The organism is Roseomonas sp. TF40, assembly GCF_057219975.1.
In genome coordinates this window covers 164,836-387,253 of the sequence record NZ_JBXVVR010000002.1, presented here as the reverse complement: position 1 = coordinate 387,253, position 222,418 = coordinate 164,836, and the positions used below count along the sequence as shown (strand labels likewise).

At 71.7% G+C, this 222,418-nt stretch carries 200 protein-coding genes, 2 tRNA genes and 1 pseudogene (2 of these 203 running past the window's edge); 114 read left to right on the top strand and 89 right to left on the bottom strand.

Going from position 1 to position 222,418, the window contains the following annotated elements; genetic code table 11:
- Positions 1–4,890: the 5' portion of a beta strand repeat-containing protein gene (locus tag AC2D9U_RS07870; RefSeq protein ID WP_484747920.1), read on the bottom strand. Its footprint begins 630 nt before the window's first position; the window shows 4,890 of its 5,520 coding nt (coding positions 1–4,890); its start codon is at positions 4,888–4,890; the stop codon falls past the left edge of the window.
- 162 nt (positions 4,891–5,052) lie between these two features.
- On the opposite strand from AC2D9U_RS07870, the gene AC2D9U_RS07865 reads away from it, so the two are divergent.
- From AC2D9U_RS07865 to AC2D9U_RS07795, 15 genes are all read left to right on the top strand, one after another.
- The gene (locus tag AC2D9U_RS07865) at positions 5,053–6,009 is read left to right on the top strand and encodes an acetyl-CoA carboxylase carboxyltransferase subunit alpha (RefSeq protein ID WP_484747918.1); all 957 of its coding nucleotides are present in this window, start codon (positions 5,053–5,055) and stop codon (positions 6,007–6,009) included.
- A gap of 2 nt (positions 6,010–6,011) precedes the next feature.
- Complete coding sequence (locus tag AC2D9U_RS07860; RefSeq protein ID WP_484747916.1) at positions 6,012–7,505, top strand: MFS transporter; 1,494 nt, start codon at positions 6,012–6,014, stop codon at positions 7,503–7,505.
- Between the two features lie 220 nt (positions 7,506–7,725).
- Positions 7,726–8,406, top strand: coding sequence for a calcium-binding protein (locus AC2D9U_RS07855; RefSeq protein WP_484747914.1), 681 nt, complete (start codon positions 7,726–7,728; stop codon positions 8,404–8,406).
- Between the two features lie 66 nt (positions 8,407–8,472).
- Positions 8,473–9,189 (top strand): calcium-binding protein, encoded by a 717-nt coding sequence (locus AC2D9U_RS07850; protein WP_484747912.1) that lies wholly within the window; start codon positions 8,473–8,475, stop codon positions 9,187–9,189.
- A 90-nt stretch (positions 9,190–9,279) separates the two neighbouring features.
- On the top strand, positions 9,280–9,720 hold the full coding sequence (locus AC2D9U_RS07845; protein WP_484747910.1) for a cytidine deaminase: 441 nt from the start codon (positions 9,280–9,282) through the stop codon (positions 9,718–9,720).
- Positions 9,721–9,834: 114 nt separating this feature from the next.
- Positions 9,835–10,524, top strand: a complete 690-nt coding sequence (locus AC2D9U_RS07840; protein ID WP_484747908.1) for a calcium-binding protein — start codon at positions 9,835–9,837, stop codon at positions 10,522–10,524.
- Between the two features lie 120 nt (positions 10,525–10,644).
- Positions 10,645–11,331, top strand: a complete 687-nt coding sequence (locus AC2D9U_RS07835) for a calcium-binding protein (protein WP_484747906.1) — start codon at positions 10,645–10,647, stop codon at positions 11,329–11,331.
- 163 nt (positions 11,332–11,494) lie between these two features.
- Positions 11,495–11,989 (top strand): hypothetical protein, encoded by a 495-nt coding sequence (locus tag AC2D9U_RS07830; RefSeq protein WP_484747904.1) that lies wholly within the window; start codon positions 11,495–11,497, stop codon positions 11,987–11,989.
- 80 nt (positions 11,990–12,069) lie between these two features.
- Entirely contained in the window at positions 12,070–12,891 is an 822-nt protein-coding gene (locus AC2D9U_RS07825) for a calcium-binding protein (RefSeq protein ID WP_484747901.1), read from the top strand.
- 120 nt (positions 12,892–13,011) lie between these two features.
- A complete protein-coding gene (locus tag AC2D9U_RS07820) occupies positions 13,012–13,761 on the top strand; it encodes a calcium-binding protein (protein WP_484747899.1) in 750 nt (249 codons plus the stop codon).
- Positions 13,762–13,837: 76 nt separating this feature from the next.
- Positions 13,838–14,521: a calcium-binding protein gene (locus AC2D9U_RS07815; protein WP_484747898.1), complete on the top strand. Its 684-nt coding sequence runs from the start codon at positions 13,838–13,840 to the stop codon at positions 14,519–14,521.
- 317 nt (positions 14,522–14,838) lie between these two features.
- On the top strand, positions 14,839–15,180 hold the full coding sequence (locus tag AC2D9U_RS07810) for a hypothetical protein (RefSeq protein WP_484747897.1): 342 nt from the start codon (positions 14,839–14,841) through the stop codon (positions 15,178–15,180).
- Between the two features lie 11 nt (positions 15,181–15,191).
- Complete coding sequence (locus tag AC2D9U_RS07805) at positions 15,192–15,524, top strand: hypothetical protein (protein ID WP_484747894.1); 333 nt, start codon at positions 15,192–15,194, stop codon at positions 15,522–15,524.
- 72 nt (positions 15,525–15,596) lie between these two features.
- On the top strand, positions 15,597–15,944 hold the full coding sequence (locus AC2D9U_RS07800; protein ID WP_484747891.1) for an AbrB/MazE/SpoVT family DNA-binding domain-containing protein: 348 nt from the start codon (positions 15,597–15,599) through the stop codon (positions 15,942–15,944).
- A gap of 9 nt (positions 15,945–15,953) precedes the next feature.
- Positions 15,954–17,225, top strand: a complete 1,272-nt coding sequence (locus AC2D9U_RS07795; protein WP_484747889.1) for an AmpG family muropeptide MFS transporter — start codon at positions 15,954–15,956, stop codon at positions 17,223–17,225.
- Here the strand turns inward: AC2D9U_RS07795 and AC2D9U_RS07790 are convergent.
- The gene (locus AC2D9U_RS07790; RefSeq protein ID WP_484747886.1) at positions 17,146–17,751 is read right to left on the bottom strand and encodes a histidine phosphatase family protein; all 606 of its coding nucleotides are present in this window, start codon (positions 17,749–17,751) and stop codon (positions 17,146–17,148) included. The genes AC2D9U_RS07795 and AC2D9U_RS07790 overlap by 80 nt on opposite strands.
- 10 nt (positions 17,752–17,761) lie before the next feature.
- Positions 17,762–18,400 (bottom strand): lytic transglycosylase domain-containing protein, encoded by a 639-nt coding sequence (locus AC2D9U_RS07785; protein ID WP_484747884.1) that lies wholly within the window; start codon positions 18,398–18,400, stop codon positions 17,762–17,764.
- A gap of 296 nt (positions 18,401–18,696) precedes the next feature.
- Between AC2D9U_RS07785 and hrcA the strand changes: the two genes are divergently transcribed.
- The 8 genes and pseudogenes from hrcA to AC2D9U_RS07745 all read left to right on the top strand — a co-directional run.
- Positions 18,697–19,788, top strand: a complete 1,092-nt coding sequence (gene hrcA, locus AC2D9U_RS07780; RefSeq protein WP_484748365.1) for a heat-inducible transcriptional repressor HrcA — start codon at positions 18,697–18,699, stop codon at positions 19,786–19,788.
- A 509-nt stretch (positions 19,789–20,297) separates the two neighbouring features.
- On the top strand, positions 20,298–20,414 hold the full coding sequence (gene hemP / locus AC2D9U_RS07775; protein ID WP_484747882.1) for a hemin uptake protein HemP: 117 nt from the start codon (positions 20,298–20,300) through the stop codon (positions 20,412–20,414).
- Positions 20,415–20,521: 107 nt separating this feature from the next.
- Positions 20,522–22,543, top strand: coding sequence for a TonB-dependent hemoglobin/transferrin/lactoferrin family receptor (locus tag AC2D9U_RS07770; RefSeq protein WP_484747879.1), 2,022 nt, complete (start codon positions 20,522–20,524; stop codon positions 22,541–22,543).
- The gene (locus AC2D9U_RS07765; RefSeq protein ID WP_484747877.1) at positions 22,543–23,349 is read left to right on the top strand and encodes an energy transducer TonB; all 807 of its coding nucleotides are present in this window, start codon (positions 22,543–22,545) and stop codon (positions 23,347–23,349) included. The genes AC2D9U_RS07770 and AC2D9U_RS07765 overlap by 1 nt, the downstream gene beginning before the upstream one ends.
- Before the next feature lie 13 nt (positions 23,350–23,362).
- On the top strand, positions 23,363–24,388 hold the full coding sequence (locus AC2D9U_RS07760; protein WP_484747875.1) for a hemin-degrading factor: 1,026 nt from the start codon (positions 23,363–23,365) through the stop codon (positions 24,386–24,388).
- On the top strand, positions 24,385–25,266 hold the full coding sequence (locus AC2D9U_RS07755; protein ID WP_484747873.1) for a heme/hemin ABC transporter substrate-binding protein: 882 nt from the start codon (positions 24,385–24,387) through the stop codon (positions 25,264–25,266). Before AC2D9U_RS07760 ends, AC2D9U_RS07755 begins: the two co-directional genes overlap by 4 nt.
- Complete coding sequence (locus tag AC2D9U_RS07750) at positions 25,263–26,336, top strand: FecCD family ABC transporter permease (RefSeq protein WP_484747869.1); 1,074 nt, start codon at positions 25,263–25,265, stop codon at positions 26,334–26,336. Before AC2D9U_RS07755 ends, AC2D9U_RS07750 begins: the two co-directional genes overlap by 4 nt.
- 56 nt (positions 26,337–26,392) lie before the next feature.
- Positions 26,393–27,109, top strand: a pseudogene (locus AC2D9U_RS07745) (heme ABC transporter ATP-binding protein); the annotation flags it as partial.
- Positions 27,110–27,490: 381 nt separating this feature from the next.
- Here AC2D9U_RS07745 and trpS read toward each other — a convergent pair.
- Both trpS and AC2D9U_RS07735 read right to left on the bottom strand, forming a co-directional pair.
- On the bottom strand, positions 27,491–28,492 hold the full coding sequence (gene trpS, locus AC2D9U_RS07740; protein ID WP_484747867.1) for a tryptophan--tRNA ligase: 1,002 nt from the start codon (positions 28,490–28,492) through the stop codon (positions 27,491–27,493).
- A gap of 88 nt (positions 28,493–28,580) precedes the next feature.
- On the bottom strand, positions 28,581–29,297 hold the full coding sequence (locus tag AC2D9U_RS07735; protein WP_484747866.1) for a YggS family pyridoxal phosphate-dependent enzyme: 717 nt from the start codon (positions 29,295–29,297) through the stop codon (positions 28,581–28,583).
- On the opposite strand from AC2D9U_RS07735, the gene AC2D9U_RS07730 reads away from it, so the two are divergent.
- From AC2D9U_RS07730 to holA, 6 genes are all read left to right on the top strand, one after another.
- Positions 29,296–29,907, top strand: a complete 612-nt coding sequence (locus AC2D9U_RS07730) for a thiamine phosphate synthase (protein ID WP_484747863.1) — start codon at positions 29,296–29,298, stop codon at positions 29,905–29,907. The genes AC2D9U_RS07735 and AC2D9U_RS07730 overlap by 2 nt on opposite strands.
- 215 nt (positions 29,908–30,122) lie before the next feature.
- Positions 30,123–31,376 carry a porin gene (locus AC2D9U_RS07725; RefSeq protein ID WP_484747861.1) on the top strand — a complete coding sequence of 418 codons (1,254 nt, stop codon included), beginning with the start codon at positions 30,123–30,125 and terminating at the stop codon, positions 31,374–31,376.
- A gap of 164 nt (positions 31,377–31,540) precedes the next feature.
- Positions 31,541–32,110: a DUF3576 domain-containing protein gene (locus AC2D9U_RS07720; protein ID WP_484747859.1), complete on the top strand. Its 570-nt coding sequence runs from the start codon at positions 31,541–31,543 to the stop codon at positions 32,108–32,110.
- Between the two features lie 72 nt (positions 32,111–32,182).
- Positions 32,183–34,804, top strand: a complete 2,622-nt coding sequence (gene leuS / locus AC2D9U_RS07715) for a leucine--tRNA ligase (RefSeq protein WP_484747857.1) — start codon at positions 32,183–32,185, stop codon at positions 34,802–34,804.
- A 10-nt stretch (positions 34,805–34,814) separates the two neighbouring features.
- Complete coding sequence (gene lptE / locus AC2D9U_RS07710) at positions 34,815–35,324, top strand: LPS assembly lipoprotein LptE (RefSeq protein ID WP_484747855.1); 510 nt, start codon at positions 34,815–34,817, stop codon at positions 35,322–35,324.
- Positions 35,321–36,325: a DNA polymerase III subunit delta gene (gene holA, locus AC2D9U_RS07705; protein WP_484747853.1), complete on the top strand. Its 1,005-nt coding sequence runs from the start codon at positions 35,321–35,323 to the stop codon at positions 36,323–36,325. The genes lptE and holA overlap by 4 nt, the downstream gene beginning before the upstream one ends.
- A 123-nt stretch (positions 36,326–36,448) precedes the next feature.
- Here holA and AC2D9U_RS07700 read toward each other — a convergent pair whose 3' ends face one another.
- Together AC2D9U_RS07700 and AC2D9U_RS07695 are read right to left on the bottom strand one after the other, a co-directional pair.
- Positions 36,449–37,066: a Maf family protein gene (locus AC2D9U_RS07700; protein WP_484747852.1), complete on the bottom strand. Its 618-nt coding sequence runs from the start codon at positions 37,064–37,066 to the stop codon at positions 36,449–36,451.
- Positions 37,063–37,932, bottom strand: a complete 870-nt coding sequence (locus tag AC2D9U_RS07695) for a pyruvate, water dikinase regulatory protein (RefSeq protein ID WP_484747851.1) — start codon at positions 37,930–37,932, stop codon at positions 37,063–37,065. Before AC2D9U_RS07695 ends, AC2D9U_RS07700 begins: the two co-directional genes overlap by 4 nt.
- 357 nt (positions 37,933–38,289) lie before the next feature.
- On the opposite strand from AC2D9U_RS07695, the gene hemE reads away from it, so the two are divergent.
- On the top strand, positions 38,290–39,333 hold the full coding sequence (gene hemE / locus AC2D9U_RS07690) for a uroporphyrinogen decarboxylase (protein WP_484747849.1): 1,044 nt from the start codon (positions 38,290–38,292) through the stop codon (positions 39,331–39,333).
- Positions 39,334–39,336: 3 nt separating this feature from the next.
- On the opposite strand, the gene AC2D9U_RS07685 is transcribed toward hemE, so the two are convergent.
- Positions 39,337–39,588, bottom strand: coding sequence for a GlsB/YeaQ/YmgE family stress response membrane protein (locus AC2D9U_RS07685; RefSeq protein ID WP_484747846.1), 252 nt, complete (start codon positions 39,586–39,588; stop codon positions 39,337–39,339).
- 160 nt (positions 39,589–39,748) lie between these two features.
- Between AC2D9U_RS07685 and AC2D9U_RS07680 the strand changes: the two genes are divergently transcribed.
- The gene (locus tag AC2D9U_RS07680) at positions 39,749–40,498 is read left to right on the top strand and encodes a cyclase family protein (RefSeq protein WP_484747845.1); all 750 of its coding nucleotides are present in this window, start codon (positions 39,749–39,751) and stop codon (positions 40,496–40,498) included.
- On the opposite strand, the gene AC2D9U_RS07675 is transcribed toward AC2D9U_RS07680, so the two are convergent.
- Positions 40,495–40,827, bottom strand: a complete 333-nt coding sequence (locus tag AC2D9U_RS07675) for a hypothetical protein (protein WP_484747843.1) — start codon at positions 40,825–40,827, stop codon at positions 40,495–40,497. The genes AC2D9U_RS07680 and AC2D9U_RS07675 overlap by 4 nt on opposite strands.
- 61 nt (positions 40,828–40,888) lie before the next feature.
- A complete protein-coding gene (locus AC2D9U_RS07670) occupies positions 40,889–41,233 on the bottom strand; it encodes a DMT family protein (protein WP_484747841.1) in 345 nt (114 codons plus the stop codon).
- A gap of 69 nt (positions 41,234–41,302) precedes the next feature.
- Here AC2D9U_RS07670 and rph point away from each other — a divergent pair, with 69 nt between their 5' ends.
- From rph to AC2D9U_RS07655, 3 genes are all read left to right on the top strand, one after another.
- Positions 41,303–42,055 carry a ribonuclease PH gene (gene rph / locus AC2D9U_RS07665; protein WP_484747840.1) on the top strand — a complete coding sequence of 251 codons (753 nt, stop codon included), beginning with the start codon at positions 41,303–41,305 and terminating at the stop codon, positions 42,053–42,055.
- Positions 42,052–42,666, top strand: coding sequence for a non-canonical purine NTP pyrophosphatase (locus AC2D9U_RS07660; RefSeq protein ID WP_484747838.1), 615 nt, complete (start codon positions 42,052–42,054; stop codon positions 42,664–42,666). Before rph ends, AC2D9U_RS07660 begins: the two co-directional genes overlap by 4 nt.
- Positions 42,667–42,745: 79 nt before the next feature.
- The gene (locus tag AC2D9U_RS07655; protein ID WP_484747836.1) at positions 42,746–43,906 is read left to right on the top strand and encodes a PQQ-dependent sugar dehydrogenase; all 1,161 of its coding nucleotides are present in this window, start codon (positions 42,746–42,748) and stop codon (positions 43,904–43,906) included.
- A 3-nt stretch (positions 43,907–43,909) separates the two neighbouring features.
- Here AC2D9U_RS07655 and AC2D9U_RS07650 read toward each other — a convergent pair whose 3' ends face one another.
- On the bottom strand, positions 43,910–44,305 hold the full coding sequence (locus tag AC2D9U_RS07650; RefSeq protein WP_484747834.1) for an MAPEG family protein: 396 nt from the start codon (positions 44,303–44,305) through the stop codon (positions 43,910–43,912).
- Positions 44,305–44,778, bottom strand: coding sequence for a YbaK/EbsC family protein (locus AC2D9U_RS07645; protein WP_484747833.1), 474 nt, complete (start codon positions 44,776–44,778; stop codon positions 44,305–44,307). Before AC2D9U_RS07645 ends, AC2D9U_RS07650 begins: the two co-directional genes overlap by 1 nt.
- A gap of 17 nt (positions 44,779–44,795) precedes the next feature.
- Between AC2D9U_RS07645 and hemW the strand changes: the two genes are divergently transcribed.
- Genes hemW through AC2D9U_RS07630 form a run of 3 tightly spaced genes read left to right on the top strand, consistent with a single transcriptional unit; the run spans position 44,796 to position 47,873 of the window.
- Entirely contained in the window at positions 44,796–45,950 is a 1,155-nt protein-coding gene (gene hemW, locus AC2D9U_RS07640; protein ID WP_484747830.1) for a radical SAM family heme chaperone HemW, read from the top strand.
- Between the two features lie 4 nt (positions 45,951–45,954).
- On the top strand, positions 45,955–46,941 hold the full coding sequence (locus AC2D9U_RS07635) for a polysaccharide pyruvyl transferase family protein (RefSeq protein ID WP_484747827.1): 987 nt from the start codon (positions 45,955–45,957) through the stop codon (positions 46,939–46,941).
- A complete protein-coding gene (locus AC2D9U_RS07630) occupies positions 46,938–47,873 on the top strand; it encodes a hypothetical protein (RefSeq protein WP_484747825.1) in 936 nt (311 codons plus the stop codon). Before AC2D9U_RS07635 ends, AC2D9U_RS07630 begins: the two co-directional genes overlap by 4 nt.
- Here the strand turns inward: AC2D9U_RS07630 and rsmI are convergent, their stop codons facing one another.
- Positions 47,874–48,776 (bottom strand): 16S rRNA (cytidine(1402)-2'-O)-methyltransferase, encoded by a 903-nt coding sequence (gene rsmI / locus AC2D9U_RS07625; RefSeq protein WP_484747823.1) that lies wholly within the window; start codon positions 48,774–48,776, stop codon positions 47,874–47,876. It abuts the gene before it with no gap.
- 5 nt (positions 48,777–48,781) lie between these two features.
- Here rsmI and AC2D9U_RS07620 point away from each other — a divergent pair, with 5 nt between their 5' ends.
- Both AC2D9U_RS07620 and AC2D9U_RS07615 read left to right on the top strand, forming a co-directional pair.
- The gene (locus AC2D9U_RS07620; RefSeq protein ID WP_484747822.1) at positions 48,782–49,945 is read left to right on the top strand and encodes a penicillin-binding protein activator; all 1,164 of its coding nucleotides are present in this window, start codon (positions 48,782–48,784) and stop codon (positions 49,943–49,945) included.
- 8 nt (positions 49,946–49,953) lie between these two features.
- Complete coding sequence (locus AC2D9U_RS07615; RefSeq protein WP_484747820.1) at positions 49,954–51,357, top strand: ATP-binding protein; 1,404 nt, start codon at positions 49,954–49,956, stop codon at positions 51,355–51,357.
- Positions 51,358–51,448: 91 nt separating this feature from the next.
- On the opposite strand, the gene AC2D9U_RS07610 is transcribed toward AC2D9U_RS07615, so the two are convergent.
- Together AC2D9U_RS07610 and mutS are read right to left on the bottom strand one after the other, a co-directional pair.
- On the bottom strand, positions 51,449–54,193 hold the full coding sequence (locus tag AC2D9U_RS07610; protein WP_484747818.1) for a [protein-PII] uridylyltransferase: 2,745 nt from the start codon (positions 54,191–54,193) through the stop codon (positions 51,449–51,451).
- Between the two features lie 56 nt (positions 54,194–54,249).
- Entirely contained in the window at positions 54,250–56,976 is a 2,727-nt protein-coding gene (gene mutS / locus AC2D9U_RS07605) for a DNA mismatch repair protein MutS (RefSeq protein ID WP_484747817.1), read from the bottom strand.
- A 98-nt stretch (positions 56,977–57,074) separates the two neighbouring features.
- Here mutS and AC2D9U_RS07600 point away from each other — a divergent pair, with 98 nt between their 5' ends.
- Positions 57,075–59,396 carry an NADP-dependent malic enzyme gene (locus tag AC2D9U_RS07600; RefSeq protein ID WP_484747815.1) on the top strand — a complete coding sequence of 774 codons (2,322 nt, stop codon included), beginning with the start codon at positions 57,075–57,077 and terminating at the stop codon, positions 59,394–59,396.
- Between the two features lie 60 nt (positions 59,397–59,456).
- On the opposite strand, the gene AC2D9U_RS07595 is transcribed toward AC2D9U_RS07600, so the two are convergent.
- Positions 59,457–59,582, bottom strand: a complete 126-nt coding sequence (locus AC2D9U_RS07595; protein WP_484747814.1) for a hypothetical protein — start codon at positions 59,580–59,582, stop codon at positions 59,457–59,459.
- Positions 59,583–59,764: 182 nt separating this feature from the next.
- On the opposite strand from AC2D9U_RS07595, the gene hslO reads away from it, so the two are divergent.
- Together hslO and AC2D9U_RS07585 are read left to right on the top strand one after the other, a co-directional pair.
- Positions 59,765–60,751, top strand: coding sequence for an Hsp33 family molecular chaperone HslO (gene hslO, locus AC2D9U_RS07590; protein WP_484747813.1), 987 nt, complete (start codon positions 59,765–59,767; stop codon positions 60,749–60,751).
- 37 nt (positions 60,752–60,788) lie between these two features.
- Positions 60,789–61,433, top strand: a complete 645-nt coding sequence (locus AC2D9U_RS07585; RefSeq protein ID WP_484747811.1) for a hypothetical protein — start codon at positions 60,789–60,791, stop codon at positions 61,431–61,433.
- A 29-nt stretch (positions 61,434–61,462) separates the two neighbouring features.
- Here the strand turns inward: AC2D9U_RS07585 and AC2D9U_RS07580 are convergent, their stop codons facing one another.
- The 6 genes from AC2D9U_RS07580 to AC2D9U_RS07555 are packed head-to-tail and all read right to left on the bottom strand — an operon-like array spanning position 61,463 to position 67,529.
- A complete protein-coding gene (locus tag AC2D9U_RS07580; RefSeq protein WP_484747810.1) occupies positions 61,463–62,320 on the bottom strand; it encodes a ParB/RepB/Spo0J family partition protein in 858 nt (285 codons plus the stop codon).
- A 28-nt stretch (positions 62,321–62,348) separates the two neighbouring features.
- On the bottom strand, positions 62,349–63,164 hold the full coding sequence (locus tag AC2D9U_RS07575) for a ParA family protein (protein WP_484747808.1): 816 nt from the start codon (positions 63,162–63,164) through the stop codon (positions 62,349–62,351).
- Positions 63,145–63,753 (bottom strand): 16S rRNA (guanine(527)-N(7))-methyltransferase RsmG, encoded by a 609-nt coding sequence (rsmG, locus tag AC2D9U_RS07570; protein ID WP_484747807.1) that lies wholly within the window; start codon positions 63,751–63,753, stop codon positions 63,145–63,147. Before rsmG ends, AC2D9U_RS07575 begins: the two co-directional genes overlap by 20 nt.
- On the bottom strand, positions 63,741–65,741 hold the full coding sequence (gene mnmG / locus AC2D9U_RS07565; RefSeq protein ID WP_484747806.1) for a tRNA uridine-5-carboxymethylaminomethyl(34) synthesis enzyme MnmG: 2,001 nt from the start codon (positions 65,739–65,741) through the stop codon (positions 63,741–63,743). Before mnmG ends, rsmG begins: the two co-directional genes overlap by 13 nt.
- 21 nt (positions 65,742–65,762) lie before the next feature.
- On the bottom strand, positions 65,763–67,091 hold the full coding sequence (mnmE, locus tag AC2D9U_RS07560; protein ID WP_484747804.1) for a tRNA uridine-5-carboxymethylaminomethyl(34) synthesis GTPase MnmE: 1,329 nt from the start codon (positions 67,089–67,091) through the stop codon (positions 65,763–65,765).
- 54 nt (positions 67,092–67,145) lie between these two features.
- A complete protein-coding gene (locus AC2D9U_RS07555; protein ID WP_484747803.1) occupies positions 67,146–67,529 on the bottom strand; it encodes a (2Fe-2S) ferredoxin domain-containing protein in 384 nt (127 codons plus the stop codon).
- A 162-nt stretch (positions 67,530–67,691) separates the two neighbouring features.
- Between AC2D9U_RS07555 and AC2D9U_RS07550 the strand changes: the two genes are divergently transcribed.
- From AC2D9U_RS07550 to AC2D9U_RS07510, 9 genes are all read left to right on the top strand, one after another.
- Complete coding sequence (locus tag AC2D9U_RS07550) at positions 67,692–68,192, top strand: methylated-DNA--[protein]-cysteine S-methyltransferase (RefSeq protein ID WP_484747801.1); 501 nt, start codon at positions 67,692–67,694, stop codon at positions 68,190–68,192.
- 5 nt (positions 68,193–68,197) lie between these two features.
- Positions 68,198–69,172, top strand: a complete 975-nt coding sequence (locus tag AC2D9U_RS07545) for a quinone oxidoreductase family protein (RefSeq protein ID WP_484747799.1) — start codon at positions 68,198–68,200, stop codon at positions 69,170–69,172.
- A gap of 84 nt (positions 69,173–69,256) precedes the next feature.
- Complete coding sequence (locus tag AC2D9U_RS07540; protein ID WP_484747798.1) at positions 69,257–70,276, top strand: C-terminal binding protein; 1,020 nt, start codon at positions 69,257–69,259, stop codon at positions 70,274–70,276.
- Between the two features lie 287 nt (positions 70,277–70,563).
- The gene (locus AC2D9U_RS07535) at positions 70,564–71,844 is read left to right on the top strand and encodes a glycosyltransferase family 4 protein (RefSeq protein ID WP_484747796.1); all 1,281 of its coding nucleotides are present in this window, start codon (positions 70,564–70,566) and stop codon (positions 71,842–71,844) included.
- Positions 71,845–71,973: 129 nt separating this feature from the next.
- Positions 71,974–79,389 (top strand): SDR family NAD(P)-dependent oxidoreductase, encoded by a 7,416-nt coding sequence (locus AC2D9U_RS07530; RefSeq protein WP_484747795.1) that lies wholly within the window; start codon positions 71,974–71,976, stop codon positions 79,387–79,389.
- 136 nt (positions 79,390–79,525) lie between these two features.
- Complete coding sequence (locus tag AC2D9U_RS07525; protein ID WP_484747793.1) at positions 79,526–80,839, top strand: aminotransferase class I/II-fold pyridoxal phosphate-dependent enzyme; 1,314 nt, start codon at positions 79,526–79,528, stop codon at positions 80,837–80,839.
- Complete coding sequence (locus AC2D9U_RS07520; RefSeq protein ID WP_484747791.1) at positions 80,839–81,999, top strand: hypothetical protein; 1,161 nt, start codon at positions 80,839–80,841, stop codon at positions 81,997–81,999. Before AC2D9U_RS07525 ends, AC2D9U_RS07520 begins: the two co-directional genes overlap by 1 nt.
- Before the next feature lie 65 nt (positions 82,000–82,064).
- Positions 82,065–83,378 carry a capsule biosynthesis protein gene (locus tag AC2D9U_RS07515; protein ID WP_484747790.1) on the top strand — a complete coding sequence of 438 codons (1,314 nt, stop codon included), beginning with the start codon at positions 82,065–82,067 and terminating at the stop codon, positions 83,376–83,378.
- Positions 83,375–83,926, top strand: coding sequence for an HD domain-containing protein (locus AC2D9U_RS07510; protein WP_484747789.1), 552 nt, complete (start codon positions 83,375–83,377; stop codon positions 83,924–83,926). Before AC2D9U_RS07515 ends, AC2D9U_RS07510 begins: the two co-directional genes overlap by 4 nt.
- A 146-nt stretch (positions 83,927–84,072) precedes the next feature.
- Here the strand turns inward: AC2D9U_RS07510 and moaB are convergent, their stop codons facing one another.
- The 3 genes from moaB to AC2D9U_RS07495 form a co-directional block, all read right to left on the bottom strand.
- A complete protein-coding gene (gene moaB, locus AC2D9U_RS07505; protein ID WP_484747787.1) occupies positions 84,073–84,603 on the bottom strand; it encodes a molybdenum cofactor biosynthesis protein B in 531 nt (176 codons plus the stop codon).
- Between the two features lie 46 nt (positions 84,604–84,649).
- Positions 84,650–86,245 (bottom strand): lytic transglycosylase domain-containing protein, encoded by a 1,596-nt coding sequence (locus tag AC2D9U_RS07500; protein ID WP_484747786.1) that lies wholly within the window; start codon positions 86,243–86,245, stop codon positions 84,650–84,652.
- A 363-nt stretch (positions 86,246–86,608) separates the two neighbouring features.
- A complete protein-coding gene (locus tag AC2D9U_RS07495; RefSeq protein WP_484747785.1) occupies positions 86,609–87,424 on the bottom strand; it encodes a uracil-DNA glycosylase in 816 nt (271 codons plus the stop codon).
- 52 nt (positions 87,425–87,476) lie between these two features.
- Here AC2D9U_RS07495 and AC2D9U_RS07490 point away from each other — a divergent pair, with 52 nt between their 5' ends.
- The 5 genes from AC2D9U_RS07490 (at position 87,477) to AC2D9U_RS07470 (ending at position 93,033) form a co-directional block, all read left to right on the top strand.
- Entirely contained in the window at positions 87,477–89,123 is a 1,647-nt protein-coding gene (locus AC2D9U_RS07490) for an electron transfer flavoprotein-ubiquinone oxidoreductase (protein WP_484747784.1), read from the top strand.
- A gap of 121 nt (positions 89,124–89,244) precedes the next feature.
- On the top strand, positions 89,245–90,795 hold the full coding sequence (locus AC2D9U_RS07485; RefSeq protein WP_484747782.1) for a serine/threonine-protein kinase: 1,551 nt from the start codon (positions 89,245–89,247) through the stop codon (positions 90,793–90,795).
- A 26-nt stretch (positions 90,796–90,821) separates the two neighbouring features.
- On the top strand, positions 90,822–91,424 hold the full coding sequence (locus AC2D9U_RS07480) for a glutathione S-transferase family protein (RefSeq protein ID WP_484747781.1): 603 nt from the start codon (positions 90,822–90,824) through the stop codon (positions 91,422–91,424).
- A gap of 4 nt (positions 91,425–91,428) precedes the next feature.
- The gene (locus AC2D9U_RS07475; protein ID WP_484747779.1) at positions 91,429–92,304 is read left to right on the top strand and encodes an S-methyl-5'-thioadenosine phosphorylase; all 876 of its coding nucleotides are present in this window, start codon (positions 91,429–91,431) and stop codon (positions 92,302–92,304) included.
- A gap of 105 nt (positions 92,305–92,409) precedes the next feature.
- Positions 92,410–93,033, top strand: a complete 624-nt coding sequence (locus AC2D9U_RS07470) for a calcium-binding protein (RefSeq protein WP_484747777.1) — start codon at positions 92,410–92,412, stop codon at positions 93,031–93,033.
- 40 nt (positions 93,034–93,073) lie between these two features.
- On the opposite strand, the gene AC2D9U_RS07465 is transcribed toward AC2D9U_RS07470, so the two are convergent.
- Positions 93,074–93,259: a hypothetical protein gene (locus AC2D9U_RS07465; RefSeq protein WP_484747775.1), complete on the bottom strand. Its 186-nt coding sequence runs from the start codon at positions 93,257–93,259 to the stop codon at positions 93,074–93,076.
- Positions 93,260–93,282: 23 nt separating this feature from the next.
- Positions 93,283–94,599 (bottom strand): isocitrate lyase, encoded by a 1,317-nt coding sequence (aceA, locus tag AC2D9U_RS07460; RefSeq protein WP_484747774.1) that lies wholly within the window; start codon positions 94,597–94,599, stop codon positions 93,283–93,285.
- A gap of 152 nt (positions 94,600–94,751) precedes the next feature.
- Here aceA and AC2D9U_RS07455 point away from each other — a divergent pair, with 152 nt between their 5' ends.
- From AC2D9U_RS07455 to motA, 3 genes are all read left to right on the top strand, one after another.
- Positions 94,752–96,158, top strand: a complete 1,407-nt coding sequence (locus AC2D9U_RS07455; RefSeq protein ID WP_484747772.1) for a helix-turn-helix domain-containing protein — start codon at positions 94,752–94,754, stop codon at positions 96,156–96,158.
- 65 nt (positions 96,159–96,223) lie between these two features.
- On the top strand, positions 96,224–97,267 hold the full coding sequence (locus AC2D9U_RS07450) for a flagellar motor protein MotB (protein WP_484747771.1): 1,044 nt from the start codon (positions 96,224–96,226) through the stop codon (positions 97,265–97,267).
- Positions 97,264–98,127 carry a flagellar motor stator protein MotA gene (gene motA / locus AC2D9U_RS07445; protein WP_484747769.1) on the top strand — a complete coding sequence of 288 codons (864 nt, stop codon included), beginning with the start codon at positions 97,264–97,266 and terminating at the stop codon, positions 98,125–98,127. The genes AC2D9U_RS07450 and motA overlap by 4 nt, the downstream gene beginning before the upstream one ends.
- Here the strand turns inward: motA and AC2D9U_RS07440 are convergent.
- Complete coding sequence (locus tag AC2D9U_RS07440) at positions 98,124–98,378, bottom strand: DUF6522 family protein (RefSeq protein WP_484747767.1); 255 nt, start codon at positions 98,376–98,378, stop codon at positions 98,124–98,126. The two genes, motA and AC2D9U_RS07440, sit on opposite strands and share 4 nt — an antisense overlap.
- A gap of 196 nt (positions 98,379–98,574) precedes the next feature.
- On the opposite strand from AC2D9U_RS07440, the gene AC2D9U_RS07435 reads away from it, so the two are divergent.
- A complete protein-coding gene (locus AC2D9U_RS07435) occupies positions 98,575–99,012 on the top strand; it encodes a PaaI family thioesterase (RefSeq protein ID WP_484747766.1) in 438 nt (145 codons plus the stop codon).
- Here AC2D9U_RS07435 and AC2D9U_RS07430 read toward each other — a convergent pair.
- The 7 genes from AC2D9U_RS07430 to AC2D9U_RS07400 all read right to left on the bottom strand — a co-directional run bounded on the left by AC2D9U_RS07430 (position 98,996) and on the right by AC2D9U_RS07400 (position 103,293).
- Positions 98,996–99,541, bottom strand: coding sequence for an NUDIX domain-containing protein (locus tag AC2D9U_RS07430; RefSeq protein ID WP_484747764.1), 546 nt, complete (start codon positions 99,539–99,541; stop codon positions 98,996–98,998). The genes AC2D9U_RS07435 and AC2D9U_RS07430 overlap by 17 nt on opposite strands.
- 2 nt (positions 99,542–99,543) lie before the next feature.
- Positions 99,544–100,008, bottom strand: coding sequence for a cupin domain-containing protein (locus AC2D9U_RS07425; RefSeq protein WP_484747762.1), 465 nt, complete (start codon positions 100,006–100,008; stop codon positions 99,544–99,546).
- Positions 100,009–100,075: 67 nt separating this feature from the next.
- Entirely contained in the window at positions 100,076–100,696 is a 621-nt protein-coding gene (locus tag AC2D9U_RS07420; RefSeq protein WP_484747761.1) for an FMN-binding negative transcriptional regulator, read from the bottom strand.
- Between the two features lie 283 nt (positions 100,697–100,979).
- Entirely contained in the window at positions 100,980–101,855 is an 876-nt protein-coding gene (locus AC2D9U_RS07415; RefSeq protein WP_484747760.1) for a DMT family transporter, read from the bottom strand.
- A gap of 1 nt (position 101,856) precedes the next feature.
- Positions 101,857–102,699, bottom strand: a complete 843-nt coding sequence (folD, locus tag AC2D9U_RS07410; RefSeq protein WP_484747758.1) for a bifunctional methylenetetrahydrofolate dehydrogenase/methenyltetrahydrofolate cyclohydrolase FolD — start codon at positions 102,697–102,699, stop codon at positions 101,857–101,859.
- Positions 102,696–102,977: a DUF167 domain-containing protein gene (locus tag AC2D9U_RS07405; RefSeq protein WP_484747757.1), complete on the bottom strand. Its 282-nt coding sequence runs from the start codon at positions 102,975–102,977 to the stop codon at positions 102,696–102,698. Before AC2D9U_RS07405 ends, folD begins: the two co-directional genes overlap by 4 nt.
- 4 nt (positions 102,978–102,981) lie before the next feature.
- The gene (locus AC2D9U_RS07400) at positions 102,982–103,293 is read right to left on the bottom strand and encodes a YggT family protein (RefSeq protein ID WP_484747756.1); all 312 of its coding nucleotides are present in this window, start codon (positions 103,291–103,293) and stop codon (positions 102,982–102,984) included.
- Between the two features lie 163 nt (positions 103,294–103,456).
- Between AC2D9U_RS07400 and AC2D9U_RS07395 the strand changes: the two genes are divergently transcribed.
- From AC2D9U_RS07395 to AC2D9U_RS07380, 4 genes are all read left to right on the top strand, one after another.
- Positions 103,457–103,532: transfer RNA gene (locus tag AC2D9U_RS07395), tRNA-Ala, on the top strand.
- A gap of 129 nt (positions 103,533–103,661) precedes the next feature.
- Positions 103,662–104,639, top strand: a complete 978-nt coding sequence (locus AC2D9U_RS07390; protein ID WP_484747754.1) for a Bug family tripartite tricarboxylate transporter substrate binding protein — start codon at positions 103,662–103,664, stop codon at positions 104,637–104,639.
- A gap of 9 nt (positions 104,640–104,648) precedes the next feature.
- Positions 104,649–105,434: an enoyl-CoA hydratase/isomerase family protein gene (locus AC2D9U_RS07385; protein ID WP_484747753.1), complete on the top strand. Its 786-nt coding sequence runs from the start codon at positions 104,649–104,651 to the stop codon at positions 105,432–105,434.
- Positions 105,431–107,482: an acetate--CoA ligase family protein gene (locus AC2D9U_RS07380; RefSeq protein WP_484747751.1), complete on the top strand. Its 2,052-nt coding sequence runs from the start codon at positions 105,431–105,433 to the stop codon at positions 107,480–107,482. Before AC2D9U_RS07385 ends, AC2D9U_RS07380 begins: the two co-directional genes overlap by 4 nt.
- Before the next feature lie 187 nt (positions 107,483–107,669).
- On the opposite strand, the gene AC2D9U_RS07375 is transcribed toward AC2D9U_RS07380, so the two are convergent.
- The 4 genes from AC2D9U_RS07375 to AC2D9U_RS07360 are packed head-to-tail and all read right to left on the bottom strand — an operon-like array spanning position 107,670 to position 111,637.
- Entirely contained in the window at positions 107,670–108,425 is a 756-nt protein-coding gene (locus AC2D9U_RS07375) for a competence/damage-inducible protein A (RefSeq protein WP_484747750.1), read from the bottom strand.
- 48 nt (positions 108,426–108,473) lie between these two features.
- The gene (locus tag AC2D9U_RS07370) at positions 108,474–109,478 is read right to left on the bottom strand and encodes a GNAT family N-acetyltransferase (protein ID WP_484747749.1); all 1,005 of its coding nucleotides are present in this window, start codon (positions 109,476–109,478) and stop codon (positions 108,474–108,476) included.
- A gap of 10 nt (positions 109,479–109,488) precedes the next feature.
- Positions 109,489–110,727, bottom strand: coding sequence for a bifunctional glutamate N-acetyltransferase/amino-acid acetyltransferase ArgJ (gene argJ / locus AC2D9U_RS07365; RefSeq protein ID WP_484747747.1), 1,239 nt, complete (start codon positions 110,725–110,727; stop codon positions 109,489–109,491).
- Positions 110,728–110,743: 16 nt separating this feature from the next.
- On the bottom strand, positions 110,744–111,637 hold the full coding sequence (locus tag AC2D9U_RS07360; RefSeq protein ID WP_484747745.1) for a peptidylprolyl isomerase: 894 nt from the start codon (positions 111,635–111,637) through the stop codon (positions 110,744–110,746).
- A gap of 175 nt (positions 111,638–111,812) precedes the next feature.
- Here AC2D9U_RS07360 and secA point away from each other — a divergent pair, with 175 nt between their 5' ends.
- Positions 111,813–114,572 (top strand): preprotein translocase subunit SecA, encoded by a 2,760-nt coding sequence (secA, locus tag AC2D9U_RS07355; RefSeq protein ID WP_484747744.1) that lies wholly within the window; start codon positions 111,813–111,815, stop codon positions 114,570–114,572.
- 331 nt (positions 114,573–114,903) lie between these two features.
- On the opposite strand, the gene AC2D9U_RS07350 is transcribed toward secA, so the two are convergent.
- Complete coding sequence (locus AC2D9U_RS07350) at positions 114,904–115,503, bottom strand: DUF4412 domain-containing protein (RefSeq protein WP_484747743.1); 600 nt, start codon at positions 115,501–115,503, stop codon at positions 114,904–114,906.
- Positions 115,504–115,668: 165 nt separating this feature from the next.
- On the opposite strand from AC2D9U_RS07350, the gene AC2D9U_RS07345 reads away from it, so the two are divergent.
- Complete coding sequence (locus tag AC2D9U_RS07345) at positions 115,669–117,033, top strand: calcium-binding protein (RefSeq protein WP_484747741.1); 1,365 nt, start codon at positions 115,669–115,671, stop codon at positions 117,031–117,033.
- Positions 117,034–117,057: 24 nt separating this feature from the next.
- On the opposite strand, the gene AC2D9U_RS07340 is transcribed toward AC2D9U_RS07345, so the two are convergent.
- Positions 117,058–119,601 carry a DNA translocase FtsK gene (locus AC2D9U_RS07340; protein WP_484747740.1) on the bottom strand — a complete coding sequence of 848 codons (2,544 nt, stop codon included), beginning with the start codon at positions 119,599–119,601 and terminating at the stop codon, positions 117,058–117,060.
- 217 nt (positions 119,602–119,818) lie between these two features.
- Between AC2D9U_RS07340 and AC2D9U_RS07335 the strand changes: the two genes are divergently transcribed.
- From AC2D9U_RS07335 to lpxK, 3 genes are all read left to right on the top strand, one after another.
- Positions 119,819–120,505 (top strand): lysophospholipid acyltransferase family protein, encoded by a 687-nt coding sequence (locus AC2D9U_RS07335; RefSeq protein WP_484747738.1) that lies wholly within the window; start codon positions 119,819–119,821, stop codon positions 120,503–120,505.
- Positions 120,502–121,782, top strand: coding sequence for a 3-deoxy-D-manno-octulosonic acid transferase (locus AC2D9U_RS07330; RefSeq protein ID WP_484747737.1), 1,281 nt, complete (start codon positions 120,502–120,504; stop codon positions 121,780–121,782). The genes AC2D9U_RS07335 and AC2D9U_RS07330 overlap by 4 nt, the downstream gene beginning before the upstream one ends.
- Positions 121,783–121,963: 181 nt before the next feature.
- Positions 121,964–122,950, top strand: coding sequence for a tetraacyldisaccharide 4'-kinase (lpxK, locus tag AC2D9U_RS07325; RefSeq protein ID WP_484748364.1), 987 nt, complete (start codon positions 121,964–121,966; stop codon positions 122,948–122,950).
- 17 nt (positions 122,951–122,967) lie between these two features.
- Here lpxK and AC2D9U_RS07320 read toward each other — a convergent pair whose 3' ends face one another.
- Entirely contained in the window at positions 122,968–123,957 is a 990-nt protein-coding gene (locus AC2D9U_RS07320; RefSeq protein WP_484747736.1) for a Bug family tripartite tricarboxylate transporter substrate binding protein, read from the bottom strand.
- Positions 123,958–124,031: 74 nt separating this feature from the next.
- Here AC2D9U_RS07320 and AC2D9U_RS07315 point away from each other — a divergent pair, with 74 nt between their 5' ends.
- The 5 genes from AC2D9U_RS07315 to AC2D9U_RS07295 all read left to right on the top strand — a co-directional run bounded on the left by AC2D9U_RS07315 (position 124,032) and on the right by AC2D9U_RS07295 (position 129,701).
- Positions 124,032–125,084 (top strand): NAD/NADP octopine/nopaline dehydrogenase family protein, encoded by a 1,053-nt coding sequence (locus tag AC2D9U_RS07315; protein ID WP_484747734.1) that lies wholly within the window; start codon positions 124,032–124,034, stop codon positions 125,082–125,084.
- A gap of 53 nt (positions 125,085–125,137) precedes the next feature.
- Entirely contained in the window at positions 125,138–126,109 is a 972-nt protein-coding gene (locus AC2D9U_RS07310) for a Bug family tripartite tricarboxylate transporter substrate binding protein (RefSeq protein ID WP_484747733.1), read from the top strand.
- Between the two features lie 178 nt (positions 126,110–126,287).
- Entirely contained in the window at positions 126,288–127,148 is an 861-nt protein-coding gene (locus AC2D9U_RS07305; RefSeq protein WP_484747731.1) for a metalloregulator ArsR/SmtB family transcription factor, read from the top strand.
- Positions 127,145–128,188: an ArsJ-associated glyceraldehyde-3-phosphate dehydrogenase gene (locus AC2D9U_RS07300; RefSeq protein WP_484747729.1), complete on the top strand. Its 1,044-nt coding sequence runs from the start codon at positions 127,145–127,147 to the stop codon at positions 128,186–128,188. The genes AC2D9U_RS07305 and AC2D9U_RS07300 overlap by 4 nt, the downstream gene beginning before the upstream one ends.
- A gap of 145 nt (positions 128,189–128,333) precedes the next feature.
- Positions 128,334–129,701, top strand: coding sequence for an MFS transporter (locus AC2D9U_RS07295; RefSeq protein WP_484747727.1), 1,368 nt, complete (start codon positions 128,334–128,336; stop codon positions 129,699–129,701).
- On the opposite strand, the gene AC2D9U_RS07290 is transcribed toward AC2D9U_RS07295, so the two are convergent.
- The 3 genes from AC2D9U_RS07290 to AC2D9U_RS07280 are packed head-to-tail and all read right to left on the bottom strand — an operon-like array spanning position 129,671 to position 132,017.
- Positions 129,671–130,573: a hypothetical protein gene (locus tag AC2D9U_RS07290; protein ID WP_484747725.1), complete on the bottom strand. Its 903-nt coding sequence runs from the start codon at positions 130,571–130,573 to the stop codon at positions 129,671–129,673. The two genes, AC2D9U_RS07295 and AC2D9U_RS07290, sit on opposite strands and share 31 nt — an antisense overlap.
- Positions 130,566–130,904 carry a heme-degrading protein HmuQ gene (gene hmuQ / locus AC2D9U_RS07285; RefSeq protein ID WP_484747724.1) on the bottom strand — a complete coding sequence of 113 codons (339 nt, stop codon included), beginning with the start codon at positions 130,902–130,904 and terminating at the stop codon, positions 130,566–130,568. The genes AC2D9U_RS07290 and hmuQ overlap by 8 nt, the downstream gene beginning before the upstream one ends.
- A 12-nt stretch (positions 130,905–130,916) precedes the next feature.
- Positions 130,917–132,017, bottom strand: coding sequence for an ABC transporter ATP-binding protein (locus AC2D9U_RS07280; protein WP_484747722.1), 1,101 nt, complete (start codon positions 132,015–132,017; stop codon positions 130,917–130,919).
- A gap of 133 nt (positions 132,018–132,150) precedes the next feature.
- Here AC2D9U_RS07280 and AC2D9U_RS07275 point away from each other — a divergent pair, with 133 nt between their 5' ends.
- Together AC2D9U_RS07275 and AC2D9U_RS07270 are read left to right on the top strand one after the other, a co-directional pair.
- The gene (locus AC2D9U_RS07275) at positions 132,151–133,284 is read left to right on the top strand and encodes an NAD(P)/FAD-dependent oxidoreductase (RefSeq protein ID WP_484747720.1); all 1,134 of its coding nucleotides are present in this window, start codon (positions 132,151–132,153) and stop codon (positions 133,282–133,284) included.
- Between the two features lie 2 nt (positions 133,285–133,286).
- Positions 133,287–134,291, top strand: a complete 1,005-nt coding sequence (locus AC2D9U_RS07270) for a threonine ammonia-lyase (protein WP_484747719.1) — start codon at positions 133,287–133,289, stop codon at positions 134,289–134,291.
- Between the two features lie 42 nt (positions 134,292–134,333).
- On the opposite strand, the gene AC2D9U_RS07265 is transcribed toward AC2D9U_RS07270, so the two are convergent.
- The 3 genes from AC2D9U_RS07265 to AC2D9U_RS07255 are packed head-to-tail and all read right to left on the bottom strand — an operon-like array spanning position 134,334 to position 136,280.
- Positions 134,334–135,323, bottom strand: coding sequence for a Bug family tripartite tricarboxylate transporter substrate binding protein (locus AC2D9U_RS07265; protein WP_484747717.1), 990 nt, complete (start codon positions 135,321–135,323; stop codon positions 134,334–134,336).
- Positions 135,324–135,377: 54 nt separating this feature from the next.
- A complete protein-coding gene (locus tag AC2D9U_RS07260) occupies positions 135,378–135,608 on the bottom strand; it encodes a hypothetical protein (protein WP_484747715.1) in 231 nt (76 codons plus the stop codon).
- A 12-nt stretch (positions 135,609–135,620) separates the two neighbouring features.
- Positions 135,621–136,280, bottom strand: coding sequence for a dienelactone hydrolase family protein (locus AC2D9U_RS07255; protein WP_484747713.1), 660 nt, complete (start codon positions 136,278–136,280; stop codon positions 135,621–135,623).
- Between the two features lie 42 nt (positions 136,281–136,322).
- Between AC2D9U_RS07255 and AC2D9U_RS07250 the strand changes: the two genes are divergently transcribed.
- The 3 genes from AC2D9U_RS07250 to AC2D9U_RS07240 all read left to right on the top strand — a co-directional run bounded on the left by AC2D9U_RS07250 (position 136,323) and on the right by AC2D9U_RS07240 (position 138,157).
- The gene (locus AC2D9U_RS07250; RefSeq protein ID WP_484747712.1) at positions 136,323–136,499 is read left to right on the top strand and encodes a DUF4169 family protein; all 177 of its coding nucleotides are present in this window, start codon (positions 136,323–136,325) and stop codon (positions 136,497–136,499) included.
- A 93-nt stretch (positions 136,500–136,592) separates the two neighbouring features.
- Entirely contained in the window at positions 136,593–136,949 is a 357-nt protein-coding gene (locus AC2D9U_RS07245) for a YciI family protein (protein ID WP_484747711.1), read from the top strand.
- Positions 136,946–138,157, top strand: a complete 1,212-nt coding sequence (locus AC2D9U_RS07240) for a DUF6596 domain-containing protein (RefSeq protein WP_484747709.1) — start codon at positions 136,946–136,948, stop codon at positions 138,155–138,157. Before AC2D9U_RS07245 ends, AC2D9U_RS07240 begins: the two co-directional genes overlap by 4 nt.
- A gap of 83 nt (positions 138,158–138,240) precedes the next feature.
- Here AC2D9U_RS07240 and AC2D9U_RS07235 read toward each other — a convergent pair whose 3' ends face one another.
- The 4 genes from AC2D9U_RS07235 to AC2D9U_RS07220 are packed head-to-tail and all read right to left on the bottom strand — an operon-like array spanning position 138,241 to position 141,298.
- A complete protein-coding gene (locus tag AC2D9U_RS07235; protein ID WP_484747708.1) occupies positions 138,241–138,972 on the bottom strand; it encodes a pyridoxine 5'-phosphate synthase in 732 nt (243 codons plus the stop codon).
- Complete coding sequence (locus tag AC2D9U_RS07230; protein ID WP_484747707.1) at positions 138,969–139,148, bottom strand: hypothetical protein; 180 nt, start codon at positions 139,146–139,148, stop codon at positions 138,969–138,971. Before AC2D9U_RS07230 ends, AC2D9U_RS07235 begins: the two co-directional genes overlap by 4 nt.
- Positions 139,145–140,128, bottom strand: a complete 984-nt coding sequence (gene pdxA, locus AC2D9U_RS07225) for a 4-hydroxythreonine-4-phosphate dehydrogenase PdxA (protein ID WP_484747705.1) — start codon at positions 140,126–140,128, stop codon at positions 139,145–139,147. The genes AC2D9U_RS07230 and pdxA overlap by 4 nt, the downstream gene beginning before the upstream one ends.
- A gap of 9 nt (positions 140,129–140,137) precedes the next feature.
- The gene (locus AC2D9U_RS07220; RefSeq protein ID WP_484747704.1) at positions 140,138–141,298 is read right to left on the bottom strand and encodes an aminotransferase class V-fold PLP-dependent enzyme; all 1,161 of its coding nucleotides are present in this window, start codon (positions 141,296–141,298) and stop codon (positions 140,138–140,140) included.
- Between the two features lie 73 nt (positions 141,299–141,371).
- Here AC2D9U_RS07220 and AC2D9U_RS07215 point away from each other — a divergent pair, with 73 nt between their 5' ends.
- Both AC2D9U_RS07215 and kynA read left to right on the top strand, forming a co-directional pair.
- The gene (locus AC2D9U_RS07215) at positions 141,372–142,208 is read left to right on the top strand and encodes a sterol desaturase family protein (protein WP_484747703.1); all 837 of its coding nucleotides are present in this window, start codon (positions 141,372–141,374) and stop codon (positions 142,206–142,208) included.
- Positions 142,208–143,023 carry a tryptophan 2,3-dioxygenase gene (gene kynA / locus AC2D9U_RS07210; protein WP_484747701.1) on the top strand — a complete coding sequence of 272 codons (816 nt, stop codon included), beginning with the start codon at positions 142,208–142,210 and terminating at the stop codon, positions 143,021–143,023. The genes AC2D9U_RS07215 and kynA overlap by 1 nt, the downstream gene beginning before the upstream one ends.
- A 6-nt stretch (positions 143,024–143,029) precedes the next feature.
- On the opposite strand, the gene ychF is transcribed toward kynA, so the two are convergent.
- The 5 genes from ychF to AC2D9U_RS07185 all read right to left on the bottom strand — a co-directional run bounded on the left by ychF (position 143,030) and on the right by AC2D9U_RS07185 (position 146,858).
- Positions 143,030–144,124, bottom strand: a complete 1,095-nt coding sequence (ychF, locus tag AC2D9U_RS07205; RefSeq protein ID WP_484747700.1) for a redox-regulated ATPase YchF — start codon at positions 144,122–144,124, stop codon at positions 143,030–143,032.
- Positions 144,125–144,128: 4 nt separating this feature from the next.
- Positions 144,129–144,605 (bottom strand): hypothetical protein, encoded by a 477-nt coding sequence (locus tag AC2D9U_RS07200; protein ID WP_484747698.1) that lies wholly within the window; start codon positions 144,603–144,605, stop codon positions 144,129–144,131.
- Positions 144,606–144,610: 5 nt separating this feature from the next.
- Positions 144,611–145,183 (bottom strand): aminoacyl-tRNA hydrolase, encoded by a 573-nt coding sequence (pth, locus tag AC2D9U_RS07195; protein ID WP_484747695.1) that lies wholly within the window; start codon positions 145,181–145,183, stop codon positions 144,611–144,613.
- A 24-nt stretch (positions 145,184–145,207) separates the two neighbouring features.
- On the bottom strand, positions 145,208–145,906 hold the full coding sequence (locus AC2D9U_RS07190; protein WP_484747693.1) for a 50S ribosomal protein L25/general stress protein Ctc: 699 nt from the start codon (positions 145,904–145,906) through the stop codon (positions 145,208–145,210).
- 145 nt (positions 145,907–146,051) lie between these two features.
- Entirely contained in the window at positions 146,052–146,858 is an 807-nt protein-coding gene (locus AC2D9U_RS07185) for a DUF2189 domain-containing protein (protein ID WP_484747691.1), read from the bottom strand.
- Positions 146,859–147,023: 165 nt separating this feature from the next.
- Here AC2D9U_RS07185 and ccoN point away from each other — a divergent pair, with 165 nt between their 5' ends.
- The 10 genes from ccoN to AC2D9U_RS07135 all read left to right on the top strand — a co-directional run bounded on the left by ccoN (position 147,024) and on the right by AC2D9U_RS07135 (position 158,566).
- Positions 147,024–148,538, top strand: coding sequence for a cytochrome-c oxidase, cbb3-type subunit I (ccoN, locus tag AC2D9U_RS07180; protein WP_484747690.1), 1,515 nt, complete (start codon positions 147,024–147,026; stop codon positions 148,536–148,538).
- A 13-nt stretch (positions 148,539–148,551) separates the two neighbouring features.
- On the top strand, positions 148,552–149,283 hold the full coding sequence (ccoO, locus tag AC2D9U_RS07175; RefSeq protein WP_484747689.1) for a cytochrome-c oxidase, cbb3-type subunit II: 732 nt from the start codon (positions 148,552–148,554) through the stop codon (positions 149,281–149,283).
- 13 nt (positions 149,284–149,296) lie between these two features.
- The gene (locus tag AC2D9U_RS07170) at positions 149,297–149,476 is read left to right on the top strand and encodes a cbb3-type cytochrome oxidase subunit 3 (RefSeq protein ID WP_484747687.1); all 180 of its coding nucleotides are present in this window, start codon (positions 149,297–149,299) and stop codon (positions 149,474–149,476) included.
- Positions 149,477–149,489: 13 nt separating this feature from the next.
- Positions 149,490–150,362, top strand: coding sequence for a cytochrome-c oxidase, cbb3-type subunit III (gene ccoP / locus AC2D9U_RS07165; protein WP_484747685.1), 873 nt, complete (start codon positions 149,490–149,492; stop codon positions 150,360–150,362).
- A gap of 4 nt (positions 150,363–150,366) precedes the next feature.
- Positions 150,367–151,890 carry a cytochrome c oxidase accessory protein CcoG gene (gene ccoG / locus AC2D9U_RS07160; protein WP_484747684.1) on the top strand — a complete coding sequence of 508 codons (1,524 nt, stop codon included), beginning with the start codon at positions 150,367–150,369 and terminating at the stop codon, positions 151,888–151,890.
- On the top strand, positions 151,877–152,344 hold the full coding sequence (locus tag AC2D9U_RS07155; RefSeq protein ID WP_484747683.1) for a FixH family protein: 468 nt from the start codon (positions 151,877–151,879) through the stop codon (positions 152,342–152,344). Before ccoG ends, AC2D9U_RS07155 begins: the two co-directional genes overlap by 14 nt.
- Complete coding sequence (locus AC2D9U_RS07150) at positions 152,341–154,701, top strand: heavy metal translocating P-type ATPase (protein WP_484747682.1); 2,361 nt, start codon at positions 152,341–152,343, stop codon at positions 154,699–154,701. The genes AC2D9U_RS07155 and AC2D9U_RS07150 overlap by 4 nt, the downstream gene beginning before the upstream one ends.
- A complete protein-coding gene (gene ccoS / locus AC2D9U_RS07145; protein WP_484747680.1) occupies positions 154,698–154,910 on the top strand; it encodes a cbb3-type cytochrome oxidase assembly protein CcoS in 213 nt (70 codons plus the stop codon). Before AC2D9U_RS07150 ends, ccoS begins: the two co-directional genes overlap by 4 nt.
- Positions 154,907–155,083 (top strand): hypothetical protein, encoded by a 177-nt coding sequence (locus AC2D9U_RS07140; RefSeq protein WP_484747679.1) that lies wholly within the window; start codon positions 154,907–154,909, stop codon positions 155,081–155,083. The genes ccoS and AC2D9U_RS07140 overlap by 4 nt, the downstream gene beginning before the upstream one ends.
- A gap of 66 nt (positions 155,084–155,149) precedes the next feature.
- Positions 155,150–158,566, top strand: coding sequence for an indolepyruvate ferredoxin oxidoreductase family protein (locus AC2D9U_RS07135; RefSeq protein ID WP_484747677.1), 3,417 nt, complete (start codon positions 155,150–155,152; stop codon positions 158,564–158,566).
- A gap of 298 nt (positions 158,567–158,864) precedes the next feature.
- On the opposite strand, the gene AC2D9U_RS07130 is transcribed toward AC2D9U_RS07135, so the two are convergent.
- The 9 genes from AC2D9U_RS07130 to tsaE all read right to left on the bottom strand — a co-directional run bounded on the left by AC2D9U_RS07130 (position 158,865) and on the right by tsaE (position 172,008).
- The gene (locus AC2D9U_RS07130; protein WP_484747676.1) at positions 158,865–160,025 is read right to left on the bottom strand and encodes an alginate O-acetyltransferase AlgX-related protein; all 1,161 of its coding nucleotides are present in this window, start codon (positions 160,023–160,025) and stop codon (positions 158,865–158,867) included.
- A 13-nt stretch (positions 160,026–160,038) separates the two neighbouring features.
- Positions 160,039–161,598 carry an MBOAT family O-acyltransferase gene (locus tag AC2D9U_RS07125; protein WP_484747674.1) on the bottom strand — a complete coding sequence of 520 codons (1,560 nt, stop codon included), beginning with the start codon at positions 161,596–161,598 and terminating at the stop codon, positions 160,039–160,041.
- A 56-nt stretch (positions 161,599–161,654) separates the two neighbouring features.
- Positions 161,655–162,782, bottom strand: coding sequence for a PQQ-dependent sugar dehydrogenase (locus tag AC2D9U_RS07120; RefSeq protein ID WP_484747672.1), 1,128 nt, complete (start codon positions 162,780–162,782; stop codon positions 161,655–161,657).
- Positions 162,779–163,108 carry a thioredoxin TrxA gene (gene trxA, locus AC2D9U_RS07115; RefSeq protein WP_484747671.1) on the bottom strand — a complete coding sequence of 110 codons (330 nt, stop codon included), beginning with the start codon at positions 163,106–163,108 and terminating at the stop codon, positions 162,779–162,781. Before trxA ends, AC2D9U_RS07120 begins: the two co-directional genes overlap by 4 nt.
- 103 nt (positions 163,109–163,211) lie before the next feature.
- Positions 163,212–166,649 (bottom strand): double-strand break repair helicase AddA, encoded by a 3,438-nt coding sequence (gene addA / locus AC2D9U_RS07110; protein ID WP_484747669.1) that lies wholly within the window; start codon positions 166,647–166,649, stop codon positions 163,212–163,214.
- A gap of 65 nt (positions 166,650–166,714) precedes the next feature.
- On the bottom strand, positions 166,715–169,771 hold the full coding sequence (addB, locus tag AC2D9U_RS07105) for a double-strand break repair protein AddB (RefSeq protein ID WP_484747667.1): 3,057 nt from the start codon (positions 169,769–169,771) through the stop codon (positions 166,715–166,717).
- Between the two features lie 70 nt (positions 169,772–169,841).
- A complete protein-coding gene (locus AC2D9U_RS07100) occupies positions 169,842–170,570 on the bottom strand; it encodes a nucleotidyltransferase family protein (protein WP_484747665.1) in 729 nt (242 codons plus the stop codon).
- Positions 170,567–171,553 carry an aminoglycoside phosphotransferase family protein gene (locus AC2D9U_RS07095; RefSeq protein ID WP_484747664.1) on the bottom strand — a complete coding sequence of 329 codons (987 nt, stop codon included), beginning with the start codon at positions 171,551–171,553 and terminating at the stop codon, positions 170,567–170,569. Before AC2D9U_RS07095 ends, AC2D9U_RS07100 begins: the two co-directional genes overlap by 4 nt.
- Positions 171,550–172,008, bottom strand: a complete 459-nt coding sequence (gene tsaE, locus AC2D9U_RS07090; protein WP_484747662.1) for a tRNA (adenosine(37)-N6)-threonylcarbamoyltransferase complex ATPase subunit type 1 TsaE — start codon at positions 172,006–172,008, stop codon at positions 171,550–171,552. The genes AC2D9U_RS07095 and tsaE overlap by 4 nt, the downstream gene beginning before the upstream one ends.
- 124 nt (positions 172,009–172,132) lie before the next feature.
- Between tsaE and AC2D9U_RS07085 the strand changes: the two genes are divergently transcribed.
- From AC2D9U_RS07085 to AC2D9U_RS07075, 3 genes are all read left to right on the top strand, one after another.
- On the top strand, positions 172,133–173,146 hold the full coding sequence (locus tag AC2D9U_RS07085; protein ID WP_484747660.1) for an NAD(P)/FAD-dependent oxidoreductase: 1,014 nt from the start codon (positions 172,133–172,135) through the stop codon (positions 173,144–173,146).
- Between the two features lie 330 nt (positions 173,147–173,476).
- Positions 173,477–174,163, top strand: coding sequence for a fumarylacetoacetate hydrolase family protein (locus tag AC2D9U_RS07080; RefSeq protein WP_484747659.1), 687 nt, complete (start codon positions 173,477–173,479; stop codon positions 174,161–174,163).
- The gene (locus tag AC2D9U_RS07075; RefSeq protein WP_484747658.1) at positions 174,163–174,990 is read left to right on the top strand and encodes an exodeoxyribonuclease III; all 828 of its coding nucleotides are present in this window, start codon (positions 174,163–174,165) and stop codon (positions 174,988–174,990) included. Before AC2D9U_RS07080 ends, AC2D9U_RS07075 begins: the two co-directional genes overlap by 1 nt.
- Before the next feature lie 30 nt (positions 174,991–175,020).
- On the opposite strand, the gene AC2D9U_RS07070 is transcribed toward AC2D9U_RS07075, so the two are convergent.
- Together AC2D9U_RS07070 and AC2D9U_RS07065 are read right to left on the bottom strand one after the other, a co-directional pair.
- Positions 175,021–176,547, bottom strand: coding sequence for a hypothetical protein (locus AC2D9U_RS07070; RefSeq protein WP_484747656.1), 1,527 nt, complete (start codon positions 176,545–176,547; stop codon positions 175,021–175,023).
- A gap of 130 nt (positions 176,548–176,677) precedes the next feature.
- Positions 176,678–177,658: a Bug family tripartite tricarboxylate transporter substrate binding protein gene (locus tag AC2D9U_RS07065; RefSeq protein WP_484747655.1), complete on the bottom strand. Its 981-nt coding sequence runs from the start codon at positions 177,656–177,658 to the stop codon at positions 176,678–176,680.
- Positions 177,659–177,787: 129 nt separating this feature from the next.
- Here AC2D9U_RS07065 and AC2D9U_RS07060 point away from each other — a divergent pair, with 129 nt between their 5' ends.
- The 4 genes from AC2D9U_RS07060 to AC2D9U_RS07045 all read left to right on the top strand — a co-directional run bounded on the left by AC2D9U_RS07060 (position 177,788) and on the right by AC2D9U_RS07045 (position 181,986).
- A complete protein-coding gene (locus tag AC2D9U_RS07060; RefSeq protein ID WP_484747653.1) occupies positions 177,788–178,600 on the top strand; it encodes a creatininase family protein in 813 nt (270 codons plus the stop codon).
- On the top strand, positions 178,593–180,002 hold the full coding sequence (locus AC2D9U_RS07055; protein ID WP_484747651.1) for an FAD-binding oxidoreductase: 1,410 nt from the start codon (positions 178,593–178,595) through the stop codon (positions 180,000–180,002). Before AC2D9U_RS07060 ends, AC2D9U_RS07055 begins: the two co-directional genes overlap by 8 nt.
- A 228-nt stretch (positions 180,003–180,230) precedes the next feature.
- Entirely contained in the window at positions 180,231–181,211 is a 981-nt protein-coding gene (locus AC2D9U_RS07050) for an NAD-dependent epimerase/dehydratase family protein (RefSeq protein ID WP_484747650.1), read from the top strand.
- A gap of 40 nt (positions 181,212–181,251) precedes the next feature.
- Positions 181,252–181,986 (top strand): superoxide dismutase, encoded by a 735-nt coding sequence (locus AC2D9U_RS07045; protein WP_484747648.1) that lies wholly within the window; start codon positions 181,252–181,254, stop codon positions 181,984–181,986.
- Positions 181,987–182,013: 27 nt separating this feature from the next.
- Here the strand turns inward: AC2D9U_RS07045 and AC2D9U_RS07040 are convergent, their stop codons facing one another.
- The 5 genes from AC2D9U_RS07040 to AC2D9U_RS07020 form a co-directional block, all read right to left on the bottom strand.
- Positions 182,014–182,991, bottom strand: coding sequence for an ABC transporter permease (locus tag AC2D9U_RS07040; protein ID WP_484747646.1), 978 nt, complete (start codon positions 182,989–182,991; stop codon positions 182,014–182,016).
- A gap of 4 nt (positions 182,992–182,995) precedes the next feature.
- Entirely contained in the window at positions 182,996–184,060 is a 1,065-nt protein-coding gene (locus AC2D9U_RS07035; protein ID WP_484747644.1) for an ABC transporter permease, read from the bottom strand.
- A 46-nt stretch (positions 184,061–184,106) separates the two neighbouring features.
- Positions 184,107–185,552 carry an ABC transporter ATP-binding protein gene (locus AC2D9U_RS07030; RefSeq protein WP_484747642.1) on the bottom strand — a complete coding sequence of 482 codons (1,446 nt, stop codon included), beginning with the start codon at positions 185,550–185,552 and terminating at the stop codon, positions 184,107–184,109.
- Between the two features lie 68 nt (positions 185,553–185,620).
- On the bottom strand, positions 185,621–186,622 hold the full coding sequence (locus tag AC2D9U_RS07025) for a BMP family lipoprotein (protein WP_484747641.1): 1,002 nt from the start codon (positions 186,620–186,622) through the stop codon (positions 185,621–185,623).
- Positions 186,623–186,742: 120 nt separating this feature from the next.
- Positions 186,743–186,817, bottom strand: a tRNA-Gly gene (locus AC2D9U_RS07020).
- Positions 186,818–187,087: 270 nt separating this feature from the next.
- Here AC2D9U_RS07020 and metZ point away from each other — a divergent pair.
- From metZ to apaG, 3 genes are read left to right on the top strand one after another with little or no spacing between them, the layout of a single operon-like run.
- Entirely contained in the window at positions 187,088–188,461 is a 1,374-nt protein-coding gene (gene metZ / locus AC2D9U_RS07015; protein ID WP_484747639.1) for an O-succinylhomoserine sulfhydrylase, read from the top strand.
- 4 nt (positions 188,462–188,465) lie between these two features.
- A complete protein-coding gene (locus AC2D9U_RS07010; RefSeq protein ID WP_484747637.1) occupies positions 188,466–189,074 on the top strand; it encodes a LysE family translocator in 609 nt (202 codons plus the stop codon).
- Positions 189,075–189,133: 59 nt separating this feature from the next.
- Positions 189,134–189,541, top strand: a complete 408-nt coding sequence (gene apaG / locus AC2D9U_RS07005; protein ID WP_484747635.1) for a Co2+/Mg2+ efflux protein ApaG — start codon at positions 189,134–189,136, stop codon at positions 189,539–189,541.
- A 134-nt stretch (positions 189,542–189,675) separates the two neighbouring features.
- Here the strand turns inward: apaG and AC2D9U_RS07000 are convergent, their stop codons facing one another.
- From AC2D9U_RS07000 to fsa, 5 genes are all read right to left on the bottom strand, one after another.
- The gene (locus tag AC2D9U_RS07000; protein ID WP_484747634.1) at positions 189,676–190,452 is read right to left on the bottom strand and encodes an SDR family oxidoreductase; all 777 of its coding nucleotides are present in this window, start codon (positions 190,450–190,452) and stop codon (positions 189,676–189,678) included.
- Between the two features lie 38 nt (positions 190,453–190,490).
- Positions 190,491–192,929, bottom strand: a complete 2,439-nt coding sequence (locus AC2D9U_RS06995; protein ID WP_484747632.1) for a methyl-accepting chemotaxis protein — start codon at positions 192,927–192,929, stop codon at positions 190,491–190,493.
- A gap of 115 nt (positions 192,930–193,044) precedes the next feature.
- The gene (locus AC2D9U_RS06990; RefSeq protein ID WP_484747631.1) at positions 193,045–193,977 is read right to left on the bottom strand and encodes a tyrosine recombinase XerC; all 933 of its coding nucleotides are present in this window, start codon (positions 193,975–193,977) and stop codon (positions 193,045–193,047) included.
- Positions 193,977–194,555 carry a hypothetical protein gene (locus AC2D9U_RS06985; protein WP_484747630.1) on the bottom strand — a complete coding sequence of 193 codons (579 nt, stop codon included), beginning with the start codon at positions 194,553–194,555 and terminating at the stop codon, positions 193,977–193,979. Before AC2D9U_RS06985 ends, AC2D9U_RS06990 begins: the two co-directional genes overlap by 1 nt.
- Positions 194,552–195,208, bottom strand: coding sequence for a fructose-6-phosphate aldolase (gene fsa, locus AC2D9U_RS06980; RefSeq protein ID WP_484747628.1), 657 nt, complete (start codon positions 195,206–195,208; stop codon positions 194,552–194,554). Before fsa ends, AC2D9U_RS06985 begins: the two co-directional genes overlap by 4 nt.
- Before the next feature lie 99 nt (positions 195,209–195,307).
- Between fsa and AC2D9U_RS06975 the strand changes: the two genes are divergently transcribed.
- Positions 195,308–197,476 (top strand): primosomal protein N', encoded by a 2,169-nt coding sequence (locus AC2D9U_RS06975; RefSeq protein ID WP_484747626.1) that lies wholly within the window; start codon positions 195,308–195,310, stop codon positions 197,474–197,476.
- A gap of 123 nt (positions 197,477–197,599) precedes the next feature.
- On the opposite strand, the gene AC2D9U_RS06970 is transcribed toward AC2D9U_RS06975, so the two are convergent.
- Positions 197,600–198,586: a Bug family tripartite tricarboxylate transporter substrate binding protein gene (locus AC2D9U_RS06970; protein WP_484747625.1), complete on the bottom strand. Its 987-nt coding sequence runs from the start codon at positions 198,584–198,586 to the stop codon at positions 197,600–197,602.
- Positions 198,587–198,655: 69 nt separating this feature from the next.
- Positions 198,656–199,168: a hypothetical protein gene (locus tag AC2D9U_RS06965; protein ID WP_484747623.1), complete on the bottom strand. Its 513-nt coding sequence runs from the start codon at positions 199,166–199,168 to the stop codon at positions 198,656–198,658.
- 141 nt (positions 199,169–199,309) lie between these two features.
- Between AC2D9U_RS06965 and wecB the strand changes: the two genes are divergently transcribed.
- Positions 199,310–200,554 carry a non-hydrolyzing UDP-N-acetylglucosamine 2-epimerase gene (gene wecB / locus AC2D9U_RS06960; protein ID WP_484747622.1) on the top strand — a complete coding sequence of 415 codons (1,245 nt, stop codon included), beginning with the start codon at positions 199,310–199,312 and terminating at the stop codon, positions 200,552–200,554.
- 12 nt (positions 200,555–200,566) lie between these two features.
- Here the strand turns inward: wecB and hemF are convergent, their stop codons facing one another.
- Positions 200,567–201,454: an oxygen-dependent coproporphyrinogen oxidase gene (hemF, locus tag AC2D9U_RS06955; protein ID WP_484747621.1), complete on the bottom strand. Its 888-nt coding sequence runs from the start codon at positions 201,452–201,454 to the stop codon at positions 200,567–200,569.
- A gap of 323 nt (positions 201,455–201,777) precedes the next feature.
- Between hemF and petA the strand changes: the two genes are divergently transcribed.
- The 7 genes from petA to AC2D9U_RS06920 all read left to right on the top strand — a co-directional run bounded on the left by petA (position 201,778) and on the right by AC2D9U_RS06920 (position 209,724).
- Entirely contained in the window at positions 201,778–202,350 is a 573-nt protein-coding gene (gene petA, locus AC2D9U_RS06950) for a ubiquinol-cytochrome c reductase iron-sulfur subunit (protein ID WP_484747619.1), read from the top strand.
- A gap of 66 nt (positions 202,351–202,416) precedes the next feature.
- Positions 202,417–203,688: a cytochrome b gene (locus AC2D9U_RS06945; RefSeq protein ID WP_484747618.1), complete on the top strand. Its 1,272-nt coding sequence runs from the start codon at positions 202,417–202,419 to the stop codon at positions 203,686–203,688.
- Positions 203,688–204,461 carry a cytochrome c1 gene (locus AC2D9U_RS06940; RefSeq protein WP_484747617.1) on the top strand — a complete coding sequence of 258 codons (774 nt, stop codon included), beginning with the start codon at positions 203,688–203,690 and terminating at the stop codon, positions 204,459–204,461. Before AC2D9U_RS06945 ends, AC2D9U_RS06940 begins: the two co-directional genes overlap by 1 nt.
- Positions 204,462–204,607: 146 nt before the next feature.
- Positions 204,608–206,014: a threonine synthase gene (gene thrC / locus AC2D9U_RS06935; protein ID WP_484747615.1), complete on the top strand. Its 1,407-nt coding sequence runs from the start codon at positions 204,608–204,610 to the stop codon at positions 206,012–206,014.
- A gap of 26 nt (positions 206,015–206,040) precedes the next feature.
- Entirely contained in the window at positions 206,041–207,306 is a 1,266-nt protein-coding gene (locus AC2D9U_RS06930; RefSeq protein ID WP_484747614.1) for a M16 family metallopeptidase, read from the top strand.
- A 73-nt stretch (positions 207,307–207,379) separates the two neighbouring features.
- Positions 207,380–208,711: a TldD/PmbA family protein gene (locus tag AC2D9U_RS06925; protein WP_484747612.1), complete on the top strand. Its 1,332-nt coding sequence runs from the start codon at positions 207,380–207,382 to the stop codon at positions 208,709–208,711.
- The gene (locus AC2D9U_RS06920; protein WP_484747610.1) at positions 208,708–209,724 is read left to right on the top strand and encodes a hypothetical protein; all 1,017 of its coding nucleotides are present in this window, start codon (positions 208,708–208,710) and stop codon (positions 209,722–209,724) included. The genes AC2D9U_RS06925 and AC2D9U_RS06920 overlap by 4 nt, the downstream gene beginning before the upstream one ends.
- 123 nt (positions 209,725–209,847) lie before the next feature.
- Here the strand turns inward: AC2D9U_RS06920 and AC2D9U_RS06915 are convergent, their stop codons facing one another.
- Genes AC2D9U_RS06915 through AC2D9U_RS06890 form a run of 6 tightly spaced genes read right to left on the bottom strand, consistent with a single transcriptional unit; the run spans position 209,848 to position 216,539 of the window.
- The gene (locus tag AC2D9U_RS06915) at positions 209,848–210,765 is read right to left on the bottom strand and encodes a dihydrodipicolinate synthase family protein (RefSeq protein ID WP_484747609.1); all 918 of its coding nucleotides are present in this window, start codon (positions 210,763–210,765) and stop codon (positions 209,848–209,850) included.
- Positions 210,766–210,775: 10 nt separating this feature from the next.
- Complete coding sequence (locus AC2D9U_RS06910; protein WP_484747607.1) at positions 210,776–212,503, bottom strand: IlvD/Edd family dehydratase; 1,728 nt, start codon at positions 212,501–212,503, stop codon at positions 210,776–210,778.
- Between the two features lie 4 nt (positions 212,504–212,507).
- The gene (locus AC2D9U_RS06905) at positions 212,508–213,515 is read right to left on the bottom strand and encodes a 4-hydroxythreonine-4-phosphate dehydrogenase PdxA (protein WP_484747605.1); all 1,008 of its coding nucleotides are present in this window, start codon (positions 213,513–213,515) and stop codon (positions 212,508–212,510) included.
- A complete protein-coding gene (locus AC2D9U_RS06900) occupies positions 213,512–215,023 on the bottom strand; it encodes a tripartite tricarboxylate transporter permease (RefSeq protein WP_484747604.1) in 1,512 nt (503 codons plus the stop codon). Before AC2D9U_RS06900 ends, AC2D9U_RS06905 begins: the two co-directional genes overlap by 4 nt.
- Positions 215,023–215,496, bottom strand: a complete 474-nt coding sequence (locus AC2D9U_RS06895) for a tripartite tricarboxylate transporter TctB family protein (RefSeq protein WP_484747603.1) — start codon at positions 215,494–215,496, stop codon at positions 215,023–215,025. Before AC2D9U_RS06895 ends, AC2D9U_RS06900 begins: the two co-directional genes overlap by 1 nt.
- A gap of 5 nt (positions 215,497–215,501) precedes the next feature.
- Complete coding sequence (locus AC2D9U_RS06890; RefSeq protein ID WP_484747602.1) at positions 215,502–216,539, bottom strand: tripartite tricarboxylate transporter substrate binding protein; 1,038 nt, start codon at positions 216,537–216,539, stop codon at positions 215,502–215,504.
- 143 nt (positions 216,540–216,682) lie between these two features.
- On the opposite strand from AC2D9U_RS06890, the gene AC2D9U_RS06885 reads away from it, so the two are divergent.
- The 4 genes from AC2D9U_RS06885 to AC2D9U_RS06870 all read left to right on the top strand — a co-directional run bounded on the left by AC2D9U_RS06885 (position 216,683) and on the right by AC2D9U_RS06870 (position 221,207).
- Positions 216,683–217,396 (top strand): FadR/GntR family transcriptional regulator, encoded by a 714-nt coding sequence (locus tag AC2D9U_RS06885; protein ID WP_484747600.1) that lies wholly within the window; start codon positions 216,683–216,685, stop codon positions 217,394–217,396.
- 74 nt (positions 217,397–217,470) lie between these two features.
- Positions 217,471–218,556, top strand: a complete 1,086-nt coding sequence (locus AC2D9U_RS06880) for a malate/lactate/ureidoglycolate dehydrogenase (protein WP_484747599.1) — start codon at positions 217,471–217,473, stop codon at positions 218,554–218,556.
- Positions 218,557–218,579: 23 nt separating this feature from the next.
- Positions 218,580–219,566, top strand: a complete 987-nt coding sequence (locus tag AC2D9U_RS06875; protein WP_484747597.1) for a Bug family tripartite tricarboxylate transporter substrate binding protein — start codon at positions 218,580–218,582, stop codon at positions 219,564–219,566.
- A 36-nt stretch (positions 219,567–219,602) separates the two neighbouring features.
- A complete protein-coding gene (locus AC2D9U_RS06870; protein ID WP_484747596.1) occupies positions 219,603–221,207 on the top strand; it encodes a GMC family oxidoreductase in 1,605 nt (534 codons plus the stop codon).
- Positions 221,208–221,257: 50 nt separating this feature from the next.
- Here the strand turns inward: AC2D9U_RS06870 and AC2D9U_RS06865 are convergent, their stop codons facing one another.
- Both AC2D9U_RS06865 and AC2D9U_RS06860 read right to left on the bottom strand, forming a co-directional pair.
- Complete coding sequence (locus tag AC2D9U_RS06865) at positions 221,258–222,013, bottom strand: SDR family NAD(P)-dependent oxidoreductase (RefSeq protein WP_484747595.1); 756 nt, start codon at positions 222,011–222,013, stop codon at positions 221,258–221,260.
- A 5-nt stretch (positions 222,014–222,018) separates the two neighbouring features.
- Positions 222,019–222,418 carry the final stretch of an aminopeptidase gene (locus tag AC2D9U_RS06860; protein ID WP_484747593.1) on the bottom strand. Its footprint extends 842 nt past the window's final position, so 400 of the gene's 1,242 nt are visible here — the last part of the coding sequence; its start codon lies off the right edge, out of view; the stop codon is at positions 222,019–222,021.

Sequence of the window (222,418 nt, the reverse complement as noted above, 5' to 3'; positions counted from 1 at the left end):
CGCCAGCGTCGCGGTGACCGTGGCGCGCACCTCATCACGCGTGCCGCCGCCCGCGATCTCCACCACCAGGTCGAGCGCGTCGCGAATCAGGTAGATGTCGTCATTCGCGCCACCCACCAGGCTGTCCGCCGCGCCGGCGCCGCCATCGAGCGTATCGGCGCCGATGCCGCCCAGCAGCGTGTCCGCGCCGTCATTGCCGTTCAACAGATCGGCCCCGCCGAGACCCGAAAGCAGGTTGGCGGCGCCATTGCCATCGAGCGTGTTGCCGCCCTCGCTGCCCGTGCCGTTCACGGCCCCGGCCAGCATCACCAGCACCTCGAAGCCATTGGCCAGGGTGAAGGTGACGCTGGTGCGCACCGTGTCGCGGCCATCGCCACCGGTCTCGTTCAGCACGTCGCCGGCCGCATCGACGATGTAGACATCGTCGCCGAGCCCGCCGAACAGGCGGTCGGCGCCGGTGCCGCCATCGAGCGTATCGGCGCCGTCACCGCCCGTCAGCCGGTCATTCTGCGCGCCACCCTGCAGGCTGTCGCCGCCCGCGCCACCTTCCAGCGTATCGGCGCCATCGAGGCCCTGCAGCGTGTCGTTGAGGTCGCTGCCGAAGATGCTGTTGCCGAGCGCATTGCCGGTGCCGCGGCCGGGCACGATCAGGCGCAGCACCTCGATGCCCTCGCCGATCGTATGGCTGGCCGCGGCGATGACGGTATCGGCCCCGCCATCGAGCTCATCGGCGGTAACATCGCCGATGTCATCGACACGGTAGAGATCATTGCCCGCCCCGCCGAACAGAGTGTCCGCCCCCGCGCCGCCATCCAGCGTATCCGCCCCGCCGAGGCCGATCAGCCGGTTGCCTCCGCCATTGCCGAGCAGGATGTTGTCGCCGTCATTGCCCGTGCCGGAGATGCCGAGCGAACCGGTGAGGGTCAGGTGTTCGAGCGGCGTGGCGAGCGTGAAGGTCACGCTGCTCTGCACCAGGTCGATGCCGCCATTGTCGGCGCCGCCCAGCGTCTCGTTCACCACGTCGCTGGCACTGTCGACGGCATAGGTATCGTTGCCCGCACCGCCGGCCATGCTGTCGACATTGGCGCCGCCCGAGAGGCTGTCCGCGCCGTCACCGCCGATCAGCGTGTCATTGCCGCTGCCGCCCGCGAGCGTATCCGCGCCCGCCTCGCCGAACAGGCTGTCGGCCCCGCTCAGGCCGGAGAGCAGGTTGTCGAAGCCATTGCCGCGCAGCGTGTTGTTCGCGCCGTTGCCCGTGCCCGTCAGCGCCGCGCCGATGAGCTCCAGGTTCTCGATGTCGGCGCCCAGCGTCCAATCCGCGAGCGAGACGACCGTATCGATGCCGCCGCCGCCCGTCTCGGAGGCGATGTCGTTGAGCCCGACAAGGTAGCGGTCATCGCCCAGCCCGCCCTGCAGCGTGTCGGCGATGGTGTCCATCCCGCCATCGAGCGTGTCCGCACCATCCAGGCCGCGCAGCAGGTTCCGCCCGTTCTCGCCCCGGATGAAGTTGTCGAGCGCATTGCCCGTGCCATCCAGGTCGCCAACGCCGAGCAGCAGCGTCTCGACCTCCGCGGCCAGCGCCGCGATGGAGATGGTGGAGCCCACCGTATCCCGGCCTTCGCCGGCGAACTCGAGAACCGAATCGCCGGCGTGATCGACGAGGTAGAAATCATTGCCCTCGCCGCCCAGCATGCTGTCGGCGGCACTGAAGCCTTCATTGTCGCCGTAGAGCGCGTCATCGCCCGCGCCACCCACCAGCGTATCGGCACCCGCATCGCCGAAGAGCTGGTCGTTGCCCTCACCACCGGAGATGACATCATCGCCATCGACCACGCCGGGCTGGGTGAAGCTGCCCAGGCCGAAGATCACATCGTCGCCATCGATGCCGTTGATGGAATCATTGCCGCTGCCGCCCTGGAGCGTGTCGGCGCCCGCGCCGCCATCGATCTGGTCGACATCCTGCCCGCCGAAGATGAGGTCGTCGCCCTCCTGGCCGAAGAGGATGTCGAAGTTGAATTCGCCGGCATTCTCGCCATCGTCGAACTCGTCGCCATAGATCGTGTCGGCGCCGTCGCCGCCATGGATGCTGTCGAAGTCACCACCGCCGCGCAGCAGATCATTGCCCAGCCCGCCATAGAGATAGTCGGTGCCGCCAGCACCCTGGATGGTATCGCCGCCGTTGCCACCCTCGATGGTGTTGCTGGCGGCGTTGCCGATCAGCGTGTCATTGCCGGCACCGGCGACGATGGCCTCGAAATTGGTGAACAGCTCGTCGATGAAATTGGTCAGCCCGCTCACCAGGTTGACGGCGTAGTCGCCCGCGTAGCTCGATGTGTCGATCGTGTCGGCACCAGTGCCACCATCGGCATTGTCGGAACCCAGGACGGCGAAGATGTAGTCGTCACCCTCCTCGCCCAGGGCCGTGTAGCCACCCAGTTCCGGCCGGAGCGTATCCGCCCCCGCCCCGCCCACGAGGCGATCCAGATAGCCGGAGCCGAGGATGGAATCCGCGCCTTCGCCCCCCACCAGCGTGTTGACTTCGGCATTGCCGATCAGCGTGTCATCGCCGTTGCCGCCGATCACCGCCTCGATCGATGCGAGGATCTCACCCGGATTGCTGGTCGTGCCGGCGCCGAGATCGACCCGGTAGCCGCCATCGATCCGCGACGCATCGAGCGTATCCGCGCCCAGCCCGCCATCGGCCCGGCCGAAGCCGGCGATGACGATCAGGAGGTCGTTGTCGCCCTCGCCATAGAGCTGGTCGCCGCCGGCGCCGCCCTCCAGCGTATCCGCGCCCAGATCGCCGAAGAGCAGATCCTGCACCGTATCCGCGCCGGCGAGGAGCAGGTCGTCGCCCGCATCGCCGAACAGCTGGTCCGCCCCGGCCTCGCCCCGCAGCGTGTCATTGTCGGCGCCGCCCACCAGCACGTCGCGGTTGAGACTGCCGACGAGGCTGTCATTGCCGGCTTCGCCGTCGAGGTCGTGGAAATCGAAGGCCTGCAGCACGGTTGCGCTGGCAAAGACGGTGTCCGCTCCGGCGCCTGCATTGAGCACGATGGTCAGGCCCACGCCGAAGCCCGGCGAGAAGGTGTTCAACGGGCGGAAGTCGTAGACATCGTTCAGCGCCGTGCCGTTGAAGATCGTGAAGAAGGTGTCCAGCAGCTCGAGGTTCACGAAGGGCAGGGTGGTGCCGAGCTGCACCTGGCCCTCGAACAGGTCCGCGCCGTCATTGCCGTCGCCGCCATCGACGATCCAGCCGGTCAGGTCGGTGACGCTGTTGAGGTCGAAGCCGTCATCATCACCCTCGCCGAACATGCGGTCGGCACCGGTGCTGCCCTGGAAGGTGTCGTTGCCGGCGCCGCCGCGCAGCGTGTCCGAGCCCTCGCCCCCATTGAGCTGGTCACCATCCGCATCGCCGAAGAGCTGGTCGTCCCCGGCATCGCCGTTCAGCGTGTCGCTGCCCGCCCCGCCTTCCAGCGTATCGGCCTCGCCAAGCCCGTTGATCCGGTCGCCCCCGCCGCCACCCCGCATGCGGTTGGCGCCCGCGGTGCCGAGCAGCGTATCGGCGCCGTTGCCCGAGACGATGTGCTCGAACTCCGTGAAGCTCTCGCCCGCGAAATTGGTCTGGCCGGTGGCGAGATCCACGCGGTAATTGCCGCTGAAGCCGGTGGTGTCGAGCGTGTCCGATCCCGTGCCGCCGATGCCCACATCGGTGCCGTTGGCGGCGAAGATCAGGTCATCGCCGCCGCCGCCATCCTGCGTGTCGGCGCCGAAGAACCCGCGCAGCGTATCCGCGCCCTCACCGCCCAGCAGCCGGTCCGTGGCCGAGGAGCCGTCGAGCTGGTCATTGCCGGAGAAGCCCCACAGGGTGCTGCCGGCGGCCAAGGCCGTGAGCGTATCGCCGCCGCTGCCGCCGATCAGGTTCTCGATGCCCTCGATCGTCGCACCGATGTTGTTGGTGGCGGCCGCGAGGTTCACCGCCACCGCGGTCGTGAAGGCGCTCAGATCCAGCGTGTCCGACCCCGCGCCGCCGACCAGCGTGTCGCCCGAGGCCTCGGCCGTGCTGCGGATGACGAAGGTGTCGTTGCCGTCGCCGCCGACGAGGCTGTCCGCCCCCAGCTCGCCGATCAGCGTGTCATTGCCCGTGGAGCCCACCAGGGTGTCCGCACCGCTGCCGCCCACGAGGTAGTCGTTGTCCGCCGCACCATCCAGCCGATCCAGGCTGGCGCCCCCGATCAGCACATCGTCGCCATCGCCGCCATTCACCTGGTTCCAGTACTGGTCCGGCGGACTCAGGAAACGCAGGATGTCGAGACTGGTATTGGAGGTATAGACGGTATCCGCCCCCGCGCCGGCGGTCAGGCTCCGCAGCTCCGCCGGCAGGTTGAAGCCGGCCGAGAAGGTGTTGAAGGGGCGGAAATCGTAGAAATCATTGCCCGCCGTGCCGAGGAATTGCGTGAGATAGGTGTCCAGCACCTCGATGGCGATGAAGGGCAGGGTCGTGCCGAGCTGCACGACGCCCTGGATCAGGTCCACGCTGTCATTGCCGGCGCCGCCATTGACCACCCAGCCCGCGAGGTTGGTGACCCCATTCAGGTCGAAGCCGTCATTGCCCCCCTCGCCATAGAGGGAATCCTGGCCCGTCGTGCCGACGATGACGTCATCGCCGTCATGGCCATAGACCACGTCATTGCCCGCGCCGCCCCGCAGCGTGTCGTTGCCGATCCAGCCATCGATCGTGTCGTTGCCGCCGCCGCCATCGACGATGTCGGCGCCCTCCCCGGCGAAGATGCTGTCGGGCGCGTCGGTCGGCACGCCGCCCGGCAGGACGGGGCGGACCAGGTCGGGCGTGATGGTGTCGTCGCCCGTCGTCCCACTGATGTTTGCCATGACGTGTCGCCCCTCGATCCCGAGAGGCAGTCTAAATAACGATCTAGACGTGACAACGCGCAATGTCGCGTGATCGCGCAAAGGTCAACACCGGGGGCGGGGCCGGCCTCGCCCTTCCCCCCTTGCGCTTTCCGGGCTATCCGGGGCGCGTAAGGGAACCCGATGCGCCACTTCCTGGAATTCGAAAAACCCATCGCCGAGCTCGAAGGCAAGATCGAGGAGCTGAAGCGCGCCACCGATGCCGGCGGCATCGACGTGGCCGATGAGGTCGGCAAGCTCTCCGACAAGGCCGAGGCGCTGCTGCGCCAGACCTATGCCAAGCTCACGCCCTGGCAGAAGACCCTGGTCGCCCGGCACCCGGACCGGCCCAAGGCGATGGATTATGTCCGCGGCCTGATCGAGGACTGGACGCCGCTGGCCGGCGACCGCGCCTTCGCCGATGACGCCGCCGTGCTGGCCGGGCTCGGCCGCTTCCAGGGCCGCGCCGTGGCGGTGCTCGGCACGGAGAAGGGCCGCGATACCGAGGCCCGGGTGAAGCACAATTTCGGCATGGCCCGGCCCGAGGGCTACCGCAAGGCGCGCCGGATCATGGAACTCGCCGGGCGCTTCGGCCTGCCGATCCTCAGCTTCGTCGACACCGCCGGCGCCTTCCCGGGCATCGAGGCCGAGGCGCGCGGCCAGGCCGAGGCCATCGCCCGCTCGATCGAGGCCGGGCTCGACGCGCCCGTGCCCTTCATCGCCACCATCATCGGCGAGGGCGGCTCGGGCGGCGCCATCGCCCTGGCCTCGGCCGACCGGGTGCTGATGCTCGAGCACGCGGTCTATTCCGTGATCTCGCCCGAGGGCTGCGCCTCCATCCTGTGGCGCGACGCCGCGCAGGCGCCGCAGGCGGCCGATGCGCTGAAGCTGACGGCAGAGGATCTGCGCCGCCTCGCCCTGATCGATGCCATCATCGCCGAGCCGCTGGGCGGGGCGCATCGCGACCCGGCGGCGATGCTCGCCGCCGTCTCCCGCCAGGTGCAGGACAGCCTCACGCCGCTGCTGTCGCTGGATGGCGCGACGCTGAAGGCGCGCCGGCGCGAGAAATTCCTCGAGATGGGCCGCGCGGGCGTCGTTTAGGCATGGCCGCGCCCGCCGCGCCGCTGCCACCGGCGGAGCTGCGTCGCCTCTTCTTCCGCGTCTTCCCCGCCGTCGGCTTCGCCATGTTCGGCGCGGCCATCGACCAGACCATCGTCGCCGCCGCGCTGCCCGCCATCGCGCGATCCCTGGGCGAGGTCGAGCGCGTCTCCTGGATCGTCGTCGTCTATCTGGTGGCGAACACCGTGGCCGCGCCGGTCTATGGGCGGCTGGGCGACGCCTTCGGGCGCAAGGCGATGCTGCTGGTCGCACTCGGCGTCTATGCGCTGGGGGCGAGCCTCTGCGCCCTCGCGCCCAGCCTCACCTGGCTGGCCGCGGCCCGGCTGGTGCAGGGCTTCGGCGGCGGCGGGCTGATCGCGCTTTCCGTCGCGCTGATCGCCGAGGTCATTCCGCCGCGCGAGCGTGGCAGCTTCCAGGCCTGGATCGCGGCGGTCTTCACCGCGGCCAGCGCGCTCGGCCCCGTCGCGGGCGGGTTCCTGACGCAGGAATTCGGCTGGCGCTCGGTCTTCATGCTGCAATTGCCGCTGAGCGCCGTGGCGGCGTATTTCGCCGTGACGCGGCTGCGCGCGGCGGAGAAGGGCTCGCGCCGGGGCTTCGCCTTCGACTGGGCGGGGCTGCTGCTCTTCGCACTCTTCGTCGGCCCGGCGCTGCTGGCGCTGGACCAGGTGCGCCGGCTCTCGCCGGGGCCACTGCTGGTCGCGGCCTGCCTCGCCGTGGTGGCACTGGCGGCGCTGTGGCTGCTGCTGCGCCAGGAGCGCCGCGCCCCGGACCCGCTGCTGCCGCTGGGCCTGCTGGGCGAGCCCACCATCTGGCGGGCGAACCTGCTGACGGGCAGCGTCTCGGGCGCCTTCGTGGGTTCCATCGCCTTCCTGCCGATCTATTTCGCGACGGTGCGCGACCTCTCGCCGGGCGAGGCGGGATTGGCGCTGCTGCCGCTGGCGGCCTGCGCGGGGTTGGGGGCGCTGGTCTCAGGCGCGGGGCTGGCCCGCACGGGGCGGACCATGCTCTGGCCGATGATCGGGCTGAGCATCGCGGCGGTAACGCTGCTGGCCGTGGCGCTGGGGCTGGGGCGGATGCCGCTGGTGGTGATGGCGGGGCTGCTGGCCGTGGTCTCGATGGGCTTCGGCAGTTCCTTCCCGATGGTGCAGGTGACGGTGCAGGTGGCGGCGGGGCGGGAGCGGCTGGGCTCGGCCACGGCATCCGTTCAGTTCTGCCGCTCGCTGGGGGCGGCGACGGGCACGGCGCTGCTGGGGGCGGTGCTGTTCGGCACGCTGGTGGCGATCGGCGGCGAGGCCGCGCCGCGCTTCGTTGCGCTGGTGAACCACGGCCCGGTCGCGCTGGCGGACCTCGGCGCGGCGGCGCGGCAGGACTTCCGCGAGGAGATGACGGCGGCCTTCCGCGCCGCCTTCGCCACAGCCGCGGCGCTCACCGCCTTCGCCGCCTGGATGGCGAGCCGGGTGCCGCTGCAGAAGGTGTAGAGCAATATGCGTTCAGATGGGTCGCGGCGCTGCCGCGACGCATGCGATCCGGACGCTGGCTTCGCAGAGACCTTGAGGCCTGCAGAATAGGAATCTCCATTTCTTGATCTTCGTGCCATCGGACTTGCCTATACCCTCCACAGGATCAGTCCGCGTTCCGATCGACGCTGCCGGCCGATAGGTTGAGGCCATCGGAACACGCAACAGAAAGGAGGCTCCGATGACCAAGACCCTCAAGATCATCGACACTGCCGCGCTGGCCAAGGCCACCGGCGGCACGCAGCTCCAGGGCGGGGCCGGCAACGATGTCCTGACCACCGGCCACGCCGACGATCTGGTGTTCGGCAATGGCGGCAACGACGTGATCCACACCGGCGCCGGCCACGACCAGGCCCAGGGCGGTGACGGCAACGACCACATCGACATGGGCAGCGGCAACGACCTGGCCTTCGGCGGCAATGGCGACGACCGGATCATGCTGGGCGACGGCAATGACCAGGGCCAGGGCGGGGCGGGCAACGACGCCCTGGATGGCGGGCACGGCGCCGACCAGCTCTTCGGCGGCGAAGGCAATGACCGGATGGATGGCGGCCAGAACGACGGGGCCGCCGACTACGCCGAAGGCGGGGCGGGCGATGACAGCTTCGCCTGGGGCGTGGGCGACGGCAACGACACCTTCCAGGGTGGGACGGGCCGCGACACGGTGGTGCTGGACGGTGTCTCCGAGCATCAGCTCCGCCAGGGGCTGTCGCTGTGGACGAGCGGCCTGACCATGCATGTGAACCACGGCGTGGTGACCTTCACCAACGCCCACGGCCAGCCCGCCAGCTTCGCCGGCACGCTGACCATCGGCGGCCAGACGCTCACCTTCCAGGATATCGAGAGCTTCAGGCTGGCCTGACCATCCACACCGCCCGGGGGATGACCCCCGGGCGGCCCTTCATTCCTGCACCGCAAGGAGGCGCAGATGTCCATCACCCCGAAACCCCTCGATCCCCGTACGCTGGCGCAGGTCGCAGGCGGCACCGGCGGGCTGCAGGGCCACAATGGCGACGACCTGATCGTGGACAGCCCCGACGACATGCTGCTCGTCGGCGGGGCCGGCGACGACCTCCTGGTCGGCGGCGCGGGCGATGACCTGATCATCACCGGCACCGGCAATGACCAGGCGGAGGGCCGCGGCGGAGACGACGACATCAGCACCGGCTCGGGCCATGACAGCGCCTTCGGCGGCGCCGGCGCGGACCAGATCCTGCTCGGCGAGGGCTTCGACTTCGCCCAGGGCGACGAAGGCAACGACCGCATCGATGGCGGCGGGCAATCCGACCAGATCTTCGGCGGCGCGGGCGACGACACGCTCGATGGCGGCGCGCGCGACGACGCGGCGGACTACGCCCAGGGCGATGCCGGCGACGACACCTTCCTCTGGGGCCCGGGCAGCGGCAACGACATGTTCCAGGGCGGCGAGGGGCGCGACACGCTCCAGCTGCAGGGCGTGACGATCGATGCGCTGAAGCAGGGGCTCGACCTGTGGAACCACGGGCTGACGCTGGATGTGGGCGCGGATGGCGTGGTGCGCTTCCTCGACGCCGCCGGCCAGCCGGCCAGCTTCAGCGGCACCTTCACCCTGGGCGGCGAGACGCTGAGCTTCCAGGATGTGGAGCGGATCGTGCTGGCGGGCTGAAGCTGCCAGGCGGGGCCGGATCGGCGATGACGATCCGGCCCCGCACATGCCAGGCTGGCCGCCGCGCCGCGGACAGGAGAGGATGTTGCGATGCCAGACCAGAAGACGGCGCCCGAACCGCCCCCCGGACCGCCTGGGGATGCCGCCCTGCGCGCGGCGGCCGAGGCGGTGCGCGCGCGCGCCCATGCGCCCTATTCCAACTTCCAGGTGGGTGCGGCGCTGCGTTGCGCGGACGGCACGATCATCGCCGGCTGCAATGTCGAGAATGCCAGCTACGGCGCCACCATCTGCGCCGAGCGCGGCGCGGTGATGGCCGCGCTGGCGCAGGGGCAGCGCCACTTCACCGCGGTCGCCATCGCCGGCCCGCCGGGCGTGGCGCTCGGCCCCTGCGGGATGTGCCGCCAGGTGCTCTCGGAATTCTCGCCGGATGGCGCGCTGCGCGTGCTGACGCGCGATGCCGCCGGCGCGCCGCGCGCCACCACCCTGGCCGCGCTGCTGCCCGATCCCTTCGGCGCGCGCGACCTGCGCTGAGACCCGCACCGCCATCGGCTGCGCCTATGGCGGTGACTGAAAATCCTCACAGTACGCGGCGGGCGATCTCCGGTTAGGGTTCGCTCATCGGGACACGAACAGAAGGAGGCTCCGATGACCAGCAAGAACCCCACGACGATCGACACCGCAGGCCTGGCGAAGGTGAGCGGCGGCCAGCAGGTGAACGGCACCTCGGGCAACGACAACATCTTCACCGGGAATGAGAACGACCTGGTGTTCGGCAATGGCGGCCACGACCTGATCCTCACCGGGGACGGCGATGACCAGGTGCAGGCGGGCGAGGGCAGCGACGAGGTGAATGCCGGCAGCGGCAACGACCTGGTGTTCGGCCAGGGCGGCAACGACGTGCTCTACGGCCAGGACGGCCAGGACCAGCTGCAGGGCGGCGAGGGCAACGACTTCCTCGATGGCGGCGCGGGCGGCGACCAGCTCTTCGGCCAGGAAGGCAACGACATCATCGATGGCGGTGGCCGCGACGGCGCGGCCGACTATGCCGAGGGTGGGTCCGGCGACGACATCTACGTCTGGACGCCGGGCAGCGGCAACGACACCTTCCAGGGCGGCAGCGGGCAGGACATGATCGCCCTGACCAATGTGACGCAGCACCAGCTCACGCAGGGGCTGAACCTGTGGACCGGTGGCCTGACGATGCATGTGGACAACCAGGGCTTCGTCACCTTCACCAACGCCAGCGGCCAGCCGTCCAGCTTCTCGGGCACGCTGACCATCGATGGCCAGACGCTGACCTTCCAGGATGTGGAGAAGCTGAAGATCGGCGTCTGAGAAGCGGCGGGGGCATCCGGGCAACACGCCCGGATGCCCCTGGTCCGGCCGTGACCGATTGAACCCGCACCCCGACCCGCAGGCGCCCCTGCCAAGGGCGCATGGAGAAGGACAGCCCGGATGACGACCCAGCAGGCAGCCCTCAGCGCCGATGACCTCGCCAAGGTCAGCGGCGGCCAGCAGGTGGCAGGTGGCGCCGGCCATGACACCATCCTGACCGGCGACGGGGCGGATACGGTGTTCGGCGGGGCGGGCGACGACCTGATCAACACCCAGGGCGGCGACGACCAAGTGCTGGCCGGCGAGGGCGATGACAGCTTCTTCGCCGGCCACGGCAACGACCTGGTGCTCGGCGAGGGCGGCGACGACCGCATCGAGGGCGGCGGCGGACAGGACCGGCTCCTGGGCGGTACCGGGCAGGATACGCTCGATGGCGGGCAGGACGCCGACACGCTCTACGGTGGCGAGGACAACGACATCCTCGATGGCGGCGCGGGCGACGATGCGGCCGACTATGCCGACGGTGGTGCGGGCGATGACCTCTTCGCCTGGTCACCGGGCGATGGCAACGACACCTTCCGGGGTGGCTCGGGCCAGGACGTGATCCACCTGCCGACCGTGTCGGAATCGCAGCTTCGCCAGGGGCTGGCGATGTGGAGCGGCGGTCTGACCATGCAGGTGGACCAGTATGGCTATGTGAGCTTCACCAATGCCGCGGGCCAGGCCGCCAGCTTCTCCGGCACGCTGACCATCGATGGTCAGACGCTGGTCTTCCAGGAAGTGGAGAAGCTGAAGATCGGCGTCTGAGAAGCGGCGGGGGCATCCGGGCAACGCGCCCGGATGCCCCTTTTCTGCCGGCGACATCGCGATCGGCAAGACCTCTCGCGGCGACGGAAGCCAGGCGTGTTCCCAGGCGGCCTGGTCCCGGCTTAGGCTTTGCCCATCAGGACCCAGACCAACGGAGCTTTCCATGAACGAAACGAATTCCAAATCCTTGGATCCGGCCGAGCTGGCGAAGGTAAGCGGCGGCCAGCAGCTGCAGGGCGGCGCGGGCCCGGATGAGCTCACCGGCGGCGCGGGCGCCGACATCCTCCTCGGCGGCGGCGGCGATGACGTGCTCGATGGGGGCGCGGAGGATGAGGCCGATGACCGCGCCGAGGGCGGCGCGGGCAACGATACCTTCATCTGGGCCCCGGGCGATGGAAACGACACCTTCCGCGGCGGCGAGGGCCAGGACACCCTCTATCTGGCGACCGTGGTGGAGTGGCAGCTGTACCAGCACTCGGATCTGCGCTTCGGACTGCACATATCGACGCCGGGTGTGACCATGCATGTGGACCCGCAGGGCTATGTGACCTTCACAGACGCCCGCGGCCAGCCGGCGACCATCTCCGGTACCTTCGTCAACGGGTATGACACGCTGACCTTCGAGAATGTGGAACGGCTGCGGATCGAGCCGGGCTGACCCACCCGCTTGCAAGCGGGCGACATGGCCCGGATGCACAACCCACCCAGAACATGACAGGCAGACGAGAAGAAACCCCGATGACCACGCCGCGCACCCCCCTCAGCACAGACAAGCTCGCCCAGGTCAGCGGCGGCCAGCAGGTCACTGGCACCGGAATCTCCGACTATATCGTGACCGGTGCCGAAAACGACACGGTGTTCGGCCTGAACGGCCATGACCTCATCATCACCGGCGATGGCGATGATCTGGTGGAAACCGGCGATGGCTATGACGAGGTCAAGGCGGGCGGGGGCAATGACACGGTCTATGGCGATGGCGGCTCCGACAAGATCTTCGGCGGGGACGGCGATGACCTGCTCGAAGGCGGCGACGGCTATGACGGGCTCGATGGCGGCGCCGGCAATGACGAGCTGAATGGCGGCGATGGCGACGGCTACGCTTTCGGCGGCGAGGGCGACGACACCGTGCGCGGCGGTGAGGGCCGGGACAAGCTGTTCGGCAATGATGGCGACGACAAGCTGTTCGGCGGCGGCGGCAGGGACCAGCTGGACGGTGGCGGCGGCAATGACTGGCTCGATGGCGGCCTGCGCGACGGTGCGGGCGACCGTGTGGCGGGCGAGGGCGGCGACGACACCTATATCTGGTCGCCGGGCGACGGCAACGACACCTTCGGGGGCGGCACGGGCGAGGATCTCCTGATCCTGCAGGGCGTGACCGAGGACCAGCTGCGCCAGGGGCTGAACCTGGACGGCACGGGCCTGACGATGCAGGTCAGCAACGGCTTGGTGACCTTCGTCGATGCCACCGGCCAGCCCGCCAGCTTCTCCGGCACGCTGACCCTGGAGGGTGAGACGCTCACCTTCGCGGAGATCGAGCAGCTGCGCCTCACCTTCCTGTGAGCCCGCGGCGACGGACCCAGGCGATGCCTCTGGCCGGCATCGCCAGAATGATGGTCCCGCGCGGGGCGTGACACGCTAGGCTGCGGCATCGACATCGGCACATTGAGGAGGAAGGCTTCCATGAGCAGCAAGCAGAACGAGCCCAGCAGCATCGACCCCGCGGCGCTGGCGCGCGTCACCGGCGGCACCGGACGCTTCGTCCAGACCGGCGAGGGCGATGACACCATCGTCACCGGCGGCGGCAACGACACCGTCTTCGGCATGGGCGGCAATGACGTGATCCTCACCAAGGGCGGGGACGACCAGGTGCAGTCCGGCGATGGCGATGACGGCATCGCCAGCGGCAGCGGCAATGACAGCGTCTGGTCCGGCGCGGGGGACGACGTGGTCCTCGCCGGGCGCGGCAACGACCAGGTGCAGGCCGGCAGCGGCGACGACGCCGTGCATGGCGGGGCCGGCGACGACCTGATCTGGGGCCAGGAGGGCGACGACCTGCTGATCGGCGGCGATGGCAAGGACCAGCTGCAGGGCGGCGAGGGCGATGACATGCTCGATGGCGGCGTCGGCGATGGCGCGGCCGACCTCGCCTGGGGCGGGGCGGGCGACGACGCCTATATCTGGGCGCCGGGCGACGGCAACGACCAGTTCCAGGGCAATGAGGGCAATGACGATCTCTACCTCGAGAACCTGACGCCCGAGCAGGTCCAGGCCGGGCTCCGCCTGGATGGCGGCTACACCCTGACCTTCGATGCGGAAGGTGTCGGCACGGTGATGGGCCCGGACGGCAAGCCGGCGAGCTTCAGCGGCACGCTCACCATCGGGGGCGAGAAGCTGACCTTCTACGGCATCGAGAGCATCCGCCTGGTGTAGCCGGGCCGGGCCCGCGCTTCCGCCTGGCGGCAGCGCCGGCCCGCACCGATCGGCGGGCGAGGCAGAGGAGGAATCGATGGCAGGCACCACCCCTTCCGCCCTGCGCCCGCAGGATCTCGCCCAGGTCAGCGGCGGCAAGGTCATCCATGGCGGCTCGGGCAACGACACGCTCGTCTCCGGCGCGGGCAACGACGCCGTCATCGGCGGCTCTGGCGACGACGTGATCGTCACCCTCGATGGCAACGACACCGTCTATGGCGAGGGCGGCAACGACATGATCCTCACCGGCGCGGGAGATGATTCCGTCATCGCCGGCGCGGGCGCGGACCGCGTGGAGGCCGGGTCGGGCAACGACACGGTGAAGGGCGATCCCGGCGATGACACGCTCTCCGGCGAGGCCGGCAGCGACCTGCTGGAGGGCGGGGCGGGCGACGACCTGCTCGATGGCGGAAGGCGCGACGGCGCGGCGGATCTCGCCCGCGGCGGGGATGGCGCCGATGTCTTCCTCTGGGGCGCGGCCGACGGCAACGACACCTTCCATGGCGATGCCGGCGCGGACCAGCTCTGGCTCGAGGGGCTGACACCGGCGCAGCTCCTGGCCGGCCTCAGCCTGGAGGGCGGCCTCACCCTGCGTTTCGACGCCAGCGGGCAGGGCCAGGTGATCGGCCCCGATGGCCAGCCCATGGCCTTCAGCGGCACGCTCACCATCGGCGAGGCCACGCTGACCTTCACGGGCATCGAGGCCCTGCGCTTCGTCTGATGCCAAATCCCGTTGATCGTGAACGATCCTCGGGATTTGGCATGACTGCCGGCGGGCCGCATTCGCGGCCTCGCCCGCCCGAGGCGGGCGCGAGTCCGGGTCTCCGCGACTTGGCATGACCCCACCCACCCATCCAGGAGCCCCGCATGGCGCGCGCCATGCGGGGTTTTTTTCGTTTCCGCTGATCCCATCAGCGATCCCGCCCTGCCATCGGCCGCGCCTATGGCTGGCATCGTGACGTCCCGCCTGCCTGCGCCGTGCCGCGATCCGTAGCCTCGGGGCACGGAATAACAGGATGACGGAGGCGTTGGATGTGCATGACGAACCAGCAGACCAGGCACGGGCCGGCCACGGCGCCACCCGTCGAGCTCGCCTTCCCCGGCGCCGTCGATGACGGCTTCGTCTGGATGCCGGCGGATGGCGATGATCATTTCGAGGCCGATCCGGGCGAGGACACGCTCTACCTCCCCACCTTCGATGCCGCGCGGCTGCGCAGCGCCATCCTGCTGCGCGACCATCGCCTGGTGCTGCGCATCGGCAGCGACGGCTTCGTGCAGTTCCTCGACACCGAGGGCCTGCCCCGCGCGGCGGAGGGCATGGTGCGCGCCGGTGGCGCCTGCCTCACCTTCCGCGCCGTGCGCGCCATCCAGCTCGGCTGAGGGAGGCGATGATGAATTCCATCATGCTCCCCGTGCCGCCGCTCTCGCCCAGCGCCGCCCAGGCGCTGCGCCAGGTGGATGAATACCACCTCTGGCGCCCGGAGGAGGGCGAGGAGGCGCTGGTCGGCAAGCGCGGCTTCAATGCGCTGCTCCTGCCCGGCATGGACCGTGCCGAGCTGGAACTGGCGCTGCATTGCGACACGCCGCGCCATCTGCGCCGGCGGCCCGATGGGTTGCTGCTGCTGGTGGACAGTTCCGGCCGCCCGCGCCGCACCAGCGGGCGTCTGCGCCTGCCCTACGCCACGCTGCGCTTCTTCGGCATGGATGCGATCCGTCTGAGCTGAAGCGGGCCGGGGTTTGCGCCCCGGCCCGCATCCGCGCCAGACTGGGCGCCTGGTTTCAGCGATGGGGTTGCCGTGGGCGCAGAGAGGCTGCTGCTGGATGGTCGGGGCCGCGTGCTGCTGCCCCCGGCCCTGCGGGTCGCGGCCGGGCTGCGCCCCGCGCAGCCGCTTGCGATCGGGCTGGGTGAGGTGGAGTTGCTGGTGATGCCGGCACCGGGCGCGGGCGGCCGCGCGCCGACCCTGGACAGCAAGGGAAGGCTGACCCTGCCGGCCCCGCTGCGGGCCGATCTGGGCCTGCGCAAGGGTGCGACGCTGCTGGCGCAGCCGGTGGCGGAAGGGCTGGTGCTGGTCACGCCCGCCAGGCTGCTCGGCCGGCTGCGCGCCGCGCGGCTCGCCCTGCAGGCGCGCCTGGAAGAGGCCTGAGCGTCGCGCATGGTCCTGTTTCGCGATCGGCGTTTCCTGATCCTGCTGGCGCTGGGCTTCTCGGCCGGCATCCCGCTGCCGCTCACCGCCTTCACGCTGCGGCAATGGTTTTCCGAGTCCAACATCTCGTTGGCCGCGATCGGGCTGACGGCGCTGATCGGCCTCGCCTACGCCTTCAAATTCCTCTGGTCGCCGCTGCTGGACCATGCGCCGCCGCCCGCGCTGCGGAGCTTGGGGCGCCGGCGCGGCTGGCTCGCCTGCATCCAGATCCCGCTTGCCTGCGCGATCCTGGCGATGGGCTTCACGGATCCCGCCACGGCCGCGCACATCACGGTCGCGGTCGCCGTGCTGGTCGCCTTCCTCTCGGCCAGCCAGGACATCGTCGTCGATGCCTACCGCATCGAGGTGCTGGAGGAACAGCAGCAGGGCTATGGCCTGGCCTGCTACATCTGGGGCTATCGCGGCGCGCTGCTGGCGAGCAATGCGGGCGCCCTCGCCATGGCGGAATTCGCCGGCTGGAGCGCGGCCTTCGCGATGTGCGCGGGGCTGGTGGGCGTGGGCTTCCTCGCCGTGCTGGTCGCCCCTGAACCAGACGCGCCCCCGGCGCAGCGCCTGGGCTGGGGCGCGCGCCTGAAGCTCGCGGTGGTGGATCCCTTCGCCGACTTCATGCGCCGGCGCTACTGGCTCGCGATCCTCGCCTTCGTCGCGCTGTTCAAGCTGGGCGAGGCGCTGGCGGGAATCATGACCGCGCCCTTCTATCGCTCACTCGGCTTCACGCGGCTCGAGGTCGCGGCGGTGGGCAGCGTGTTCGGGCTGTTCGCGACGCTGTTCGGCGTGCTGGTCGGCGGTTTCGTGGTGGCGCGGCTCGGCACGGCGCGGGCGCTGATCGCAACCGGCCTGCTGCAGATGCTCTCGAACCTGATGTATGTGGCGCTCGCCCAGGCGGGACATTCGATGCCGACGCTCTGGGCGCAGGTGGGGGTGGAGAACTTCACCGATGGCCTGGCCGACGCCGCCTTCGTCACCTATCTCAGCGCGCTCACCAGCCGCAGCTTCACGGCGACGCAATATGCGCTGCTCTCCTCCCTCGCCGCGGTGCCGCTGCGCACGCTGGGGGCGAGCTCGGGCTATCTGGCGGAGGCGCTGGGCTGGTCCTGGTTCTTCGTGCTGACCACGGCGGCGGCGCTGCCGGCCATGGCGATCATGCTGTTCCTTCTGTCGCGCCTGCCGCCGCCTCGATCGGCTGCCAGCCCCCCACCGGAGTCCAGCCCGGCAGCGTGAAGACGAAGCGGTTGCCGCCCCCCTCGCCGGGCTGATCGGCGGCGCGGGAGATCGGCGCGCCGGTGAGGTGGCACAGCAGCAGCGCCCCCACCCCGCCATGCGCGATGAGGGCGATGTCGCCCTCGGGCGGCGCCGCGGCGATCACCCGCGCCACCGCCGCCACGATGCGCGCCTGCGCATCCACCGCACGCTCCCAGCCGCGGATGCTGGTCTCGGGATGGGCGAAGAAGGCGTCCGCGGTGCGCTCGAACTCGGCGCGCGGCAGGTAGCCCGTGGCGCTGCGGTCATTCTCGCCGAGGTCAGGATCGATCACCGGCGTCAGGCCCAGATGCGCGCCGAGGATGTCGGCCATGTCGCGCGCCTTGCGCTCGGCGCTGCTGAACACGGCGCCGATCCCCGCCACCCAGGGGGCGCCGAGCATCGCCCGGCTGCGCGCCAACCCGCGCGGGGAGAGCCGCCAGTCGGGCACCGGGATCGCCGGGTCGATCTCGACCTCCGGATGGGTGATGACATGCACGTGCCGCATCGCTTCCTCCCTATCCCCGCCGGCAGACCGTGCGCGGCCGCCCGTTCGGCGCCACCACCAGCCGCGCCGAGAGCCCCGGCGCGCAGAGCCCCGCGAGGCTCCGCGCCGAGCCCAGCGCCACGCCCCCCGCCACGCGCGAGACGGTGACGCGGGAGTGGTAGGCCAGCCCGCGCCCCGGTTCGCTGGAATGGTATTGCGCCACGGCCTCGGCCCAATTGCCGGTGCGCGCGCGCAAGTCGCGCAGGAAGCGCGCGGCATAGGCGACGTTGATGGGTGGGTCGAAGGCGGCCTCCAGGCTCGGGAAGGCCTCGGGGTGGTGGAACAGGTTCACCTGCATGCACCCCACATCGATCGAGCGGATGCCCTGGGCGCGCAGCGCCTCGACCTCCGCGATGGCCGCCGCACGGGTTTCGGGGAAGCGCCCCACCCCGGCGGCGTTCAGCGCATGGGGCCAGGGGGCGGACCCGCCGCCGGGCCGGGCGCGGCCGCTCTCCACCCGCGCGATGGCGAGCAGCAGCCCGGCGGGGATGCCCGAGCCGCGTTCGGCCGCGGCGATGGCGCGGCCGCAGGCGGTCCAGGGGTCGCTCTCCTGCGCCGCGAGCGCGCCAGGGACCAGCAGCAGCAGCAGGGCGAGGCGCAGCGGGGCCATGCCGGCCATGCGCCCTGCTGGCGGGGGGGCCGTCAAGCCCTGAGTCAGCCTCCCCGGATCACCTTCCCTGGGGGCGCGCCAGCCAGCTGGCCAGCAAGGTGGTCCACAGATCCGTCCCGCTCGGCTTCGATGCCATCATCGCCTCCTGCTGCGATCCATCGCAGCCGGAGCAAAGCAGCCAAGCGTAACCGCCGCGTGGCGCGACTGTGGCGAAACCTTGCAGCGGCGCGAAGGTTGACCTTCCTGCCACGCCCCCCCTAGCTTTCCCGCTGGTTTCACCTGGTCCGGGGAGCATGATGGGTCCGATCGCCAGACCACCGCGCCCGATCGGCGCCGCCAATCTCAGCCCCTTCGCCCTGCCGTCGGGGATCGACGACCGCAGCGCCGCCATCCTGCGCGAGTTGGTCGAGCTTTATGTCGAGACCGGCGAGCCGGTGGGCAGCCGCACCCTCTCCCGCCGCCTGCCGCATTCGCTCTCCCCGGCCACGATCCGCAACGTGATGGCGGATCTGGAGGATGCCGGGCTGCTCTTCGCGCCGCACACCTCCGCCGGGCGCCTGCCGACCGAGCGCGGCCTGCGGCTTTTCGTCGATGGCCTGCTGCAATTCGGCGCCCTGGGCGAGGAGGAGCAGGACGCCATCGCCGCGCGCTGCGCCGCCGGCGGGCGGAGCTTGCAGGAGACGCTCGGCGAGGCCGGGCAGATGCTCTCGGGCCTGGCCGGGGCGGCCGGGCTGGTGGTGGCACCCAAGAGCGAGGCGCCGGTGCGCCACATCGAATTCGTCGCCCTCGGCCCCGGGCGCGCGCTGGTGGTGCTGGTGACAGCCGATGGCCAGGTGGAGAACCGCGTCATCGAGGTGCCGCCCGGCCTGCCGCCTTCCTCCCTGACCCAGGCGAGCAACTACCTCAATGCGCGGCTTGCCGGCGTGACGCTGGAGGAGACGCGCCGGACGGTGGCGGCCGAGATCGCCTCCAACCGCACCGCACTCGATGCGCTGACGCAGCAGGTGGTGGCGGCGGGGCTCGGCACCTGGACGGGGGGCGTGGGCGGCGCGCTGATCCTGCGCGGGCAGGCGAAGCTGCTGCAGAACCTCGATCACCTGCAGCGGGTGCAGGAGATCCAGGCGCTGTTCGAGCGGCTCGAGGCGCAGGAGACGATGCTGCGCCTGCTCGACCTCGCGCAGCGGGGTGAGGGCGTGCAGATCTTCATCGGCGCGGAGAGCGGGCTGTTCGACACGGCCGGGCTGTCGATGGTGGTGGCACCCTTCCGCAACGGGCAGGAGAAGATCGTGGGCGCGATCGGGGTGATCGGGCCGACGCGGATCAATTATGGCCGGATCATCCCGGTGGTGGACTACACGGCCCGGGTGATCGGGCGGTTGCTGGGGTGATGAGGAGGGCGTTGCCCTCCTCATACTCCTCCCACCAGGAGGCTCAGCCTCCTGGACCTCGATTCAGTTTAACGCCGTCAGGCGGGGGGCACTTCGGCCCCCCGCCTGACGGCGTTGAAAACGAAATGGGTTCCAAGGGCTTGGAGCCGCCTACACCGAACGCGGCTATGACACGCACAACTTCGCCAGGGTTGGGGGGCAGGGCTCGAACATCTTCGCCCACAGGAAAGGGAACTAGAACCCAACCTGCTCTGGCAACTGAAGAACGCAAGGGCGGAGGCATCGGGGCCACGCCCGCCGTGAGCCTTGGGCGGGTTCGGGCCCCTCGAAAACTTCTTGCTCCCCCTTATTGCGAATGACTCTCAATCGCGATAAGTCTGCCTCCCGATACGCGAGGGCAAACGGTAATGGCCCCGCACCGCGATTTCAGGAGCCGCCCCATGTCACCATCAGGTACCGTCCCGAAGCCTCACCCCCCGCCACAGGTCGCCACCGCCAACGCCAGGGCCATGCCCGTGACCAGCGCTGAGCTGCTTCGCGGTGCGCGGGAGATCACCATCCTCCATGCGGGGGAGGCCTATCGCCTGCGCCTGACCGGCAATGACCGGCTGATCCTCACCAAATAGCCCTTCCACCCCCGCCACCAGCCCAGCCAGCCAGCATCGGGCTGGCCGCCATCGCGGCCACGCCCCCCTCGCGAGCCAGCCAAGCACCGACATGAATCGGAACGCCCATGGATTCGCGCCATCTTCCGCTGGCTTTGCTTGCCAGCCTCGCCGCCGTGCCTGCACAGAACCCGGCCAACGCCCAGCAACCCGCTACTCCCCAGGCCGAAGCCGCCGCCGTCACGCCGCTCGACGCCGTGACCACCACCGCGACGCGCGCCCGTGCCGTGGCCGGCGACACCGCCACCCCCGTCACCGTCGTGAACCGCGAGGAGATCGAGCGCCGCGACGCGCGCTCGGTCGTGGACCTGATCCGCGACATCCCCGGCGTCGAGGGCTCGGGCGTGCCGCGCAGCAGCGCGCTGCAGCCGGTGATCCGCGGCCTGGGTGAGGACCGGATCGTGCTGCGCCTCGATGGCGCAAGGAACAACTTCAACGCCGGCCATCGCGGGCGCACCTTCATCGATCCCGAATTGCTGCGCTCGGTCGAGGTGCTGCGCGGGCCGGGCAGCACGCTCTACGGCTCGGGCGCGCTGGGTGGCGTGGTGGCGCTGCGCACCATCACGGCCGACGACATCCTCCAGCCCGGGGCGCGCTTCGGCGGCGTGATCGGCGGCGGCTGGCAGAGCCAGGGCAGCGGCTGGCGCGGCAACATGGCCCTCGGCGCGCGCGAAGGCGAGTTCGACATCCTCGGCGCCGTCAGCGGCTTCACCAACGGCAACTTCACCGATGGGCGCGGCACCACCATCCCCTATAGCGGCGACGAGGCCGGCTCGCTCTTCGGCAAGATCGGCTGGAGCCCGGGATTCCATCGCTTCGAGCTCTCGGCGATGCGCTTCCAGGACAATCACCAGATCCCCATCGCCGCCAACACCGCCACCACCACCAGCCCCACCGACCGCGAGACGGTGCAGGAGACGCTGACCTTCCGCTGGAACTACGCGAACCCGGCACAGCCCTTGCTGGAACCGCAGGTCGTTGTCTATCGCAACCATGTCTCGATCGAGGAACAGCGCCTGACCGGCACGCGCGCGCGCGACCTGACCGAGCTGACAACCATCGGCATCGACGCGCAGAACACCGCGCGCTTCACCACCGGCCCGCTCGGCCACACGCTCGTCTTCGGCACGGAGCTTTACCAGGATGAGCAGGAGGGCTCCTCCAACGGCCTCGCCCGCGCGCAATTCCCCACCGCGCAGCAGCAGGTGCTGGGTCTCTTCGTGCAGGATGAGATCGCGCTCGGCGCCTTCACGCTGACGCCCGGGCTGCGCTTCGACAGCTTCGACCAGGAAAGCCCCGATGGGCGCAACGACGTGCAGACGGACCGCGTCTCGCCGCGCGTCTCGCTGGCCTGGCAAATGCTGCCCTGGCTGCAGCCCTACATCGCCTACACCGAGGGCTTCCGCGCGCCTTCGCTCACCGAGCTTTATGTCGGTGGGCAGCACTTCCCGGGCAATCGCTTCGTGCCCAACCCGAACCTCCGGCCCGAGGTCGCGCGCAACAAGGAGGTCGGCGTCAACCTCCGCTTCGCCGACGTGCTGCGCGGCGGCGACCGGCTGCGGCTGCGCGTCAGCGCCTTCCGCAACGACATCGACGACTTCATCGAGCAGACGGTGTTCCCCACCACCACTGTCAGCCGCAACATCGGAGCCGCGCGCATCGAGGGCGTGGAGGCCGAGGCGCAATACGATGCCGGCAGCTGGTGGCTCGGCCTGGGCCTGGCGGCACTCGAGGGCGACAACCGCGAGACCAACCAGCCGCTGGCCTCCATCCCCGCGCATCGCGCCAACCTCAATGCCGGCTACCGCTTCCTCGACCAGGGCGTGACGGTCGGCGGGCGGGTGACGGTGGCGGCCGAGCAGGACCGCGCGCCGAACATCCCTGGCGTGGCGCAGAGCACTTCGGGCTACGGGCTGCTCGATCTCTTCGCGAGCTGGACGCCGACCGCCGCGCCGAATCTGCGGATCGGCGTGGGCATCGACAACGTCTTCGACACCACCTATCGCCGCGCGAGCTGGAACAGCGATCCCGCGCCGGCCTTCTACGAGACGGGCCGCAATGTGCGCGGCAGCCTGCGCATCAGCTTCTGATGCGCCGCGCGGCGAACCTCGCGGCGCGGTGGGAGTGGCGCCCCTCGCTGGGGGCGTCGCTGGCGCTGCATGGCGCGCTGGCGGGGGCGGCGGTGCTGCCCTTCCTGGCGGCGCCCCCGCCCCCGCTGCGCGCCAGCGCGCCGGCCGGCGTCGCCGTGGTCTGGGCGAGCCTCGCCCCGGCCGTCTCGGAGGAGCGGGGCGAGGAAGCGGCGGCGGAGCCCGAGCCGCAGCCGCTCGCCGCGCCCGCCCCGGTCCTGGCCGAGCCCGAGCCGGCACCGCTGCCCGATCCGCCGGCATTGCCCGAGGCGGCGCCGGATCCTGCGCCTGCCGAGCCTCTCCCGGCGCCACCGCCCCAGGTCGCGCCCTCACCCCGGCCGCAGCCGCCCCCCGCGCCGCGCCGTGTTGCGGCGACCCGGACCGTTCGCGCCGGCCCGGGCGCCAGCGGGGGCGCCAGCGGGGGCGAGGGTGCGGCAGCCGGCCCATCGGCGGCGGCCCCCACGCCCGCGGCCGAGGTGCCGGCGGGGCCGATCCTGGTCACCGCGCCGCGCTACCGCAGCCCGCCCGCCCCGCCCGCCTACCCGCCCCGCGCCATCGAGCTCGGCCTGACCGGCACGGTGCTGGTCCGCGTCCGTGTCGGGCGGGACGGCAGCACCGAGGAGCTGCGCGTCTGGCGCAGCTCCGGCCATCCGCTGCTCGACGCCGCCGCGCTGGCCGCCGTGCGGCGCTGGGCCTTCGAACCGGCCGCCATCGCCGGCACCCGCGTCGAATCCTGGGTCGAAACCCCCGTCCATTTCCGCCTGAACTGAAGGAGCTTCCCCGATGAACGCCCTGCACGAACGCTACGACACACTCTGCGCCACCCAAGGCCGGCTGCGCGCCCGCGACGCCGCCGAGCGGCTCGGCGTGACCGAGGCGGCGCTGGTCGCCTGCGGCGCCACCGGCCCCGCCACGCCGCTGCGCCCCGACTGGGCCGGCCTGATCGGCGCCCTGCCGCGCGCCGGCCGCGTCATGGCGCTGACCCGCAACGACCACGCCGTGCATGAGCGCCATGGCCGCTATGAACAGGTCTCGGCCGGCCCCGGGCATATTCTCGTCCTCGGCCCGGACATCGACCTGCGGCTCTTCCCCGGCCGTTGGGCGCATGCCTATGCGCTGGGCGGGGAGCGCCCCTCGATCCAGGTCTTCGACCGTGACGGCATCGCCGCCCACAAGGTCTATGCGACCGGCGAGACCGACCGCGACGCCTGGGCGGCGATGCTGCGCGACCTTGCTTTGGACGCCGCGCCCGCCCCGCCCGAAGCCCCGCCATCGCCGACCAGCGAGGCCGAGCGCGATGTGGATGCCACCGCGCTGCGCCAGGCCTGGCTCGGCCTGCGCGACACGCATGATTTCTTCCCCATGCTGCGCCAGCACCGCGCGACGCGCCGCCAGGCCTTCCGCCTCGCGGGCGAGGACCTCGCCCTGCCGCTCGCCCCGCAGGCGGCGGCCGGGACGCTGGAACTCGCCGCGGCAGGGCAGGTGCCGATCATGGTCTTCGTGGGCAACCGCGCCGCGATCCAGATCCACACCGGCCCGGTGCGCCGCGTGCAGCCGATCCAGGGCTGGTGTAACGTGCTCGACCCCGACTTCAACCTGCATCTGCGCGAGGCCGGCGTGGCCGCCGCCTGGCGCGTCGTCAAGCCGACCGAGGATGGCGCGGTGACCTCCATCGAGTTGCTCGACGCGGTCGGGGAGGTGGTGGCGCTGCTCTTCGGCGCGCGCAAGCCGGGCCAGGCAGAGCGCCCGGATTGGCGCGCCCTGGTGGCCGATGTCACGGCGCGCCACGCCCTGGCAGGTGCCGCATGATCCCCCGCCGCTGGCTGCTGCCCGCCGCGATCGGCACGACGGTCGGGCTGGGTGCCTTCCGCGCGCGGAGCGACACGCTCCGTCGCCTCGTTGTCGCCGGCAGCGCGGTGACGGAGACGGTCTGCGCCCTGGGTGCGGGTGAGCGGATCGTCGCCGTTGACAGCACCAGCCGCTTCCCCGCCGCCCTCGCCGCCCTGCCGCGCATCGGCTATCTGCGCGCCCTGCCGCCGGAAGGGCTGCTCGGCCTCGGTGCCGACCTGCTGCTGCTCTCGGAGGAGGCCGGGCCGCCCCAGGCGCTGGCCGTGCTGCGCGCCGCCGGCGCGTCGATCCGCATGGTGCCCGAGCAACCGGGTGCGGCCGGTGTGGCGCGCAAGATCGGCGCGGTGGCCGCCGCCCTCGACCTCGACGGCAGCGCGCTTGCCGCCGCGGTCGCTGCCGATTGGCAGGCGCTCGATGCGCCCATCGCGGCGCTGCGCCCGGTGCGCGCCCTGTTCGTGCTGTCCTTCGCGCGCGGCGCGCCCCTGGTCTCGGGCGAAGGCACCCAGGCGGCGGCGATGCTCGAGGCCGCGGGGGCGGTGAATGTGATGCGCGGCTTCACCGGCTATCGCCCGCTCTCAGCCGAGGCGGCGGCCAGCCTCGCGCCCGAGGCGATCATCCTGATGGACCACGCCTTGGCCGAGGGCGGCGGGGTGGCGGCCGCGCTGCGCCTCCCCGCCCTGGCCGTCACGCCGGCCGCCGCTTCGGGCCGCGTGGTGGCGCTGGATGGCGCCTATATGCTCGGCTTCGGACCGCGCGCGGCGCATGCGCGGCGCGACCTGGCCGCCCTGCTGCACCCGGCGGCGGCGTTGCCCCGGCTGCCGCCGCGGGCCTGGACATGAGCGCGAGCCTCGCGCTGCGCGCCGGGCGGGACTGGCGGCCGGCCTTCCTGCCGCTGCTCGGGCTGGGGCTGGTGGCCGTGCTGCTCGCCGGTCTGCTGCTCGGCCCGGCGCGGGTGAGCCCGGCCGGGCTGGGGGCGAGCCTCGCCGCCTGGCTTGGTCTCGCGCCGCTGCCGCTGGAGCATGCGCGGGACGCGGCCATCCTGGGCGTGGTGCGCGCGCCGCGCGTGCTGCTGGCGGCGCTGGTCGGCGCCGGGCTCGGCGTGGCGGGGGCGGCGATGCAGGGGCTGTTCCGCAACCCGCTGGCCGATCCGGGGCTGATCGGCGTCTCGGCCGGCGCGGCGCTGGCGGCGGTGGGGGCGATCGTGCTGGGCGGCAGCCTGTTCGGCGCGGCGGCGGGACTGCTCGGCCTGTGGCTGTTGCCCTTGGCGGCCTTCGTGGGCGGGCTGGGGGCCAGCATGCTGATGGCGCGGCTGGGCACCGTGGGCGGCGTGGCCGCTGTCGCGACGCTGTTGCTGGCGGGGGTGGCGGTGAACGCCCTGGCCGGCGCGCTCACCGGCGTGTTGATCTTCCTCGCCGATGATCGGCAGGTGCGCGACATCACCTTCTGGACGCTGGGCAGCCTGGCCGGTGCGCGCTGGCCGCAGATCCCCGTGGTGGCGCTGCTCTGCGGCCTGCCGGCGCTGCTGCTCTGCCTGCTGGCGCGGCCGCTGAATGCGCTGCTGCTGGGCGAGACGGAGGCCTTCCACCTCGGCACGCGGATCGAGGCGGTGAAGCGCGTGGCGCTGGTGCTCGCGGCGATCGCGGTGGCGGCCGGGGTGGCCTTCACCGGGCTGATCGGCTTCGTCGGCCTCGTCGTGCCGCATCTGGTGCGCCTGGCCGTGGGGGCGGACCACCGACGTGTGCTGCCGGGCGCGGCCCTGCTGGGGGCGGCGCTGCTGGTGCTGGCGGATCTGCTGGCGCGCAGCCTCGCGGCGCCGGCCGAGTTGCCCGTCGGCGTCGTCACCGCGCTGCTCGGCGCGCCCTTCTTCTTGTGGCTGCTGCGCCGACGCGCCGCGGAGGCCGGGGCGTGATCGCGGCGCGGGATGTGACGCTGCGCACCGGGCGACGGGTGCTGCTGCAGGGCGTGTCGCTGGCGCTGCGGCCGGGCAGCGTCACGGCCCTGGTCGGCCCGAACGGGGCTGGCAAGTCGAGCCTGCTGCGCGTGCTGGGCGGGGAATGCGCGCCCGATTCCGGCACCGTGACCCTGGCGGGACAGGCACTCGCGGCCGTATCGCCGCTGGCGCTGGCACGGCGCCGGGCGGTGATGCGCCAGTCGAGCGGCCTCGCCTTCCCGATGTCGGTGGCCGAGGTGGTCGGCCTCGGCCGGCTGCCCTGGCACGGCACGCCCGAGGCCGCGCGGGACCGCGCCGCCGTCGCGCGCGCCATGGCGCAGGCGGAGGTCGCGCATCTCGCCGGGCAGGCCCATGCCACGCTCTCAGGCGGTGAGCGCCAGCGCGTGCACCTCGCCCGCGCGCTGGCGCAGTTGGAGGGCGCGGAGGGCCCGGCCGCGCTGCTGCTCGATGAACCGACGGCCAGCCTGGATGTGCGCCATGCCGGCCTTGTACTGCGGCTGCTGCGGGCGCAGGCGGGCGCGGGGCGGGCGGTGCTGGTGGTGCTGCACGACCTGAACGAGGCCGCTCATGTCGCCGACGAGGTGGCGGTGCTGGCGGCGGGCCGGTTGCTGGCCTGTGGGCCGCCGGCCGACGCGCTCGCGCCGGCGGCGCTGGCCCGCATCTACGGCATCGGCTTCCGCGGGAGCGCAGGGCAGGGCTTGGTGCCTGTTTTCGATCCGGCGGCGGCTTGAACTGGTCGCGCGGAAGAACTCGCACTCGGTAAAGGCGGTCTCCGGTGCAGCGTTACGTGGTTGGGGTTCGACGACTAAACGGCCGAGCGCATCCTGGAACCGAGCGCTTGCGGCAGGATCCTCGTTCGAGGTGCTGGATGCGGCCCGTGCATTGATCGATCGGATCGTGGTGCCCCCCTCGCCAGATGGCGGCCCGGCCGGGATCGAGTTGATCGGCGAATTGCGGGCGATGCTCGGGTTCGCCGGGATCGATCTGCAGGTAGCAGACCGAGCCATGGCTGGGCCAGACGCCATGGCTGTCGACGCGACGCTGGGTTCGGTAAGGGCGGGCGCAGGGGGCCACTGCCCCTTGGCAGGGGAGTGTGAGGGGGCAGCGCCCCCTCACCGCCGCCGCAGGAACCCCACAATCTCCTCCGCCCTTTCGCAGATCGGCGTCGCCACCGCATCCGCGCGATCCGCGCCAAGGCGAAGCTGCGCGTCCAGCGCCGCCGGATCATCGAGCAGCCGCGCCATCTCCGTCCGGATCGGGTCGAGATGCGCGACCAGCGCCTCGGTCAGCACCTCCTTGAAGGCGCCGAAGCCCTTGCCGGCATGGGCGCGCAGCACGTTCTCCGGCAGCGTGCCGGTGATCGCGGCCAGGATGCCCACCAGATTGCGCGCCTCGGGCCGGCCTTCCAGGCCGCTCTCATGCTCGGGCAGCGGCTCGGCATCCGTCTTGGCGCGGCGGATCTTCAGCGCGATCGTGTCGTGGTCGTCGGTGAGGTTGATGCGCGACTGGTCCGAGGGATCGGACTTGCTCATCTTCTTCGTCCCGTCGCGCAGGCTCATCACGCGCGCGGCCACGCCCTGGATCAGCGGCTCGATGGTGGGGAAGAAATCGACGCCGAAATCATGGTTGAACTTCTGGGCGATGTCGTTCGCCAGTTCCAGATGCTGGCGCTGGTCGTCGCCCACCGGCACCTTGGTGGCGTGGTAGGTCAGGATGTCGGCCGCCATCAGGTTCGGGTAGACGTAGAGCCCGGTGCTCGCCGCCTCGCGGTCCTTGCCGGCCTTGTCCTTGAACTGGGTCATCCGGTTCAGCCAGCCCAGCCTTGCCACGCAGTTGAAGATCCAGGCCAGCCGCGCATGGGCATGGACATGCGACTGGATGAACAGCGTGCAGCGCTTGGGGTCGAGCCCGCAGGCGATCAGCGCCGCGGCCATCTCGCGCGTCTGGCGCGCCAGCTCCTTCGGATCCTGCCAGACGGTGATGGCGTGCAGGTCCACGACGCAGAAGATCGTCTCATGCGTGTCCTGCATCGGCACCCAGTTGCGGATGGCGCCGAGGTAGTTGCCGAGGGTAGGCACGCCGGAGGGCTGGATGCCGGAGAAGACGCGGGTCATGGCTCGTTCGCTCTGATCAGGTGATCACTGCTTGTGGGGTGCCGGCCTTGGCGTCAAGCGGGAGGGCGGGAGATCCGGGCCGGCCGATTCAGACCTTCGGGCCAAGCGGCCCTGCGGTCATCGGACGGCTGCCGAAAATCGCGCTGCCGATCCGCACATGCGTGGCCCCCGCCGCGATGGCCTGGGCGTAGTCGCCGCTCATGCCCATCGAGAGGGTGCGCAGCCCATGCGCAGCCGCCATGGCGGCCAGGGCGGAAAAATGCGGCGCGGGATCGCCCTCCGCCGGGGGGATGCACATCAGCCCGTCGATCTCCAGCCCCTGCTCGTCGCGGCAGAAACGCAGGAAATCCGGCAGGCCGGCCGGGGCGATGCCGGCCTTCTGGGGCTCCTCGCCGATATTCACCTGCACCAGCAGCCGCGGGCGGCGGCCCTCCTTCGCCATCGCCTCGGCCAGCGCGATGGCGAGCTTGGGCCGATCGAGGCTCTCGATCACATCGGCGACGCGCACTGCCTCGCGCGCCTTGTTGGTCTGCAGCGCACCGATCAGGTGCAGGCGCAGATCGGGGTGGGCCGCGCGAAGCTGCGGGAACTTGGCCTGGGCCTCCTGCACCCGGTTCTCCCCGAACAGGCGCTGCCCGGCGGCGAGGGCAGCCTGCACCGCTTCCACCGGATGGGTCTTGGAGACGGCCACCAGCGCCACCGCGCCCGGGTCGCGCTTGGCAGCCTGGCAGGCCTCCGCGATGGTCTGCCGGATACGGGCAAGGTTGGCCCCGATGGGGCTGAAGGTTTCGGGATTGTCGGTCATGGCGCGGACGCTAGAGGGGTGGAGCAGAGGGCTCAAGCCGGCGCGCGATTGGCGTGGCCGGCGCCTGCCGCGGCTGTGGCTGCTCTCCGACCCCGCGCGCCTGCCCGATCCGCGCGGCGCGGCGGCGCGGCTGCCGGCCGGGGCGGGGGTGCTGCTGCGCGGCGCCACACCCCTGGTTCGGCGGGCGATGACGCGCCTGGCGCGGGCGCGCCGTCTTGTCCTGGCGGTCGGCGCCGAGGGCCGCGCGGCGCTGGCGGCGCAGGCGGGGCTGCATGTGCCCGACCGCGCGCCCTGCCACCACCTGCTGCCCTTCCTGCTGGCGCGGCGGCGGGGCTGGCCGATGGCGCGGCTGTCTCTCGCCGTGCATGGCCGCGCCGGGGTCGCCCGCGCGCGGCGCCTGGGCGCAGACATCGCCTTCGTCTCGCCGGCCTTCCCGACGGCGAGCCACCCGGGCGCGCCGGCCCTGGGCCCGCTGCGCTGGGCGGCGCTGGCGCGCGGATTGCGGCCGGAGATGGCGGTGGCGCTGGGGGGCGTGGGGCCGGCCAGCGCGGGGCGGTTGCCGCGCCGGCATGTCGCCGGCCTGGCGGCGATCGGCGGTTTGGCGCGATGAAACCTGCTGCAACAGGCTGTTGCTCCGGCGCCACAGTGTTTCAAGGAAGTCGCGTCGCCCGGCAAAGCCCCGTTGCCCCATCGCGGGGTGCCGTCCAATAGTCTGCCCAGGCCTGACCGGCGGAGGGAGTATTCCCTTCGTCGGCCACCTGCCGAGGGGGGCAGGCGGGTCGTCGCATGCCGGGGGCCACCCGGTACAGGAGGAGGTTTTTAACGATGCGCAAGATTCTGCTTGGCACGACCGCTGTGGTCGGCGCTGCGCTGCTCGGCGCCACCGCCGCCCAGGCGCAGACGGCTCCGACCGTCCGCGTCGGCGGCTTCATGGTGACGATGTTCAACTACGTGAACGACGACCTCGACAAGGCCGCCGGCCCTGGCAGCCTGACGGGCGTGTCCGGTGCGGGCGCCGTGTCGCGCGACAAGACCGATTTCCGCAATGAGCTGGAAGTCCAGGTCTTCGTGACCGGCAAGGCGGCCAACGGCCTGTCCTACGGTGGCGTGATCGAGTTCCAGAACGACAACTCCGGTGCCTCGGGCGCCGGCACGGCGGTCGACATCGACGAAGCCTATGTGTTCGTGTCCAGCCCGACGCTCGGCACGATCCGCTTCGGTGAAGAAGACAGCGCCGCGAGCCTGCTGCAGGTTCGTCACCCGCAGATCACCGGCCTCGGCTCGGACGGTGACTGGGATGACGGCGTCCTCGGCAGCCAGGCCCGCACCGGCGGTGGCCCGTCGCTCCTGACGGGTATCAACGACGGCAACGACAGCACGAAGATCGTGTACCTGTCGCCGCAGTTCTTCGGCTTCGACTTCGGCGTGTCCTACTCGCCGAACGCCGGCGAAGGCGAGCGCATCACCTATGGCCGCGTGTTCGACACCTTCTCGACCACCGCCGCCAGCCCGGCTGTTCCGCTGAACAACCTGCAGCGTGACGGCACCGCCCTGTCGAACGAGTTCTCGGGCGCCCTGCGCTACCGCGGTTCGTTCGGCAACGTCGGCATCGCCGCCGGCTTCGGTGCGATGCGCGCCGATGCGCCGAGCGCGAGCGCTGCTGGCGCGGCCATCTCCGGCCGTGACATCACCGCCTACACGGCGGGCCTGAACGTCTCCGCCTTCGGCTTCACGGTCGGCGGCGAGTACACCTGGGGCAACTACTCCGGCGTCTCCGCCGGCCGCGCGCCGCTGGCGCAGGGCCGCGACGGCTCCGACCTCTGGGTGCTGGGTGCGACCTACGTGACCGGCGCGCTGTCCTTCGGCGGCTGGTACGGTGTGGCCACGCAGGACAACGGCCCGGGCGTGCAGGATCGCGAGCAGACCGCGTTCGGCATCGGCGCCGCCTACACGATCGCGCCGGGCCTGGAGATCTTCGGCTCGTACAACAAGCTCGAGGACAAGAACGTCAACATCTCGGCCGCCCTGCGCGACCGCAATGTGGACGTGTTCTTCCTGGGCACGCGCCTGGCCTTCTGATCCTTCCGGATCAGGGCTCAAGGGGGGGCGGCAGGGCAACCTGCCGCCCCTTTTTTGTTGGGCGCTTCCGTCCGCCCTTCCATGGCGCTACACAGGCGCCGGCGGCCCGCCCCGGCGGGCGCCGCTCGACCGCCCCCAGGGGTGGTCCTTCAGGACGGAAACAGATGACCCGGCGACTTTTCCCCTCTTCCGCGCGTGCCCTGCTGGTGGCCGGGCTGTCCCTCGGCCTGCTCGGCGCCTGTTCGAACATGGGCGACAATTTCCGTGTCCCGGGTCAGGACGAATACAATAGCGGAAGCCGCCGCGACGGCGTGCGCGGCCGCCTGGGCGGCACCGATGGCATCGTGCTGTTCGGCACCGACCGTACCCAATCCCGCAACACCGCCGATGGCGCGGGCGGGGCCGGGCTGGGCGTCAACGCCTTCCTTTGGCGCGCCACGCTGGACACGCTGTCCTTCATGCCGCTGTCCTCGGCCGACCCCTTCGGCGGCGTCGTGATCACGGATTGGTACACGCCGCCCGGCGCCACCGGCGAGCGCTTCCGCGCCACCGCCTATATCCTGGGCCGCCAGCTGCGCTCGGATGGCGTGCGCGTGGCCCTCTTCCGGCAGGAGCTGCGCGGCAACAACTGGGTCGATGTCCCGGTCAGCGCCAGCACCAATGCCGAGATGGAAGACCAGGTGCTGACCCGCGCCCGCGAATTGCGGGCCCAGGCGACGACCGCCACAAGGTAGCCATCTGCTCTTTGCAGCCGGGCCTGCGGGCCTTATGCGTGGGGGCTCAATCAGGCCACGCAGTGCATCATCATGACCGATACCGCCCCCGCCGCGCCCTTGCGGCATGACTTCGCCGCCGCCGAGCCCCGCTGGCAGGCGGCCTGGCAGGAACGCGGCTGCTTCGACGCGCCCGACGTGCCGCCCCCGGGGGCGAAGAAATACTACGTGCTCGAGATGTTTCCCTACCCCTCGGGCAAGATCCATATGGGGCATGTGCGCAACTACACGCTGGGCGACGTCGTCTCCCGCTACAAGCGCGCCAATGGCCATCTGGTGATGCACCCGATGGGCTGGGACGCCTTCGGCCTGCCGGCGGAGAACGCGGCGCGCGAGCGCGGCATCCATCCCGGGGAATGGACCTATGCCAACATCGCCAACATGCGCGCCGAGTTGAAGCGCATGGGGCTCGGCCTGGATTGGTCGCGCGAATTCGCCACCTGCGATGTCGGCTATTACGGCAAGCAGCAGGCGCTGTTCCTGGATTTCTGGAAGGCCGGGCTGGTCGAGCGCAAGGAATCCTGGGTGAACTGGGATCCCGTGGACGGCACCGTGCTGGCCAATGAGCAGGTGATCGACGGGCGCGGCTGGCGCTCCGGCGCGCTGGTCGAGAAGAAGAAGCTCAGCCAGTGGTTCTTCGCCATCACGAAATTCGCGCCCGATCTGCTGGAGGCGCTGAACACGCTGGATCGCTGGCCCGAGCGCGTGAAGCTGATGCAGGCCAACTGGATCGGCCGCAGCGAGGGCGCGCGGGTGCGCTTCCAGCTCGATCAGCCGGTGGATGGCATCGAGGAAGCCGAGGTCTTCACGACCCGGCCCGATACGCTGTTCGGCATGAGCTTCCTGGCGGTCGCCGCCGAGCATCCGCTGGCCGCTGCCGCGGCCGCGCGCAACCCGGCGGCAGCGGCCTTCATCGCCGAATGCCGCAGCATGGGCACCTCCGAGGTCGCCATCGAGCAGGGCGAGAAGAAGGGCTTCGACACCGGCCTGCGCGTGAAGCATCCCTTCAACGGCAAGACCTACCCGGTCTGGATCGCCAATTTCGTGCTGATGGAATATGGCACGGGGGCGATCTTCGGCTGCCCGGCGCATGACCAGCGCGACCTCGATTTCGCGCGGAAATACGCCCTCGAGGTCACGCCCGTCGTGCTGCCGCCCGGCGCCGACGCCAACAGCTTCGCCGTGGGCGATGTCGCCTTCGTCGAGGATGGCACGATCTTCAACTCGGATTTCCTCAACGGCCTCGCCGTGCCCGCCGCCAAGCGCGCGGTGATCGACCGGCTGGAGGGGATCGGCACCGGCACCGGCGTGGTGAATTGGCGCCTGCGCGACTGGGGCGTCTCGCGCCAGCGCTACTGGGGCTGCCCGATCCCGGTGATCCATTGCGACGATTGCGGCGCCGTGCCGGTGCCGGCCGACCAATTGCCGGTGGAGCTGCCGAAGGATGTGGATTTCTCCCGCCCCGGCAATCCGCTCGACCACCACCCGACCTGGAAGCATGTGGCCTGCCCGTCCTGCGGCAAGCCGGCGCGGCGCGAGACCGACACCTGCGACACCTTCGTCGATTCCTCCTGGTATTTCGCGCGGTTCTGCTCGCCCGGCGCGGCCGAGCCCGTGACCCGCGCGGCGGTGGATGGCTGGCTGCCGGTGGATCAGTATATCGGCGGCATCGAGCACGCGATCCTGCACCTGCTCTACAGCCGCTTCTTCACTCGCGCGATGCGCGAGACCGGGCACCTTGCCCTGGCGGAGCCCTTCGCCGGGCTCTTCACCCAGGGCATGGTCCAGCATGAGAGCTACAAGGGGGCCGATGGCCGCTGGCTCTACCCGGAGGAGGTGGTGTTCGGCACCGCCGCGGACGGGACACGCATCGCCCATGTGAAGGACAGCGACGAGCCCGTGACCATCGGGCGCATCGAGGCGATGTCGAAGTCGAAGCGCAACACCGTCGATCCCGGCGCGATCATCGCGAAATACGGGGCGGATACGGCGCGCTGGTTCATCCTTTCCGACAACCCGCCCGAGCGCGACATGGAGTGGACGGAATCCGGCGTGGCCGGCGCCTTCCGCTTCACCCAGCGGCTCTATCGCCTGGCCGCGACCGCCGCCCCCGCCCTGCCGCCGCCCGAAGCCGCCTTCGGCGACTTGGCCCCGGCCGCGAAGAAACTCCGCCAGGCGACGCACCGCACCATCGCCGCCGTGACCGAGGCGCTGGAGGGCTTCGCCTTCAACGTCGCCGTCGCGCGCATCCATGAATTCGCCAATGCGATCGGCGAGGCCGAGGCCGCCGCCGGCGAGCCCGGCATGGGTGCCGCGCGGCGCGAAGCGCTGGAGATCGCCGCGCGGCTCTTCGCGCCGATGATGCCGCATCTGGCGGAGGAGATCTTCGCGCTGCTCCGCCCCGGCCATGACCTGCTGGTCGCCCAGATGCCCTGGCCCGAGGCCGACCCGGCCCTGCTGGTCGCCGAGACGGTGAAACTCGCCGTGCAGGTGCTGGGCAAGCTGCGCGGCACCATCGAGGTCGCGGTCGGCGCGAGCGAGGAGACCATCTTCGCCCTGGCCGAGGCCGAGGAGAACGTGCAGCGTGCGCTGGGCGGCAAGCCGATCAGGAAGCGGATCCATGTCCCGGGGCGGGTGGTCAATTTCGTCATTTGAGCGTCGCGCGTTGCTGGGCGCGGGCCTGCTGCTGCTCGGCGGCTGCGGCTTCCGCCCGGTCAATGGCGTGAACCGCGCCGGCGGGGTGGAGCCCGACCTCGCCGATGAACTCGCCGCCGTGCAGGTGGCGCTGATCCCCGAGCGCTTCGGCCAGCTGCTGCGCCGCAACCTGCAGCAGCGCCTGACCATCGGCGCCACGCCCCGCGCGCCGCGGCACCAGCTGCGCGTCGAGCCCAGCCTGCTGGGCGAAGCGGTGGGCATCGACCGCGAAGGCACCGCCACCCGCGTGCGCTCCATCGCCACGGCGCGCTGGGCGCTGGTGCGGATCGGCCCGCCCGAGACGGTGGTCGCCAGCGGCTTCGAGCGCAGCCTCGATGCCTCCAACGTGCCGACCAACCAGTATTTCGCCGCCGATTCTTCGCGCGAGACCGCGGAGCGCCGGCTCGCGGATGCGCTGGCGCAGGAGGTGGTGACGCGCGTCGCCCTCGCGCTGCGCCGGCAGATGTCCAACCCCGCGTGAAGCTCGAGCCGCGGCGCATCCAGGCCTTCCTGGCCGATCCCGGCCCGACCCGCGCCGTGCTGCTGTTCGGCGAGGATGCCGGGCTTGTGCGCGAGCGGGCCGAGGCGCTGCTGCGCGCCGTGCTGGGCGGCGCCATGGACGACCCCTTCCGCCTGGCTGAGCTGAGCCGGGAGGAAGCCGCCCGCCCCGGCGCCCTGGCCGGCGAGGCCGCCGCCCTGGCGCTGACCGGCGGCCGCCGCGTGGTACGGCTGCGCGACGCCACCGACAGCCACGCCACCGCGCTCAAGGAAGCCCTGGCCACGCCGGGAGAGGCGCTGATCATCCTCGAAGCCGGGGAGCTGACCGCCCGGGGCAAGCTGCGCGCCCTGGCCGAGGCGGCGCCCGAGGTCGCGACCATCGCCTGCTGGCGCGAGCGGGGCGAGGAGCTGGCGGGCACCATCGGGCGGCTGCTGCGCGAGCAGGGCGTGCAGGCGGATGGGCCGGCGCTGGATTTCCTCGCCGCCCGGCTCGGCGAGGACCGCATGCTGCTGCGTCGCGCGGTGGAGGTGCTGGCGCTCTATGTCGGTGCCGGCGGGCGGGTGGATGAGGAAGCCGCCGCCGCCTGTGTGGCCGAGGGGGCGAGCCTCGACCTCGATGAGGCGCTGATGGCCGCGACGGCGGGCGATGTGCGGGCCGCCGATGCGGCGCTGGACGCCGCCTTCGCCGAGGGGGCGAACCCGGTGATGGTGGTGCGCGCGGCGCTGCGCCATGTGCAGCGGCTGCATGAGGCTGCGGTGGCGGGCGGCGATGCGAATGTGCTGCGCCCGCCGGTCTTCTTCCGCCACAAGCCGGCCTTCGACCGGGCCCTGCGGCTCTGGTCCAGCGCCAGCCTGGAGGCCGCCGGGGCGGCGCTGCTGGAGGCCGAGAAGCGGACCAAGACCACCGCCTTCCGCCACGCCGATGCCACGCTGGCGCGCGCCGCGGTGGCTGCCCTCGCCCGTCAGGCCGCCGCGCGGCGTTGATTTGGTGTGCACGAAGGTTTCACCTTCGTGCCCCTCAGACGCCGGGCGCGGCGCCTCCGCGCCGCTTGGCTTCGCCGCACTTACGGCGGCGCCCATTCGGGCGCTCGGCCCTGCGGGCCGCCTTTATGCCACCAACACCCCATGCTGGCGCAGGAAGCGCAGCAGGGGGGTGAGCGGCAGGCCGAGGATGGCGCTGTGCTCGCCCTCGATCTTCGCCATCAGCTGCACGCCCGGCCCCTCCAGCCGATAGGCGCCGACCGAGGCCAGCAGCACCTCGCCCTCCGTCGCCAGATAGGCGTCGAGGAAGGCCTCGGAGAAGTCGCGCATGGTCAGGCGCACGGTGGTGACGTCCTGCCAGATGCGCTGGCCGCCGCGCCAGATGACGGTGCCATTGACCAGCTCATGCCGCTTGCCGCGCAGCCAGAGCAGGTTCTCCCGCGCCCGGGCGAGGCTGTCGGGCTTGTCGAACCAGCGGCCCTCGCAGACCAGAAGCTGGTCGCCGCCGATCACCAGCGCCTCGGGCGCGCGGCGGGCGACACGCTCGGCCTTGGCTTCGGCGAGCAGGATGGCGGCCTCGGCCGGCGTCAGGCCCTCCGCCTGGGCGGCTTCCTTGATCGCGGCCTCATCCACCGCCGCCGGGCGGGCCTCGAAGCGCAGCCCGGCCCCTTCCAGCAGGGCGCGGCGGGAGGCGGAGGAAGAGGCCAGCACCAGCGCCGGTGCCGGCGCCTGCAGCGCGCTCAACGCGGGCGGTCCGGCAGGGCGGCCGGTGCCTTGGCGTTGCGCCGCGCGTGCCAGGCCTCCATGAGCTGCAGCACGGTCGCTGCCGTCTCCTCGATGCTGCGGCGGGTTACGTCGATCACCGGCCAGCCATGCGCGGTGCAGAGCCGGCGCGAGGCCTGGATCTCCGCCTTCACGGATTCATGGTCCACATAGTCGGTGGCGTCGTGGCGCACGCCATGCGCGCCGATCAGCTTCAGGCGGTGGCGGCGGATCTCGATCAGGGCCGAGACCTCGATATGCAGCCCGACCACGGGGCAGGGCGCGTTCTCGAGCTCCGGCGGCAAGGCGGCGCCGGGCACGATCGGCACATTGGCGGCCTTGATGCCGCGATTGGCGAGGTAGAAGCAGGTCGGCGTCTTGGAGGAACGCGAGACGCCGACGAGGCAGACATCGGCCTCGGCGATGCCGGCCGTGCCCTGGCCGTCATCATGCGCGAGCACATAGTGCATGGCGTCGATGCGGCGGAAATAATCGGCGTCCATGACGTATTGCGCGGCGCGTTTTTCCCGCGCGCGCTCGCCGATCTCGGTCTGCAGCAGGTCCATCACCGGGTCGAGCGGCGAGAAGCACTCGACGCCGAGCCGCTTGCACTGCTCCTCCAGTGCCAGGCGGAGCGAGCGATCCACCAGGGTGAAGAGCACCGGGCCGGGCTCGGCCTCGATGCCGTCCAGCACGCGGTCGAGCTGGAGGCGCGAGCGCACCAGCGACCAGCGATGATGCACGACATGCGGATCCTCGAAGCGCGAGAGCGTGGCGCGCGCGATCGAGTTCAGCGTTTCGCCGGTGCTGTCGGAGACGAGGTGGAGGTTGATCATACGTTGGGGCATGGCGGGCCGACCATAACGGGGAAGACGGGGAAAACGGGGAAAACTTCGCCCGGTCAAGCCATGCCGCGAGGGGAGCGGGGATAAACCGGCCCGCGCCGGTACCGGGGCATGAAAGACCCGGGCTGCGGCCCAGAGCTGGGGACAACCCGAAAGCCCCAACCCCGGCAAGGGCTTGGCGCGCGAAACGCACCTGGACAAGCCTGTGGGGAAAAGCCGGGCGAGCCGTGATCCCCAATGCCCACAGGCTCCTATTACCCCAGACCCCTTTATGATTCCTTTTCTTTGGTGAGAATGGCGGGCGAAGGCTCACGGGAGGCAAGGTTGACAGCAGCGACAGGCGGGACGGCAGGCGGCAGCATGGGGGAGACCAAGCCATTGCTGCGGGCCCTGTCCGGGGAGGCCGTCTGGCCGCCGCCGATGTGGCTCATGCGCCAGGCCGGGCGCTACCTGCCCGAATACCGCGCGGTGCGGGAGCAGGCGGGCGGGTTCATCGCGCTCTGCACCACGCCCGAGATGGCGGCGGAGGTCACGATCCAGCCGGTGCGCCGCTTCGGCATGGATGGCGCCATCCTGTTCTCCGACATCCTGATGGTGCCCTGGGCGATGGGCCAGCCGCTCCGTTTCGCCGAGGGCGAGGGCCCGGTGCTGGAGCCCCTACGGGATGCCGCCGGCATCGCTTCCCTTGAGGTCGGCGCCATCCGCGAACGCGCCGCGCCGATCTTCGAGACGGTGCGCCAGACCCGCGCGATCATCGAGGCGCAATTCCCCAGGACCGCGCTGATCGGCTTCGCCGGCAGCCCCTTCACCGTCGCCTGCTACATGGTCGAGGGGCACGGCTCGAAGGATTTCCACACCGCGCGCGGCATGGCCTTCAACGACCCCGCCCTGTTCGGCAAGCTGATCCGCGCCCTGGTCGAGAGCACCACGGAATACCTGCTGGCCCAGGCCGAGGCCGGGGCCGAGGCGCTGATGCTGTTCGACAGCTGGGCGGGCATGCTGCCGCCCTCCCAGTTCCGCCGCTGGGTGATCGAGCCCACGGCGACCATCGTGCGCAGCCTGAAGCGGCTGCACCCTTCCATCCCCGTCATCGGCTTCCCGCGCCTGGCCGGGCCGATGCTGGGCGAATATGTCGCCCGGACGGGGGTGAACACGGTGGCCATGGACACCGCCATGGACCCGAAATATGCGGCCTCCGTGGTGCCGGGGCATGTCGGGCTGCAAGGCAATCTCGACCCGCTGGCGCTGATCGCCGGCGGGGCGGCGCTGGAGGCCGAGACCCGGCAGATCCTGGCGGCGATGCGCGGCCGGCCCTTCGTATTCAACCTCGGCCATGGGATCGAGAAGATCACCCCGGTCGAGCATGTGGCGCAGCTCGTGCGCCTCGTGCGCGCCGGGGGGTGAAGCTCAGCCGATCCGCGGGCCGAAGGCGCGCAGCAGCAGCAGCAGGCTGATCGCGCCGACGACGGCGCCGAGCAGCCCCGCGCCCTCGCCCGGCTGGTACCAGCCGATCCATTGGCCGAGCAGCGTGGCCAGCACCGCGCCCACCATGCCGAGCACGGTGGTCACGATGAAGCCGGCGCTGTGCTTGCCGGGTGTGAGCCAGCGCGCCAGCAGCCCGGCGAAGAAGCCGATGATGATCGCCCAGAGCAGGCCCATGGTCTCATCCTCCGAATGTGCCGGAGGGTGACATGGGATCATGGCTGGCCGAAGGCCATGGCCGCCTGCCATGCTGCGCAGCGGATGAAGGCAGGAGGGTGCGATGTGCGATGCCTGTGTGATGCGCAGCCTGGGTCGGCGGGGCCTGGCACGCGCGGCTATGGCGGCCTCCGCCCTGCTGGCGCTCAACACCGCGCCGGCTGCCGCCCAGGCGCTGCGCAGCGCGCCGGTGAGCCGCGTGGTGGACCTCACCCACACGTTGCGGGCGGACTTCCCCACCTTCGGCGGCACGCCCGCCTTCGAGATGGAACGCGTGCTCACCCATGCGCGGGACGGCTACAACCTCAACCGCTTCACCTATTTCGAGCATGTCGGCACGCATTTCGACGCGCCGATCCATTTCTCGGCCGATGGCCCGACGGTGGACCGCATCCCGGTCGAGAACCTCGTCTGCCCGCTGGTGGTGCTCGACTTGAGGGCCCGCGCCGCGGCAGAGGCCGACTATCAGGTGACCCCTGCCGATATCGCCGCGCATGAGGCGGCGCATGGCCCGCTGCCGGCGGGGGGATGCCTCGCGGTGAACACCGGCTGGGAGGCCCGTGCCACCGGCCCGGGCTTCCGCAACCTCGATGCCGGCAATGTCATGCGCTTCCCGGGCTTCCGGCCCGACGTCGCGCCCTTGCTGCTGGCGCGCAACCTCGCCGGGGTGGCGATCGACACGCTGTCGCTGGATCGCGGCAGTTCGAGCGATTTCGGCTTCCATGCAGCCTGGCTCGGGGCCGGGCGCTGGGGGATCGAGTGCATCGCGGGCCTCGGAGCCCTGCCCGCCACGGGGGCGACGCTGGTGGCCGGCGCGCCCAAGATCGCCGGCGGCACCGGCGGCCATGGGCGGGTGATGGCGCTTCTCTAGCGCGCCGAGCGGATCACCGGCGCCGAGGCGCCGCTGCAATTCTGGCGCATCGAGAGCAGCCGCTCGGCCTCGGCATTGTGGCCCAGGCGCCGCTGGATGCCGGCCCCTTCCTCGAGCTCCAGGTTGAAGCCGGTGCAGCTATCGGCATTGGCGCGGCGCAGCTCCATGGGCACGGAGAAGGCCGGCGGCGGCGCATTCGCGGCGGAAAGCGCGTGGAAATAGGCCCGGCTGCCCGGGGTGGGCGGCATCATCGAGGCCACGATCCACAGCGCCAGCCCCGCCAGCACCAGCAGGCCGAGCAGCACCAGCATCCAGTTACGCCGAACCATGCACCGCCATCCAAAAACGCGAGAGCCGGAAAACTATCATTCACGATTGCGTGGGCAAGCACTATTCCACGGGCAGGAAGATGAAGACCACCGCCGCCACCAGGCAGGCGCCGGCCGCCAGGAAGTTCCAGCGCAGCGGCTCACCCAGGAAGGTCACGCTGAAGGCCGCGAAGACCGCCAGCGTGATGACCTCCTGCATCACCTTCAGCTGCTGGCCCGAGAAGGTGCCATAGCCGATCCGGTTCGCCGGCACGGCGAGGCAGTATTCGAAGAAGGCGATCCCCCAGCTCACCAGGATCGCCACCCAGAGCGGCCAGGACGGCGCCTTGAGGTGCCCATACCAGGCGAAGGTCATCAGGATGTTGGAGAGGACAAGCAGCAACGGCGTGGCGAAGAGCGGGGACATGTGACCTCGTCGGCAGGGCGATGGGCGGAGTGTAGCCGCCGGCGCGGGCCCCGTGTTACGCCCCGCCGCATGATCGAATTCCCCGCCGGCTTCAAAGCCCCCTTCGTGCGTCCCTCGGGCCGCGTCGCCGACCAGCTGCGGGAGGTGAGCCTCACCCCCGGCGCCGCCCGCCATGCGGAGGGCTCCTGCCTCATCCGCTTCGGCGTGACCGAGGTGCTCTGCACCGCCAGCGTCGAGGGGCGGGTGCCGCCCTTCCTGCGCAATTCCGGCCAGGGCTGGGTCACGGCCGAATACGGCATGCTGCCGCGTGCGACGCACACGCGCGGCGACCGGGAGGCCGCGCGCGGCAAGCAATCCGGTCGCACGCAGGAGATCCAGCGCCTGATCGGCCGCTCGCTGCGCGCCGTCACCGACCTCAAGGCGATGGGCGAGATGACGGTGACGCTCGATTGCGACGTCATCACCGCCGATGGCGGCACGCGCTGCGCGGCGATCACCGGCGCCTGGGTGGCGCTCAGCCTCGCCTTCCAGCATTGCATGAAGAACAACGTGCTGAAGGCCAACCCGCTGCGCGACCAGGTGGCCGCGATCTCCTGCGGCATCTGGAACGGCACGCCGGTGGTCGATCTCGACTATGCCGAGGACAGCAAGGCCGAGACGGACGGGAATTTCGTCATGACCGGCTCGGGCGGGGTGGTCGAGGTCCAGGCCACGGCCGAGGGCGCGCCCTTCTCCGAGACCGAGCTGTTGAGCCTGCTCGGCCTGGCGCGCGCCGGCACGGCGAAGCTGTTCGAGCTGCAGAAGGCGGCGATCCGCGGATGACCCATCGCCGGCTGATCGAGCCGAAGCTGGTGCTGGCGACGCACAATGCCGGCAAGCTGCGCGAGGTCGCCGAACTCCTCGCCCCCTGGGGGCTGGAAGTGGTCAGCGCCGGCTCCCTCGGCCTGCCGGAGCCGGCCGAGACGGAGGAGAGCTTCCTCGGCAATGCGCGGATCAAGGCGCTGGCCGCCGCCACCGCCTCGGGCCTGCCGGCGCTGGCGGATGACAGCGGGTTTTCCGTGGCCGCGCTGGATGGCGCGCCGGGCGTGCGCACCGCCGATTGGGCGGAAACGCCGGGCGGGCGGGACTATGCGATGGCCATGGGAAAGGTCGAGAAGCTCGCCCGCCACGCACCCGATCGCCGCGCCTGGTTCTCCTGCGCCCTGGTGCTGGCCTGGCCCGATGGGCATAGCGAGGGCTTCCTGGGCGAGGCGCATGGCCAGTGGGTCTGGCCGCCGCGCGGCAGCCGGGGCTTCGGCTACGACCCGATGTTCGTCCCCGCCGGTCATAGCCAGACCTTCGGCGAGATGGAGCCGGCCGCGAAACATGCCATCAGCCACCGCGCGGCGGCCTTCAGCCTGTTGAAGGCCGGCTGCCTGCCCAGCCTGTCGTGAAGGCGCGGCCGCGCGCCGCACCCTTGAAGATCCGGCCTTGCGGGCCCTCCTTGCGATCGTTGCGACGCAGGAGAGACCGATGCAGCGCCGTATCTTCGCCACCCTCGCTGCCGGGCTGCTGGCCGCGCCCGACCTGGCCGCCGCCCCCTTCCTGACGCCCGACCCGCCCAGCGAGATCACAGGCCTGCGGCTGGTGCCTGTGGTGGAGGGGCTGGAGCGCCCCTGGGGCCTCGCCTTCCTGCCGGATGGCAGCGCGCTGGTGACGGAACGGCCGGGGCGGCTGCGGCTGATCCGCGACGGCGCGTTGCTGCCCACCCCCATCGCCGGCACGCCCGCGGTGCACGCCATGGGCCAGGGCGGGCTGCTGGACGTGGCGCTCGACCCGGATTTCGCCACCAATCGCACCATCTTCCTGACCTATGCGCATGGCGATGCCAGCGCCAACCGCACGCGCCTCGCTCGCGCCGTGTTCGACGGCACGGCGCTGCGCGAGCTGCGCGTGATCTTCGAGGTGGCGCAGGCCAAGCCTGCCAATGCGCATTTCGGCAGCCGCATCGCCTTCCTGCCGGATGGCACGCTGCTGCTCTCCATCGGCGATGGCGGCAACCCGCCGGTGAGCCTGGAAGGCCGGCTGATCCGCGAGCAGGCGCAGGCGCCGGGCAGCCATCTCGGCAAGATCCTGCGCCTGGATCGCGATGGCGGCGTGCCGCGCGACAATCCCTTCCTCGGCCGCGCCGGCTTCGCGCCGGAAATCTGGTCCTGGGGCCATCGCAACAACCAGGGCCTCGCCTGGGATCCGATCCGCCGCGTGGTCTGGGCGAATGAGCATGGCAGCCAGGGCGGCGACGAGCTGAACCTGGTGCGCGGCGGCGAGAATCATGGCTGGCCGCTGGTGAGCCACAGCGTCGAGTATCGCGGCGGCGCGCGGATCGGCGGCGGGCAGAGCGCCGCTGGCCTGGTGGACCCGATGCTGGTCTGGTCCATGACCACGGCGCCCTCGGGCCTCGCGGTCTATACCGGGGATCGATACCCGGGGTGGCGGGGGGACCTGTTCTCCGGCTCCCTGCGGGCGATGGATGTGCGGCGCATCAGCGCGGATGCGCAGGGCCGTGTGACGGCCGAGCAGGTGATCCGCGTCGGCCGGCGGGTGCGCGACGTGCGCCAGGGGCCGGATGGCTTCCTCTATTTGCTCACCGACGACACGCCCGGCGCGGTGCTGCGGATCGAGCCCGCGCGGTAGCGCCTACAGCAGCCCCGCGCCCGCGAGGCCGATGCAGGCGGCGCCGGCCACGACCATCATGGTGAAGGTCAGGCTGGTGCCGAGCACGCGCCCGCGGAAATTCTCCGGCTCCTGCGCGATGCCCTGGGCGTGGATGACACGCCCGGCCAGCAGCACCACGCCCAGCACATGCAGCGCCCAGTCGGGCAGGCCGTTCAACTCGCACAGCGCCAGCAGCAGCAGCGCGAAGGGGACGTATTCGGCGAAATTGCCATGCGCGCGGATGGCGCGCTGGACCAGCCGGTGCTGGCCATCGCCGATCGCCACGCGATAGACGCGCCGCGCCTTGATGACGCGGGTGGCGAGCCAGACGAAGCCGAGGGCGAGCAGCCCGGCATAGAGGGCGGTGACGGGCAGCATCAGGTCTCCTCCTTCACATCGGCGCGCTTCCCGCCGGCGAGGCGAAGCACCGCCTCGGGCGTGGTCTCGAAGACATGCATCGGCGATCCGGCGGCGGCCCAGATCCGGTCGAGGACGAAGAGATCCGCATCCACCAGCACCACCGGCGGCGTGAGATGGCCGAGCGGCGCGACGCCGCCGATGGCGAAGCCCGTCACGTCGCGCACCCAGCCGCCATCGGCGCGCTTGATGGCGAGCCCGGTCGCGGCCGCGACCTTGGCCATGTCCACGCGGTTGGCGCCAGAGGCGATGACCAGCACCGGGGTCGATCCGGCGCGGAAGATGATGGATTTGGCGATCTGCGCCACGTCGCAGCCCACGGCCGCGGCGGCCTCGGCGGCGCTGCGCGTGCCCTCGGGGAAGGCCTGGATGCTGTCCGCATGGCCCGCCGCCAGCAGCGCGGCGCGTACCCGTTCGACAGAACCGCCCGACATCGCCATATCCCTTCCCGATGGAACCGCTCGCCCTCTACATCCACTGGCCCTTCTGCGCCGCCAAGTGCCCCTATTGCGATTTCAACAGCCATGTGCGGGAGCGCATCGACCAGGCGGCCTTCGCCGAGGCGCTGTCCCGCGAATTGGCGCATGAGGCGGCGCGCGCGGGCCGGCGCCCGCTGGCCAGCATCTTCTTCGGCGGCGGCACGCCGAGCCTGATGGCGCCGGAGACAGCGGCGCGGCTGATCGCCGAGGCGCGCGGCCATTTCGTGGCCGATCCGGCCATCGAGATCACGCTGGAAGCCAACCCGACCAGCGTGGAGATCGGCAAGCTCAGGGATTTCCGCGCCGCGGGGGTCAATCGCGTCTCGCTCGGTGTTCAGGCGCTGGACGAAAAATCGCTGCAATTCCTGGGCCGTAAGCATGATGCACCGGAAGCGATCCGGGCGCTGGAAGCCGCACGGGAAATCTTCCCGCGCGTGTCCTTCGATCTCATCTATGCGCGGCCCGGCCAGTCCGAAGCCGCCTGGCGGGCCGAATTGCGCCGCGCCCTGGCGCTCGCGGCCGACCATCTCTCGCTCTACCAGCTCACCATCGAACCGGGCACGCAATTCGCCACGCTCTTCGGCCGCGGCGCCTTCACCCTGCCCGAGGGGGAGGAGGCCGCGAGGCTCTACACCGCCACCGCCGAGGAGGCCGCGCATTTCGGGCTCCTGCCTTATGAGATCTCGAACTATGCGAAGCCGGGTGCGGAGAGCCGGCACAACCTCGCCTATTGGCGCTACGGCGATTACCTCGGGATCGGTGCGGGGGCGCATCAGCGCCTCGGCTTCGCGGATGGCACGCTGCGCGCCGCGCGGCGGCATCGCGGGCCGGAGGAATGGCTCGCGCGCGTTCAGCGCGACGGCCATGCCATCACGGAGGAGGAAATTCTCTCGCCACGCGACCGTGCACGGGAATCTCTCCTGATGGGGCTTAGGTTGACCGAAGGAATCGACCCCGTGCGCATCGCCGCGCGCAGCACCCTGCCCTTCGAGGCGTGCATCGATTTGGCCGCGCGCGACATGCTGCTGGCGGAAGGCCTGCTCGCCTGGCGCGACACCGGCCACCTTGCCGCCACCCCGGACGGGCTGCTGCGGCTGGACAGCCTGCTGCCCTTGCTGGTTCGATGATCCGATGAGCACCACCGCCTATCTCGGCGCCTATGGCTTCGGCAATCTCGGCGACGAGCTCTGCCTGCTGGAAGCGATGCAGGCCTTCCCCGCCAGCCGCGCCTATGCGCTTTCGCCGGACCCGGAATGGACGCGCCGCTGCGTGCCCGCCCTGGCCGGCTGCTTCCGCGAGGGGCCGGAGCTGCTGGCCCTTGCGCCGGATCGTATCGTCTTCGGCGGCGGCATGTTCGGCCTCAGCACTGCCTTTGCCGCCTGGATGCCCTGGATGGCGCAGGCGCGCGCGCAGGGGGCGGAAATCCACCTGCACAATCTCGGCATGGCGCGGATCAAGAGCGAGTTGGGTTGGCTGGACGCTCAGGCGCGCGAGGTGATCGCCAACCTCGCCAGCTTCACCGTGCGCGACTATGTCAGCTTCGAAATGGTCGCCGAGGCCGCGCTCGGCCGCTTGCCTCGCCTGACCTTCTTCCCCGAGGCAAATATCCCTGCCGAGCATGACCTCGCTGCCGCCCTGCTGCCGCGCGGCGACGCGCGCAAGCTGCTCGGCCTGTCCATCATCGGCACGCGGCACATGCAGGCCTGTCTCAAGGCCGATGCCGCGCGGGTGCGTGAGACGCTGGCCCCCTTCGCGGACCACGCCATCGTGCCGATCATCAGCACCGTGCACATGGACAGCGCGGAAGAGGACGATGCCGCCGGCACCGCCGCCTTCATCCGCGACTTCCTGCCCGAGGCCGAGATCGCCGCCCCCATCCTGCTCGACCGCGCGCATTGGCGCGCCGAACTCACCCCGCCGCGCCTCAAGGGGCTGATCGCGCGCTGCGACGTGCTGGCGACGCAGCGCAAGCACAATGCCGTGCACGCCATCGGCGCCGGCACACGGGTGATCGGCCTGCACCCGATCGAGGATGACAGCCTGCGCCGCACCTTCGTGGCGTTGAACCATCGCCTGCCGCCCGGCTCGCGCTGCGTCGGATTGGAGCCGGCCGCATGAGCCGCACGCTGCTGCTCGCCGAGCATCCTTTCCGGGACCTGGTCTCGCGCGCCCTTTTGGCGGATTTCGCGGCCGGCCCCGGCGCGCCGCCCGTGCTGGTGGCAAGCCCCGCCGCGCCGCTGCCGCCCGGCTTCGAGGCCCTGCCCGAAGGGGCGGATCCGCGCGCGCTTGGCGTGACGCAGGTGATCCTCGGCGGCGTCTTCCTCGAGCGGGCGCGGCTGGAGGCGATGCTGGCGCTGGCCGCGCGTGCCGGCGCGCCGCTGACGCTGCGCCATTTCGGCGTGGAGGGCGACGCCGCGCAGCGCGTCGCGCCGGCCGGGGCAGCGGTGCTGGATCGCGCCACCCGCATCGTGCTGCGCGACCACCGCAGCGCCAATGTGCTCACGCTCTGGCGCCTGCGCGTGCCCTTCGCGATCGAGCCCTATCCGGAACGACACATCGCGCCCGACCCGATCCTGGGGATGCTGCTGCCGCCCGGCCCGGTGCTGGGGCTGGCCATCCGTGATGGCGGGGACATGAAGGCCTCCTGGCAGCCGCGCCTGCCGGCGATCAAGCGGCTGCTCGCGCGGACCATCGGCTGGCCGGTGCTGCCGCTGCCTATCCAGGGGCCGGGCCAGCCGGGCGACGACATGGCCGGCAGCCTGGCCTTCGCCCGGGCAGTCTTCGAGGCGCCGCGGATCCTGATGCCGCGCCTCGCCGATCTCGAATGGTGGCGGAGGGAGGTGACGCCGGCGCGGATGAAGGGGCTGGTCGCGCGCTGCGCCCTGGTGGTGACGAACCGCGACCTGGTCGCCGCCTATGCGGTGGCCGCTGGCGTGCCGGTGCAGGGAATCGCGCTGGGGGCGGACCGGCGCATCGTCTCCTGCCTCGCGACGCTGGCGAATGAGCTGCCGCCGGGCTCGGACCTCGCGCATCCGATCCCTGGCGCGTAGCTACGCCTCGCGGCTGAGTTCCAGCGCGCGGGCATAGACCTGCTTGCGCGGCAGGCCGGTGGCCGTGGCGACCAGGGCGGCGGCATCGCGCACGCTGCTCTGCGCCAGCGCGGCGCGCAGCTGGGTGTCGAGATCGGCGGCATCCGTGCTCTCCGCCGGCGCCGGGCCGACGCAGATGCAGATCTCGCCGCGCGCCTCGGCGCTGGCGTAATGCGCGGCAAGCTCGGCAAGCGGCCCACGGCGCACTTCCTCGAAGCGCTTGGTGAGTTCGCGCGCCACGGCGGCGGGGCGATCCCCGCCCAGCCCCTCGGCCAGGGCGGCGAGGGTCTCGGCCAGGCGGTGCGGCGCCTCATGCAGGATCAGCGTGGCCGAGAGCCCGGCGCGTTCGGCGGCGCGGTGCCGGGCGATGGCGGCGGCGCGCGGGCCGGCGCGGGGCGGCAGGAAGCCGTGGAACAGGAAGGGGTGCGGCGGCAGGCCCGAGAGTGTCAGCGCCACCACCGCCGCATTCGGCCCCGGAATGGCGGTCAGCGGCAGGCCGGCGGCGATCACGGCGCGCACCAGCCGGTAGCCGGGGTCGGAGACCAGCGGCGTGCCGGCATCCGAGGCCAGGGCGAGGCGCTCGCCCCGCGCCAGTCTCTCGAGCAATCGGGGGGTGATTTCGTCTTCGTTGTGCTCATGCAGTGGCAGCAGCGTCGCAGAAACGCCATAACGGCTCAGCATCTGGCCTGTTACCCTGGTATCCTCGCAGAGAACGGCGTCCACGGCGCCGAGCACCGCGAGGGCACGGGAAGACAGGTCGCCGAGATTGCCGATCGGCGTCGCCACCAGGCTGAGCCCCGCAGGGGCCTCGGCCTGGGGCCGTGTCGTCCGGTGCAGGGATTCAGGAGGGTCGCCGCTTGTCATTTCGCATGCCCCGTTCAGGCCGCCGAAACGCCCTCACGGCGCTGCTTGGCGCCACCCTTCTGGGGCTGGCCGCCTGTGCGCCGCAACCCCCGCAGCCGAGCTTCGTGGGCATCGCCCCGCCGATCGGCGGCCAGGCGCCGCAGCCGCAAGTGGCGCGCGCGGGGCTGCTGCTGCCGCTGACCGGCGCGCAGGCGCCGCTCGGCCAGGCGATGCTCAACGCCAGCTTCATGGCGCTGTTCGATGAGGCACCCAGCGGCGTCGAATTCGCGCCGCGCGACACGGGCGGCACGCCCGCCGGGGCCGCGGCCGCGGCACGCTCGGCCATCGCCGATGGCGCGCGCGTGCTGGTCGGGCCGCTGACCAGCGCCGAGACCGCCGCCGTGGCCGACCCGGCGCGCGCGGCCGGCGTGCCGGTGCTGGCCTTCACCAACGACCCGCAGCGTGCCGCGCCGGGCGTGTGGGTGATGGGCGTCACGCCGAACCAGCAGGTGCGCCGCGTGGTCGCCGCCGCCGCGGCGCAGGGCGCGCAGCGCTTCGGCCTGGCCGCCGTGGACAATGAATTCGGCCGGGCCCTGGCCCAGGCGCTGCGCGGCGCGGTGGGCGATCTCGGCCTGCCGCCGCCGGTCATCGTGCTGCATCCGGGCGGGGCCGACGCCGCCATGGCGGCCTCCGGCGCGCGGCCGCAGCTGCGCCAGGTGGACGCGCTGCTGATCGGCGAGGCCGGGGAGCGCGCGCGGCGCTTCGCCGCCGGCTGGGCCGCCGACCAGCCCGAAGGCGGGCCGCGCCCGCGCCTGATGGGCACGGCGCTCTGGCTCGGCGATGCGACGCTCGCGACCGAGCCCGCTTTGGCCGGCGCCTGGTTCCCCGGCCCGGATGGCCGCGCCCGGGCGCGCTTCGAGGCGCGCTACCGCGAGGCCTTCCAGGAAGCCCCGCCCCGCGTGGCCGCCGTGGCCTATGATTCGGCCGCCCTGGCCGCCCGCACGCTGCGCGCCGGCGGGCGGGACCCGGTGGCGGCGACCGCGGTCGAGCCGCTGGCGGGCGCCGATGGCCCGCTGCGGCTGCTCGCCGGCGGGCAGACGCTGCGCGGCCTGTCTGTCTTCGCGCTGAGCGCGGGCAGCGAGCCGAGCGTGGTCGAACCCGCGCCGGCGCCGGGCGCGGCCGGGTTCTGAGCCAGCCCATGCCGGTGGCGCCCCCCGCCGGCCGCCTGGTCACGGCGGCCCTGATGGTGGGGGGCGTGCCGGCCGCGGCGCTGGTCCTGCTGCTGGCCACCGAGACGGTGCAGCCCGGCGCGGGGCTGCTGGCGCTCGGCGTGACCATCGGCGCTGCGCTGGTGGTGGCGCGCATCTGGCTCGGCAATCTGCGCCGTCTGCGCGACGCGCTGCACCGCGCGGAGGATGGCGGGGGCGAGGTGCCGGAAGTGCTCGGCCCGGCGCTGCTTCCCTCGGTCGAGGAGATCGCGGAGGCGGTGCGCCGCCTCGCCCGCACGCAGCGCGAAAGGGCGGAGCTGGTGGGCCGCCTGCGCCGGGCGGACGAGACGATCGTGGAATCCCTGCCCGACCCGCTGGTGGTGCTGGACGAGGATGCGCAGCCCCTGCGCGCCAACGCCGCCGCGCGGGCCCTGTTCGGCACCGGCGGCAGCGGCGGGGGCGACCTCGCGGCCGCGCTGCGCCACCCGACCCTGGCCGAGGCGGTGGACGCCGCCCGCGCCGCGCAGCGCCCGCAGCTGGCCGACATCGCCCTGCCCGTGCCGGTGGCGCGCGAGCTGCGCGTGCATGTCATCCCGATGGAGCCCGCTTTGGCCGATGGCGGGCGGCTGGTGCTGTTGCTCTCCGACCGCACGCGCGATCGCGCGGTGGAGCGCATGCGCGCCGATTTCGTCGCCAATGCCAGCCATGAGTTGCGCACGCCGCTGGCCAGCCTGATCGGCTTCATCGAGACGCTGCGCGGCCCGGCCGAGGATGATCCGGAGGCCCGCGCGCGCTTCCTCGGCATCATGGCCGAGCAGTCCGAGCGCATGCGGCTGCTGATCGACGACCTGCTCGGCCTGTCGCGCATCGAGATCACCGAGCATCAGGCGCCGGTCGGTGCGGTGGACCTCTCGGCGCTGGCGGCGCGCGAGGCGGAGGCGCTGGAGCCGGTGCTGAGCGCCCGGCAGGTGCAGCTGGCGGCGGATCTGGCACCGGGCGCCATGGCGGATCCGGCGGACCCCGAGCAGCTCGGCCAGGTGCTGCGCAACCTGCTGGAGAATGCGGCGCGGCATGGCAGGCCGGGTGGGGTGGTGCGGCTGCGCGTGGCACCGGCGGCGGACCCGGCGCGCTGGCCGGCCGGACCCGGCGTGGTGCTCAGCGTGGCCGATGACGGGCCGGGCATCGCGAAGCACCATATCCCGCGCCTGACGGAGCGATTCTATCGCGTCGATCGCGGGCGCGGCCGGGCGACGGGGGGCACGGGGCTCGGGCTCGCGATCGTCAAGCACATCGTCAATCGCCATCGCGGGCGGCTGCTGATCGAGAGCGAGGAAGGCCAGGGTGCCACCTTCAGCGTGTGGTTGCCGGGAAAGGCAGACGGCGAAGCGGTCTGATACCAACGGCCCGGCGTGATGACCTGCGGCCAGCGAAGCTGGCCGAGCGGCCGGAGGCCGCGCCCGCCGCTTGAGGGCACCAAAAAGCCTTCTACACCACCCTGATGTGGGAGGCGCTGGTCACGTCCGGCGCACCGAGCGCCATCAGCAACGCGCTGCGCAGCGCGCCGAGCTTGCGCTCATTCTCCACCTTCAGGCCGAAGACGTCCTTCACGTAGAAGACATCGACCGCGCGCACGCCATAGGTGGTGATGTGGGCGGAGGCGATCTGCAGCCCCTGGCCGCTGATCGCCGCCGTCACGTCATGCAGCAGGCCCGGCCGGTCGCGGCCATTCACCTCGATGACGGTGTGGGTGTTGGAGGCGTGGTTGTCCACCACCACGCGCGGCGGCACGGTGACGGCGCGCAACCGCGCGGGCTCGCGCCGCACCTTGGCGATCTCGGCCTCCAGCCGCAGGCGGCCCGAGAGCGACTGCTCGATCAGCACGGAGAGGCGCGCGAGGCGATGCGGCGCGTCGAAGGCGCCGCCGGCGGCATCCTGCACCCAGAAGGTGTCCAGCGCCATGCCGTTGGTCATGGTGTGGATGCGCGCATCGACGATGCTCGCCCCCGCCACCGCCAGCGCGCCGGCGATGCGGCTGAACAGGCCGGGATGGTCGGAGCAATAGACCGTGACCTCGGTGACGGAGCGCGCCTCGATCACCCGCGTGCGCACGGTGAGCGGGGCGGATTCCGCCTCGGCCTCGCGGATCATCTCGGCGTGGCGGGCATGCGTCTCGGGGTCGAAGGAGAGCCAGTAGCCGGGATAGCCCAGCGTGAGGAAGCGCTCGGTCTCGGCCTTGTCGTGGCCGGCGAGCAGCGCGGCGGCGGCGGCGCGGGCGCGGGCGACGCGCGTGTCGCGCTCGGGCACGGAAAGCCCGCCGGCCAGCACCTCCGCCACGCGCCAGTAGAGTTCGCGCAGCAGCGTGGCCTTCCAGCCATTCCACACCTTCGGCCCCACGGCGCGCATGTCGGCCACCGTCAGCACCAGCAGCAGGCGCAGCCGCTCGGGCGATTGCACCGTCTCGGCGATGTCGAGGATGGTCTTGGGGTCGTCGATGTCGCGCTTGAAGGCGGTGGCGCTGATCAGCAGGTGGTTGAGCACGAGCCAGGAGACGGTCTCGGTCTCCTCCGGCGTCAGGCCGAGGCGGGGACAGAGTTCGAGCGCGATCTGCGAGCCGAGCTCGGAATGATCGCCGCCGCGCCCCTTGGCGATGTCGTGCAGCATCATCGCGACATAGAGCGCGCGGCGCGACTGCACCTGGCCGATCAGTTCGGAGGCGACGGGCGCGATCTCGCCGAGTTCGGCGCGTTCCAGGGCGCCGAGCACGCCGATCGCCTCGATCGTGTGCTCCTCCACCGTGAAGACATGGTAGGTGTCGAACTGCATGAGCCCGACGATGCGCGCCCAGTCCGGCATGTAGCGGGAGAGGAAGCCGACCTCGTTCAGCACGCGCATCCAGCGCGCCGGGTCGCGGCCCGAGAGCAGGTCCAGGAACAGCGTGTTGGCGGCCGGGTCGTCGCGCAGCTTCGTGGCGAAGCGGGCGTTGCGGATCAGCGCGCGATGGGCCAGCGGATGGATGTCGAGCCCGCGGTCGCGCGCGGCGCGCAGCAGGCGGAGCATGATGGCCGGGTCATCGCCCACTTGGCGATCCGGCGCGAAAAGTACCTTGCCATCCGCCAGCGCCATGCCAGCTCGGGAAAGTTCGGCATCGCCGGCCGGCACCACGGCGGGCGGGCCGAGGGCGGCGCGTTCCAGCGCGGGTTCCAGCAGGCGGGTGAGCCGCACCACGTCGCGCGCCGTCAGGAACAGGTGCTTCATGAAGCGCTCGACACCGTCCTGCATGCCGTGGCGCGTATAGCCCATGCGGGCCCCCACCACGGGCTGCAGGTCGAAGGTCAGGCGTTCCTCGGCGCGGCCGGTGACGTAGTGGAGGTGGAAGCGCACGGTCCAGAGGAAGTTCCAGGCGCGGCGGATGGCGCGTGCTTCCTGTGGCGTCAGCAGCCCGCCGCCGGGGCTCTGGGGGCCGACCAGCTCGGGCATGCGCTGCACGCCGAAGGCATGGCGCGCCAGCCAGTAGAGCGTCTGCAGGTCGCGCAAGCCCCCGCGGCCTTCCTTCACATGCGGTTCGACCAGGAAGGGGCTCTCGCCGTAGCGGGCATGGCGCGCGGCGCGCTCGGCGCGCTTGCCCATCAGGAAGGGCGCGAGGCCGGAGGCGGTGCGCGCGGCGATGAAGGCGGCGTCGAAACGCTCGAAGACTGGGCGCTCACCATCCACGAAGCGCGCGTCGATCAGCGCGGTCTGGATGGTGAGGTCGCCGCGCGCATCCTCGAGACATTCGGGCAGGGTGCGCGTGGCATGGCCGACCTTCAGGCCGAGATCCCACAGCAGGTAGAGCATGAACTCCACCGCGCGCCGTCCCTGCGGGCCGAGCGGCTGGTCCGAGAGGAACAGCAGGTCGATGTCCGAATAGGGGGCGAGCACGCCGCGGCCATAGCCGCCGGTGGCGATCAGCGCGAAGCGGGGCTCGACCGGCGCGGCCGGGCTGGCCTGCTGGCAGACGGCCAGGGCGTAACGATGCAGCGCGGTGACCACGCCATCGGTCAGCGAGGCGAGCCAGCGTGCGGCGCCGAGGCCGGAGAGTTCATGCGCCTCGAAGGCGCGCTGCACGCGGCCCTGGATGCGGCCCAGCTGGCGGCGCAGCAGGCCGAGCGCCATGTCGCGCGGCACCGGCTGTTCCTTGTCGAACAGGCCGGCCATCAGGTCCGGCAGGACCTCCGGTTGGTCGGGCGACATGAAGGGGGCGGTGCCCGCCGCGGGAGACGGCTGGCCAAGTCTGACGGTCATTCGTGTCACACTAACCTGTCACTCGGCGGCATAACAGGCTTCTCGTGCTGCGCTGCGGAAACTTCCTCGGCGAGCGCCTTGACGCGGTAGAGCGCGGCCTGGGCGTCTCGCGGCGAGAGGGAATCGAGGTCGAGTCCTGCCAGCAGCGCGAGCAGCGGCGTGGCATCCGGGGGCGGTTCAGGCGTCGCGGCCGCGCCAGGGGCCTGGGCGAACAGCGGCAGCTCCTCGGCCAGGGCATCGCGGCCGCCGCTGCGCGCGCGCGCCTCGAGCGCGGCCAGCACCTCGGCCGCGCGGGCCAGCACGGGGCGCGGCACGCCGGCCAGGCGGGCGACATGCACGCCCCAGCTCCGCTCGGCCGCGCCGGGGACGACCAGGTGGCGGAACACGACCTCGCCGCGGAACTCGGTGACCTTCAGGCTCGCCAGCTGCACCTCCGGCAGGCGTCCGGCGAGCGCGGTGAGTTCGTGGAAATGCGTGGCGAAGATGGCGCGCGCGCGGATGCGGTCATGCAGCGCCTCCAGCACCGCCCAGGCGATGGCCAGCCCATCCCAGGTCGCGGTGCCGCGGCCGACCTCGTCCAGCACCACCAGGGAGCGCTGGGTGGCCTGGTTGAGGATCGCCGCCGTCTCGGCCATCTCGACCATGAAGGTGGAGCGCCCGCCGGCGATGTCGTCGCCGCCGCCGACGCGCGAGAACAGCCGATCCACCAGCCCGATGCGCGCCGACTGGGCGGGCACGAAGAGCCCGGCCTGGGCGAGCACCACCATCAGCGCGTTCTGCCGCAGCCAGGTGGATTTGCCGGCCATGTTCGGCCCGGTGAGCAGGCAGAGCCGCCGCCCCGCGGAGAGGTCGCAGTCATTGGGCACGAAGGCGGGCCCCCTGGCGCGCTTCTGCATCGCCTCCACCACCGGGTGGCGGCCGCCCTGGATGGCGAAGTCGCGCCCCTCGGTCATCTCGGGGCGGCACCAGCCCTCGGCCTCGGCGAGGGTGGCGGCGGCGGCGTGCAGGTCCAGCTCGGCGAGCGCCTGGGCCGCGGCGGCGATGGCGCTGCCGGAATCGAGCGCGAGGCGCCTGAGGTGCTGCACGCAGAGCTTCTCCCGCGCGGCCGCGCGCTCGCCGGCCTCGGCCACCTTGCGGTCCAGCTCGGCGAGCGCGGTGCAGGTGAAGCGCATGGCGTTCGCCATGGTCTGGCGATGGATGGGCGCCAGGGACCCGGGCTGCGGCGGGGCCTGCATCAGCTTCTGCCCGGCGGCGGCGGGGAGTTCGGCGAGGAAGCCGAATTGCTGGTGGTGGCGGATCTTCAGGCTCGCCACGCCCCAGGCCTGGGCGAGTTCCATCTGCAGCGCCGCCACGGCCTCCCGCGCCCCGTCGCGCAGCCGGCGCAGGGCATCGAGCTCGCCATCATAGCCGGGCGCGATCACGCCCCCTTCCTCCAGACGCGCCGGGAGCTTTTCGAGGTTGAGCGCGCGCGTGAACTCGGCGCCGAGGGCGGGATCCAGGCCCAGCGCGGCGGCGGCGGCGAGCATCAGGGGGGGCGCGGGAAGCTGCGCGGCGGCAAGCGCGCCGCGGGCCGCTTCGGCCCGGGCGAAGCCGATCTGCAGCGCGGCGAGGTCGCGGGGCGCGAAGCGATCGACGGCAAGGCGCGCGAGCGCGCGGGCCAGGTCGGGCGCGCCCTTCAGCGTGGCGCGCAGCGCGCCGCGCAGCGACGCATCGCCGAGCAGGAAGGCCACCGCCTCATGCCGCGCCGTGATGGCGGCGAGATCCGCGAGCGGGGCTGCGAGGCGCGCGGCCAGTTCGCGCGCGCCGGCGGCGGTCAGGGTGCGGTCGATGGCGGCGAGCAGCGTGGCCTCCGCCCCGCCGCGCTGGTCGCGCAGGATCTCGAGGCTGCGGCGCGTCGCCGCGTCGAGGGCAAGGGTGCCGGCGGCCGCGCCCTGCGGGCGGGGCGGGTCGAGCCGCGGCAGGCCGCCGGCCTGGGTCTCGCGCACATAGGACAGTGCCAGGGCGGCGGCGGCGAGTTCGGCGGCCTCGAAGCGGCCGAAGCCGTCGAGCGTGGCGACGCCATAGGCCTCGCGCAGCAGCCTTGCGGGATCGCGGGGCGGGATGCGCTCGGCGATGCGCCCGGCGAGGCGCCCCAGGGCGCTGCCGGTCAGGTCGGGATGTCCCGCGAGCTCGGGCGGGACCACGGCCTCGGCCGGTTCCAGCCGGGCGAGCAGCGCGCCGAGCTCGGCGCGCGGCAGGGCCATGGTGGCGAAGGCGCCGGTGGAGATGTCGAGCCAGGCGGCGGCGAGGCCCTCGCCAGCCTCCTCGGCCAGCGCCAGCAGCCAGGCGGGGCGCGTGGCGTCGAGCAGCCCGTCCTCGGTGACGGTGGCGGGAGTGACGACGCGGATCACCTCGCGCCGGATGGTGGGGGCGCGGCGGCGCTTGGCTTCCTCGGGCGTCTCCATCTGGTCGCAGATCGCGACGCGGAAGCCCTGGCGGATGAGGCGCGCGAGATAGGGTTCCAGGGCGTGGGCGGGCACGCCCGCCATGGGCACGGGCTGGCCCTGGTGCTCGCCGCGATGGCTCACCGCGATGTCGAGGGCGGGGCCGGCGCGCTCGGCATCCTCGAAGAAGAGCTCGAAGAAATCGCCCATGCGGAAGAAGAGCAGCGCATCGGGATGCGCGGCCTTGGCGGCGAACCATTGGGCCAGGGCGGGAGTCGCGCCGAAGGCGCGCGGGATGGCTTCCGTCACGCGCAATCCGTAGCGCGTCGGCTCGCACCTGCGAAGCGCCCCGCTTCCCGCGCCGCGCGCTTGGTTCCATAACGGACCCAAGAGGGAGATCGAGCACCATGGACGACGCGCGCAAGGCACCGGCTGAGATCAAGGGCGACACCCGCACCGCCCGGGTCACGGATGAGGAAGCGCTGGCGATGCATCGCGAGGGGCGGCCGGGCAAGCTGGAGATCCGGCTGACCAAGCCGCTGACCACCGCGCGCGACCTCTCGCTCGCCTATTCGCCGGGCGTGGCCGCGCCCTGCGTCGAGATCGCGCGCGACCCGTCGCTGGCCTATGACTACACCTCGAAGGGCAATTTCGTGGCGGTGATCAGCAACGGCACGGCGGTGCTGGGGCTGGGCAATCTCGGCGCGCTGGCCTCCAAGCCGGTGATGGAGGGCAAGGCGGCGCTGTTCAAGCGCTTCGCCGATGTCGATTCGATGGATCTGTGCGTCTCGACCGAGGATGTGGACCAGTTCGTGAACTGCGTGCGCTACCTTGGCGCGAGCTTCGGGGGCATCAACCTCGAGGACATCAAGGCGCCGGAATGCTTCGTCATCGAGAGCCGCCTGCGCGAACTGATGGACATTCCCGTCTTCCACGACGACCAGCACGGCACGGCGATCGTCGCCGCGGCGGGGCTGATCAACGCCTGCCACCTCACGGGGCGCGACCTGAAATCGGTGAAGCTCGTGATCAATGGCGCGGGTGCGGCGGCGGTCGCCTGCGCCGAGCTGGTGAAGGCCATGGGCATCCGCCCGCAGAACGTGATCCTCGCCGACACCAAGGGCGTGATCTGGCGCGGCCGGACCGAGGGCATGAACCAGTGGAAATCCGCCCATGCGGTGGAGACGCCGGCGCGCACCCTGGCGCAGGCGATGGAGGGGGCGGATTGCTTCATGGGCCTCTCCGTGAAGGGGGCGGTCACACCCGCGATGGTGCGCTCGATGGCGGCGCATCCGATCATCTTCGCGATGGCGAATCCCGACCCCGAGATCACGCCCGATGAGGCGCGCGCGGTGCGGCCCGATTGCATCATCGCCACGGGGCGCAGCGACTATCCGAACCAGGTCAACAACGTGCTGGGCTTCCCCTTCATCTTCCGCGGCGCGCTGGATGTGCGGGCCAGCACCATCAACGACGCGATGAAGGTGGCCGCGGCCGAGGCGCTGGCGATGCTGGCGCGCGAGGACGTGCCGGAGGAAGTGGCCGGGGCCGGTGCGGGGCCGCGCGGGGGCAAGGCACTTCGTTTCGGTCCCGAATACATTATCCCCAACGCCTTCGACCCGCGCCTGATCAGCCGGATCTCGCCGGCGGTGGCGAAGGCGGCGATGGAAAGCGGCGTGGCGCGCAAGCCGATCGCAGACCTGCACCGCTATGCGCGCGACCTCGCCGGGCGGCTCGACGCCACGGCGGGGGCGATGGAGGCGATCGCCGAGCGGGTGCGCGCCAAGCCGCGCCGCGTGGTCTTCGCCGAGGGCGAGGAGGCGCGCGTGATCCGCGCCGCCATCGCCTTCCGCAATGCGGGCTATGGCACGCCCGTGCTGATCGGGCGGGAGGATCGGATCCAGGAGACGGTGGCGGGGCTGGGCATTCCGCTGCCGGAGGGGATCGAGATCCAGAATGCGCGGCTGTCCGACCAGAATCGCAGCTATGCCGAGTGGCTGTACGAGAAGCGCCAGCGGGAGGGCTTCCTGCTGCGCGACTGCCAGCGCCTGGTGAACCTCGACCGCAACGTCTTCGCCGCCTGCATGGTCGCGAAGGGCGATGCCGATGCCATGGTGACCGGGGCGACGCGCAGCTATGCCGCCACGCTGGAGGGCGTGCGCACGGTGATCGATCCCGCGCCGGATACGGTGCTGTTCGGCCTGACGGTGATGCTCGCGCGCCGGTCGGGCACGGTGCTGGTGGCGGATACGGCGATCCATGAGCGGCCCGATGCCGCGACGCTGGCGGAGATCGCGATCAAGGCCGCCGCCGCCGCACGGCGCATCGGCCAGGAGCCGCGCGTGGCCTTCCTCAGCTTCTCCACCTTCGGCGATCCCAAGGGCAGCATCCCCGGCAGCGTGCGCGACGCCGTGCGGCTGCTCGACGCGCGCGGCGTCGATTTCGAGTATGATGGGGAGATGGCGGCGGATGTGGCGCTCGACCCCGAACTGCGCCGCAACCTCTACCCCTTCTGCCGCCTCACCGGGCCGGCCAATGTGCTGGTGATGCCGGGGCTGCACACGGCGCACATCCTGACCAAGGCGGTGCCGCGCCTGACCAGCGCCCAGACCATCGGGCCGCTGCTGATGGGGCTTTCGGCGCCGGTGCAGATCGTGGGCATGGAGGCGAGCGTGAACCAGATCCTGGACATCGCCTGCCTCGCGGCCCACTCCGCTTTGCCGAAATAGACCCAGAGGCAGCAGCGCAAGCCCGGCCGCCGAAGACGGCCGGGTAAAGGTAAGCAGGCCTCAGGCGCGGAAGGCATTGCCGCGCATATAGGCGCGCTCGGGCCGATAGCTCAGCCAGCGGCGAAGGCGGCGCAGCGCGTCGCGGATCGGCGTGCGGGCGCGGAACGGCAGCAGCAAGGCGGGCATGGGGACCCCCGGGAAGGAGAGAGGTTCGCCTTCCTGGCGGGGCGGCACGCGGGGCGCCGGATGCGGTCAGTATCGGCCGGAGAGATTGACCGATCCTTGCCGCGCCGGCCGCCATTCGGCGGGGCGGTGGAAATGCTGTAGGATGGGCTGAACGCATTCTCTCGCCCCATGGTTCCAGACCCTTGACCGATCCGACCAGCCCTTCCGCCACCCCGGCCTTCCTCAACCACGACCGGCCCCCCGTGCCGGACATCGTGGTGCCGCGGGGGGTGCAGCCCTTTCACCTGGACCAGAAACCCGTGCGTGGCCGGCTCGTGCGGCTGGGGCCGCTGGCGGAGGCGCTGCTCGCGCGCCACAACCAGGATCCGGCCGTGCTCAAGCTGATGGGCGAGGCGCTGGCCCTGACGGCGGCGCTGGCGACGGCGCTGAAGTACAAGGGCTCCTTCAGCCTGCAGGCGAAGGGGGATGGTCCCGTGCCGATGCTGCTGGCCGATTGCACCGATGCCGGCGCGCTGCGCGGCTATGCCCGCGCCGACGCCGAGCGTCTGGCCCCACTGCTGGCCGACGGCGCCGCGCCCAGCGCGCGCGCCCTGCTCGGCGATGGCTACTTCGCCTTCACCTGCGACCAGGGGCCGGAGATGGAGCGCTACCAGGGCATCGTGGCGATCGAGGGCGACAGTCTCGCGGAGATGACGGGCACCTATTTCCGCGCCTCCGAACAGCTGCAGAGCGAGGTCTTCCTGGCCGCGGCGCAGGGCCCGTCCGGCTGGCGCGCGAGCGCGCTGGTGATCGAGCGCGTCGCCAGCGGCGGGGGCCTGCCGGTCACGACGGGCGCGGCCTCCGAGGCCGAGGATGACGATGCCTGGCGCACGGCGGTGGCGCTGGCCAGCACGATCAAGGCCGCGGAATTGCTGGATGACGCGCTGAGCCCGGAGCAGTTGCTGCATCGGCTGTTCCACGCCGAAGGCTTGGCGCTGGACCGCGCGCGCGCGCTTTCCTATGGCTGCCGCTGCTCGCGGGCGCGGCTGGCGCAGGTGCTGGAAGGGTTCAGCACGGATGACCTGGACCACATGGCGGAATCCGGCGCCATCACCATGACCTGCGAGTTCTGCAACCTCGATTTCCGCTTCAACCGGGCGGAGGTCGGCAGCCGCGGCGCGCCCGGCTGATGTCTGTGCCCGGTTCCTGGGAAGGAGTTGTCGCCCCATGATGAAGCGTCGCCTGATGCTGCGTCTGCCGCTCGCCCTGCCGGTTGCGCTGGCCGCCTGTGCCAGCGGCGATGACCAGCCCTTGCCGCCGCTGGTGACGGGCTATCGGCACCTGACGCCGCTGCGCCTGAACGTGCTGGAGGTGGATATCCCCGATCCGGCGCCGGGGGCGGTGGCGGTCGCGCCCTCGGCCACGCTGCGCCCGGATGTCGAGATGCGGCGCATGGGGCAGGAAAGGCTGGTGCCTGTGGGCACGGCCGGGCGCGCGCGCTTCCTCGTGACCCGCGCCCGCTTCTCGCGCGAGCGGCTGCCGCCGGCCGGTGGGCTGACCAGCCTGGTTGCCGGCGAGCCGGGCGAACGCTTCTCCTGCGAGATGGCCTGCCGGATCGAGGTGATGTCCGCCGAGGGCGGGCGGCTGGGCTTCGCCGAGGCCGAGGCGCGGCGCAGCCAGACGGTGGCCGAGGGGGCTTCGGCCACGGCGCGCAGCCGCGCCGCGGAAGAGGTGGTGCGGCTCGCGATGGAGTCGCTCAATGTCGAATTCGAGTTCCAGATCCGCCGCGCGCTGCGTGCCTGGCTGGTCGAGGGCAACCAGCCGCTGACGCCCGCGCCTGTCGAGCGCGAGGACCTCGCCCGGCCGAGCTGAAGGGCGCGCGGGCGCGCCCCGCCTCCCGTTCAGCCGCCGCCGGTCAACAGGCGGACCAGGCCGTCGAGCTGGTCGAGGTCGCGGTAGCGGATCACGATCTCGCCGCCCTTGCCCTGGTGCTTCACCGCGACGACCAGGCCGAGATGTTCGCTCAGCTCCTTCTCCAGGGCGCGGGTCTCGGGGTCCTGGGGGCGCGGCGGTGAGCCGGCCGGGCGGGGCTTGGCGGTGGCGAGCGCCTCGGTCTGGCGCACATTCAGTCCGCGCGCGACGATCTGCGCGGCGAGCCGGGCCGGGTCGGCGGTGCCGATCAGGGCGCGGGCATGGCCGGCGGAGATGGTGCCGAGCCGCACCAGGGTGCGCACCTGCTCGGGCAGCGCCAGCAGGCGCAGCGTATTCGCCACATGGCTGCGGCTCTTGCCGACGGCGGTGCCGAGCGCTTCCTGGGTCAGGCCGAATTCCTCGAGCAGGCGCTTGTAGCCTTCGGCCTCCTCGACGGCGTTGAGGTCCTGGCGCTGAAGGTTCTCGACGAGGCCGGCGGCCATCGCCTCGCGGTCGCCAAGGTCGCGGATGACGACCGGGACAGTATGGAGCTGGGCGGCCTGGGCCGCGCGCCAGCGGCGCTCGCCGCCGATGATCTCGTAGCTGTCCGGGCTGCCACGCTTGCGGCGCACCAGGATGGGCTGGAGGATTCCGTGCTCGCGGATCGAGGCGGCGAGTTCCTCAAGGCTGCCGCGGTCCATGCCGCCGCGCGGCTGGAAGGGGCCGGGTTCCAGCGCCTCGATCGGGACGTTGCGCAGCGCCTCGGCGGCGGCGCCGGCGGGCATGTCCGGGATCAGGGCGGAGAGGCCCTGGCCGAGGCGGGAGGTGGGTTTGCGCGTGCTGCTCATGGCTTGGGGGTCATCTCGGGCGTGCTGCTCATGAAGCGCGGTGCCGCGCTCTCTCCCGCTTGAGGAATTCGACCGCCAGCCTGACATGCGCCTGCGCGCCCGGCGAACGGAAATCGTAGAGCAGCACCGGCAGGCCGTGCGAGGGCGCCTCGCTGACGCGGACGTTGCGCGGGATCACGGTCTCATAGACCTTGTCCTTGAAGAAGCCGCGCACGTCGCTCGCCACCAGTTCGGAGAGGTTGTTGCGGCGGTCCACCATGGTCAGCACGATGCCCTCGAGCTGCAGGCGCGGGTTCAGCGAGCGCCGCACGCGCTCGATGGTGCGGGTGATCTGGCTGATGCCCTCCAGGGCGAAGAACTCGGTCTGCAGCGGCACGAGCACGCCCTCGGCGGCGACCAGCGCGTTCAGCGTGATCAGGCCGAGCGAGGGTGGGCAGTCGAAGAAGATGTAGTCGTAGCCCTGCAGCGCTTCGGCACCGGCGGCCAGCGCCTCGGCCAGGCGATGCTCGCGGCGCTCCAGGCCGACGAGCTCGATCTCGGCGCCGGCGAGGTCGGGGTCGGCGGGCAGGATGGCGAGGTTGGGCACCTGGGTGGGGCGGATCAGCTCGGCCAGGGGCCGGCCTTCGACCAGCAGCGCGTAGCTGCCGGCGCTGCGTTCAGTCCGGGGGATGCCGAGCCCGGTGGAGGCATTGCCCTGCGGGTCGAGGTCGAGCAGCAGCACGCGCCGGTCGGAGGCCAGGGCGGTGGCGAGGTTGATGGCCGTGGTCGTCTTGCCCACGCCGCCCTTCTGGTTGGCGAAGGCGAGCAGGCGCGGCGGCGGACGATCAGTCTTGCGGGGCGGCACGGCGGATGTCGCTGAGGCGGAGGATCGTGGCGGTGGGGTCGGTCTGGCTGGGGAAGCGATCGAGGGTGAAGCTCCAGCCAGAGTCCTGGGCGGCCCTCACTTCGGCCTCCGCGGTGCGGCCCTTGGGGAACAGCGCGATGCCGGCAGGACCGAGGAAGCGGACGGCATGAGGCAGAAGCTCCGTCAGGGGGGCGAGGGCGCGGGCCGTCAGGACATCCAGCGGGGGCAGGCTGACGGACTCGATGCGCGTGGCATGGACCTTCACGCGCGGCAAGTCGAGCCGTGCCGCGGCCTCGATGAGGAAGGCGGCCTTGCGCCGGTCCGATTCCACCAGATGGGTCGGCCTTCCCGTGGCCAGGGCGAGCATCAGCCCCGGGAAGCCACCGCCCGAACCGAGATCGCCGAGCGGGCCGTCGCCGGGGGGTAGGAAGGGCAGCAATTGCAGGGAATCCGCGACATGGCGCGTGCGAATGGACGCCGGATCGCGCTCCGCCACCAGGTTGATGCGGCCATTCCAGCGCAGCAGGAGGTCGATGAAGGCCTCGATCCGGGCGTCGGACACGGCCTCGCCCTGTTTCACGTGAAACACCCGCCCTGCTCCGGGGGCTGCGGCGTGTTAGAGCACGCCGCGTTCTGATGAACGCAGCTCGTGCTCTGCAACTCATTGAATCTAGAGCAAGGAATGCGTTCAGATGATTCCATCTGAACGCACATTGCTCCAGGGCTGCGGCGGAGATGCACGGCGAGGGCCGCGATGGCAGCCGGGGTGATGCCGGGCAAGCGGCCAGCGCTGCCGAGCGTGGCCGGGCGGGCGCGGGCAAGGCGCTGACGCATCTCGTTCGAAAGGCCGGGGATGATGGTGAAGTCCAAGGCCTCGGGGATGGCCACGGCCTCCTCCCGCGCCAGGGCGCGACGCTCGCTCTCCTGGCGGCGCAGATAGGGCGCGTAGAGCGCCTCGGCCTCGACCTGGCTGGCGACATCGGGCGGCAGGGTGGCGAGGAAGGGGAAGGCGGCGGCAGCTTCCGCCACACCGATGCCGGGCAGGCCCAGCACCTCGAGCACCGAGCGGCGGCGGCCATCCTGGCGGATCGGCAGGCCGGCGGCGATGAGGGCGGCGGGGGTGGCTTCCTCGCGCTGCGCCTGCGCGAGGGCCGCCGCCACGGCGGTGGAAAAGGCGGCGTGGCGCGCGGCGCGGAGGGGGCCGACGCAGCCCCAGGCGAGGCCGCGTTCGGTCAGGCGCAGCCCGGCATTGTCGGCCCGCAGGCTCAGGCGATGCTCCGAGCGTGCGGTGAGCATCCGATAGGGCTCAGAGACGCCATGCAGCACGAGGTCGTCGATCAGCACGCCGATATAGGCCTCGGCCCGGCCGAGCACGCGGTCCGGCGTTTCGCCTGCCGCGCGCTGGGCCGCGTTGAGGCCGGCCATCAGCCCCTGCGCGGCGGCTTCCTCATAGCCGGTGGTGCCATTGATCTGGCCGGCGAGGAACAGGCCCGGCGCGTCGCGCAGTTCAAGGGTCGGGCGCAGGGCGCGCGGGTCCACATGGTCGTATTCGATGGCATAGCCCGGCCGCAGGATGACGGTGCGAGCGAGGCCCGGGATGGTCGCGATCATCGCCGCCTGGAGGTCCGCCGGCAGGCTAGTGGAAATGCCGTTGGGATAGACCGTGTGGTCATCCAGACCCTCGGGCTCCAGGAAGATCTGGTGCCGCTCGCGATCGGCGAAGCGCACCACCTTGTCCTCGATCGAGGGACAATAGCGTGGCCCCACGCCCTGGATATGCCCGCCATAGACCGCCGTGCGGTGCAGATTTTCCCGAATGAGCGCGTGAGTCCCGGGCGTGGTCCAGGTGATCCCGCAGGCGATCTGGGGATTGGTGATGGCGGGTGTGAGCCAGGACATCGGCTCGGCCGGGTCATCGCCGGGCTGGCTTTCCAGCGCCGCCCAATCGATGGTGCGGCCATCGAGGCGCGGCGGCGTGCCGGTCTTGAGCCGGGCGAGGGGCAGCTTCAGCCGCTCCAGCGCCAAGGCGAGGCCGATGGCCGGCGCATCGCCGGCGCGGCCGGCCGGGGTCCGCTGGTCGCCGAGATGGATCTCGCCGCGCAGGAAGGTGCCGGTGGTCAGGATCACCGCACCGGCCGTGATGCGCTGCCCTGCTGCCGTGACGACGCCGCTGACCCGGCCATCGGGGGCGACGACCAGATCCTCCACCGCCGCTTCCAGCAGCACGAGGTTCTCGGTCTCCGCCAGCAGGCGCTGCATGGCGGCGCGGTACAGCGCGCGATCCGCCTGGATGCGCGGGCCGCGCACGGCGGGGCCCTTGCTGCGGTTGAGCAGCTTGGCATGGATCGCGGCCGCATCCGCGGCCCGGGCCATCACGCCATCCAGCGCGTCGATCTCACGCACCAGATGGCCCTTGCCGATTCCGCCGATCGCCGGGTTGCACGACATCTCGCCGATGGTGGCGCGCTTGTGCGTCAGCAGCGCCGTGCGCGCGCCGCATCGCGCCGCCGCGGCCGCTGCCTCGCACCCGGCATGGCCGCCGCCCACCACCACGACATCGAACTGCATCTGGTCCATCACGCGTGACCTATACGCCGGCTACTTGCCGATACAGAAGTCGCGGAAGACGGAATCCAGGATTTCCTCGACGCCGACACGCCCCGTGAGCCGCCCGAGCGCCCGCAACGCGGCGCGATAGCCCTCCGCCGCGAGTTCCGACAGCGGGGCGCACTCCGCCTGTGCGAGTTGCGCTGCGGCCTCTTCCAGCGTCGCGCGGTGCCGCGCGCGCGTCAGGCTCGGCGTTTCGGCGGGAGCCGCCAGTGCCACGGCTTCCCGCGCCAGGGCGGCCCGCAGGGCGTCGATCCCGGCGCCGGTATGCGCGCTGGTGGGCAAGACAACATGGCCGGCGATCGTCGCCGGGGCCGGGGCGAGGTCGACCTTCGCGGCGACGACCAGCGCCCGTGGCGCCTGTTCCAGAGCGGCGAGGGCCTCCGGCGCCGGCGGGGTGTCGGCCGCGAAGACCAGCAGGACGAGGTCGGCTTCCCGTGCCCGTCCCTCGGCCCGGCGCACGCCCTCCTGCTCGATTGAATCCGCGCTCTGGCGCAACCCCGCTGTGTCGGCGATCTGCACCGGGATGCCATCGAGGTCGAGCCGCCCTTCCACCACGTCGCGCGTCGTGCCGGGGATGGGCGAGACGATGGCGGCCTCGCGCCCGAGCAGCGCGTTCAGCAGCGAGGATTTGCCGGCATTGGGCGCGCCGAGAATGACCAGCGAGAGTCCCGCCCGCAGGCGTTCACCCCGCCCACCATCGGCCAGATGCGCGGTGATCTCGCCGCGCAGCGCGGCCGCGGCGGCTCGGGCCTGGCGATCGAGATCGCTGGGCAGGTCGTCCATCTCGAACTCGATGGCGGCCTCCTGATGCGCCAGGATTCTTGTGGCGCGCGCTGTCCACGCGGCATAGAGCGCGCCCAGCGCGCCTTCCGCCTGGCGCAGCGCCTGGCGCCGCTGCGCTTCGGTCTCGGCCGCGATCAGGTCGGCGATGGCCTCGGCCTGTGTCAGGTCGAGCTTGCCGTGCAGGAAGGCCCGGCGGGTAAATTCGCCCGGCTCGGCCTGCCGGCAACCGAGTGCCGCCAGCGCGCCCGCCACGCCTGCCAGCACCGCCGGCCCGCCATGCAGATGCAACTCGGCGGCATCCTCGCCCGTGTAGCTGCGGGGGGCGGGAAACCAGAGCACAAGCGCCTGGTCGAGGGTCTCGCCCGTGCCGGGCGCGCGCAGGCGACGCAGGCTCGCCTGGCGGGCCGCGGGCAACCCGCCGGTGAGCGCCGCCACCACAGGCCCCGCATCGGGTCCGGACAGGCGCAGCACCGCCACGGCCGCCGCGCCGGCGCCGGAGGCGCGCGCGAAGATCGTGTCCGCGGCATCCGTCACGCGGCAGTCCTTCTGTCCATGGCGTGTTTCACGTGAAACAGTCGGGGCGCCGGATCACGCCTTGGCCGGCGGCACGTCCTTTTCGGTGAGCATCAGCCGGCTCGCCCGGCCGCCGGCGACGAGATGCGCGGCCAGGATCTCATCCACATCGGCGTGGCTCTGCGGGCGGTACCAGATGCCCTCCGGATAGATCACCACCGTCGGCCCGAACTCGCACCGGTCGAGGCAGCCGGCCGAATTGACGCGCACGCCCTTGAGGCCGAGCTCCTTCGCGCGGGCCTTCATGTAGTCGCGCAGCTCCTCGCTGCCCCGTGCCGCGCAGGAACCGCGCTTGTGCCCGTCCGGGCGGCGATTGCAGCAGACGAAGACATGGGCGGTGAACCAGGGGGCGGGGTCGTCGGCAAGCGCCCGGCGGGCGGCGGGGGGGGCGTCGGTCACGGCAATCTCCAGGGGCAGGATCGGGGATGTAGCGATGCCGCGTGTGGGGTGCCAGGGTTCTTCCGCCAGCCCATCCGCATCGCGTCGTCCAAGCGCCACCCGCAGCCGGTCTTGACGGCGCCCCCATGGTTGTGGCGCATGGCGCGCCTTGGACCTGCAAACATGCCGCAACGCACCTGCCTCACCCCGCTCGGCGAGGTGACCCTGTCGGAAGAGGACGGACACATCGTTGCCCTCGATTGGGGCCGCGGCCGCGATCAGGCGTCCACACCCCTGCTGCGGGAGGCCGTGGCCCAGCTGCAGGATTACTTCGACGGTCGTCGCCAGGCCTTCGACCTGCCGCTCAGCCCGCACGGCTCGGCCTTCCAGCAACGCGTCTGGGCGGCGCTCACCCGCATTCCCGCCGGCGAGACCCGCAGCTATGGCGATCTCGCCGCCGAACTCGGCACCGCCGCGCGGGCCATCGGCCAGGCGAATGGCGCCAACCCGATCCCGATCCTGATCCCCTGCCACCGCGTGGTCGCCGCCAATGGCGCGCTCGGCGGCTATTCCGGGGGCGAGGGCGCGCCGACCAAGCGCTTCCTCCTCGACCTCGAGGCCCGCGCCGTCCGCGCCGCGCGGCCCGACCTCCTCTCCGTCCTTCCCCCCCACCAAGGGCCCTGACCGCCATGAACCATGCCATTCGCGTCCATGAATATGGCGGCCCCGAGAAGATGGTCTGGGAAGAGGTGCCGCTGCCCGCACCCAAGCCCGGCGAGGCGCTGGTCCGCCACAAGGCGGTCGGCCTCAACTACATCGACGTCTATTTCCGCACCGGCCTCTACAAGGCCCCGGCCCTGCCCGCGACCATCGGCATGGAGGCCTCGGGCATCGTGGAGGCGGTGGGCGAAGGCGTCACCAACGTCGCCCCCGGCGACCGCGTCGCCTATGCCACCGGGCCCATCGGCGCCTATGCCGAGGCCCGCACCATCAAGGCGGATCGCCTGGTGCGGATCCCCGGCGCCATCGGCTTCGAGCAGGCGGCGGCGATGATGCTGCAGGGCATGACCGCCTGCTTCCTCCTGAACCGCACCTTCAAGGTGCAGCGCGGCCAGACCATCCTGATCCATGCCGCGGCCGGCGGCGTCGGGCTGATCATGACGCAATGGGCCAAGCATCTCGGCTGCACCGTGATCGCCTGCGTCAGCACCGAGGAGAAGGCGGCGCTTGTCCGCGCCCATGGCGCCGACCATGCCGTGATCGGCCTCGCCGATCTGCCGGCGCGGGTAAAGGAGATCACCGGCGGCGCGATGCTGCCCGTGGTGTTCGACAGCGTCGGTCGCGACAGCTTCCTCACCTCGCTCGACTGCCTCGCGCCCTATGGCACCATGGTTTCCTACGGCAACGCCTCGGGCCCCGTGTCGATCCCCGATATCGGCATCCTCGCCGCCAAGGGCTCGCTCTACCTGACGCGCCCGACGCTCGCCACCTACACCGCCAAGCGCGAGGACCTGGAATTCTGCGCCAATGGCCTCTTCGAGGTCGTGGCCAGCGGTGCCGTGGCCATCCGCGTCAACCAGAGCTTCCCGCTGAAGGACGCCGCCGAGGCGCATCGCGCGCTCGAGGCGCGCCGCACCACCGGCAGCACCATCCTTCTGCCCTGAGACATCACAGCGACGGCGCCAGGGTTGTCGGCCCGGCGATCGCGCCACATGCTGCGGCCGGCCTGACAAGAGGGGATGAAACGCGTGGCGCGACTGACTGTGCTCGAACCGGAAGGCATGTATCCGGACACGCTGCTCGAGCAGCAGATCCTGGGCCCGGAGGTCGAGGTGCTGCACGGCGGCGCCCCCCATACCGGCTCGCTCGACGAATTGTCGGATGAGGTCTGCGCGCGCGTCGACGGGCTGCTGATCTTCCGCCACTGGCTCAAGCCGCACCACATCGCGCGCTTTCCGAAGCTCAAGGTCGTGGTCCGCATGGGCGTGGGCTATGACCGGCTGGATCGCGCCGCCTGCGCCGCCCGCGGCATCACGGTCTGCAATGTCCCCGACTACGGCACGCAGGAAGTGGCGGACCACGCCATGTCGCTGGTCCTGGCCCTGCGCCGCGGGCTGATCCTGCACCACGATCTGCAGCGCGCCACGCCGCCGGCCCCCTGGCGCTACGCTGAAAGCCCGCTGATCAAGCGCGCCGAGGTGCAGGGCTTCGGCATCGTCGGCCTGGGCCGTATCGGCACGGCCGTGGCGCTGCGCGCCAAGGCCTTCGGCTTCAAGGTGCGCTTCTTCGACCCCTTCCTGCCGAATGGCGTCGACCGCGCGCTTGGCATCACCCGCTGCAAGACCCTCGATGAGCTGCTCAGCGGCGCCGATGTGCTCACCATCCACGCCCCGGACACCAAGAGCACGCGCGGCATGATCGGCGCGGCGCAACTCGCCCGTCTGCCCAAGGACGCCATCGTGGTGAACACGGCGCGTGGCACCAGCATCGACATCGATGCGCTGGAAGCCGCGCTGCGCTCCGGCCACCTCGCCGGCGCCGGGCTCGACGTGATCCCGGTGGAACCGCCCGTCGATCCGGTTCCGGGCCTGCTGGCCGCCTACCGTGCGCGGGAACCCTGGCTCGAGGGCCGGGTGATCATCACCCCGCACAGCGCCTTCCACACGCCCGACGCCTGGCTCGACATCCGCACCAAGAGCGCCGAGACCATGCGTGACGTGCTGGTGGACGGGGGTCATAGCAACGTGATCCGACCCGACCAGGATTGAGGCTCCGGTCAGGAAATCCCCTGGGGCGCCAAGGCGCCTCAGTCCTGCCTTAACCTTTTGCGACCATCATTGCGCCGGTGATTCGGAGACACTCCGCGGCTGCCTGTTTTTCAGGCGACGTCAAATAATATAGATTGACGTGAAGTTGCCGCGGACACGATCATGTGAAGCTAATTCAAGGCCGTGTCGCGGTTTAACGTCCTGCCTGTGTCTGATTTCTGCGATTGTGCAGTGCAGCGGTTTCCGAGTAAGCCACCCCTGTGTGGGGGCGTTCACATCTTCGGGGTATGGTGGTGCACGTATTCCTCGACATTTCCCGGTTGCTGACCGCCGCCAAGCGCGGGGCTCCTTCCGGCATCGACCGGGTCGAGCTGGCCTATGCGCGGCGCTGGGCCGCCATGCCCGATGGCAGCGCCACCTTCGTCGCTGAGATCCCGCTGATCGGCTTTTCCGCGCTGCCCGCTACCCTGGTGCGGGAGCTGATTGCCGGCATTGCTCAGGCCTGGGACCATGGCGGCCGCCCCCCCAGCGCCATCATCCGCCGTGTCCGCATGGCTCAGCCCTTCGGCCGCGGTGCGCTGACCGAGGCGCTGAAGCGCCCCGGCCCCAAGGTGTTCCTTCTCGTGTCCCACCGTGCCCTCGAGCGCCCGGCACAGATTGCCGCCATGCGCCGCCAGGGCTGCCACTTCGTGCCGCTGATCCACGACCTGATCCCGCTGCACCACCCCGAATTCGCCCGGGCCGGCCAGGCCGAGACGCATCGCCGCCGCATCGTGGCCACCGCTGCGCTGGCGGATGCCATCGTCGTCAACTCGGCCGCGACCGCCGCCGAGCTGAAGCCCTGGCTGGCCGAGCGTGTGGCCGCCCCCCCCATCGCCGTCGCCGCGCTCGGCGTCGCACCTCCGCAGGTGGAGCCTCCGCCGGTCGCGCTGCGGCCCTATTTCGTCGTGCTCGGCACCATCGAGCCGCGCAAGAACCACATGCTGCTCCTCAACATGTGGCGCAACTTCGCCACCACCCTCGGGCCTGCCGCGCCGCGCCTCGTGGTGGTCGGGCGCCGCGGCTGGGAGAACGAGAACGTGCTCGACATGCTCGAGCGCTGCACCGTTCTCGACGGCCTTGTCCGGGAAGCCGGCATGCTGCCGGACCGTGAGGTCGCCTCCCTGCTCCGTGGCGCACGCGCGCTCCTGTTCCCCAGCTTTGCCGAGGGCTTTGGCCTGCCCCTCGCCGAGGCGCTGGCGCTGGGCGTCCCGGCCATTGCCTCGGACCTTGCCGCGCTGCGCGAGGTCGGCCAGCAGGCGCCCGACTACATCGACCCGCTGGACGGTGCCGCCTGGCGCAATGCGGTGCTCGACTATGCGCGGCCCGACAGCCCGGCCCGGCGCGCCCAGGTCGCCCGTCTTGCCGCCTGGCAGGCGCCGAGCTGGGAGCGCCACTTTGCCGAGGTCGATCGGCTGCTCGACCGCCTCTCGGGCACGCCCATCCTGGTGCCCTCCACCCGTCCCCCGACGCGCGCCGTTCGGGCGCAGCCGGCTGCCGGCCTGCCCCGCGATGAGGTGCAGCCATGAGGGGCCATTCCGGGCGCGTCGCCGCCGCCCCGCCAGGCGCCCCTCAGGTCAGGCCCCCTCTGGCCAGGCCGAGTTGCTGAGGCGACGACCCTGCGCCCGACCCAGCGCCGCAGCGGAACGCGGCAAGGCGTGAGCGGTCCCCCCCGGCCCCAGCCTGACCCGCCTGCCTGCCCCATCGCCATCCTCGGTGCCGCCGGCCGACTGCCTGGCGCGCCCGACATGGCGGCGCTGTGGCGCCTTCTCGCGCAGGGCGGCGATGCCGTCTCGACCCTGCCGGCGGATCGCTTCACCCAGGCGGCCTTCCTGCACCCGCGACGCGGTGAACCCGGGCGCAGCTATACTTTCGCCGCCGGCACGCTCGGCGACATCACCGGCTTCGACCCCGGCGCCTTCGGCATCTCGCCCCGCGAGGCGGCAGAGATGGACCCGCAGCAGCGCGTGCTGCTGGAGGTCGCGTTGGCCGCGATCGAGGATGCCGGGCAGCGCCCCTCCGCCCTCGCCGGGACGGAGACCGGCGTCTTCATCGGCAGTTCCGCCACCGACTACGCCGATATCCGCCTGCAGGACGTCTCGGGCGGCGACCGCTACTTCATGACCGGCAACGCGCTCTCGATCCTGGCGAACCGGCTGACCAACGTCTTCGACCTGCGCGGCCCCGCCCAGACCATCGACACCGCCTGCTCCTCCTCCCTGGTCGCGCTGCATGCCGCCTGCGCGGCGCTGGCGCGTGGCGAGGTCGCGATGGCGGTGGCGGGCGGCGTGCACATCCTGCTCTCGCCCTTCGCCTTCGTCGGCTTCTCGCGCGCCGGCATGCTCTCCGCCCGCGGCCGCTGCGCCGCCTTCGACGCGGCGGCGGATGGCTATGTGCGGGCCGAGGGCGCGGGCGTGGTGCTGCTCAAGCGGCTCGAGGATGCGCTGGCGGCGGGCGACCCGATCCGTGGTGTCATCCTGGGCAGCGGGGTCAACGCCGCCGGGCGCACCGTCGGCCTGTCCCTGCCGAACCGAGAGGCCCAGGCCAGGCTGATCCGCCGCGTCATGGGCCAGGCCGGCGTCACCCCCGACCGCTTCGCCTATTTCGAGGCCCATGGCACCGGCACCCAGGCGGGTGACCCGGTCGAGGCCTGGGCGATCGGCCAGGCTGCCGCCGCCGGCCGCCCCGGCGCCCTGCCGATCGGCTCGCTCAAGACGAATATCGGCCACACCGAGCCTGCCTCCGGCATGGCCGGGCTGCTCAAGGCGCTGCTGGTGCTGGAACACCGCGCCATCCCCGCCACGCTGCACCAGGACACGCCCAACCCGAACATCGACTTCGCCGGGCTCAACCTGCGCATCCCCGCAGCGCTCGAGCCGCTGGCCGATCTCGGCGCGGCGAGCGTCATCGGCGTGAATTCCTTCGGCTTCGGCGGCACCAACGCCACGGCGCTGATCGGCCCGCCGCCGGCCCGCCCGGCCCCGCGCGCGCCCGCGGGCCAGGCCATGCCGCCGCTGCTGCTCTCCGCCCGCAGCGCCGCCGCCCTGGCCAGCCTGGCCGATCGCTGGGCGGAAGGGCTCGCCGGCCAGCCGCCCGCGGCCACCGCCGCCCTGGCCCGCGCTGCCGCCCGGCACCGCGACCTGCTGCCGCATCGCCTCGCGCTGCGCGGTGCGGATGGCGATGCCCTGGCCGCCGCGCTCGGCGCCTGGCGCGCCGGCGCCAAGCCGCCCGCGCTTCAGCAGAACGAGGCCCTGCCTCAGGCCGATTCCGCGAAGCTCTGCTTCGTCTTCAGCGGCAATGGCGCGCAATGGCCCGGCATGGCGCAGGCCGCGCTGGCCGCCTCGCCCGGCTTCCGGGCTGGCTTCGCCGCGGTGGACTCCGCGCTCGCCCCGCTGCTCGGCTGGTCGCCGCGGGCGATGCTGGAGGCCGGCGTCACCGCCGAGCAGCTTGCCGCGACCGACATCGCCCAGCCGCTGCTCTTCGCCATCCAGGTCGCGATGCTCGCCCCGCTCGCGGCGGAGGGGCTGCGCCCGGCGATGGTGCTCGGCCACTCGGTGGGCGAGGTCGCCGCCGCCCATGCCGCCGGCTTCCTGACGCTGGAGGCCGCCGCGCGCCTCGTCGTGGCGCGCAGCCGCCAGCAGCACCGCCAGCGCGGCGTGGGCCGCATGGCCGCGCTCTCCGCCACGCCCGAGATCGCCGCCGCGCTGATCGCGGAAGTCGATCCCGCGCAGCCCCCCGGCATCGAGATCGCCGCCTTCAACGGTCCCGCCGCCGTCACCCTCGCCGGCCCGGCCGAGGCCCTGGCGCGGCTGGGCGCGCTGGCGGAGCAGCGGCGGCTCAATTTCGTGCCGCTCGACCTCGACTACGCCTTCCACAGCCGCGCGATGGACCCGGTGCAGCCCGAACTGCTCGCCGCGCTGGCCGACCTGCCGGTGCAGGCCCCCGCGCTGCCCCTGCTGTCCACCGTCACCGGCGCCGTGCTGGAAGGCCCCGCGACCGACGCCGCCTATTGGTGGCGCAACCTGCGCGCCCCCGTGCGCTTCGAGCAGGCGGTGCGCGCCGCCATCGGCCAGGGGGCAAGGCTGTTCCTCGAGATCGGCCCCAACCCGGTGCTGCAATCCTATCTGCGCGAGACCTGCCGCGCCGCCGGCGTGGAGGGCGCGCCGCTGGTCTCGCTCAGCCGCCGCGAGGCCCAGAATCCCGAGGCACCCGCCGATCCCTTCCCCGGCATCGCCGATCGTGCCTTCGCCGCCGGCGTCGATCCGCGCGGCGGCCCGGCCTTCGCCGGCCCCACGGCGCTCGAACTGGGCCGGGCCCGCCTGCCGGCCACGCCGCTCGACCCGCAGCCCTTCTGGTTCGTGAAGACCGGCGAGAGCCGGCGCATGAGCGACCCGATCCTCGACCACCCGCTGCTCGGCTTCCGCCAGGGCGCCGAGCCCGCCGAGTGGCGCCGCGCCCTGGATACCGAGCAGGCGCCCTGGCTGGCCGACCACCGCCTCGGCCCCGACGCCGTGATGCCCGCTTCCGGCATGCTGGAGATGGCCCTGGCCGCGCTGCGCGCCCAGCAGCCCGAGGCGCCGGCGCTGGAACTGCGCGAGTTCCGCATCCTGCGCCCGCTGACCCTCGAACCCGCCCGGGCGCGGGAACTGCGCGCCACCCTCTCGCCCGAGGGCGTCTTCCGCCTGGAATCCCGCCACCGCCTGGCCGAGGAGGCCTGGGTGCTGCATGCCGAGGCGCTCGCCGCCCCGGCCACCCCCAACGCCCTGGGCGTCGCGCCCGCCCCCTTCCTCGCCGCGGGTGGCCGCGACGGGCAGTCGCTGCGCGCCCTGGCCAAGGAACTCGGCCTGACCTACGGCCCGGCCTTTGCCACGCTGCAGCGGGTCGAGGTCGATGCCGAGGGCCGCCTCGCCCGCGTCAGCCTCGCCTTGCCCGAGGCCGCGCCGGAGGATGCGCTCGGCTATCTGCTGCACCCCGCGCGGCTGGATGGCGCCTTCCAGGGGCTGTTCGCGCTGCTCGCGGGTCCGGACGCGGCCGAAGGCGCGCCGCCCGGCGGGGCCGGGCTGGTGCCGGTGCGCTTCGCCCGGCTGGTCGCCGGCCGCGACGCCGGGCCGATCGTCACGGCGGAACTCACCCTGGTGCGCCGCGGCGCCCGCAGCGCGCGCGTGCATCTGGTGGCGCGCGACGCCGCCGGGCGTGTGGCCGCGCGCATCGAACACGCCACCTTCCAGCGCGTGCCGCAGCCGGTGGTGAACCCGGCCGAGCATGGCTACCGCATTGCCCTGCTGCCCGCCGCGAGCGGCCCCGCCCCGACCCCCGCTTTGCCCGCCGCCCTGGCTGCCGGGCGCCGGGCGGCCGAGGCGCTGGCGCTGGCGCTGGGCGAGGCGACGCTGCTGCTGGAAGCCCATGTCGCCGCCGTGGCGCAGGAAAGCTGGGCCGGCGCGCTCGCCCTGCCCGCCGCGCCCGATGCCGCGCCCTACCAGGCCTTCCTCTGCCGCGCCCTGGTCGAGGATGGCGCGGCCAGCATGGGCCCGGGCGGCCTTGCGCTGCTGCCCGAAGCCGCCCTGCCTGAGCCCGCCGCGATCTGGCGCTCGGTGCTGGAGGAACACCCGGCGCTTGCGCTCGACCTCGCCTGGATCGCCGAGGCGGCGGAGCGCGTGCCCGAGGCGCTGCGCGGCGCCGCGCGGGCCGGGGCCGGCGGCGCGGCGCTCGGCGCGCCCCCGCCTGCGCAGGGCGAGGCCTTCACCCGCCTCGCCGCCAGCCTCGCCGCCGCCGTCGCCGCCCTGGCCGCGGCCTGGCCGGAGGAAAGGCCGCTGCGGATCCTGGAGGTCGGCGCCACCGGCGTGCTTGCCCGCCATGTGGGCGCGGCGCTGGCACCGCTCGGCCGGCAGGTCGCCTACATCGCCGCCGGCCCGCAGCAATCCGCCCTGCCGCCCCTGGGTCCCTGGGGGCATGAGGGCCTGGCCTTCTCCACCCTGGCCTGGGATCCCGCCGCCCCCGGCGCCGCCGCGCTGCCGGTGGTGGATCTGGTCATCGGCCTCGCCCCCGCCGCGCGCAGCCGCGCCGGCGCCACCCTGGCCAGCGCGCTCCGCCCCGCTCTGGCCGAGGGCGGCGCCCTGCTGCTGGCCGAACCCTTGCCCGGCCGCGTCTGGACCTTCGTCTGCGGCCAGGATCCGGCCTGGTGGACCGGCCTTGGCCCGGCGGCCGAGGGCGGCGCCGAATGGGGCGCGCTGGCCGATGACGGGCTCTGGCTCACCCGCCTCGCCCAGGCCGGCTATCGCAGCACCGCCGCGACCCCGATCGAGGCCGCCCCCTGGCCCGCCTTGCTGATCGCCGCCGAGGCGCCCGCCACCCCGGCCGCCGAGGCCGGCGCGCCGGCTTCGCCCCCGCGGCTGATCCTGGCCGATGCGCCGAGCCTGCCCCTGGCCGAGGCCCTGGCCTTGCGGCTCGGCCGGCAGGGCCCGGCGCCGGTCATCCTGCCGTTGCCCCTCCAGGCGGAAGCGCCGGCGCCGCGCGCCCTCTCGGGGCGGGAGGTGCTGGTGCTCGCGCAGCCCGATGCGGCCGCGCTGCCCGCCACGCTCGCTGCCCTGACGCGGCTGGCCGAATCCGCCGCCGGCGCCGCCGCCGGATTCACCCTGGTGACGCGCGGCGGGGCGCAGCCCGATGCCGGCACGCATCTGCCCGAAGCCGCCGCCCTGCTCGGCCTGGCCCGCGTGCTGGGTAACGAGATGCCCGCCCTGAAGCCGCGGCGGATCGATCTCTCGCCCGAGCTCGGCCCCGATGCCGCGGCGCGGCGCCTGGCCGCCGAACTGGCCGGTGGCGAGCCGGAGGTCACGCTTGCCGCGCAGGGCAGGCTGGTGCCGCGCCTGCTGCCCGGCCTCGTCGCGCCCGCGCCGGGCGGCACGCTGGCGCTCAGCGTCGCCCAGCCCGGCCGGCTCGGCAGCCTGGCCTGGGTGCCCGCCACGCCGCGCAGCCCCGGCCCGGGCGAGGTGCTGCTGCGGATCGAGGCGGCAGGGCTGAATTTCCGCGACCTGATGTGGGCGCAGGGCCTGTTGCCCGAGGAAGTGCTCGAAGCCGGTTTCGCCGGGCCGACGCTCGGCATGGAATGCGCCGGCGTGGTCGAGGCGGTGGGCGCCGATGTCGCGCTGCGCCCCGGCACGCGCGTCTTCGGCTTCGTCCCGGGCGCTTTCGCCGGCCGCGCCGTGACCCGGATCGAGGCGCTGGCCCGCCTGCCCGAGGGGGTGGACCCGGTGGCCGCCGCCACCATGCCGGTCGCCTTCATGACCGCGCTGCATGGCCTCGAGAGCTGCGCGCAGCTCCAGGCCGGGGAGTGCGTGCTGATCCATGGCGGCGCGGGGGCGGTCGGCCTCGCCGCGCTGCAATTGGCGCTGGCGCAGGGTGCCCGCGTGGCGATGACGGCCGGCACGCCGGCCAAGCGCGCCTTCCTGCGCGCCGCGGGGGCGGAACTCGTGCTCGACAGCCGCGACCCGGGCTTCGCCGATGCGCTGCGCGCCGCCTGGGGCGGGCAGGGCGGCGACCATGGCGTCGTGGATGTCGTGCTCAACAGCCTGGCTGGCGAGGCCATGGTGCAGAGCATGGGGCTGCTCAAGCCTTTCGGCCGCTTCGTCGAGCTCGGCAAGCGCGACTATGTCGAGAACACCCGCGCCAGCCTGCGGCCGCTGCGCCGCAACGCCAGCTATTTCGCCGTCGATGTCGATGAGCTGCCGGCGGCGCGCCCCGCCTTGGCCGCGCGGCTCCTGGGCCGCATCCGCGACGGGCTGCAGGACGGCACGCTGCGCCCGCTGCCGGCGGCCGTCTTCGGGCCCGAGGAGGTGGAGATGGCCTTCCGCCAGCTCCAGGCCTCGGCGCATATCGGCAAGCTGGTGATCCGCCCGCCCGCCCCCGCGCCCGAGGCGGCCAGGCCCTGGGCGCCGGATCCGGGGCAGAGTTTCGTCGTGGTCGGCGGCACGCGGGGCTTCGGGCTTGCCTGCGCGCGCTGGCTGGCGCGGCAGGGGGTGCGCCACCTCGCCTTGATCGGCCGCCGCCTGCCCGAGGACGCCGCGGCGCTGCGCGAGTTGGCCGGGCTCGGTGCCCAGGCCGCCCTGCACAGCTGCGACGCGGCGGATGAAACCGCCCTGGCCGCCACCCTGGCCAAGATCCGCGCCGTGCGGCCGATCGGCGGCGTGGTGCATGCGGCCGGCATCCTCGACGATGGCGCCGCCATCGCGATGGATGAGGCGCGCTTCCGCCGCGTGCTGGCGCCGAAGCTCACCGCCGCCGAGAACCTCGATCGCCTGACGGCGGGCGACAGGCTGAGTCTCTTCCTGATGTTCGGCTCCGCCACCACCGCCTTCGGCAATCCCGGCCAGGCCAATTACGTCGCCGCCAACATGGCGCTGGAAGCCCTGGCGCGCCGCCGCCGCGCCCAGGGCCGCCCGGCGCTGACCGTGGGCTGGGGCCCGATCGCCGATGTCGGCATGCTGGCGGCGGATCGCGCCACGGCCGAGAAGCTGAACCGGCGCCTCGGCGTCGCGGCGCTGGAGGCCGAGGCCGCGCTTGCCGCCCTGCCGGCGCTGCTGGCGCAGCCGCATGCCGCGCCGCTGCTGTTCCGTGCCCTGGGCGGCGAGGCGCGGATCGCCCTGCCGTTGCTGGCCGAGCCCATGCTGGCCGCCCTGGCCGGCGCCGCCCCTGCCGCCAGCGCCGATTCCGGCGAGTTGCGCGCCCTGCTGCCGACCCTGCCCCGCGCCGAGGCCGAGGCGCTGATCCTGGCCCTGGTGGCCGAGGAGATCGGCCGCGTGCTGCGCCTGCCCGCCGCCGCCATCGGGCCGGAGCAATCGGTGGTGGGCCTGGGCCTCGACAGCCTGGGTGCTGTCGAGCTGCGCGGCGCGCTGGAGCAGCGGCTCGGCCTGCAGGTGCCCATGGCGGCCCTGACCGAGGAGCTGAGCGTCGCCGCCCTGGCGCGCCAGATCGCCGAGGTGGCGCTGCTGCCCGGCGCCGGCGAGGCCGCGATCTCGAGCCTGGTCGAGGGCTTCGAGCCCACACCCGAGGATCCGGCCCGCATCCAGGCGGCGGAATAATCCGCTCCCGCCAACTTCTTGTGGGGTGGCGGAAACAATCCATCTCCTGCGGCGTTTACCCAGCATAGGTGCGCGCCATGCCAAGCTGGGTTACACCAGCAGCGTGGGGCCAGTGTCACGGCATGGACGAGTGGGTATGAGCAGAGGCCAGGGTTTCGGACTGACTGCCACGGCGCGCCTCGCTTTGGTGCAGCGCCTCTCGCGCCGCCGCGAGGGGCAGGAGGCCGAGGCCGCCGCCGATCCGCGCGGCTTCTCGGGCATCCAGAACCTGCGCGACTGGGGCCTGGTGCGCGACGCGCTGGACAGCCTGGGCATCGAAAGCCCCTTCTTCCGCGCGCATCAGGGCCGCGCTGGCGGGCACAGCCTGATCGGCAACCGCGAGGTGATCAATTTCGGCTCCTATGACTATCTCGGCCTGAACGGCGACCCGCGCCTGCATGAAGCCGCGGCCGAGGCGATGGCGAAGCACGGCATCTCGGCCTCCGCCTCGCGCCTCGTATCCGGCGAGCGGCCGGTGCATGCGGCGCTGGAGAGCCGGATCGCGGCGCATTACGGCACCCAGGCGGCGCTGGCCTTCGTCAGCGGCCACGCCACCAACGTCACCTTCATCGGCCATCTGATGGGCCCGCGCGACGTGATCGTGCATGACGCCGCCATCCACAATTCCTGCGTCGAGGGGGCCAAGCTCTCCGGCGCGCGGCGCGTCGGCTTCGCGCACAACGATGTCCGCGCGGCGGAGAAGGAACTCGCCGCCGCCCGGCGCGGCGCGGCGCGCGCCCTGCTGCTGATCGAGGGCCATTATTCGATGGATGGCGACGTGCCGGACCTCGCCGGCTTCGTGCGCCTCGCGCGGAAATACGATGCCTGGCTGATGGTGGACGACGCGCATGGGCTGGGCGTGGTGGGCGCGACCGGCAAGGGCGCCTTCGAACCCCAGGGCGTGGACCCGGCCGAGGTCGACATCTGGATGGGCACGCTCTCCAAGACGCTCTGCGCCTGCGGCGGCTACATCGCCGCGCGGGGCGACCTGATCGACTGGCTGCGCCACACCGCGCCGGGCTTCGTCTATTCGGTGGGCCTCGCGCCCCCGCTCGCCGCCTCGGCCGCGGCGGCGATGGATGTGATGGCGGCGGAGCCCTGGCGCGTGGCGAAGCTGCAGGCCAATGCCACGCTGTTCCGCGACCTCTGCCGCGCGCAGGGCTTCGATACGGGGGAATCCGCGGGCCTGGGCATCGTGCCGATCGTGCTCGGCTCCTCGGTGCGCTCGATCCGCGTCTCGGCGGCGCTGCTCGAGCGTGGGGTGAACGCGCTGCCGATCATCTTCCCCGCCGTGCCGGAAAAGGCGGCGCGGCTGCGCTTCTTCATCTCGGCCGAGCATACCGAGCAGGATATCCGCGACGCCGTGGCCGCGCTGACAGCAGCGACCGACAGCGTGGCGCTGGCCGAGTAGTGGCGGCGCCGCTCAGCCTCCGCCCCGTCACCACGCCCCAAGACGCCGCCGCCTTCCTCGCCCTGCCGGCGCGGCTCGGCCGGCTTGGCTGGTCGGTGCCGCTGCGGATGGAACAAGGCTGGCTGTTCGACCCGGCGCGCAACGGCTTCCTCGATGCCCATCGCGTCGTGCGCTTCCTGGCCTGGCGGGACGGCGCGGTGGTGGGACGGATCGCGGCCTGCCTGCCCGAGGACCCCGCGGCGCCGGCCACCTTCGGCTTCCTCTGCTGCATCGAGGATGCGGCCGTGCTCGGCGCGCTGCTGGACGCGGCGCGGGGCTGGATCGGCGCGGGCGGGCGCGAGGCGATGCTTGGCCCGCTCTCCTTCAGCATCAACCATGAGGTCGGCGCGCTGGTGCAGGGGTTCGACAGGCCACCCATGCTGCACATGCCGCGCACGCCGCCCTGGCTGCCCGCCATGTTCGAGGCGGCTGGCCTGACCCCGGTACAGGATGTGCTGGCCTGCACGCTGGACCTCGCGGCGGAACGCCACCGTGCCCGCTTCGCCGCGCTCTGCGCCGCCCGGCCGACCGAGGCGGCGCGGCTGCGCCTGCACCCGCTCGACCGACGGGATTTCGCCGCCGGGATGCGCGAGATCCGCCGCCGCTACAACGCCGCCTGGGCGGCGAATTGGGGCGCCGTGCCGCTCGGCGCGCGGGAGGTGGAGAGCCTGGGCGAACTGCTCCGCCCGCTGCTCTGGCGGGGCGAGGTCTTGTTCGCGGACTGGGACGATGCGCCGGCCGGGCTGCTCTCGATCGTGCCGAACATCGAGCCCCATCTGCCCGGGCATGGTCGCATGACGCCCCTGGCCGCCTTGCGTCTGGGCCTGGCGCTGGGCGCGCCCCCGGCCCTGGGCGGGGCGTGTGGCGCGCGCATCCCGATGCTGGGCCTGATGCCGGCCTTCCGTGGCACGCCGGCGGGGGCGATCGTGCTGGGCGGGCTGCTGGCGCGGGCGCTGGACCTGGCGGCGGCGCGCGGCTGGGGGCAGGTCGAGATCTCCTGGATCCTGCAACACAATGCCGCGATGCTGAATGCCATGGCACGGCTGCCGGCCCCGGTCACCGGACGCTGGCGGCTGTGGCGAGGCGACGTCGCCGCCACGGATTCGAGGGGGTCACGTTGACAGCTTGGCAGCGGGCTGGTGCCTATGGTGTCGAGATGCCGCCGCATGACGCCCTGCCCGAACCGATGGGTCTCCCGACGCCTCTGGCCAGCCAGCCCGGCCCGACCGTCCCGTGCCCCGTGCGGCCGCGCCCGGGGCCGCGCTGCTTCCTGTTCCTGCAGGGACCGATCAGCCCCTATTTCCTGGAAGTGGCCCGCGGCCTGAAGGCGCTGGGCCATGCCGTGCATCGGATCAACCTCTCGCTCGGCGACAGGCTCTCCTGGCGCGGCCTGCCGGCGGAGAACTTCACCGGCCGGCCCGAGGCCTGGCCCGCCTTCATCGCCGATGCGCTGGACCGGCTGGGCGTGACGGACCTGATGCTGCTGGGCGAGCAGCGCGACTACCACCGCGTCGCCATCCGCGCCGCCAAGGCGCGCGGCATCTTCGTGACGGTGACGGATTTCGGCTATTTCCGCCCCGACTGGATCACGCTTGAGGCCGACGGCATGGGCGGCGACAGCCGCTTCCCGCGTGACCCCGCGGCCATCCGCGCCCTGGCCGCCACCCTGCCGCCGGTGCAGCTGGACGAGCAGTTCCAGGACAGCTTCCTCCGCCAGGCGGCCTGGGATGTCGGCTATCACCTCGCCAACCTGCTGCCCTGGCCCTTCCCGCATTATGACAGCCACCAGCTTCACCACCCGCTGGCGACCTATGCCGGGGTGCTGCGCCGGCTGCTGCGCCGCCGCGCCGAACATGCCGAAGGCGCGGCGGCCATGCAGGCCATCGGCGCGCGCCCCTATTGGCTGTTCGCGATGCAGATGGAGACCGATTTCTCGCTGCGCGCCTATTCGCCCTATGACGACCTGGACACGCCGATCCGCGAGACGCTGGCCAGCTTCGCCCGCCATGCCCCGCAAGAGGGCCAGTTGCTGTTCAAGGTGCATCCGCTCGACCCCTGCCTGAAGCGCTGGCGCCGGCGCATCACCCGCATGGCCATGGCCGAGGGCATCGCGGAGCGAGTCCACATCGCCCATCACGGCGCGCTGGAGGAGATGTTGCGCCGCGCGCAGGGCACGGTGACGGTGAACAGCACGGTCGGCTTGCGCGCCATCGTCTTCGACCGGCCGATCAAGGCCATGGGGCAGGCGGTCTGGGACGTCCCGGGCCTGGCCTATCAGGGCGCGCTGGACGATTTCTGGGCCGAGGGCGCGCCGCCCGACGCCGCGCTGCGCGAGGATTTCCTGCGGGCGCTGCAGGGCACCACCCAGCTGCGCGGGCTGTTCTATGGCGTCGCGGGCCGGCGCGCGGCCGTGGCAGGCACGGTGGCGCGGCTGCATGCCGACATCATCGGCGTGCCCGATGCCGCGGCCCACAGGCCCGATGCGGAGAGGACCGCATGAGCACCGACACGATGGCCGCCCGGCTGATGCACGCCACGCTCTTCGCCGCGCGCGCCCATGCCGGGCAGACCCGCAAGGGGGCGGCCGCCGAGCCCTATGTGAACCATGTCATCGAGGTCGCCGCGATCCTCGCCGCGCATGGTGCGCCCGAGGAAGCGATCCTGGCCGGGCTGCTGCATGACACGGTCGAGGACACCGCCGTGACGCCGTCCGAGCTGGTGGCGGCCTTCGGCGAGGTGGTGGCCGGGCTTGTGGCCGAGGCGACGGACGACAAGACCCTGACCAAGGAACAGCGCAAGGCCCTGCAGGTGAAGCACGCGGCGGCGCATTCGCCGGCCGGGAAGATGCTGAAGCTGGCCGACAAGATCGCCAATCTTCGCGCCATCGCCGAGAGCCCGCCGGCCAATTGGGACCATGCGCGGCGCGTGGAATATGTCGGCTGGGCCGGGCGCGTCGCCGGCGGTCTGAAGGGCGTGAACCCCGCGCTGGATGCCCTGTTCGAGCAGACCTACCGGGCGGCCATCAGCAAGCTGATGGAAGAGGTCTGAGCGCTACGTGCGCAAGAGCGCACCCACAAGGGCCGCGAAGCGGCCCCGCGCACAGGGTGACTTCCTGGCCCAACGCAACAGCGCGTAGGCGCGCAGCCAAGCCGGCGGATGCCGGCGCCCGGCGCTTGAGGGCGCACAAAAAGCGCTCACAAATGCTCCTTCAGCCTTGGCATCAGCTCCACCAGGTTGCAGGGGCGGTGGCGGCTGTCGAGTTGCCAGACCAGGATGTCGTCCCAGGCATCCTTGCAGGCGCCCGTGCTGCCGGGCAGCGCGAACAGATAGGTGCCGCCCGCCACGCCGCCGATGGCGCGCGACTGGATCGTGGAGGTGCCGATCTTCTGGTAGCTCAGCATCCGGAACAGCTCGCCGAAGCCGGTGATCTCCTTCTCCAGCACGCGGGCAAAGGCTTCCGGCGTCACGTCGCGCCCGGTGATACCGGTGCCGCCGGTGGTGATCACGCAGTCGATGGCGGGGTCGGCGATCCAGGCGCGCAGCTGCGCCTCGATCAGGCTGGCCTCATCCTTCAGGATGGTTCGCGCCGCCACGCTGTGCCCGGCCTTGCCGATGCGCTCCACCAGCGTGTCGCCACTGCGGTCCGAAGCAAGGTCGCGGGTGTCGGAGACGGTGAGCACCGCGATGCTCACCGGTACGAATTTTCTCGACTCATCGATGGGCATGGCGGGGCCTCCTGCTGCGCAAGATAGGCCCACGCCCCCGCGCCGACTACCGCCGCGCCGTCGCCTGCAGCATGGCCGCCACCTCGTTCGGTTCCTGGAAGCGCGGGAAGCGCCCGGTGGCGAGCGCATCGAGGCTCGGCGAAGGCAGGCCGAGCCGCGCCGCATAGATCCAGGAATAGGCCAGCACGCGCTGCACGAAGAGCCGCGTCTCGCCCACCGGGATGCTCTCGATGAACAGGAAGGGATCGTCGCGGTGGCGCACCGCCGGCAGCCAGCGGCCGAGATTGCCCGGGCCGTTGTTGTAGGCGGCGAGCAGGCGGATGAGGTCGCCGTTCACATGTTCGCTGCGCGCCAGGTAGTGGACGTAGCGCTGCCCGACCTCGAGCGAGAAGCCCGCATCATGCAGCCGCCGCGCGCCGGCGCCGCGGAGCGAGCTGTCGCCCGTCACGTAGCTGGCCGTGGAGGGCATGATCTGCAGGATGCCGCGCGCCCCGGCCGGGGAGACGGCGCCGGAATCGAAGTTCGATTCCTGCCGCGCCAGCGCATAGACCAGCGCCGGATCCATGCGGAAGCCGTGCATGGGCTCAAGCCGCGGCAGCGGGAAGCGGGCGAAGTCGCGCGGCCTGCCATCGGCGTTCTGCGAGAGCGTGGCGAGCTGGGCGGCGAGGTCCACCATGCCCGCCTGGGAGGCGACAAGCATCATGGCGCGCATCACGCCCGCATTGCCCTGCACCCGCGGCCAGAGCGCGCGCAGCTCGGCCTCGGCCCGCTCGGGCTGGCCGATCTGCAGCAGGGCCAGGGCCCGCCAGCCGGCGGCGGTCTCGGTGATGGCCGCGCCCTCGCCCTCACCGGCGACTTCGCGTTCCCAGGCGAAGCCCATCGGCAGGCCGAGCGCGCGGCGCGCGACCAGGCCGTAGAAGGTGCGCGGTTCCTGCGCCGCCTGCATCATCCAGGGCACATAGGCCTGGGGCCGGCGGGCGCGCACGGCGGCGCGCGCGGTCCAGAAGGCGGCCGCGGCACGGGTGGCCGGGGAGGCGATCTCGGAGCGTGCGGCGTGTTCGAAATAGGCCAGCGCCACTTCCGGCCGCTCGAGCGCCCAGGCGGCGAGGCCGGCGATGTAGCCCGGCAGCGCCACCCCGCCCGAGACGCGCGCGGCTTCGGAGGCGATGCGGAAGGCCTCCTGGTCGCGGCCCTTCTGGAACAGGATCTGCGCGACCTCGGCCCGCAGCAGCGCGGCATAGGGGCCGGAGATGCGGGCGCGGGCGATGGCGGAGAGCGCGCCGTTCACATCGTCGTCGCGCGCACGGTCCCGCACCTGGCGGTCGAGCCCGGCATTGCGGGTGATGCTGCGCGTCGCGGGCTCGCGTTCCTCGGGCACCACCTCGGTGCCATCCGCCAGCGCCTCGACCGCCGGTGCGGCGGGCAGCGCCATGCCGCGCGGCGCGCGGCGGACGAGCTGGGCGTGGATCGCGCCGGCATCCGGATGGTCGGCATGGTCCGACAGCCAGGCGACCAGCTCGGCCAGCGGAGGTTCGCCCCCGGCGCGCAGGTAGCGGTCGGCCAGGACATGGCCGACGAGGCGCCGGTCATCCAGGCGTTCGACCTCGCGCGCCGCGACGGTGTTCTCGCCGCGGGACTGCAATTCGAAGATACGGCGAAGCCGCGCCGCGTCCGACGGCGCTAAAGGTTGCGGGAGCCCGGCGACCCCGCCCTGCATGGCAGGACGCGGGACGCTCATGGCGGTCTGGTCGACCCTTTGCGCGGCGACCGGGACCTGAGCCCCGATCGTCATCGTCGCTCCGGCCAGGAGTGCCAGCGCCCATTGGCGAGGGGCACGCAGCGGCCGGAAACGCAGGGCCATGGGGCAGATCGCTTGCATGGCCCGGCTTCCCTACCGGCCCTTGCGCGGGGGACGCAACCCCTGAATCGCCAGTGAATCTCACCGCATGAGACGGTCTTTACCGAATCAGCCGGTTAAGGGCCGTTCTTGGTGCGTTTTTTCTTGTCAAGGTGGCGTGACGGACCCGTCCAGGGTGCGCCGCAGCAACACCAGATCGGCCCAGGCGTCCTTTTTCGCCATCGGCGTGCGCAGCAGATAGGCCGGGTGCAGCGTGGCGAGCGCGGGCAGACCGCCGGCCTCCGCCGGTAGCCGGTGCCAGCGCCCGCGCAACCGGGTGATCCCCTCCTTCGAGCGCAGCAGCGCCTTGGCCGCCACGCCGCCCAGCAGCACGAGGTGCCGCGGCCGCACCAGGGCTATGTGGCGCAGGATGAAGGGCAGGAACTGGGCGATCTCCGCATCTGTGGGCGTGCGGTTGCCCGGCGGGCGCCAGGGCAGGATGTTGGTGATGTAGAAATCCCGGGCTCGATCCAGCCCGACCGAGGCCAGCATCCGGTCCAGCAACTGGCCCGAGACGCCCACGAAGGGCCGCCCCAGCCGGTCCTCATCCGCGCCCGGGGCCTCGCCGATGAACATCAACCCGGCCTCTGCCACGCCATCGGCGAAGACGAGGTTGGTCGCGGTCTCGCGCAGCGGGCTGTCGAACGCCGCCAGGGCGGCCTTGAGCGCGGCCAGGTCCTGCGCCGCGGCGGCCAGGCTCGCGGCGCCGGGGGGCGCGGCGGGGGGCGGCAGCAGCGCGGGCGCGGCCCTGGGCGCGGGCGCAGCCAGGGGTGCGGGCGCGGGCGCGCTCAGCCGGTCGCGCGGCGCGTCTTCCAGCGCCTCATCCGCCCCCCATTCGACCTGCAGGCGAAGTGCGGCCAGCAGCGCTTCGCGCATCGGCATCTCCATGCGCGCGATATCCGCCCGCCCGAGGGTTCCGCGCAAGCATCCCCGACGCTACATGCGCCGATATTGCTTCTGGCACAGGGGACGCGGCATGTCGGATCAGGGCGAAGCGCGCGAGGCGATGGAATTCGACGTGCTGGTGGTGGGCGGCGGCCCCTCGGGCCTCGCCACCGCCATCCGGCTCAAGCAGCTCAAGCCGGAGGCGAATGTCTGCCTGATCGAGAAGGGCGGCGAGATCGGCGCGCATATCCTCTCGGGCGCGGTGCTCGAGCCCCGCGCGCTGGACGAGCTGATCCCCGATTGGCGCGAGGATCCGCCGGCGCTGGCCACCCCGGTGGCCGAGGACCGCTTCATGTTCCTCACCGAGACGCGCGCCTTCAAGCTGCCCACGCCGCCCCAGATGCACAATGAGGGCAACTACGTCGTCAGCCTCGGCAATGTCTGCCGCTGGCTTGGCGCCAAGGCCGAGGCGCTGGGGGTGGAGATCTATCCCGGCTTCGCGGCTTCCGAGGTGCTGATCGAGGACGGCCAGGTGCGCGGCGTGGTCGCCGGCGTGATGGGCATCGCCAGGAATGGCGCGAAGGGCCCGAACTACCAGCCGGGGATGGAACTGCGCGCCGCGCTCACCGTCTTCGCCGAAGGGTGCCGCGGCAGCCTCACCAAGACGTTGTTCGAGCGCTTCGATTTGCGCGCCGGCGTCGCCCCCCAGACCTTCGGCCTGGGGATGAAGGAGCTGTGGGAAATCCCGAAGGAGAAGCACACGCCCGGCCTGGTGTGGCATTCCACCGGCTGGCCGATGGCCTCCGACACCTATGGCGGCTCCTGGCTCTACATGTTCGGGGAGAATCTGGTCAGCGTCGGCTTCGTCATCGGGCTGGACTACCCCAACCCCTGGCTTTCGCCCTTCGACGAGTTCCAGCGCTTCAAGACGCACCCGTCGGTGCGCGGCTTCCTCGAGGGCGGCAAGCGCATCTCCTATGGTGCGCGGGCGCTGAACGAGGGCGGCATCCAGGCCATCCCGAAGCTGGTCTTCCCCGGCGGGCTGCTGGTGGGCGACACGGCGGGCTTCCTCAACGTGCCCAAGATCAAGGGCACGCACACCGCCATGAAGTCCGGCATGGTGGCGGCCGAGGCGATCGCGGAAGCGATGGAAGCAGGCCTGCCACCCGTGCTGGAGAGCTACCCCGAGAAGCTCCAGGCGAGCTGGGTGTGGGCGGAATTGCAGGCGGTGCGCAACATCCGTCCTGGCTTCGCGAAGTTCGGCTTCTGGGGCGGCATGGCGGCGGCGGCGCTGGATACCTACGTCTTCCGCGGCAAGGCGCCCTGGACCTGGACCCACCATGCCGACCACAGCCAGCTCAGGAAGGCGTCCGAGGCGCCGCGCCTGACCTATCCCAAGCCCGATGGCGTGCTGACCTTCGATCGCCTGTCCTCGGTTTTCCTCTCCAACACCAACCATGAGGAAGACCAGCCCGCGCATCTGGTGCTGCGCGACCCGGCGCGCTGGCAGGGCGTGAACTGGGCGCAGTTCGCGAGCCCCGAGAGCCGCTACTGCCCCGCCGGGGTCTATGAGGCGGTGGGGGCCGAGGCCGGCAATGGCGAGGGGCCGATGCGCCTCGTGATCAACGCGCAGAACTGCGTCCATTGCAAAACCTGCGACATCAAGGACCCGACGCAGAACATCGATTGGAAGACACCCGAGGGCGGCGGCGGGCCGGCCTATATCGGCGGCATGTGAGGCGGCCCCATCCCGCCGCCGCCCGACTTCCTTCAGGGATCGGGGTGGCGGCGGGCCGGCCTGTATCGGGGGGATGTGAGGCGGTTGCAGCGATACGGCGCGCGGGGGTAGAGCCACCGCCATGCGCCGGTTGATCCGCCCTCTGCTCGACCGCCCCGGCCTCTCCGCCGCGGCCTTCGCGATTCTGGTGGTGCTGGGCGCGGCGGCGGACCTCGCCACGCCCTTCTTCGCCCTCATGCCGCTGCTCTTCGGCCTCGCCTTGCTCGGCCTCGGCGCCGGCTTCATCGCCGCGCGGCGCCGCCCCGAAGCGGCCTGGCCGCATGGCGTGCTGACCTTCGCCGCCATCCTCGCGGCCGGCTTCGGCCTCGCCACCGCCCTGCAACTGGCCACCGGCGCGCCGCGCGGCCTGCTGGTGGCGGCCCATGACGACCTCGCGGCGATCCAGGACGCCTTCATCGCCCACCCACCCGGCTCGCCCGAGGCGCTGGACGCGCTGCGCGACGCGCTGGCCGGCCCCGCCCCGGCGCTGCGCCCGCGCCCGGCCACCGCCGATGAGTTCCTCTACAACGCCACGCTGCTGCGCCTGCGCGATGAGCCGGTGGCGAGCGCCCAGGCGCTGGTGCGGTCCCTGCGCCTGCAACCTGCGCCGCGCCCGGATGCGCTGCTGCTGCTCGCCGACCTCGCGGCGATGGACCTGCCCGGCGTGCGCGAGGCGATGGCCGGCCTGCCGGCCGAGCTCAGCCCCGCCGCGCGCGCCTATCTGGCGGCGATGCGCGATGGCGCGCCGGCCAGCCGGGCCACGGCGCTCGGCGCGCTGGTGGCGCAGGATGGCGAGAACCTGCTGGCCGCCGCCGCCCTGGCCCAGGCCCTGGTCGCCGCCGCCCTGCCGCAGGGGCCCACCATCGCCACCGCCACGCGCATCGCCGCCATCGTCGATGCCTTCGACGACCCCGACCGCGCCCAGCCCTTCGAGGCCGGCTTCCTCAACCCCGCCACCGCCCGCACCCTGGCCGAGCAGGTCGCCGCCCTGGCCTGGACGCGCGAGGTCGCGCAGCGGCGCCTCACGGTCGCGGCCCTCGCGCCGCCGCCCGGCCTGCCCAACGCGCCGATCCTGCTGCGCGTCACCCCGCCCGAGCCCGCCACGGCGGTGCAGTTTCTGCGCAGCACCGATGCCGAGGGCGAGGTCTGGGCCAATGTCACGCAGCGCAACACCGCGCAGGAGCGCGACCCGGTGCCGACGCTGCGCATGATGCGCCCCTGGCGGAACCAGGAGATCCGCTTCCGCCACCTGGACCGGGACGGCGTGGCCTCGGAGCCTGTGCCCTACCGCTTCGAGCCCGCCACCGCGATCCGCGAGGCGACGCAGCGCCAGGTGCAGCGCCAGGGCCTGTTCGCGCTCTACCAGCCCGGCTTCGTCGCCCCCGGGCGGCTCAACGCCCTGGGCATCCCGGGCAATCTGCGCGCCGGGCTGATCGCGGTGGAGTGGTTCACCGACGCCAACCGCACGCCGCGCAACGTGCCCGTCGGCGTGCCGGATGAGGTGATCCTGGCCGGCGAGGTGCCGCGCACCGTGGTGGAGTTCCAAGCACCCCAGGGCAGCCGTACATTGTTCCTGACCGCCATCTATGCCGATGGCAGCCGTTCCCCCGTGCTGGAGCGGCCGATCCGCTGACCCCTTCCCGAGATGGAGACCTGACGATGTTGAAGATCCATGGCGTCGCCCGCAGCCGCGCCTTCCGCTGCATCTGGGCCGCCGAGGAAGCGGGGCTGCCCTATGAGGTCATTCCCGTCGGCTTCGGCCCCGACATGAAGGCGGCGATCGCCAAGGTGAACCCGAACGGCAAGATCCCGGCGCTGCAGGATGGCGCGCTGACGCTGTTCGAGAGCCTGGCCATCAACCTGCACATCGCGGGCAAGGCCGGCGCGCCCTTCATGCCCACGGGCGACGATGCCTCCCGCGCCCTGCAATGGACGCTCTGGGCCGCGACCGAGGCCGAGCCGGCGGCGATGCAATGGGCCTACAACACCTATATCCTGCCGCCCGAGCAGCGCAGCGCCGCCGAGGCCGCGAAGGGCATCGCCGCGCTGGCCGCGAAGCTCGCGGTGCTGGAGGGCGCGATCGCCGGGCCCTGGCTGCTCGGCAAGCATTTCACCGTGGCCGACTGCAACCTGGCCGGCGTGCTCTACGGCGCCTGGGCGAACAAGCTCGACATGTCGGCGACGCCGCGCGTGCAGGCCTGGCTCGACGCCTGCTTCGAACGGCCGGCGGCGCTGAAGGCGCGCGCCCAGCGCGAGGGCTGAGGCGATGACCACCGTCACCCCCGTCATCGGGCTGATCGGCGGCTCGGGCCTCTATGACATCCCCGGCCTCGAGAACCGCGAATGGCGCGCGGTGGAGAGCCCCTGGGGCAAGCCCTCGGACGAGATCCTGCACGGCACGCTGCGCGGCGTGCCGGTGCGCTTCCTGCCGCGGCATGGGCGCGGGCACCCCACGCCGCCCTCGGACCTCAACTACCGCGCCAATATCGACGCGATGAAGCGCGCCGGCTGCACGGAGCTGATCTCCCTCTCCGCCGTGGGCTCGCTGCGGGAGGATCTGCCGCCGGGGCATTTCGTCATCGTGGACCAGTTCATCGACCGCACCTTCGCCCGCGCCAAGAGCTTCTTCGGCCCGGGCTGCGTCGGCCATGTCTCGGTCGCGCATCCGGTCTGCTCGCGGCTCGGCGACGCGCTGGAGGCCTCGGCCCGCCGGCTCGGCCTGCCGGTGACGCGGGGCGGGACCTATCTGGTGATGGAAGGGCCGCAATTCTCCACGCGCGCGGAAAGCCTGCTCTACCGCAGCTGGGGCTGTTCCGTGATCGGCATGACCAACATGCCCGAGGCGAAACTCGCGCGGGAGGCGGAGCTTTGCTACGCGACCGTTGCGATGGTGACGGATTTCGACTGCTGGCATCCGGACCATGAGGCGGTGACGGTGGACCAGGTGGTGAAGGTGCTGTTCGGCAATGCCGACAAGGCGCGCGCCCTGGTGGCCGATGTCGTCCCCGGCCTGGGCGCGCCGCGCGGGCTGTGCCCGGCGGGCTGCGACCGGGCGCTGGACCACGCCCTGATCACCGCCCCCGAGATGCGCGACCCGGTGCTGCTGGCCAAGCTCGACGCCGTGGCGGGGCGGCTGCTCTAGGGCCAGAGGCGGCGCCTCACCCGCCGATAGGGTGAGGCTTCTGGTCGGGCTCACGGTTTCGTGGTTCGGTGCGCGGGTCCAGGCAATCCCGCGGAGCAGACCAGCATGACCAGCCCGACCAATTCGCCCAAGCCGCTCGACCCGGCGGCCCTCGCGACCATCACGGGGGGCACGAACGGCACCTTCAACAATGACCGCCTAACCGGCAGCAATGGCAACAACACCTTCAATGCCTACGATGGCAACGACACGGTGCTCGCCTATGGCGGCAACGACACGGTGAACGCCGGCGGGGGCAATGACAGCGTCACCGGCCATGACGGCAATGATTCGATCCTCGGCGGCGACGGCACCGACCAGCTCTACGGCAATGAGGGCAACGACACGATCAATGCCGGGTCGGGCAATGACTATATCGAGGGCGGCACCGGCGCCGACGTGCTGAACGGCGACGATGCCTGGGGTGCCCAGGGCGACGACCAGTTCGTCTGGAGCCGCAACGATGGCAATGACACGATCAATGGCGGCGGCGGCAGCGACACACTCATCCTGAAGAACATCGGAATGACGCTGAACCAGCTACTCGCCGCCATCAACGAAACCAGCACGACCCAGGCGCGGATCGTGGGCAACAGCTACATCGACCTCACGGGCGTGACCGGCAGCATCACCATCGGTAGCGAAACGATCCAGTTCAGCCAGATGGAAAAGCTGATGCTCGCCAACTGAGGCAGCACCGGGGAGGGCGCGGCCCTCCCCGGCCCGGCTCTCAGCCCGCCATCCGGCCGCGCTCGCCGCAGGCCCAGCCATGGCCGTGCACCAGCCCCTCATCCTGCGGTTCCTCGCCGCTCATCGGGCGCAGGCCCGGGGCCGCCGGGCGGTGCACCATCCGGCCGCGCTCGCTGCAGGCCCAGGCGTGGCCGTGCACCAGGCCGTCATCATGATCGTGGTTCATGGTCGTGATCTCCCTTGTGGCGCTCAATGCGCCGCTTCGTGGTGGAATTGCGCCGCCTCGGTGCTGGTGGCGAGGGCGGTGGTGCTGGAATGGCCGCCGGCGGCCGCCGTTGCGACGGCATCGAAATAGCCCACGCCGACCTCGCGCTGGTGGCGCACGGCGGTGAAGCCCTCGGCCTCGGCGGCGAATTCGGCCTGCTGCAATTCGCTGTAGGCGCCCATGCCACGTTCGGCATAGCCGCGGGCCAGCTTGAACATGCTGAGGTTGAGGCTGTGGAAGCCGGCCAGCGTGACGAACTGGAACTTGTAGCCCATCGCGCCCAGCTCGCGCTGGAATTTCGTGGCGGCCTCGATGCCCATCTTGCGCTGCCAGTTGAAGCTGGGCGAGCAGTTGTAGGCGAGCATCTTGCCGGGGAATTCGCGCTGGATGGCTTCCGCGAAGTCGCGCGCATCCTGCAGATCGGGGTCCGAGGTCTCCCACCACAGCAGGTCCGCATAGGGCGCATAGGCGAGCGAACGCGCGATGGCGTAGGCCTTGCCCATGCCGGGGCGGATGCGGAAGAAGCCCTCCGCCGTGCGCTCATTGCCGATGAAGGGGCGGTCGCGCTCATCGATGTCGGCGGTGAGCAGCTGCGCGCTTTCCGCATCGGTACGGCAGAGCAGCACGGTCGGCACGCCCTCGACATCGGCGGCGAGGCGCGCGGCGTTGAGCGTGCGGATGTGCTGCTGGATCGGCACCAGCACCTTGCCGCCGAGATGGCCGCATTTCTTCTCGCTGGCGAGCTGGTCCTCGAAATGCACGCCGGCGGCGCCGGCCTCGATCATCGCGCGCATCAGCTCATAGGCGTTGAGCGCGCCGCCGAAGCCGGCCTCGGCATCGGCGACGATGGGGGCCATCCACTCGGTGGTGTCGCCCTTCCCCTCCTGCACCGCGATCTGGTCGCAGCGGCGCAGCGCGTTGTTGATGCGTCGCACCACGGTCGGCACGCTGTCCACCGGGTAGAGCGACTGGTCGGGATACATCTGCGCCCCCGAATTGGCGTCCGCCGCCACCTGCCAGCCGGAGAGGTAGATGGCCTTCAGCCCGGCCTTCACCTGCTGCACCGCCTGCATGCCGGTGAGCGCGCCGAGCGTGTTCACGAAGGGCTCGGTCTTGAGCAGCTGCCACAGCCGCCGCGCGCCGCGATCGGCCAGCGTGTGCTGGATGCGGAAGCTGCCGGCGAGGCGGGCGACATCGGCGGCGCTGTAGTCGCGCCTGATGCCGTCGAAACGGCCGGGCTGGGCGGGCCCATGGGCGAAGCCGCCATCGGGGGCGAGGCAGGGACGGGGCGAGGGACGCATCGGGATACTCCGTGAAGGCGCGGCCTTCGCGGCGGCGCTGGTCAATAATTTACCTTGCACCCGGCCCCGTCACCGGTGAATCTGGCTGTCAAACGGCAATCCTGTGACGATATTCACAGATCACTGCCGGGCATCAGTAAGGGATGTAAAGAATGGCCCGCCCGCTCATCGGCCGCACGCTGCGCCGGCTGCGCATGGAAAAGGGGCTGACCCAGCAGGCGCTCGCCGTGCGGCTGGGCATCTCGGCCAGCTACCTGAACCTGATCGAGCACGACCAGCGCGCGGTCACCGCCAGCCTGCTGATCAAGCTGGGGGAGCAGCTCAGCGTCGATCTCGCCGCGCTCTCCGGTACCCGCGAACGCCAGGCCGAGGCCGGGCTGCGCGAGGTCTTCACCGATCCCCTCCTGGGCCTCGACGTGCCGGAGGCCGAGATCGCCGCCCTCGCGGCCTCCGCCCCCCAGGCGGCGCAGGCGATGCTGGCGCTGTATCGCGCCTGGCGCGTGGCGCGGGAGGACAGTTCGGGCATCGCCCTGCCGACCGGCCGGCGCGTGCTGCTGCCGACGGAAGAGGCGCGGGATTTCTTCCACGACCACGCCAACCACTTCCCCCCGCTCGAGGCGGTGGCGGAACAGATCTGCGCCGAGCTGCGCGCATCCCCCGCCGAGATGAACCATGCGATCGCGGAACGTCTGCGCCGCACGCATGGCGTCACCGTCTCCGTCGCGCCGCTGGAGGGGCATCTGCGCCGCTACGATCCTGCCCTGCGGCGTCTCGATCTTTCGGAATCCCTGCCGCGCGAGAGCCGCGGCTTCCAGATGGCCTTCCAGCTCATGCTGCTGGAAGCGCGGGAGGCGGTGGAAGCGCTGGTGGCCCCCGCCGAGCCGACCAGCCCGGAGGCCGCGGCGCTGATCCGGCTCGGCCTGCTGAACTATGCCGCCGGCGCGCTGCTGATGCCCTACGCGCCCTTCCTCGCCGCCGCGCGCGCGCTGCGCCATGAGGTGGAGACGCTGGCCGCGCGCTTCGGCGTGAGCTTCGAGCAGGTGGCGCATCGGCTCGCGACCCTGCAGCGGCCCGAGGCGCGGGGCGTGCCCTTCTTCTTCCTGCGCGTCGATCCGGCCGGCAATGTGGACAAGCGCTTCTCCGCCGCAGGCTACCCTTTCGCGCGGTTCGGCGGCTCCTGCCCCAAATGGATCATTCATCGCGCCTTCGAAACGCCCGGGCGCACCCGCGTGCAGGTGGCGCAACTGCCCGATGGCGCGACCTATCTCTGCGTCGCGCAGGCCATCGTCGCGCCCACCACGCGCTGGGGCGAACCCGCGCCGGTGCATGTGGTGGCGATGGGCTGCGACATCTCCCGCGCGGCGGAGGTGGTCTATGCCGATGGGCTCGACTTGCCCAAGGCCGCGGTGGGCATCGGCCTGTCCTGCCGGCTCTGCGAGCGCACCGATTGTCGCTCCCGCGCCTTCCCGCCGATGGAGCACCGGCTCAAGCTCGACCCGAATGAGGACAGCGCCACGCCCTGGCGCTTCGAGACCGGCCGCCCGCGCCCCTCCGCTTAGCGTCGCCTTAACCGCCGCCCGCCATAAGGGCCTGCCGGGATTCGGCGGGAACAGCGCGGGACAGGATGGCAAAAGGCCGCAACGATGGTGCGACCATCGTCATCAAGAAGATCGAGGAAGGCGGGCACGGGCACCATGGCGGCGCCTGGAAGGTGGCCTATGCCGATTTCGTCACCGCGATGATGGCCTTCTTCCTGCTGATGTGGCTGCTCAACGCCACCACCGAGGAACAGCGCCGCGGCATCGCGGATTACTTCGCGCCGACCAATGTCATGGGCCGCAACCAGACCGGCAGCGGCCAGCCCTTCGGCGGGCGCACGCCGCATGAATCCGAACAGATGGCCCAGAATGCCGGGGCCATCCGCATCCAGCGCGGCCCCGTGCCCGTGCTGCCCGATGTGGAGGTCGAGGAAGACGTCCCAACCCCCGCGCGCCCCACGCCGATGCGTGAGGGCCCCGAGGGCGAGGATGAAGACGCCACGCCGCGCCGCGTGCAGGCCGCGCGCGCCGATGCGCCGCCCGGCGACGCTGATCCGCGCCGCCTGGGCGAGGGCACTGAATCCGACCCGCGTCGCCTGACCGATGCCGCGCTGCGCGCCGAACAGGCGCGGCGCGAGCGCGAATCCTTCGAACGCGCGGCCGAGGAGATCCGCCGCATGGTCGCCGCCGACCCCGCGCTGGCCGAGCTCGGCCAGCAGCTGCGCGTGGAGCAGACGCCGGAGGGGCTGCGCATCCAGCTGCTGGATGCCGATCGCCAGCCGATGTTCGCGCTCGGCGGCAGTGCGCCCAATGACCGCGCGCGGCTGCTGGTGGCGCGCGTGGCGCAGGTGGCCGCGCGCCTGCCCAACCCCGTCGCCGTCACCGGGCACACGGACGCTACGCCGTTCCGGGGCGGCACCGAACGCTCGAACTGGGATCTCTCGGCCGAGCGCGCCAACGCCACCCGCCGCCTGCTGACCGAGGCCGGGTTGCCCGAGGCGCGCATCCGCTCCGTGGCCGGCTATGCCGAGCGCGATCCGCTGCTGCCCGAGAATCCCACCGCCGCCGCCAATCGCCGCGTCGCCATCACCCTGCTGCGCGCCACGCCGGAGTCCGCCCCCTCGCCATGACGACGATCGCCGGCTTCATCTTCCTGCTGGTCATGGTGTTCGGCGGCTACGCGATCGCGGGCGGCAAGTTCACCATCATCATCGGCGCGCTGCCCTTCGAGATGATGATGATCGGCGGCGCCGCCATCGGCGCCTTCCTGATGGCCAACTCGATGCACGACGTGAAGCACACGCTTGGCGGCTTCGGGAAGATCATCAAGGGCGGAAAGTACCACAAATCCGACTACATCGAGATGCTCTCGCTGCTGTACTGGTTCGTGCGCCTGGCGCAGACCAAGGGCGCGATGGCGCTCGAACCCCATATCGAGAAGCCGGCCGAGAGCGCGGCCTTCCAGAAATTCCCGAAGATCGCGGCGGACCATCACGCCGTCGCGCTGATCTGCGACTATCTGCGCATGGTCGGCATGAATGCCGACGATCCGCACCAGATCGAGGACACGATGGCGCGGGAACTCAAGAAGATCAAAGAGGAGGAGATGCACCCCTCCCACGCCATGCAGAACCTCGCGGATGCGCTGCCGGCGCTGGGCATCGTCGCCGCCGTGCTGGGCGTGATCAAGACCATGGCCTCGATCGATCAGCCCCCCGCCGTGCTCGGCAAGATGATCGGCGGCGCGCTGGTCGGCACCTTCCTCGGCGTGCTGCTGGCCTATGGGCTGATGGGGCCGATGGCGACACGGCTGAAGGGTGTGGTGGAGGAGGATGCGAAATACATGGAGGTGATCCGCGCCGTGATCGTTGCGCATCTGCACGGCAACGCGCCGCAGGTGGCGGTGGAGACGGGCCGCAAGGTCGCCCCCACACACCATATGCCGAGCTTCCAGGAACTCGAGGAAGCGCTGCAGAATTTGAGCATCTAGCCGCCTGACAGAACCCTGCCCGTGCCCTGCTCCACGATCAGCCGCCTTTCCTTCGCACGGTGACGCAGCGTGAGGCGCAGCGTGCCTGCATCTTCGCCTTCGCCGCGCTCGACCAGCGAATAGACGCGCCCGGCGCGCAGATCCGCCAGGAAGGCCTCCAGCGTCACGCCCAGCAGGGCTGCGGCCTGCGGCGCGCTGAGCGCGGCATCGCCGGCTTCGTCGATCTCGACATGGGTCAACCCATGATTCATTGATCGGAACCTGCGCCCGCCAAAGGCGGGCGAGCGGCCGACTGGCCGCCGCACCCAATGGCGCGTCGCCAAGCCGGCGGATGCCGGCGCCGGCGACTGAGGGCGGATCGGTCACGATCCGCGGGATTTGGTATCAGGGGCGTGGTGTCCATGCGCCACAGTTGACCCTGGGCGCGCCGCGCGGCAACGGGGCGGCATGGAAAACGATCTCGATCCCGGCACCGCCCCCTATCACGACCTGCTCGGCGTCACGCTGGTGGGGTGGGAGGATGGATTTGCCCGACTGTCCTGCATCGCGGGGCCGCAGCACCGCAACCGCTCCGGCATCACCCATGGCGGGCTGATCCTGTCCATGATCGACCAGGCCGCGGGCTATGCCGGGCTGTGGTGCGCGGTGCCGGGCAATGTGCGCCGCGCCGTCACCCTCGACCTCGATTGCCGCTTCACCAGCCAGGTGCGCGAGGGGCGGCTGGTGGCGGAGGCGCGGATCGTCTCGCGCGGCCGCAACATCTATTTCGTGCGCACGGAAGTCTTCGACGAGGCCGGCACGATGGTCGCCTTCGGCGCCTCGACACATCGCTGGCGTTCGGGCAGCGAGACGACGCAAGGCGTGCCGGCTACATCAAGCCTTTGAGTGTCAGCAGCGCCCAGGCGGCAAACGTCGGCGAATCCTTGATCTCGCCCTCACGCAACATGCGTTCCACCTCGGCGCGGGGGAAGCGGCGGCTGACGAGGTCCTGTTCCTCGATCTCCAGCCGCGCCTCGCCTGGCGTCAGCCCGCGCGCGAGGAACACGGTGTAGCCCTGCGTCATCGTCCCCGGGCAGCCATGCAGATGGCCGGCTTCGATCATCTCGGCGGCGGTCAGCCCGGTTTCCTCGCGCAACTCATGCGCGGCAGCCAGGGCCGGGTCCGTGCCAGGCGGGCCCCACATGCCCTGCGGGAACTCCCAGTAGCGCCCGCCGACCGGGTAGCGGAATTGCTGCACGAGATGCAGCGACCCATCCGCCTCCTGCGGCACGACCAGGACGAAATCGGCCTTCTCGATCACGCCATAGATGCCGGTGGAGCCATCGCGCCGCCGCACCTGGTCCTCGCGCACGCGCATCCACTTGTTCTCATAGACCAGGCGGGCCGAGAGCTGGGTGATGTCGGGGCCGTCCAAGCTCAGCGTCCGCTGAAGGGGTTGGGGCCGAGCAGGTCCAGCCCGTAGCGCGCCGCGATCTCCAGGATGCGGCCCATATCGGCCGGGATCTGCAGCCCGGCATCGGCGATCTCGATGAAGAAATGCTCGAAGCCGCCAGGCTGGACGACGCAGAGCATGGTGCCCTCGGTATCGCCGCAATTGACGAAGGAATGCGGCACGCCGCGCGGCAGCAGCGCGGTGTCGCCGGGCCCGGCCTCGAACTCCTGCTCGCCGCAGCGCATCCGGAAGCGGCCGGAGACGACGCGGAACAGCTCTTCTTCATTGTTGTGCATGTGCCAGGGCGGGCCGTCGCCGGGCTGGCGCACATCCTCGAAGGCGCTGAAGCCCGCGCCGGGGCCGTCGGCCGGCATGGTGATGCGCAGCACGCCGCCGAAGAGCGGCAGCAGGCGGGCCTGGGCGAGGGGTGTGAAGCGGGGCTGGGGCACGGCGTGTCTCCGGGGTGGCCCCGAAACGCTATCCGTCTGGTTGTGCCCTGGCCATCCCTGCCCGGCGTCAGGGCTGATCGAGGCCGTTTGCCGCCCGCAGCGCCTCGGCCGCCGCGTGTTCGCCGCGCGCCTCGAGCGCGGCGGCCACGGCGATGCGATCGGCCAGGGGGCGGTTCTGGCTCTGCTTGCGCTTGCCGGTCCAGCGCGTGACGGTGATCTCCACCCCCACCAGGGCGCGGAACATGCCGTCCATGTATTTCTGCGGCTGGCCGTCCATGTCGAAGCCGCCCTCGGGCTCATAGGCGGCGGCCAAGGCGCGCATCTGGGTGGCGATTTCGGCCGGGTCCTCGATCAGCCGCGCATGGCCCTCGGCTTCGACCGCGTCGTAGTTCCAGGTCGGCACGGCCGGCTGCGCGCCATACCAGGCGGTGGAGACATAGGCGTGGCTGCCGCGGAACATCGCCAGCACCGGCGCGCCCGCCCCCTGGAAGGCCTGCCAATGCGTGTTGGCGCGGGCGAGGTGGCAGAGCAGCCGCGCGGGCTGCTCGCCTTGCGGGCGCACCAGGTGGAAGGGCAGGTGGCTCGCCATCAGCGGGTCGGCGCTGATGAGCAGGCCGAAATCATGGCGCTCGACGAAGCTGAAGAGCCAGTCGGGGTTGTCGTCGCGGAAGGCGGGGGGCGTGTACATGGCGATGATCCGGGCAGGCGGCAGGAACGACGCGCCACGGGGCGCGCGGGCGAGGGTCAGAAGGTGGTAGCTCGTCGCCGGAGGATCATGCGGCCACGATGCGGCAAGGCCCGCCTGCCGCACCATTGCAAAAACCGCGGATCACCCCCGTGCGCGCAGGCGCACGAACTATCACCCGTGCGCGCAGGCGCACGAACTATCACCCGTGCGCGCAGGCGCACCAACTATCACTCGTGCGCGCAGGCGCACCAACTATCACCCGTGCGCGCGGGTGCACCAAGCTTCAACCGCGCGATCGCGCATGCACCAGCAGCGCCAGCCCTGTCAGCGTCAGCACCCCGCCCAGGATGTCGCTGAAATACAGCCGCTCGCCGATCAGCGCCCAGCCGAAGACCGCGGCCAGCGGCGGGGCCAGCAATTGCAGCGCCGCCGCGGTCGAGGTCGGCACGCGCTTGAGCATCAGGAAATTCAGCGCATAGGCGCCGATCCCCACCGCCAGCATCGACCAGCCCAGCGCCAGCCCCGTGGGCCAGGACAGCGTGGTGGGCGGCGTGCCCTCCAGCAGCACGGCCAGGACCAGGCAGAGCAGGGCCGAGACGGCCGTCTGCCCCAGGCTCGCCGCCCACATATCCACCCGCCCCTTGGCCGGCGCATAGATCAGCAGCCCCACCGCCTGCGCGGTGGCGGCGGCGATGGCGAAGAGGAAGCCGGTGGCCTCGGCGGCGTCCAGCCCATCCAGCGCCCGCAGGAAGCCCAGCAGCGCGACGCCCGACCAGCCCAGCACCAGCCCCACCCAGGCGAGGCGCGGCAGAGGGCGCTTCAGGAACAGGCTCTCCCCCGCGGCGATCAGCAGCGGCGTGGCCGCGCAGATCAGCGCCACCAGCCCCGAGGGGATGCGCGCCATGGCCAGCCAGGCGAAGGCGAGGTAGCCGCCCATGCCGAACAGCCCGAGCAGCGCCACGCGCCCCGCATCCGGCAGGCTCGGCACCGGCGCGCGCAGCGCCAGCGCGAGGCCCAGCAGCAGCGGCGCGGTGAGGGTGAAGCGGATGGCGAGCGACCACAGCGCCGGCCACTCCTTCACCACGATCCCCGCCACCGTGAAGGCCGAGGCCCAGAGGGCGACGAACAGGCCCGCGATCAGCAGCCCGCCCTTGCCCATTCTACGCGCGCCGGGCGAGCGCTGCGTCCAGCGTGTTCTCGAGCAGGCAGGCGATGGTCATGGGGCCGACCCCGCCGGGCACGGGGGTGATCGCCTCGGCACGTGTCGCGGCCTCGGCGAAGGCGACGTCACCGACGAGGCGCCCATCGGCGAGGCGGTTGATGCCGACATCGATCACCGTGGCCCCTTCCGCCACCCAGTCGCCGCGCACCATCTCCGGCCGTCCGACGGCGGCGACCAGGATCTCGGCGCGGCGGCATTCGGCCGGCAGGTCGCGGGTGCGCGAATGCACGATGGTGACGGTGCAATCCGCCGCCAACAGCAGCTGCGCCATGGGCCGGCCCACGATCTGGCTGCGCCCGAGCACCACCGCCCGCGCCCCCGGCAGGGCGGCGCCGGCGGCGCGCAGCAGATGCATCACCCCCTTCGGCGTGCAGGGCACGAGGCCCGGCAGCCCCGCCGCCAGCCGCCCGGCATTGAGCGGGTGGAAGCCATCCACATCCTTGGCCGGATCGACGGCGGCGATCACCGCCTCGGCATCCAGATGCGCGGGCAGGGGCAGCTGCACCAGGATGCCGTCCACGGCCGGGTCGGCATTCAGCCCGGCCACCACGGCCAGCAGCTCGGCCTGGGTGGTGGCGGCGGGCAGGTGCAGCGTGGCGGAATCGAAGCCCACCTCCTGCGCCGCCTTGTCCTTGTTGCGCACATACACGCCGCTGGCCGGGTCCTCCCCCACCCGGACCACGCGCAGGCCCGGGCGGAAGGAAAGGGCGGCCACGCGGGCCGCGATCTGCGCCCGCAGCCCTGCCGCAACCGCCTTGCCGTCGATGATGCGCGCGCTCATGCCAGAAGCTCTTTCAACCGGTTTTCGAGGCGGGCGGTCTCGCCCGCGATGTGGAACAGCTTGTGCCGCGAGGTCGCGCCCTGGCGCAATTCCACCGCCCGCTTCGGCACGCCGAAGGCCTCAGCCAGGGCGGCGGCCACGGCCTCGGTGGCGCGGCCATCCTCGGGGGCGGTGGTGACGGCGACACGGAGCGCGCCGTCGGTGGCGGCCCCGCCCACCTTGGCGCGGCGCGCCTTGGGCTGGGCACGGACCGCGACCTCGATGCCGCCCCCGGTCACGGGATCAGAAGTAGATGCCCGCCCGCAGCATGTAGCCGCGGATGGCGGCCACCGCGATGCTGACCGCGGTGATCAGCAGCAGCACCACCAGCGGCGAGAGGTCGATGCCGCCCAGTTGCGGCAGGCGGTTGCGCACGGGGCGCAGCATCGGCTCGGTCACGCGGTAGAGGAAATCCGCGATGGTCCAGACGATGCGGTTGCGGCCATCGAGCACGTTGAAGGACATCAGCGTCTGCACGATCGCGGCCAGCAGCACGGCCCACCACAACAGGTCGAGGCCCGCCTGGAGCAGGAAGAACACGGCGTCGAGCAGCATATGGCGAGGCCCCTGGCGTTGTGCGGGGAACCTAGTGGCGCGACAGCGGCGGAACAAGGCGGCAGGCATCGCCGCCGGTTCGGGGGCCGCCTTGACTTGCGCGCCCGGCTTGCACATAACCCGCGCCTCGCAGGTGCCCCAGCGGCATCCTGTGGCGTGGTGCGGGGGTGTAGCTCAGTTGGTAGAGCGCGTCGTTCGCAATGACGAGGTCAGGGGTTCGATTCCCCTCACCTCCACCACCGCGGCCCCCTCCCTTCCCTTCGGTTGCCCTGCCCTGCGCTGACCGCGCGGGCCCCCTGGTCATGCGGGTGCGACCGGGGCAGGAAGATGCGGCAGGCCGGCGCGGACCGGCTTCGAGGAGGACACCGATGAAGCGACGCCATGCGCTGGCCCTGGCGGGCCTGTTGCCCATCCCCGGCATCCTGCGTGCCCAGACCGCGGATTTCCCCACCCGCCCGCTGCGCCTGGTCATTCCCTTCACGCCCGGCGGCAGCAACGACATCGTCGGCCGCATGCTGGCCGAGGCACTCTCGGCGCGTCTGGGCCAGCCTGTGGCGGTGGAGAATCGCGGTGGCGCGGGCGGCGTGCTCGGCAATGACGCTGTGGCCAAGGCCGCGCCGGATGGCCACACGCTGCTGCTCGCGGGCAGCGGCAGCTTCGTGATCTCCTCCCTGGTGCAGCCGCGCCTGCCCTATGATCCGGTGCGGGACTTCGCCCCGGTCGGCTATATCGGCGCGGCGCCGAACGTCATCACCGTGAACCCGCGCGTGGCGGCCCGCACCCTGGCCGAGCTGCAGACGGTCGCGCGCGCCGCGCCGACGCCGCTGCGCTTCGGCTCGCCGGGCGTGGGCACCAATGGCCATGCGCTCGGCGCCATGATCGGCGTGGTGCTGGGCGTGGAGCTGGAGGCCGTACACTACCGCGGCACCGGACCTGCACTCGCAGACGTGCTGGCCGGGCGGATCGAGATCCTGACCAATGCCTCCGCGCCGCTGCAGCCGCATATCGCCGCCGGCACGCTGCGCGCCCTGGCGGTGGCGGGGCGCACGCGCTCGGCCGCGCTGCCCGACCTGCCGACCAGCGTGGAGCAGGGCTTCCCCGAGCTCGATTCCGCCACCTGGTATGCGCTGCTCGCCACCGGCGGCACGCCGCCCGAGCGCACCGCGGTGCTGCATCGCGCGCTGAACGAGGTGCTCGCCCAGCCCGAGATCCGCCGCCGCCTGATCGAGAACGGCGTGGATGAGATCGCCCCCAGCGCCAGCCCCGCCGACCTCGCCACACTGATGGCCGAGGACCGGCAGCGCTGGCAGCGCGTGGTGGATCGCGCCCGGCTGCGCGTCGAATAGGGGGCCAAGATGACCGAGACCGAATCCGTCCTGCTGACGGTGGAGCAGGGCGTGGCGCTGCTGCGCCTCAACCGGCCCGAGCGCCGCAACGCCATCGACGATTCGACGCGCGGGCTGATGATCGCGGCCCTCGAACAGGCGGCAGCGGACCCGGCCGTGCGCGCGCTGGTCGTCACCGGCACGGGCAGCGCCTTCTGCGCGGGCGGGGATGTGCGCGGCATGAAGGCGCGGCTGGAGGCCCCGCCCGAGCAGGTCGCCTTCAATGGCTGGCGGCGCCAGGGCAGCACGCATCGCGCCGTGGCCCTGCTGCACAATTTCCCCAAGCCCAGCATCGCGGCGGTGAATGGCGCGGCGGCCGGGCTGGGCTGCGATGTGGCCCTCGCCTGCGATTTCGTGATGGCGGCGGAGAGTGCGCATTTCACCATGAGCTTCCTCGCGCGCGGGCTGATCCCCGATGGCGGCGGCATGTATTTCCTGCCCCGCCGCGTGGGCCTCGCGCGGGCGAAGGAGCTGGTCTTCACCGGCCGCCGCGTGATGGCGGATGAGGCGCTGGCGATCAGCATGATCGAGCGCGTGGTGCCGGATGCCGAGCTTCTCACGGCGGCAAGCGACTGGGCGCGCGAGCTCTCCGCGCATTCCGCCTCGGCGCTGGCGCTGGCGAAGTCCGTGATGGACCGTTCGCTGGAGATGAGCTTCGAGCAGGTGCTGGCCGAGGGCGCGAAGGCGCAGGCCATCTGCTACACCACGGGCGAGCACCGTGCCTCGGTCGCGGCCTTCCTGGCGAAGTCGAAGTGAGCGCGCTTGAGCGGCTGCTAAGGCCGGCGAGCGTCGCCATTGTCGGCGCTTCCGCCGACCCCACCAAGATGACGGGCCGGCCCGTGGGCTATCTGCGCACGCATGGCTATGGCGGCGCGATCTGGCCGGTGAATCCGCGCGTGGCCGAGATTGCCGGCCTGCCCTGCTACCCCGATGTCGCGGCCCTGCCCGGCGCGCCCGATGTCGGCATCGTGCTGCTGGGGCCGGAGCGCGCGACCCAGGCGGTGGCCGATCTCGCGGCGCGCGGCTGCGGGGCGGCCATCGTGCTCGCCGGCGGCTATGCCGAGGGGGGCGCGGAGGGTGCCAATCGCCAGGCGGCGCTGCGCGCGGCGGCGGGGCCGATGCGCCTGCTCGGGCCCAACACCATCGGCCTGGTGAACCTCGCCGACCGCATCGTGCTGAGCGCCACCGGCGCGCTGGAGATGGAGGGGCTGAACGCGGGCAGCGTCTCGCTCGTGTCGCAATCGGGCGGGATCCTGGGGGCGATGCTCTCGCGCGGCGCGGCGGCGGGCATCGGCTTCGCGCGGCTGATCGCCACCGGCAATGAAGCGGATCTCGACGTCGCCGACTTCGTCGATCTGCTCGCGGAAGATGACGCCACGCGCGTGATCGCGCTCTATGTCGAGGGGCTGCGCCGGCCGGAGGCCTTCCGCGCCGCCGCGCTCAAGGCGCGCGATGCGGGCAAGCCGATCGTCGCCTTCAAGGTCGGCCGGTCCGAGGCCGGCGCGCAGGCGGCGATCAGCCATACGGGCGCGCTCTCCGGCGCCGACCGGCTCTATGACGCGCTGTTCCGCCAGCTTGGCGTGATCCGCGCGGAACGGTTTTCCGACCTGCTCGACATTCCGGCCGCGCTCGCCACCGGGCGGCGTCTGGCGGGGCGGCGCGTGGCGGTGCTGACCTCGACCGGCGGGGCGGGCGCGCTGCTGGCGGACAGTTTCGGCCTCTCCGGCTTCGACCTGCCGGCGCCGGACGCGCCGACCGCGCAACGATTGGCCGCGCTGACGGGCGAGGCGGCGGTGGCCAACCCGCTCGACCTCACCCTGGCGGGGCTCAAGCCCGAGGTGATGCAGGGCGCCATCGCCGCGCTGCTGGACAGCCCGGGCTATGATGGCCTGGCGGTGGTGGTGGGCAGTTCCGCCCTGGCGCAGCCGCGCCTCGTGGCCGATGCCATCGCCGCCTGCCAGGCGGGCAGCGCCAAGCCCGTGCTGGCCTATCTGAGCCCGCATGCGCCGGCCATCGGCGCCGCCCTGCAGCGCCAGGGCATCCCGGCCGTGACGGCGCCGGAGGCCGCGGCATCGGTGTTCGGCGCCCTCGCCGCGCCGGCTGTGCCGGGCCTTGTGCCGCCGGCCCCGCGCCCGCTGCCGGAAGGGCTGCGCAGCGGCCAGTTTGATGAGGCGGAGAGCAAGGCGCTCTTCGCCCGTTTCGGCATCGATGCGGTGCGCGAGCAGGCCTGCGCCACGCCGGCCGAGGCGGCCGCGGCCGCGCAGGCGATGGGGGGGCGCGTGGCGCTGAAGGCGCTCTCGCGCCATCTCGCGCACAAGAGCGATGTGGGCGGCGTGCGGCTGAACCTGGCGCCGGAGCAGGTGCGCGCGGCGGGCGAGGCGATCATCGCCGGCGTCGCCGCCGCCACCGGCAGCGCGCCGGAGGGGCTGCTGGTGCAGGAGATGGCCTCGGGCGTGGAGGTGATTCTCGGCCTGACGCGCGATCCGCATCTCGGCACGGCGATCCTGCTCGGCATGGGCGGCGTGGCGGCGGAGTTGTTCGGCGACACGGCGCTGCGCCTGCTGCCGATCGATCGCGCCACGGCGCAGGGCATGGTGGCGGAATTGCGCGGCGCGGCCCTGCTGCGCGGCTTCCGCGGCCGCGCGCCGGCCGATGAGGCCGCCCTTGTGCAAGCCGTGCTGGACATGGCCGCGCTGGGCGAGGCCCTCGGCCCGCGCCTCGTCACCGCCGAGATCAATCCGCTGTTCGTGCGCGACGCCGGTGAGGGTGTGCGCGCGGCGGATGGGTTGGTGGTCTTGGCATGACCGAAAAAACGGCCGCCACAGGCGGCCCGCGCACAGAGTAACTTCCTCATCTGCGCCCCAGCGCGTCACGCCGGAGGCGTGACTTCGGCACGACGGCGCGCAAGCCAAGCGGCCGGATGGCCGCGCCCGGCGTTCGAGGGCAAAAAAATCAGCAATTCAAAAGAGCCGCCGTAGGCGGCCGTTTGAATTACTGCGGCGGCTCGCCCGGTATTGGCTGGCTGCCGATGGCGCGCAGCAGCATCGTGATGGCGTGCGCGGCCTCGACCACTGCGGCCTCGTCCTGGCCCTTCGCCACCAGCGCCACGCCGCCGCCGCCCATGCGGTAATAGGGGTAGCTGCCGATATCGAGCTCGGGCCAGCGCGCCTGGATGGCCTCCAGCCCCTCGGCGATGCGCCCTTCCATCACGCCATCGGCATGCACGGTGCGCGACGCCACGGGCGGGCCGCCCTGCAGACGGGGCGCGAGGGATTCGAACATCGCCTGCATGATGCGCGGCACGCCCGCCAGCACATGCACATTGCCGATCGTGTAGCCCGGCGCGATGGAGATGGCGTTGTCGATCAGCTTCGCCCCGCGCGGCATGGTCGCCATGCGCTGGCGCGCCGCGTTGAACTCGCCGGGCTTGTAGTGGCGTTCGAGCCGCGCCCAGGCCTCGGGCTCGGGCTCCCAGGGCACGCCGAAGGCGGCGGCGACGCATTCGGAGGTGATGTCGTCATGCGTCGGGCCGATGCCGCCCGTGGTGAAGACATGGTCGAATTTTTGCCGGACTTCGTTGAGCGTTCCGATGATGGTCGCGCGCACATCCGGGATGACGCGCACTTCGCGCAGCGGGATGCCGATCTCGCCGAGCCGCGTGGCGAGGAACTTGATGTTGGCATCCTGGGTGCGGCCGGAGAGCACTTCGTTGCCGATGACGAGCAGGCAGGCGGTGGGGTTGGTCATGCGGTGCGTCCCGTGGATCGGCGTGCGGCGCCGATTCGCACCCAGACGCTACAGAAAATCCCGCAGCAGTGCGACCAGCGGCTTGTCGGCGTCGGGCATGGCGTAGTCGGCCAGCTTCTGCGGCTTCACCCAGGCCAGGGCCTGGCCCTCCTGGGCCGTCACGCGCCCTTCCCAGCGGCGGCAGAGGTAGAGCGGCATCAGCAGGTGGAACCCCTCATAGCCATGGCTGGCGAAGGCGAAGGGGGCGAGGCAGCTTGCCGCCACGTCGATCCCCAGTTCCTCCTTCAATTCGCGGATCAGCGCGGCCTCGGGCGTTTCCCCGGCATGGACCTTGCCGCCGGGGAATTCCCACAGCCCGGCCATCGCCTTGCCCTCGGGCCGGCGGGCGAGCAGCACGCGGCCATCGGGGTCGATCAGCCCGACGGCGGCGACCAGCACGATCTTCTTCGCCGTGTCCTCGGCCAGCGCCAAGGCTGGCTTGGCGGCTTCGGGCGCGTCCTGCGCCACATCGGCGCGCGTCATCTCGAACCAGCGCACCGGCATCGCCCCGCCGCGCGAGACGGAATCGCGCAGCCCCGTGCCGGTCTCGCGGAAGCCGATGCGGCGCAGCACGGCCTGGCTGCGCGCATTCTCCTCCAGCGCCGAGGCCACCAGCCGGTCCACGGCGAGGTTGGCGAGACCCCATCGCGCCAGCCGCGCCGCCGCCTCGGGCCCCACGCCATGGCCCCAGAAGCGCCTGCCGACCCAGTAGCCGAGCTCGGCACTGCGCGCCTCGGCATCCAGGCGCAGCCCGACGCAGCCGACCAGCACCTCGCGCCCCGCCTCATCGCCCACGATGGCGACGTGGTAGGCGGTGCCGGCCGCGATCTGCCGCGCGGTGGAGGTGATCCACTCATCCGCGAGGTCGCGCGGATAGGGGAAGGGCACGGTGGCCAGCGACTTCGCCACCTCCCAGTCATTCACCAGGCGATGGAGTTCGGCGGCATCCTCCGCCTGCAGCGGGCGCAGCCGCAGCCGCTCGGTGATGAGCGGTGCGAAGCTCCGCGGGTTCATGGGCGTCGGGTCACGAACGGTAGCTGCCGTTGATGTCGATGTAGCCGTGGGTGAGATCGCAGGTCCAGGCCGTGGCCTTGCCCCGGCCGAGCCCGATATCGACCTCGATCAGGATCTCGCGGCCCTTCATGTGGGCGACGACGGGCGTCTCGTCATAGCCCGGCACCACGCCGCCCTCGCGCGCCATCCAGGTGCCGCCCACGGCGACCGAGAGACGATCGCGGTCCGCGGGCTCACCCGCCTTGCCGACCGCCATGACGATGCGGCCCCAATTCGCGTCCTCGCCGGCGATCGCGGTCTTCACCAGCGGCGAATTGGCGATGGACATGGCGATCCGGTGCGCGGACTTGCCGCTGACCGCGCCGGTCACGTCGATGCGGATCAGCTTCTGCGCGCCCTCGCCATCGCGCGCCACCATCAGGGCGAGGTCCATCAGCACCTCATGCACCGCGCGGGCGAAATCCTTGAGCATCGGCCCGCCCTCGGCCGGCACGCGCTTGTGCTTCGCGGCCCCCGTGGCGAAGAACAGCACGGTGTCGGAGGTCGAGGTGTCGGAATCCACCGTCACGCAGTTGAAGGATTTGTCCGAGCCCTTGCGGAGAATGGCCTGCAGCGCGGCCGCCGGCACCTTCGCGTCGGTGGCGAGGAAGCAGAGCATCGTCGCCATGTCGGGCGCGATCATCCCGCTGCCCTTGGCGATGCCGTTCACCGTCACCGTCGTGTCGCCGATCTTCGCGGTGCGCGTCGAGGCCTTGGGGAAGGTGTCGGTGGTCATGATGGCGCGCGAGGCGGCCTCCCACCCCGCATCCACCAGCTTGCCGAAGAGCGGCGGCAGCGCGGCGGTGAGCTTGGCGGTGGGCAGGCGTTCCCCGATCACGCCGGTCGAGGCGAGGAAGACCTCACGCGGCTTGCAGCCGGCGAGCTCGGCCATGGCGGCGGCGGTGGCGGCACAGGTGTCGCGCCCGGCCTTGCCGGTGAAGACGTTGGAATTGCCGGCCGTGACGACCAAGGCGCGCGCCTTGCCGCCCTTCAGCGCATCCCGGCACCAATCCACCGGCGCGCCGGGGCATTTGTTCTTGGTGAAGACCCCCGCCACGGTGGTGCCCGCGGGGAAGAGCATCATGGTCACGTCCTCCCGCGCCACGTAGCGGATGCCGGCCTGGGCCGAGCCGAGGCTGACGCCCGCAATGGCCGGCATGGCCGGCAGCGGCAGCGCGAGGGGCGAGACGGGAAGATCCTTGCCAGCCATCTTGGTCGGTCCTGGTTCAGCGGCGGGGTTGGGCAGGTGCCGGGGGGGCGGCGCCATCCAGCAGCGAGGGCGCGGCCGGGCGCGAGCCATCGAGGTTGAAGCGCTCGATCCGCGCGGCGGCGCGGATGCGCTCGACCTCGGCGTTCACGGCTTCCTCGAAGGCGGTCTGGCGCAGCGCCTCCTTCGCTTCCTCGAAGCCGGGCGCGGGGGCGGCGCGGCGCTCGGTGACGCGGATGATGTGCCAGCCGAACTGGGTGCGCACCGGGTTGGGGCTGATCTCGCCGGGCTGCAGCGCGAAGGCGGCCTCGGCGAATTCCGGGATCATGTCGCCGCGCTTGAAGAAGCCGAGGTCGCCCCCTTCGCGGGAGCCGGGACCGGTGGAGCGCGCCCGGGCGACGGCGGCGAAATCGGCGCCGGGGCGGCGGGCATCAGCCAGGGCGGCGCGGGCCTCGGCCTCGGTCGGCACCAGGATGTGGCTGGCGCGCACCTCCTCCTCCACCGGGCGGGCGGCGGCCTCACGCGCGAAGCGGGCGCGCAGGGCCTCCTCCGTCACCTGCGGCGCCACGGCGCGGGTGATGAGGATCTGCTGCAGCGTCTCCTCCTCCGCGCGCTTGATGCGGGAAATCACCTCGGCATCGCGCTCCAGCCCGGCGGCGCGGGCGGCGGTGACGATGGCGCGCTGGGTGATCATCTGGTCGAGCAGCAGCGGGAACAGCATGGGCGGCGGCATGGCGCGCAGCTCGGCCGGCAGGCGCCCCGCTTCCTCCTGCACGTCGGAGAGGCGGATCTCGGTGCCGTCCACCCGCGCCACCACGGGATTGTCCGCCGGCGGGCTGGCGGGCGGGGTCTGGGCCATGGCGGGGCCGGCCGAAAGCAGAAGGGCGGCGAGCAGGCGGGCCGGTCGGCGCATGGGGGGTCTCCTTGACGGGCCGGAACATGGCTGAAGCCTCCGGGGGCGGCAAGGCGGGGTCGCGTTGACCTTGGGGGGGCGGCGCCCTATTTCTGCCCGGCTTTGCGCCGGGGTGATCTTCGGCCGGCGGGCGAATTGCTGCCGGCCCGGCGCGGGCCGGAGAAGACTCGCAAACATGTTCCAACGCCTCGTCCGCGCCTTTCTCGGCACCTCGAACGACCGTGCGCTCAAGCGCTACCAGGCGCGGGTGCCGGCGATCAACGCGCTTGAGCCGCGCCTGAGCGCGATGTCCGACGCCGAGCTGCAGGGCCAGACCGCCGCGCTCCGCGCCCAGCTTGCCGCCGGCAAGACGCTCGACGACCTGCTGCCCGAGGCCTTCGCCACGGTGCGCGAGGCCGCGAAGCGCGTGCTCGGCCTGCGCCATTTCGACGTGCAGATGATCGGCGGCATGGTGCTGCACGATGGCCGCATCGCCGAGATGAAGACCGGCGAGGGCAAGACGCTGGTCGCGACCCTGCCGGTCTACCTCAACGCGCTGCCCGGCAAGGGCGTGCATGTGGTGACGGTGAACGACTACCTGGCCAGGCGCGACAGCGAGTGGATGGGCCGGGTCTATGGCTTCCTGGGGCTGACCACCGGCGTGATCGTGCATGGGCTGACCGATGAGGAACGCCGCGCCGCCTACAACGCGGACGTCACCTACGGCACCAACAACGAGTTCGGCTTCGACTACCTGCGCGACAACATGAAGTACCGGCTGGAGGAGATGGTCCAGCGCGATTTCGCCTACGCAATCGTGGACGAGGTGGACTCGATCCTGGTGGATGAGGCGCGCACGCCCCTCATCATCTCCGGCCCCTCCGACGACAGTTCCGAGCTCTACAACCGCGTCGACGCGGTGATGAAGGAGCTGGTGAAGGACAAGTCGATCTACGAGAAGGACGAGAAGTTCAAGACGGTGCACCTGAACGAGCAGGGCACCGAGGCGCTGGAACAGGCGCTGACCGCCGCCGGGCTGCTGACCGAGGGTGGGCTCTATGACAGCGTCAACGTCTCCCTCGTGCATCACGCCAACCAGGCGCTGCGCGCGCATACGCTGTTCACGCGCGATGTGGACTACATCGTCAAGAAGGTGACCGAATACGGCCAGACCCAGGACAAGGTCATCATCATCGACGAATTCACCGGCCGCATGATGGAAGGCCGGCGCTATTCCGAGGGGCTGCACCAGGCGCTGGAGGCCAAGGAAGGCGTGCCGGTGCAGCCGGAGAACCAGACCCTCGCCTCCATCACCTTCCAGAACTATTTCCGCCTCTACCCGAAGCTGTCGGGCATGACCGGCACGGCCTCGACCGAGGCCGACGAATTCGCCGAGATCTACAAGCTCGAGGTCGTCGAGATCCCGACCAACGTGCCGGTGGCGCGCATCGATGCCGATGACGAGGTCTACAAGACGGCACGCGAGAAATACGACGCGGTGGCGAACCTGATCGCCGAGGCGCGCGATCGTGGCCAGCCGATCCTGGTCGGCACGACCAGCATCGAGAAGAGCGAGCTGATCTCGGGCATCCTCAAGCAGAAGAAGATCCCGCACCAGGTGCTCAACGCGCGCTATCATGAGCAGGAGGCCGGCATCGTCGCCCAGGCCGGCCGGCCCGGCGCGGTGACCATCGCCACCAACATGGCCGGCCGCGGCACGGACATCCAGCTCGGCGGGAATGCCGACATGCTGGCCAAGGCGGAGGTCGGCAACAGCGACAGCCCCGAATACGAAGCCGCCCTCGCCCGCCACCGGGCGGAGGTCGAGGCGGTGCGCCCCGCCGTGAAGGCGGCCGGCGGCCTGCTCGTGATCGGCACCGAGCGGCATGAGAGCCGGCGCATCGACAACCAGCTGCGCGGCCGCTCCGGCCGCCAGGGCGACCCGGGGGCGAGCCGCTTCTTCCTCTCCCTCGAGGACGACCTGATGCGGATCTTCGGCTCCGACCGCATGGCGGGGATGCTGGAGAAGCTCGGCCTGAAGGAAGGCGAGGCGATCGTCCATTCCTGGATCAACAAGGCGCTGGAGAAGGCGCAGAAGAAGGTCGAGGCGCGGAACTTCGACACGCGCAAGAACCTGCTGAAATACGACGACGTCATGAACAACCAGCGCCGCGAGGTCTATGCGCAGCGCAAGGCCTACATGACGGCGACCGACGTGGCCGAGACCGTGGCCGAGATGCGCCGCGAGACCATCGGCAACCTCGTCGACCGGGCGATCCCGGAGAACGCCTATCCCGAGCAATGGGACCTCACCGGGCTCGAGACCAAGGTGCGCGAGGTCCTCGGCCTGGAACTGCCCGTCGCCGATTGGGCGCGCGAGGAAGGCATCGACGAGACGCAGGTGCGCGAGCGGCTGGAGAAGGCGGCGAACGAGGCCTATGCGGCGCGCGTCGCCAATATCGGTGCCGATCTGATGCGCATCGTCGAGAAGTCGCTGCTGCTGCAGATCTTCGACGCGGTGTGGAAGGAACACCTGCTCTCGCTCGACCATCTGCGCCAGGGCATCGGCCTGCGCGCCTATGGCCAGCGCGACCCGCTGAACGAGTACAAGAGCGAGGCCTTCAACCTGTTCAACGCGATGCTCGAGGATCTGCGCGAGCGGACGACGAGCGTGCTGATGCGCATCGACATCCGCCCCGACGCGCCGCCGCCGATGCCCGAGCCGGTGCAGGTGATGGACATGCGCCACGATGCGCCGGTGTCGGAGCTGGAATACGCCGATGGCGCGCCGCCGCCGGTGCCGGCCTATGGCTCGGCGACGGCGGGGGCGCGCGCCCCCGTGGTCGCCGCGGCGATCGACCCGAACGACCCCACCACCTGGGCCGCCACGCCGCGCAACGCGCCCTGCCCGTGTGGCTCGGGGAAGAAGTACAAGCACTGCCACGGCAAAGGCTGAGTCCGAAGCCGCGAGGCAGGTGGTGCGGGTGGAAGCGGTGCCGGTCTGAGCGCGTGAGCTGCGGCAGGTCGGCACCCGAAATCTGCCGACGGCATCTGACGACCGTCTTGGGGTTCACACGGTAGCGGCGCGCCCACTTCCTCGGCTTCGCGGGACCGGGTTGGATCGTGCGCCGGACCACCTCCGCCCTGGTGGCGCAGCCGTGGAAACCCTGGCCCAGCGTGCGTCCTTCCATGCCTGGGAAAGGACGGCACCGCCAAACACCGGGATCGAACACCTATAGACAACAGGCTCTGGAGCACGAGATCCGTCCAACAGGACGGACCGTGCTCTACCGTGCTGGGCGCTGGCCCGGCATCGCGCTGCCGCCCTGGCCGGGCATCTGCATGCTCTGGAAGCCCTGCGGGCGTTGGAAGCGGGCCGGATCCTGCGCGCCGAAGGTCACCTGCGTGGCCTCCATGCTGCCGGACTGGCCCTGGCTGTTGCCCTGGGCGCGCAGCATCACGCCATCATTCGTCACGCAGGCGGTGCCGCTGTTGCCGCGATCCTGGAAGGCCCAGACGGTGCAGGGCAGGCCGGCGACCGTGTCGGTGCCGGTGCGGCGAAAGCTGGCATTGGCCGAGGGGCCGTGCTGCTGCATGGCCTGCTCCATCGGGATGTCCATGATCATGCGCGCGGATTCCATCACCATGAAGCCGCGCTGGGCGCGATGGTCGGCGACCATGTAGCCCATCGCACCCATGTCCATGCGCATGGTCTGCGCGTTCGCGAGCCAGGACATGGTCATGGTCGGCATGCCGGTCTGGGCCTGCGGCCCGGTGAAGCGATAGGTGATGGCGACGTCGCGCGTGGGAAACAGCGGCGGCTTGTCCTGCGCCTGCGCAGGCAGCGTGGCCATGGCGAGCATCGCGATGAGGACGGAGCGGCGCATGGCGGGTTTCCTTTCCGTGCGTGGTGGCGCGAGCCTCTGCCCGGCTGTGCCGCGGGTCAAGAAGCGTTACGTCTGCGGCGCTGATCCCGGCGCGCGCCGTCTTGCTCGAATCCGTAACGATGGTTAACGCGAGGCGGTTCAGTTCCACCTGGGAGAGCGCGACTCATGGCGACCATCATCGGCACATCGGGAGCCGACACCATCAGCCCGGACTTCGTCTCCGCGGGCATCATCGGCGCGCCGGGCGTGGGGGCTGACCTGATCTTCGATGATCCGCGTGCCAGCGCGACGTTGGCGGCGCCGATCCTGGTCGCGGATCTGCTCGCGGGTGGTGACGGCGCGGACACGCTGGTCGCGAGTGGTGGGGCGGATACGCTGCTGGGGGGGGCGGGGAATGACCTCCTGATCGCCATCGGTACTCCCGCGGCTCTGGATGGTGGCGCAGGTCAGGACATCCTGCAGTTCCGCGTGGCGGCGCCGACATGGTCCGAATTCGGCATCACCATCAACCTTGATGCCCTCTCCAGCATTACGGGGATCGAGGTGGTCCGCGGCACGCCGGGACGCGACTTCATCTCCGGCGCCTCTGGCGTGGCGATGCGCATCGAAAGCGGCGAGGAGCCTAGCACCGCCCTCCCGTATATCGGCGATACCCTGGTCGGCGGGGACCTGGCTGACACGCTGATCGGCGGCGGCGGGTCCGATGTCCTGCGCGGTGGCGGGGGCAACGATGTCATCGATGCAGGTGGGGGTGATAGGGATCGGATCGATGGCGGCGCAGGCGACGATACGCTCACCGGCAGCGGTGCCTACCAGGAGATCTATGGCGGCGAGGGCAATGACCGGATCGTCGGCGGCAGGATATGGGACCTGCTGTATGGTGAGGCGGGCAACGACACGATTCGTGGCGGTCGAGAGAACGACGTTTTGTTCGGTGGCGATGGCCATGACATCGTCGATGGTGGCGTCGGCGATGACAGGCTCGATGGTGGCGTAGGGAATGACACGCTGATCGGCGGATTGGGCAGCGACCGGCTGTTCGGGGGCTCGGGCGCGGACCGACTGGACGGTGGCGCCGGCAATGACACGCTTCAGGGTCGCAACGGCAATGACCGGCTCTTTGCTGGCGACGGCGACGATATCCTGGAAGGTGATATCGGCGCGGACATCCTGCGCGGCGGCGCCGGCAGTGACGGGCTTAAGGGCGGCTTCGGCAATGACAGCTTGCATGGGGAGGACGGCGCGGATTTCTTCATCTTCGCAAGTCGCTCCGATGGTGCCGACACCATCTTCGACTGGCGGGACGAAGATCGTTTTGAACTGCGTGAACTGGGCGTCCTCGAGTACATCGGCAGTGCCGCATTCACTGGTTCAGCCTCCGAGCTCCGCCATCAAGGCGCGCACGGCAGGACACTGGTGCAGGTCGATGTCGATGGCGACATGGTCAGTGATCTCGTCATCACCATCGCGGGCAGCGTCACGCTCTCACGTGCCCACTTCATCATCACCGATGATGTGCAGATATTTTGATTTCTCGCCTCGCCAGGGGGCGCGCTACTCCCGCCCCCCTGGCGCCAGCACCTCGCGCTTGCCGACATGGTTCGCGGCACCCACCACGCCGTTCTTCTCCATCTGCTCGATGAGCTTGGCGGCGCGGTTGTAGCCGATGTTGAGGTGGCGCTGGACGAAGCTCGTGCTCGCCTTGCGCTCATGCGTCACCAGCGCCACCGCTTGGTCATAGAGCGAGGCCTCGGCATCGGTGTTGCCGCCCAGCACGCCCGAGGCCAAGCCCTCGGCCGTGTCCTCATCCACCTCGGTGACCTCTTCCACATAGTGCGGCTCACCCTGCTCGCGCAGGAAGGCCACCACATCCTCCACCTCCTGGTCGGAGACGAAGGGTCCGTGCACGCGAGAGATCCGCCCGCCGCCGGCCATGTGCAGCATGTCGCCCTGGCCGAGCAATTGTTCCGCGCCCATCTCACCCAGGATCGTGCGGCTGTCGATCTTCGAGGTCACCTGGAAGGAGATGCGCGTGGGGAAGTTCGCCTTGATGGTGCCGGTGATGACATCCACCGAAGGCCGCTGGGTCGCCATCACCACATGGATGCCCGCCGCGCGCGCCATCTGCGCGAGCCGCTGCACCGCGGCCTCGATATCCTTGCCCGCCACCATCATCAGGTCCGCCACCTCGTCGATGATCACGACGATCATCGGCAGCGGCTCGAGCGTCAGCGGCTGGTCCTCGAAGAGCGGCTTGTTCGTCTCCGGGTCGAAGCCCACCTGCACGCGCCGCGTCAGCACCTCGCCCTTCGCGCGCGCGGCAATCGCCTTCTCGTTGTAGCCGGCGATGTTGCGCACGCCCAATTGCGACATGGCGCGATAGCGGCGCTCCATCTCGCGCACCGTCCATTTCAGCGCGCCGATCGCCTTGGGCGGTTCCGTCACCACCGGTGCCAGCAGGTGTGGGATGCGGTCATAGACCGACAATTCCAGCATCTTCGGATCGATCATGATGAAGCGGCAGTCGTCCGGGCTGAGCCGGTAGAGCAGCGACAGGATCATGGTGTTGATCGCCACCGACTTGCCCGAACCGGTGGTGCCCGCGATCAGCAGATGCGGCATGCGCGCGAGGTCGGCGATCACCGGCGCGCCGCCGATATCCTTGCCGAGCGCGATGTTCAGCTTGCCCGGATGCTTCACCCAATCCTCGGCGCCGAGCAGCTCGCTCAGCAGCACCGTCTCGCGCTTCGCGTTGGGCATCTCGATGCCGATGACGTTGCGCCCGGGGACGGTGGCGATGCGCACCGCCGTCACGCTCATCGAGCGCGCGATGTCGTCCGCGAGGCCGATGACGCGCGCGGATTTCGTGCCCGGCGCGGGCTCCAGCTCATAGAGCGTCACCACCGGGCCCGGGCGGATCTCATTGATGCGCCCGCGCACGCCGTAATCGTCGAGCACCGTCTCCAGCATGCGTGCATTGCCCTGCAACGCATCCTCGGAGGGGCCGACGGCGCGGCGCGTGGGGGCGGCGGCGAGCAGCGAGAGCGGCGGGAAGCGCCAGGTGCCGTCGGGCAGCGGCAGGCTGCCCTGGCGCGCGGCGTCTGCCGGCTTGGGCGGCGCGCTGCGCTCGGCCACGCGCGGCTGCGTGGTCTTGCCCGGCTTGGCGGGCGGCGTCGGCGTGGCGACGAAGGGCGCAGGCGCAGGCGCAGGCGCGGGGGGCGGTGCCTCCTCCGCCGTGCCGAAGCGCGGTTCCTGGCGGCGGATCACCGCGCCGGGGGCGGGACCTTCGCCGGCGGCTTCATCGGCCTTGCGCAGGATCTCGGCCAGCGGCGTCTCGGCCGGGCGGCGGCGGCGGAACACCCCCGCCAGGGCCCGGAAGGGCCAGGTGGCGGCGCGCGAGATCAGGCCCGGCGGCACCTGTTCGCCCACCCGGCGCGCGCCCGAGGCCGTGGCGCGCGCGGCGCCGAGGGTGGCCTGCCCGGCGCCCGCGGCGGCGCTCACGGCCGCGCTGCCGGCCAGCTTCCCGGCCCGGCGCCACTCGCCCAGGCTCAGCCCCAGCGCGACGAAGGTGAGCACGAGCGTGAGCAGCCCCAGTGCCAGATGCGCGATGCCCGCCCCCACCGGGCCCAGCAGCCCCTCCAGGACGCTGAGCACGCCCTCTGCCACGGCGGGACCCGCGGCGCCGCCAGCCCCGGCCGCCGCGGGAGCGCCGCCGGGCAGCGGCAGCAGGCTCAGCGTCGCCGCCAGCAGCGGCAGCGCGGCCAGGAGGCAGGCGAGGCGCAGCGCGAAGGGGGCGAGGCCCTTGTGCATGCCCAGCCGCCAGGCCCAGCCGAACAGGCAGGCCACGGGCAATGCCGTGGCGAAGCCGAAGCCCTGCAGCATGATGTCGGCCACCAGCGCGCCCGGCGCGCCGAGGATGTTGCTGGGCTCGCGCGCCGTCGCCGTGGAGAAAGAGGGATCGGCCGGATTGTAGCTGGCCAGCGCCAGGGCCACGACGAGGCCGAAGGAGACGAGCGCCAGCGCCAGCAACTCGCCGAGGCGGCGCCTGATCGCGGCCTTCACGGCCGGCGAGGCGAAGCGGCGGCCGACCGCGGCCATCCTGCCTCCGCCCGAAGCTGTCTCGACGGTGCGCGCCATGATTCCTCGGGATCTTCACACAGGCCGGGAGTTCTACACGGGAAGCCCCTCGAATTCCACGCTTCCGATTGGCGGGGCATGCGGCGGGTGAAGCGGGGGCCGCGGCGCGCGCGGGGGGCCACGTTCCGCGCCGCGCTCGGGCGTGCTACCGCCGCCCCATGGCCTCTTCCGGCTTCCGATGCGCCGCCTGATCCGGCACCCGACCGTCCAGGCCGGGCTGGCCTGGATGTTGGGCGCCTACATCGCGCTGGTGGTCCGCACCACCCGCTGGCGGCTGGAGGGCGCGGGCCCGGCGCTGGCGGTGATCGGCGCGGGGCAGCCGCTGATCCTGGCCTTCTGGCATGAGCGCCTGCCCCTGCTGCCGGCGCTCTTTCCCCTCGCCAACGCGGCCGAGCCGCTTGTGGCGCGGCTCACCCCGCGCGTGCTGGTCAGCCAACACCGCGATGGCCGCTTCATCGGCGCGGCCGTGGCGCGCTTCGGCGTGCGGATGGTCTATGGCTCCTCCCGCCGCGGCGGTGGGCCGGCGCTGGTCGAGCTGCTGCGCCTGCTGCGCGCGGGCGACCCGGTGCTGATCACCCCGGATGGCCCGCGCGGCCCACGCCGGGTCGCGGCGGCGGGGGTGGCGCAGCTTGCCGCGCTCTCCGGCGCACCGGTGGTGGCGGTGGGGGCGGCGAGCACGCGCCACCGCCTGTTGCCCTCCTGGGACCGGATGATGCTGCCGCTGCCCTTCGGTCGCGGCGTGCTGGCGGTGGGCGCGCCCATCGCCGTCGCGCGCGGCGAGGCCGAGGCCGCGCTGCCGGGAATCGCCGCCGCCATCGATGCCGCGACGGCAGCCGCCGACGCCGCCTGCGGGCTGGCGCCTTGAGCTTCGCCGGCAGCATCCTCGCCGGCCTCGCCACGGCGCTGGCGCCGCTGCTGCGCGTGCATCTGCGCCGGCGCGCGGGCCGCGGCAAGGAAATCCCCGCCCGGCTGGCGGAGCGCGAGGGCTTCGGCGCCGCCCGCCCGCCCGGCCCGCTCTTCTGGCTGCACGCCGCCAGCGTGGGGGAGACGCAGTCCGCCCTGCCGGTGCTGGCCGCCCTGGCGGCACGCGCGCCGGCGCTGTGCTTCCTGGTCACCACCGGCACCGTCGCCTCGGCCGAGCTGCTCGCCCAGCGCCTGCCGCCCGACCTCGCCGCGCGCGTGACGCACCGCTTCCTCCCGCTCGACGTGCCGGCCTGGGTGGCGCGCTTCCTCGATGCCTGGCGCCCCGATGCCGGCGCCTTCGTGGAGAGCGAGCTCTGGCCCAATCTGCTCGCCGCCGCGCGCGCGCGCGGCTTGCCGCTCGCCTTGCTGAACGGGCGCGTCAGCCCGCGCAGCTTCGCCCGGCGCCGCTGGCTGCCTGCCCTGACCCGCGAGGGCCTCGACGCCTTCCGCCTGGTGCTGGCGCGCAGCGCGGCGGATCAGGCGCGGCTGGTCGCACTCGGCGCGCCGGGGGCGCTGTGCTGGGGCGACCTCAAGGCCGCGGCGCCCCCCCTGCCGGCCGATCCGGCGGCGCTGGCGCGGCTGCGCGCGAGCATCGGCGACCGCCCCGTCTTCCTCGCCGCCAGCACCCATCCGGGGGAGGAGACGCTGGTGCTGGCCGCGCATCAGCGGCTGGTCGCCGCCTTCCCCAACCTGCTGACCGTGCTCGTCCCCCGCCACCCGCCGCGCGGCGCGGCGCTGGCGGAGGAGGCGCAGGCGGCAGGGTTTGGCGTGGCGCGGCGCCAGGCGGGCGGGGCGCCGGCGCCGGGCGTGGCGGTCTATGTCGCGGACACGATCGGCGAGCTCGGCCTGTTCTACCGCCTGGCCGGCGTGGCGCTGGTCGGCGGCTCGCTGGTGCCGCATGGCGGGCAGAACCCGCTGGAGGCGGCGCGGCTGGGCTGCCCGATCCTGCTCGGCCCGCATGCCTGGAATTTCGAGGAGCCGGTCGCCCGGCTGCGCGAGGCCGGCGGGCTGATGCCGGTGGCCGCCGAGTCCGCCGCGCTGGCGGAGGGGGTGCGGGCCGTGCTAACGAATGAAGATTGCGCGCGGGGCCTGCGGGAGGCCGCCGCCAGCGTGGCCGATGGTCAGGCCGATCTGCCGGACCGGGTGGCCGCAGCACTTCTAGAGCAATATCCGATCTGACTGAATCAGTCAGATCGGATATTGCTCTAGAATCAATATTTTATAGAGCACGAGATCCGTCCAAGAGGACGGATCGTGCTCTGGGCCTGATGCCGCCTGTGCAGGCGGATCGGGCGGGTTGAGGGGTCGGGGCGGCTGCCGACAGGGCGGGCGCCCCCTTGTTGGAGCAGAACGAGCGTTGATACGAGCACCCGGATTCTGGTCCGGCAGCGGGGGGCTCATGCCCCTGTTGCTGTCGCCGATCTCGGCCCTTTATGCGGGCGCGACGGCGCGGCGCATGGCGCAGCCCGGCTGGCAGGCGCCCGTGCCGGTGATCTGCTGCGGCAACGCCACGGCGGGCGGGGCGGGCAAGACCACGGTGGCGCTCGACCTCGGCCAGCGCCTGGCGGATCGCGGCATCGCGGCGCATTTCCTGCTTCGGGGCTATGGCGGCCGGCTCAGCGGGCCGACCCGCGTCGATCCCGCGGCGCATGACAGCACCGCCGTGGGCGATGAGGCGCTGCTGCTGGCCGAGCGCCGGCCCACCTGGGTCTCGGCCGATCGCCGGGCCGGCGGGCAGGCGGCGGTGGCGGCCGGCGCCCAGGCCATCGTGATGGATGACGGGCTGCAGAATCCGGGGCTCGAGAAGGACCTGTCGCTGCTGGTGGTGGATGGCGGCTATGGCTTCGGCAATGGCCGGATCATCCCCGCCGGCCCGCTGCGCGAGCCTGTGGCCGCCGCCGCCGCGCGCTGCCGCGCCGCGGTGCTGATCGGCGAGGATGAGGCCGGCGTGCTGGGCCAACTCCCGCCCAACCTGCCGGTGCTGCGCGCCCGGCTGGTGGCCGGGCCGGAGGCCGCGATGCTGGCGGGCCAGCCGGTCTTCGCCTTCTGCGGCATCGCCAGCCCGCGCAAATTCTTCGCCACGTTGCAGGAGGCCGGGGCGATCCTGGCCGGGCGCGAGAGCTTCGCCGACCACTACCCCTTCGATGAGGGCGACATGCAGGCGCTGCTGGCGCAGGCGGAATCGCTGCGGGCGCTGCCGGTGACGACGAAGAAGGATTTCGTGCGCATCCCGCCGCAATTCCGTTCCCGCGTCACGGTGGTGACGGTGCGCCTCGCCTGGGAGGAACCGGCGGCGATCGAGAGCCTGCTGGACCCGCTCGCCGCCCGCGTGCCCATCCCAGCCTGAAGAAGCTGCGTCGGGCCTCAGTTCACCCGCGCACCGGAAATCCGCACCAGCTCCGCATGGCTGGCGATCTCGGATTGCAGGAAGGTGGCGAGCCGCTCGGGCGTGCCGCCGCCATCCAGCGCCATGCCGGCCGCTTCCAGCCGGGCGCGCGCCTCGGGATCGGCCAGGATCTCATTCGCCAGCGCATTGAGCCGGGCGACCATCGCCGGCTCCGCGCCGCGCGGCAGCATCAGGCAGAACCAGGTGCCGAAAGCGAGGCCGGGCATGCCAAGCTCGGCCGCCGTCGGCACATCGGGCATCTGCGGCACGCGCTGCTCGGCCAGCACGGCGATCGCGCGCGCGCGCCCGCCCGCGACCAAGGGCTGCGCGCCGGTGATCAGGTTGAACATCGCCTGGATGCGCCCCGAGATCAGGTCCGTCGTCGCCGCCGCCGGCGCGGTATAGGGCACATGCGTCAGCTGCGTGCCGGTGCGCGAGGCGAACAGCTCCGCCGCCAGATGCATGGAGGATCCATTGCCGGTGGTGCCGTGGTTGATCGCGCCGGGGTTGGCGCGGGCGAAGGCGGCGAAATCGGCCAGGCTGCGGGCCGGGAAGTCGTTGTTCACGATCAGGATGTTGGGCACCGAGCCGAGCAGGATCACGGGGGCGAAGTCGCGCTGCGGGTCGAAGGGCATGTCGGCATACATGGCCGGGTTGGTCGCCATGGTGCCGGCCCAGGTCCAGAGGATGGTGTAGCCATCCGGCGCCGAGCGGGCGGCGGCGGCGGCGCCGACATTGCCTGCCGCGCCGCCGCGATTCTCGATGATCACGCGCTGCGACAGGCGCTTCTCCATCTCCTGGGCGAAGATGCGGGCGAGCGCATCGGCGGTGCCGGCCCCGCCCGGGGCGGGCACGATCATGCGCACCGGCCGGTTCGGCCAGCCCGCCACCTGCGCCCCGGCGGGGCTGGCGGCGGCGGCGCCCGTGGCGGCGGCGGTGGCGAGCAGCAGGCGGCGGGTGAGCGTCATGCGGGGTCCCCTGGTCGCTTGGAAGGTCCAGGCTACGCTATCCTGGCAGCGGAACCAACGCGAAGGAGCAGGCGATGCGGTTGAGCGTGCTGGGCGCCGGGGCCATCGGCCCGGCTGCGGCGGCGCTGGCGGCGTCGCGCGGGCATGAGGTCTCGCTCTGGTCGCCCTCGGGCGCGGGCACGGCGGGGTTGGGCGGCGTGCTGCAGGCCGAGGGCGCGCTGGCCGGCGCCTTCCCGCTCCGCGTCGCCCAGAGCCTGGAAGACGCGCTGCGCGGTGCCGATGCGGCGCTGCTCGCCGTGCCCGCCTATGCCTTCCCGGCCCTGCTGCCGCGCATCGCCGCCGCCGCGCCGCCGGGCCTGATCCTGATGATCGCCCCCGCTTCCTCCCTCGCCCCGCTGGCCTTCGAGGCGCTGCGCGCCGCGATGGGCCGGCGCGCGCCGGTGGGCGGGCTGGCCACCACGCCGCTGACCGCACGGCGCCTCGCGCCCGACCGCGTGCGCATCCCGGCGCTGCGGGCGGCGGTGGATGTGGCTGCCGTGCCGGCCGCCGCGGCGCCCGAGGTCGCCGCCCTGGCCACCGCCCTGTTCGGCCATGCCAGCCCCATCGCCCCCGACGTGCTGCAACCGGCGCTCGCCAATGCCAACCCGATCTTCCATGCCGGCCTCGCCCTGGTGAATGCCAGCCGCATCGAGCGCGCCGAGGCCTGGCCGCAATACGCGCTGATGACGCCGCTCACGGCGCGGCTCTTCACCGCGCTGGAGGCCGAGCGGGACGCCCTCGCCGCCGCCTTCGGCCATACCCTGCCCTCCCTGGCCGAGGCGCTGCACCGCGCCAGCGGCGTCAAGCGCGGCCCGCTGCCCGAGATGGGCGCGGCGATCGAGGCCACGGGCCGCTCCGTGAACGGGCCCACCAGCCTCGAGACCCGCTATGTGACGGAGGACGTGCCCTATGGCCTCGCCTTCTACCTCTGGCTGGCGCGCGGCGCGGGGGTGGCGATGCCGCGCACCGAGGCCACGGTCGCGCTGCTTGAGACGCTCTGGGCGCGCGACCTGCGTGCGAACCCGCTGCTCGCCGGGCTCGAGGCGCGGGCCGTGCCGGGGCTGCTGCGCGCGGGGGTGGGCCGTTGACGCCCGCGCGGCCAGCGCGCCACGCTGCCGGACCGATCCGAGAAGGCCGCGCCATGACCCTGACCCGCCGCGCTCTGCTGGCCGCCCCGATGCTCGCCACGCCGCTGGTGGCGCGCGCCCAGGCGCCCTGGTCGCCGGACCGCGCCGTGCGGCTGGTGGTGCCCTTCGCCGCGGGGGGCGGGCAGGATGTGCTCGGCCGGCTCTTCGGCCAGGCGGTGGCGCCGATGGTGGGCCAGAGCATCGTCATCGAGAATCGCGGCGGCGCGGGCGGCGTGCTGGGGGCGGAGGCGGTGGCGCGCGCCGCCCCGGATGGCACGACGCTGCTGCTGGCCACCGCCGGGCAGCTCACCATCGCCAAGGCGGTCGGGCGGCGCCTGCCCTATGACCCGATCGCGGATTTCGCCCCCATCGCCTGGCTGATCGACAGCCCCGTGGCGCTGCTGGTCGCCCCCGATGTGCCGGCGCGCGACGTGGCGGGCGTGCTGGCCTATGCCCGCGCCGCCGCCCAGCCCCTGCCCTATGCCAGCACCGGCACCGGCACGAACACGCATCTGATCATGGAGGATCTGAAGGCGCGCGCCCGGCTGAATGTCGAGCACGTGCCCTATCGCGGCGCGGCGGCGGCCTTCTCGGACCTGCTGGCGTCGCGCATCAAGCTGATGTTCGTCTCCCTGCCCTCGGTGCTGGGCTTCTCGGGCGGGCAGTTGCGGGTGATGGCGGTGACCTCCCGCACCCGCTTCCCGGCCCTGCCCGAGGTGCCGACCATGATCGAGAGCGGCGTGGCGGATTTCGAGGCCTCGATCTGGACCGGCCTTTCCGCCCCGGCCGGCACGCCCGCCCCCATCGTCGAGCGCTGGCGCGCCGCCTTCATCGCCGCCCTGGACAGCGAGGTGGTGAAGCCGCGCCTGGCCAGCCTCGGCGCCCTGCCGCGCGGCGCGGGGCCGGCGGAATTCGGCGCCCTGCTGCGCGAGGACCTCGCGCGCTGGACGGCGGTGGCCGCACCGCTCGCCATCAGCCTGGATTGAGCCGCGTAGAGCACGATCCGTCCTCCCGGACGGATCCCGTGCTCCATAACGCGTTGTTTCCAGAGCAAGAAATCCGATCTGACTGGTCGCGGCGCTGCTGCGACGTCAGATCGGATATTGCTCTAGGGTTTCATCGAGACGTCACACCACGCCTCGATGCTTCGACTATAGTGGAAGCATGGAAACCGAGGATGCCGCCTTCGCCTTCGCCGCGCTCGGCCAGCCCACCCGGCTGGAGCTGCTGCGCCGGCTGATCGCGGCCGGGCCGAACGGCCTGCCGGCCGGGGAGGTCGCCCATCGGCTGGGCGTGCCGCCCTCCACCCTCTCCTTCCACCTGCGGGCGCTGGAGCAGGCGGGGCTGATCGCACCGACCCGCCAGGGCCGCAGCCTGGTCTATGCCGCGCAGTTCCTGCGGCTGCGCGCGCTGCTCGGCTTCCTCGCCGAATCCTGCTGCGGCGGCGAGCCGGCGCGCTGCGGCGACATTGCCCGATTGCTCGACAGTCTCACCGGGAGGACCCCGACCTTGCCGATGCCCGTCTTCAACGTGCTGTTCCTCTGCACGCGCAACTCGGCGCGCTCGATCCTGGCGGAGGCGCTGCTGAACCGCATCGGCGCCGGGCGCTTCGCGGCCTATTCCGCGGGCTCCGACCCGGCGCCCGAGGGCCCGCTGCCGGAGGTGCTGGCGCTGCTGCGCACGCTCGGGCACGACACCTCCCGCCTGCGCTCCAAATCCTGGCAGGAATTCAGCGGCCCCGGCGCGCCGCGCATGGATTTCGTGCTGACGCTCTGCGACACGCTGCAGGGCCAGGCCTGCCCGGATTTCGGCGCCACCACCGTCACCGGCGCCTGGCCGCTGCCCGACCCGGCGAAATTCACCGGCAGCCTGGCGGAGCGCGCGACCCTGCTGAACGAGCTGCATGCCGGGCTGCGCCGGCGGCTCGAGGCCTTCACCAGCCTGCCCTTCGCCGCGCTCGACCGCCTGGCGCTGAAGGCGCGCATCGATGAGCTGGCCGACCCGCATGTGGCGGTGCGGGCATGAAGGTCGGCATCAATGGCATGGGCCGCATCGGCCGGCTCGCGCTGCGCGCGGCGATGGGCGCGGCGGAGCGCCAGCCCGCGGATCCGCGCGCCGGCAACCGGCTGGAGGTCGTGCACCTCAACGAGATCAAGGGCGGCGCGCCGGCCATCGCGCATCTGCTGGAATTCGACAGCGTGCAGGGCCGCTGGCGGGCCGACATCGCGGCCGAGGGCGCGGGCGCGATCCGCATCGGCGCGCGGCGCCTGGGCTATTCCGAGCACGCGACGCCGGGGGCGATTCCCTGGGGCGATCTCGGCGTGGATCTCGTGCTGGAATGCACCGGCAAGTTCCTGACACCCGAGACGATCCAGGGGCACCTCGACCGCGGGGCGAAGCGCGTGATCGTCGCCGCGCCGGTGAAGTTCGACTCCGTGCTCAACATCGTCGTCGGCGTGAACGAGCATCGCTACGATCCGGCGCGCCATCCCATCGTCACCGCCGCCTCCTGCACCACAAACTGCCTCGCCCCCGTGGTGAAGGTGGTGCATGAGGCCATCGGCATCCGGCACGGCCAGATCACCACCATCCACGACCCGACCAACACCAATGTCGTGGTCGATGCGCCGCACAAGGATCTGCGCCGCGCGCGTTCCGCCATGCTCTCCCTGCAGCCGACGACCACGGGCAGCGCCACCGCTATCGCGCTCATCTATCCCGAGCTGAAGGGCAAGCTGAACGGCCATGCGGTGCGCGCGCCGGTGCTTAACGCCTCGCTCACCGATTGCGTCTTCGAGATGCAGCGCGAGACCACGGCCGAGGAGGTGAACGCGCTCTTCGCCGCCGCCGCCGCCGGGCCGCTCGCCGGCATATTGGGCCATGAGACGCGCGCGCTGGTCTCGGCCGATTATGCGCGGGATACGCGGAGTTCGATCGTGGATGCGCTGTCCACGCTGGTGACGGACGGCACGCTGCTGAAGATCTACGCCTGGTACGACAACGAAATGGGCTATGCCTGCCGCATGGTCGACCTCGCCTGCCATATGGAGCGGGTGGGGCTGTGAATTTCAGCATACGAGGTGCCGACCTGCGGCCCGCAGGGCCGAGTGCCCGAAGGGGCGCCGCCGCACCTGCGGCGAAGCCAAGGCGGCCGGATGGCCGCCGCCCGGCGTCTGAGGGGGGCGAAGGTGAAACCTTCGCCCGCTTCCAATGACCCCCGGGGCGCGCAACTACGCCATCGTCACGGCGGCCTATTGGGGCTTCACCCTGACCGATGGCGCGCTGCGCCTGCTGGTGCTGCTGCATTTCTTCCGGCTCGGCTACTCGCCCTTCACGCTCGCGCTGCTGTTCCTGCTCTATGAGGCGGCGGGCATCCTCGCCAACCTCATCGGCGGCTGGCTGGCGACGCGCTTCGGCATCGCGCGGATGCTCGCGGTGGGGCTGGCCACGCAGATCGCGGGCTTCCTGCTGCTCTCGGCCGTCTCGCCGGATTGGGGGGCGGCGCTCTCGGTCGCCTGGGTCGTTGTCGCGCAGGGCGTGTGCGGCGTGGCCAAGGATCTCACCAAGACGGCGAGCAAATCCGCCATCAAGCTGACGCATGAGTCCGCCTTCGGCGGTGCGGTCGATTCACGCCGCAAGGCTTCGCCTTCCGGCGATCGGAGGTATGAGTCCGCCTTCGGCGGTGCGGCCGATTCACGCCTCCAGGCTTCGCCTTCCGGCGATCGGACGCAGGAGGCTGGCTCGGGCACCCTCTTCCGCTGGGTCGCCCTCTTCACCGGCAGCAAGAACGCGATGAAGGGGCTGGGCTTCTTCTTCGGCGGCGTGCTGCTGGAGGCCTTCGGCTTTCGCGGCGCGCTCTGGGCGATGGCGGCGGCGCTGGCGCTGATCCTGCTCGGCGTGTTCGCCACGCTGCCGCCGCTGATGGGCAAGGCGAAGGCCTCGCGCAGCGCGCGCGAATTCCTGGGCAAGAGCCGCGGCGTGAACCTGCTTGCCGCCGCACGGCTCTTCCTGTTCGGCGCGCGCGACGTGTGGTTCGTCGTCGGCCTGCCGGTCTTCCTCTACGCGGCGGGCTGGACCTTCTCGATGGTGGGCGGGTTCCTCGCACTCTGGACCATCGGCTACGGCGTGGTGCAGGCGGCCGCGCCGCGGCTGGTGCGGCCGAGCGCGGATGGGCTCTCGGCGGAGGTGCCGGCGGCGCGGCGCTGGTCGTTGGCGCTGCTGCTGACCACGGCGGGGCTGGCCGCGCTGCTGCTCGCCGGCGCCCCGCGCGCGGATCTCTTCATCCCGCTCGGCCTCTGCCTCTTCGGCATCGTCTTCGCGGTCAATTCCTCGGTGCATTCCTATCTCGTGCTCGCCTATGCGGGCAGCGAGAAGGCGGCCGAGGATGTGGGCTTCTACTACGCCGCCAATGCCGCGGGGCGCTTCATCGGCACGCTCGCCTCCGGTCTGCTCTACGCCATGGGCGGCCTCGGCGCCTGCCTGTTGGGGGCGAGCCTGATGCTCGCCGCCTGCTGGCTGGTGACACTGGCCCTGCCGGCGGGCGCGACTCAGCCGGCCGGCGCCATCACCCGGTCATAGGCCGCCTTGGCGGTGGCAGGGCTGGCGATCACGCCGTGATTCGCCCGGGCATGGTCGATCACGCGGCGGAACTGATCCATCCAGCGCGGCTCGGCGATCGAGGTGTTGTGGAACAGGTAATGCACGAAAAAGGGCCGCCCCGCCGCGCGCGCCTGCGCGACGATGGCATCCCAGACGCGCAGCAGGTTCGCGAGGTCGGTCTTCTCGTTGTAGAGGGTGTTCACCTCCTCCACCGCCCCGCCGCCATCATTGCCGAGGGGCATTTCCAGCACGCGGGAGCGTGTGCCGCGCCCCTCGGGCCAGGTCGGATCCTCGAAGCTGAGATAGCCGCCGCCGGGCGCGACACCGATCCAGTTCGCGTCGCAGCGCGGCTCGCTGTAGCCCGGTGCCGCCGAGAAATCGACATGCAGCCCTTCCTCGTCGAGGATGCGCGTGAGCCAGGCGGGATAGGCGAAATGCCCGCCCTTGTAGGCGCTGGGCGTCACACCCCCGGCCAGCAGCTGATCCTTCCGGGCGCGGATCATCTGGCGCATGTAGGGCTCGGTGATGTGGCCCGTGCCCTGGGCGCGGATCTCCTCATGCGGATGGATCGCGATGCCCGCGCCCTGCGCGACGGCGCTGCGGTAATGTTCCAGGAAAGGCTCCTGGTAGAAGGCGTCGCGATTGTAGGTGCCCGTGTGCACGGCAAGCACATACTGGCCCTCGAGAAAGGGGCCGAGTTCCGCCACCACGCGGCCGAGTTCGTCGGCGCATTGCGCGACCGGCGGCGGGTCCGCGATGAAGTTCCGGTGCGGGCGCATCGGCGCGAAATTCGCCCAGCACACATCGAGCGAGGGCACGAGATAGACCAGCGGCCCGCCCTGCTCAGCCATGCGGCGCTTCCACGCCCGGCGCCGTGATGGTCTGCAGCACGTCGAAGCCCTCGAAGCTCGGCGGGCCGAGCGTGGTGGGCTTGGAGGCACCGGCGCCGGCATGGGCGCGGCGGAACTGCTCCGAGCGCGTCCAGGCCTCGAAAGCTGCGCGTGAGGCCCAGAGCGTGAAGGAGGAGTAGAGGATGTGGTCCGCCGCCTGCGGGCCCTTCAGAAGATGGAAGGTGAGGAAGCCCTCCAGCTCATGCAGATGGCTTTCGCGGGTGAGCCAGGTCTGCTCGAAGGCGGCGGCCTGTTCGGGGATGACGCGGAAGCGGTTGGCGGCGACGAACATCGGCAGGACTTTCTAAAGCACTTTTCCGCTGTCGGGATCGATCAGGTGCATGTGGTTGAGGTCGGCGGCCATCATCATCGGCCGGCCCGGTGCGGCCGCGGTGGTGGGGTCGATGCGGCAGCACACTTCGGCGCCGTCCATCCACAGATGCAGCAGCGTCTCCATGCCCATCGGCTCGATCACCTCGGGGATGATCTCGAATTGCGCGATGTTGCCGCGGTCGAGGTTCCTGGGTTCGGTCAGATGTTCCGGGCGAATGCCCAGCAGCAGCGCGCGCCCGGCATGCGGCGCGTAGCGCGCGGTGCGCTCGGCCGGCACGTCCAGCACGATGCCGTTGGGCAGGTTGAGGCGCAGCGCGCCCGAGGCCTGTTCCAGTCGCACGGGCAGGAAATTCATCGCCGGGCTGCCGATGAAGCCGGCGACGAAGCGCGTCTTCGGGTGGTGATACAGCTCCTGCGGCGGACCCACCTGCTCGATCACGCCGTGATTCATCACCACCACGCGGTCGGCCAGCGTCATCGCCTCGATCTGGTCATGCGTGACATAGACCGTGGTGGTGCGCACCTTCTGGTGCACCTTCTTGATCTCGGTGCGCATCTGCACGCGCAGCTTGGCGTCGAGGTTCGAGAGCGGCTCGTCGAAGAGGAACACCTTGGGGTCGCGCACGATGGCGCGGCCCATCGCCACGCGCTGGCGCTGCCCGCCCGAGAGCGCCTTGGGCTTGCGCTCCAGCAGCGGTTCGATGTCGAGGATGCGCGCGGCGTTCATCACGCGGCGCTTGATCTCCTCCTTCGCGAATTTCCGCAGCGTCAGGCCGAAGGCCATGTTGTCGTAGACCGACATGTGCGGGTAGAGCGCGTAGTTCTGGAACACCATCGCAATGTCCCGGTCGCGCGGCGGGATGTCGTTCACCACCGTGCCGCCGATCGCGATCTCGCCGCCCGTGATCTCCTCCAGCCCCGCGATCATGCGCAGCGTGGTGGATTTGCCGCAGCCGGAAGGGCCGACGAGCACGACGAATTCATGGTCGGCGATCTCGAGGTCGATCCCCTTCACCGCCTGCACGCCGCCCTCATAGGCCTTGACGACCTTGCGGATCGAAACCTGCGCCATCGCTCCCCTTCCACACCCTGTGGTCGTGCCTTGCGGCGCCGGACCTGCTTTTGCGCCAGCATGACGGGCGCCCGGCGCGCGGGCAAGGCGGATGGATTGACCGCGGGCCGCCACCGGCCGAACCATGCGGGCCATGAGCTCAACCGATTTCGACATATTGGTGATCGGGGCCGGCATCGCCGGCGCCACCGCCGCCGCCCATCTCGCCAGCACGGGGCGCCGCGTGGCGCTGATCGAGGCCGAGGAGAGTGCCGGCTACCACAGCACCGGCCGCTCCGCGGCGATCTGGATCCTGAACTACGGCCCGCCCGATGTGCGGATCCTGACCCGCGCCTCACGCGCCTTCTTCGAATCGCCCGGCGAAGGCTTCGCCCCCGCGCCCCTGCTCGCCCCGCGCCCGGTGGTGACCCTCGCCCCCGAGGCCGATCGCGCGAAGCTCGCCACGATGATCGCCGAGGGCGAGGGGATCGAGCCCATCGCGGTGGCCGAGATCGCGGCCCAGGTGGCGCCGCTCAGGCCCGGCTATGCGGCCGCCGCGGCGATCGAGCGCGACGCCTTCGACATCGATGTCGCGGGGCTGCATGCGGGCTTCCTCAAGCAGCTGCGCCAGGCGGGCGGCGTGCTGGCGCTGCGCGCGCGGGCCGGGCGCATCCACCACGCCGCGGGGCGCTGGCAGGCCGAGACGACGGCGGGCGAGACCTTCCGCGCCCCTGTCCTGGTCAACGCCGCCGGCGCCTGGGGCGATGCGGTGGCGGCCATCGCGGGGCTCGCGCCCCTTGGCCTGCAGCCCAAGCGGCGCACCGCGTTGATCGTCGATCCCGGCGCGCATGAGTGCAGCACTTGGCCGCTGCTCGGCGATGTCGGCCATTCCTGGTATGTGCGGCCCGAGGCGCGGCGCAAGCTGATGGTCTCGCCGGCCGACGAGACGGACATGGACCCGCACGACGTGCAGCCCGATGAGCTCGATGTCGCCATCGCCGTGGACCGCATGCAGCAGGCGCTTGATATCCCGGTGCATCGCGTGGAGCATCGCTGGGCGGGGCTGCGCAGCTTCACGCCCGACCGCTCGCTCGCCATCGGCTTCGACCGCGACGCACCCGGCTTCCTGTGGATGATCGGCCAGGGCGGCTACGGCATCCAGACCTCGCCGGCGGCGGGGCGGCTGGTGGCGGGGCTGGTGGCGGGGGCGGTGGATGCGGATCTCGCGCCGGCGGTGCCGCTGCTCGACCCCAACCGGTTTCGGTCGTCGCCCCTTCGAAAGGATTGAGCATGGTGAAGGCGATCCCCCCGCAGGTCTTCGACCGCCTGCCGACGCATGAGGATGTGCTGGCCGCCGCCGCGCGGCTCGCGGGCAAGGTGGTGCACACGCCGATGCTGCGCCATGCGGTGCTGGACCAGCGCACCGGCGGCACCATCCTGGTGAAGCCCGAGCCGCTGCAGCGCACCGGCAGCTTCAAGCTGCGGGGTGCGACCAATGCCGCGCTCTGCCTGCCCGAGGCGGCGCGCGCGGGCGGCGTGGTGACGCATTCCTCGGGCAATCACGGCCAGGCGGTGGCCTGCGCCTCCGCCATGCTCGGCATGCCCGCGCTGATCGCCATGCCGCTGGATGCGCCTGCCATCAAGGTGCAGAGCACGCGTGGCTGGGGGGCGGAGATCACCTTCTTCGACCGCAAGACGATGGATCGCGAGATGCTGGCCGGCCGCCTGGCGCGCGAGCGCGGGGCCACGCTGCTGCCGCCCTTCGACCATCCCGATGTCATCGCCGGCCAGGGCACGCTGGCCCTGGAACTCATCGCCGATGCGCGCGCCGCGGGGCTGACGCTGGATGAGCTGGCGGTGTGCACCGGCGGCGGCGGGCTGATCGCGGGCTGCGCGCTGGCGGTGGAGGGTGCGGCGCCCGGCACGCGCATCCATGCGGTGGAGCCCGAGGGCTGGGACGACACGAAGCGCTCGCTCGCGGCCGGCGAGCGGATCGCCAATGACGGCAAGGGCGAGGGGCTGTGCGATGCGCTGCTGTCGATGCGCCCCGGCGCGCTGACCTTCGCCATCAACCAGCCGCGCCTGGCGGGGGGCGTGGTGGTGACGCCGGCCGAGGTGTTCCGCGCGATGCGCTTCGCCTTCGAGCATCTGAAGATCGTGGCGGAGCCCGGCGGCGCGGTGGCGCTGGCCGCCGTGCTGGCCGGCAAGATCGAGACACGCGGGCGCGTGGTGGGCGTGGTGGTCAGCGGCGGGAATGTCGACCCCGCCGTGTTCCAGCGCGCCTTCGCGGTTTGAAGGAAGGGGGCGCGGGAAGGGATCGCCTTCCCGCGCCTCCCGTCAGTCCAGCGTGGCGCCCGAAAGCTCGACCAGCGTGCGCCACACGCCTTCCTGCTGCGCCATGTAGGTGCCGAAGGCCGCCGGCGAGGGATCGGTGATCGGCTCGAAGCCCAGCGGCATCAGCCGGGCGCGGAAATCATCGCTCATCGCCACCTGGGAGATCACCTCATGCAGCCGCGCCAGCACCGGGGCGGGCGTGCGCGCGGGGGCGCTGACGGCGTACCAGCTCTGCATGTCGATCCCCGCGCCGGGCAGCAGCTCGCGCATCCCCGGCACCTCGCGCAGCTCGGGGACGAAGGTGATGCGCTCGGCGCTGCCGACCGCGAGCGGGCGGAAGCGGCCCTCCCGCACATGCGGCATCAGGGCCGGAATCACGTCGAACATCATGTCGATGCTGCCGGCGAGCAGATCCGTGATGGCCGGCCCGCCGCCGCGATAGGGCACATGGGTGATGTCCATGCCGGCCGCGCGGTTGATGCTGGCCAGCGTCAGGTGGCTGACCGTGCCGGTGCCGGAGGAGCCCATGCTGATCCGCCCCGGCGCCGCCTTCGCCGCCGCGACGAGATCCGCGAAGCTGCGCCAGGGGCGCTGGCTGTTCACCACCAGCAGCACCGTGCCGGTCGACACACGGGTGATGGGGGCCAGGTCGCGCACCGGGTCGAAGGGCATGGAGCGGCGATAGAGGAACTTGTTCGCCGCCAGGATGGTGGCGGTGCCGAGCAGGATGGTGTGGCCATCGGGCTCGGCCTTGGCGACCGCATCGGCGCCGATATTGCCGCCCGCGCCGCCGCGATTGTCGATCACCACGTTCACGCCGAGGATCGGCTGCAGCTTCTCGCCCAGCAGGCGCGCGGTGATGTCCACCGCGCCGCCGGGGGCGAAGGGCACGACGATGCGCAGCGGGCGGCTCGGGAAGGCCTGGGCGGCGCCGGGGCGCGGCAGGGCGAGCAAGGCGGGGGTGGCGAGCAGGGTGCGGCGCAGCAGGGTCATGTTCGTCTCTCCTGGGCAATGACTATCACGGGGGCGGGCGCGGGGCGCCAGGGTTCACTCTTCCCGCTTGCCGCCCACGCTCTCCACCGTCACGGGCAGCGCGCCCGGCGTGGCCGCACCCTCACGCTGGCGGCGCTTGAGCACCAGCGGCACCACGAAGACCACCACCGCCAGCGCGATGATGACGAGGAAAGGGTAGCTCGGATTGTCGCTGCGCGGTGACCAGATCGGGATCATCGCCAGCAGGAACAGGCATACGCCTGTCGTGATGTAGTAGCCGATCATCCGCCCGTGCCCTCAGCCCAGATGCTTCGCCAGGAACGCCAGGCTGCGCGCCTGCGCCACCTGTTGGTCCGGCGCCGAGTAGCTGTCACGCTCATCGCAGCCGAAGCCATGCCCGGCACCCTTGTAGACGAAGATCTCCACCGCCGGCTGGGCGGCGCGGATCGCCTCGATGTCGGAGAGCGGGATGGCGTGGTCGATCTCGCCGAAATGCAGCTGCACGGGGCAATTGGGCGTCTCGGTGCGGGTGCCGGCGATGCCGCCGCCATACCAGCCGACCGCGGCCTTGAAGCTCTTGCTGCGCGTCGCCCCCCACCAGGCGACGGTGCCGCCCCAGCAATAGCCGATGATGCCCCGCGTGGCCCCCTTGGGCAGGGCGGCGGCCGCGGCCTCGACATCCAGCATCTGCCCGGCCTCGGGCACCTGGCCCTTCAGCGTGCGGCCGCGCTGCACGTCATCGGGCGTGTAGCCGAGCTCGGTGCCGCGTGCGACGCGGTCGAACAGCGCGGGCGCCACCACGGCATAGCCCTCGGCGGCGAAGGCGTCGCAGATCCGGCGGATGTTGTTGTTCACCCCGAAGATCTCCTGCACCACCACCAGGGCGCGCTTGGCGTCGGTGGGGCCGGCGGCATAGGCGGCGAAGCGGTGGCCATCGGCGGCGGTCAACTCGATCATCACGGTGTTCCTCGCGGCTGCGCTGCGCGTTACTCTCCCGTCATGGGCGATCCCGTCAACCTCAACAAGGCGCGCAAGGCGGCGGCGAAGCGGGCGGCGGAGGCCGAGGCCGCCGCCAACCGGGTGAAATTCGGCCGGACCAAGGCCGAAAAGCTGGCGGATCGCGCGGCCGAGGCCCGGCGCCTCGCCCTGCTGGAGGGGGCGCGGCGGGAAAAATAACGCCCCCGTCGAAGGCGGGTGTCGAAATCGGCCGGGCTGCCGCGTCGTCAGGGCAGCGGTGTCATCCGGCGCCGCGGTGCAAGGAGCGTGACGATGCAAGCGATGCTGATGATCCACTCGGATGAAGCCGCCTGGGCCCGCCTGCCCGAGGCCGAGGTCGGCCGCATCATGGCCGCCTATGGCGCCTATGCCGAGGCGCTGGCCGCCGCCGGCGTGATGCGCGGAGGCGAGCGGCTGCACGATGCCGCCACCGCCAAGCGCGTGCGCGTCGGCCCTGCCGGCGCCGAGGTGCTGGACGGCCCCTATGCCGAGACGCGCGAGCAGCTCGGCGGCTATTTCCTGATCGAGGTGCCGGACATGCAGGCGGCGGTCGAATGGGCCGCGCGCTGCCCGGGCGCGGCGCATGGCACGGTCGAGGTCCGCCCGATCTGGGAGATGCCCAGGCCGTGAGTGCGGCGGCGCGCGCCGCCGAGCGGGTGGCGCGCGAGGGCTATGGCCGTCTGCTCGCCTTCCTGATGGCGCGCGGGCAGCCGATGGCGGCGGCGGAGGACGCGCTGGCGGATGCCTTCGCCGCCGCGCTGGCGACCTGGCCGAATGAGGGCGTGCCCGAGCGGCCGGAGGCCTGGCTGCTCACCGCCGCGCGCCGGCGCCTGACCGACCAGCACCGCCGCCGCGCCACGGCAGCCGCCGCGCTGCCCACGCTGCGCCTCGCCGCCGGGGAGGAGGGGGTGGAGGCCGAGGAAGGCGACCGCCTGCCCGACCACCGGTTGGCCCTGCTGCTGGCCTGCGCCGGCCCGGCTGTGGAACCCGCCGCGCGCGCGGCCCTGATGCTCCAGACCGTGCTCGGGCTGGATGCCGCGCGCATCGCCGGCGCTTACCTGATGACGCCCGCCGCGATGTCGCAGCGGCTGGTCCGTGCCAAGCGCCGCATCGCGGAGAGCGGCGCCGCCTTCGCCCTGCCGGGACGCGAGGCCCTGGAAGAGGGCCTGCCCGCCGTGCTCGGCGCGATCTATGCCGCCTACACGGCGGGCGCCACCGACCCCGCCGATGGCGGCGCCCTGGCGGGCGAGGCGCTGTGGCTGGCGCGCATCGTCGCCGCCCTGGCGCCGGACCAGCCGGAGGCCGCGGGACTCGCCGCGCTGCTGCTGCATCTCGAGGCGCGCCGCCCCGCCGCGCGCGATGCCGCCGGGCGCTATGTGCCGCTCTCGGCGCAGGACATGGCGCGCTGGGACCATCCGATGCAGGCGGAGGCCGAGGCGCTGCTCGCCGGCGCCTTCACCAGGGGCGCGCCCGGCCGCTACCAATGGGAGGCCGCGGTGCAATCGGTGCATGCGGCGCGGCGCGTCACCGGCGTGACCGATTGGGGCGCGATCCTGCTGTTCTATGACGCGCTGCTGGCGGCCACGGCCAGCCCCGTGGTGGCGGTGAACCGCGCCGTGGCGCTGGCCGAGCGGGCCGGGGCGGCGGCCGGGCTGGCGGCGCTGCGCGACGCGGCGGCGGATGCGCGGCTCGAGGGCTACCAGCCCTATTGGGCGGCCCTGGCTTCGCTCGCGGCGCGGCTGGGCGATGCCGAGACCGCGCAGGCGGCGCGGCGACGGGCGGCGGGGCTTTCGACGGACCCCGCCGTGCGGGATTTCCTGCTCGAATCGCCGAAGTGACCCTTCACCCTGCTGGTCGGTTCTTGCGCCTGCCGAAGGCGGGCGAGCGGCCGAATGGCCGCGCCCGGCGCGTGAGGGCGCCTTCAAGCCCTACGCGCGGTGGCGATGATGGCTCGCATCTTCCGCACGGCGCCGGGCAGGCTGTCGAAGATCGCCTGGCCCACCAGGAAATGACCGATCGAGACCTCGGTGACCTCCGGCATGGCGGCGATGGGCGGCAGGTTCTCATAGGTCAGGCCGTGCCCGGCATGGCAGAGCAGCCCCTCGGCCACCGCCACGCGGGCGCCTTCCTTCAGCCGGGCCAGCAAGGGCGCGCGGGCTTCGGGCGCGGCATCGGCATAGGTGCCGGTGTGGAGTTCCACCGCCGCGGCGCCGATGCGCGCACAGGCGGCGATCTGCGCCGGATCGGCCTCGACGAAGACCGACACACGGATACCGGCGTCGCGCAGCGTGCGGACCTTCTTCGCGAAATCCTCGCCGGCGCGAATCACGTCGAGCCCGCCTTCGGTGGTCAGTTCCGCACGCTTCTCGGGCACCAGGCAGCAGTAGGGGGGCGCGATCCGCCGCGCGATCGCCACCATCTCCTCGGTCGCGGCCATCTCGAAATTGAGGGGGGCGGCGATCTCGGCGCGGATGCGTTCCACGTCGCGGTCGCGGATGTGGCGGCGATCCTCGCGCAGATGCACGGTGATGCCATCCGCGCCGGCCTCGATGCAGGCGCGCGCGGCCTCGGTCGGATCGGGGAAGGTGCCGCCGCGGGCGTTGCGGATGGTGGCGACGTGATCGACGTTGATCGAGAGGTCGAGGTGCTTCATTTTGTGTGCACGAAGGTTTCACCTTCGTGCCCCTCAAACGCGTCGTGCCGAAGGCACGCCCAAGGCGTGACGCGCCGCGCATCCGCGCGGCTTGGCTTCGCGGCATAAGCCGCGGCGCCCATTCGGGCGCTCGGCCCTTCGGGCCGCAGGTCGGAATTCTTCTGTGAGGCGATCATCCGGCGATTTCCTTCGCACGGGTTGCGGCGATCTCGGCGGCCATGCGCAGGGCCGCGACCAGGCTGCCCGGATCGGCGCGGTCCTGGCCGGCGATGTCCAGCGCCGTGCCGTGGTCCGGGCTGGTGCGCACGATGGCGAGGCCGAGCGTGACGTTCACCCCGCCATCCATGTCGATGGTCTTCACCGGGATCAGCGCCTGGTCGTGATACATGCACAGCGCGCAGTCATAGGTGGCGCGTGCGCGCGGGGTGAACATTGTGTCCGCCGGCAGCGGGCCGCGCGCGGCGATGCCCTGCGCGACAAGCTGCGCGATGGCCGGGGCGACGATGGCGTCGTCCTCCTGCCCCATCGTGCCGGCCTCGCCCGCATGGGGGTTGAGGCCCGCGATGGCGAGGCGCGGGCGGGCGATGCCGAAATCGCGCCGCAGCGCCTCGGCCACGATCTGCCCGTGTTCGACGATGCTCGCGGTGTCGAGCCTGGCGATGGCGTCGCGCAGCGCGAGGTGCACCGTCACCGGCACCACCCGCAGCCCCGGGCAGGCCAGCAGCATCACCGGCGGGCGGCCGAGGCCGGCGAGCACGCCGAGGAACTCGGTGTGGCCCGGATGCGGGAAGCCGATGGCGGTGAGCACGGATTTCTGGATCGGGTTGGTGACCACGCCCGCCGCGCGCCCCGCGCGTGCGAAGGCCACCGCCTGCTCGATGGAGGCCACCACCGCCGGCGCGTTGCGCGGGTCGAGCCGCCCGGGCGTGACGGGGGCCGGCAGGCGCAGCGGCAGCACCGGCAGATGCGTGGCGAAGGCGGCGGCGGCCTGTTCGGGGGCGTCGATCTCGGCCACCGGCACGCCCGCAAGCTGCGCCGGGTCGCCGATCAGGAAGAAGGGGGGGCCGGCGCGATGCACGGCGCGCCAGGCCTTGGCCGCGATCTCGGCGCCGATGCCGGCGGGCTCGCCCATCGTCAGGGCCAGGGGAAGGGTCATGCGGGCGGGTTACGCCTTCGCGGCCAGCCCCGCCAGACGGGCGAGCAACGCATCCACCTCCGCATCGGTCTGGTAGATCCCGAAGCCGAAGCGCAGCCTTGTACCGCGCCGGTCCGTGATGATCCGCGCCGCCTCCAGCCGCGCCTGCCAGCCTGCAGCGTCGGGGATGTCGAAGGTGAGGAAATTGCCGCGGTTCTTCTCGCCCAGCGGCACGACGAGGGTCGCGGGGTCGAGCCCCGTGCCGGCGAGCCCCGCCACGAAGCGCGTCTGCAGCGCATGCGCGTGGTCGCGCACCATCGCGGTGGTCAGGCCCTGTTCCTCGAACCAGCGCAGCGCGGCGTTGAGGCGGAAGAGCGCGGTGGGGTCGAAGGTGGCGCCCATGAAGCGGTTGCCATCCGCCGCATAGCCCACGCCGCCGCCGGGCGCGGCCAGCGCGCTGAAGGCGGCGTACCAGCCCGTCGCGCGCGGTCGTGGCAGCCAGCCGGGCGGGCAATGCAGGAAGCAGCAGCCCTCGCCCGCCATCGCGTATTTGTAGCCGCCGGCGGTGTAGAAGGCGCGGTCGGCGACGGGGCCGAGATCGACGGGCCGGGCCATGAAGCCGTGATAGCCATCGATCACCAGCACGGCCTCTCCGGCCGCGGCCGCCAGGGGGGTGACATCGGGCTGGGCGTAGCCGGAATTGAAGAAGACCTCCGACACCCAGATCAGGTCGAAGTTGTCTCGCGCTGCCGCCACCAATCGATCCATGCAGGCCGCACCCGGCTCGGCGGGGATGCGCGTGACCTGCACCAGGCCTTCCTCCTCCAGCCGGGCCAATTGCCGGGTCAGGGTGTGGAACTCGCCATCCGTGGTCAGCACGCGCGCGGGCCGGGTGGGGTCCAGCGCCGAGAGGATGCGCAGCAGGAAATCATGCGTGTTGGCGGAAAAGACCAGCGTGGCGGGGTCCGGCAGGCCCAACTGCCGGGCCACGCGCGCGCGGCACTCGGCCACGACGCCGCCCAGCACGCTGCCCCATTTCGCATCCTGCTCCGCCGCCGCGAGGTCCCAGGCGGCGAGTTGGGCCGCGCGGGTCGCATCCGGCCAGGGATGGTGGCTGTGCGCGGCGAAATGCAGCCGGCCGGGCTCGGCCTGGAGGAAGCGGGAAAAATGCGGGCGCAGGTCGGGGATCATGACGCGCGATGTGGTTGCGCACCCGCCGCGTCACCAGATGTTCGGTGGTGAAGGCCCTTGGAAGCGGAGCGGCATGAGCGAGGCAGCGATTCGCCTGGCGGTTTTCCTCGGCGTGCTGGCCACCATGCTGTGGGCCGAGCGCCAATGGACGCGGGGCGTGGCGCGGCCGATCGGCTGGCGTCGCTGGCCAGGCAATCTCAGCCTGCCGGTGATCGGCGCGGCGCTGGTTCGCCTCGTGGCGCCAGCCGGTGCGGTGGGCGTCGCGCTCTGGGCGGAGGCGCAGGGGCTGGGGCTCCTGCCGATGCTGGGCCTGCCCGCTTGGCTGGCCGTGCCGCTGGCGATCGTGGTGCTGGACCTGGCGATCTACGCGCAGCACCGGCTGTTCCACCATGTGCCGCTGCTCTGGCGGCTGCACCGGATGCACCATGCCGATCCGGAATTGGACGCGACGACGGGCCTGCGTTTTCACCCGCTGGAGATCCTGCTCTCCCTGGGCATCAAGGCCGTGGTCGTCGTGGCTCTCGGCGCACCGGCCGTGGCGGTGCTGGCCTTCGAACTCCTGCTGAACGCGACCAGCCTGTTCAACCATGCCAATATCCGCCTGCCGCGGCGCGTGGATGCGGTGCTGCGCCGGGTGCTGGTGACGCCCGACATGCACCGCACCCACCATTCGGAAGTGCCGGCCGAGACGGATAGCTGCTTCGGCTTCTGCCTGCCTTGGTGGGATCGGCTTTTCGGCACCTATCGCGCCGCGCCCGCGGCGGGGCTCGACGCAGCCGTGATTGGCGTACCGGGTTTCCGCGCGGCGGGGGAGCAGCGGCTCGACCGGCTGCTGCTGCAACCCTTGCGGCGCCATGGTTCCGGCCACGCCGCGTCACCAGATCCGTCCTCACAGCCAGGAGCATCGTGATGGTCGAGGGTGCGGAGACCGATTTCTCGCGGAAGATGGACTACGCCGAATATCTCGGCCTGGAGGCGCTGCTGGCGGCGCAGAAGCCGCGCTCGGGCCAGCATGACGAGATGCTCTTCATCGTCATCCACCAGGTGCAGGAGCTGTGGATGAAGCTGATGGGCCATGAGCTGTCGCTGGCCATGGACAATATCCGCGCGGATTCCCTCGCCCCCGCCTTCAAGGCCATGGCGCGGGTCAGCCGCATCCAGCGCCAGCTGGTCGAGGCCTGGGACGTGCTGACCACCCTCACCCCGCATGACTACCTGGCCTTCCGCGAGAGCCTCGGTTCCTCCTCCGGCTTCCAGTCCTGGCAGTACCGGATGCTGGAGTTCCGCATGGGCCAGCGCGACGCCTTCATGCTGCGCCCGCATGCGCATCGCCCGACCATCCAGGCCGAGCTGCGCGCGGCCTTCGAAGCACCTTCCCTCTATGATGAGGCGCTGCGCCTGCTGGCCCGGCGCGGCCTGCCCGTGCCGGAGGCGGTGCTGGCGCGCGACTTCACGCGCACGCATCAGCCCGATCCGGGGGTGGAGGCGGTCTGGGCCGAGGTCTATCGCCACGCTGACCGGCATTTCGACCTCTATGAGCTGGCGGAGGAACTCGTGGACCTGGAGGATTCCTTCCAGACTTGGCGCTTCCGGCACCTCAAGACGGTGGAGCGCATCATCGGCGGGCGCATGGGCACGGGCGGGAGTGCCGGCGTGTCCTACCTCAAGGGGGTGCTGGAGAAGCGGTTCTTTCCGGAGCTGTTCTCGGTCCGGACCACGCTGTGAACACCCTCACACATTAAACCTGAACAGCAACACATCGCCGTCCTTGACGACGTATTCCTTGCCCTCGATGCGCATCTTGCCGGCTTCCTTGGCGCCCTGCTCGCCGCCCAGGGCGACGTAGTCGTCATAGGCGGTGGTCTCGGCCGCGATGAAGCCGCGCTCGAAATCGCCATGGATGACGCCCGCCGCGCCCGGCGCCTTGGTGCCGCGCGTGATGGTCCAGGCGCGCGTCTCCTTCGGACCCACCGTGAAATAGGTGACAAGGCCCAGAAGCTCGTAGCCGGCGCGGATGATGCGATCGAGCCCGCTGTCGCTCAGCCCCAGCGATTCCAGGAATTCCGCCCGGTCGGCATCGGCCATCTGGCTGATCTCGGCCTCGATGGCGGCGGAGACGATGACGGCGCGCGCGCCTTCCTTCTTCGCCATCTCGAAGACCCGCGCGCTGTGCGCGTTGCCCGTCGCGGCCGAGGCTTCCTCGACATTGCAGACATAGAGAACGGGCTTGGTGGTCATCAGCTGCAGCCGCGCCGCCGCTTCCTCCTCGCCCTTCGGAATCGCCTTGCGCGCGGGGATGCCGGCGGTGAGTGCGGCGGTCAGCGGCTCGATCAGCGCCATCTGCGCCTGCGCTTCCTTGTCCCCGCCGCGCGCCTTCTTGCCGAGGCTGACGGCGCGCTTCTCGAGGCTCTCGAGATCCGCGAGCATCAGCTCGGTCTCCACCGTCTCGGCATCGCGCACGGGGTCGACGCTGCCCTCGACATGGGTGATGTCGCCATCCTCGAAGCAGCGCAGCACGTGCACGATGGCGTCCACCTCGCGGATGTTCGCCAGGAACTGGTTGCCCAGCCCCTCGCCCTTCGAGGCCCCGCGCACCAGGCCCGCGATGTCCACGAATTCCAGGCTGGTGGGGATGATCTTCTGCGACTTGCCGATCTTCGCCAGCGTGCCCAGGCGCGGATCCGGCACGGCGACGCGCCCGACATTCGGCTCGATCGTGCAGAAGGGATAGTTCGCGGCCTGGGCCGAGGCCGTCGCCGTCAGCGCGTTGAACAGCGTGGACTTGCCGACATTGGGCAGGCCGACGATGCCGCAATTGAAACCCATGGGATCAGCCTTCTCGGGTCTGCGTCAGCGCCGTGCAGAGATCGGCGGCCAGGGTGGAGGCGGCGATGCGCGCCGCCGCGTCATCGGTGCGGAAATCCAGTGCCGCCGCGCGCAGCGCCGGCGCAAGGGTCGCCCCCGGCAGGCCGACGCGCTTCGCGGCCTCGGCGATGCGCGCCGCGTGCTCGGCCGCGCTGCGGCGCTCACCCAGCAGGGCGGCGGCCTCCAGCGCGAGGGCAGCACGCAGCGCGGCCTCGCCGGCGGTGGAGAGCACCATGCGGGCGCGGCGCACATCCGAGAGCGGCTCGCCGCTCGCCACGCCGGGCGGATTGGACATGGCGACGGCGCGCAGCGACGCCGCGGCCTGGGAGAGGCTCTGCGCCTCACGGATCAGCCCGGCCGCGAGCGCGGCGGCGCCATTGGCGAAATCCTCGGGCCCCGGGGCGCCGAAGCCGCCATCGAACATGTTTTCCGCGGATTCCATGAAGGTCACTCCGAAGGGGTCAACAGGGCCACGCGGGACATGAAGGCCTCGGGCTGGCCCTCGGCGAGCAGGGGGGCGGCCTCGGCCACGGCGTCGAGCAGGGGGGTCACCCAGGTCTCGGCCTTGGCGAAATTGCCCAGCACATGGCCGGTCACGGCATCCTTGTGGCCGGGATGGCCGATGCCCAGCCGCACGCGCCAGAAATCCGCCGAACCCAAGGCGCGCTGCATGTCGCGCAGCCCGTTATGGCCGGCCACGCCCCCGCCCTTCTTCACCCGCAGCCTGCCGGGGGCGAGGTCGAGCTCGTCATGGAAGGCCCAGATGGCCGGCGGCGGCGCCTTGATGAAGCCTGCCGCCTGCTGCACCGCATCGCCGGAGGCGTTCATGTAGGTCTCGGGCTTGAGGGCGAGCACCTTCACCCCGCCGACGAGACCCTCGGCCACCTGGCCCTTGAAGCGCTTGCGCCAGGCCGAGAAGCCGTGGCGCCGGGCAATGGCGTCCAGCGCCATGAAGCCGATATTGTGGCGCTGCCGCGCATGTTCCGGCCCCGGATTGCCGAGACCGACCCACAGAAGCACGGCAGCGCCCCCCGATCGCGCGGGTTACTTCTTCTTGGCGGGCGCGGCCGCCGCGGCCGGCTTGGCCGCCGCCGCCGCGGGCTTCGCCGCCGCCTTGCCCTTGCCCTTGGCGGGCTCGGGGGCCGCGGCCGCCACCGGGGCGACCTCTTCTTCCGTCGTCGGCGCGGCGATGGAGGCGACCATGAAGTCGCGGCCCACGATCACCGGGCGGGCGCCGAAATTGTCCTTGATCGAGGACCAGCGCAGGCCTTCGCCGATCTTGGCGTTGGCGAGGTCGATCTCGAAATGGTCCGGCACGCGGTCGACCTCGACCATCACCTCGATCTCGCGGCGCACGGCGTTCAGCACGCCGCCGGCCTTGATGCCGGGGCAGGTGTCCTCATGCAGGAACACCACGGGCACGCGCACGCGGATGCGCGCGCCGGGGGCGACGCGCTGGAAATCGATGTGCACGGGGCGGTCCGTCACCGGGTCGAACTGCACTTCGCGCATGATGGTGCGCTCGGTCGGGCCGTCCTTCACCGCGACCTCATAGAGGTGCGACTGCCAGCCACCCTTGGTCAGTTCCTTCATGATGTCGCGCGGGTCGAGCGCCACCAGGGTCGCGGGCTGCTTCGCGCCGTAGACCACACCGGGGACCAGCCCCTCACGCCGGGTCGCACGCGCTGCCCCCTTACCTGCATTTGCGCGCGCCACGACGTCGATCCGTACCGTCTGGACCATTGCCAGGCTCCTTCACTGTGAGATGCGTTGAGACAACGCAAAAACGCCGGCCTCCAGGGGTGCCGGCGAGGGGCGGACGCATAGCCGAGCGGGGGCGGCGGCGCAAGCGCGGCGCTGCCGCCCCCCAGACAGAAGGGGGGGGTCCCTACCGCACGATGTCCCGGTAGGCGTGCCAGGTGGCGTGGCCCACCAGCGGCAGGACCAGCGCGATACCCAGGAAGAAGGGCACCAGCGCCATGCCGGTGAAGACCACGATCAGCCCCGCCCAGAAGGCCATCGCCCGCCAATTGTCGAAGGTGGCGCGGATCGAGGTGACGATCGCCTCCACCGCCGAGATGTCGCGGTCGAGGATCATCGGGATGGAGACGGCCGAGATGGCGAAGGCCGCGGTGGCGAGGACGAAGCCGAAGCCCGTGCCCACGATCAGGAAGGGCAGCAGCTGGTTCGAGCGCAGCAGCGCCGCCGGCAGCATCTCGATGGCCGGCGAGAAGCCCAGCCCGAAGAACACCATGAAGAGCAGCCCGGCGATGCGCACCCAGAACAGGTTGATGAGCACCAGGGCGGCGCCCATGATCGCGAGCTGCGGCGCGTTGCGCCGATAGGCGGTGAAGGCGATGCCGAGCGAAACGGGCTCGCCCCGCTCACGCCGCCGGCTGGTCTCATAGAGGCCCGCGCCGATGATCGGCCCGACCAGGAAGAAGCCCGCCACCGCCGGCAGCACCGCCCAGCCCGAGCCGAACTGGAGCAGCAGCACCACCAGCAGCCAGCTCAGCGCCACCACCGCGCCGCCATAGAAGAAGCCGATATGCGGCGCCGCCATCAGATCCTTCCAGCCGGCCGACAGCCAGACCCAGGGCCGGTCGTTCGGCACGCGATGGATGACGATGGCGGGCCGCGCGCCCTCAGGGGGGGCGGCTTGCGGTGCGGCGGGCTCCGCGGTGTCGGTGGTCATGGCAGGCGTCTCCCCGATCCGTTCTGCGCATCACACTAGCCTTCCTGCATCGCAGCAAGACTTGATCCGGATCAAGGACGCGGTGGCGGCTTCCCGGTCTTGTAGCCCTGTCATGGGTGCGTCCCGGGGTCGGCCCGGGGAACCAGGGTTGGGGAGAGGTGCCAGATGGCGGCAACCGCAGTTGCAACAGGCTCCGCGATGGAGGGCGCCGCATCGGCCTCCCTCCATCGGGTCGAGCCCTATGTGGAGGGGCCGATCCGCGCCTTCGCGATCGCGACCATGTTCTGGGGCGTGGCCGGCTTCCTGCTCGGCGTCGTCATCGCCTCACAGCTGGCCTGGCCGCTGCTGAACCTCGACCTGGAATGGACGACCTTCGGGCGGCTGCGCCCGGTCCACACCTCCGCCGTGATCTTCGCCTTCGGCGGCAATGCGCTGTTCTGCACCAGCCTCTATGTCGTGCAGCGCACCTGCCGCGCGCGGCTGTTCGGCGGCGAGCCGATGGGCTGGTTCCTCTTCGCGGGCTACCAGTTCGTCATCGTCACGGCCGCGCTGGGCTACGTCTTCGGCGTGACGCAGGGCAAGGAATATGCCGAGCCCGAATGGTATGTAGACCTGTGGCTGACCATCGTGTGGGTGCACTACCTGGTCGCCTTCGCGGGCACGATCATGAAGCGCGAGGAACCCCACATCTACGTGGCGAACTGGTTCTTCCTGGCCTTCATCATCACCGTCGCGATGCTGCACATCGTCAACAACCTGGCCCTGCCGGTGACGATGGGGCATTCGAAGTCCTACGGCCTCGCTTCGGGCGTGCAGGATGCGATGATCCAGTGGTGGTACGGCCACAACGCGGTGGGCTTCTTCCTGACCGCGGGCTTCCTGGGGATGATGTACTACTTCATCCCCAAGCAGGCCGAGCGCCCGGTCTATTCCTACCGGCTGTCGATCGTGCACTTCTGGTCGCTGATCTTCCTCTACATCTGGGCCGGCCCGCACCACCTGCACTACACCGCACTGCCCGACTGGGCGCAGACGCTGGGCATGGTGTTCTCGATCATGCTCTGGATGCCCAGCTGGGGCGGCATGATCAACGGCGTGATGACGCTCTCCGGCGCGTGGGACAAGCTGCGCACGAACCCCGGTCTGCGCTTCTCGGTCACCGCGGTGGGCTTCTACGGCATGTCCACCTTCGAAGGGCCGGTGATGTCCATCAAGGCGGTCAACGCGCTCAGCCACTACACCGACTGGACCATCGGCCATGTGCATTCGGGCGCGATGGGCTGGGTCGGCTTCGTCACCTTCGGCGCGCTCTACTGGCTGTTCCCCAAGCTCTGGGGCAAGCGCGGCATGTATTCCGAGAAGCTGATCTCCTGGCACTTCTGGGTCGCGACCCTGGGCATCGTCCTCTACATCACCGCGATGTGGGTGTCGGGCATCCTGCAGGGCCTGATGTGGCGCGCCTATGACGAGAACGGCTTCCTGCAATACGCCTTCATCGAGACCGTGGCGGCGATGCACCCCTACTACGTCATCCGCGTGCTCGGCGGGCTGATGTACCTCTCGGGCGCGCTGATCATGGTCTACAACCTCTGGATGACCGTGACGCGCGGCGAGCAGGAGGAACCGGCCGCCGTGCCGGCCGCCTCCTATGCCGGCCCTGTCCCGGCTCCGGCCGAATAAGGGAGCCCCGGACATGAACTGGTTCAGCAAGCACGCGCTGATCGAGAAGAACGTCGTCCTGATGGCGGTGCTCACCCTCATCACCGTCTCGATCGGCGGCCTGGCGCAGATCGTCCCGCTCTTCACCGTGGAGAGCACGATCGAGCGCGTGCAGGGCATCCGCCCCTACACGCCGCTCGAACTCGCCGGGCGCGACATCTACATCCGCGAGGGCTGCTACACCTGCCACAGCCAGATGATCCGCCCCTTCCGCGACGAGGCCGAGCGCTATGGCCATTTCAGCCTGGCGGCGGAGAGCATGTACGACCACCCCTTCCAGTGGGGATCGAAGCGCACGGGGCCGGACCTCGCGCGCGTCGGCGGGCGCTATTCGGACCAGTGGCAGGCGGCGCATCTGCGCAGCCCGCGCTCGGTGGTGCCGGACAGCATCATGCCGCCCTACGCCTTCCTCGACCGGCCGCTCGATACCTCTGATGTCGCGCAGCGGCTGCGCGCGCAGCGTGCGGTGGGCGTGCCCTATTCGGATGAGATGATCGCCAATGCCCGCGCCGATCTCGAGGCGCAGGCCAATCCGGATGCGGACGCCACCGGCTTCCAGTCGCGCTATGCCCGCGCCGCGCAACGCGCCTTCGACGGCAACCCGCGGGTGCTGACCGAGATGGATGCGCTGGTCGCCTATCTGCAGATGCTCGGCACGCTCGTGCAGTTCCGCGACGTGACCCCCGACCAGCTCCGGCAGCAGTGAGAGGAGACGGAACATGAGTCTGCTCGACCTGCAGCCGATCTTCTCCACCCTCTGGGTGGTGTGGTTCTTCGTGTTGTTCATCGGGATCCTGATCTACGTCATGGCGCCGCGCCGGCGGGGTGCCTACGAGCGCGCGGGCGATATTCCGCTGCGCGACGACGATACCCCCCGCCCCGCCCGCCACCCGTCCTGAGGAGAGGCACAAGATGCCCACCAAGATCGAGAAGGACGCCCTGACGGGCACCGACACCACCGGCCATGAATGGGACGGATTGAAGGAGCTGAACACGCCGCTGCCGAAATGGTGGCTGTATGTCCTCTACGCCTGCATCGCCTTCAGCGCCGTCTATGTGCTGTTCTACCCCGCGGTGCCGATCCGCGGCGCCACCGGCATCACCGGCTGGGTGGCGCGCGAGGCGATCGTCGAGGATCTGCGCGCGCAGCAGACGGCGCGCGAGCCGATGATGGCGCGCATCCGCGCCGCCAGCCCGGCCGAGATCGCCGCCAACCCCGAGCTGCGCAGCTTCGCCATGGCGGGCGGGCGCATCGCCTTCGCCAACAACTGCGCCGCCTGCCACGGCGCGGGCGGCCAGGGCGCGGTGGGCGGCTTCCCCTCGCTCGCCGACGATGACTGGATCTGGGGCGGCACGCATGACGCGATCCGCCACACCATCCTGCACGGCGTGCGCGCCGGCGAAAGCGATGAGGAACGCGCCAGCGTGATGCCGCGCTTCGTGGCGGATGGCGTGCTGACCGCACCGCAGGTGAACGACGTGGCCGAATACGTGCTCGGCCTCGCCAACCGCTCGACGGATGCGGCCGCGCGCGGCCGGGGTGAGACGCTGTATGCCGAGAACTGCGCCGCCTGCCATGGCGAGCGCGGCGAGGGCAACCGCGATGTCGGCGCGCCGCGGCTGTCCGACCAGGTCTGGCTGTTCGGCGCCGACAAGGCGGCGATCGCGCGCTACATCGCCAACCCGCAGATGAACGTGATGCCCGCCTGGGGCCCGCGCCTGGATGCGGCGGTGGTGAACATGCTGACCGTCTACGTCCACGCGCTGGGTGGCGGCGAGAACTGAGCCCATGAGCACCGTCCAGAAGCCCGATCAGATGCGACCGGCCGGCGTTCCCCCCGCGCCGCCCTCGCTCTATGCCGACCGGGTGAAGGTCTATCCCAGGGCCGTCGCCGGCACGGTCCGTCGGGCGAAATGGGCGGTGCTCATCCTCTGTCTCGCGCTCTACTACCTCGTGCCCTGGATCCGCTGGGATCGCGGGCCCGAGGCGCCGAGCCAGGCGGTGCTGGTGGACATCACCAATGGCCGCCTGTTCTTCTTCTTCTTCGAGATCTGGCCGCAGGAGGTCTATTTCCTCACCGGGCTGCTGGTGCTCGGCGCCATCGGCCTCTTCGCCGCCACCTCGCTCTTCGGCCGCGTCTGGTGCGGCTTCGCCTGCCCGCAGACGGTCTGGACGGACCTGTTCATGTGGGTGGAACGCCGCATCCAGGGCGACCGCAACGAACGCATGCGGCTCGACCGCGCGCCCTGGTCGGCGGAGAAGCTCCGCAAGAAGGGGCTGACGCACGCCGCCTGGCTGGCCATCGCCATGGCCACGGGCGGTGCGTGGATCATGTATTTCCAGGATGCGCCCACCGTCACCGTGGAGTTGCTGACCGGCGGCGCGAGCCTCGAGACCTATTTCTTCTTCGCGCTCTTCACCGGCACCACCTATCTGCTGGCCGGCTGGGCGCGCGAGCAGGTCTGCACCTACATGTGCCCCTGGCCGCGCTTCCAGGCGGCGATGCTGGATGAGAATTCCCTCGTCGTCTCCTATCGCGACTGGCGCGGCGAGCCGCGCGGCAAGCTGAAATCCGAAGGCAGCGGCGATTGCATCGATTGCGGGGCCTGCGTGCATGTCTGCCCCACCGGCATCGACATCCGCGACGGCCAGCAGCTGGAATGCATCGGCTGCGGCCTGTGCATCGATGCCTGCGACGACGTGATGAAGAAGATCGGCCGCCCGACGGGGCTGATCGCCTTCGAGACGCTGGCCAACATCGCCACCTCCACCGCCGCCACGCGGGCCATGCCCCCCGGCCCGGCGCGCGACGCCTGCGGCATGCAGGCGCGCCACGTGCCGAAATTCATCCGCCCGCGCACCATCCTCTACAGCGCGATGCTGGGCGCGGTGCTGGCCGTGATGGCCGGCGCCTGGCTGCTGCGCGAGACCACGACGCTGGCCGTGATCCGCGACCGCGCGCCGCTCTATGTCACGCTTTCGGATGGCGGCGTGCGCAACGGCTTCACGCTGAAGATCGCCAACAAGCTGCGCAGCACCAATTCGCTGACCCTGAGCCTGCACGCCGCCGCCCCGCTGCAGCTTGTGGTGCAGGAGGCCGAGCCCGCCGGGCCGAATGCCTTCCGCGTCACCACCCGCGCCGATGGCATCACGCAATGGCGCGCGCTGGTCACGCTGCCGGCGGGCAGCCGCAGCCGTGAATCGACACAAGTCACCTTCCGCCTGACCGATGCGCGGGGCCGCGTGCTGGTCAGCGAACGCAGCGTCTTCCTGGGCCCCGAGCGCGAGGAACGTCACGATGTCCGCCGTTGATCCGAACCGCAGCAAGTGGATTCCCTGGGTCTTCGTCGGCGGCATGGGCCTTGTCGTGGTGGTGAATGCCGGGCTGGTCTTCGCCGCGCTCTCCACCTTCACCGGCGTCACCGTCGGCCAGTCCTATGATCGCGGGCGGAGCTACAACAACGTGCTCGCCGCCGCCGCGCGGCAGGAGGCGCTGGGCTGGTCCGCCCAGGTCTCCCTGCGGGAGGGCGCGCTGGATGTCGCGGTGCGCGACCGCGAGGGCCTGCCCGTGGCGGGCCGCCTGGAAGGCGTGCTGCAGCGCCCGCTGGAGCGCACGGCGCTGCCGCTTGATTTCGCCGCCCTCGGCCCCGGCCGCTTCCTCGCCGCCGTCACCCCCGGCCAGCCCGGCCAGTGGGAAGCACGGCTGACGCTGATCGGCCCGGGCGGGGAGAGCTTCGACATCCGCCAGCGGGTCATGGCGCCGTGACCACCCTCGCCGCGCCGGAGGGCTTCGCACCCGGCCAGGCGGGGCTGTCGCGCCGTGCCTGCGCGCATTGCGGCGCGAAGCTCGCCCCCGGCCAGGGCGAGTTCTGCTGCCAGGGCTGCGGCGCCGCCTATGCGCTGGTGCGCGGCCTTGGCCTCAACGCCTTCTACCAGCGGCAGGAGACCGCCTCCGGCACGCTGCGCCCGCCCGAGGCGCCGCCGGCGGTGGATTTCGCCGGCCTCGCCCAGAAGGGGCGCGACGGCACGATGAGCCTGGAGCTGATCGTCGGCGGGCTGACCTGCGGCGCCTGCGTCTGGCTGGTCGAGCAGGCGCTCGCGGCCGAGCCCGACGTGCTGCGCGCCCGGGCGGGTCTGACCACGCGGCGGCTGACCATCACCTGGCGGGGCGAGGCCGAACGGGCGCGCGACCTCGCGGGGCTGGTCGCGCGGCTCGGCTTCCGCGTCGCCCCCTGGTCGCCCGCCTGCCTGCGCGCCACCGAGGATGCCGAAGGCCGCGCACTGATCCGCGCGCTCGGCATCGCCGCCTTCGGGGCGATGAACGTCATGCTCGTCTCCGTGCCCGTCTGGGCCGGGCTCGACATGGGCGAGCACACGCGCGCGCTGATGCATTGGCTGGCGGCCCTGATCGGCCTGCCCACCGTGCTCGTCGCCGGCATGCCCTTCTACCGCTCGGCCTGGGATGCCCTGCGCGCGGGCCGCGTGAACATGGACATGGCCGTCTCGCTCGGCGTCATCGCCACCACGCTGATGTCGGTCAGCGAGGTGCTGCGCAACGGCCCCTATACCTGGTTCGATGGCGCAACGGCCCTGCTCGCGCTGCTGCTCGCCGGGCGCGTGCTGGATCGCCGCATGCGCGCCCGCGCCCGCCAGGCGGTGGCCGAGCTGCTGGCGCTGCAGGATGGCACGGTCGAGCTGCTGCTGGCGGATGGCTCCACCCGCGCCGTGCCGGCCGAGAACATCCGCGCCGGCGACCGCGTGCTGGTCGCGGCCGGGGAGCGGCTGCGCCTGGATGGCAGCGCGGCGCAGGCCGTGCTGCTCGATACCTCCGCCACCACCGGCGAAAGCCTGCCGCGCGAACTCGCGCCCGGCGCGGCGCTGCCGGCGGGGGCGGTGAACATGGGCGCGCCCTTCGTGCTGAGCGTGGGGGCGGCGCTGCGCGACGGCTCGCTCGCCGCGCTGGCGCGGCTGCTGGAACGCGCCGAGCAGGGGCGCGGGCGCTATGTCGCCGTCGCGGACCGCGCGGCGCGGCTCTATGTGCCGGTGGTGCATGTGGTGGCGCTGGCCACCTTCCTCGGCTGGTGGCTGCTGGTGGGCGAGAGCTGGCAGGCCGCGCTGGTGCCCGCCGTGGCCACGCTGATCGTCACCTGTCCGTGCGGGCTCGCCATCGCGGTGCCGGCGGTGCAGGTCGCCGCCGTCGGCGCGCTGTTCCGCCGCGGCGTGCTCGTCGCCTCCCCCACCGCGCTGGAGCGCCTGGCGAGCGCCGACCATGCCGTGCTCGACAAGACCGGCACGCTGAGCGAGGGCCGGCCCGAATTCATCCCCGAGGACCAGGACCCGGCGGTGCTGCGCGAGGCGGCGGGGCTGGCGCGGGCCAGCCGTCATCCGCTGGCCCAGGCCCTGCTGCGCGCCTGCCCCGACGCGCCCGCGCCCGAGGGCGTGCAGGAATTCCCCGGACAGGGCCTCGCCTGGGGCGAGAAGCGGCTGGGCAGCGCCGCCTTCCTCGGCCTGCCGCCGGAGATCGATTCCGGCATGGCGCTGCATTTCGGCCGCCCCGGCGGGCCCATCACCAGCTTCCATTTCAGCGACCGGCTGCGTGGCGATGCCGGCGAGGCGGTGCGCGCGCTGCAGGAGCTGGGGCTGGAGACCGAGCTGCTTTCCGGCGACGGCGCGGGGGTGGTGGAGGCCGCGGCCGCCGCCACCGGCATCGGCCCCTGGCAGGCCCGCGCGACGCCGGCCGACAAGGCGCACCGCATCGAGACGCTGCGCGCCGAAGGCCGGCGCACGCTGATGGTGGGCGATGGCATCAACGACGCTGCCGCGCTCGCACTCGCCCATGTCTCCGCGGCGCCGGCGACGGGGACGGATGTGGCGCAGGCCGCGGCCGACATCGTGCTGCGCGGGGAGGGCCTGTCCGCCCTGCCCGTCGCGATCCGCGTCGCGCGCCGCGCCCAGGCCTTGGCGCGGCAGAACATCTTGTTCAGCCTCGCCTACAATGTGGTGGCGGTGCCGATGGCGGTGCTGGGCTTCGTCACGCCGCTGATCGCGGCGGTGGTGATGGCCAGCAGTTCCATCATCGTCATCCTCAACGCGTTGCGGGCCGGCAAGGAGACCACGCCATGAACGTGCTGCTGCTGCTGGTGCCGGCCGCGCTGGCGCTCGGGTTGATGGGCCTCGCCGCCTTTCTCTGGACGCTGCGCCACCGGCAATACGAGGATCTGGACGGCGCCGCCTCCAGGATCCTGTTCGACGATATCCCGCGCGCGGCGCGCGACGACATCCCGCGCGCGACGCGGGACACCCTTCCCTCTCGCAAGGACCAAAAGCCATGATCTATTTCCTGGTGCTCTCGGCCGTCGTCGCGCTGGTCGGCCTCTTCGCCGTGGCGGCGGCGGCGCAGACCGCGCTGTCGCTCTTCGGCATGGCGCTCTTCGCCTTCGGCGTCGGCTTCGCCTTCTTCCTCGTGAAGTCGCATTTCGACGCGGCCGACGCCGCGAAGCACTGATCCCTCCCCCCTTGGCAGCGCCCCGCATCCTCCCCAAGGTCAAGGGAGGATGAGGGGAGCAAGCCGATGGGCAGCCTGCAAAGGCCGGGCGCGACGCTGGAAGACCGCTGGGACGCGGCGGGCGAGCCCGTGGTGCTCACCGGCATCCAGGCGCTGGTGCGGCTGCCCCTGCTGCGCCGGCAGCTCGATGCCGCGCTGGGGTGGAAGACCGGCGGCTTCATCAGCGGCTATCGCGGCTCGCCGCTCGGCGGCTACGACAAGGAGCTGGAGAAGCAGCAGGCGCGCCTCACCGCCCAGAACATCGTCTTCCGCCCCGGGCTGAACGAGGACCTCGCCGCGACCTCAATCTGGGGCACGCAGCAGCTTCATCTCTCGCCCGGCGCGACCGCCGAGGGTGTCTTCGGCATCTGGTACGGCAAGGGCCCCGGCGTGGACCGCAGCGGCGACGTGCTGCGCCATGCGAATGCCGCCGGCACGGCGCCGAAGGGGGGCGTGATCGCGCTGGCCGGCGACGATCCGGCGGCGAAATCCTCCACCGTCACCTCGGGCTGCGAATACAGTTTCGCCGATGTCGAGATGCCCATGCTCGACCCCGCCGAGGTGGCGGAGGTGCTGGAATTCGGCGTGAAGGCCATCGCGCTGTCGCGCTTCGCCGGTGTCTGGGTCGGCATCAAATGCGTGGCGGAGACGATGGATGCGGCGGCCACGCTGCAAGTGGACGCCGCCCGCTACGCCACCACGATTCCCGAGGATGTGGCGATCCCGCCCGATGGCTTCGCGCTCCGCGTGCCGGATACGGCGCAGGCGCAGGAACGCCGGCTGCGCCTGTTCAAGCTGCCCGCCGCCCAGGCCTTTGCCCGCGCCAACGGCTTCGACCGGATGATCGTCGATTCCGCCCGCGCGCGGCTCGGCATCGCGGTGCGCGGCAAGGCCTTCGCGAGCCTGCGCCAGGTGCTCGCCGATTGCGGCATCACGCCGGAGATGGCGCGCGACCACGGTCTGCGCATCTGGAAGGTGGGGCTGGCCTGGCCGCTGGATGCCGAGGGCGCGCGCCACTTCGCCCGGGGCCTGGAGGATGTGCTGGTGATCGAGGATCGCCGCGCCTTCCTCGAGACCCAGCTGCGCGATGCGCTCTACGCCCTGCCCGACCGCCCGCGCCTCCAGGGCAAGCGCGATGGCATGGGCGCGCCGCTGCTCTCCGAACTCACCGAACTCGACGCCGCCGAGATCACCCGCGCGCTCGCGCGCTTCCTGCCCGAGGGCCTGCACACGGAGCGCCTGCAGGCGCGCCTCGCCGAGATCGCGGCCCTGGAACAGGCGGCCACCACGCCGCTCGCTGAGCGCGGGCCCTTCTTCTGCCCGGGCTGCCCGCACAACACCTCGACCCGCCTGCCCGAGGGCTCGCGCGCACTGGCGGGCATCGGCTGCCACTGGCTGGTGACGAAGATGCCGGAGCGCGAATCGCTCCCCTTCACCCAGATGGGCGGTGAGGGCGCGCCCTGGCTCGGCCTGATGCACTTCACCGAGGAGGCGCATATCTTCGCCAATATCGGGGATGGCACCTGGGCGCATTCCGGCTCGCTCGCGCTGCGCGCGGCGGTCGAGGCGCGGGCCAACATGACCTACAAGCTGCTGGTCAATTCTGCGGTCGCGATGACCGGCGGCCAGCATGTCGAAGGCAGCATGACGGTGCCGCGCATCGCGGCCCAGCTGCGCGCCGAGGGCGTGGAGCGCATCGCCATCGTCGCCGATGATCCGGACCGGCATCGCGGCGATCCCGAGATGCCTTCGGGTGTGACGTTTCATCATCGCAGCGCACTCGATTCCGTGCAGCGCGAATTGCGCGAGCAAAAAGGTGTCACCGGCCTGATCTACGACCAGGAATGCGCCACCGAACGCCGCCGCAAGCGCAAGCGGGGCACGGCGCAGAAGGCCGAGCGGCGCGCGGTGATCAATCCCCGCGTCTGCGAGGATTGCGGCGAATGCTCGCGCGTCTCGAACTGCATCGCGGTGGAACCGCTCGAGACGCCGTGGGGCCGCAAGCGCCGCATCGACCAATCCGCCTGCAACCAGGACCTCAGCTGCGTGCAGGGTTTCTGCCCGTCCTTCGTCACGCTGCTGGGCGCGGAACCGGCGCGGCCCGAAACGCCGGTTGTTGAGGGCGCGCTGCCGGATCCCGTGCTGCCCACGCCGCCCGATGGCGTGGCCTGGAACGTGCTGATCGCGGGCATCGGCGGGCAGGGCGTGACGGCGGTGGGCGCCATCCTCGGCATGGCGGCGCATCTGGATGGAAGGCCCTCGCGCAGCGTCGATACGCTCGGCTTCGCGCAGAAGGGGGGTGGCGTCTTCGTGCAGCTGCGCATCGGGCAGCCCGGTACGACGGAAGCGAGCATCGCCAGCCCGCGCATCGGCGCCGGCCAGGCGGATCTGCTGATCGCCTCGGATCTGGTGGTGGCGCATGGCCGCGCGGCGCGGCCGCTGCTCTCGCATCATCGCAGCGCGACGGTGGTGAATGTGGAGATGGCGCCCACCGCGCTCTTCGTGCGCGACACCACCACGCGCTACGACACGGCGGCGATGCTGGAGAGCCTGCGCGCGGCCTCGCGCGACACGCTGCCGCTGGAGGCGGCAAGCGAGGTGGTGGCGGAACTTGGTGACGCGATCTTCCTCAACATCTGGCTGCTCGGCGTCGCCTTCCAGCGGGGCTTGGTTCCGGTGAGCGCGGCGGCGCTGGAGCGCGCCATCACGCTCAACGGCGCGGCGGTGGAACGCAACCTTGCCGCCTTCGCGCTCGGCCGGCGCGCGCAGATCGAGGGCCGGCACGCGATGCCGGAGGCTGCGGAAAGCATCGACGCGCTGATGGCGCGCTGCGCGGCCGATCTCACCGACTATCAGAACGCCCGCTATGCGCGGCGCTACACGGATTTCCTCGCGACGATCCGCGCCGCCGAACAGGCCGCGCTGCCGGGCGCGGAACGCCTGACGCGCGCGGTGGCGACACAGCTCTACCGGCTGATGGCCTACAAGGATGAATACGAGGTCGCGCGGCTGCACAGTCTGCCGGACTGGCAGAACCACCTCGCCACGCAGTTCCGCGGCACCACGCGGATCGAGATGAACCTCGCCCCGCCGCTGCTCTCGAAGCCCGACCCGCATACGGGCCTGCCCGCGAAGCGGCGCTTCGGCCCCTGGATGCTGCGCGCCATGGGCTGGCTGCGGCATGGCAAGGTGCTGCGCGGCAGCGTGCTCGACCCCTTCGGGCATACCGAGGAACGGCGCATGGAGCGCGCGCTGATCGAGGAGTATCGGGAGGCCATCGCCGGCTTCGCGAAGCGCCTCTCGCCGGCCAACCACGCCGTGATCTGCGACTGGGCCGAGGCCGCCGCCGGCATCAAGGGGTACGGGCCGATCAAGGCGCGCAACCTCGCCGCCACGCGCGCGCGCTGGCAGGAGATCTCGGCCCGAGAGCAGGATCGCTCCTGACGGATCGCTTTCGTGCTGCGGCAGGATGCGACCAGAGGGACTCATCCAGACGGCAGATACTCTAGATTTCAAACTTCCAGAGCACGAGATCCGTCCGAGAGGACGGATCGTGCTCTGCAAATCATTGAATCTAGAGCAAGAAATGCGTTCAGATGATTCCATCTGAACGCATATTGCTCTAGGCTCCAAACCCGATCAGGCGACGGACGGCTGGTCGGTTCTGGCCGCCGTCGGTCGCTTCCCGCCCGGCACCGACCAGCCCCCGGCCATCCACCGCGTCCCTGATCGGGTTTGGACCCTAACGCGGCCCGTCGAGCCAGGATTGCAGCGCCCGCTCATCCGAGCCGAGCGGCTGCCCCAGCACGCGCTCGGGCATCTCCCACAGCACCACGCGGGGCGGCGTCTCGCGCCAGGCGGGCGAGACGAAATACTCCGCCGCGGCGCGGGCGAAGCCGCCCCCGGCCAGGGCGAGGTTCGCCACGGGGGCGCGCGCCGCCTGCTGCAGCGCACCGTGGAAATTGGCGTTGACCGAGAAGGAACTGCCGATCAGCACCACCTCCGGCACCGGGGTCTCGTCGAGGATCGATTCCGCCTCTTCCGTCTCGGTGGGGCTGGTGATCTCCACGCGCTCGCGGTCCGGGCGGGGGCGCAGCCAATCGGGCACGCGGTCCAGGCTCATCAGCCGCAGCAGGTCGCCGGGGCCGTTGGTCTCGTCCTGCGCGGCCTCGGTGCGGAACCCGGTCTCGCGCGGCAACTCGGCGGGCAGGGCGGCGGCCAGGGCCTGGGCGGCGCGGCGCGCGCCCTCCTGGTTCCAATGCGTGTCGGTGCGGTAGAACAGCGCCGGGCCCTCTGCCCCGAAGGCCGCGGCGATGTCCACCAGCGCGACGCCTTGCGCGGCCAGCGCGGCCTGGAAGGCGGGCAGGCGGGCCTCGGCCTGGGCGGCATAGGGCACGCCGCAGCGCATCGCCGGCACCATGCGCGCCTTGTCCGGCACCACCGCGACGCGCAGCGCGATGCCGTCGCGGGCCAGCCGCTCGGCCACGGCGGCGACCAGCGCGGCCCGGCGCGCCATGGCGCCCTCCGCATCCGGCCAGGGGCGGACTTCCTCCGCCAGGTAGAGCCAGCCGCCGCAGCCGGGCAGCACCTGCGTGCTGCCGGCCCCGAAGAGCTTCCAGCGCAGCACGCCCCCGGCGGCGCGCAGCAGCGGGTCGGCGGGCAGGTCATGCGCCATCACATGGTTCACCGCCGCCGCGGTGCGCCCGGCGAGGAAGGCGTCCGGGTGCATCACCTCCGCCAGGCGGCGCTGCGCCTGGGGGGTCGCGATGGCGGCGATGCCCTGCCAGAGGCCCAGCGCGAGGAAGCCCAGCGTGGCGAGGCCGAAGACCCTTTCCGCCAGCCGCCGCCCCGGGAATTCGGGCCCGTCCGGGTCGCGGCGGGCGAGGACATCCGGCGAGGTCATGCGGCCCGCCCCCTCAGAACTGGAAATACAGGAAGGGCACGGCGGCGCGGCTGTAGAGCAGCACCACCGCGGCCAGGAAGGCAAGCATCGGCCAGCACAGCCACCACAGCCGCGCCAGCACCGCGCCCGCACCCGCGCGCATCGGGTCCGGCAGCAGGCCGCGGCGCTTCAGCGCCTCCAGCAGCAGCGGCAGGTAGACGAAGAAAACGGCCAGCGGCAGCGTCCAGGCCCGGTCGGCGGTGAGCTGCCAGGCCAGGGCGTCCGAGAGCGCGAGGCCGTGCAGGCCGATCATGCCGCCATACATCGACCCGGCGCCGGCCAGGGTCTCGGCGCGGAAGATCACCCAGCCGATGATGACGCAGAGCAGCGTCAGCGCATGGGCGAGGATCCAGGGCGGGCGCCAGCCGGCCTCGCGGCGGCGGTCCGCGCCCGCGCGCCGCTCGCCCGTGGCGGGCAGGGGGGCGCCCAGCGCGTCGCGCCGTTCCTCCCCGCGCCGGCCCGGGAAGCCCTCCGCCATGCGGCGCTGGTTGCGGGTGCTCCAGAGGCGATGCAGCGCCAGCAGCCCGCCATGCCACAGGCCCCAGATCAGGAAGTTCCAGCTCGCGCCGTGCCAGAAGCCGCCGATCGCCATGACGGCGATGAGGTTGATGTAGGTGCGCCGCACACCGCGGCGGTTGCCGCCCAGCGAGACGTAGAGGTAGTCGCGCAGGAAGCTCGACAGCGTCATGTGCCAGCGCTGCCAGAAATTCTGGATCGAGGCGGCGAGGTAGGGGTTGTCGAAATTGCGCGGGAAATGGAAGCCGATCATCAGGCCGAGGCCGATGGCCATCAGCGAATAGCCGGCGAAGTCGAAGAACAATTGCAGCGTATAGGCGACCGCGCCGATCCAGGCGTCGGCGGCGGAGGGCTGGGGCAGGGCGAAGGCGGCATCCACCAGGGGCGAGAGCGTATCGGCCAGCGCCACCTTCATGGCGAAGCCGATCATGAATTTCCGCGCCCCCGCGCCGAACTGCGCCACATCGTAGCGGCGCTGCTTCAGCTCGGCGTCGATATCGGCATAGCGCACGATCGGCCCGGCGATGAGCTGGCTGAACAGCGCCTTGTAGGCCGCGTAGTCGAGGAAGCTGCGGCTGGGCAGGATGTCGCCGCGGCGGATGTCGATCAGGTAGCTGACCGATTGCAGCACGTAGAAGGACAGGCCGATGGGCAGCACGATCTCGGACCATCCGACCGGGTTGTGGCCGATGCCGCGCAGCAGGTCGTTGAAGGTCTCGACGCCGAAATTGGCGTATTTGAAGTAGCCCAGCACGCAGAGGTTGACGACGATGCCGAACCACATGAGCCGGCCGGCGGGTGGGCTGTCATGCGCGACCCGCCCCATGGCGCGCGCGACCAGGAAGGTGAAGAGCGTGACGGCGACCAGCAGGAACAGGAAATCGACGCGCCACCAGCCGTAGAAACCCCAGGAGAACAGCAGGATGGTCACGTTGCGCGCCCGGGCGGGCGTCAGCGTGTAGGCCGCGAAGAAGAGCGGCAGGAACAGGAACAGGAATTCGAAGGAGGCGAAGATCATGCACCCGCACTCTCGCGCCGGGCCATGCCAAAAAGCAAGACTCAATCGTTAAATTGTTACGGTGGCCCCAACCGGAGGATGCGGCCCTGGCGCTCATCGGTCAGGATCAGCAGCGCGCCATCCCCTGCCACCACCACTTGGCGCATCCGGATCCGCCGGTCGAAGAGCAGCCGTTCCTCGGCCAGGATCCGGTCGCCCTCGGTGGCCAGGCGCACCAGGCCGGGCGGGTTGAGGGCCGCGACGAACAGGCTGCGCTGCCAGCCCGGAAAGGCGCTGCCGGTGTAGAAGGCGATGCCCGAGGGGCTGATGGAGGGCGTCCAGAACCGCGCCGGCGCCTCGATCCCCGGCGCCGTCTTGCCGCTGCCGATGGGCGTGCCGTTGTAGTTCACGCCATGCGTGACCAGCGGCCAGCCGTAATTGGCACCCGGGCGCAGCAGGTTGATCTCATCCCCGCCACGCGCGCCGAACTCCGCCTGCCAGAGCGTGCCGGTCCAGGGGTTGCGCGCCAGGCCCTGCGGGTTGCGGTGGCCGTAGCTGAAGATCTCGCCCCGCGCGCCCTCCTGGCGGAGGAAGGGGTTGTCGGCCGGGATCCGCCCGTCGCGCTCCAGCCGCAGCACCTTGCCGGCGAGGTCATCCAGGCGCTGGGCGCGCATCATGTCGGCCTGGCGGTCGCCGGTGGAGAGATAGAGGCGCTGGTCCGTGCCGAAGGCGATCCGGCACCCGTAATGGTTGCGCCCATTGGCCTGGGCCGGCGTGGCATCCAGGATCGGCGTGGCGCCGAGCAGCGCGGATGCGTCGGGGGCCAGCCGCGCGCGGGTCAACCGCGTCAGCGCGCCCCCCTGCACCAGCGTCGCGTGGCAGAGGTAAAGCTCGCGCGTGGTGGCGAAATCCGGCGCGAGGGCGATGTCGAGCAGCCCGCCCTGGCTGCGCGCCTCGACCTGCGGCACGCCGGCCAGGGGCGCGGAGAGAGCGCCATCCAGGCCCACCAGCCGCAGCCGCCCGGGCCGTTCAGTGACCAGGAGCCGCCCATCGGGCAGCAGGGCCGCGCCCCAGGGGTGTTCGAGCCCCGTGGCGAAGGTGGTGAGGCGGAAGCTCGCGGCCTCCGAGCGCACCACCTCCCCTTCCTGCGCCGCGGCGGCGCAGGGCAGCAAAGCGACGAGCGCGAGAAGCGCCCGGCGGATCAACCAATCTTTCCCGCGATCCAGTCCTTCATCGCGCTGCGGGGCATCGCGCCGACCTTGGTGTCGAGCGGCTTGCCGTCCTTGAACAGGATCATGGTGGGGATGCCGCGCACGGCGTAGTCGTTCGGCGTCATCGGGTTGTCGTCGATGTTCACCTTCGCGACCGTCAGCTTGCCGGCATATTCCTTGGCGATCTCGTCCAGGATCGGGGCGACCATCCGGCAGGGGCCGCACCACTCGGCCCAGAAATCCACCAGCACCGGGCCGGGGGCCTCCAGCACATCGGTCTTGAAGCTGTCGTCGGTCACGGCCTTGGTGAGTTCGCTCATCGGGGGTCTCCAGAGGGTCCCGGGCGGAAGACCGGGTTGATGGCAAGATCGTGGCGGCGTTCGCCCTGTTCAAGCAAGGGTGCCATCCGACCGTTGCGCGGGGTCATGCAGGCAATGCATGGGCATCCAGCATCTCATCCGGCAGCAGCATGAGCCGCGCGCTGTAGGTCCAGATCAGCGCGCAGGCCACCGCCCGGCCCGGAAAGGCCTGGCGCAGCACGGCGCGATAGGCCGCCATCTGCCGCAGATAGAGGCCCGGCACCCCCTCCAGCGTCTCCGGTGGGGGACGGTTGGTCTTGTAGTCCAGCACCAGCACCCGCTCGGGGGTGATGAGCAGCCGGTCCACCTGCCCGCTCACCAGCCGGTCGCCGATCCGCCCGGCGATCGGCGCCTCGGCCAGGGCGCCGGGCCCGAAGGCCTCGGCGAGTTCGGGCCGGGCGAAGAGGTCCAGCACCTCGCGCAGCGTCTCGGCCTGTTCGGCCGGCGCCAGCCCATGGCCGGGCCGGGCGAGATAGGCGGCGGCGAGGGCAGCGCGGGAGTCGGGCGCCTGCTCGGGCAGATGCTGCAACAGCGCATGCACCAGCCGCCCGCGCCGGAAGCGCCGCCCGGTCGGGTCGCCCGCGCCATGCGGGGCGGCGGCGGGCGTCTCCGTCTCGGCCGGCACGGCGGAAGGGGCCAGCGCATCGAGCACCGCCTCGGGCGGGGCGGGGCGGCGCGCCCAATCGGGCAGGGTGGCGGGGGCATCGGCGCCCTTCTGGTCCTCCGCGCGCGGCGCGGCCGCCTGCGGCGCGGCGAGGCGCCGGAGCGTGGCCTGCTGGAAGCGCGCCTCGGCCGGCGCGCCGAACTCCTGCGGCGCGAAGGGCGCGGTCTCGGCCCCGGCGAAACCCTGGGCGATCAGGTCGTACCAGCTGCCCTCCTTCCAGGGGCGGTCCTTGGGCGGCCTCTTCTGCCAGCCGCAGACCAGCAGCCGATCCTCGGCGCGGGTCAGGGCGACGTAGAGCAGGCGATGCTCCTCCGCCGCGCGGGCCTGTTTCTCGGCCTCCAGCAGGTCGGTGTAGGCGGGGGCGTGATGCGCCGCGTTCGGCGCCCAGAGCGGCAAGGGCGGGCCCTCCTCGGGCATGTGCCAGCGCACATCGCCCTGGTCGCGCCCGGCGCTGGTCGTGTCGGGCAGGATCACCACCGGCGCCTGCAACCCCTTCGCGCCATGCACGGTCATGATGCGCACGGAATCCGCCCCGCCCTCCTGCTCGCGCTTCACCTCGGCGCCGCCGCGCCGCAGCCACTGGAGGAAGCCCTGCAGGCTCGGCGGGTGGCGCGCGCCATGGTCGAGCGCGGCGTTGAGGAATTCCGCCACCGGATCCGCCGCATCCGGCCCGAGCCGCGCCAGCAATCTGCCGAGGCCGCCATGCTCGCCCAGCACCTCGGCATAGAGCGCATGGGGCGTGATGAGGTCGGCGCGGGCCATCAGATGCGCGAGGAAATCCGCCGCCCGTCCTTCCTCCGTGTCGCGCCCGCGCTCGGCCAGCAGGGCGGCCCAGAGGCTGCCCCGGCGCGGCGCGGCCAGCGCCAGCAATTGGTCCTGGCTCAGCCCGATCAGCGGCGAGGTGAGTGCGGCCGCCAGTTGCAGGTCATCCTCCGGCAGCAGCACCGCATCACCCAGCGCCAGCAGGTCCTGCACCGCGAGCTGTTCCACCAGCACCATGCGGTCCGCCCCGCCCACCGGCACGCCGTAGCGCTTCAGCGCGCGCACGAGGCGGGGGATCAGCGCGCCGGAGCGCTTGCGCACCAGCACCAGGATATCGCCCGGCCGCATGGTGCGCCCGCGCGCCGGCAGGGCCTCGCCCGTGCTGAGCCAATGGTGGATCCGCGCCGCCAGCGCCTCGGCCAGCAGCGCATCGGGGCCGGTCGCGGATTCCGGCGCCTCGGGCACTTCCCAGGCCGGCGGCGCGGTGGCCTCGGCGCCATCGAGCATCGGCCAGAGTTCCACCAGCCCCGCCTGGCCCAGCCGGTCGGCGCGATGCGTCAGCACCTCGCCCGGCGCGACCACGCCCTCGCGCGCCGCGCCCTGGGCGAAGACCGCATCCACCAGCGCCAGCACCGGCGCGGTGGAGCGGAAGGAGACCTGCAGCTGCACGTCGCGCAGCTCCGCCTGGGCGAGGGCGGCGCGCCGCGCGAATTCCTGCTTCCAGCGCGCGAAGCCGCCGGGATCGGCGCCCTGGAAGCCGTAGATCGATTGCTTCGTGTCGCCCACGGCGAAGATCGTGCGGGAGCGTTGCGTATCCGCGAAGAATTCCTCGGTCAGCGCGGCGGCGATGCCCCATTGCGCGCGGTTGCTGTCCTGCGCCTCGTCCAGCAGTAGGTGGTCCAGCCCGTTGTCGAGCTTGAACAGCACCCAGGCACTGCCCGGGTCGCGCAGCACGCGCTGCGCGCTGAGGATCAGATCGTCGTAATCCATCAGCCCCGCCGCCTGCTTGCGCTGGCGATAGCCCTCCAGCACCGGCGCGCCGAGGCTGAGCAGCGCGCGCGTGGCGGCGAGCAGGCGCACGGCGCGGCGGCCGCCCTCGATGGCGGCGACGCGCGTGGCTTCCGCGCCGAGGATCGCCGCGCATTCGCCCTGGCGCGGCCCGACATCGCGTGTAGCAAGCCGCGCGCGCGGCGTGGCCTCCAGCGTCAGGAAGATCTTCACCCAGACGGTCCATTGCGCCGCACGCTGCGACGGGGCGAGAGCGAGAAAGTCGAGGATCGCCCGCCCACGCTCCTGGTCGTTCTTGTTTCGGCTTGCTTCGAGCAGCCGTGCGGCGGTGACGAGGTCCGCCCCCGTCTCCGCCACCGCATCCGCGACCAGCGCCCCCTCATGCGCGCCGGCGGGCAGGCCGAGATGCGCCGCGATGGCGGCCAGCAGCCCGGGCAGGTCGTGCGTGGCGCTCAGCGCGGCGGCCAGGCGCTCGCGATCCTTCACCAGGCGCTGCAGCAGCGCGGCGAAGCGATCCGGCGGCACGAGGCCGGCCAGCGCCTCGAGCGCGCCCTGGTGCTGCGCAGGCGCGCCGAGCACGGCCTCCCGCGCCTCGGCCAGCATCGCCGCCGCATCCGCGTCCTCGACCACCGAGAATTGCGGCGCGAGCCCGGCCTCGAGCGGAAAGGCGCGCAGCAGCGACTGGCAGAAGGCGTGGATGGTGCTGATGCGCATGCCGCCGGGCAGGTCCAGCACCTCGGCGAAGAGCTTGCGCGCGCGGTCGAGATCATCACGCTGCGGCGCGCGTTGCAGAAGCTCGGTGAGCTTTTCCGAGAGTTCGGGCTCCGGCAGCACCGCCCAGGCGCCAAGCTCGCGCGCCAGCCGGTTCGCCATCTCCGCCGCCGCGGCCTTGGTGAAGGTCAGGCAGAGAATGGCCCCCGCGCGCGTGCCGGGTGCGAGCAGCAGCCGCAGCACGCGATCGGTCAGCACCTTGGTCTTGCCCGACCCCGCTGAGGCGCCGACCCAGGCCGAGACGAGCGGATCGGAGGCGCGGCCCTGCGCACGCTGCGCTTCCTGACGTGGAGACAAGGATATTGCCTGGCGCGACGGATTCAGACCTCCGGGGCCTTCGCCCCTCCGGTCATCCGGCGCGCTCACTCCTCCTCCTCCGCATCCGCCCATTCGGCGTAGCGCGAAAGCTGGTCGTACTCCGTCCCGCGTGCGCTGCGCCCCGGATGCGGCCGCGCGGGGAAGGCGGCGTCGCCGAGCAGGAAGCGATCCACCAGCGCACCGAGTTTCTCCAGGGCGAGCCCGGCCAGTTCCGCGACATCCGCGGCCTCGCTCGCCATCTCCTTCACCTCGCCGGCCGTCTCGCCCCCCGAGAGCTTCCAATAGGTCAGCGCGCGCGCCTGCCCTTGCAGCGCCTTGCCGAAGCCGCCCTCGGCCAGCATCGCGGCCTCCAGGGGCAATTGCGGCGCGCGGCCATCGGCGAGGTCGGCGGGCTTCGGCGTGGTGCCGGTCTTGTAGTCCAGCACGGCGAAGGATCCGCTGGCGCAGCGATCGATCCGGTCTGCGCGCGCCTTCAGCGTCACCGTCCCGCGCGGGCGTTCCAGCAGCAGCTTGCCTTCGATCTCCGTCCAGCTGCGCACGATGCGCGCCGCCGCGCGCGGCCCGGCCTCCTCCCCGATCACGAAATCGCCGATGCGCGAGAGGCGCGGGCGCCAGAAGGCGGCCAGGGCGGGGCGCGGGCCCTGCGCGGCGAGCGCGGCCTCGGCCTGTTCGGCCCAGATCGCGCGCGCGGCGTCCTCGCCCGGCCAGCTGCCCGGCGTGGCGTCAAGCGCCCGCACGAAGCCGGCCAGCGCGGCGTGCACGATCTGCCCGTAATCCAGCGCACCGACATCGGCATCCAGCGGATCGAGCGGGCGCAGCCGCAGCACGCGCTTCGCGTAGAAGGCGAAGGGATCGGCCAGCAGGTCCCCCACCTCGGTGACGCTGATCTCGCGCGGCCGCAACGCGCGGTCCGGGCGCGGCGCGGGGCGCGGCACGGGCGTGACCGCCTCCGGCTGGTCGAGCAACGCGACAAGGCCAGGCATGGGGCTGCGCGCCAGGCGCAGATCCTGCCCGGCGAGGAAGGTCTCGAGCCGCGTGATCCAGCGCGCCGGCACGGTGGGTGCGCCCCCGCGCCGCGCGGCGCGGGAGAGCACCGCCTCGGGCGCGGCGCAGGCAAACAGACAGAAATCCATGGCGACGCGGCCGATGCGCGTCTCGGGTTCCGGCAGGCCGAAGGCGCTGCGCATCGGCCGGCTCATCCAGGGGCCGGGATCGGTGGCGAGCGGCCAGACCGTCTCGTCCAGCGCGCCGAGCACCACCCGGTCGAAGGTCAGCAGCCGCGCTTCCAGCAGGCCGAGGATCTCGACGCGCGGATGCACGCCGCCATCGCGCCCGCGCGCCGCGCGGATGGAGCGCGCGGCCACGCCCTGCAGCGTCGCGTCGAACAGGCCGGGCCAGAGGCTCGGGCCGATCGGCGGCAGCAGCGCCAAAGCGGGGGCGAGATCCGCGAGATGCGTGGCCAGCACCTCCCCCTCCTCGGCGCCGTAGAGCCTGAGGCCGCCGGGCATGTCGGGCGTGCCGGCCAGCGCCTCGGCGGCGGCGAGTTGGGCGGCGAGCAGATCGGCCGGCGGGCGCGATGCACCGCCCAGCCGTTCGAACCCCGCGAAGGCGCTTGCGAGGGCGGCGTGCAGCGCGAGGAGGCGCGGCTTCGTGTCGCTTTCGGGCAGCGCGTCGATGGCGGCACCCAGCCCGGCAAGGCCACCCTGCGGCCGCGCGCCACGCAGCACCCGGCGCTCGAGAAGCCTGACGGCATCGAGGAAGTCGTTGCGCGCCATCCCGGCGGCCGCGAGCGGATGCTTGAGCAGGGAGAGCAGCGGGACGGGCGCGAAATCCTCGGCCACCACCTGGGCCAGCAGCCGCAGGAAGGCGCCCGTCGGCGTCTCGCCCAGCGGTTCGCCGGCGCTGTCATCGGCGAGGATGCCGTGGCGGATCAGCGCGGCGGAGACGCGGCGCGCAAGGTCGCGATCCGGCGTGACCAGCGCGGCGCGCGCGCCCGGCACGTCCAGCGCCTCCCGCAGCGTCAGCGCGATCGCCGCCGCCTCGGCCTGCGAATCGGGCGCGGCGAGATAGGTGAGCCCCGCAAGGCCCGGCGCCCAGCGCGCCTGCTCGCGCTGCGTCCAGGCCGCCATGCCGGCGGGCGGGCGCAGCGCCATGTCGAGCAGCGCCACGCGCGCGGCGGGCGCGGTGGGGGCGACCCGCGCGCAGCCGGGCCAGCGCGCAACGTCGCGCGGCGCGGCGCCGAGCAGCGTCAGCAGCCGGACCTGGCTCGCCAGCGGATGGGTGGGCGCCTGCGCGACGGACTCCGCCAATTCGCCCAGGGCGGCGCGATCCAGCCCATGCAGCACCACCGCGCCGCGCTTCATGCCGGCGACCACGCGCAGCAGCGCCACGGCGGCGGGGATGGTGCCGCCCACGCCGATGCCCGCCGCGATTACCGGATCGGCCGGCGGAGTCGCGCGCCAGGCCTCGGCCTGCGCCCCCAGGGCCAGCACGCGGCGCAGCCCGATGTCGAGCAGCCCGCGTTCCTCCAGCCAGCCGGTCCAGGCCAGCGCGATGCCGCGCAGGAAGGTGGTGGTGATCTGCCAATGCTGCGCCTGTTCGGGCGGCACCAGCCCCTCGAGCCGCGCCAGCCAGGATTCGGTGAAGGCGGCGGCGCGGTCGGGGGTGAGCAGGCTGGTATCGGCCTCTTCCAGCGCGATCTCGTCGAAGAGCTTCGCGAGTTCGCCGGCGAGGCCCCAGGCCTGTTCCGGCGTGGCCACGCCGCCATGGCGCGGCGGCAGGCGCTGCACCATCGCGGTCAGCACCGCCTGGCGCGTCAGCGCGGGCACCGCCGGCGGCAGGTCGAGCAAGGCGGGCAGCGCCAGCTCATCCGCATCCTCGGTGGAGAGCCCCGCCAAAGCGCGCATGCGCGGCAGCAGCAGCGCCTTGCCCTCGGCGGCGCGCAGGAAGGCGTCGCGCAACCCGCGCGCGGAGCGGCGGGTGGGCAGCAGGATGGTGACGCGCGCCAGCGCCTCGGGCCCCGACCCGCGCAGCTCTTCCAGCACCCCCGCCGCGAGCGCATCCAGGAAGGGCAGCTCGGCGGGGATGTCGAAGAGCCTCATGCGGGACCGTTTCTCCTGGGCTACCGCGGCTGCGAGAAGGGTTGGCGTGGCGGCTTCGAGCGGCCGCGGCTCAAAAAAGGGCGGTGAGCATGCCCGCGCGCAGCATCGTCTCCGCACGGTCGAGGTCGCGCGGGGTGGAGAGGTGGAACCACGCGCCGTCATGCACCAGCCCGTAGAGCCGGCCCGACTCGATGGCGCGGTCATAGATCCGGTTGAGGCTGAAGGGGCCTTCCGGCGTCTCCGCGAACAGGCCGGGCGTGAGGATCTGCACGCCGCCGAATAGATAGGGCGCGATCTCACGCTCCTTCGGGCGGCGGGCGCGGCCCATCGGGTCGAGCAGGAAGTCGCCGCGCCCGGTCTCGCCATCCACCTGATGCGTGCGCACCAGCAGCACCAGCGCGTCCATCTCCGCCGGGTCGAAGGCCGCCGCGAGGCGCTCGAGCGCGGGGGTGGGGCCATCGAGCCAGAAGGCGTCGCCATTCACCACGGCGAAAGGACCGCCGCCCAGATGCGGCAGGGCGGCGCGCACGCCGCCGCCGGTCTCGAGCAGCACCTCCTCGCGCAGCAGCACGCGGCCGGGCGCGTCGTGGTCGGCGACGGCGGCCGCCACCTGGTCGGCGAACCAATGCGCGTTGACGACATGGTGCTGCACGCCCGCATCGCGCAGCCGGTCCAGCGCGTGATGCAGCAGGGAACGCCCCTCCAGCGGCAGCAGCGGCTTGGGCGTGTCCTCGGTCAGCGGGCGCATCCGCGTGCCGAGCCCGGCGGCGAGCACCATGGCGTGGGTGAGCTTGATCATGCCGCACTCTCCTGCACCGCGCGCGGCGTCTGTCGCAGCGCGCGCGGGACATGTCGATCGAGGAAGTCGCGCAGCGGCGCCGTGGAGTCATGGCGCAACGCACGATCGAGCAGCGCCCAGCAGCGCGGCCCGTGGATGAGGTATCCTGGCTTGTGGTCACGCTGCGCGAGCCGCACCCACAGCGCGGCGACGCGCAGATGCCGCTGCGCGGCCATGGCCGCCATCGCCGCGCGGAACCCCGCCGGGTCCAGCTCGGGCCGCAGCGCGAGGTAGTGGTCGATGCAGGCAGCGCGGACATCGCCATCGACATCGCGCCGCGCATCCTCGACCAGCGAGACGAGGTCATAGGCCGGGTGGCCCAGCGCGGCGTCCTGGAAGTCGAGCAGCCCGACATCCGCCGGCGCCGCGCGATCGGGCAGCGGCATGAGGTTGGCCGGGAAGAAATCGCGATGCACGAAGCCCTGCTGCGCGAAGGGCGCGAGCATGGCGTGGATCGCGGCGTTGAACTCGGCCCGGATGGACTCACTGGGTGGCGTGCCGAATTGCGCCGGCCACCACCACTCGAGGAAGGTCGCCGCCGCCGTCTCCGCCATGCGCGCCGCCCCCCATGGGGGCAGGCCCGGCGGCGGCGGGGCGGCGTGCAACCGCGCAAGCGCCGCCGTCGCGGCGAGGTAATGCGGGCGGGCTTCGGCCCCGGCATCGAGCAATTGCGCCACGGTCTGCGCGCCGAAATCCTCGAGCAGGCAGAAACCCTGCGCGACATCGGCGGCGAGGATGCGCGGCGCCGAGAGCCCGATGCCCCGCAGATGCGCCGCGATGGCGATGAAGGGGCGGATATCCTCCTGCGGTGGCGGCGCATCCATCAGCAGCACGCCCCCCGCCAGCCGCACATAGCGGCGGAAGGACGCATCGGCCGGCAGCGCCACGCGCGGTGTCGCGGCATGGCCCTGCGCGGCGAGAAAGGCCTCGGCTTCCGGCCTCACGCGGCGAGCCCTGCAAGCCGCTCGGGCCAGCCGGCGAGGGTCGCGATGCGCGCGTCCTCCTCCAGCCCGGCGGCGAGGCTGACCGCCAGCGCGCCATCCGGCCGCAGCGCGCCCAGCCGGTCGGGCCATTCCACCAGCACGATGCCCGCGCGCGCTTCCTCCCAGCCCAGCTCGGCCAGTCCCTGGGGCCCGTCGAGTCGCCAGAGGTCGAAATGGAAGGCGGTGGTGCCGGGCAGGGCGTATTCCTGCACCAGGGTGAAGGTGGGCGAGGGCACTTCGAGGCCGGCATCGCCGCTCGCCGCGCGCAGGAAGGCGCGGCAGAAGCTCGATTTCCCGGCGCCCAGCGGGCCCTCCAGCAGCACCGCATCGCCCGGCCGCGCCAGGGCCGCGACACGCGCCGCCAGCGCCGCGGTGGCGGCTTCGTCAGGCAGGTCGAGGCGCAAGGGGTCCGGCATCCGGGCGCAATCTGCCCCCGCGCCACCCCTCGACACAAGGCAGGGCTGGCCAATCTGCACGCCACGCCTTGATCCCGCGCGGCGCTTCGGCCAAGGGATCGCGGATTGCAAGGGGATGCGGGCAATGGCGTCGGTGATCGAGACGGATGTGGCCATCATCGGCGCGGGGCCCGTGGGGCTCTTCGCCGTCTTCGAATGCGGCATGCTGCGCATGAAATCCGTGGTGATCGACACGCTCGAGGCCATCGGCGGCCAGTGCAGCGCGCTCTACCCCGAGAAGCCGATCTACGACATCCCCGCCCATCCCGAGGTCACGGGGGGCGATCTCATCGCCGCGCTGGAGAAGCAGGCCGCGCCCTTCAGCCCGCTCTACCTGCTTGGCCGGCGCGTGGAGGGGCTGACGCAGACCGAGGGCGGCTTCGTGCTGACCACCAGCGCGGGCGACAGCGTGCGCGCCAAGGCGGTGATCCTGGCCGCGGGCGCGGGCGCCTTCGGCCCCAACCGCCCGCCGCTGGAGCGGCTTGCCGAATTCGAGGCCACGGGTGCGGTGCGCTACATGGTCGCACGGCGCGAGGAGTTCCGCGGCAAGCGCGTGGTGATCGCAGGCGGCGGCGACTCGGCGGTGGATTGGGCACTCAGCCTGAAATCGGTGGCCGCGCGGGTCACCGTGGTGCACCGGCGCGACAAGTTCCGCTGTGCGCCGGAATCGGCCGCACAGCTCAAGGAAGCCGGCGAGCGGGGCGAGATCGACCTCGCCATCCCCTACCAGCTGCAGGGGCTGGAGGGCGAATCGGGCGCGCTGACCGGGGTGACGCTGGCGACGCTGAAGGGCGAGGTGAAGACCGTGTCGGCGGACCACCTGCTGGCCTTCTTCGGCCTGTCCATGGAGTTGGGCCCGATCGCCGAATGGGGGTTGGGGCTGGAGCGCAGCCATGTGGCGGTCGCCCCCGCCACCTGCGAAACGAACATCCCCGGCCTGCACGCCATCGGCGACATCGCGACCTATCCCGGCAAGCTGAAGCTGATCCTGCAGGGCTTCTCGGAAGCCGCGATGGCGGCGCACGCCATCCATCCGCGCGTCTTCCCCGGTGAGGCGCTGCACTTCGAATACTCCACCAGCAAGGGCGTGCCGGCCTGAAGCGGCCGCCCGGCGATCGCGGGCGTGAAGCGCTGGGGTCACGTCCGCGCGAACTTTCCGCCCCTGCCACAATTCGCCTTTTGCAATCCGCGTGGCAGGCGCGCTACTCTCCCGAAGCCGGCGTCTTCCGCTGGCGGCGGTCCCGGTTCCCCTGCCGGCCCGCCCGACCACTCCGATCGGAACTACGGTTGAAGAGTGCGCCCGGTCACCCCCCTGACCGGGCGTTTTCTTTGGCGGGTCTCTGCAAGCGATTGCGGCCGCGCCCTTGCGCGGGCGCGCGGGCGTTCTATGGTCCCGCCCGTTTCAGAACACCCGAAGGATCGACCCCGCATGGCCGAGTATGTGATTCCCCCGCCCGCCCAGGCCTTCCTGCCGGTCGCCGGCGGCGGCAAGTTCCCGGTGCGCCGCATCTTCTGCGTCGGCCGCAACTATGCCGAGCACGCCATCGAGATGGGCTCCGACCCGACGCGCGAGCCGCCCTTCTACTTCGCGAAGCCGGCCGATGCGGTCGTGATCAACGGCGCCGACATGCCCTATCCGGCCGCTACCAAGTCGCTGCACCATGAGATGGAGCTGGTGGTCGCCATCGGTACCGGCGGCGTGAACATCGCCCAGGCCGACGCGCTGAAGCATGTCTGGGGCTGGTGCTGCGGCCTGGATATGACGCGCCGCGACCTGCAGAACGAGGCGAAGAAGACCGGCCGCCCCTGGGACATGGGCAAGGGCTTCGACCTCTCCGCGCCGATGGGCCTGCTGGTGAAGCACGATGGCAGCTTCGACGGCTCCAAGGGCAAGATCGAGCTGAAGGTGAACGGCAAGGTCACGCAGACCTCCGACCTCGCCAAGCTGATCTGGTCGGTGCCGGAAGTGATCTCCAACCTCTCCGGCCTGGTGCGGCTCGAGCCCGGCGACCTGATCATGACCGGCACGCCCGAGGGCGTGGCCGCCGTGGTCAAGGGCGACCTGCTGGAAGGCATGGTCGAGGGCGTGGGCACCATCACCACCCGGATTGTTTGATGCCGGCCCGGCAGCCGCTGCGAATCGCGACCTGGAACATCAACTCGGTCCGGTTGCGGCTGCCGCTGCTGGCGGATCTCGTCGGGGCCCTCGCCCCCGACGTGATCTGCCTGCAGGAAACCAAATGCCCCGACGAGCTCTTCCCGCATGAGGGCATCGCCGCCCTTGGCTTCGCGCATCGCGTGGTGCGCGGGCAGAAGGGCTACAACGGCGTCGCCATCCTCTCCCGCCTGCCGCTGACGCTGCACGAGGAGACACCCGACTGGTGTGGCAAGGGGGATTGCCGGCACATCGCGGCCCTGGTCGACGCGCCGGGCGGGCCGGTCGAGCTGCACGACTTCTACATCCCCGCCGGCGGCGACATCCCCGACCGCGCGAAGAACGAGAAGTTCGCCCACAAGCTCGATTTCGTCGCCGAGGCTACCGCCTGGTCGGCCGCGCGTCACGCCGCCGGCGGCTTCAAGCGCGCCGTGCTGGTGGGCGACCTCAACATCGCCCCCCTCGAACATGATGTCTGGTCGCACAAGCAGCTGCTCGACGTGGTCTCGCACACGCCGGTCGAGACCGAGGCGCTGACCGCGATGATGCGCGCCGGCGCCTGGCACGACGCGCTGCGCCACTTCGTGCCCCACGACCAGAAGCTCTACACGTGGTGGAGCTACCGTGCGGCGGATTGGCGTGCGTCCGATCGCGGGCGGCGGCTCGACCATGTCTGGGTCTCGCCGGACCTCGCGGGGGGCCTTGTGAGCCACACCGTGCTGAAGGATGCGCGGGGCTGGGAGAAGGCCTCGGACCACGTGCCGGTGCTGGTTGAGATCGCCACCTGAGGGGTTTGGCCCGGCGACCGCCAGTCGGGGCTACAGACGTACGCGCGCTAGACCGAAGGAAGGCGCTTCCGGCCGCCTTTGAGGCACGGGACTCACGCGCGCAGGCAGGCCCGCAGGCAGGTTCATGAGCGCTTGCGCGGCAGTCACGCCCGAATCGCGTCGCTCCAGGTATTGTACCCACCTATGGTTTGCTCGCAGCCGCGCAGCGAAGGCATCGGGCGGCGCCCCGTACATGGCATTGCAGAACTGCACGGCGTCCTGAATCTCGTTCTCATCCGCTGGCAGAGCGGCATCGGCGATGGAGAAGTGTAGCGCCGCACCCATGCCCACAGCCGCGGGACGGGTGAAGTCGCGCTCGAGTGCGAGGGTGCCGAAACGCCCCGCGACGAGACGCGCCTGGGCCTGGCCCGGCGTGTTGGCACTCATCCCCATCACGCGATTGATGTTGCTTAGCATCTGCGCGCGTTGCGCGTCGAACTCACCAGGGAAGGCCGCAGCCGATCGGGGCGGATCCGCAGGTTTTGGCGCCGCGTTGTCCCCGGAGGGCGGCGTGACGACGGGGGCGCCGGGCAACGACACCACGGCTGGCGCCTGCGGCCGATTGGCCAGCGCGCTGGCGAACTCCAGGCCGAGCCGCACCACCGCCACATCCTCGGTTAGGAAGTTGAAGGTAACACCGGACGCATAGAGAACGCGGTTGGCGACGATGATCCTGATCCCGGCACTCTCAAGCTGGTCAAATCGGGCGGCGCAGAAATCCCTGCCCGCGGTTCCACCGTTTCGTGTCTCGTTCAGCGAAAGAGATCGCGCCAGCATTAGGGGGGTCAGCGGATTGTGGATACGCACATTGCGCCCCGTTCCGCCCGGCACTCTTTGGCCCGAACGCGCTGCGACTTCCCGGGCATGGGCCTCGCTTTGCGCTTGCCGCACCCGCTCGATCGCAACGTCCTCAACCAAACGCGAGCCGCGCAATTCTTCGAGCGTCAACGTCTGGAGATGCCGCAATTCAACACGCGTCGCGGCTCCGCTCGACCAGCCGATTCCAAGCGAGGCACCGATATTGCCCAGCAGGCCGGCTCCGGCGATCTCTCCTTCGCTGAAACGGCCCACCTCCAATGCTGGGATCGCCGCCTCGCGGAGCCGCGTCACATGGGTCGCTGTGGTGGGCTGCATGTGGCTCGCTACGCGATGCTGGCCCCGCAATTGACCGCAATCCCGGTCGGCGTTCACAGCGCCACTGACGCCAGCCGTGGCTTGCAATACACCCTCATCGTTCCGCACAAGCGAGTCCGAGACAAGGCGGTCCTGTTCCTGGAAGCAGAGCTGTCGGGCCAAAGGCCCGCGCGGTGCCGCGGTGATCCGCACGAGGTCGAGATAATGAGCATTTGGCAGATGTAGGAAGACATCCCCCACCATCACATCTTCGGAAGGTGGGTAGATCGGGAACAGGCCGAGCTGGCTGATCGCCTCGCTCCACTGTGCTTCGGCATCCAACCGCGCAGGCGCCAAGGCGCATCCCGAAAGGCCCAGGCCGGCCGCCAAGGCCAGAACAAACATGGGAGAAGAAGGACGCAATTTTTTGCCCGCCTCTGGCTTTGTTGCCAAATAGGACCTCTGCCAACTCAATTCTGTCAATGAACTAATTGCTGTCGGACATGCTCGCCCGCGCCCACCAATCGGGCAGCGCTCAATCCGTGACGGTCAGCCCCAGCCAGGTGATCACCGCCCCCCAGCGCGCCGTCTCGCGCCGCTTCAGCGCCGTCATCTCCTCGGGCGAGGAGCCGACGATCTCGGCCCCTGTCGCCTCCATGCCGCCACGCGCCGCGGGGTCGCGCGCCATCGCCTCGCGGGTCAATTGCGCGAGCCGCTCGGCCGCCGCAGGGGGGAAATTCGCCGGCGCGATGATCCCGGTCCAGCCGAAGAAGCTGGCTTCCGCCGGCTCGCCCACCTCGATCAGCGTCGGCACCTCGGGCATCTGCGCCACGCGCCGCGCGCCGGTCTGGGCGAGCGCCACCAGCGCGCCGGCATTGATGTGCTGCAGCGCCGAGAAGGGCGAGTGGAACATCACCTCCACGCGCCCGGCCAGCAGGTCGAGCGTCGCCGGGGCGAAGCCGCGATAGGGCACGTGCTCGAGGTCGAGTCCCAGCCGCTGCTTGAACTCCTCCATCGCCAGATGGGTCGTCGTGCCCGGCCCGATGGAGGCGTAGCGATAACGCCCCGGCGCGGCCCGCACCGCGGCGAGGAACTCCGCCCAGGTCCTGGCGGGAAAGGACGGATGCACCGTCAGCACGAAGGGGGAGCGCGTCAGCAGCGTCACGTTGCTGAAGGCCGTGGCGGGGTCGTAGGGCAGGCCGGGGTTGAGCAGCCGCGCCGTGGTGGTCGGCCCGCCGAAGACGAGCCCCAGCACATGCCGGTCGGTTGCCGAAGCGACCGCCTGCGCCGTGATGGCGCCGCCCGCGCCGGGCCGGTTCTCCACCACGAAGGGCTGGCCCAGCGCGGTCTGGTAGTGGCCGGCCAGCGCGCGCGCCATCTGGTCGCTGCCCGGCCCCGGCGGGGTCATCACCACCAGACGCACGGCGCGCTCCGGCCACGGGGTCTGCGCCTGGGCAGCCGGCGCGAGCAGGCCGAGCGGGGCGCCGAGCAGCAGGCGGCGGGGCACCAACGGCATGGGCGGGAATCCTGTACGGGGGCGGTGAAAGGCTGCCAGAGCCGCCGCGCGCCTGTCCATGCTGCTTGCGCGGCGACCGGCGCTTGGATATCCGCAACACCCGATCCCCCCGCGCAACAAGGCTTCCCCTTGCCCGGCCCACGCTTCTGGCAGGATTTGACCTGGCCCGAATTCCGCGACCTGCCGGCGAACACCATCGCGGTGCAGCCCGTGGCCGCGATCGAGCAGCACGGCCCGCATCTGCCCGTCGCGGTGGACCGCCTGATCGGCGAGGGCGTGCTCGGCGCCACCCTCGCGAAGCTGCCGGCGGATCTGCCCGTGCTGGTGCTGCCGATGCAGGCGGTGGGGCTCTCGGTCGAGCATCTGCACTATCCCGGCACGCTGACCGCATCGCCCGAGACGCTGCTCGCGCTGCTCACCGACATCGGCGCGAGCGTGGCGCGCGCGGGGGTGCGGCGGCTGGTCTTTCTCAACAGCCATGGCGGCAATGTGCCGGTGCTGGAGACGGCGGCGCGGCGGCTGCGCATCGACCACGCCATGCTGGTGCTGACCACCGCCTGGGCGCGCATGGCCAGGCCCGAAGCGCTGCGCGACCCGGTCGAGGGGGTCTGGGGAATCCATGCGGGGCGGGAGGAAACCAGCCTGATGCTGACCCTCGCGCCCGATCTGGTCCGCATGGACCGCGCGCGGGATTTCGCCAGCCGCTGGCAGGCGATGGCGAATGCCGCGCCCGCGCTGCACCCCCAGGCGGGCGCGCCCTTCGGCTGGCTGGCCGAGGACCTGCAACCGGCCGGCGCGGTGGGCGATGCGCAGGGGGCCACCGCCGAACGGGGCGCCGCCCTCCTGGACAATGCGGCAACGCACCTCAGCTTGAGGCTGCAAGAACTCGCCGCCTTCGATCTCGACACCTGGCTCTCCGAGGAACCAAGCCCGCATGCCTGACGTCGCCGCCGTGATGGCCGCCCTGCCCGCGCTCGACTGGACCACCGACCCGGCCCTGGTGCGGCAGAAGTCGCGCGACTTCTTCTGGTACTCGCCCGTGCTCAAGCGCCAGCTCAACAAGGTGACGGGCGAGGCGGTGGTGACACCGCGCAGCGAGGCCGAGCTGATCGCCCTGCTCGCCACCGCCTACGCCCATGACGCGCCGGTGACGGCGCGCGGCGCGGGCACGGGCAATTACGGCCAGGCCATGCCGCTGCAGGGGGGCATCGTGCTCGACATGACGGGCTTCGACCGCATCCTCTGGGCCAAGCCCGGCGTGGCGCGGATCGAGGCGGGCGCGAAGCTGATCGACATCGATGCCGCGCTGCGCGCGCAGGTCGGCGGCGAGCTGCGCTTCCACCCCTCGACGCTGCGCACCGCCACGCTTGGCGGTTTCGTCGCGGGCGGGTCGGGCGGCGTGGGCAGCACCACCTATGGCGGGCTGCGCGAGCCGGGCAACCTCTTCGGCCTCAAGGTCATCACCATGGAGGCCGCGCCGCGCGTGCTGGAGCTGCGCGGCACCGACATCGCCCAGGCCAACCACGCCTATGGCACCAACGGCATCATCACCGAGATCGAACTGCCCCTGGCGCCGGCCTGGGATTGGGTGGACGTGGTCGTGGCCTTCCCCTCGCTGATGGGCGCGGCGCGCTTCGCGGATGCCTTCACGCGCATGGATGGCGTGGCGAAGAAGCTCGCCTGCGTCGTGCCCGCGCCGCTGGCCCAGAACCATTTCAAGGCCTGGGGCGGCCGCGTGCCGGCGGGCATGGCGGTGGCCTGCCTGATGATCGCGGCGCCTTTCCTCGAAGCGGTCGAGCCGCTGATCGCCGGGCATGGCGGGCTCGAGATCCTGCGCGAGCCCACGGCCGAGGCCGCGGTGCCGCTCTACGAGCATTCCTGGAACCACACGACGCTGCAGATCCTCAAGACCGACAAGACCATCACCTATCTGCAGAACCTGTTCCCGGCGCCGAACCACCTCGAGCTGATCGCGAAGCTCGAGAAGCAGTTCGGCGATGAGGTGCTCTACCATCTGGAATTCGTGCGCTTCGGCGGCCCGGTCTGTGCCGTGGGGCTCCCCATCGTGCGCTTCACCACGGAAGAGCGGCTGGAGGAGATCATGCGCCTGCATGAGGAAGCGGGTTCGGCCATCTTCAACCCGCACACCTTCCTGCTGGAAGAGGGCGGCATGAAGCGCGTGGACCAGGCGCAGCTCGACTTCAAGCGGCTGGCCGACCCGAAGGGGCTGCTCAACCCCGGCAAGATGGCCGCCTGGGGCAACCCGGACTGGCAGCCGGGCAAGACCCAGACCGTGGCGCTCTACGAGACCGACTACGAACCGCCGGCCGAGGTGCTGGAGTAGCCCGCGGGGGGGATGGCCGGCGCCCGGATGGCGGCGCGCGGGCTGCGCCGCTAGAGCACGCCGCGTTCTCATGAACCCAGCTCGTGCTCCAGAAACCATTGAATCTAGAGCAAGAAATGCGTTCAGATGATTCCATCTGAACGCCTATTGCTCTATACGGGGGCAAACCACGGTGAGGACCGCCCCCTGCATGCCTGATCGCCCGCCCGCGCCGGGGTGCCGCTGAGCATGGGCAAGGTGCTGGTCACCGGCGCAGCGGGCTTCATCGGCGCGCATCTGTGCCAGGCCCTGCTGGCGCGCGGCGAGCAGGTGGTGGGTCTCGACAATCTCAACGCCTATTACGACCCGGCGCTGAAGGAGGCCCGGCTTGCGGCGCTGACCGGCGCGGCCGCCCCCGGCGCCTTCGCCCTGCACCGCATCGACCTGGCCGACAGCGACGCCGTGCTGGGCCTGATGCGCGCCGAGACGGGGATCGACCGCGTCGCGCATCTCGGCGCCCAGGCGGGCGTGCGCTGGTCGCTCGAGGCGCCCTTCGCCTATACGGCCGCCAACGTCACCGGCTCGCTCTCGATCCTCGAGGGCGTGCGCCGGGCGGAGGGGCGGATCCGCCACACCGTCTATGCCTCGACCAGCTCGGTCTATGGGTCGCGCCGCGACGGGCCGTTCCGGGAGAGCGACGTGGCGGACCGCCCGGCCTCGCTCTATGCGGCGACCAAGCTCGGCGTGGAGATGATGGCGAAATCCTATGCCGATCTCTACGCCCTGCCGCTGACGGGGCTGCGCTTCTTCACCGTCTATGGCCCCTGGGGCCGGCCCGACATGGCCTATTGGCTGTTCACCGAGGCGATGCTCCAGGGCCGCCCGATCGCGCTGTTCAACCAGGGCGACATGCGGCGGGACTTCACCTACATCGACGACATCGTGGCCGGCGTGATCGCGGCGCTCGACCACCCGCCGGCCGCACCCGCGCACCGGCTCTACAACATCGGCAACAGCCACCCCGAGCAGCTGCTCGACATGGTGGCGATGCTGGAGGAATTGCTGGGCGTGCGCGCGATCCGCGACCTCAGGCCGATGCAGCCGGGCGACGTGCCCGCCACCTATGCCGATGTCTCGGCCATGCGGCGCGATTTCGGCTGGGCGCCGACCACCGATTTGCGTACCGGGCTTGGCCGATTTGTCGCGTGGTGGCGCGGGCATTTCGGGTAAGCTCGTTCTCAGTCCTTCACGAACCAAGGGGAACGCCTCAATGACCGCCCTCTCCCGCCGCAGCCTGCTCGGCGCCGCCACGCTGGTGGTGCCCGCGCTCTTCGCCGTCCCGCGCACGGGCTTCGCCCAGGCCGCCGCACCCGCCACGGGCCCGCACACCCATGCGCCCCTGCCCTATGCCTTCGACGCGAACGAGGCCGCGATCGATGCGCGCACCATGGAGCTGCATTGGCGCTTCCATCACGGCGCGCAGGTCACGAACCTGAACAACGCACTGCGCGAGCACAGTGCGCTGCAGGCCCTGCCGCTCGACCAGCTCTTGATGAATCTCGGCCAGGTGCCGGAGAGCGTGCGCACCGCCGTGCGCAACAATGGCGGCGGCCACGCCAATCACACCATGTTCTGGGCCATCATGGGCGGGCGCGGCGGCGAGCCGACGGGCGCGCTGGCGGCTGCGATCGCGCAGGATTTCGGCGATTTCGCCACCTTCCGCACGCGCTTCAACGCGGCGGCGAATGGCGTGTTCGGCTCGGGCTGGGCCTTCGTCACCGTCACGCGCGAAGGCCGGCTCGCCATCGTTACGCGGCCGAACCAGGACAATCCGCTGTTCGACGGGCAGCGTGTGCTGATGGGCAACGACGTGTGGGAGCACGCCTACTACCTGCGCTACCAGAACCGCCGTGCCGAATACTCCACGAATTGGTGGAACGTGCTCGACTGGGCGAAGATCGGCGCGCGCTACGACGCGGCGCGGGCGGGCACGCTCGGCGTTTGATGCACCAGGGGAGGGCGCGGCTCTCCCCTACCTTTCCTTCACATAGGGCACGCCGGCCGCTTTCGGCGGCACGGCGCGCCCGACGAAGCCGGCCAGAAGCACCACCGTCAACACATAGGGCAGCGCCTGCACCGCCTGCACCGGGAAGGCCACGCCCAGGCCCGGGATCGGCACGCCCTGCAGGCGGATCGCCACCGCATCGAGCAGCCCGAAGGCGAGGCAAGTGGCCAGCACCGGCCCCGGCTTCCAGGCGCCGAGGATCAGCGCGGCCAGCGCGATGAAGCCGCGCCCGGCCGTCATCTCCGTGCCGAACCCCGCCCCCTGCGCGGTCGAGATCGCCGCCCCCGCCACGCCGCAGAGCACGCCCGCGATCAGCACCCCCGCATAGCGCAGCCGCGCGACCGAGATGCCGGCCGCATCCACCGCGCCCGGATTCTCGCCACAGGCGCGCAGCCTGAGCCCGAAGCGCGTGCGCCACAGCACGAAGCTCGCCACCGGCACCAGCGCGAAGGCGATGTAGACCGGCGCGGTGTGCCCGCCGACCACCGAGACCAGCAGCCGCCCGAGCACCGGGATCTGCCCGATCACCTCGGCGCCGGGCAGCGGCAGGGCCGGGAAGCGCGCCGATGGCGGCAGGGGCGGCGTCTGCCCGCCCATGCGGAACCAGGCGATGGCCAGCGTCGCCGTCAGCCCCACCGCCAGCACGTTGATCGCCATGCCCGAGACCACCTGGCTGCCGCGCAGCGTGACGCAGGCCAGCCCATGCACCAGCGCCAGCGCGCTGGAGGCCAGGATCGCCACACCCAGCCCCATCCAGACGCTGCCGGTGACCGAGGCCGTGGCGGCGGCGGCGAAGGCGCCGGCGAGCATCTTGCCCTCCAGCCCCACATCCACCACGCCCGCGCGCTCCGCGAAGAGCCCCGCCAAAGCGGCCAGGATCAGCGGCGTGGCGGTGCGCAGAGTGGCCGCGAGCACCGAGACGATGAGGTCGAGCGCGCCCTCCATCCCCTCAGCCCCCCCGCGCCAGCAGCCGGGCCAGCGGCGCGCGCAGCAACCCGCCGAGCGCGCCGGTGAACAGGATCACGAGGCCCTGCACCACCAGCACCAGGTCGCGCGGCACTTCCGGCATCTCGAAGGCGAGTTCCGCGCCCCCCTGCGCCAGCGCGCCAAACAGCAAGGCGGCGGCCAGCACGCCGGCCGGGTGGTTGCGCCCCATCAGCGCCACCGCGATGCCGGTGAAGCCCGCACCCCCGGTGAAGTTCAGCAGCAGCTTCTGGTGCGTGCCGAGCAACTCGTTCACCGCGATGCCGGCGGCCAGCGCGCCGGAGATCGCCATGGCGAGGATGATGCGCGCCCCGTGGTCGATGCCCGCATAGCGCGCGGCCTCGGGGTTCGCACCCGCGACGCGCAGCCCGTAGCCCCAGGGCGTGCGCCAGACCAGCAGCCACACGCCGAGCGCGGCCAGAAGGGCGAGGATCAGCGTGACATTCACCGGCGCATGGCCGGGAAAGCCGAAGGCCGAGAGCGGCGGCAAGGCCGTGGCGAAGCGGCGTGTCTCGGGCGCCATCTGGCCCGGCTCGATCAGCACGTTCACCAGCAGGTAGACCAGCAGGCTCGCCGCGATGAAGTTGAACATGATGGTGGTGATGACGATGTGGCTGCCGCGCCGCGCCTGCAGCCAGCCCGGCACCGCGCCCCAGAGCGCGCCCCCCGCCGCCCCGCCGAGGATGGCGAGCGGCAGCAGCAGCGCCGCCGGCAGCGCCGCATCGAGGCCGAGGCAGACGAGCGCCAGCGCCAGCCCGCCGATTGCCGCCTGGCCCTCGACGCCGATGTTGAACAGCCCGCACTTGAAGGCGATGGCCACGGCAAGGCCCGCGAAGATCATGTCGGTGGCGTAGAACAGCGTGTAGCCCACGGAATCCCACGATCCGAAGCTGCCTATCAGCAGCGCGCGCATGGCCCCCACCGGTGATTGCCCCGCCGCCAGCACGACCAGCGCCGAGACGCCGAGGGCGAGGGCCAGGTTGAGCAGCGGCAGCAGCAACAGATCGGCCCAGGGTGGCAATGGCCTCATGTGGTTGCATCCTCAGACGCCGGGCGCCTCGGCCCTGCGGGCCGCGTCATGTCGAGGCCCCCGCCATCATCATCCCCAACCGCCGCTCATCCGCCACGCCGGCCGGCAGCTCGCCCATGATGCGGCCGTCGAACATCACCAGGATGCGGTCTGCCAGCGCCAGGATCTCATCCAGCTCGACCGAGACCAGCAGCACGCCGCGCCCGGCCTCTCGCCAGCCACGCAGGCGGCGATGGATGGCCTCGATGCCGCCGATATCGACACCGCGCGTCGGCTGGCCCACCAGCAGCACCTCCGGCGTGCGGTCCAGCTCGCGGCCCAGGATCAGCTTCTGCTGGTTGCCACCCGAGAACAGCGAGGAGCGCAGGCGCGGGATCGGCGGGCGCACGTCATGCTCGCGCATCAGCCGCGCGGCATGGGCGCCGATGCGGCCGCGCGAGATCAGCCCGAGCAGGCGCCGCCAGGCCGGATCCTGCTGGTAGCCGAGGATCGCCGTATCCTCGGCCGCGAATTCCGCGACGAGGCCATGGCGCAGCCTGTCCTCCGGCACATGCGCGATGCCGACCGCGCGCCGCTGCGCCGCATCGCCCGGCGGCAGGGCCGCGCCGCGCAGCGCCACCGCCCCGCCGCTCGTGCGGCGCATGCCGGCGAGTGCTTCCAGCAGCTCGGTCTGGCCATTGCCCGCGACACCGGCGATGCCGAGGATCTCGCCGGCATGGAGCGTGAAGGAGACGCCGCGCAGACGTTCCACCCCCGTAGCATCGCGCACGCGCAGATCCTCGACACGCAGCAGTTCCGCGCCGGGCGTTGCAGGCGCGGGCCGTTCCGCCACGGCCGGCCGGCGGCCGATCATCAACTCGGACAGTTCTTCGGCCGAGGTCTCGGCGGTGGCGCGATGCGCCACCATCCGCCCGCCGCGCATGACGGAGACACGGTCCGTCACCGCCATCACCTCGCGCAGCTTGTGGGTGATGAGCAGCACGGCCTTGCCCTGGTCGCGCAAGGATCGCAGCACGCGGAAGAGGTCGTCGGCCTCCTGCGGTGTCAGCACGCCGGTGGGCTCGTCCAGGATCAGGATCTCGGCCCCGCGATGCAGCGCCTTGAGGATCTCCACGCGCTGCTTGTCGCCCACGCCGAGATCGCCCACCACCGCATCGGGATCGACGGCGAGGCCGTAATCGGCGGCGAGCCGGGCGAGGGATTCGCGCGCCGCGGCGCGGCCGGGGGCGAGCAGCGCGCCGCCCTCCGCCCCCAGCATCACGTTCTCGAGCACGGTGAAGGTCTCCACCAGCATGAAGTGCTGGTGCACCATCTCGATCCCCTGCGCGATGGCATCCGCGCTGTCGCGGATGGTCACGGGCCTTCCATCCACCGCGATGGAGCCGGCATCCATCGGATAGAAGCCGTGCAGGATCGCCATGAGGGTGGATTTGCCGGCGCCGTTCTCGCCGATCACGCCATGGATCGAGCCGCGATGGACCGTGAGGTCCACCGCATCATTCGCCAATACGGTACCGAAACGCTTGGTGATCCCGCGGCATTCGACCGCGGGAGGTCCCGCTACTGCTCCGGGCACGTATTGTTGGACATGAAGTCGTGCACGCTGACGCGCCCGGCGACGATCTCGGTCCGCGCGGCGTCGATGCGCGCGCGCATCTCGGCGGTGAAGAGCGCGGCGTTGTGCTCATCGAAGGCGAGGCCCACGCCATCCTCGGCCAGGCCCAGCACGCTGCGCCCGGGCCGCCAGGTGCCGGCGCGCGCCTGCTCCATGGCGGTGCGGGTCGCGACATCGACGCGCTTGAGCATCGATGTCAGCACCCGGCCCGGATGCAGGTGGTTCTGGTTCGAATCGACGCCGATGCCGAGCCGCCCCGCATCGGCCGCGGCCTGCAGCACGCCCGCACCGGTGCCGCCGGCGGCGTGGAAGATCACATCCGCGCCGCGCTCGATCTGGCTGCGCGCAAGCTCCGCCCCGCGCACCGGGTCGCGCCAGGCGGCGGGGGTCGAGCCGGTCATGTTCTGGAAGACCTGCACCTGCGGGTTCACCGCGCGGGCACCCTGCACATAGCCGCAGGCGAAGCGACGGATGAGGGGAATGTCCATGCCGCCCACGAAGCCCACGCGCCCGCTGCGGCTGGCCAGGGCGGCCGCCATGCCGGCGAGGTAGGAGCCCTGCTCCTCGCGGAACTGGATGGATTGCACGTTCGGCGCCTCGACCACGCTGTCGATCAGCACGAAGCGGATGCGCGGGAATTCGGCGGCCACCGTCTGCACCGCGCTGCGCTGGGAGAAGCCGACGGCGATGATCGGGTCCTGGCCGCGCCGGGCGAAGTTGCGCAGCGCCTGCTCGCGCTGCGGTTCCTGCTGGGGCTCGAATTCCTGCACGGTGATGCCGGTGGCGCGCTGGAATTCCTGCCCGCCGCGATGCACCGCCTCGTTGAAGGAGCGGTCGAACTTGCCGCCCATGTCGAAGACGATGGCGGGGCGGATCTCCTGTGCCTGGGCGGGCAGGGCGGCCGTGGCCAGCAGGGCGCAGAGCGCGGTGAGCAGGTGCCTTCGCATCGCGGGAGCCTCACGGGGGGGATGAAGATTTCGCAACCTGCCGCCCCGGCGGGCCGGGCGTCAATCGTCATTCGTCGCCGCTGGGCATCGCGGTCGGGCATCGCGGTCAGGAGGGGGCGGTGGAGCGGGCGATGGGAATCGAACCCACGACATTCAGCTTGGGAAGCTGACGTTCTACCTCTGAACTACGCCCGCGCGCCGGAGGTGAAGCCTTATACAGAGCCTCCCGCCGCCCCGGCAAGCGGTGCCTTGACCGCGCTGCGCGCGCGCCGTAACCACAGGTCCGGTGCCCTTGCGCCCCTCGCGATTTGTCCGGCCTGATTGCGGCGAGGTCCCGGAAACGGGCGGCTTCCACCAGCCGAAAACATGCGCGCTAAAGGGCCTTCGGGGCGCAGGGCCATCCGGCCAGCCCGCCCCGAACCCCGGAAGGGGGCCGGACGCCGCGCGTTTGAAGGTGTTCCGAAGATGGCCAAGACCCTGCCCGACCGCCCCCTCCGCCCCGCCACCCTGCTGGTCCGCGGCGGGCAGATGCGCTCGAACCATGACGAGACGTCGGAGGCGCTCTACCTCACCTCCGGCTTCGTCTATGACAGCGCCGGCCAGGCCGAGGACACCTTCCTCGGCAAGGCGACCCACTACCAGTATTCGCGCTTCGGCAACCCGACCGTGACGATGCTGGAAGAACGCCTCGCCGCGCTGGAAGGGGCCGAGGCCTGCCGCCTGACCGCCACCGGCATGGCCGCGGTGCATGCCTCCATGCTTTCGCACCTCAAGACCGGCGACCGCGTGGTGGCCAGCCGCGCGCTGTTCGGCTCCTGCCACTGGATCGTCTCCTCCCTGCTGCCGCGCTACGGCATCCGCACGGATTTCGTCGATGGCGCGGACCTGGCGCAGTGGAAGGCCGCGCTGTCCACGCCGGCGACGATGGTGCTGCTCGAGACGCCCTCGAACCCGATGCTCGAGCTGGTGGACCTCGCCGCCGTGTGTGACCTCGCGCATGCGGCCGGCGCGCTGGTGGTGGTGGACAATGTCTTCGCCACGCCGCTGCTGCAGAAGCCGATGCAGTTCGGCGCCGACATCATCGTCTATTCCTGCACCAAGCACATGGATGGCCAGGGCCGCGTGCTCGGCGGCGCCGTGCTGGGGCGCAGGAAGTGGGTGGATGACGTGCTGCAGCCCTTCATCCGCAACACCGGCCCCTCGATCAGCCCCTTCAACGCCTGGGTGATCCTCAAGGGGCTCGAGACGCTGCACCTGCGCCTGCCGGCGATGTGCCGCTCGGCCGCGGCGGTGGCGGATTTCCTGGCCGAGCGCAGCGAGGTCGCCCGCGTCCTCTACCCCTTCCGCGTCGATCACCCGCAGCATGCCCTGGCCAAGGCGCAGATGGCGGCCGGCGGCACGCTGGTGACCTTCGACCTGAAGGGCGGCAAGGAGGAGACCTTCCGCTTCCTCGACGCGCTGAAGCTGATCGATGTCTCCAACAACCTTGGCGACGCGAAGTCGCTGGTCACGCATCCGGCGACCACCACGCATATGCGCGTCGGTGCCGAGGAGCGTGCGAAGCTCGGCATCACGGATGGCACGGTGCGGCTTTCCGTCGGGCTGGAAGACGTCGCCGACCTCATCGCCGATCTCTCCGAGGCGCTGGACGCCATCGCCCCGGCGCCCAAGCCCACGAAGCGCGCGAAGCCGGTCATCGAGGCCGCCCCCGCGCCTGCCCCGGGGCCCGAGCCGGAGGCCCCCGCAAAGCCCAAGCGGGCCAAGGCCAAGGCCGCACCGGCGGAAGCCGGGCTGTTCGGGCTGATGCCCGACCTCCCCGAAGCACCGCGCCGGAAGTAACCGCATGGACCTCGCCACCTGGCTTGCCTTTCTCGCCGCCGCCACGGCGATGCTGCTGATCCCCGGGCCGACCATCCTGCTGGTGATCGGCCAGTCGCTCGGCGGGGGCGCGCGCAACGCGCTCCCGCTGGTGGTGGGCGTGGCGCTGGGGGATCTCACCGCCATCACGCTCTCGCTGGCCGGGCTGGGGGCGATCCTGGCGGCCTCGGCCACGCTCTTCACGGCGCTGAAATGGGCCGGCGCGGCCTATCTGGTCTATCTCGGCGTGAAACTGTGGCGCGCGCCGGTCGAACCCGGGGCGGCGCCGCCGCTCGCCCCCGGCCAGGCGATGCGCCAGGCCTATGTGGTGACGGCGCTGAACCCCAAGGGCATCGCCTTCTTCGTGGCCTTCGTGCCGCAATTCATCGACGCCTCCCGCCCCTTCCTGCCGCAGGCGGCAATCCTGGTGGCGAGCTTCGTCAGCCTCGCCGCGCTCAATGCGGGCGCCTATGCGCTGCTCGCCGCGCGGCTTTCGGGGGCGGTGCGCCGGCCGGGCGTGCGGCGCGCGCTGAACCGCACCGGGGGCGCAATGCTGATGGGCGCGGGCCTCGCCGTGGCGCTGCGCCGGGGCTGACGCGCTACCCCTGGACATCGTCCCGCGCGCGCGACAAATATTGCGCGGGGAGAAGTACGATGCGGGAAGGCTATAGCGCAACGACCCGGCGCATCCGCGTGGACGTCCGGGCTTTCTATCTCGCGGACCAGTCAGAGCCCGAACGCGGTCATTTCGTCTGGGCCTATCGGGTCGCCATCCGCAATGAGGGCGAGCAGACCGTGCAACTGCTCAAGCGCAGCTGGCACATCACCGATGCGCGCGGCCGCACCCAGAGCGTGCATGGCGAGGGCGTGGTCGGCGAGCAGCCGGTGCTCGAGCCCGGGCAGGAATTCGAATACACGTCGGGCACGCCGCTGCCCACGCCCTCGGGCTTCATGCGCGGCGCCTATCACATGGTCGTGCCTGACAGCGGCGAGAGCTTCGAGGTCGCGATCCCGCCCTTCAGCCTCGACAGCCCGCACGAGCCGACCAGCAGGGTGCATTGATTTGTGCCCTCAGGCGCCGGGCGCCGCCTCCGGCGGCTTGGCTTGCGCCTACGCGCTGTTGCGCCGGTGATCGCGGCAGTCCTGCGCGCGGGGCCGCATTCGCGTCCTGAAAAAGGGAAGCAAGTGGGCGGCGGCTAAGTCATATTGGCTGTTACGCCGCCATCCACGAACAGCAACTGCCCGCTCACGAAGTCGCTGGCCGGCGCGGCGAGGAACACGGCCGTGCCGACGATCTCGCGCGGGTCGGCATAGCGCCCGGCGGGGCAGCGCCGCGCCACCATCGCCAGCCATTCCGGGTTGTTCAGCAGCGGCTTGTTCAGCTCGGTGTCGAACCAGCCCGGCCCGATCGCATTCGCCTGGATGTTGTGCGGGCCGAGTTCCACCGCCAGCGCGCGGATGAACATCTTCAAGCCGCCCTTCGCCGCCGCATAGGGCGTGATGGTGCCCCGCCCGAGATCCGAGGCGAGGCTGCCCGTGGCGATCACCTTGCCCCGCCGGCGTTCCTTCATCCCCGGCACGATGAGCTTGGAGAGGCGGAACAGCGCGGTCAGATGCGTGTCCAGCACGCTCGCCCAGCCTTCCTCCGTCACCTGCTCGACCGGCGCGCGGTGCTGGTTGCCGGCATTGTGCAGCAGGATGTCGATCGGCCCGAGGCCCCCCACCGCCGCGGCCATCGCCGCGCCGTCGCGCACGTCGAAGGCGCTGATCCGCGCCTTGAGCCCATCGGCGCGCAGTCGCGCGGCTTCCGCTTCCAGCGCCGCCGGGTCGCGGGCGTTGAGGATCACCTCCGCCCCCGCCTCCGCCAGCCCCCGCGCCATGGCCGCGCCCAGCCCGCGCGAGGCCCCGGTGACGAGCGCGACGCGCCCCGTCAGGTCGAACAGCGCGGCGTGGCGCGCGGCGGCGTCGGTCATGGCGGTCCCTTCCCGGGACCTGTCCGGCCGGTCCCTGCTCAGGCAGCCTGCCGTGTGGACAGGGCGCTGACCAGACCCTCCATGATGGCGGCCGTCGCTTCATCCTGCTTCACCACGAGCCCCACCACCGGGCCGTCCACCCGCGCCACGCGCGCCTCCAGCGGTGCGAGACCACGGATCTCGAGCCGCAGCAGCACGCCGGGCTCGACCCCCGGCGGGGCCGTGGCGTCGAGCCGGACGGCGAGGCCCCCGCGCGAGAGATCCTGCAGCAGGCCCCGTGCCGTCTTGCCGCCGGGCAGCGCCAGCGTCACCGGGCGCTGGTCGCCCGCCACGCGTTCGAAGCTGCGCCGCTCATTGCGCACCTCGTTGATGACGTTCAGGAACTGGTCCACATCGCTGCCCAGTTCGCGGGTCTCATGGCTGACCGCGCCGGCCGCGTCCTGCACCTCGCCGCTGGCCTCGCGGGCGCGACGGGCGGAGTCCGCCGCCTGCTCCATCGCCACCACCGTCTGCTGCGAGGTGCCAAGCACGGTCGCGACCGAGGCCGAGATCTCGCGCGTGGCGGCGCCCTGCTGCTCGACCGCGGCGGCGATGGCGGTCGCGGTCTCGCCGAGGCTGCTGACCTGCTCCGCCATGCCGCGCACCACGCCCACAGCCTCCTCGGCGGCGCCCTGGATGGCCTGGATCTGGCCGGCGATCTGCTCGGTGGCCTTGGCGGTCTGGCTGGCCAGCGCCTTCACCTCATTGGCGACGACGGCGAAGCCCTTGCCGGCCTCCCCCGCACGCGCCGCCTCGATCGTGGCGTTGAGCGCGAGCAGGTTGGTCTGCCCGGCGATGTCGCCGATCAGGCGCGCGACCTCGCCGATGGTGGTGGCGGCCTCGTTCAGCCGGGTCATGGTCGTGTCGGCGCTTTGCGCGCGCTGGGCCAGCATCTGCGCCGCCTGCGCGGAATTCGCCGCCTGGCGGGAGATCTCGCCGACCGAGGCGGTCAGCTCCTCCGTCGCGGCGGCGACCGAGCCAAGGTCGTTCACCGCCCCGCTCGCTGCCTGGGCCGTGGTCTCGGCCTCGCGCATCGTCTGGTCGGCCCGCTCGGCGATGCCCGAGGCGGTGTCCGACATGCGCCCGGCGGCGGTGGAGAGCCGTGCCATCACCCCCGACAGCGCCGCGCCGAATTCGCGCGTGTGGCGGTCCATCTCCGCGGCACGGCGTTCGCGCGCCGCGCGCTGCGTCGTGGCCGCGGCCTCCAGCAGCAGCTTCTGCTCCGCCTGGGTGCGGAAGACCTCCAGCGCGCGGGCCATGGCGCCGACCTCGTCGCGCGCGGCGAGGTGCGGGACGGTCAGCGCGATATCGCCCGCGGCGAGCAGGCCCATCGAGTCCTGCAGCGCCTTGAGGCGGCGGAAGGCGCGCAGGATCAGCAGGCAGGCGATGCCGGCGACGCAGAGGATGAGCAGCACGGCAAGGCCGGCCAGCAGCACCGCCTGGAAGGACCTGGCGTCGCGCTCCCGGTAGAGCTCCCTGATGGCGGCATTCGCGGCGGCCGAGAGCGCCTCTGCCCCCTCCAGTGCGGTGTTGGAGCGGGCGAGGAAGGTGGCGGCGTCCACCGGATAGGCGGGCGTGGGCCTGGCGGCCTCGGCCAGCATCCCCTGGCGCAGCTGCGCATAGCTGCCGAAGTAGGTCTCCGCGAGCTGCCGCGCGGCTTGGCGCGGCGCCGCGGGCAGGCCGGGATGGCTGGTGATGCGCTGGATCTCCTCCCCCGCTTCCGCCGCGCGCCGGGCCAGCGCCTCCAGCTCCGCGAGGCGCACCGGCGACAGCTCGGCGCGGGTGGTGGCCGCGATCAGCAGGAAGGTGCGTTCCTGCCCGCCGAATTCGCGCACCTGCCAGGCCAGGTCGCGCAGCATCTCCAGCAGCACCATGGCGGCCGGCAGGTTCACGCTGAGGCCGCGCAGCAGGTGCCGCTTCGCCTGCAGGGCGGCGCCCATGTCCTTCAGGGCGCGCGGCAGGGCGGCCAGCTGGGCGGCATCGCGCCGGGCGCGGGGCAGGGGGAGCTGCACGTCCAGCGCCTGGCGCGTGGCGAGCAGGCGCGTGCGCAGCTCGGTCACCTCGCGCCGGAAGGCATCCACCTGGCCGGCGACGGGCTCGGTGGCGATGAAATCCAGCACGCGCTGCAGCGCGACATCGGTCTCCTGCCGCTGCGCGGTGAGCGCCTGGCGCTGGGCGGCGCTGATCGCGTCGGGCAGTTCGAGCAGCAATTCGCTCTGTCCGCGCTCATGCGACATCTCGATCACCGCGCTGCTGAGCAGGGAACGCGCCTCGGAGGTGGTCTCCGCCCGGTGATACCGGTCCTGCTCCACCCTGGCGTCGCGCAGGATCAGCCCGGCGAAGACGAGTCCGATCAGCGCCAGGACCAGCGCCGATGCCATGATGCGGATGTTGATCGAATGTCGCGGCGCGATGGTGCCGGAAGACGCAGGCGGCATGCCGAGGGCTCCGATGCCAGGGGGGCCGGGCGCGCGGCCCGCTCAAGCAGGGCTTCTGGGCAAAAAAGATGAAGGCCTTGCTACCGGGGCGGCACAAGACCGTCGCGTGGCAGGATCAATCCGCGCGCGGATGCGCCTTCTTCCAGGTGTCGAGCAGCGCCACGGCGTCCACACTGGTGTAGCGCTGCGTCGTGGACAGGCTGGCATGGCCCAGCAATTCCTGGATCGCGCGCAGATCCGCGCCCCCGCCGAGCAGATGCGTGGCGAAGGAATGGCGCAGCGCATGCGGCGTGGCGTGCTCGGGCAGGCCGGCCATGCGCCGGTATTCGCGCAAGGATCGCTGCGCCACCGCCGGGTCGAGACGCGCGCCGCGCGCGCCGAGGAACAGGGCCGAATCGGGGCGCGGGTCGGGGTGGTGGCGCAGCCATTCGGCCATGGCCGCGCGCACCGCGGGCAGCACCGGCACCAGCCTTTCCTTGTTGCCCTTGCCGCGCACGCGCAGCGGCGCGGTGGCGCCGGGCTGTGGCGCGTCACGCACATTGAGCGCCAGCGCCTCCGCGATGCGCAGGCCGCAGCCATAGAGCAGGGTGAACAGCGCCACGTCCCGCGCCGCCTGCATGGCCGGCTGCTCGGCCCGGTCGGGGTCGTGCACCGCGCCGATCCCGGCCGCCACCTCCCGCGCCGCGGGGGCGGAGAGGGCGCGCGGCACGGGCGGGCGGGCGCGCGGGCCGCGCAGCCCGGCGAGGCTGGCGAGCCCGATCCCCTGCCGCCGCGCCAGATGCCGCAGGAAGCCGCGCAGCGCAGCCAGCCGCCGCGCGCGGGTGGCGTTGCCATCCCCGGCGCGGGCGCGCGCGGCGAGGAAGCCGCGCAGATCAGCCGGGCGCAGCGCCCCCAGCGCCGCCACGTCCGGCGCCTCACCCAGGTGCTGCGTCAGGAAGCCCAGGAACAGCGCGAGGTCGCTGCGATAGGCCTCGAGCGTATGCGCGCTGGCGCGGCGCTCATGCGCCAGCATCGCCAGGAAATCCTCGAGCGCGGCCTCGGCCTGCATCAGCGCGACAATGCCGCCGCCAGGGCGCGGCCCAGGAAGGCGAGGGTCTCGGTGGCGGGCAGGCTTTCATCCGCCCGGGCGCCCAGCACCAGCAGCGCGCTGCCGGCGGCGAGCGGCACGCGCACCAGCGCATCCCGGAAAATCAGCCCGGCGGCCTCGGCATGGAGCGTGGCCGCCGCCACCATCTCGGCGCCGCTGCGCAGCGTCACGTCGCGCGCGGGGGTGAGGGGGGCGGGGCTGAGCAGGGCGCCGTGCGTCACATGCAGCAGCGCCGGCCATTCCTGCGCCACCGTCTCCGCCACGTCGCGCGACGCCAGCAGGGCCAGCACGGCAAGCCGCGCGCGCAGGCCGAGCATCGTGCCGGCGCGCAGTTCGCCCTCCAGCGCCCGCGCGCCGGAGCGTTCGGCGGCCAGCATCGCCGCCATATGGTCGGCCAGCGCCTCGCCATGCACGCGCTTCGGCGGGGTGAGCAGGCGGTAGAGGTCGGGGCGCGCCGCCAGGAAATCCGGGTGGCGCGCCAGATATGCCGCGACCTCCTCCGCGCCGAGTTCGGCAGGCGAGGTCGCGACCCCCTTCACAGGATGGACTGGCCCGTCTTGGCCCAATCGGCCAGGAAGGCGGCGAGGCCGCTATCGGTCAGCGGGTGCTTGAGCATCTGGCGGATCACCGCCGGCGGCAGCGTCGCCACATGCGCGCCGAGCTTGGCCGATTCGATCAGGTGGATCGGGTGGCGGACGGAGGCGACCAGCACCTCGGTCTTCAGCCCCGGATAGTTGGCGTAGATCCGCACGATGTCGCCGATCAGCGCCATGCCGTCGGTCGAGATGTCATCGAGCCGCCCCACGAAGGGGGAGATGAAGGCCGCGCCCGCCTTGGCCGCCAGCAGCGCCTGGCCGGGGGAGAAGCAGAGCGTGACGTTCACCGGCGTGCCTTCGGCCGCCAGCACGCGGCAGGTGCGCAGCCCGGCCTCCGTCAGCGGCACCTTCACCGCCACATTCGGCGCGATGCCGCGCAGGTAGCGGCCCTCGGCCAGCATGCCGGCATGGTCGGTGGCGGTGACCTCGGCGCTCACCGGGCCGGTCGTCAGGGTGCAGATCTCGGCGATCACCTCGGCCATCTTGCGGCCGGACTTGGCGATGATGGAGGGGTTGGTGGTGACACCATCGACCAGGCCCAACTCGCCCAGCGCCCGGATTTCGGACACGTCGGCGGTGTCCACGAAGAATTTCATCAGTGCTTTCCCTGGTCTGGTCGCGTCTTGACCCGGCGGAGGATACAGGAGGGGGCAGGGGCAGCGGAAGGCGCTGTCTCGGAAGGGGAGCCCCGCGTCTTGCGTGCACGCCTGCCGGTGCTGCTGCCGCTGCCGCTCGCGGCCGGCGCCTATGACTACCGGGTGCCGGCGGGGTTTGCCGTGGCGCCGGGCGATGTGGTGCGCGTGCCGCTCGGCGGGCGGGAAGTGCTGGGCGTGGCCTGGGACGGGCAGGCCGATCCCGACCTGGCCGAGGGCAAGCTGCGCGACATCAGGGGCGTGGTCTCCACCACCCCGCTGCCGGCCAATCTGCGCCGATTCGTGGAGTGGGTGGCGGCCTACACCCTCTCGCCCCCCGGGGCGGTGCTGCGCATGGCGATCAGCGCGCCCGCCGCCTTCGACCCCGCACCGGCCCGGATCGGCTGGCAGCGCAGCCCCTCCAACGGCCCGAAGCTGACCGAGGCGCGCCGGCGCGTGCTGGAGGCCCTGCCCCCTGGTGCGGTGCTGACCACCGGCGAACTCGCCGCCGCCGCCGGCGTCTCACCCGGCGTGGTGCGGGGCATGGCCGATGCCGGGCTGCTCCAGCCCGCCATCATCCCGGCCGGCGAGGCCTTCCCCCGCCCCGACCCCGAACATCCCGGCCCGACGCTTGGCGCCGAGCAGACCGCCGCATCCCAGGCGCTGCGCGAGGCGGCGGCCGAGCGGCGATTCTCGGTCACGCTGCTGACCGGCGTCACCGGCTCGGGCAAGACGGAGGTCTATCTGGACGCGGTGGCGGAATGCCTGCGCCGCGGCCGGCAGGCGCTGGTCCTGCTGCCGGAGATCGCGCTCTCCACCCAGTGGCTCGAGCGCTTCCGCGCGCGCTTCGGGGTGGATCCGGCGCTGTGGCATTCGGAACTGGGGTCGAAAACGCGGGCCAATACCTGGCGCGCCGTCGCCGCCGGGGAGGTGGAGGTGCTGGTCGGCGCGCGCTCGGCCCTGTTCCTGCCCTTCCCCGATCTCGGCCTGATCGTGGTGGATGAGGAGCATGAGACCGCCTTCAAGCAGGAGGACGGCGTGGTCTACCACGCGCGCGACATGGCCGTGGTGCGCGCGCGGCTGGAGGACGCCGCCTGCGTGCTGGTCTCCGCCACGCCGTCGCTGGAAACCCTGACCAATGCCGAGGCCGGGCGCTACCGCCACCTGCACCTGGCCGAGCGGCATGGCAGCGCGGGGATGCCCACGGTGCAGCTGCTCGACCTGCGCGTCACGCCCCCCGAGCGCGGCCGCTTCCTCAGCCCGCCTTTGGTCGAGGCGGTGCGGGAGACGCTGGCGCGCGGCGAGCAGGCGATGCTGTTCCTCAATCGCCGGGGCTATGCGCCGCTGACCTTGTGCCGCGCCTGCGGGCATCGGCTGCGCTGCCCGAACTGCACCGCCTGGCTGGTCGAGCACCGCGCCCAGCGGCGCCTGCAATGCCACCATTGCGGCCATGCCGAACCGATCCCCACCAATTGCCCCGAATGCCACGCGCCCGGCACGCTGACCCCGGTCGGCCCCGGGGTGGAGCGGGTGGTGGAGGAGGCGAGCCTGCTCTTCCCCGATGCGCGGCGCATCGTGATGGCCAGCGACACCCTGCCCGGCCCGGCGGCGGCGCGGGCGGCGGGGGCGGCGATCTCGGCGCGGCAGGTGGACCTCATCATCGGCACGCAGATCGTCGCCAAGGGCTGGCATTTCCCGCATCTGACGCTGGTCGGCGTGGTCGATGCGGATCTCGGGCTGGCGGGGGGCGACCTGCGCGCGGCGGAGCGCACGCTGCAGGTGCTGCACCAGGTCTCGGGAAGGGCGGGGCGGGCCGAGGCGCCGGGCCGGGTGCTGCTGCAGAGCTTCAACACCGAGCATCCGGTGATGCAGGCGCTGGTCTCGGGCGATGTCGATTCCTTCCTGCGCGCCGAGGCCGCCGGCCGCCGCCCCGGCCATTGGCCGCCCTTCGGCCGGCTGGTGGCGCTGGTGGTGAGCAGCGAGGAGGAACGCGCCGCCGAACGCACCGCGCGCGATCTGGGCCTGGCCGCGCCGCGGGTCGAGGGCGTGGAGGTGCTGGGCCCCGCCCCCGCGCCGCTCGCCTTGCTGCGCGGGCGGCACCGGCGCCGCCTGCTGCTCAAGGCGCGGCGCGAGGTGCGGGTGCAGGAGGTGGTGCGGGACTGGCTCGCGCGCGTCGCCGTGCCGCACAACGTCCGGGTCCAGGTGGATGTGGACCCGGTGAGTTTCTTGTAGTGCCCTCAAACGGCGGGCGCCGGCATCCGCCGGCTTGCCTTCGCGCCACTGGGCGCGGCGGCCATTCGGCTTCGGGGCAGCGCCCCGAACGGCCCGCGTGAAGAACGCGGGCCGCCAACCTTCCTAATCCAGCTTCGCGCCGGAGATCCGCACCACTTCCTGCCACATCGGCCGCTCGCGCGCGACGCGGGCGGTGACGTCGGCGGGGGTGCTCCAGACCGCCTTGGCACCGGTGCGCAGGAAACGCTCCTGCACCGCCGGGTCCTGGCCGATCTCGCGCATCAGCCCTGCCGCGCGCTCGACGATCGGGGCCGGCACGCCGGCCGGGAAGGCCATGGCGCACCAGGAGGTCACCACGAAATCCGGCACGCCGGCCTCGGCCATGGTCGGCACATTGGGCAGCGTCGCCCAGCGCTCGGCCCCGGTGACGGCGAGCGCGCGCACGCGGCCCTCCTGGATCACCGGGATGTAGCTGGCGAGGTTGTCGATCGCGACATTGAGGTCGCCCGAGAGCATGGCCGGGATGATCTGCGCGGCACCGCGGAAGGGCACATGCGTGCCATCCAGGTTGAGCCGGCTGGTGAACATCGAGCCGCTGAGATGCGCCGTGGTGCCCACGCCGGGCGAGCCGAAGGAGATCCCCTGGCGCTGCGCGCGCGCCCAGGTGATGAACTCGGCCAGGGTGGTCGAGGGATTGTGCTGCGCCGAGACGACGACGACGTTCGGCAGTTCCCAATGCATCGAAATGGGCTGGAAGTCGCGCTGCGGGTCATAGGGCAGGCGGCTGTAGAGGAAGCTGTTGATGTGCCACGCACCCAGCGTCAGCGGCGCCATGGTGTAGCCATCCGGCGCCGATTTCGCGAGCGCGTCGGCGCCGATGTTGCCGCCCGCGCCGGGCCGGTTCTCGAGCACGAAGGACTGGCCGGTGCGGGTCTGCATCTGCTCGGCCAGCAGCCGGGCGAGCACATCGGTGGACCCGCCGGGCGGCCAGGGCACGATGATCCGCACGGTGCGGTTGGGCCAGGGCGCCTGGGCCAGGGCGGGGGTAGCCAGGGGCGCGGCGAGCGGGGCGGCAAGCGCCGAGCCGAGCAGGGTGCGACGGGCGATCATCTTGGCGGAACCTCCGTGATTGGTTGCCGCCTCGGTCGCACTTCTTCCCGACCCTGGCAAGCGTCGCCCTCAGCCGTCGCGGCGCGCCTGGGCGTTGCGCGTGGCCTGGCCGATGCTGCCGACCCGGCGCGGATCGACCTTCCAGCCCGGCCGCGCGCCGCCCTTCTTGCGCATGCCCTCGCGCGCCGTCGCCCCGGCGCCCGGATGCGCGGCGCGCTGCGCCTGCTTGCGGGCCAGGGCGGCGCGCAGGGCCGCGGTGTGCGCGGCGCGGCGGCGCTCGGCGGTGATCGCCTCGAAGCGGCTGTTCACCCGCTTCAGCGCGGCGGCGAAGACCTGCTTCTTCTGCGCAAGGCGCGTGCCCAACGCCGAGGCGGCCGCGCGGGGCTCGCCCTTGCCGGCGCGCGCGCGGCGGCCGGCGCGCAGCAGGTCGCGCGCCTTGTTGTGATGGTCGCGCAGGCGGGTCGCGATCGCCCGCAGCTCCTCGGCCGGCAGGGCCTTGATGGCCGGGTAGTGCGTCGGCTCGACGAGGCTGAATTCCTCATGCGAGAGCAGGCTGCGTTCTTCGCGCGTCGTCGTGGCCATGGCGGTGTCTCCTTGTCCCGGCACGTTACGCCGCCGGCGCGATATCACCAAGCGAGGGTGCGGTTTCGCTCGACGCGCGAATATCACCCGGCTAGGCTCAACCTTGGGGAGTCTCCGGGGGTGGCCGTGGCAATCGGCGGGATGAGGACGGTGCTCTGCGTGCTCGGGACCAGGCCCGAGGCGGTGAAGATGGCGCCCGTCATCCAGGCCCTGCGCGCCCTGCCCTGGTGCCGGGTGGTGGTGGCCAGCACGGGGCAGCACCGCGACCTGCTCGGCCAGACGCTCGCGATCTTCGGCATCCGGCCGGACCATGACCTCGACCTCATGCAGCCCGAGCAGAGCCTGGCGGGGCTGACGGCGGGGCTGCTCGCGCGGCTCGACCCGCTGCTGGTGGCGGAGGCGCCGGATCTGGTGCTGGCGCAGGGCGACACGACCACGGTGATGGCCGCGGCCCTTGCCTGTTTCTACCGGCGCATCCCCTTCGGCCATGTCGAGGCCGGGCTGCGGACCGGCGACCTGGCCAGCCCCTTCCCCGAGGAGTTCAACCGGCTGACGGCCACGCGCCTCGCCGCGCTGCACTTCGCCCCCACCGCCCAGGCGCGGGCCAATCTGCTGGCCGAGGGGGTGGCGCCGGGCAGCGTGCATGTCACCGGCAATACGGTGATCGACGCGCTGCGCGCCACCGCCGCGATCCCGGGCCTGGCCAGCGCCTATCCGCGCCTGGCGTCGAACCGGCTTGTGCTGCTGACGGCGCACCGGCGGGAGAATCTCGGCCCGCCTTTGGCGCGGATCTGCGCCGCCGCACGGGCGCTGCTGGCGCGTTTCCCCGATGTGGAACTGCTCTATCCGCTGCACCCCAACCCGGCGGTGCGGCGCGGCGTGGTGCCGCTGCTGGGCGGCGTGCCGCGCGCGCATCTGGTGGAACCGCTCGACTACCTGGAAATGACCGCCGCGCTGGGGCGCTGCACCCTGGTGCTGACCGACAGCGGCGGGCTGCAGGAGGAAGCGCCCGCGCTCGGCAAGCCGGTGCTTGTGCTGCGCGACAAGACCGAGCGGCCGGAGGCGATCGCGGCCGGCGTCGCCGCGCTGGTGGGCACGCGGCGCGGGCCGATCCTGGCCGCGGCCGCGCGCCTGCTCTCGGACCCGGCGGCGCTGGCGGCCATGACCGCGGGCGGCTCGCCTTTCGGCGACGGCCAGGCCGGGCCGCGGATTGCCGCGATCTGTGGCACCTTCCTCGGCGTTCGCGCGCGCGGGGACAGGCTGACACAAAGGCGCCCGCCATGGGCGGGCGAGCGGCCGAATGGCCGCCGCGGCAAGTGCCGCGAAGCCAAGCCGCCGGAGGCGGCGCGTCACGCCGAAGGCGTGCCTCCGGCACGACGCGCCTGAGGGCGCAATAAACTAAGGCCAGCCGGTCTCCGGCGGCAGCGACATCAGGATCGCCTCGACATTGCCGCCCGTCTTGAGGCCGAAGATCGTCCCGCGGTCATAGAGCAGGTTGAACTCCACATACCGGCCGCGGCGCATCAGCTGGTGCGCGCGCTCGGCCTCGGTCCAGGGCTCATGCATCCGCCGGCGCACGATGGCCGGATAGGCCTCGAGGAAGGCGAGGCCCACATCCTTGGTGAAGGCGAAATCCAGCTCCTGGCCGCGCCCGGGCGTGCGGTCGCCGAGCCAGTCATAGAAGATGCCGCCCAGGCCGCGGGGCTCGTTGCGGTGGGGCAGGAAGAAGTATTCGTCGCACCACTGTTTGAAGCGCGGATAATAGGTGGGATCGTGCCTGTCGCAGGCGGATTTGAAGGCGGCGTGGAAGGTCGCGGCGTCTTCCAGGCTGTGCGGCGCGGCGTGGTCCATGGGCGTGAGGTCGCCGCCGCCGCCGAACCAGGATTTCGTGGTGACGATGAAGCGCGTGTTCATATGCGCCGCCGGCACGCGCGGGTTGCGCAGATGCGCGACCAGCGAGATGCCGGTCGCGAGAAACCGCGGATCCTCCTCCGCGCCCGGGATCTGCTTGCGGAATTCGGGCGAGAACTCGCCGAAGACGGTGGAGACGTTCACCCCCACCTTCTCGAAGACGCGGCCCTTCATCACGCCCATCACGCCGCCGCCCCCCTCCGGCCGGTCCCAGGGCGTGCGCACGAAGCGGCCGGGCGGCAGGTGCGCGTGCGGGCCGGAGGCGAGCTCATCCTCGCAGGCCTCGAAGGCGGCGCAGATGCGGTCGCGCAGGCCTTCGAACCAGGCGCGGGCCGGGGCCACCATCGGGTGCGCGGCGAGGGGGGCTTCGGGCATGGCGGGCGTATCTCCTCCGGGCGGCACCGAGGGTCGGGGCGGTGCTGCGTCGGGCAAAGATTGGCAGGAGGTTACCGGAAAGGCGATCCTGCGTCCCCATGATCGCTTTTTGGGCGAAGATGCAGCGATTTCAGGCGCGGCGCCGGATGGACAGTCAGCGGATGCGACCCTTATATGCGCCGCAGCGTCCCGCCCCGGCAAAACGCCCGGATTGCGCCTCGCACGGCGTTATCCGGACGGTAAGGGGGCCCGGGCGATGCAGTGCGATGATGCGGCACGGCCCGGGGAAGCCCCCCCGCGCCACGCCGGAAGGGGATGACGACATGGCCCAAGCGAGCGCGCCCAACGGCGCGGCCCACCCGCCCGCCGGGGATGACGAGACCGGCGGCACGCGGCGCGACTTCCTGTTCCTGACCACCGGCGCCTTTGCCGCGGTCGGGGTCGGCGCGGTGGCGTGGCCCTTCATCCACTCGATGAACCCGGCCCGCGACGTGCTGGCGCTGTCCTCCACCGAGGTCGATCTGAGCCGCATCGAGGTCGGGCAGGCGGTGACGGTGATGTGGCGCGGCAAGCCGGTCTTTGTGCGCCATCGCTCGGCGGAGGAAATCCAGGCCGCGCGCGCCACCCCGCTCTCCGAGCTGAAGGACCCCGCGCCGGACCAGAGCCGCGTGCAGAAGGACCAGTGGCTGGTGCTGGTGGGCGTGTGCACGCATCTGGGCTGCGTGCCGCTCGGCCAGAAGGCGACCGACGCGCGCGGCAATTACGGCGGCTGGTTCTGCCCGTGCCACGGCAGCCACTATGACACCTCGGGGCGGATCCGCCTCGGCCCGGCGCCCACGAACCTTGCGGTTCCGGGATACACCTTCATGTCCGACACGCAGATCCGCATCGGCTGAGGTCGGTCAGGTCGCGGTATCCTCCGCGCCCACCCCTCAGCCCTCATTCCCGAGGAGCCAGCCGCGATGGCCATCGGCCTTCACGACAGTCAGATCAAGAACCCGGTGGCCCGCTGGATCGACCAGCGCCTGCCGGTCTTCACCATGATGCAGAAGGAGTACGGGACGTTCCCCACGCCCCGGAACTTCAACTACTTCTGGAATTTCGGCGCGCTCGCCATGGTCAACCTGATGATCATGATCGCGACCGGCATCTTCCTGTCGATGCACTACACGGCGCACACCGCCTACGCCTTCGACAGCGTCGAGCGCATCATGCGCGACGTGAACTTCGGCTGGCTGATCCGCTACGTTCACATGAACGGCGCCAGCATGTTCTTCATCGTCGTCTTCATCCACATCTGGCGCGGGCTCTACTACGGGTCCTACAAGGCGCCGCGCGAGCTGCTGTGGATCCTCGGCGTCGTGATCTTCCTGCTGATGATGGCCACCGCCTTCATGGGCTACGTGCTGCCCTGGGGCCAGATGTCCTTCTGGGGTGCCACCGTCATCACCAACCTGTTCAGCGCCTTCCCCATCGTGGGCGAGCACATCGTGATCTGGCTGTGGGGCGGCTTCAGCGTCGACAACCCCACGCTGTCGCGCTTCTTCTCGCTGCACTACCTGCTGCCCTTCGTGATCGCCGGCGTCGTGTTCCTGCACGTCGCGGCGCTGCACATCACGGGCTCGAACAACCCGCTGGGCATCGACCCGAAGGGCCCGCAGGACACGCTGCCCTTCCACCCCTACTACACGGCGAAGGACAGCTTCGGCCTGGTCGTGTACTTCATCGTGTTCGCCTTCCTGGTGTTCTTCATGCCGAACTACCTCGGCCACCCGGACAACTACATCCCGGCGAACCCGCTGGTGACACCCGCGCACATCGTGCCTGAGTGGTACTTCCTGCCCTTCTACGCGATCCTGCGCGCGGTGCCGGACAAGCTCGGCGGCGTGCTGCTGATGTTCGGCTCCATCGCGGTGCTGTTCATCCTGCCCTGGCTCGACACCTCGCCGGTGCGCTCCATGCGCTTCCGCCCGGTGGCGAAGTGGCTGCTGATGCTCTGGGGCGTGAACTTCTTCGTCCTGATGTGGGCGGGCGCGATGCCGGCCGAGGGCATCTACGTGACGATCTCGCGCCTCGCCACGGCCTACTACTTCGCCTACTTCCTGGTGGTCCTGCCCGTGCTTGGCCGCCTGGAACGCCCCTTGCGCCTGCCCGAAAGCATCGCGATGCCGGTGCTGCGCGGCGGCGGACCGATCCTGGCCGGCGCAGCGGCCAAGCCGATGGAGAAGGCATGATGCGCGGCTTCCGCAACATGGTGGGCGGGCTTGCGCTCGCCCTGGTCGCCCTCAACCCGCTGCCCTCCCAGGCGGCGGGCCCGGCCATCGCCCTGCCCGATACGCGCTTCAGCTTCGACGGGCTGTTCGGCACCTTCGATCGCGGCGCCCTGCAGCGCGGCTTCCAGGTCTACAAGGAGGTCTGCGCCGCCTGCCACGCGATGCGCCAGCTCTCCTACCGCAACCTGCTCGAGATCGGCCTCTCCGAGGAACAGGCGCGCCGCATCGCCGCCGATTTCCAGGTGACGGACGGCCCGAATGATGAAGGCCAGATGTTCGAGCGCCCGGCCCGACTCTCGGACCGGTTCCGCAGCCCCTTCCCGAACCAGCAGGCCGCGCGTGCCGCGAACAACGGCGCCTATCCGCCCGACCTCTCGGTGATGATCAAGGCGCGGCCGAACGGCGCGGACTACATGTACGCGCTGCTGACCGGCTATCGTGACCCGCCGGCCGGTTTCGCCATGGGCGAGGGGATGAACTACAACGAGTACTTCCCCGGCCATCAGATCGCCATGCCGAACGTCCTGAACGACGGCCAGGTGGAGTTCGCCGACCGCACGCAGGCCACGGTGTCCCAGATGGCCCGCGACGTGACGACCTTCATGGCCTGGGCCGCCGAGCCCGAGCTGGAGCAGCGCCGCGCCATGGGCGTGCGCATCATCCTGTTCCTGACCATCCTGGCCGGCCTCACCTATGCGGTGAAGCGCAAGGTCTGGGCTGACGTGAAGCACTGAGAGCCGGGCGGCCCCGCCGCCCCCTCCGGCTGCCATATCCTGCCGCAGGCGCCGGTCCCAGATCGCTGGGGCCGGCGCTTCTGCTTTCGCCCCCATCGCCGGCCGCCCCCCTCGTCCTCGGGCCCGCCACGCACTAGGTTCACGCCATGCGCTACATCTCGACCCGCGGCGATGCGCCGCTCCGTGACTTCGAAGGCGTGCTGCTCGCCGGCCTCGCCGAGGATGGCGGCCTCTTCATGCCCGAGACCTGGCCCGTGCTGAGCAGCGCCGAGTGGCGCACGCTGCGTGGCCTGCCCTATCCCGACCTTGCCGCGCGCATCCTGGCGCTGTTCACCGGCGGGCAGCCGGACCACGCCACGCTGCTGCCGCTGCTGCGGCAGGCCTATGCCGGCTTCGGCACGCCCGCCGTCGCGCCGCTGGTGCAGCTCGACTCCCGCATCTTCGCGCTGGAGCTGTTCCACGGCCCCACGCTCGCCTTCAAGGACATGGCGATGCAGGCGCTCGGGCCGCTCTTCGACCATGTGCTGGCCCGGCGGGGTGAGCGCGTGACCATCGTGGGTGCCACCAGCGGCGACACCGGCTCCGCCGCCATCGAGGCCTGCCGCGACCGCGCGGCCATCGACATCGTGATCCTGCACCCGGAGGGCCGCACCTCCGCCGTGCAGCGGCGGCAGATGACGACCGTGCTCTCGCCCAACGTCGCCAACCTCGCCATCGATGGCTCCTTCGACGATTGCCAGGATCTGGTGAAGGCGATGTTCGCCGATGTCCCTTTCCGCACGGAGATGCGGCTTGCGGCGGTGAACTCCATCAACTGGGCGCGCATCGCGCTGCAGATCCCCTACTACGTCGCCGCCGCCCTCGCGCTCGGCGCGCCGGACCGGGAGGTGGCGTTCAGCGTGCCGACCGGCAATTTCGGCAACGTCATGGCCGCCTGGGCGGCGCGCCGCATGGGGCTGCCCATCGCGCAGCTGCTGGTGGCCTCCAACCGCAACGACATCCTCACCCGCTTTCTCACCGCCAATGACATGACGGTGCGCGGCGTGGAGCCCTCGCTCTCGCCCTCGATGGACATCCAGGTGAGCTCGAATTTCGAGCGCCTGCTCTTCGAACTGCTCGGCCGCGACGCGCCGGCCACCGCCGAGACGATGCGCCGCTTCCGCGCCGAGGGCCGCATGCCCGTGCCCGACGCCGCCTGGCGCAGCGCGGCGCAACTCTTCCGCGGCTTCACGCTGGACGATCCCGGCACGCTGGAGGAGATCGCGCGGCTGCAGCGCGAGGGCGGCTACCTCGCCGATCCGCACACCGCCATCGGCACCGCCGCCGCGCGCGCCGTGCCGCCCACTGACAAGGCGATTCCCGTCATCGTCGCCGCCACCGCGCATCCGGCGAAATTCCCCGATGCGGTGCGCGCGGCCACGGGCATCGACGCACCCCTGCCGCCGCGCCTGTCCGACCTCTATGAGCGGCCGGAACGCTACACGCGCCTGCCCAACGCGCTTGGCGCCGTCGAGGATTTCGTGCGCGCCCATACGCTCAGGAACGCCGCATGACGGCCCCGGAAGGCATCACAAATTCCATGAACGACGCGATCCGACTCACGCGCCTGCCCTCCGGCCTCACCGTGGTGTCGGAGAAGATGCCGCGCGTGGAGACCGTCTCGATCGGCGCCTATGTGAATGCCGGCACGCGCCATGAGGTGCCGGCGGAGAACGGCGTTTCCCACTTCCTCGAACACATGGCCTTCAAGGGCACGCAGCGGCGCGACGCGGCGGCGATCGCGCGCGAGATCGAGAATGTCGGCGGCCACCTCAACGCCTACACGTCTCGGGAAAACACCGCCTATTACTGCAAGGTGCTGAAGGAGGATGTGGACCTCGCCGCCGACATCATCGGCGACATCCTCACCAACTCCACCTTCGTGCCGGAGGAGCTGGAGCGCGAGCGCGGCGTGATCCTGCAGGAGATCGGCCAGGCCAACGACACGCCGGACGACATCGTCTTCGACCATTTCCAGTCCACCGCCTATGCGTCCCAGGCGATGGGCCGCCCCGTGCTCGGCACGGAGGACAGCATCAAGGCGATGCCGCGGGAGGTGCTGACCGGCTACATGCGCCGCCATTACGGCCCGTCGCGCATGGTGCTCGCCGCCGCCGGCGCGCTGGAGCATGAGGATCTGCTGCGCATGGCCGAGGCGCATTTCGGCGCCCTGCCCGCGGCCGAGCCCGTCACCGCCGAGCCTGCGCGCTACACCGGCGGCGAGTTCCGCGAGGAGCGCGACCTCGACCAGGTGCATGTGGTGCTGGGCTTCCCCTCCGTTGCGGTCGGCGATCCGCTGAACATGCCCACACAGCTGCTCTCGACGCTGCTGGGCGGCGGGATGTCCTCGCGCCTGTTCCAGGAGATCCGCGAGAAGCGCGGCCTGGTCTATTCCATCTACAGCTTCGCCTCGCCCTTCGCCGATGGCGGCGTCTTCGGCATCTATGCCGGCACGGGCGAGGACCAGGCGGCGGAACTCGTGCCCGTGGCGCTGGAGGAACTGCGCCGCGTGCAGCGCGACGTGACCGAGGACGAGTTGCAGCGTGCGAAGGCGCAGCTGCGCGCCTCGCTGCTCATGTCGCTCGAATCCACCGGCAGCCGCTGCGAGCAGCTGGCCCGCCAGCTCCAGGTGCATGGCCGCATCATTCCGGTCGAGGAGACCAAGGCCAAGATCGCCGCGGTGACGATCGAGCAGGTGCAGCAGGCGGCAGCACTTGCCTTCCGCGGCAAGCCCACGCTCACCGCGCTCGGCCCGGCGGGCAAGGTGCCTTCCCTCGACCGTATCGCGGAGAAATTGGCCGCATGACCCCCTCCGATGGTCGCAGGGCGGAGCGGCCGCAGGCCGCGAGCACCGAAGAGCTGAATCGGAGGGACGACACATGAGCAACCTCGACACGCTCGCCGATCTCGTCGCGGCCGCGAAACGCGCCGGCGCCGACAGCGCGGATGCGCTGCATGTCGAGAACGCCTCGCTCTCCGTCGCCCGCCGGCTCGGCAAGATCGAGCAGTTGGAGCGCGCGGAGGGCATGGATATCGGCCTGCGCGTTTTCGTGGGCAAGCGCCAGGCCATCGTCTCCACCACCGATCCCGACCCGCGCGGATTCACTGCGCTGGCGGAACGGGCGGTCGCGATGGCGCAGGTGGTGCCGGAGGATCCCTTCGGCGGGCTCGGCGATTCCTTCGACGCCCCGCGCGATGTCGCGGGCCTCGACCTTGATGACGGCGTCGAGCCGAGTGCCGAAGAACTGATCGCGCGCGCGGCGGCCGCCGAGGAAGCGGCCCTGGCCGTCGCCGGCATCACCAACAGCGAAGGGGCCGAGGCCGGCTGGGGCCGCGTGCGCATCGCTCTTGTGACCTCCGCGGGATTCGCCGGCGCCTATCAGCGTTCCTCGCATAGCCTTTCCGTCACCGCGCTGGCGGGCAGCGGCACGGCGATGGAGCGCGACTATGACTGGTCCTCGGTCGTGCACCTCGCCGATCTCGATGATCCCGCCACGCTCGGCAAGCGCGCGGCGGAGCGCACGCTCGCACGGCTCAACCCGGTGCGGGCGAAGACCGCGCGCATCCCGGTGATCTTCGACCCGCGCGTTTCCTCCTCCCTGCTCGGGCATCTGAGCAGCGCGATCAATGGCGCGGCGGTGGCCCGCGGCACCTCCTTCCTGCGCGACCGGCTCGGCACGCAGGTGCTGGCCAAGGGGCTGACGGTGCGCGACGACCCGACGCGCCCGCGCGGCCTGCGCTCACGCCCCTTCGATGGCGAGGGCATGGCCGGCCAGCCCCGCGCCATCGTCGAGGATGGCGTGCTCACCACCTGGATCCTGGACTGGCGCAGCGCGCGGCAGCTCGGCATGATCTCCACCGGCCATGCCAGCCGCGGCACGGGCGGCCCGCCGGGGCCGGCCACCACCAATCTCTGGCTCGAGGCCGGCACGCTCTCCCCCGAGGATCTGCGCGCCGACATCAGCGAAGGTCTCTACGTCACCGACCTGATCGGCATGGGCGTGAACGGCGTGACCGGCGACTATTCGCGCGGCGCCGCCGGCTTCATGATCCGCAATGGCAGGCTTGCAGAGCCCGTCAGCGAGATCACCATCGCGGGCAACCTCAAGGACATGTTCCTCAACATGGCCGTGGCGAACGATCTGAAGCTGAAGCGCGGCACGGATGCGCCGAGCATCCGCCTGGAAGGCCTGACCCTCGCCGGCGCATGAGCATCACGCGCGACGAGGTTGAACTCGCCTACCGGCTGCTGCTCGGCCGCCTGCCGGAGAATGAGGCCGCCTACGAGTACGGCCTCTCCGCCGGGTCGGTCGAGACGCTGCGCCGCTGGCTGATGAACAGCCCGGAATTCGCCCGCGCGCTGCAGCGCGAGACGCCGACCACGCTGCGGCGCTGGATGCTGGCGGAACAGCGCCAGCGCAACCGCGTGGAGGCGCCGGCCGAGGCGACGGCGACGGCGGAGGACAGGCCGCCGCGCATCGTCTTCCTGCACATCATGAAGACGGCCGGCACCTCGTTGCGGACACGGCTCGAGGAACTGCTGGCCGGGGAACGCATCTGGCGGCATGAGGAACGCGGCCGCCCCGGCGATGCGACGGTGGAGGAGCTTGCGCCCTATCGCTGCATCATGGGCCATTTCAACTTCGCCGATGCCTGGCACGTGCCCGGCCCGAAGCGCATCTTCACCGTGCTGCGCGAACCCCGCGCGCGCCTGCTCTCGCTCTACCATTTCCTCGCCAGGCACCGGCCGGAGGTGATCGCGGAGAAGAAGCTGCGCGCCGCCGCCATCGCGCGGGAGCATGGCCTGCTCGACTTCCTGCGCCACCCCGATGCGGAGGTGCGCGGCCATGTGCAGAACCACATGACCTGCGTCATCGCCGGCGACTACCGCCCGATCGGCGCCAATCTCTACACCACCCCCTGGGGCGGCCGGTCGGGTGCGATCGGCGGCACGGCGCTGCTGCGCCTGGCGCTGGAGAATCTCCGCCGGATCGATTTCGTGACCTCGGTGGAACGGCTGGAGCATGACCGGCCGCGCCTCATGGCCGCCCTCGGCCTGCCCGATACCGGCCCCATCGCGCGCGAGAACACGCGCGACCTGATCAACGCCGTGGTCGAGCCGCGCCCGGAGACAGAGGTCAGCCCCGAGGCCCAGGCCGAGCTGATGCGCCTGACGGAGCTCGACCGGATGCTCGTGCGGCTCGCCAATATCGACATCCGCTGAGGGCGGACCCTGGAGCACGCTGCATTCTGATGAACGCAGCGTGCTCTAGAAATCATTGAATCTAGAGCAAGAAATGCGTTCAGCGTCGCGGCAGCACCGCGACCCATCTGAACGCATATTGCTCTAACGCCCCCAGCGCAGCACCATCGCATCCAGCCGCTTCGCCTGCTCGACCAGCCCCGCGCGCGTCGCCGGGTGCAGGGCCGCGAGGGGCGCGCGCGGCGCGCCGCAGCGGATCACGCCGCCTTCCTCCATCAGCGCCTTGGCGGCGAGCAGCCCGCATTGGCGGTTCTCGTAATTGATCAGCGGCAGCCAGCGGCAATAGGCCTCCATCGCCGCGGCGCGATTGCCCGCGAACCAGGGATCGGTGATCTGGCGGATGCCGTCGGGAAAGCCGCCGCCGGTCATGGAGCCCGTGGCGCCGGCATCGAGATCGGCCATCAGCGTGATCGCCTCCTCCCCGTCCCAGGGGCCGATGATGGAATCGCCGCCGAGCGCGATCAGCTCGCGCAGCTTGGCCGCGGCCTGCGGCACCTCGATCTTGAAATAGGACAGGTTGGAGATCTCGCGCGCCATGCGCGCCAGGAAGGGCGCGCTGAGATGCGTGCCGGCGACCGGCGCATCCTGCACCATGATCGGGATCGAGATGGCGTCCGAGACTCGGCGGAAGAACTCGAAGATCGCGGCCTCGCCGACGCGGATCGTGGCCCCGTGATAGGGCGGCATGATCATCACCATCGCCGCGCCCAGATCCTGCGCGCGGCGGCTGCGCGCGGCGCAGACATGGGTGGCGAAATGCGTGGTGGTGACGATCACCGGCACGCGCCCGGCGACATGCGCGAGGGCCACTTCCATCACCTGCTCGCGATCCGCATCCGTCAGCACGAACTGCTCGGAGAAATTCGCGAGGATGCACAGGCCTTCGGAGCCTGCATCGATCATGAAGTCGATGGCGCGCTTCTGGCCCTCGAGGTCCAGCCCGCCATCGGCATGGAAGATGGTGGGCACGACGGGGAAGACCCCGCGATAGGGTTGCGGCATGGGCGTGTCCTCAGTGGTTGTCGCGCGCGACCGGCGCGCCGGAACTGCCGGCGAGGAAATCGAGGTCGGCACCCTCATTCGCCTGCGTCACATGGTCCAGATACATCTTCACATAGCCGCGCGTGGCATGCGGCGCGGGTGGCACCCAGCCAGCGCGGCGCGTGGCGAGATCGGCGTCGTCCACATGCAGCGTCAGGCTGCGCGCGGCGACGTCGAGCGTGATCATGTCCCCGTTCTGCACAAGCGCGAGCGGCCCGCCGGCCGCGGCCTCGGGCGCGACATGCAGCACGACGGTGCCATAGGCGGTGCCGGACATGCGCGCATCGCTGATGCGGATCATGTCGCGCACGCCCTGCTTCAGCAGCTTCGCGGGGATCGGCATGTTCCCGACCTCCGCCATGCCCGGATAGCCCTTGGGCCCGCAATTCTTCAGCACCATGATGCACTCCGCATCGATGTCGAGCGCAGGATCATCCTTGCGCGCGTGCAGATCCTCGATGCTCTCGAACACCACGGCGCGACCGGTGTGGCGCATGAGGTGCGGCGAGGCGGCGGAAGGCTTGATCACCGCGCCATCGGGGCAGAGATTGCCGCGCAGCACGGCCATGCCCGCATCGGGCTTGAAGGGCGCGGACCAGGGCGTGATGACCTCCGGCCGCCAGCAGCGCGCCTCCTGCACATTCTCCCAGATCGTGCGGCCATTCGCGGTGGGTGCATCGCGATTCAGCAGCCCGGCCTCGCCCAGCGTGCGCAGCACCACGGGCAGGCCGCCGGCCTCGAAGAAATCCTCCATCAGGAAGCGGCCCGAGGGCATCAGATCGACCAGGCAATGGATGCCGCGGCCCAGCGCATCGAGGTCGTCGAGCGTGAAGGGCACGCCGAGCCTGCGCGCGATCGCCAGCAGATGCACCACGGCATTGGTGGAACCGCCGATCGCGCCCAGCACGCGCACCGCATTCTCGAAGGCCGCGCGCGTCAGGATCCGCGAGATGGTGAGGTCCTCGCGCACCATCTCCACGATGCGCCGCCCGGCCATGCGCGCCAGCAGGTTGCGCCGCGCATCGGCGGCCGGGATGGCGGCGTTGTGCGGCAGGCCAAGCCCCATCGCCTCGACCAGCGAGGCCATGGTGGAGGCCGTGCCCATGGTCATGCACGACCCGGCGGAGCGGTTCATGCCGGCCTCGGCCTCATGGAATTCCGCCAGCGTCACCTCGCCCGCGCGCAGCTGCTCGCTCATCGAGATGATGTTGGTGCCCGAGCCGATGATCTGCCCGCGATAGACACCGCGCAGCTGCGGCCCGCCGGAGACACCGATGGTCGGCAGATCGACGCTCGCCGCCCCCATCACCAAGGCGGGCGTGGTCTTGTCGCAGCCCATCAGCAGCACCGCGCCGTCGAGCGGATGCGCGCGCAGCGCTTCCTCCACATCCATCGCGGCGAGGTTGCGGTAGAGCATCGCGGTGGGGCGCATCGTCACCTCGCCGAGCGAGGAGACGGGGAACTCCAGCGGATAGCCGCCCGCTTCCAGCACGCCCTCGCGCACATGGCGCGCGAGCTCGCGGAAATGCTGGTTGCAGGGCGTCAGCTCGGACCAGGTGTTGCAGATTCCGATGACGGGGCGGCCATCGAACTGGTCCTGCGGCGTGCCGTGGTTCTTCAGGAAGGAGCGGTAGTAGAACCCCATCTTGTCCTGCCGGCCGAACCAGGCCTGGCTGCGCAGCGGCTTCTTCGTGGACATGCGCTCAGCCTTTCGCGCGGCGGCGCGCACCCATGGTGCAGGCCAGGTCGAAGGCCGCCTGCAGCGCGCCGACGCGCGCGATGCCCTTGCCCTGGATGTCGAAGCCCGTGCCATGCGCGCAGGTCGCGATCGGCACCGGCAGGCCGCCGGCCACGGTGATGCCGCGCCAGAAGCCCATCAGCTTCATCGCGATCTGCCCCTGGTCGTGATACATGGTGACGATCGCGTCCACGTCGCGCGTGCCATCGGCCTTGGGCTGCGCGCGCAGGAAGATGGTGTCGGCCGGGAAGGGGCCCTCGCAGGGCAGGCCGCGGCGGCGCGCTTCCTCCAGCGCGGGGCCGATGATCTCGATCTCCTCGCGGCCGAAGGCGCCGTTGTCGCCATTGTGGGGGTTGAGGCCGCAGACCGCGATGCGCGGCCTGTCGATGCCCGCCGCCACCAGCGCGTCGCGGATCAGCGCCACCGCGCCGATCACCTTCTCGGGCGTGATGAGATCCGCGACCTCGCGGATCGCGACATGGCTGGTGACACGGCAGGTCCACAGCCCGTCGAGTACGTTGAACTCGCTATGCGCGCCCTGGTGGCCCAGCACCTCTGCGAACCAGTGCAGCTCGTCCGGGTGGCCCATCCGCGCCATGTGCAGGGAGGATTTGTTGAGTGGGGCGAAGACGATGCCATCCACCGTACCGGCCTGCGCATAGGCGAGGCATTGGCGCAGCGTGGCCATTGCATGGGCCCCGCCGGCGGCGCTGGATTGCCCGCGCGGAATCGGCGCCTCGCGGCGCAGTTCATGCAGCACGATGCGCCCGGGCGTGAGCGCCGTGGGGTCGTTCGCGCGCGTGATCGGCAGTTCCACGCCGGCGATGCGCATGCCTTCCGCCAGCTCGTCGGGGTCCGCCACCAGCAGCAGCGCCGCCTTGTTGCGATTGGCTTCCTCGGCCAGCAGCCGGGCCATGATCTCGGGCCCGATTCCGGCAGGATCGCCGAGCACGAGGGCAAGGCGTGGCGTCATTCGACTGGTCTCCGCGTGAAGGATGCGCCGCCGCGCAGCAGCATGGCCAGCAGCGGCCAGGCAAGCAGCAGCAGCGCGAGGGTGGTGATGGAGCCGACCAGCGCATTCGACCAGAAGATGGTCAAATCGCCACGGCTGATCAGCATGGATTGGCGGAAGGCATCCTCCGCCTTGTCGCCGAGCACCATGGCCAGCACCATGGGCGCGATCGGGTAGTCGAGCTTCTTCATCAGGTAGCCGAGCACGCCGAAGCCGAGCGCGAGCAGCACGTCGAACCCGCTGCCCGAGATCATCCAGGCGCCGGTGACGCAGATCGCCATGATCATCGGCGCGAGCAGCCCGAAGGGCACGCGCATGACCGAGGCGAAGATCGGCACGGTGGCGAGCACCAGCACCACGGCCACGAGATTCGCCACATACATGCTGGCGATCAGGCCCCAGACGAAATCGGGACGGTCCTGGAACAACATCGGCCCCGGCTGCAGGCCCCAGATCATCAACCCGCCCAGCATCACCGCCGCGGTGGCCGAGCCCGGCACGCCGAGGGCGAGCATCGGCAGCAGGGCGGAGACACCGGCGGCGTGGTCCGAGGTCTCGGGGCTGACCACGCCCTCCGGCTCGCCTTTGCCGAAATTGTCGCGGCGGCGGGAGAAGCGGCGCGCGACGCCATAGGACATGAAGGAGGCCGCGGTCGGCCCGCCCGGCGTCAGCCCCATCCAGATGCCGATCGCCGCCGAGCGCAGCAGCGCCACCCAGTAGCGCGGCATCTCGAGCAGCGTGCGCAACACGGCAATGAGGCGCACGCGCGCGGGAATGCCCTCCACCTTCTCGGTCTCATCCGCCGTGGCCAGCAATTCGCCGATGCCGAACAGGCCGATCACCGCGACAAGGAAGGAGATGCCGCGCACCAGCTGGTCCTGGCCGAAGGTCAGGCGCATCTCGCCCGAGACCGTGTCCATGCCGATCGTCGCCAGCGACAGGCCCACCAGCAGCGAGACGGCGGTCTTCAGCGGGTTCGATCCGCCCATGCCGATGAAGGCGCAGAAGGCCAGCAGATAGACCGCGAAGTATTCCGCCGGGCTGAAGCGCAGCGCGAATTCCGCGATGTCGTCGGCGACGATGGTGATGGTGATGACGCCCACCAGCGCGCCGAAGCCCGAGGAGAGGAAGGCGAGCGAAAGCGCCTCCGCCGCGCGCCCCTGCTTCGCCATCGGATGCCCGTCGAAGGTGGTGGCGACGGAAGAGGGCTCGCCGGGGATGTTGAACAGGATGGAGGTGGTGGAGCCGCCCAGCAGCGCGCCCCAATACATCGAGCTCAGCAGGATGATGGCGCTGACCGGCGGCATGAAGAAGGTGAGCGGCATCAGGAGCGCCACGCCGTTCGGCGCGCCGAGCCCCGGCAGCACGCCGACCAGGATGCCGATCAGCACGCCCACCACCATCAGCCCGACATGGTAGCCGGTCAGTGCGACCTCGAATCCATGCAGCAGCGCGTCGAGGCCGCTCATCAGTAGATGCCCAGCGCTTCCTCGAGCGGCCCCTTGGCGAGCGGCACGCCGAGCCAGGTCTCGAACAGCAGGAAGAAGGCAGCCGGCATGCCGAAGGCGAGCAGCAGCGCCACCGCCCAGCGCGCCTTCGCCTGGCGGCGGGCCATCCAGAGCAGATAGGCGAACATGGTGACATAGGCGCCGAGCGGGGCGATCGACACGGCGAAGACGGCCGTGGGCACGCCCAGCGCGGCCACGCGCTTCAGCGCGCCGGGCTCGGCGAAGCGCCCCGGCGCGGCGGCGATGATCTCACGCAGCAGCAACAGCGCGGCGACCGCCATCAGCAACAGGCCGATGCGCATCGGGAAATAGCCCGCGCCCGGCCCGGTCGGGCCCCAGCCGACATCGTGCTGCAGCGCGCCGAACACCACGATCCCGCCGAAGGACGCGGCGGCGAGCGCCATGCCCAGCTCCGCCGCCTGGCGTCCCCTCATGAAGGTCAGCCCTGCTCGACCAGCCAGCCATAGTCGCGGAAATGCGCGCGGTTCGTCGCCTCATCCTGCGCGATGAAGGCGGCGAGCTCGGCGCCGGTCTGCCAGAGGTCGCCCTGGCTGCCGCCCTCGAGCCAGGCCTTCCACTCCGGCGTCTCGCGCACGCGGGCGAGCAGCTGCGTCCAGAAGGCGGCCTGCGCATCGGTGGTGCGCGCGGGCAGCCAGACGGTGCGCGGCATGCGGTAATCGGCCGGGCCGATGCCGGCCTCGGTCGCGGTCGGGATGTCGGACCAGCCGACGCCGTCATGCACCTTCTCGGTCAGCGTCAGGCGCTGCGGGTTGAAGACGCAGAGCGGGCGCACGCGCCCGGCACGCCACTGGCCGATATTCTCCGCCGGGTTGTTGGTGTTGGCCTCCACATGCCGCCCGGCGAGCTGGACCGCCACCTCGCCGCCCGAGCGGAAGGGGACGTAGGTGAAGGTCACGCCGGTGGCGCGCTCGATCAGCTTGGTGAGGATGTGGTCGGTGTCGCGCGCCTGGCTGCCGCCCATGCGGAACTCGCCATTGCGCGCGCGCGCGGCCTCGATCAGATCCTTCGCCGTGCGGAACGGGGCATCCGTGTAGGTCCAGAGGATGAACTCGTCGGCGGCCATGGAGGCGACGGGGCGCAGGTCGGACAGCCCGTAGCCGACGCGCGTGACCAGCGGCATCAGCCAGACATTGTTGGTGCCGAAGATGACCTTGTGCGGGTCGCCCGCCGCGCCACGGCCATAGACGAAGGCCTCGGTGCCGGCGCCGCCGCCCTTGTTGGCGACGATGACCGGCGTGCGCAGCAGGTTGTACTTCTGGATGATCGACTGGACGATGCGCGCGAACTGGTCCGTGCCGCCACCGGGGCCGGCGGCGACGATGAATTCCACCGGGCGCGCGGGCTGCCAGGCCTGGGCGAGGGCGGGGCTCGCGAGCAGCGCGGCGCCGGTGCCGAGCAGCAGGCTGCGGCGCGATGCGGCGAAGGCGGGTGTGCGGGACGCAACTGTGTCTGTCACGGCGTTTTCCTTCCCTACGGTTCACGGGCCGGGTCTGTCGACGGCCTCATGCCGGCAGGCTGGACGAAGCCCCGGCCACTTGTCAACCGGTCCGGCCACCGGACCAGTAGACCAGCGCCGCGCGATCGCGTTAGGCTCGCCCCATGCAAGACAGCTTCGCCCTCCTGCAGACCGCGCTCTCCAAGCGCACCATGCGCGAGCAGATCACCGATCGCCTCGCCGGCATGATCGTCTCCGGCCTGCTGCGCGCCGGCGATGCGATGCCGGGGGAGCGTGAGCTTGCCAGCCAGCTCGATGTCAGCCGCGAGACGGTGCGCGGCGCCATCCAGGCCCTGGCCGCGCGCGGGCTGATCGAGGTCGCGCAGGGTGCGCGATCCCGCGTGCTGCCCGCTGCGCGCTGGATCGCCCGGCCCGCGCCGGCCGTGCGCTACACGACCGAGGAGGTGCATGCCGCGCGGCTCGCCCTGGAAGTCGCCGCCGCGCGCGGGGCGGCCGCCAATGCCGATGACGCCATCCGCGCCCGGCTGCGCCGCCTGGTCGAGGAACAGGGCCGCGCGCTGGACGACGTGCCGACCTTCCACATCTGCGGCAATGAGTTCCACGCCGCGCTGCAGGAAGCGAGCGGCAACCGGCTGATCGCCGCGCTGCTGGCCGAGGTCTCGGGCCAATCCTCCGAACTGAGCCTGCGCGCGCTGGAGGCGCCGGGCGCGATGCGCAGATCCTGGCTCGACCACAAGCGCATCGCCGCGGCCATCGAGGCCCGCGATCCGGAAGCCGCCGCCGCGGAGATGCGCCGGCACCTGGATCGCATCGGCAAGGCCGCGAAGCGCACCGGCGAAGGCCGCGCCGCCGCCTGAGCGAAAGCCCCGGCCCTGGCCTGGACGCCCCGCGCAACTCGGGGCAAGTTTCCCGCAGGTAGAGGAAACCATCCATGGCAAGCAGCCAGGTTCTTGTCGAAGCCACCACGCTCGAGACGCTGGTGGCGCGCATCTTCATCGGCGCCGGCTGCGATGAGGCCGAATCCTGGCGCATCTCCACCCATCTGCTCGGCGCCAACCTCGCCGGGCATGACAGCCACGGCGTGGCGCGCGTGCCGCGCTATGTGGAGTGGCTGCAGGCCGGCTATGTGCTGCGCGACCAGACCGCCGAGATCGTCACCGATGGCGGCTGCTTCGCGCTGCTGGATGGGCATTTCGGCTTCGGCCAGACGGTCGCGCCCCAGGCCGTGGCACTCGGTATCGCGCGCGCGCAGAAGCATGGCATTGCCGTGGTCGGGCTGCGCAATGCGGGGCATATCGGCCGCGTGGGCGACTATGCCGAGACGGCGATCCGCGCGGGGCTGATCTCGATCCATTTCGTCAACGTCGCGGGCTCGGTGCTGGTCGCGCCCTTCGGCGGGACGGAGCGGCGCTTCTCCACCGCGCCCTTCTCCGTCGGCGTGCCGCTGCCCGGCCGCCCGCTGGTGCTGGATTTCGCGACCTCGCTGGTGGCGGAAGGCAAGGTGCTGGTGGCGTCGAATGGCGGCAAGCCGCTGCCGGGCGATGCGCTGATCGAGCCCGATGGAAGGCTCTCGGGCGATCCGCACACGCTCTACGGCCCCTATGACCAGATCGGTCCGCGCAACCCCGCGCTCGGCGCGGGCGCGATCCGCGCCTTCGGCGAGCACAAGGGCAGCGGCCTCGCCTTCATGTGCGAGATGCTGGCCGGTGCCTTGACCGGCGGCGGCACTTCGGGCCCCACGGGCGAGCGCGGGCGCATCGCGAATGGCATGTTCTCGATCTATGTCTCGCCCGCGCATTTCGGCACCCAGGCCGAGTTCGAGGCGACGGGCCGTGCCTATATCGATTGGGTGATGGCCTGCACGCCGGCCGATCCGGCGCATCCGGTGCTGGCGCCGGGCGACAAGGAAGCCGCGATGCGCGCCGATCGGCTCGCCAACGGCGTGCCGCTGCAACCCGACACCTGGGAGAGCATCCTGCAGGTGGCGCGCAAGCTGGGTGTTTCGATTCCAAACTGAAAAGACGCCATCGGGAGACGGCCATGTTCCGACGCACGTTTCTGGGCCTCACGCTGGCGGCGGGGCTCGCCGCGCCGGCCCTGGCCTTCCCGGACCGCACCATCACCCTCGCCGTGGGCTTCGCCCCGGGGGGCTCGACCGACGTCACCTCCCGCCTGCTGGCCGATCGGCTGGGCCCGGCGCTGGGTGCCAATGGGCGCGTGGTGGTGGAGAACCGCCCCGGCGCGGCGGGGATGATCGCCAGCGACTGGCTGCGCCGCCAGGCGCCGGACGGGCACACGCTGATGCTCGTCGAGGCATCCTCCCACGCCCTCGCGCCGAACGCCGTGGCGGGGGGCACGCGCTATGATCCGGTGGCGGATTTCGCGCATGTCGCGGTGGTCGGCACGGGGCCGATGATCGTCGTCGCGCAGCCGAATTTCCCCGCCCGCACGCCAGCCGAGATGATCGCGCGGCTGCGCGCGGCGCAGCCCGACACGCAGCCCTTCGCCTCTTCCGGCGTCGCCTCCATGCCGCATCTCTCGGCCGAGATGTTCGCCGCCGTGATGGGCCTGCCGGGCCGCTTCCCGCATGTGCCCTATCGCTCCGGCGGGCTGATGGTGGAGAGCATCGCGCGCGGCGAGACGCAGTGGGGCGTGGCCGTGCTGGCTTCCGCCGCCGGGCAGGCGCGCGACGGGCGCGTGCGGCCGGTGGCGGTGACGGGGCTGGAGCGATTCCCCTCCTTCCCCGATGTGCCGACGCTGAACGAAAGCGCGCTGCCGGGCTTCGATCTCGAGAACTGGTTCGCGGTGATCGGCCCGCGCGGCATGCCTGAGGCCGTGGTCGCGCAGCTCAACGCCGCGATCCGCGCCGCCATCGCCGAGCCGCAGCTGCGCGAGCGCCTGCTGGTGGCCGGCGTCGCGCCCTGGACGCGCCCCAACGCGCCCACCGACGCCACCGCCTTCTTCCGCGCGGAGCTCGCGAAGTTCCGCCAGGTGGTGGAGCGGACGGGCGTGAAGCTGGAGCCCTGATGTCGCGTCCGATGACAGGAGGGCCGCATGGCCCGGATGTCTGAATCAGCCGCGATTCACGACGGCTTTGATGTCGTTGTCGTGGGCGGCGGCAGCGCGGGCTGCGTCGTCGCGGCACGGCTCTCGGAAGATCCCGCCACGCGCGTGCTGCTGCTCGAGGCCGGGCCGCCGGATGACGACATCTGGATCCGCCTGCCGATGGGCTACGCCAAGCTCTTCGGCAGCGGGCGCTACAACCCCGGCTTCGCGACCCAACCGGAAGAGGCGCTGAACGACCGCTCCATCCCCTGGCCGCGCGGGCGCGTGCTGGGGGGCTCGGGCAGCGTCAACGGCCTGGTCTTCCTGCGCGGTGCGCCGGATGACTACAACCGCTGGGCCCAGGCCGGCGCACGCGGCTGGAGCTATGAAGACTGCCTGCCGGCCTTCCGCGCGCTGGAAACCTGGCGCGGCGCGCCTTCGGAGATGCGCGGCAGCGAGGGCCCGATCCAGGTGGGGGAGCCACGCAAGCTCGCCCCCGCCGCGCAGGCCTTCGTGGACAGCGCCGTGGCGGCGGGGCTGCCGCGCTTCACCGACGTGAATGGCGGCGGGCCGATCGAGGGCGCGGGGCCCGTGCAGCTCAATGTCGATGGGCGCTGGCGGTCCTCCTCCGCGCGCACCTTCCTCCGCCCGGCGATGACGCGCCCGAACCTCACGGTGCGCACCGGCATCGCCGTGCAGCGCGTGCTCTTCGAGGGAAGGCGCGCGGTGGGTGTCGCCACCGCTCAGGGCGAATTCCGCGCCACGCGCGCCGTGGTGCTCAGCGCCGGCGCGATCGAGACGCCGAAGCTGCTGATGCTCTCGGGCATCGGCGATGGCGCGAAGCTGCAGGCACTCGGCATCGAGACGCGCGTGCACAGCCCCGATGTCGGGATGAACCTGCAGGACCATCTGATCGCGCGCTACATCTGGCGCGTGAAGCCCTGCGGCACGCTGAACGAGATCCTCGGCAGCCCGCTGCGCAAGGCCGCGATGGGGCTCGACTGGCTGCTGCGCAAGCAAGGCCCGCTCGCGATCGGCGCCGGCGAGGCCACCGCCTTCGCGCGCGTCACCCCCGGCGCGGAAGAGGCCGAGGCGCAGCTGCTCTTCGTGAATTTCTCGACCTTCGACTACACCAAGGGGCTACATGGTTTCCCCGGCGTGATGCTGAACTTCAACCAGTGCCGGCCGGACAGCCGCGGCGAGCTGACGCTGGCCTCGCCCGACCCGGCGGGCAAGCCGGTGATCCGCGCCAACTACCTCGACCATCCGAACGACATGCGGGTGATGCTCGGCGCAGCGGCCCTATGCCGGCGCATCGCCGGCGTGGGGCCGCTGCGTGACCTGATCGACGCGCAGCTGCGTCCCGAACATGATGATGGCAGCGAGGCCGCGATCGAGCGCCATATCCGCGCCACCGCGAGCACGGTCTTTCATCCCTGCGGCACGGCGCGCATGGGCAGCGATGATCGCGCGGTGCTGGATTCCGAATTGCGCGTGAATGGCGTGGAGGGGCTGCGCGTGGCGGATGCCTCGGTCTTCCCGATCATCCCCTCGCCCAACATCCAGCCCGCGGCGCTGATGGTGGGTGAGCGCTGCGCGGCCTTCCTGCGGCGGGACATCTAGGGCGGCCCGCAGGGCCGAGCGCCCGAAGGGGCGCCCGGCGCTTGAGGGCGCTAAACAAGCCCGCCATTCACATGCAGCACCTGGCCGGTGATGTAGCCGGCTTCCGGCGAGGCCAGGAAGGCGACGGCCTGCGCCACATCGGCCGGCGTGCCGAGCCGCCCCAGCGGGATCTTCGCCACGACCGCCGCCCATTGCGCGGGGTCGAGCGCGCTGTGCCCCGTCGCATCCTTGCGCGTGAAGCCCGGCGCGACCGCATTGGCCGTGATGCCGGCGGGCGCCGCCTCCACCGCGATGGCGCGCACCAGCGCCTCGACACCCGCCTTCGCCGCCGCGGTGGCGGGGAAGAGCGCCGCATCGGTGCGGAACATGTGCGCGACGAAGGAGGAGATCGCGACGATGCGCGGCGCCTCGCCCTGCGCCAGCACCGGCAGCGCGGCGCGCGACAGGCGCAGGAAGGCCCAGAGCACGGTATCCATCGAGCGCGCGAAACCCGCATCGCTCAACTCGGCGAGCTTCGTCTTGTCCGCGAAGCCGGCATTCGCCACCACCACATCCAGCCCGCCGAAGCGCGCCACGGCCTCGGCCACCAGCGCCTCTGGCAAGGCGGGGTCGGCGATGTCGCCCAGCATCACCGCGGCCTCGCCGCCGGCGGCGCGGATCTGCGCCGCCACCTGCTCCGCGCCGTCGCGGTTCTTGCGCGTATGCACCAGGAAGGCGGTGCCCGGACCGGCGAGCCGCCGGCAGCAGGCCGCACCGATGCCCGAGGCCGCGCCGGTGACGAGGAAGATGCGGGGGCGGGGGGTCATGGGTCTCACACGCCCACGAATTCGCCCGCGCGCATCAAGGGCTCCACCGCCCCATCCTGCGTGACGCCATCGATGTCGAGCGCGCCGGAGCCGATCATCCAGTCGATATGGATCAGCGAGGCATTGGCGCCGCGCGTCGCCAGTTCCTCGAAGGATCTGCCCTCGGAGTCGCGCAGGCAGGTGGTGTAGGCCTGACCCAGCGCGATGTGGCTGGCCGCGTTCTCGTCGAACAGCGTGTTGCGGAACAACAGGCCCGAGGCGCTGATCGGCGAGGAATGCGGCACCAGCGCCACCTCGCCCAGCCGCGCCGCGCCCTCATCCGTCTCCAGCACCTTCTGCAGCACATCCTGGCCGCGGCTGGCATGGGCCTCGACGATGCGCCCGCCCTCGAAGCGGACGACGATG

What these genes read in the sequence shown, in the direction of transcription:
- AC2D9U_RS07345 (WP_484747741.1), top strand. Translation starts at nt 115,669, where the DNA reads ATGGCGACCATCATCGGCACATCGGGAGCCGACACCATCAGCCCGGAC.
- AC2D9U_RS07595 (WP_484747814.1), bottom strand. Translation starts at nt 59,582, where the DNA reads ATGCCCGCCTTGCTGCTGCCGTTCCGCGCCCGCACGCCGATCCGCGAC.
- AC2D9U_RS07855 (WP_484747914.1), top strand. Translation starts at nt 7,726, where the DNA reads ATGACCAAGACCCTCAAGATCATCGACACTGCCGCGCTGGCCAAGGCC.
- AC2D9U_RS07375 (WP_484747750.1), bottom strand. Translation starts at nt 108,425, where the DNA reads ATGACCAACCCCACCGCCTGCCTGCTCGTCATCGGCAACGAAGTGCTC.
- AC2D9U_RS06895 (WP_484747603.1), bottom strand. Translation starts at nt 215,496, where the DNA reads ATGAGGGGACGCCAGGCGGCGGAGCTGGGCATGGCGCTCGCCGCCGCG.
- AC2D9U_RS07510 (WP_484747789.1), top strand. Translation starts at nt 83,375, where the DNA reads ATGAGCACCGACACGATGGCCGCCCGGCTGATGCACGCCACGCTCTTC.
- AC2D9U_RS07350 (WP_484747743.1), bottom strand. Translation starts at nt 115,503, where the DNA reads ATGCGCCGCTCCGTCCTCATCGCGATGCTCGCCATGGCCACGCTGCCT.
- AC2D9U_RS07845 (WP_484747910.1), top strand. Translation starts at nt 9,280, where the DNA reads ATGCCAGACCAGAAGACGGCGCCCGAACCGCCCCCCGGACCGCCTGGG.
- AC2D9U_RS07155 (WP_484747683.1), top strand. Translation starts at nt 151,877, where the DNA reads ATGTCCGCCGTTGATCCGAACCGCAGCAAGTGGATTCCCTGGGTCTTC.
- AC2D9U_RS07400 (WP_484747756.1), bottom strand. Translation starts at nt 103,293, where the DNA reads ATGCTGCTCGACGCCGTGTTCTTCCTGCTCCAGGCGGGCCTCGACCTG.
- AC2D9U_RS06920 (WP_484747610.1), top strand. Translation starts at nt 208,708, where the DNA reads ATGAGCATCACGCGCGACGAGGTTGAACTCGCCTACCGGCTGCTGCTC.
- AC2D9U_RS07305 (WP_484747731.1), top strand. Translation starts at nt 126,288, where the DNA reads ATGGAAACCGAGGATGCCGCCTTCGCCTTCGCCGCGCTCGGCCAGCCC.
- AC2D9U_RS07085 (WP_484747660.1), top strand. Translation starts at nt 172,133, where the DNA reads ATGGCGTCGGTGATCGAGACGGATGTGGCCATCATCGGCGCGGGGCCC.
- trxA (WP_484747671.1), bottom strand. Translation starts at nt 163,108, where the DNA reads ATGAGCGAACTCACCAAGGCCGTGACCGACGACAGCTTCAAGACCGAT.
- ccoP (WP_484747685.1), top strand. Translation starts at nt 149,490, where the DNA reads ATGCCCACCAAGATCGAGAAGGACGCCCTGACGGGCACCGACACCACC.
- AC2D9U_RS06900 (WP_484747604.1), bottom strand. Translation starts at nt 215,023, where the DNA reads ATGAGCGGCCTCGACGCGCTGCTGCATGGATTCGAGGTCGCACTGACC.
- AC2D9U_RS06930 (WP_484747614.1), top strand. Translation starts at nt 206,041, where the DNA reads ATGAACGACGCGATCCGACTCACGCGCCTGCCCTCCGGCCTCACCGTG.
- AC2D9U_RS07770 (WP_484747879.1), top strand. Translation starts at nt 20,522, where the DNA reads ATGGATTCGCGCCATCTTCCGCTGGCTTTGCTTGCCAGCCTCGCCGCC.
- AC2D9U_RS07860 (WP_484747916.1), top strand. Translation starts at nt 6,012, where the DNA reads ATGGCCGCGCCCGCCGCGCCGCTGCCACCGGCGGAGCTGCGTCGCCTC.
- AC2D9U_RS07130 (WP_484747676.1), bottom strand. Translation starts at nt 160,025, where the DNA reads ATGACCTCGCCGGATGTCCTCGCCCGCCGCGACCCGGACGGGCCCGAA.
- ccoS (WP_484747680.1), top strand. Translation starts at nt 154,698, where the DNA reads ATGAACGTGCTGCTGCTGCTGGTGCCGGCCGCGCTGGCGCTCGGGTTG.
- AC2D9U_RS06885 (WP_484747600.1), top strand. Translation starts at nt 216,683, where the DNA reads ATGCAAGACAGCTTCGCCCTCCTGCAGACCGCGCTCTCCAAGCGCACC.
- AC2D9U_RS07455 (WP_484747772.1), top strand. Translation starts at nt 94,752, where the DNA reads ATGGCCCGCCCGCTCATCGGCCGCACGCTGCGCCGGCTGCGCATGGAA.
- AC2D9U_RS07215 (WP_484747703.1), top strand. Translation starts at nt 141,372, where the DNA reads ATGAGCGAGGCAGCGATTCGCCTGGCGGTTTTCCTCGGCGTGCTGGCC.
- AC2D9U_RS07695 (WP_484747851.1), bottom strand. Translation starts at nt 37,932, where the DNA reads ATGCCCCAACGTATGATCAACCTCCACCTCGTCTCCGACAGCACCGGC.
- AC2D9U_RS07190 (WP_484747693.1), bottom strand. Translation starts at nt 145,906, where the DNA reads ATGGTCCAGACGGTACGGATCGACGTCGTGGCGCGCGCAAATGCAGGT.
- AC2D9U_RS07320 (WP_484747736.1), bottom strand. Translation starts at nt 123,957, where the DNA reads ATGACGCTCACCCGCCGCCTGCTGCTCGCCACCGCCGCCGCCACGGGC.
- AC2D9U_RS07805 (WP_484747894.1), top strand. Translation starts at nt 15,192, where the DNA reads ATGAATTCCATCATGCTCCCCGTGCCGCCGCTCTCGCCCAGCGCCGCC.
- AC2D9U_RS06990 (WP_484747631.1), bottom strand. Translation starts at nt 193,977, where the DNA reads ATGCAGGCCGAGGCCGCGCTCGAGGATTTCCTGGCGATGCTGGCGCAT.
- AC2D9U_RS06905 (WP_484747605.1), bottom strand. Translation starts at nt 213,515, where the DNA reads ATGACGCCACGCCTTGCCCTCGTGCTCGGCGATCCTGCCGGAATCGGG.
- ccoO (WP_484747689.1), top strand. Translation starts at nt 148,552, where the DNA reads ATGAACTGGTTCAGCAAGCACGCGCTGATCGAGAAGAACGTCGTCCTG.
- AC2D9U_RS07865 (WP_484747918.1), top strand. Translation starts at nt 5,053, where the DNA reads ATGCGCCACTTCCTGGAATTCGAAAAACCCATCGCCGAGCTCGAAGGC.
- hmuQ (WP_484747724.1), bottom strand. Translation starts at nt 130,904, where the DNA reads ATGTTCGTCGCCGCCAACCGCTTCCGCGTCATCCCCGAACAGGCCGCC.
- AC2D9U_RS07275 (WP_484747720.1), top strand. Translation starts at nt 132,151, where the DNA reads ATGAGCTCAACCGATTTCGACATATTGGTGATCGGGGCCGGCATCGCC.
- AC2D9U_RS06945 (WP_484747618.1), top strand. Translation starts at nt 202,417, where the DNA reads ATGGCCATCGGCCTTCACGACAGTCAGATCAAGAACCCGGTGGCCCGC.
- AC2D9U_RS07675 (WP_484747843.1), bottom strand. Translation starts at nt 40,827, where the DNA reads ATGGTTCGGCGTAACTGGATGCTGGTGCTGCTCGGCCTGCTGGTGCTG.
- AC2D9U_RS07280 (WP_484747722.1), bottom strand. Translation starts at nt 132,017, where the DNA reads ATGGCGCAGGTTTCGATCCGCAAGGTCGTCAAGGCCTATGAGGGCGGC.
- AC2D9U_RS07450 (WP_484747771.1), top strand. Translation starts at nt 96,224, where the DNA reads ATGGCAAAAGGCCGCAACGATGGTGCGACCATCGTCATCAAGAAGATC.
- AC2D9U_RS07230 (WP_484747707.1), bottom strand. Translation starts at nt 139,148, where the DNA reads ATGATCGCCTCACAGAAGAATTCCGACCTGCGGCCCGAAGGGCCGAGC.
- AC2D9U_RS07730 (WP_484747863.1), top strand. Translation starts at nt 29,296, where the DNA reads ATGGCGCGGACGCTAGAGGGGTGGAGCAGAGGGCTCAAGCCGGCGCGC.
- AC2D9U_RS07725 (WP_484747861.1), top strand. Translation starts at nt 30,123, where the DNA reads ATGCGCAAGATTCTGCTTGGCACGACCGCTGTGGTCGGCGCTGCGCTG.
- AC2D9U_RS07370 (WP_484747749.1), bottom strand. Translation starts at nt 109,478, where the DNA reads ATGAACCCGCGGAGCTTCGCACCGCTCATCACCGAGCGGCTGCGGCTG.
- AC2D9U_RS07265 (WP_484747717.1), bottom strand. Translation starts at nt 135,323, where the DNA reads ATGACCCTGCTGCGCCGCACCCTGCTCGCCACCCCCGCCTTGCTCGCC.
- AC2D9U_RS07220 (WP_484747704.1), bottom strand. Translation starts at nt 141,298, where the DNA reads ATGATCCCCGACCTGCGCCCGCATTTTTCCCGCTTCCTCCAGGCCGAG.
- AC2D9U_RS07600 (WP_484747815.1), top strand. Translation starts at nt 57,075, where the DNA reads ATGGACGACGCGCGCAAGGCACCGGCTGAGATCAAGGGCGACACCCGC.
- AC2D9U_RS07465 (WP_484747775.1), bottom strand. Translation starts at nt 93,259, where the DNA reads ATGAACCACGATCATGATGACGGCCTGGTGCACGGCCACGCCTGGGCC.
- AC2D9U_RS07360 (WP_484747745.1), bottom strand. Translation starts at nt 111,637, where the DNA reads ATGCGCCGACCGGCCCGCCTGCTCGCCGCCCTTCTGCTTTCGGCCGGC.
- AC2D9U_RS07390 (WP_484747754.1), top strand. Translation starts at nt 103,662, where the DNA reads ATGAAGCGACGCCATGCGCTGGCCCTGGCGGGCCTGTTGCCCATCCCC.
- AC2D9U_RS07310 (WP_484747733.1), top strand. Translation starts at nt 125,138, where the DNA reads ATGACCCTGACCCGCCGCGCTCTGCTGGCCGCCCCGATGCTCGCCACG.
- AC2D9U_RS06995 (WP_484747632.1), bottom strand. Translation starts at nt 192,929, where the DNA reads ATGCCGCCTGCGTCTTCCGGCACCATCGCGCCGCGACATTCGATCAAC.
- AC2D9U_RS07070 (WP_484747656.1), bottom strand. Translation starts at nt 176,547, where the DNA reads ATGTTTGTTCTGGCCTTGGCGGCCGGCCTGGGCCTTTCGGGATGCGCC.
- AC2D9U_RS07535 (WP_484747796.1), top strand. Translation starts at nt 70,564, where the DNA reads ATGGTGGTGCACGTATTCCTCGACATTTCCCGGTTGCTGACCGCCGCC.
- secA (WP_484747744.1), top strand. Translation starts at nt 111,813, where the DNA reads ATGTTCCAACGCCTCGTCCGCGCCTTTCTCGGCACCTCGAACGACCGT.
- ychF (WP_484747700.1), bottom strand. Translation starts at nt 144,124, where the DNA reads ATGGGTTTCAATTGCGGCATCGTCGGCCTGCCCAATGTCGGCAAGTCC.
- AC2D9U_RS07655 (WP_484747836.1), top strand. Translation starts at nt 42,746, where the DNA reads ATGCAGCGCCGTATCTTCGCCACCCTCGCTGCCGGGCTGCTGGCCGCG.
- AC2D9U_RS07680 (WP_484747845.1), top strand. Translation starts at nt 39,749, where the DNA reads ATGGCGGCCTCCGCCCTGCTGGCGCTCAACACCGCGCCGGCTGCCGCC.
- pdxA (WP_484747705.1), bottom strand. Translation starts at nt 140,128, where the DNA reads ATGACCCTTCCCCTGGCCCTGACGATGGGCGAGCCCGCCGGCATCGGC.
- AC2D9U_RS07100 (WP_484747665.1), bottom strand. Translation starts at nt 170,570, where the DNA reads ATGATCAAGCTCACCCACGCCATGGTGCTCGCCGCCGGGCTCGGCACG.
- AC2D9U_RS07835 (WP_484747906.1), top strand. Translation starts at nt 10,645, where the DNA reads ATGACGACCCAGCAGGCAGCCCTCAGCGCCGATGACCTCGCCAAGGTC.
- AC2D9U_RS06915 (WP_484747609.1), bottom strand. Translation starts at nt 210,765, where the DNA reads ATGCCGCAACCCTATCGCGGGGTCTTCCCCGTCGTGCCCACCATCTTC.
- AC2D9U_RS06970 (WP_484747625.1), bottom strand. Translation starts at nt 198,586, where the DNA reads ATGATCGCCCGTCGCACCCTGCTCGGCTCGGCGCTTGCCGCCCCGCTC.
- AC2D9U_RS07650 (WP_484747834.1), bottom strand. Translation starts at nt 44,305, where the DNA reads ATGCTGCCCGTCACCGCCCTCTATGCCGGGCTGCTCGCCCTCGGCTTC.
- mnmG (WP_484747806.1), bottom strand. Translation starts at nt 65,741, where the DNA reads ATGGACCAGATGCAGTTCGATGTCGTGGTGGTGGGCGGCGGCCATGCC.
- AC2D9U_RS07645 (WP_484747833.1), bottom strand. Translation starts at nt 44,778, where the DNA reads ATGTCGGGCGGTTCTGTCGAACGGGTACGCGCCGCGCTGCTGGCGGCG.
- AC2D9U_RS06940 (WP_484747617.1), top strand. Translation starts at nt 203,688, where the DNA reads ATGCGCGGCTTCCGCAACATGGTGGGCGGGCTTGCGCTCGCCCTGGTC.
- hemE (WP_484747849.1), top strand. Translation starts at nt 38,290, where the DNA reads ATGGGGGAGACCAAGCCATTGCTGCGGGCCCTGTCCGGGGAGGCCGTC.
- AC2D9U_RS07820 (WP_484747899.1), top strand. Translation starts at nt 13,012, where the DNA reads ATGAGCAGCAAGCAGAACGAGCCCAGCAGCATCGACCCCGCGGCGCTG.
- rph (WP_484747840.1), top strand. Translation starts at nt 41,303, where the DNA reads ATGATCGAATTCCCCGCCGGCTTCAAAGCCCCCTTCGTGCGTCCCTCG.
- AC2D9U_RS07245 (WP_484747711.1), top strand. Translation starts at nt 136,593, where the DNA reads ATGCAAGCGATGCTGATGATCCACTCGGATGAAGCCGCCTGGGCCCGC.
- AC2D9U_RS07515 (WP_484747790.1), top strand. Translation starts at nt 82,065, where the DNA reads ATGGGTCTCCCGACGCCTCTGGCCAGCCAGCCCGGCCCGACCGTCCCG.
- metZ (WP_484747639.1), top strand. Translation starts at nt 187,088, where the DNA reads ATGGCCAAGACCCTGCCCGACCGCCCCCTCCGCCCCGCCACCCTGCTG.
- aceA (WP_484747774.1), bottom strand. Translation starts at nt 94,599, where the DNA reads ATGCGTCCCTCGCCCCGTCCCTGCCTCGCCCCCGATGGCGGCTTCGCC.
- AC2D9U_RS07315 (WP_484747734.1), top strand. Translation starts at nt 124,032, where the DNA reads ATGCGGTTGAGCGTGCTGGGCGCCGGGGCCATCGGCCCGGCTGCGGCG.
- AC2D9U_RS07765 (WP_484747877.1), top strand. Translation starts at nt 22,543, where the DNA reads ATGCGCCGCGCGGCGAACCTCGCGGCGCGGTGGGAGTGGCGCCCCTCG.
- AC2D9U_RS07785 (WP_484747884.1), bottom strand. Translation starts at nt 18,400, where the DNA reads ATGGCCCCGCTGCGCCTCGCCCTGCTGCTGCTGCTGGTCCCTGGCGCG.
- AC2D9U_RS07035 (WP_484747644.1), bottom strand. Translation starts at nt 184,060, where the DNA reads ATGAGGCCATTGCCACCCTGGGCCGATCTGTTGCTGCTGCCGCTGCTC.
- AC2D9U_RS07545 (WP_484747799.1), top strand. Translation starts at nt 68,198, where the DNA reads ATGAACCATGCCATTCGCGTCCATGAATATGGCGGCCCCGAGAAGATG.
- AC2D9U_RS07525 (WP_484747793.1), top strand. Translation starts at nt 79,526, where the DNA reads ATGAGCAGAGGCCAGGGTTTCGGACTGACTGCCACGGCGCGCCTCGCT.
- AC2D9U_RS07290 (WP_484747725.1), bottom strand. Translation starts at nt 130,573, where the DNA reads ATGGCTGAGCAGGGCGGGCCGCTGGTCTATCTCGTGCCCTCGCTCGAT.
- AC2D9U_RS07045 (WP_484747648.1), top strand. Translation starts at nt 181,252, where the DNA reads ATGACCGCCCTCTCCCGCCGCAGCCTGCTCGGCGCCGCCACGCTGGTG.
- thrC (WP_484747615.1), top strand. Translation starts at nt 204,608, where the DNA reads ATGCGCTACATCTCGACCCGCGGCGATGCGCCGCTCCGTGACTTCGAA.
- hemW (WP_484747830.1), top strand. Translation starts at nt 44,796, where the DNA reads ATGGAACCGCTCGCCCTCTACATCCACTGGCCCTTCTGCGCCGCCAAG.
- AC2D9U_RS07440 (WP_484747767.1), bottom strand. Translation starts at nt 98,378, where the DNA reads ATGAATCATGGGTTGACCCATGTCGAGATCGACGAAGCCGGCGATGCC.
- argJ (WP_484747747.1), bottom strand. Translation starts at nt 110,727, where the DNA reads ATGGCTGGCAAGGATCTTCCCGTCTCGCCCCTCGCGCTGCCGCTGCCG.
- AC2D9U_RS07815 (WP_484747898.1), top strand. Translation starts at nt 13,838, where the DNA reads ATGGCAGGCACCACCCCTTCCGCCCTGCGCCCGCAGGATCTCGCCCAG.
- AC2D9U_RS06865 (WP_484747595.1), bottom strand. Translation starts at nt 222,013, where the DNA reads ATGACCCCCCGCCCCCGCATCTTCCTCGTCACCGGCGCGGCCTCGGGC.
- AC2D9U_RS07420 (WP_484747761.1), bottom strand. Translation starts at nt 100,696, where the DNA reads ATGTACACGCCCCCCGCCTTCCGCGACGACAACCCCGACTGGCTCTTC.
- AC2D9U_RS07720 (WP_484747859.1), top strand. Translation starts at nt 31,541, where the DNA reads ATGACCCGGCGACTTTTCCCCTCTTCCGCGCGTGCCCTGCTGGTGGCC.
- fsa (WP_484747628.1), bottom strand. Translation starts at nt 195,208, where the DNA reads ATGAAATTCTTCGTGGACACCGCCGACGTGTCCGAAATCCGGGCGCTG.
- AC2D9U_RS07270 (WP_484747719.1), top strand. Translation starts at nt 133,287, where the DNA reads ATGGTGAAGGCGATCCCCCCGCAGGTCTTCGACCGCCTGCCGACGCAT.
- rsmI (WP_484747823.1), bottom strand. Translation starts at nt 48,776, where the DNA reads ATGACAAGCGGCGACCCTCCTGAATCCCTGCACCGGACGACACGGCCC.
- AC2D9U_RS07630 (WP_484747825.1), top strand. Translation starts at nt 46,938, where the DNA reads ATGAGCCGCACGCTGCTGCTCGCCGAGCATCCTTTCCGGGACCTGGTC.
- wecB (WP_484747622.1), top strand. Translation starts at nt 199,310, where the DNA reads ATGAGGACGGTGCTCTGCGTGCTCGGGACCAGGCCCGAGGCGGTGAAG.
- AC2D9U_RS07475 (WP_484747779.1), top strand. Translation starts at nt 91,429, where the DNA reads ATGACCACCGTCACCCCCGTCATCGGGCTGATCGGCGGCTCGGGCCTC.
- hemF (WP_484747621.1), bottom strand. Translation starts at nt 201,454, where the DNA reads ATGCCCGAAGCCCCCCTCGCCGCGCACCCGATGGTGGCCCCGGCCCGC.
- AC2D9U_RS06910 (WP_484747607.1), bottom strand. Translation starts at nt 212,503, where the DNA reads ATGTCCACGAAGAAGCCGCTGCGCAGCCAGGCCTGGTTCGGCCGGCAG.
- AC2D9U_RS07235 (WP_484747708.1), bottom strand. Translation starts at nt 138,972, where the DNA reads ATGAAGCACCTCGACCTCTCGATCAACGTCGATCACGTCGCCACCATC.
- hrcA (WP_484748365.1), top strand. Translation starts at nt 18,697, where the DNA reads ATGGGTCCGATCGCCAGACCACCGCGCCCGATCGGCGCCGCCAATCTC.
- leuS (WP_484747857.1), top strand. Translation starts at nt 32,183, where the DNA reads ATGACCGATACCGCCCCCGCCGCGCCCTTGCGGCATGACTTCGCCGCC.
- AC2D9U_RS07585 (WP_484747811.1), top strand. Translation starts at nt 60,789, where the DNA reads ATGATGAAGCGTCGCCTGATGCTGCGTCTGCCGCTCGCCCTGCCGGTT.
- ccoN (WP_484747690.1), top strand. Translation starts at nt 147,024, where the DNA reads ATGGCGGCAACCGCAGTTGCAACAGGCTCCGCGATGGAGGGCGCCGCA.
- AC2D9U_RS07200 (WP_484747698.1), bottom strand. Translation starts at nt 144,605, where the DNA reads ATGGAATCCGCGGAAAACATGTTCGATGGCGGCTTCGGCGCCCCGGGG.
- AC2D9U_RS07055 (WP_484747651.1), top strand. Translation starts at nt 178,593, where the DNA reads ATGCCTGACGTCGCCGCCGTGATGGCCGCCCTGCCCGCGCTCGACTGG.
- AC2D9U_RS07470 (WP_484747777.1), top strand. Translation starts at nt 92,410, where the DNA reads ATGACCAGCCCGACCAATTCGCCCAAGCCGCTCGACCCGGCGGCCCTC.
- AC2D9U_RS07635 (WP_484747827.1), top strand. Translation starts at nt 45,955, where the DNA reads ATGAGCACCACCGCCTATCTCGGCGCCTATGGCTTCGGCAATCTCGGC.
- AC2D9U_RS07250 (WP_484747712.1), top strand. Translation starts at nt 136,323, where the DNA reads ATGGGCGATCCCGTCAACCTCAACAAGGCGCGCAAGGCGGCGGCGAAG.
- apaG (WP_484747635.1), top strand. Translation starts at nt 189,134, where the DNA reads ATGCGGGAAGGCTATAGCGCAACGACCCGGCGCATCCGCGTGGACGTC.
- AC2D9U_RS07050 (WP_484747650.1), top strand. Translation starts at nt 180,231, where the DNA reads ATGGGCAAGGTGCTGGTCACCGGCGCAGCGGGCTTCATCGGCGCGCAT.
- AC2D9U_RS07075 (WP_484747658.1), top strand. Translation starts at nt 174,163, where the DNA reads ATGCCGGCCCGGCAGCCGCTGCGAATCGCGACCTGGAACATCAACTCG.
- AC2D9U_RS07480 (WP_484747781.1), top strand. Translation starts at nt 90,822, where the DNA reads ATGTTGAAGATCCATGGCGTCGCCCGCAGCCGCGCCTTCCGCTGCATC.
- AC2D9U_RS06925 (WP_484747612.1), top strand. Translation starts at nt 207,380, where the DNA reads ATGAGCAACCTCGACACGCTCGCCGATCTCGTCGCGGCCGCGAAACGC.
- AC2D9U_RS07620 (WP_484747822.1), top strand. Translation starts at nt 48,782, where the DNA reads ATGCCCCGTTCAGGCCGCCGAAACGCCCTCACGGCGCTGCTTGGCGCC.
- AC2D9U_RS07685 (WP_484747846.1), bottom strand. Translation starts at nt 39,588, where the DNA reads ATGGGCCTGCTCTGGGCGATCATCATCGGCTTCTTCGCCGGGCTGCTG.
- AC2D9U_RS06965 (WP_484747623.1), bottom strand. Translation starts at nt 199,168, where the DNA reads ATGGCCACGACGACGCGCGAAGAACGCAGCCTGCTCTCGCATGAGGAA.
- kynA (WP_484747701.1), top strand. Translation starts at nt 142,208, where the DNA reads ATGGTCGAGGGTGCGGAGACCGATTTCTCGCGGAAGATGGACTACGCC.
- AC2D9U_RS07385 (WP_484747753.1), top strand. Translation starts at nt 104,649, where the DNA reads ATGACCGAGACCGAATCCGTCCTGCTGACGGTGGAGCAGGGCGTGGCG.
- AC2D9U_RS07185 (WP_484747691.1), bottom strand. Translation starts at nt 146,858, where the DNA reads ATGACCACCGACACCGCGGAGCCCGCCGCACCGCAAGCCGCCCCCCCT.
- trpS (WP_484747867.1), bottom strand. Translation starts at nt 28,492, where the DNA reads ATGACCCGCGTCTTCTCCGGCATCCAGCCCTCCGGCGTGCCTACCCTC.
- AC2D9U_RS07140 (WP_484747679.1), top strand. Translation starts at nt 154,907, where the DNA reads ATGATCTATTTCCTGGTGCTCTCGGCCGTCGTCGCGCTGGTCGGCCTC.
- AC2D9U_RS07580 (WP_484747810.1), bottom strand. Translation starts at nt 62,320, where the DNA reads ATGAGCAGCACGCGCAAACCCACCTCCCGCCTCGGCCAGGGCCTCTCC.
- AC2D9U_RS07485 (WP_484747782.1), top strand. Translation starts at nt 89,245, where the DNA reads ATGCGCCGGTTGATCCGCCCTCTGCTCGACCGCCCCGGCCTCTCCGCC.
- AC2D9U_RS07125 (WP_484747674.1), bottom strand. Translation starts at nt 161,598, where the DNA reads ATGATCTTCGCCTCCTTCGAATTCCTGTTCCTGTTCCTGCCGCTCTTC.
- AC2D9U_RS07300 (WP_484747729.1), top strand. Translation starts at nt 127,145, where the DNA reads ATGAAGGTCGGCATCAATGGCATGGGCCGCATCGGCCGGCTCGCGCTG.
- AC2D9U_RS07040 (WP_484747646.1), bottom strand. Translation starts at nt 182,991, where the DNA reads ATGGAGGGCGCGCTCGACCTCATCGTCTCGGTGCTCGCGGCCACTCTG.
- AC2D9U_RS07750 (WP_484747869.1), top strand. Translation starts at nt 25,263, where the DNA reads ATGAGCGCGAGCCTCGCGCTGCGCGCCGGGCGGGACTGGCGGCCGGCC.
- AC2D9U_RS07790 (WP_484747886.1), bottom strand. Translation starts at nt 17,751, where the DNA reads ATGCGGCACGTGCATGTCATCACCCATCCGGAGGTCGAGATCGACCCG.
- AC2D9U_RS07065 (WP_484747655.1), bottom strand. Translation starts at nt 177,658, where the DNA reads ATGCCGTTGGTGCCCCGCCGCCTGCTGCTCGGCGCCCCGCTCGGCCTG.
- AC2D9U_RS07850 (WP_484747912.1), top strand. Translation starts at nt 8,473, where the DNA reads ATGTCCATCACCCCGAAACCCCTCGATCCCCGTACGCTGGCGCAGGTC.
- AC2D9U_RS07735 (WP_484747866.1), bottom strand. Translation starts at nt 29,297, where the DNA reads ATGACCGACAATCCCGAAACCTTCAGCCCCATCGGGGCCAACCTTGCC.
- AC2D9U_RS07615 (WP_484747820.1), top strand. Translation starts at nt 49,954, where the DNA reads ATGCCGGTGGCGCCCCCCGCCGGCCGCCTGGTCACGGCGGCCCTGATG.
- AC2D9U_RS07670 (WP_484747841.1), bottom strand. Translation starts at nt 41,233, where the DNA reads ATGTCCCCGCTCTTCGCCACGCCGTTGCTGCTTGTCCTCTCCAACATC.
- AC2D9U_RS07170 (WP_484747687.1), top strand. Translation starts at nt 149,297, where the DNA reads ATGAGTCTGCTCGACCTGCAGCCGATCTTCTCCACCCTCTGGGTGGTG.
- tsaE (WP_484747662.1), bottom strand. Translation starts at nt 172,008, where the DNA reads ATGCCGGACCCCTTGCGCCTCGACCTGCCTGACGAAGCCGCCACCGCG.
- AC2D9U_RS07260 (WP_484747715.1), bottom strand. Translation starts at nt 135,608, where the DNA reads ATGATCGGCTACTACATCACGACAGGCGTATGCCTGTTCCTGCTGGCG.
- AC2D9U_RS07760 (WP_484747875.1), top strand. Translation starts at nt 23,363, where the DNA reads ATGAACGCCCTGCACGAACGCTACGACACACTCTGCGCCACCCAAGGC.
- AC2D9U_RS07840 (WP_484747908.1), top strand. Translation starts at nt 9,835, where the DNA reads ATGACCAGCAAGAACCCCACGACGATCGACACCGCAGGCCTGGCGAAG.
- folD (WP_484747758.1), bottom strand. Translation starts at nt 102,699, where the DNA reads ATGAGCGCGCGCATCATCGACGGCAAGGCGGTTGCGGCAGGGCTGCGG.
- AC2D9U_RS06880 (WP_484747599.1), top strand. Translation starts at nt 217,471, where the DNA reads ATGGCAAGCAGCCAGGTTCTTGTCGAAGCCACCACGCTCGAGACGCTG.
- AC2D9U_RS06870 (WP_484747596.1), top strand. Translation starts at nt 219,603, where the DNA reads ATGTCTGAATCAGCCGCGATTCACGACGGCTTTGATGTCGTTGTCGTG.
- ccoG (WP_484747684.1), top strand. Translation starts at nt 150,367, where the DNA reads ATGAGCACCGTCCAGAAGCCCGATCAGATGCGACCGGCCGGCGTTCCC.
- petA (WP_484747619.1), top strand. Translation starts at nt 201,778, where the DNA reads ATGGCCCAAGCGAGCGCGCCCAACGGCGCGGCCCACCCGCCCGCCGGG.
- AC2D9U_RS07490 (WP_484747784.1), top strand. Translation starts at nt 87,477, where the DNA reads ATGTCGGATCAGGGCGAAGCGCGCGAGGCGATGGAATTCGACGTGCTG.
- addB (WP_484747667.1), bottom strand. Translation starts at nt 169,771, where the DNA reads ATGAGGCTCTTCGACATCCCCGCCGAGCTGCCCTTCCTGGATGCGCTC.
- AC2D9U_RS07610 (WP_484747818.1), bottom strand. Translation starts at nt 54,193, where the DNA reads ATGTCGCCCGACCAACCGGAGGTCCTGCCGGACCTGATGGCCGGCCTG.
- AC2D9U_RS07550 (WP_484747801.1), top strand. Translation starts at nt 67,692, where the DNA reads ATGCCGCAACGCACCTGCCTCACCCCGCTCGGCGAGGTGACCCTGTCG.
- AC2D9U_RS07755 (WP_484747873.1), top strand. Translation starts at nt 24,385, where the DNA reads ATGATCCCCCGCCGCTGGCTGCTGCCCGCCGCGATCGGCACGACGGTC.
- AC2D9U_RS07255 (WP_484747713.1), bottom strand. Translation starts at nt 136,280, where the DNA reads ATGATCGAGTTGACCGCCGCCGATGGCCACCGCTTCGCCGCCTATGCC.
- AC2D9U_RS07135 (WP_484747677.1), top strand. Translation starts at nt 155,150, where the DNA reads ATGGGCAGCCTGCAAAGGCCGGGCGCGACGCTGGAAGACCGCTGGGAC.
- AC2D9U_RS07435 (WP_484747766.1), top strand. Translation starts at nt 98,575, where the DNA reads ATGGAAAACGATCTCGATCCCGGCACCGCCCCCTATCACGACCTGCTC.
- AC2D9U_RS07415 (WP_484747760.1), bottom strand. Translation starts at nt 101,855, where the DNA reads ATGGGCAAGGGCGGGCTGCTGATCGCGGGCCTGTTCGTCGCCCTCTGG.
- AC2D9U_RS07000 (WP_484747634.1), bottom strand. Translation starts at nt 190,452, where the DNA reads ATGACCGACGCCGCCGCGCGCCACGCCGCGCTGTTCGACCTGACGGGG.
- AC2D9U_RS07335 (WP_484747738.1), top strand. Translation starts at nt 119,819, where the DNA reads ATGCGCCGCCTGATCCGGCACCCGACCGTCCAGGCCGGGCTGGCCTGG.
- hemP (WP_484747882.1), top strand. Translation starts at nt 20,298, where the DNA reads ATGCCCGTGACCAGCGCTGAGCTGCTTCGCGGTGCGCGGGAGATCACC.
- AC2D9U_RS07295 (WP_484747727.1), top strand. Translation starts at nt 128,334, where the DNA reads ATGACCCCCGGGGCGCGCAACTACGCCATCGTCACGGCGGCCTATTGG.
- AC2D9U_RS07010 (WP_484747637.1), top strand. Translation starts at nt 188,466, where the DNA reads ATGGACCTCGCCACCTGGCTTGCCTTTCTCGCCGCCGCCACGGCGATG.
- AC2D9U_RS07830 (WP_484747904.1), top strand. Translation starts at nt 11,495, where the DNA reads ATGAACGAAACGAATTCCAAATCCTTGGATCCGGCCGAGCTGGCGAAG.
- moaB (WP_484747787.1), bottom strand. Translation starts at nt 84,603, where the DNA reads ATGCCCATCGATGAGTCGAGAAAATTCGTACCGGTGAGCATCGCGGTG.
- AC2D9U_RS07825 (WP_484747901.1), top strand. Translation starts at nt 12,070, where the DNA reads ATGACCACGCCGCGCACCCCCCTCAGCACAGACAAGCTCGCCCAGGTC.
- motA (WP_484747769.1), top strand. Translation starts at nt 97,264, where the DNA reads ATGACGACGATCGCCGGCTTCATCTTCCTGCTGGTCATGGTGTTCGGC.
- AC2D9U_RS07025 (WP_484747641.1), bottom strand. Translation starts at nt 186,622, where the DNA reads ATGCGAAGGCACCTGCTCACCGCGCTCTGCGCCCTGCTGGCCACGGCC.
- AC2D9U_RS07340 (WP_484747740.1), bottom strand. Translation starts at nt 119,601, where the DNA reads ATGGCCGCGGTCGGCCGCCGCTTCGCCTCGCCGGCCGTGAAGGCCGCG.
- AC2D9U_RS07795 (WP_484747889.1), top strand. Translation starts at nt 15,954, where the DNA reads ATGGTCCTGTTTCGCGATCGGCGTTTCCTGATCCTGCTGGCGCTGGGC.
- AC2D9U_RS07080 (WP_484747659.1), top strand. Translation starts at nt 173,477, where the DNA reads ATGGCCGAGTATGTGATTCCCCCGCCCGCCCAGGCCTTCCTGCCGGTC.
- AC2D9U_RS07810 (WP_484747897.1), top strand. Translation starts at nt 14,839, where the DNA reads ATGACGAACCAGCAGACCAGGCACGGGCCGGCCACGGCGCCACCCGTC.
- AC2D9U_RS06875 (WP_484747597.1), top strand. Translation starts at nt 218,580, where the DNA reads ATGTTCCGACGCACGTTTCTGGGCCTCACGCTGGCGGCGGGGCTCGCC.
- AC2D9U_RS07660 (WP_484747838.1), top strand. Translation starts at nt 42,052, where the DNA reads ATGACCCATCGCCGGCTGATCGAGCCGAAGCTGGTGCTGGCGACGCAC.